Genomic DNA, 230,686 nt, shown 5'->3' with positions numbered 1-230,686 from the left:
CGTTTAGGTGCAGCGATTTTTTTAGCAGTTGTTTTTGCTACTGCTGTAGTCGCACGCGGATCCAACTGTGCGAGCTTTTCCAATAATTTTTTAACGGGGGCGGCCAAACCTAAGGCATCAGGCTGATGGGGATTGTACCAGTGGGTGGCGGCTTCACCGATAGCGCGCGGTGATTTTGCGAGTTGGATTAATACTGGCGTGATATCCAAATGGTAATGACTGAACGTGTGGCGATAGCTGTTCCATTCTTCCAGCTCGATCACCTTGCCGTAATGGTCTTCAGCAAATTCTTGTGCGTCGGCATCAATCGCTATTTCGGGGAAACTCCACAGGCCACCCCAAATACCCTGCGCGGGGCGCTGTTGCAGTAATAAATCGCCCGCAGGATTACGCAGCATTAATAATTGCACGGATTTTTCCGGCAAGGTTTTTTTCGGTTTTTTACCGGGATAATCTTTGGGATTGCCTTGTGCGTAGGCAATGCATCCGCCGCGCAGCGGGCACTCTTCACATTTGGGTTTGCTGCGCGTGCAGAGTGTTGCACCCATATCCATCATCGCTTGGGTGTAATGATTCGCGCGGGTTTTGGGTGTGTAGGTTTCGGCAATTTCCCACAGTTGTTTGGCCACATCCAATTGTGCCGGCCAACCTTCAACGGCGTGATAACGGGCGAGCACGCGCTTGACGTTACCATCCAAAATAGCGGCTCGTTTTTGATAGGCGATGCTCACAATCGCACCGGCGGTAGAGCGGCCAATACCGGGAAGATCGGCCAATGCGTCCACTGTTGCAGGAAATTCGCCACCGTATTGATTCACTACTGTTTGTGCACATTTGTGCAGGTTGCGCGCACGTGCGTAGTAACCCAAGCCGGTCCACAAATGCAGCACTTCATCAATCGGTGCGGCGGCGAGGGATTGTACAGTTGGAAACTGCGCGATAAAGCGCTCGAAATAGGGAATCACCGTCGTGACCTGGGTTTGCTGCAACATGATTTCTGACAACCACACGCGATAGGCGCTGATGTCTTGTTGCCAAGGCAGGTGTTTGCGCCCGTGTTTATCAAACCATTTGAGCACAGAGGTAGAAAAAGAAGAGGTCATAACCACTCGCGATGCAAGGATACTAGGCAGGCGCGAATTCTAGCAGGATGGGAAAAAACTATCTGCTAAGGATACATTCGCGCACTGCCACCACGGCACCCAAGATTAAGCCAAAATGCTATTCAACCGCACCCTTATCTTGCGTTGGTATGGCGCTGGCCTCTGCAGCCGGAGCACTTGCAGCGGCTGGTTCAGTCACTGATGGGGCACTCGATACCGCCACAGAAGAGACCGCTCCTTTGTTCAAACGCTGCTGCAATTTATCCAATAATTTATTTTTTTCTTTCTCAACTTTTTGTTTTAGCTCGTCTTTTTTCTCTTCATATTTTGCGCCGTGTTTTTCTTTGAGTTTGTACACCGCGTAGTCTTTGGTTAGCTCGACCAGCAATTCTTTATCGGGACGGCAATCGCTCAGTGGATTAATTTCAGCGAAGGAGCCTTTGCAGCGCAGCAATTCCATACCGCGCTCAAGCCAATATTGGCTGCCGATACTGCAACCACCCGCACTGGTGGTTACTGCAACTTGCTCGGCAGTGATGGTATCGGTTTTGTCTTTGTTTAACTTAAACGGCAGAAAAATATCGTATTCATCGGTGGCGAGATTTATTTTTCCGCTTGAACCCAATTGCAACTTTTCCACACCGGCTTTGAACGTATCGATAGTGATAATTTCATCGCGCCATTTAATGCTACCGGACAACTCGTTCATTGCCGTGAACTCATCCCACACTTTTGCAGGGTCTTCAGTTTTATTAACTAGATTCACCAGTTTACAAAATTGTTGCTCTAAATTGATGGGCAGCAAACGCACCTGTGCGCCCGAAAAAGTTGCGTTACTGCGCAGGGATTTAAATAACTGGTTAACCGAATTGCCTTGCGTGCTGCCGAGTGCACGCGCTTGCACGGCGCCCTGCAAACCAAACTTGGAATCCATTTCCAACTCTTTTAATAAAGGCTCCAACTCCAAGCCCTCTACACCTGCGTCAAATTGCACTTGCGCCTGTTGGCCGCGTGCATCTAATTGACCTTTGGCCGTGATAGCTCCAGCATAGGCTTTTGCAGTGAGGTTTTGTTCAATCATGCCGTTTTTGGCAAGCACTTTCAGCGCAACATTTTCCAGTGCGATTTTATTGACGATCAATTTTTTCAGTGCGAGCTTGGCGTTGATATTTAAACCGCGTAAATCATCGAGCGGGAGAAGCGTATCTTCAGCGGGTGCCGCTGCTGTTTGTTCAGTTGTTTCAGTTGGCGGTGGCAAATAATGATCCACATTAATTTCATCGCCATCTAACACCAGCTTGAGAGCGCCAGTGGAAAAATCGGTAATACCGATGCTGCCGGAAAAGTTCGTGGTATCCAGCACCAACTTTAGATTTTCCAATTTCACTTTTTTAGCAGTGCCATCTACACCCGATGAAAATGCAACCTTGCTGAACGCATCGCTATTGGCTGTTTTCAATTCAGTACCGAGCGCAGCAAAGAATTTACGCGCATTCATTTCAGTGAGTTTTATATCGCCTTTGTACGCCAACTCTTTTTGTAAATCGGTGATAACCAGTGCGTAATCGAGCGCGAATTCAGCGGTTTCGCCGCCGATAATTTCCGCCTGTAATTTGCCATCCGCCAATTTAATATTGTTGACAGCATCATCCACGCTAACTGTGTTTTTTAATGCGGCTTGCAACTCCAACTTGTCGGCGCCAGCTTGTGCCAACTCCATCACAAACGACAAATCCAGGGCAAAAGGTGCAGCGCGGGTATTTACATCGCTCATGGTGAGATTGATGTCGCGCAGCGCAATAGTTTGTCCGCTCTGTGCATCGCTGTAATTCACTTTCGAATTGCTGAGGCTGATGTGCTGGATATCGAGTTTTAAATTTGTGTCGGCTGCCGGTTCTGGTTGGGTAGGTTTGACAGGCTGATCGGGTTTGCTGAGCGCCTCCCAATTGCCTTTGCCGTTGGCATCGACCTTGAGAGAAATCACCGCGCCATCCACCGCAATGTGATCCACCTGAAAATCGCCGGAGAACAGCGGCATCAGCGCTAGCATCAAACTCGCTTGTTGTAATTCCGCGATCGGTTGGTTGGGCGCATCCAATGCAGCGACGCGCACCTCGTTCACCGCCACCCCCAAACTCGGCCATAAATCCCAGCCCAGATCACCGTTAATTTGAAGGGCTATGCCCTGATCTTTGGCGATAGCCTCAATGCGCGGCTTAAAGCGGTTGGCATCGACCAAAAAAACCAGCGCGAGCGCGGCGAGTAATACCAAAACCACCAAGATAGCGAGGCTTTTGAGCAGAATTTTCATAGTGACTTCCTCTGTGATGGAACGAAAGCGCAACCAAGATGCGCCCACTGGCACTCAAGGCAGGTACTTAAGTTTAGAGGGGAGTGTATGAACAAAGTGCCCCACTAGCCAGATAAAACCTGATGCTGCTCACAGAAATAAGCCGGAGTTCGGGCATTTTCAGTGCCACTTTTACTCGAACCTGGCACCCACACTGCCACTTTGCAGCACAACCGCAACTGGGGTGCGCACGCTTGCAGGATCCTTATGCTGGTAGGGCTGCGGCGAGTGTCATTGGATGACCACGCGGGCTTTTCGGTTTCGCTGTACCAAACCCTAAATCCGCCTCGCTGCACAACCACTCAACTACTCAACCACCAATAACGAATAAAAGGTGATGCTATGAACTCTCCTCGTACGCTAATTTCACATCTAAAGGAATGGCTCTACGCTGGCTCAACCGCAGCCTGCATGGTCGCCACCTGCATCATTGCCAGCCCCAGCCATGCGCAGAGCAATGCGATCCCCGCCGGTGACCGTGTGTTAATGGGCGCATTTGTCGATCGCGATTGGACTGCTGCTCACCCCTGCGGCGACAAGATCACCCAGGATTGGGAATGGGCTGACAACAAGCAGTGGTATGGCAATGCATCGCCCTATTTCGGCAAGATCTTCCCGGAAGTCTTTCGCCCAGACGGTAGCAAAAACTGGTACTACCTATGGGAAGCCGAGGTAGACAAGATCAAAGCGCAAGGCCGCGTGCCTTATATCAACCTTGAATTCCACGGCGAATTGGCGCTGCACGACAACAACAAATGCTGGTGGAAGTGGGATACCACCAATCAGCGGGTTGATCGCAACATCATCAAGGAAATTCTGGATGGCAAACATAACGACATCATCGACAACATCGCCCACGGCTTGAAAGCCGAGAAAGTGCCGGTCGTCATCGATCTTTTCCACGAGGCGAATGGCGCCTGGTACGACTGGAGCCCCTGTAAAAATCGCGAGACCTGGGCGCGTTTTAGAGATGCGTTCAAACATGTGGTGGATCGCTTCCGCGCAGTGGGTGCGACCAATGTCCAATTCGGAAATTCCATTTGGCCCAACTCCGATTGCTGGACCGACGCTGGCCCTCACGGCACGGGCGCGATAGTCGCTGACATGTATGTACCCGGCTATATGGATTGGATCGGCATTGATATTTACGGTGGTGCTGATGCCAGCTTCAAAAGCATCCTTAACCCTTGGTACAACCAATTAGCCGCAACCGGTCGCCCCATCGTGATTGGTGAGATGGCGGTTACCCCTGGCGCGCACAAAGCCCAGTGGATTCGCGATTTCGCCGACGCCTTCACCAGCGGACAGTATCCAAAACTGCGTGCCTTCAACTGGTTTGATATCGACAAGCAGGGCGAGGCCAACTGGCGTATCGACGCCGACGGCGCCGGCCCGGTGTTTGACGCCGTTATGAAGCACCCCAAGATGACCGGCAGTTTCGGCACCTACGAACTCAAAAACAAAGCCAGTGGCAAGTGTCTGGATGTGCCCGCTGCATCTACTGCTAACGGCGCCAAGTTGCAGGTATATACCTGTAATGGCACCAATGCGCAGACCTTCACCCTAGCGGATCTGACCGGCTACAAAATGGAATTGCGTGCACTCAACAGCGGCAAGTGTGTGGATGTTGCCGCTGCTGGCACCGCCGATGGCACTCTCGTACAACAGTACGATTGCAATGCCTCAGGCGCGCAAACCTGGACCATGAAGGTCATCACCTGGGCACCGCTGGAAGTGGAATTCGTCGCTGCTCACTCTGGCAAATGCCTCGATGTTGATATGGGCATAGGCCCCAAAGTGCACCAATGGTGGTGCACCGGCGGAGCCGCCCAACGCTTTATATTAACCAAACGTTGATTCCCGTTTAGGGGGGCGCAAGCCCCCTTTTTTTCACGTCTTTATTCCTCTAAAAATACTGAAGGACTACTAACATGTTGAAATCCCTGTTTCGCTTGTCTGCCCTAAGCTTGATCATGATGGGCGCCAATACCCTGGCTCAAACTCCCGCGGCACCATCTCCGGCAGCCGCCGCGGAGTACACCAAATTCAAAACCCAAAACCGCGGCGAGATACTGCTGGAAACCGGAGCCGTGCTCCGCTTTGAAGTAACCAACCGCGAAACCCGTGGCGAGGTAGAAATCGTTACTGCCCGCCTGCTCGACCCCTATGCAGTGACCGACACCAACTACCGCAACCTGATCGTCACCCTCACCCCCAAAACTGCCGATCTGACGGCGTTTGCGGAAACCACGGAAGGCCACTTTGACTTTAACCCCAGCGGCGATGCGAGCCGCCTGTGGCGCAAGTCCACCCCTCCGCCCAAGCTGGATGAGATTTACCACCCCAAGGCTGCCCGAAGCGCCAAATCCGCCAAAATGGCTGCCCCCACCGCCGCGCCACTGATTCTGGGTGAGAAGGACTCTTCCGGCCGCTATGTGGTTGACGTGTTTGTCGGCTTCTCAACGGCTGCAGCCAGCTCCCAATATGTGCGTAATAATCTGGAGGCCACTGCCCAATCCTATGTAGAGCAAGTCAACACGGCGTTGAAGAACAGCAAAGTCGAGAATGTGTATCTGCGCTTGGTAGGCACGGGCACCGCGCCCCACAACCCCGGTGTCGTCACCTCGGTATTGGATGATGTGAACACCTGGTTCGCTGCAGATATCGAGCGCACCGCCCCCGATTTGGTAGGCATGGTACAAATGCCTACTGACGCACCGGGCAGCGCCGGTGGTTGGGCAGGCGTGGGCGGAGACACCCATGTGATAGGTGCACCCTGGCCGGGCGCCTATCGCCATGAAGTCGGTCACAACGTGGGCGGGGTTCACTGCCCCGACGGCAGCGGCTACAACTTTGGCCATACCCTTGGCGAAGGGCGCGGCACAATCCAATGCGGTAACGATTTAGCCTACTACTCATCGCCCCTGATCAAAGACGAACAAGGCAATGTGCTGGGCGATGCGCAGCGCAGTGATATGGCGCGACTCTGGCGCGAGCGTGCGGCAGAGATGTCGGCCAACCGCACCCACAAAGTGCCATTTCCTGATGCACCCGCTACCGGCATCACCCTGCAAGCCGAGGACTACACCGGCTTCTACGACACCACCAGCGGCAATACCGGCGGCGCTTACCGTCAAGATGGTGTGGATATCCAAGCCACCACGGACACCGGCGGCGGCCACAATGTTGGCTGGATTGCCAATGGAGAATGGCTGGCCTACAAGGTCAACCTGCCAGCAGCGGGGCGCTATCAGGTGTCCTACCGGGTTGCCAGCCTGAACGCCCAGGGCGTGATTCAGTTTGAAAAACAAGGCGGCACTCCGGTTTATGGCCAGGTTACTGTGCCTGTCTCCGGTGGCTGGCAACAATGGACTACCGTCAGCCACGAAGTGAGCTTGCCGGCAGGCGAGCAATTTGTCGCCCTCGCCCTCAAAACCGGCAGCTTCAATCTCAACTGGATCAAGCTGGACAAACTGCCCGATAGCCTTGGCACCTTCCGCCTGCAAAATGTGTGGCAAACCACCCAGTACATCCATATCGAAAACGGCAACCCTGAATCAACCGATGTACCCGTCGGTTACTGGAGTTCGCAATGGGTATTCGAGCCAGTGAGTGGATCGAACATTGTGCGCCTGGTTAACCGCTGGAAACCCGATCAGGTGTTGACCATCAGCAATGGCAACCTCACCGCCGCGAGCGCTGCCAAAACCGACACCAATAGCCACTGGGAATTGGAAAAAGTGACCGCCAATGAGTACCGCCTCAAAAATCGCGCGGCACCTACCCAGTACATCAACAACGAATATGGGCGCCTGCAGGTAGGCAGCATCCAACCGGGTTGGTGGAGTGCGCGCTGGAAACTTGTCGCCGCACAATAATCCCGCTGTAAACAAAAAAGCGCGTATCCGGGTGACCGGGTACGCGCTTTTTTTATTGGCACGCTTGCGCCCGCGGTAGGAATTATTTGCCCGAATCAGCCAACCGCAAACCACTGATATCGGGTGTAACGGGTTTTACAGTGGGCTTTAGCTGGCCGAGATCACTGCCCGCAGGCGCTAGCCCGTAATCGCCCACTTCCACTATGGCAGGCAGAACAATCGGGCGCTCGTCTTCGCTCAGCAAATCGCTACCCGCTTCAGCAATATCCCAATCTTCCAATTCAATTTCGACCAGGGGCAACTCCAGCTTTTCATCGGCGCTGATCAGGTCGGCACCGACGGCAGCCAGGCCCAAATCCGGAGCAATGACTTGCGCATGGATCTCTTCATGAACTTCACTCACATCGACCAGATTCCCTTCAGCCGCACGCAGGCTCAGGCCGGAGATATCCACACTCACCGGCACAGGCGCCACAGGGCGTTCTTTGGCGGGTAGCAGATCGGAACCGAGCGGTGCCAATGTCCAACCGCTGACCACCGGTGCTGCGGCAGGAACTATGGCTTCAGCTGTACGACGCGGGACTGGAGCCGGTTTAGGTGCTGCATTGGCAGGGCTGGTATCACTGGAGCAAACTTCGACCATCGCGCCCGCTTTGATCAGCGCATCGCGGTATTTATTGGCAGTTGCCTCATCCAGGTTGCGCTTGAGCGGCACTGGGCGACCGGTAAATAAGGCGTCGATCTTGGCCGTATCAGCCTTGAACAGCTGTTGTAATTTGGCTTTTACTTCGGCCAACTGGTGGCCGAAGACGATATCGCCGCGGAAAATAATGTCGAACTCGGGAGCGCTCATAATCCAAAAATCCTGCTGCTAAAACTGCACTGCTTGAATGATAGCACTCACTGCCCCTAATGCCGCCCTATGCAGCAGGCGATCAAATAAGAGCGATAAACAGCGCACAGAATGTAACCAATCAGTCTTACGGGCGACTGGCAGTCGGTGCAACCGCCAACCATACTCAATGCCTAAACTGCGAGGGAGTGGTGAAACTATGTTGCCTTTTATTCAAAAGAAACTGCAAGACAATCGCTTGGTGATTGATGGCGCGCTCAGCCCACACGGCAATGCACGCATCAAGGTGGAGCAGGACATCGCATTTTTGACCGACCGGATCAATGCTATGCAGGCGCATCCGCGGCCCAACACTATGCTCATCGAACACTATCAATCTATGCTCAAGAGTCGCGAGTCAGTGCTGAAATGGCTGCTGGATGGCTGCGATGATGAGACCAGTTATTTGCCCGACCAGCGCAGCGCCTGATTACTACTAATCACCAGCCTCATCATTGAGGTGATGATCCATATCGAGCGCCGGAGACTCCCCCTTCGGCCTGCCGATAGGTTTGGCAGGCACACCCGCAACGGTAGTGTGCGGTGCAACTGCGTCTAACACCACACTGCCTGCACCGATTTTTGCTCCCTCACCGATTTCAATATTCCCCAAAATTTTTGCCCCTACCCCAATCAAGACACCACGCCGGATTTTAGGATGGCGATCGGTTTTAACGCAGCCGCTGCCACCGAGGGTGACGCTGTGCAGCATGGACACATCGTCTTCAATCACCGTGGTTTCGCCGATCACCACGCCCGTGGCGTGGTCGATCATAATACCCGCACCGATACGCGCGCCCGGATGAATATCCACATCAAATGCCTGCGAAATCTGGTTCTGGAAATAGAGCGCGAGCGCGTTGCGCTTTTGCAACCACAACCAATGCGCAATGCGCCAGGATTGCAGCGCATGATAACCTTTGAAAAATAAAAACGGCATGCAGAATTTATTACACGCTGGATCGCGCTCGCGATGCGCGCGAATATCCGCGCGCATCGCCTGCTCAATGTTGGCATCGGCCTGCATCGCCTCGGTAAACACTTCGCGCAACATCATCGCCGGTAATGCCTGGCTATCCAGTTTATTGGCAAGATGGAAACTGATCGCCGCCGCAAAAGATGCGTGGTTCAAAATACTCGCATGATAAAAACTCGCGAGCACAGGTTCATCGGCACTCGCCTGCTGCGCCTCAGCGCGGATTTCTTGCCACACATCAACATGGGCGAAATTGTGTGCTGGTATTTGCATAACTACCTAGCCTAGGAGTTCTTGAAAATTAACGGGATTAGTTCATCCATCGAAAAAAACACTTCAGCACCAAGCGCGCGCATTGGCTGCAATAATACATTGTCACTACCATCTTTATTTGGCGGACAATAACCAAGCGGGCGCATGCCAGCAGCAACTGCAGCTTGAATGCCGGTCAAGGAATCTTCCACCACTATCGCTTGTTCTGCAGGGATATTTAATGTTTTTGCCGCATATAAAAATAAATCCGGCGCCGGTTTACCGCGCGTCACATCTTCAAAACTGAATACGCGCCCTTGCACATAGGGCATGATCCCGGTTTTAGCCAACGTCATGCGCATTTTTTCGTGCTTGCCGTTGGAGGCAACACAAAATGCAATCTGCTTTTCTTTCAAGCTATCCAAGACATTCATCACACCGGCAACCGGCTCCAATTCTTGTTCGCACACCACCAGCGTTTGCAATTGCACATGCCGCCAGAATTGCGCGCCGCGCTCTGCTTGCTCATCAGCGCTCAGATTTTTCCACGATTCAAGCTTGGACAATTCTTCCGTAATCATGAGGATACAATCTGCCACGGATTTTCCGCGATAGGTTTCCAGAATATAATCCGCACTCAACTCAACTCCAATTTCTTTTAAGCAATCACTCGTCACCTGCGCAGAGATAATTTCGCTATCTACCAATACACCGTCGCAATCAAAAATAATTAACATACTTATCTCTTTACCTCTGCAATAAAACCTGAAATCAACTCGGCTGATTTGATGATGAAGCGGGATAAGGCGCTTTTAATAAAATCGCCAGACCTCCCACTAAAAATACAACCAACGCCGCCATACCAATACGTGCAGAATCGGTATAGAGCGTTAAACTCGCCACCGCCATGGGCGCCAAAAAAGCTGTCGCACGGCCAGCAAGCGCATAGATGCCAAAATAGCGCCCCGCCTCATCGGCACTGACACTGCGCGCCATAAATGAGCGCGACGATGCCTGTACCGGACCAAACGCCAAACCAATCAATAAACCAAAAACGATGTAGGCTTTTTCAGCGTCCGTTGCAAATAAACCGCCGGAATCCACAACAGAAAATTGCACCAGACCAAAGAGCGAATAGCCGGGGCCGGTAGAAATAATGCCGATAGTGGCAACAATCAAACACAATAAACTGAGCAAAATAACGTTTTTCGAACCCATGCGCGTATCCAATCGCCCTGCATAAGCGCAGCCACCGATAGCGACGAACAGCAACAAAATGCCGTAAATTCCCATCTCAATCGTCTGCCAGCCAAACATGCCTGCAGCAAAAGTGCCGCCCAGTGCGAGCAGGCCGTTAACACCATCTTGATAGATCATGCGCGCCACTAAAAAACGCAATAAACCCGCGCGCTGTTTTAATTCACGCAGCGTATTTTTTAATTCGCCGATACTTTCAGTAATTGCCGTTTTCAGTGGCACACCTTTGCTGCTATCCGGTGTAAAGAGAAACATCGGCAAAATAAAAATGAAATACCAGAGCGCCGCGTATGGCCCGGTGATGCGCGCATCTTCGCCTTGCGCCGCATCCAAGCCAAACAGCGGCGTTATTCCAATCAAGGTTTTACCGGTGGCTGGATTTCCAGCAAGCAACAACAATACGCTGAACAACACCACAAGGCCGCCGAGATAACCCAAACCCCAGGCGAGATTAGAAATGCGCCCAATATCTTCTTTAGCGATCAACCGCGGCATCATCGAATCGTTAAATACAATTGAGAATTCCGCAGCAATCATAGCCACAATGACACACAACATCGGTAACCATAGCGCAGAACCTGGCGCAGCAAACCAGAGCAGTAAGAGCGCGCTAATTTTTAGCGCCGCAAAAAAAGCAATCCAGCGTTTGCGCGCGCCGGTTGCATCAGCAATTGCGCCTAGCACTGGTGCCATCAATGCAATCGCAAGCCCGGCGATGGTGACAGTGTAACCCCATGCGGCCTGCCCAACGACTGGATCGCTCGCAAGACGAGAAACAAAATAGGGACCAAAAATAAAGGTAATAACAACGGTAAAAAATGGCTGCGCTGCCCAATCAAATAACATCCAGGAGCGAACAGCTTTTTTTGAGGCAGGCAGGGTCAGTTCAGAGTGATTCAAAAAATAATTCCTTATTGATTGTTAATCGACACAAATAAAACGCGAGTAAATTTCATCGAGGTTATCGAGCACAACTTGCTTCAATTCCAAATCCGTTTGTTCAAGTTGCTCGCGCAACAAAGCCTGTGTAAGTTGGCGAGAAAAAACAGTCGCCAGCGGCGCATAACTTAAATGCCATGGCTCAGGCGCTATGCCGCCGCGATCCTGCGCGTAGGGGCGAAAAAAATCGCTATTGCCCTGCGCCAACTCGTCACTCAACCAGCGATGAAATTCAGCAAAGGGACCATCACCCTGCGTTTCGGCAAGAGTCAATTGCAATTGATATTCGGGATCTATGTGCGCGCTACCGTACACATCGATATCCGTTCCCCAATGATGACGCGACGCACCAGGCAGTGCAGACCAGCGCAAAATCGCAAAAACTTTATCGCGCTCCGATAACGTATTTATATCGACGGCCTCACCCGCATCATTCAACACCGGGCGCTGGCCGCGCGCCTTGTTATTCCAGATCATCAACTGCCGATCAAAACTTCGATAACTGCTCGCCACTTTTAAAATAAACCCAGCACTGGCAGCACGCTCTGCTAAAAATAATAAAGGATCGAGCATCTGCCGATGGACACGGCAAGCAAGTAGGGGAGACTCCACTAACGCGCGCTCATCCAATCCCAGCAACAGTTCAGGTGTCCAATCAGTCATGCAAGAATTCCGTCAAGCTGGGTTTATAGATGAAATTTTCCGCAAAGTATTGCGCCATTTTATTGCGTTTAGTGCACCATTTGTCACGATTTGCATAGCATTCGAGAGAAAACAATTGCACATGACATGCAAGTATGTAAGATAAGGCAGCGATGTAAACGGAAATTTTAAAACACAATACCCGATAATAATAAATGGAGATTGCACTGTATGACTGCCTGTCATAGTGAGTTATTGCAATTAAAGAATCTTGGAATGGCATCGGTAAACATCCTCCGCGCAATAGGGATCAACACCCACGCCGACCTCAAACGCACTGGCGCTGTTGAGGCCTATCGCCGTATACGAGCTCGCGACATCAATGTTTCCAAAGTCATGCTCTACGCCTTGCAAGGTGCGCTGATGGATGTCCACTGGAACGATATTCCCCCCGACCTGAAAGCCCAGTTGGTCAGTGAAGCCGAAATGCCCGAACAGGGAAACTTTTCCCAGGCAACGGCATAGCCGCGCACAAAAATCGCATCTGGTTATCAGAGTGAGGTTTTAAGCGCAGTTTTTTCCCCGGCACAGGCTACACTAAAAGCGCCTTACTAGCGTTTTTTTGTAACCGAGGGGTATATGCATCTTCCAACAAAACAGTCTGATCTTATGTCTGAGCTCGCAGCAAAATTGCGCAGCCTCACCGAACTTTTATGCACACAAGTAGCCCCAGCCGATGAGCCTTTTACAGTAGCTGCAAGCACCGATATTTTTGAGGATATTCCCCCGACGCGCGCACTGCTGGTTATCGCAGGCCAGATTGATTATTACCTGCACAATAAATTGGTCATGCATTTTGAAGAGGGCGACCTGCTTGGCCTGCCCCGCTCACTCAATCTCCCCCAAGGGCAATTCAGCTGCAAAGCGCCAGTGACACTGCTGGCCTATGAACGCGACGCACTGGTCGCACAAGCCAATAGCGATCTTAAATCCCAGCGCAACTGGGCATACCTGCTGCTGAGCACCATCAGCTATTACGAGCAGGCGCTCACCCAGGAGTTGCGCAGCGAATTCCAACCGTCTGCTGGTTTCCTGCATTTTCGCGCGGGCGAGACAATTATCAACCAGGGTGATGTCGCCGACCGCGTTTACACATTACTTGAAGGCGCCGCCGATGCTGTCTGCGACGGGGTAAAAGTGGGTGACATTCACGCCAATGAGATCTTCGGTGCTCTCGCCGTATTTACGCGCCAACCGCGTATCGCCTCGGTAATCGCCAGCAGCGATTGCACTGTATTAGCCGTGCGCAAAGAAGAGTTCATCGCCTTGATTGAACACCAACCGCAGATCTGCCTGGGCCTGATTGAAGAGATGGCGGCCAAAATCAACCAGCTCAACAGTCAATTACTACAAGTAAAATCCGCCGCAACCACCAAATAAGAATATTTCTCAAAAACACTTGACCACACAGATGAGAACGATTATTGTTAACTCGCTGCTGCACAACATCTCCCGTGCAGCAGCCGAGAGGATTCAATAGTCGCCCTGCAAGTCGATTGCGGTTTCTTCTCACCCCTAGGGCCTTTCCTCTCTGAAAGTCTCTCGGCTAACACGGTTGCTTGGGCCGCCCTTGTGGCGGCCACTTTTCTCTGCGCTCTTTCACCCTGTCCTGCACTTTTTCCTTTCTTAACGCGGCGATGATTGAAATTCTTTCGCAGCGCACACATATACTCCCCCGACGTTGCGTATAAAGCAGCGAATTAATCATTTTATGGGAGATATTATCGTGTTACGCATAGGCTTGTTTTTGTTAACTAACCTCGCAGTCATGCTGGTGGCGGGCGTTGTGCTGAGCTTGCTCGGCGTGGGCAACTATCGCACCGCAAACGGCCTGGATTTATCAAGCATGCTGGTGTTCTGTGCCGTGTTCGGTTTTGTCGGCTCCTTTATTTCCCTGTTCCTGTCCAAGTGGATGGCCAAACGCAGCATGGGCGTACAGCTAATTGAGCAGCCACGAAATGCCGACGAACAATGGCTGGTAGATACTGTGACCAAGCTGTCGCAAAAAGCCGGTATCAAAACTCCGGAAATTGGTGTGTTTGCTGCACAGGAATCCAACGCCTTCGCCACTGGCTGGAACCGCAATGCGGCACTGGTTGCGGTGAGCCTGGGTTTGCTGCAACGTTTTGAACGCGATGAAGTGGAAGCGGTACTCGCGCACGAAATCGGCCACGTTGCCAATGGCGATATGATAACCCTGAGTTTGATCCAGGGCGTAGTAAATACCTTCGTGATGTTCTTCGCGCGTATCATCGGCGACTTTGTCGACCGCGTCCTGCTCAAGAATGAAAGTGGTCGTGGCTTTGGTTTTATGATCGCCACTATGGTTGCAGAAGTAGTACTGGGAATTTTGGCCTCTATGATAGTCGCCGCTTTCTCACGCTATCGCGAATACCGCGCCGACCATGCAGGTGCCACACTCGCTGACCGCGGTGCCATGATCCGCGCCCTGCAACGCCTGCAGGCCGAATCAAATGCTGGCGTAGAAAGCCCCTTGCCAAGCAGCATGCGTGCCTTTGGTATCAGCGGCGGCGTACGTAATCTGTTTGCCAGCCATCCCCCATTGGAAGCCCGTATCCAAGCCCTGCGTGATAACGCTTAATCGGCACGGAGACTGGTTATGAGACTCTGGCGCTGGTTAGTATTGATGTGTATGACTGGCGCCAGCGCCCTAAGCGCTAGCGTCCAGGCCTTTTCAACCGATGACGAACGCAATAGTGTTGAGGTGTTTGAAGCTGCACGCCCCAGTGTGGTGTTCGTTACAAACCAACAACTCGCCCGCGATCCCTACTCCTTTGATCTGGTGACTGTGCCGCGCGGCTCAGGCACCGGCTTTGTATGGAACGATAAGGGTTACATTGTCACCAATTACCACGTAGTAGAGGGCGCGCGGCAAATTACCATCACCCTGCAAGACCAATCCAATTGGCCTGCAGAGGTAGTGGGGTTGGCGCCAGAACGTGATCTGGCAGTGCTCAAAATCGACGGCAAAAAAGCCAAGCTAAATGCCCTGCCATTAGGCGATTCAGGCGATTTGCGCGTTGGCCGCAAAGTGCTGGCGATAGGTAATCCGTTTGGTCTGGATGCAACACTTACCACGGGTGTGGTGAGTGCACTGGGGCGCGAAATTATCTCCCCCAACCAACGCAAGATTACCAATGTTATCCAGACAGATGCCGCAATCAACCCCGGTAACTCCGGTGGCCCATTGCTCAACTCCGAGGGCAAGTTAATTGGCGTCAACACTATGATTTACAGCCCAAGCGGTGCTAGCGCCGGCATAGGTTTTGCGATTCCGGTCAACACAGTAAAAGAAGTTGTACCCGAGCTGATTGAACATGGTCGCTTGGTACGCCCGGTACTGGGCATTGCCGTTGCACCCGACCAATGGGCGCAACAGATAGGTATCGAAGGGGTGCCTATTTTGCGGGTCGAGCCTAACTCACCCGCCGCTGAAGCCGGGCTTGAAGGCGCAAAACGCAACAACTGGGGGCAGATCACCCTGGGTGATGTCATTGTCGCCATCAACGATTACCCCACTGCCAATGACGACCAGTTACTCAGTGCCTTGGAAAATTACAAACCGGGTGAAAAAGTCACCGTCAGTGTGGCACGCGATGGCAAGCTGCTTACACGCACCATTCGCCTTGCAGCACCCAAGTAAGTGAACACTAACTTACCGGATAAGCTACGCCTTTGCTCCCTTGCTGACATCCCCGAGGCTGGCAGCAAGGGGTTTAATCTGACGGGACGCAAGCTCTTTGCTGTCAAACAACAGGGTAAGGTTTACCTTTACCAAAACAGCTGCCCGCATATCGGTATTCCGCTCGAATGGGTGGAAGACCAATTCCTCGACAGTAGTGGCAGCATGATCCAGTGCGCCAACCATGGCGCACTGTTTCTGATTAAAACGGGCAAATGTGTCGCTGGCCCCTGTAGCGGGCGCTCACTTATCCCCATTGAGTTCAATATCGACGCAGGCGACATATTCATTTGCACGTCGTAAATTTGCGTAAACCCGATCGAGTTCATCCACACTGGCCAGTAAAGTCATCTCCCACTAGCCGCTGTCGACTAATAGACAAGATTATCCACGGAGAATAGCTCATGCAAAATTTCACTTTTTCCAACCCCACCAAGATTGTATTTGGTGAGGGCCAAATCAAAGAGATCGCCAACCTCGTCCCCGCAGGTGCCCGCATACTGGTCACTTATGGCGGCGGCTCAATCAAAAAGAACGGCGTCTACGATCAGGTCGTTAAAGCGCTGGAAGGTAAAACCTGGTTCGAGTTCAGCGGCATAGAACCCAATCCCCACTATGAAACCCTTATGAAAGCAGTGGAGCTGGTTAAAAAAGAGAAGATCGACTTTCTCTTGCCCGTTGGTGGCGGTAGTGTGATTGACGGCACCAAGTTGATTGCTGCAGCGGTCAATTTCAACGGCGAGCCATGGGATATTATGGCCAAACACCAACCCTTCTTCAGCGCCTTGCCAATCGGCTGCGTACTGACCCTGCCCGCCACCGGTACCGAAAGCAACGGCAACTCGGTGATTACCAAGGCCGCGACCCAGGAAAAGCTTTCCTTTGGTAGCCCGCTGGTCTATCCGCAATTTGCCATCCTCGACCCAACCACGACCTATAGCCTCCCGCCGCGCCAAATCGCCAACGGTGCGGTCGATGCCTTTGTGCATATCATGGAGCAATACCTGACTTATCCTGTGGATGCCAAAGTCCAGGACCGTTTTGCTGAAGGCCTGTTAATGACACTGATCGAAGAAGGCCCCCGCTCGTTGAAAGAGCCAACCAACTACGCGGTGCGCGCCAATGTCATGTGGGCGGCGACTATGGCGTTGAACGGTTTAATCGGTGTTGGCGTTCCGCAAGATTGGGCAACCCATATGATTGGCCATGAACTTACCGCCATGCATGGGTTAGATCACGCCCAAACCCTCGCCGTCGTTTTACCCGCCGTGATGCAACACCAGCGCGACAAAAAACGTGCGAAGCTGCTCCAATACGGCCGCCGCGTATGGAACCTTAACCACGCCGATGAAGACGCACTGATCGATGCGGCCATAGCCGCAACCAAAAACTTCTTTGAGCAGATGGGCACCCCGACAACCCTGAGCGGATACGGTGTCGGCCGCGATTCCATTCCAAAACTGGTGGATATGCTGGTTAAACATGAGCTGCTGGCGCTGGGTGAGCACGGTGTGATTACCCCTGAGGTCTCGCGTGAAATCCTGGAACTAGCGGCTTAAAGTAGGCGCACGCGCAACTAAAGGCCGTGCATAAAAAAGCCCCGCCAACTAATTTGTTGGCGGGGCTTTTTAAAAGCTATTCAAAGGGGTTATTGGCGCAAAATTTTATTCACGATTGAGGTAGTTGAACAGTTGTCGTAAAAGCTAAGCACTTTGACAGAGCCGTTGTAAGCCTTCACGATTTGGTTGCCGATGACTTGATCCTCGCTGTAGTCGCCGCCTTTTACCAGCACATCCGGTTTGACGCGGCGGAGCAAACGTTCAGGGGTATCTTCATCAAAAGGCACTACCCAATCCACCGCTTCAAGCCCGGCAAGCACAGCCATACGGCGGTCGAGCGGGTTGATGGGGCGACCAGAGCCTTTCAGGCGACGGATGGATGCATCGGAATTCACAGCTAATACCAGCCGATCACCCTGCTTGCGCGCCTCTTCCAGATAGCCCACATGCCCCGCATGGATAATGTCAAAACAGCCGTTGGTAAACACGATGCGCTCGCCGCTGGCACGGGCATCTTCCAACGCCAGCAGCAGCTGCTCTTCAGTCACTACGCCGCGCTCGGCCCCCTGCTCAGCAATAATAGCGCGGCGCAGCTCCGGTGCACTCACCGTTGCTGTGCCCATTTTGCCTACCACTATTCCCGCTGCCAAATTGGCCAATGCTGTGGCCTCCGGTAAGGTTTGGCCAGAGGCAATAACAGCAGCAAGAGTGGCGATAACCGTATCGCCCGCACCCGTCACATCAAACACTTCGCGTGCACGCGCGGGCAAATGCAGCTCTGTTTGGTGATGTCGCAAAAGCGTCATACCCTGTTCACCACGAGTGACCAACAGCGCCTGCAGATCCAATTCCTGCATCAGTGCTTCACCCTTGTCCACCATATCCTGTTCGCTCGTGCACTTACCCACCACCGCTTCAAACTCAAGGAAATTGGGCGTCAGCATAGTAGCGCCACGGTAGCGAGAAAAATCATTGCCTTTGGGATCAACCAATACCGGCACTCCAGCATCGCGCGCCATACGAATCAGGGATTGGCAATCGAGCAGACTGCCTTTGGCATAGTCGGATAGCACCAGTGCATCAGTGCGGTTAATCAGGTTTTTCACCTTGCTCACAAATTCGCAGCTGTCCGAGACATCGAATTTTTCTTCAAAATCCATGCGCAGCAATTGTTGGTGGCGACTGACTACCCGCAGTTTTGTGATGGTCGGTTTGGTTGTCGAAATCTGGAAATTCGTATGGATCTTGGCTGCGCGTAAACGGCTATGAAGGATCTGCCCAGCTTCATCATCGCCGACAATCCCAATCAGCGAAACACCGCAGCCCAAGGCTGCCATGTTCAGGGCAACGTTACCCGCACCACCAGGGCGATCTTCCGTTTGGTTGACCTTAACCACTGGCACCGGTGCTTCGGGCGATATGCGCGAACTCGTGCCATGCCAATAGCGATCCAGCATAAGGTCGCCAACGACCAGTATGTGCGCGCGCTCAAAGTAGGGCATTGTCAGATGCATAAGTAACTCCCATAGTTGTAATCCATTAATACCACTTCCCCAACATAATCAATTACTGCCGTTACTCGCGTATCAGATCCCTGGCTATTCAGGGGGGATCTCATCATCATTAAAATGCTTGGCGTGGAGCCTGGCGTAGTGGCCATTTTTCTCCAGCAATTGCGCATGGGTGCCCTGCTCCAGTATTTCACCATGATCCAGCACAATAATCCGGTCAGCCTGCTCAATTGTAGACAAACGATGTGCAACCACAAAAGTGGTGCGGCCCTTCATCACAGTGCTGAGCGCCGCCTGGATATAGTGCTCAGACTCATTATCCAACGCCGATGTTGCCTCATCGAGAATTAAGATCGGCGCATCCTTTAAGAGAGCACGCGCAATGGCTAGACGCTGGCGCTGGCCACCTGATAAACGCGCTCCCGATTCGCCGATTATCGTGTTAAACCCCTCAGGCAATTGTTCGATAAATTCCGTAGCGTAAGCTGCATCGGCAGCGCGACGAATCTCGTCCAGCGAGCGCGACTGCAAACTGCCGTAGGCAATATTGCCCGCAACCGTATCGTTAAACAAGGTCACTTGCTGGTTCACCAGGGCGATCTGCTCGCGCAAACTGGCGAGCGTGTAATCGCGCACCGAAATACCGTCAATTAAAATGTCGCCTGAGGTTACATCGTGAAAACGGTTAAGCAGCCCTACAAGCGTGGATTTACCGCTTCCCGAGCGTCCAACCAGTGCAATTACTTCACCGGCATTTACCGTTAAATTAATTTTATTTAACGCGGGAGCAGGTTGATTGGCATAACAAAACGTTACATTTTTTAATTCAACTTCTCCCTTAACACGCTCGATTTTACGGGTACCGCGATCTTCTTCGGCCGGTGTATCAAGCAAGGTAAACACGCTGTCGGCTGCAGCGACGCCTTTTAATATCGCCGGTGCCACCTCTCCCAAACGACGCATGGATGGAAGCATCATTCCCGCAGCGGTCATATAGGCGACAAATTTTGCTGGATCAGCAATTTCCATAAAACTAAGCGCGATAAAAATCAACGCAGCCATAGCGGCGGCGACGATCAGTTGGATCAAGGGTGTATTCGCAGCGGATGTCACCACAATCTTCATATTCTGTTGGTAATTCTTTCTGCTCGCGGCTTCAAAGCGTTGCTTCTCATAATCTTCACCGCCGAAGCTGCGCATTACACGCACACCGTTAATCATCTCACCTGCAACTTGGGTGATATCTCCCACAGAATTCTGCACTTTGTTGCTCAACCGACGCAGACGTTTGCCCACCACAGAAACCAGAAAACCAATCACCGGTGCAATCACAATAAAAATCATTGTCAACCGCCAATCCATCTGGATCAGCGTTGCGAATAAAAAAATCACCGTTAACCCTTCGCGGAGGGAAATTTTTAACGCATCGGTCGCCGCTGACGTCACACCATTAATATTGTAAGTAATGACTGAGATGAGATGCCCAGAACTGCTTTTATCAAAATGTGCGTTCGGCAATTGCGTCATATGGTTGAACACCTGGGTACGCAAATTGTGAATCACACTGAACGCAATTTTGGATAAATAATAAGCCCCAAGAAATGCGCCGATACTGCGCAACACAGTAATGCCCATTACTTGCAAGGGAACCAAATAACGATCGGCAGGATTATTCTCAGAAATAACATTGATTAAATTTTCCAGCGTGTGGACAAACAATTTGTTCGAATAACCATAAAGCGCAAAACCAACAATGCCAACTACAAATAACAACCAATAGGGTTTTACATAAGTAAGCAGGCGTTTATAAACAACCCAGGCCGATGTGTCGCCCACCACAGGATGTTCTTTCTGTACAGGATTCATAAATTATCCAGAATCAGATTAATGTTTTATGCGCGGATGCTTCACACGCAAATTGTTTTCGCGCACCAGACTCGCGGCCAATAACGCAGCGGGCACCCAATAGAGCAACCACTTGGTATCGATTTCCCAAAACAAACTGCGCGAATCAACAAATAGACAACCACAGCCGTAGACTAACCAAAGTGTCAGTGGCGCCAAGTGCCGATGCTGGCGCGCTGACCACAATAACAACATAAGATGAATCAAGGCCAAACCCAATCCAACTACACCCGTGCGATATAAAATGTCCAACCATGCATTGTGGGCGTGGTGATAAGACCCAATGCCAGTCGCAATATCGGTTGACGCCTCCATACCAATACCCGATAGGAACAAGCTCGGCTGCGCACGCATTTGCGCAATGACGTCCCACCAGATTTGATCGCGAAAAGAGGCGCCGCGCCCAAGCAATGCTTGATCCAATGGAAAAAAGTAAAGCGCTGCACCCAGCGCAAGCAATGCAGCGCACGATTGCGTCAATAAAATTTTTCGCCCCGGGCGCAACCAAACGAGGCCAATTACCAGCACCAGAGCAAGCGATAACAAAGGCCCGCGACTTTGGGACAAACCCAGCGCCGCCAAAGCGGGAATGGTTGCAAGCGATAAACCGAGTGCACACTTAAAACAGGGTGTGCGCCAGGACAGCAAAATACCCACCAACACCACCACACCATAAACCTGCCCCACTAAAGTAGGCGCGCGCGCAAGCGTGATGCCCTCCAGACGTGCCGCAAGTGGATGGCTCCAATAAAATACCGCAATGCAAATTGTCGCCGTTAGCGCGCCGATTAGTAAAAACCAATATAGAAATTTATCCCAATCCAGTGATTTTTTGTGTATTACCAACGCTGCCCCTAACAGCCAAGCAGCAAGAATCAAAAACTGCAAAATAAAAAATCCTGCATCGCTGCCCCATACACTGGTTATGCAACTCCAACCTGCATAAGCCAATGCAGAAACGCTAAACCAACCACCGTACTGATACAGTTCCGGCTTGCGCCACGGTAATAACAACAGGATGGGAATAAAAAAGGCGAGCGCGTAAACAGCCTCCACTCCATCGCGCGAGGGCGACCATAAAAAGGCGGTGACAAATACCCACAGACCGCCAAACGCCCAGCTCGATAATTTTTGTTCGCGCCAGTCGCGCTTGAATAAATTCATAAACCGCTTAATTCCTTTGATCAGGCAACAAGTGATCCGATAACAACGGCTCGTGCCCAAATTCGCGTTTATAAGTAGCACGTGCACGTGCCGATATTTTTTCCAGCCGATGTTTTTGTTCCACTAACAAAGTGCGCAACTCTTGCGCAAAATACACGCGTATAAAACGCAAATAATCGCGCCGTGTAAAAGGCAAATTCAATGACGAAAATAACAGACCGCCTAAATCTTTCACCAGCCAGCGCTCAGGCACGCGTGGGCGCAGCTGTGCGCGATGCAAGTCCACCAGATACATCTCCGGCGCAAGATTTTGGTCTGCAATAAATTTTGTATTCAACATAAAATGGCAGAGATAAAAATCGCGATGATTAATACCAGCAGCATGAAACTCACGGGTAATAATAGCGAGGCTCGCCAAAATGCGGTGCTTGGCCTTAACGCTTACTGAATGCTGCTCGAAAAAATGATCCAGCTGGATCACATCTGTCAGCTCGCGCGTCACGATAAAGGATTGCTGGCGTGCCGGATTTTTACCGCGCACCCCATAGGCAACTGGAATCAAGCTGGGGACCGCCAATGCACTCAATTTATTCAGTGCCTGCCATTCATTGGTGGCACCTAACACAGGTAAACGAAGCTGCAAATAATTTTTGATGATTTCCCGCCAACCCACTCCGCGATGCCATTTGCGATAATAACCCTGACCATTGATTTCAAAACGCAGGGTCTGGCGATCTTTCATTTCGCGCGCTATTTTGCCCTGCATATCTTCCATTAACGCAAACACATCCTGGCCTTTCCATGCATCGCTTAATTCTTCGCGCAGGATCACAACCGCATCAGCAGATTCTTGTGCTTGCAGGGCATGCACTGCAGGATTCTCTTTCGCAGCAGCAATTCTTTCCAGCGCTGCGACAGCAATAGCAGAGCGGGAAAATACGTCGCTGGTCTGCGCAAATAATGCAGCGCGCTTGCGCCACAGATCTACATCAACCGCGAGTGTTGTGGCAAGCAATTGTGCAATCGCGATGGGTGAGGCATCAGCGGGAATCAATTCCCCCATTTTCTGATCTGCAACGTAATGTGCATAACCGCAATGATCAGACGCTACTACCGGGACACCACACAGCATCGCTTCCAAAATCACATTGCCAGCCAGTTCTTTGCGTGCTGGATGCAACAGCGCATCCGCAGAGTGCAACAAATCACCAACTGGGCTGCGCGGCCCCAAAAAAAATATGTGCTGCTCAATCCCTGCCTGCGCGGCAAGTTGACGATAACTGTGTGGATCATCCTTCCCCACAATCACCAGCGCGACTTTATCCGCAATGATTTTTGTCAATGCAGCAAAGGTATTAATACTGATATCGACAGCTTTGGTTTTATACCCGGAACCCAGACACAAAATAATTTTGGTATCGGACGATAGGCCTAATTCATCGCACAACGCAACGCGCGCTGCGCCAGGGTTGTTACAGGCGAGATGCGCTGTCGAAATCCCAGGAGGCAGCGCATGAAAACGCTCGGGCTGGGTAGCGTAATAACGCACAAATTGTTTTTGTTCACTCGCAACCAATGAAAGAATTTGCGTTTCGCTTGTATCAGCGAATACTGCTTTTTCATAAGCAAGATACAAACGTGAACGAGGAGCCAGCCGATACAACCAGTTGCGCTCACGATATGCCTTGTGCGCAAAACAGCTATCACCTGCAAAATACACATCAAGCCCTGGCATTTTGTTAAAGCCGACCAACAAATCAAATTGATTACGGTGGAAGTGCTGCTGGAATGCATCGACAAAATGTTTCACACCGGCAACATTAAAAAAGCCGGAACCTTTAATTTCAATAACATTAATACCAGGGATTTTTTCGCCTTGCCAATCACTGCAAAAAATACTGACTTGATGACCGCTTGCCTGCGCAGCCTGTGCAATTGCCAGCATATCGCGCTGCAAACCACCAAAGGGGAAATAGCGAAAAATAGCAAAGGCTAATTTCATCCAGGATTTTCCATTGCGACAATTGCCGGTTGTGCGATAAGCGCATTGAGCGCGGCCAATACTTGTTGCGGCATCAATTCACGCAAACACTTGTGATGTACTTTTGGACATTCACGTTCAAAACAGGGCGAGCACTCAATTTGATTGCTGATAATACTCACCTGCTCAGTTAGCGGCGGCGTATGCTCCGGTGACGTAGATCCATAAATCACCGCGAGTGGTTTTTGCAATGCAGCAGCGATATGCATCAGCCCCGAATCATTACTTAATACTGCGTCTGCACAGGCCATTAATTCGATTGCTTCGCCAAGGCTAGTGCCACCGGCAAGGTTGTAACAATGCGCGCGCTCGTCATCCAATAATAAATTGCGAATGGCATCGGCAACCGGGTGATCTTTTGCAGAGCCCATTAACCAGACTTGCCAACCGGCGCGAATTTTTTCATCGACCACTTCCGCAAAATAATGCTCTGGCCAGCGTTTCGCAGGACCATACTCGGCACCGGGGCAAAGTATTAACAGCGGGCGGTTAAGCTGCAATGCAAACTTTGTTAATAATTGTGGTTGCTGTGATTTATCAATACGCAATTCAGGAAAAGGAAATTTTTGTAACGGCTCTGCATTTTTTGGTAGCGCCAATGCCGCGTAGCGCTGCACCATTAAAGGATAACGTTTTTTATCCAGCACGCGCACATCATTTAATAATCCGTAACGCAGCTCACCGCGCCAACCGGTGCGCACCGGAATGTTGGCAAAAAATGGAACAAAAGCAGATTTAAACGAATTGGGCAAAACAATCGCCTGATCGTAACCTTCGCCAGCAAGCGATTTACCTAATGCGCGCCGCTCGCCCAAACCAAAGGTGCCATGCCCAAGCGGCATATCAATCACGTTATGAATTTCTGGCATACATGCCAGCAACTGACGCGTCCACCCCGAGGCAAGCACATCAATGTGTACTTTTGGGTTGCGCAGCTTGAGTAATTTAAACAGGGTTTGCGCCATCATCATATCGCCGATCCACGCAGGGCCAATCACCAAAATTTTTTGGACTTTTTTTAGCTCGGCAGGAAAAGCAATTTCAGTCATAGGCGACAATTCAGCAGTGGGCGATTCAATGATGGACAAGAGCTCAGCCATGCAACTTTGAATAGAAACAGTAACGCAGAATCATTAATACAAAAACACACAACACCAAAACGATAACGGAGCCATTCGGCTCCGTTGTGGCAATTGTCTAGCGACAATTATTTTGCAACCGGTGCCAGCCAGTTGGTGTGCGCGGGCAATTCGCCGCGCACGGATTTGAAATACAAATCCTGCAAACGGGTAGTGATCGGACCACGGCGGCCTTCACCGATAATACGACCATCCAATTCGCGGATCGGCAATACTTCTGCTGCTGTGCCCGTGAAAAATGCTTCGTCGGCAACATACACTTCATCGCGCGTGATGCGTTTTTCTTTGATCGTATAACCGCAATCTGCCGCCAAATGGAAAATGGTGTTGCGGGTGATGCCATCGAGGCAAGAAGTCAGTTCCGGTGTGTAGATAATGCCATCGCGCACCAAAAAGAAATTCTCGCCACTGCCTTCCGCCACATAACCTTCGGCATCGAGCAACAGTGCTTCTTCACAACCACTGTCCAATGCTTCTTGCAGCGCTAACAGCGAATTGATGTAGTGGCCGTTGGCTTTCGCTTTACACATGGAAATATTCACGTGATGACGAGTGTAGCTGGAGGTGCGGATGCGGATACCTTGATCACGCGCTTCCGGGGACATATACGAAGGCCAGTGCCAGGCAGCAACCATGATATGCACTTTCAGATTGTCGGCACGTAACCCCATGCCTTCGGAACCGTAAAATGCCATCGGACGCAGGTAAGCTTCAGCAAGGCCGTTTTCACGGACAACTTGTTTGTGTGCGTCATTCACTACATCTTTAGTGAATGGCATTTTCATGCGCATGATATGCGCTGAGCGGAACAGACGATCAGTGTGTTCTTGCAAGCGGAAAATACTGGTGCCCAGAGTTGAGCTATTGTAAGCGCGCACGCCTTCAAACACGCCCATGCCGTAATGCAAAGTGTGGGTTAACACGTGAACCTTGGCATCGCGCCAGGGAATGAGTTCACCATCAAGCCATATAACGCCGTCGCGATCGGCAAAAGACATAGCAACTCCAATAATTCTGTATGTATGTTTGAGGGATTGTTAGGCGCGGCCACAGCCGCGCAGCACTCAATGTTCGGGGCGATGCAATCAGTTGTGATCGATCAGCTGCTGCCACAAAGCTGTGACTTGCGCGCGTTCGGTCAGGAAGTGATTGTCGCCTTCTAGTACCGCCTCCTGACGCTGTAGCGCGAGACGGTGCCCGGTGGATCGGTATGCTTTGTAAGCCGCGATCAGGTGGGCCACGGACTGGGCATCGAGTAAGCCTGCCTCTTCCAGTGATCCGAGTATGCGAATGTTGTCCGTGTACCGGATGACCTTGGGCTCCTTAGCGGCCCAAGCCAAAGCCGCGTATTGAACCATAAATTCAATATCCACGATACCACCGGAATCCTGTTTCAAATTAAATAACGCGGGCGTTTTCGATGCATTTAGAGGGTTTGGTTTGGATTTTCCCTCGCTTCCTAACTGCTCGCGCATTTTGCGGCGCATCTCGCTCACATCGGCCCGCAATTTATCCAGATCCCGCTCCTGTGTGAGAATGCGCTGGCGCACCTGCTCGAACTGTTCACCAAGCGCGGCACTGCCGGCGACCACCCGTGCGCGCACCAGCGCTTGGTGCTCCCAAGTCCAGGCTTCATTGGCTTGATATTTCTCAAACGCCGTGAGCGACGACACCAGCAAACCCGAGTTGCCAGACGGACGCAAGCGCATATCCACTTCGTAGAGCTTGCCCGAGGGAGTGTAGGTATTAAGTACATGGATAATGCGCTGGCCGAGGCGGGTGTAAAACGTGGTGTTATCGATGGAACGCTCGCCATCAGTGTGCAGATTGGAGTCGGCATTGTGGATAAACACCAGATCCAGATCCGACCCATGTCCCAACTCGATCCCGCCCAACTTGCCGTAGCCGACAATCACAAAGTCCGGCGCAGTATCGACCGAACCATCACTGCGACGAGGGCGGCCATGGCGCTCGACCACATGCTCCCAGCCCAAATTCAACACATGTTCCAGCACTACCTCGGCGATCCAGGTGAGGTAATCACTCACCTTCATCAGCGGCAACACACCCGCCACTTCACTTGCCGATACGCGCAGTGCATGGGCCGAACGGAAGTAGCGCAGCGCCTCCATGTGCCCTTCAAGATCATCCCAATTCAAACGCAGTACATCGCGGCGTAATTCATCGCGCAGCAGTTCTTTATCGGGCGGGGTGTATAAACTTTCCGGCGTTAGCAGCTCGTCGAGCAGCACCGGATATTGCGCAATCTGGTCGGCGATCCAGGGGCTGGCCGCACAGAGTTTTACCAACTGCTGCACGGCAGTCGGGTTCTCCACCAACAGCACTAAATAGGCACTGCGCCGTGCGACAGCTTCAATCAGCGGCACGATGCGCGCAAAGGTCTCGGCGATCGTAATCGGCAACTTGGGGCCAAAAGCCTCATGCACAATCACTTGCAACAAACGTGGGATAAACGCATCGAGTCGTGTGCGGCTGCTGGCCTGCATCGACAATACCGCGCGCCCTTCGCGCAAATCGGCGAGATTTTTCAACAGCGCTTCCGGCCCCTCGATATTGCGCGCGGTCAATGCATGAACCGCATCCTCACCCTGCAGGCTGCCCTCCCACAACCCCATCCAAAACGCCAAGGCCTTTTGATCGACCGTATCTTCCTCATCGGGCGCTGCAATCACCGATTTAAACTCCGTATTTACGCGCTGGCGATAGCCACTCAGCGTCGCAAAAAAACTGTCCCAATTTTCAAAACCCATCGCCCAGGCAAGGCGCAATTGGCCGATAGGATCAACGGGTAAGGATTGGGTTTGTTTATCCTGATAACCTTGAATGGCATGTTCGGTATTGCGCAGAAAAATATACGCCTCAAGCAATGCGGAACCCGCGCCCGGAGGCAAATAATTTTCCTGCTCCAGAAATGGCAAGAGCACCGGCACCTTACGTTTGCGCAAACGCGCATCGCGCCCGCCGCGAATCAACTGAAACACCTGCACCACAAATTCCACTTCGCGGATGCCGCCCTCGCCCAATTTCACGTCGAGGTTCATGCCTTTGCGCTGCACTTGCCGCGCAATCAACCCTTTCATTTCGCGCAGGGATTCAATCGCGCTGAAATCGATATACTGGCGATAGGTAAACGGCTGCAACATTTTGCCCAGCAATTTGCGCGCGGCGATTTGCCCTTCGCCACCCGCCATCGCCACCGTGCGCGCCTTGATCATCGCGTAGCGCTCCCACTCGCGCCCTTGGGTCTGGTAATAGTCTTCCATGCCCACGAAACTCATCGCCAAGGCTCCACTCTGGCCGTGTGGTCGCAAACGCATATCCACGCGGAATACAAAGCCATCCGCAGTCACCGTATCCAAACTTTTAATCAGCTTTTGGCCGAGCTTGATGAAAAATTCCTGATTGCTAATCGCACGGCTGGCGTGATTGGTTTCACCGCCTTCGGGAAAGGTAAAAATCAGGTCGATATCCGAAGAGACATTCAGTTCCCCCGCACCCAATTTCCCCATACCCAACACCATGAACGGCTGCGCCAAATTCGATTCGCGCCCAATCGGTGTGCCGTACATTTTTTCCAGCGCGCGATAATGGAATTCCGCCGCGAGCAAAATGGATTTATCCGCAAAACGCGACAGCTCTGCCGTCACCTCGCGCATATCCGCAACGCGGTTCAAGTCGCGCCAGATAATCCGGATCATCGCCATTTGCCGCTGTTGCCGCAGGCATTTATCCAACTCCGCATCGGTATTGCACGCATTAACCGCTGCCGCGAATGCATCCAAATGCGCATCCGTCTGCGCCTCAAACAGCGCGCCGGATTGCACCAGCTCGATTAAATACTGCGGCCGCTGCGCCGATGTCTTGGCAATAAACTCACTGGCGACAAACGCGCGCGTCAACTGGAGAAAAAAATCATCGGCAGAAATCGAAGCCGGCAACAGATCACGCGGATGCGGAAGGTTTTGACTCTGGATGGCAGCTTCAAATTGATCCCAGTAACGCTGGGCGGGGGCATGTAACTCGGCGGGGATTGCGGAAAAATTCAACATAAACGCAGGACTCTATCGCAGTTATTAGGGGACGCGGTTATTGGAGTGATAGGGGAATACTAGCAGCAGATCGTGCGAGAATTGAGGGCGCTAACCCAAATTTATCCGCCCCACATTCTGCTCAATCCAATCCACTAAATTACGCACTTGTTCAGCCACTTCAATGCCGAGCGGCGTTAGCTTGTACTCAACATGAGGCGGCACTACCGGGAGCGAATAGCGCGCGACAAACCCGTCACTCTCCAGAGTCTGTAAGGTCTGCGCCAGCATACGCTCGCTCACCCCGTTAATCTTGCGGCGCAACTCGCTGAAGCGATGGGTGCCCGCTAACAGCGCAACCAATACCAACACCCCCCAACGGCTGGTGACGTGATTGAGGATAAGGCGCGAGGGGCACTGGTCAGCAAACACATTACCCGCCGCCAGCGCCTCGGTGATAGACGCATAGCTGGCGGACTGAGGATCGGTGTTAGCGCTTTGGATCGGACCGTTTTTTTTCATACTTACCTTTTTGTGCGTACTTACTAAAAGTTAGCTTGATTGCTATTCTGCCCCTGAACTTGCGCGCAAGCAACCTTTTCGCGTGGCAATAGCTACTCTTTCACAGCAACTAATTGAGGTTTTTATGATCGCCATTACCGGAGCTACTGGCCAATTGGGCCATCTTGTTATCGAACAACTGCTACAAAATATTCCCGCCAACCAACTGATCGCGCTGGTGCGCAATCCCACTAAAGCGAGCGATTTGCAAGCGCGCGGACTGCAGGTTCGCGCCGCAGATTACACCCAACCCGCCGCTCTCGAAGCCGCGTTACAGGGTGTAGAAAAATTACTGCTGATCAGCAGTAATGAGGTAGGCCAACGCCTGGAGCAACATCGCAACGTGGTGGCAGCCGCAAAAAAATCCGGCGTGAGACTACTCGCTTACACCAGTATTTTGAACGCGCAAGATTCACAAATGGACCTCGCGCACGAACACCGCGAGACCGAACAATTGATCAAAGCGTCGGGTATTCCTTTTGTATTGTTGCGCAATGGTTGGTACACAGAAAATTACACCGCAGGCATCCCCACCGCACTGCAATTTAATGTGCTGCTCGGCAGCGCGGGCGATGGAAAAATTTCACTCGCGGCCCGTGCCGACTATGCAGCTGCCGCCGCAAAAGTGTTGGTGCGCGATGATCAAGCAGGAAAGATTTACGAACTCGCAGGGGATGCGGCATACACACTGGCAGACTTTGCCGCCGAGTTATCGCGCCAAACCGGGAAACAAATCCCCTACAACAATTTACCGGAAGCGGAATATCGCGGAATTTTACAGAACGCAGGTCTACCTGATTGGCTCGCGTCTCTGCTCGCTTCATCCGATGCCAGTGCTGCGCAGGGTGCACTGTTTGATGAAAGCCACCAACTGAGCCAGCTGATCGGCCGCGCCACTACACCTTTGGCAGACACCATCAGGACTGCATTAGCAGAGGGAGCAATTGCAGCCGTGCATTAAATTTCGCCCTGCGGAATAAAAATGTTGCGGGGATTTAGCAGCGCAGCCTTGCTCATGTTGCACATAACATCAATGAGCAAGGCCGCGAACACGATAGGAAAAATTAGCGGCAACTTTTTCCAGTCAACTCTGGTATTTCATGAGAGCTGTTGCGCGGTTTAATCCCGTACAGCGCAACTCGCACACGCTGACCGGGATTTATGCTCGCATTATTTGCTTGATTGACCGCTGTGTAGGGATTGCGGCCCGACACATTAGCGCCACTGGCGTATGTCAGGTAAGCACCGTTGCTGTACTGCCAATTCAATGACCAACCATTAATCACTTGATTGGTAGGGTTGGTGATATCAATCACCGCCGTAAAACTGCGCGAGCCTTGATTCACCACGCGATAATCACACTGCGCCAACGCCGATACTACACCTGTGCTTGATGCAGCCCGACTGGATGCTGAGCTTCTGATTAGACTACTGGCTACAGACGAGCGGCTTGAAGTTGTCGCAGTAGAAGAGCGAATACTGGAACTAATACTGATTGCTTGCGATGAACGACTCGATGACACGGTGTTAGCTGGCGTTGAACTCGCGCGACTTGATGAGACAACAACCAACGACGATTGACTCGACGAGGATGCAATAGCTGATCTGAATGCAGCGATTTCATTTCTCACATTATTTAACGCTTGCGCCGCGTGAGCTTCGTCGGGTTGTCCGACAGGAACGCCGCATGGCACTCCCAAACAATTCACATCAGGGTTAGAAAATTTCGCTACGCGACCACTCGCTTTATTTACATAAAGCCAGGAGTAAGTCATCACCGTACCAAACAAACCATCCACACCGTGACCCAACGCGTAGGAATAGCGTGCACCGCCGGTATCACCTTGTTTGCGTGAATGATTGAGCCCCATGTTGTGCCCCAGCTCATGCGCCAGCACCAGCGGGCCGCAATCCGGACCAACCACATTCCATGCCCAGGGCGCGCTCACAGCCATATAGCCGATGCCGCACTCACCGGTCTGGTGCAACTGGGTCACAAAATCCGCGCCGTACTGATTACGCAAATTAACGGCGGTTGTGTCCACACGCAAACTGGTCAACACTGCATCCATACTCGCACCGACCTGCTCATGCGGAACTGCGCCGACCAAGCGCAATTGAATATCGATATTGCTGTCTTTATAAATATTATTTGTTTGTGCAACCCAGTTTTGCATTGCGGTTTCAACCTGTTGATTAAAATAATTCGCGCTGTGTGTGTCGTACAACACCAATAAATCAACTGTAGCCGCAAAAGAAGAATTCATGCCCGACAACGGCAAGGCCAACAACATTAATTTTTTTAGCAAATTCAGTTTCATAGACATTACCTTTATCGGTTATTCGTCGGTGGGCAATAAAATATCTGTGGAATGAGGATCTTGTTTGAAGAGTGTTTCGCTGGATGCAATCCAGCCTTGGGTATCGTTTGCCTGCATCACAATGTGCCCCTGGGGCGTATCAATACCAGCGAGACTTAAACCGGGGCCTTGGGTGATAGTGACCCGCATAATTTCATCGCTTCCTACCAGATGGCCATGCAATGTGAAGCCGCCATTCGCCAATGGCTCCCGCGAGTCCACCTGCATTTGCAAATGCATCCCTAATTTTTCCAGCGGCAATTCGAGCGTGTCGCCTGGCAACAACACTTGAAAACGCTCGGGATTTAATTCAATAAAGGCGCGCCCATCGTTTCTCTGCTCATCGGTGATTGGCAAGCTGTCGGGAATATCAGCTGAACTTTCCCAGGCATGTGATTGTGCTAATAAATCCAACACCTCAGCGGCAGAAAATTCGCGGTAGGGATAAAGCTGATTTAATTCGGCAATACGCTGCTCAAGGTTGGGAAACTGCGGATTATCCGAAACCGCTTGATAGCGCTCGTTGTCATTATTCTGCACTGTCACGGGTTTCTCTTGTGCATCAGACACCACTGCTGCTGTCTTCGGCGCACGTGAAATTTTTCCACTAGCACCAACACCATCGCCAGACATTTGCTGTCCGGCATTTGGCAGCACTGCAAAATAAACAGCCAGCAAAACGCCCGCCGCGATTACGGCCAACAATAATTTATTCATTATTAATCCCGCCTTTTCGATCAAAACACCAGGCAATAAAATGCAGCATCGAACATGTCAACACACGGCTGATAACGTCGAGCACAATTTCAATCAGGCGAATTTTAGGGGGAGAAAAAAACAAAAGAGCAACGAGATTCACATCTCGCTTAATAAATAAGATTAATTGATTGAAATGCCAAGCAGCACAAACAGCGACTGAAGACTGGTTCGCGAACAGTGATTACTGTGTGAAGCGGGTTTTGTGATTGGAGCATCACATCGTTTGTGATTTATCAATGATGGCTCACCATGTTTTACGTTGCTTGATTCTGCAAAACAAAACCCCACTACATCTCGTCATCATCCGTTTTCCGACCCGCTCGTGGATGTGCGCTGTCATAAACCTTCGCAAGGTGTTGGAAATCGAGATGAGTATAAACCTGTGTGGTGGAGATGTTGGCGTGACCGAGAAGTTCTTGAACTAAACGTAGATCACCACTGGATTCCAGCATATGGCTGGCGAAGGAGTGGCGGAGCATGTGGGGATGGACGGGGTTGTCCATGCCTTGTTGGATGCTGAGTTGTTGGAGGCGCATTTGCACGGCACGATGGCTGATGCGTTGGCCGCGTTGGGTGGTGAAAAGTGCGGACTCGTCATTTTGGGTGTAGAGCTTGCGTGCTTCCAACCAATCTTTGAGCGCGGTAAGCGCGTGGGAACCTACCGGGAGAGTGCGGGTTTTGCGGCCTTTGCCGGTGACCGTGAGCATGGCGTCACCCCAGTCGATATCATTGATATCCAAACTCACTGCTTCCGCCAATCGCAAACCCGATGAATAAATTAGTTCCACCAAGGCACGGTCGCGCTTGTTAATAAAATCATCGCCTTCCACTTGCACAAATTGCGCGGCTTGGTCGGCATCCAAAACCTTGGGTAACGCTTTAGGCGATTTGGGCGCGGTGATGCCGTCGGCAATATTATTTTTGAGCCAGCCGCGGCGGATACAAAATTGAAAAAAACTGCGCAGCGACGACAACCAGCGCTGCAAACTTTTTCCACCCAAACCTTCACGATGCAATTGCGCAACCGCCATGCGGATGTGATTCACCCCCAGCATATGCAATTCTTTAATCGATTTTGATGCACAAAAAATCTGGAATTTTTCCAGATCGCGCGCGTAGCTGGTTTGGGTATGAATGGATAGCTGCCGTTCACTGCGGATATAAATGTAAAACGCCGCGAGCTGTTCGGCGAAGGGCATGGGAGTAGCCGGTGGAGAAAGGTCGGTCATAAATCTCCGCTGGGCTGCGCCCAGAAGGCATCGGGAATTAGCGCGGCAAATATTTTGGCAGTAAGCGATTGAGTACTTCTGCAATATAGCTCAAAAACAAGGTGCCCATGCTGGAGCGATAATATTGTGGGTCGCGGTTGCCAATACTGAGCAAACCAAACACGCTACCGTGAATCAGTGGCACTGTAGCGACCGAGCCGATCTCACTGGCGTGCTCGCCAAAAATAAACTGCATTTCTTTGGCACCAAGAGTACCGCACACTGCGCGGCTATTTTTCAGCAACGGGCCCACATGTTCGCGCGCTTCCGCAATACTCACAATGCGCGCTTGGCTGCTGGGCACTTTGTCGGCGTTGCCAAATAAAATCACGCTGGTGAAATGGATATTAAAATCTTTATCAAAACTGTAGTGCAGCGCATCGATGATATCGCCCATATCCTGGCCTTCCAACAGGCTCAACACCAGGCGTTTGGTTTTATCAAATAACTTGTCGTTGTCGCGCGCGTTGTCGAGCAATTTGCTCAAGCGGTGGCGCATATCGATATTGCGCTCGCGCAATATCGCCACCTGCCGTTCCACTAATGACACCGCCGAACCCGATTCGTGCGGCAGGGTAATTTCGGCTAACAGCTCATGGTGCTGTTCGAAAAAATCAGGATGCTCACGCAAGTAAGCTTCAATTTGTTCCGGTTCCAGTGGATCGGCAAGCGTGGGGATTTTTTCGTTCATAGAGTCAATTCTGGGTTATTAGATTTTTATTTGTCCATGAAATACGGTGACCGCAGGCCCCGTCATGATCACCGGTTGGCCCTCACCCGGCCATTCGATCTGCAAACTGCCACCGGGTAAATTCACCTTGACGTTTTGGTCGAGCAGCCCGCGCAGACGGCCAGCCACTACTGCGCCGCAAGCGCCGGTACCGCAGGCGAGAGTTTCGCCTACGCCGCGCTCAAATACACGTAAATTAATTTCGTTGCGCGACACAATCTGCATAAATCCGGCATTCACGCGCGCCGGAAAGCGCGCGTGGCTTTCAATCAGCGGACCCAATTCAGCGACTGGCGCAGTTTTGACATTATCGACCACCAACACCGCGTGGGGATTGCCCATGGACACAGCAGAGATATCGTACGTCTTACCGGCAACTTCAAAAGGATAAGTCACAGCTTGCGCATCGGCGGTAAAAGGCACCTGCGCTGGCTGCAACCGCGGTGCGCCCATATCGACGCTGACTTGCTCGTCTTGCTGCACACGCAATTCGATTAAACCGCCCGCAGTTTCCACTTTGATAACATTTTTGCCAGTGAGCTTGCGCTCGCGCACAAACACCGCAAAACAGCGCGCGCCGTTGCCGCAGTTTTCCACTTCGCTGCCGTCGCAATTAAAAATGCGATAGCGGAAATCCACATCGGGTGTCTCGGGCGTTTCGACCAATAGAATTTGGTCGCAACCCACACCAAAATTGCGGTCGGCGATGTAGCGAATTTTTTCCGGTGTTAAACGCACGCTTTGGCTGACGCCGTCAATCACAACGAAGTCATTACCCAAACCGTGCATTTTGCTAAAACGTAAACGCATGTTTTTTCCTATTACTTCCGGACAACCGATCCGGTCATTTATTCGGGCAACAACATTTCGCCGCGAATCATATCGTCAAAAGTTTCGCGCGCGCGCGCCAAATGCATTTGGTCGCCATCAACGACCACTTCAGCAGCGCGGCCGCGGGTGTTGTAGTTGGAGCTCATGCTGAAACCATAGGCGCCCGCTGACATTACCGCCAGTAAATCACCTGCTTCAATCGCCAGATCGCGGTCTTTACCGAGGAAGTCGCCGGTCTCGCAAATCGGGCCGACCAGATCCCATTTTTTCACTTCGCCCGCGTGCGGCTTTACTGCACGTATGTCTTGCCAAGCTTGGTACAGCGATGGGCGGATATTGTCATTCATAGCGGCATCGATCACCGCGAAATTTTTGTGCTCGGTTGGCTTGAGGAACATCACTTTAGTGAGCAGCACACCCGAGTTTGCCGAAATTGAACGGCCAGGTTCAAACATTAACGCTAATTTACGATCGCCCAATTTGCTTTTAATCGCGGCCATGTAATCTGCCACGGGTGGCGGGGTTTCATTGCGATAGGTCACCCCCAATCCACCACCCAAATCCAAATGGGAAATAGTAATGCCTTTGCTCGCCAATTCATCGACCAGTAACAACAAGCGGTCAAGCGCATCCAAAAACGGTGTGAGCTGGGTGAGCTGGGAGCCGATATGGCAATCCAAACCTTTTATCGCCAAGCTCGGCAACTGTGCAGCGCGGGCATAAACCGCAGGCGCGCGTTCAATCGCAATACCGAATTTATTTTCTTTCAAACCGGTAGAAATATACGGGTGAGTATTGGCATCCACATCGGGGTTTACCCGCAGCGACACGCTCGCCACCTTGCCTTTTTGTGAAGCGATTTGCGCAAGCAGTTCCAATTCCGCTTCTGACTCAACGTTGAAACAAAAAATTCCCACATCCAATGCGCGCGCAATTTCATCCGCACTTTTACCCACACCGGAAAAAACAATGCGCGATGGCTGGCCACCGGCGAGCAGCACACGCTCCAATTCACCACCGGAGACAATATCGAAACCGGCGCCGAGTTTGGCGAGCATATTTAAAATCGCGAGATTGGAGTTGGCTTTAATCGCATAACAAATCATACCGGGATGCGAACCCAAGGCCTGCGCGTAGGATAAATACTGCTGCGTAAACGCTGCGCGACTATACACATAACAGGGCGTGCCAAAGCGTTCGGCAACAACGGCCAGCGGGGTATCTTCAACGTAGAGTTCGCCATTGCGTTCGGTGAAATGCTGCATAAAAAATCTCGATCAAAAAGCGGGGAGCGGATGGTTTGGAATTACTCGGCCGGGGTTTCAGGCTGATTGGTTTTGGGTTGGTCTGCCTTGGGCTGCGCGGGCTCGGTTTGCGGAGCTGGAGCTTCCGGCTGAGGCTTGTTGGGCTGGGGCAAATAAAGCGGGCCTTTCTGGCCACAGGCGCCAAGGCCAAGGCATAGCAACATCAATACAACTGCAATTTTCATAACCGGAGTCCGATGACACCCTGAACTTGGCAGGGTCAGGTAAAAGACGGGGCAGTATAACCCTGCCAATAGCCAGCGTCACTCCCGCTTATTTACCCTGTGTCACTCCCACACGCGGGAGTCCAGCTGTTGATTTACCAATAAGACCTATGGATCCCCGCTACGCGAGGATGCCGACTCCCTATTAATCAGGTGTCGCAGAAGTGAGGCAAATAATTTATGCAGGAAAAAGAATGCAGAATCAATCCAATACCGAGCGCAACTCCTCGGCTGATACCAGTGCACCATTGGCGATGAGTGAGAGTTTTTGAATCGCCGCTTTTAATTGTTCAACATCAACCAAACTGTCGGTGGACTCCAGCAACTGCCAAGCCTCTTCAGTTAAATCGAATTCGGCGGTGAGTGCAAATTCGCGAATATAAAACTGCGCGAGATCGCGCAAATCCCCGTAGCGTTCACGCAATGCGGGCAAGCGCAACTCCAGCGCATGCTGCGCCAGCCATTGGGATTGCGATGACGCGAGCGGCGCATCTTCACTACTCAAGCTCATAATCAAACGTACACTGTAGGTGCCATCAAAACGGGCGTTGGCAGCCTTGAGCCAAAAATTGCGCAACGCCTGGAAACTACTGTTGGATAACGTATCGATATTGCGCACAAACAGGGTGCCGCCATTGGCGTAGGTGTGCAGCGATTGCAAAATGCTCGCCGCCGCGCCCTCTTCCCATTCATTGCAATCCGATTCGATAAAGGGCGCGGTATCGGCGCGCGATAAGCAATGCAAACTACGCGCCGCAATCACTTTACCGCTGCCTTTGTTAGCGCGGATCAATACCGGCTGCGTCCCTTTGGCCAATTGATCGATCCGTTGATCCAATTGGCGCAATGCTTTGCTGTTGCCGATCCAATAACTCTGATCACCATAAATATGGATCGCACGGTAACGAGTCTGATAGCGGCCAATAGTGCGGATAATTTCGTCAGCAACCAATGCCAGCTCTTTGGTTAATTGTGCAGGTTTTGCTTCCGTCCCCGACGTAGCGACGCCCGACGTAGCGACGCCCGACGTAGCGACGCCCGGCGCTGCCTGAGCCACCAAATACCCCAAACGCTGCGGCAGCCCCTGCGGCTGTTTGAAATCCAGTGGCAGACTAAATGTTGTCTCAGCCGTAAAATCTTCAAAGGGTGAATTGTTTGCCTCCTGCGTGGAAATAAAAAATTCCTCTACCTTTCCGGCGGCGGCGAGCTGTAAGTCCTGAGTGTCATTGACCAGTAACAAATGGTGATAGCCCTGATGGGTAACGCAGCGCAAAGTGATAGCCGCATGCGCAAGGCCAAGGCGATCAACCGCCGCGCGCAGGATAATTTTGCTGAGCGTGATAAAACTTTTATTCACTGGCACCCACTTGGCGCTAGTGGACTGATTGAATTTGTGGATGGCGCGGGCGACCGGCTTGTGGCTCATAGCGGCTTGGAACAGGGCAATCATAGCGACAGTCTCTTAATCCATGCAGACAATAGGTGGGAAAACTGGGGCATCTTGTGGCAATCTATAGCTCTTGGATGAAATTGCCTATTACAGGGCATTACAGACAGAACCTAACCCAAACCAACATATAGATCAGCACACACATAGACGCGCGGGCAGCATTTACACAAGGAGCGAAAGAATCAGCAGCACCGCGCTCTGGCAATGCTTACTTTTTACGCGGAAACCTTATGGCTTATTTGTTGGATGTCGCTACAGAGATTTACTTTCCTCTCGCGCCCCATCACACCTTTGGCAGGCTCGCCGAGAGTGTGGATACCCACATCAATAAACCCTACGTCTCCAAATTGCACGCAGCGATTGAATGGAACGGCAGTCATTGGCGCCTCAAAAATCTCGGCCTAAACGGCACTTGGGTGAATGGTGTCAGCCTCGGTCAGGGAGATACCCGCGACCTGAGCCTGAATGATGAAATCCACTTTGCCGAACAAACTGACCCGGGCTTTACCGTGATCAATCTCGCTCCACCGGCAGATATGCTTTGGCCGCTGGATAACATGCTCGCGCAAATTGAACCTATTTACCTCTCGCGCTACCACCTGCTACCCGATGCAGAACATCCGGAGCTCGCGCTGTTTTACAACGAGCAGACACAGCAATGGCATCAGGAAGCATTGAACCAGCAGTGCGAACATGAGCAGCCGGAATTGAACGATGGCGATCTGGTGCAGTTCAGCAACAGCCATTGGCAATTTGTGCGCGCGCAAATTTATGGCCCGACCGAAGCGAAAGCCTCGCGCCACATTAATGATTACGAATTTATTTTTAATATGAGCATGGATGAAGAAACCACCCAGCTCGAATTGCATCACCAGCAAACGCTGGACCTGGCCGTGCGCACCCACCACTACTTATTGTTGCAACTCGCTCGGCACCGAGCAGAAGATGCCGGGCGTGGCTTGGATAGTAAAAGTCAGGGCTGGGTTTATGCTGACCAGCTCGCAGCAGAATTGGGGCTGGATAGCACCCATATGAATATCCAGATTTTCCGCGCGCGCAAACAATTGGTTGACGTACTGCCCGACGCTGTCGGCCAACAAAATTTATTGGAAAGACGCGGTGGCAAAATCCGCTTCGGGTGCGAAAAATTTAAAATCTACAAAGGCGACAAGCTCACACTCGCCTCGCCACTCAAATCCTGCTGAGTGTTGAATGAATAACTCGCTTCCGCCCAACACCGTTGCAGCGCAGACCGAGCCCAATAAGCTCGGGCACTACGAGTTGCTCGACTGTATCGGGCGCGGCGGAATGGGTTTGGTGTATCGCGCGCGCGATACACGGCTGGATCGGCTAGTCGCGATTAAATGTTTGCGCACCGAATTATTTGAAGCCCACTACGTCGAGCGTTTTAAACGCGAGGCACTGCTGCTGGCAAAATTAAATCACCCGAATATTGTGCAGATTTACGATTTTATCGAAGCGCCCGACCAACTCGCGCTGGTGATGGAATTGGTGGAAGGCCAAAATTTACAATTGTATTTGCGCGAGCATATTGCGCCCTTTGCGCAGCGCATGCGCTGGCTGACCGACATTGCCCAGGGCCTCGCGGTTGCGCATGACGCCGGTATTATTCACCGCGACTTAAAAGCCGAAAATATCCTGATCAACCAGCGCAAAGTCGCCAAGATTACCGATTTGGGTATCGCCAAATCGCAAGACTATAACGCGACTCTGACCGATCACGTCGCGGGCAGCTATTGCTCCATGTCGCCCGAACAGGCGATGGGCGAAACCATCGATTTTAAGAGCGATTTATTTTCCTTCGGTATACTCGCGTACCAATTGTTGTGTGGCGCACATCCGTTTGGCGATACCAATAATAAATTGCAGTTAATGCAGCGGATTATCTCCCATCCGCCCACTTCCCCCGGTAAGCACAATCCGAATTTGCCAGCAGAGCTTAATGACTTACTCGGCCAGCTACTCAGCAAAGATCCCACCAAACGTCCGGACAATACCCACTGGGTCGCCGCGCAGTTTGAAGCGCTGAGCCACTTGCAGCTGGCCAATGATTTTGTGAGTGATGATACGCAAGCGCTGATGCCAACCGATGCGGCGGCGAATCAATCGGCCATAAGAAATGCTGGAATTAATAACGCAGTAAGAACGCAGGATCATCCCACCTTTGAAACGCGCTTTGTTGCAGTTAATGCAACTCTGAAAAAATCACGCTGGATGTCGATTAAAAATTATGTGGCTGATAATAAAATCAGTGCGGGTTTTGGATTATTCAGTATATTGCTTCTTGCGGTGGTGGCAGTTTGGCAGCTACAACCTAAACCGCCGAAGTATATCGCGGTGATCCCACCGAATTTGACAGCAAACGGGATGCAGGAATCACAGCAAGAGTTGGTGAAAGGTGCTGTATATGATGCGATTCAACAGAGTGTAATTCAGCTGGATGGATTCTATTTAATTCCTCGCACTGAAATTTCAGCCGTTGGCAGCGATCTGGAAACGGTACGCATTAGCACCGCAGCAGATGAATTAATCACTGCCAACCTGGATTGCCAAGTTGAGCTTTGCACAATCACCTTAAATCGCATGACCAGCACGACTGACAATGCCCAAGGTCGGTTAAATGTCGCAGGCACTAAAACCCTTGATGTACTGACTGATAACTATTTATCAGTTGCCGCGATTGTCGAACGAAATATAGAGAGTTTGTATGCAAAGAAATCCATGCAATCCTTCTCTAACAGTACACAAGACGATTACTTATCATTCCTGAACATTAATACTGAATACCGAAAGTCGGGGGCAAATGAAGCACAAATATCACAACTTGAACGCCTAAAAATTGCAACGAAAAAGCTGGCAGCTACCCAAACGTTATTCAGAGAAATCACTTTGGATTTGTATCATCAAACTAAAAATACCGACTATTTGGACAGACTCGAGACATTCCTTTCTATCAATAACAAACATGATGATATCAGCCACCTTTACAATCTTTATTTTTTGAAAATTGCCCAGCACAACAACAAAGAAGCCGACCTATTAGAAAAAAAATTAGCACTGGGAGAAGCAGCCACCACAGAACTCAAAGCCTACCGAAAAATGCTCAATAAGGATTATCAGGCAGCCGTTGAGCTTTACAAGCGTTCAATAGAGTCCCGGGCAAATGTTAAAACCGTGTTTTACTTGGCAAACGCTTATTGGTACATGGGTGACACGGCAAATGCCAAAAAGTATTTGGAGGATGTACTAAAAGTATCTCCAAGCTTTCACGAGGCCAACAGCTTGTATGCCATTATTGCGCTTACCGAAGGGCGAGCACTGGACGCCCAAAAATCGCTCGAACTCATCACACAGAACAACCCGGATGATTTGTACAATGTGGGCAATCTTGCTGTCGCCTATATGCTGAATGGCAAACACCAGCGGGCCGCCGATATTTTTCAACAATTATTAGCAAGAGACTCCGAAAACACATCGCACATGTTGAACTATGCCGATGCGCAAAAACTTGCCAACAATCACACCGAAGCGGCCACGATCTACCAAAAAATTATTGCTATTACCACAGCTATCAAACCCAACAACGAACAGCTACGCGCACAGACACAAGCTTATGCCCAAATTGGCAATTTCCCCGCTGCGCTAACCGCACTGAGTGAACTTGAAAAAATTGATTCGCAAAATATCGAGACCAGTTACACAGCGGCGCTAGTACACAGCTTGGTAGGCAACAAAGCCTCTGCCCTGTTAAATATAGAAAAATCACTGGCATTGGGTATGCACACCATTTGGTTTTCATTTAACTGGTTTGATGGAATGTGTGTCCATCAAGAATTTGGTGAACTGCTGAAAAGATACGGGGAGCAGCAACGCTGCTCCCTGGTTACTATGGCCGACGAGGATATATCGTTGGATCTTGCGACTCATAGATAGACACAGCTCCAGTCGCCGCATTGGTAAATGACGCCACAAATCCAAACGGAATTGCCTCCTCAGAGTTTTCCAACACATGCACGTAAACCAGCATGGTAAAACCGTTATCAATGATTTCCAAAGCAATATCATTGCTTGGGTCACTATCCGCGGCATCTGTAGCAACACCACTCAAAGCAAAACGCCAGGTGCCATTGGTGCTAGGATTTGGCTGCATTTTAATTACTAAAATGGCACGTTCAAACTCACGCTCTATCGCCGAGGGATTCAGCTCAAAACGTACGGTCAGTGTGGAAATATCAACGGTGCTACCTACCTCAGTAAACTTCCAGTCTCCGGGACCCGAGACCGTTGGCATTGCTGGAACTAAATTGAAAAACTTAATTACCTGACCACCCTTAGGAACATTAACGGTTACATCACCCACAGTTGCCACGTTTTTAGCGGATTTTTTCACCGGTTTTTTGGCACTTGCGGCGACTTTCTTGACGGGTTTTTTTTCAGTTTTTTTATCTGCTTTTTTCTTTTCAGCTGCCATATTGAATGCTTCCTGTTAGTTAAATGTGTGAAATCCCTAAGTGGTCACCATATCAAAAACAACGACCTTTTGATTGTGTGCCGCCCTCTTCCCAGACGACGGCTAAAAATGTAGCAAAACAAGCATAGATCAAATGCTGGTTACCCGCCTGCACAGCTGCAATGATTGTCGGCTCGATTCATCAGTATTGATAATTCACCGATACACCAATCGTACGCGGACGCGTGACATATTCAAACTGGCCTTGGTCACCATAAAAATCATCAAAGCGACCACCAGAAATACCGCGCGTATTTTCAATATTATTCACAAACGCACCCAGACGCCAATTACGCAGTGTTACACCAACGCGCGCACTGGCGATACTGTAGGCATCCAGCTTTTGATAGCTGGCAAATTCCGGATTAAGCGCTGTATACACATGACCGATACGGTTCATGCCGATGCTGGCATCCCATAGAGCGCCGTTGAACTCACGATTGAAATCCAGCGAGAGACTCCATTGGGTGCGCGGCGAACCCGGTAATTGATTGCCGTCGTACACAGCAATCGTCGCAATAGATTCGGTGATCGCAGCATCGGTGTAAGAATAACCCGCGTGCAGAGTAAAAACGTCATTCAACTGTGCCGATGCATCCAACTCAACACCTTGGGTGCGCGCTTTACCGGCATTATCCCAAGCGGTGCGGCCATCAATAGTTTCCAATTGGACTTGCAGATCATCCCATTCGATATTAAACAGCGCTGCATTCAATTCGAGGCGCTGCGCGAGCCACAGCGAACGAAAACCGAGCTCATAATTAGTGGCTTGGTCGGGACGATAAAAACGGTTGTTAAGTACTTCTGCCGGTGCGGTATTAGCGCCCCCGCGGCGATAACCTTCTGCCGCGAGGAAATAGATTTTTTTATCGTCGCTGAATTGATAACTGGTGCTGAATTTACCAAGCGTGTCATTGCTCACATCATCGCCGTTCTCGCAATCAGCGGTGGGATCAGGGAAATAAGTGATGCATACGTCCAACTGGTCATCGTAACGGAAATAACGGGCACCGACAGTCGCGTCCCATTTTTCAGTGAGGTCATAGGTCAATTCGGCGTAGGTGGAGTATTCATCGAGCGTTTCGGTTTGAGTAGCGAGATATTCCAGATCGCCAGGCAAATCTATTTCGAAAAATTCACCCAGACCAGGCGTGTAATCCCCCATGTACGCGTCCAAATCGTCACGGCTATAAAAGGCACCGGCCAGCCAACGCAATCGCTGCTCATCCGGTGATGCCAAGCGCAATTCGGCACTGTCTTTTACGACATCCACAATACTGGCGTTGTACGCAGAAAGATCATCGTAAAGATTGTAATACTCAACATCTGGGTCAAAACCTATATACAAATCTGTCTGATCAGCGCGCTCATTGTGAGCATAATCATAGTGATTCAGACTCGCCGTCAACGTCGCCCACTCCATATCATAATTGGCATCGATACTTGCCAATTGCAATTTACCTTCCATCGGTTGCAAGTAACGGCTGGAAGCAGTGTATTCATCGCCGGTAAAATTTTCGTTAGTAGCCTGGCGGTCGCCAACATTGATTTTTTGATAGTGATAGCTGCTATTGAGCGACAATTTTTCAGTCGCTTGCCAAAGTAAACTGATGCGCGCCTGATTGGTTTCGTCGTCATTGATATCATCTTGCGCACCGGACAACAAATAAGGGTTGTCGATAAAACCGGCATTGTCAGTTTTGCCGAGCATTAAACGCAGCCCGAGGGTATTGTCGACGAGCGGGGTGTTCACTACCAAATCGGTATCGTAACTCAAATCATCGCTTGCATCGGTTTGTGAAATTTCAGCGGTAGTGCTCACGGAATATTTTTCCAAATCCGGTTTAGCGGTGACATAACGAATTAATCCACCGATAGATGCATTGCCATAAAGCGTACCTTGGGGGCCACGCAGGATTTCCACTTGCTGCAAATCTTTCAAACTAAAAGAAGGCGGCACAAAATAACCTTGTAGCGGAATGTTATCGACATAACTCGCAATTGCAGATCCATCGCCGCCCAAATCATTGGAACCAATTTCATCCAGGCGCAGACCGCGCATAATCAATACCGCAGGGTTGCGAGGACCTGCATCTACCAGCGAAAAACCTGGAACCTGCGCGGCAATATCCCCCAAATTCTTAATACTGGAAAAATCACTCACCACGCTGATTGCGCCAGAAAAATCCTGCAAACTTTGTTGACGCTTGGCGGCGGTGACGATCACTTCTTCAACCACCGGGGTAGTGTTAGCTGCAGCGGGCAAGGCGATCAATGGCAATAGCGCACAAGCAAGTACAAGTGGTTTACGACGATGCGATCGAGCATATGTGTGATGATTCATGAGCGGAATTCTCTTGTAGTAGTGAAAATAGTCAGTGTGTGGCCGCCACATCCGCTGGCTGTTGGCGATATTCCGATGGTGTTTTCCCTACCAGCTTTTTGAAAAAAGTATTGAATACGGATTTGCTGTTAAAACCCACTTCCAGATAAATATCGGTAATCGTCTTTTCTTTATTCGCAGGATCAAGCAAACGCTTTTGCGCTTCTTCAATACGGTAGCCATTCACGAATTCATAAAAGTTGTGATTGAAATGGCGATTGATGATCATCGATAAATCTTTTGCCGGAATCGCGAGTGTTTCAGCGAGCATATCCAGCGTCAGCTCCGGATTGAGATAGGTTTTTTGCGCGCGCATCAGGCCGTCAATTTTTGCGGCATATTCCGGGTTGAGCAGTTTTTCTTGCGTGGATTTTTTGGCTGGCTCTTTGGTGTCTTTTTGTTTCACCGCTTCAAAATTGCTGAAATAACGCATGCTGGTAAATACCAGCGTACACACCAAAAAGAACAGCGCGTAATAACCGCTCAGACCAATGTACTCAATCGGGTTGCCATCGGGGTCGGGGTGGAGGAAATCGTAATCGGCAAACAGGCCTGCCATTTTCGCGAGCGCGAGGAACGCCTCCATACTGGTGACAAGGGTAAATCCGACTACAAGGATCTTAAGCCAGAGGATATCCACCTTTTCAATATTGGAGTGGGTATTTTTGAGGATGTCTTTGTATTTGAAAATCAGCAGGAAACCCGCCACGCAGTAGCCAACGCGCGTGCATTTGATCAACAAATCCATGCTGATATAGCCCGGGCTGTACACAAAGGCTTCGGTGTTGATCCATTCCAGGCGAGTCGCCGCTGGAAAACGGTAGAAGGCGACTACCATAAAGAGTGCAAATAGACCAAAGGGGATCAGGTGTAGATAGTCCTTGGGACGGAGATGGAAATCGCGGAACACCAGAGACTTCACATAAAAATAGAGCAGTACTGCATCCAGATAGTAGGCGAACGCACCGATAAAATAGACTTGCGGCCATTTTTCACGTACATGCAATTTGAACTCCGCCCCCCAGAGGATGAGTTCATGTAAAGGAATAAGGGCGTGCGCTATTAAAAACGCGGCGAGAAAGTAGTTGCTGGTATTTTGGGGCGGATTGGTGGCAATCAGCAAGAGCGCAAAAAAACAGCAGAGCATTGCCGTCATTAACAGGATGACATCGTGGAAGTTGAAAACGACCTGGTTCATGGCTTCTCCCAAAAACTTCTTATTTTTTATAGCGGAGGTCATTGCCCCAGCCATTTGTTTCACGCCGGATACTATAGAAGATGAATCCCGTGGGCTAGAAAAAATCGCGTACGAGCATTTTTCCCATAGTCGTACCCGTTCGCCTTCGTCTTTTTTGTGTACCACTTTTGCTCTCGAACGACAGAGTTTAGCCCGCAGCCCTATTCTCAGCCCCGACGAAATCCAGCGCATACAACCCCGCGCACAACAACAGGGAATGCAGTAATCCGGAATCAGGCTTTCGTACTCTGTGACAGATAACAATAACTTTACAGGTACCCAACTATGAACAAATCAGCACTTGCGCTCTGCCTAGGCGGAGCGTTATTCAGTCAATACAGCCTAAGTCAGGTCAATACACCCGCCACCATACAGGCGGAAGCCTACAGCCATATGAATGGTGTGCAGCTCGAAGCCACCAACGATACCGGCGGTGGCCAGAACGTTGGTTGGATCGATGCCAATGACTGGCTCTCCTACGCTAACAGCCCGGTCAATATCACCACTGCAGGCGCTTACGATATTGAATATCGCATCGCCAGCCAAAGCGGCGGCGGCAATATCACCTTTGAAGAAGCGGGCGGCACGCCCGGTTATGGCAGCATCGCCGTGCCCAGCACTGGCGGCTGGCAGACTTGGACGACTATCAAACAGCGCGTGAATTTGAGCGCGGGCGTGCATCGCTTTGGGATCAAAGTGAATGCGGGTGGATTTAACATCAACTGGTTCAGGATAGTGCCGGTACAAACCCAAACCTGGACACCGCTCCCTGCGATCAAACAAAGCGGCTCGCTCTGGGTTAACGCCAACACCAACCAACGCGTGGATTTGCGCGGTACCAACCTCGGCAACTGGTTGATCCAGGAATTCTGGATGATGGGTGGGATCATCTCCCACAACGGCGGCGCGGTGAATGACCAGTGCACACTGGAATCGGTCATGTCGCAACGCTTCGGTAACGCCGAAAAAGAACGCCTGATGAAAGTGTTCCGCGACAGCTACATCACCACCCGCGACTTCGACATGATGAAGGCCATGGGCATGAACGTCGTGCGCATCCCCTTCCTCTATAGCTTGATCGAAGACGAATACAACCCTTACAACGTGCGCAGCGATGCCTGGCAATATCTGGATTGGGCGATCAATGAAGCGGAAAAACGCGGCATGTACACCATCCTCGATCTGCACGGCGCAGTCGGCGGCCAAGCGGCAGCGTCCGAGCAGCACGACGGCTGTATAGGTGCGGCGCAACTCTGGACCAACGCCAACTATTGGGATCGCACCAAGTGGCTGTGGGATGTTATCGCCCAGCGCTACAACGGCCGCAGTGCCGTCGCCGCTTATGACCTGTTGAATGAACCTTGGGGCACTGACGCCACCACCCTCGCCAACCGTTCTTATGAGCTGTTCAACGTGGTGCGCGCGAAAGATGCCAATCACATCATTTTGTTGCCCGGCCACAATTCCGGTATCGATGCCTATGGCAACCCGAACAGCCGCGGCCTGACCAATGTGTCCACCTGGATGCACTTCTACCCCGGCCTCTGGGGATGGAATGACACCGCCACTTACGGCGCTGGCCAAGCCAACATGCATGCGAACTGGCTGCATTGCAACCAGAACGGCACGGGCGAAAGCTGCGACTGGCGCAACAAAATCAACGCTATCCAAACTCCGTTCCTGGTCGGCGAATTCCAACCCTGGACGCTGCTCGGCAGTTACGGCGGCCAGATGACCCGCAAAACCTACGACATCTATAACAGCTACGGCTGGGCAGCCACCAACTGGGCGTGGAAAACCACTTCAGCGGGCGGATCAAACGGCGATACCAGCGGCTGGGCTTGGGGCATGATCACCAACTCCAACAACGGCGGTGGCATGAGCAACCTGAACGTGAGCAGCGCGAGCGCCGCGCAAATCGAAAGCTGGTTCCGCCAATTCTCCACTCAACCCTTAGTGCGCAACGAAAGCATCGCCTACTGGATGAACTGGAAAGCGCAAACCGGCCAACGTATCGAAGCAGAAATGTTTAAAGATCACAGCGGCATCCGCATGGAAACCACCACCGATACCGATGGCGGATTCAACGCTGGCAGCACCGATGACAACGACTGGATGAGCTACCCGATCAACATCCCCACAGCGGGCAATTACACCTTGCAAGTGCGCGTGGCATCGCCCTACAGCGGCGGCACTTTGGTGCTGAGCCGCAATGGTACAGATCTAGGTGTAGTGTCTGTGCCCAATACCGGTGGCTGGCAAAACTGGCAGACGGCGAGCATCACCGTGAACTTACAAGCAGGTCAGCAAGACCTGGCGATCTTCGTGAGAAAAGGTGGCTGGAATATCAACTGGTGGCAACTCACCAAGCAATAGTCCAGCCCGTTAGTGTCTACGAAGCCTTGACCGGCACAGCAATGTGCCGGTCTTTTTTGAAACTGTGTGAATCTCGTGTTTTAAACTCTCGTGTTATCTCCATAGCCTTCATGATTTTCCACCCTGGTTAATCATGAGCCTTTTCGCCGATGCAGAAATGTATCGGCTTTTTTGTTTTCAGATCACAAAAAATGGTTAGACTGAACCCCACACCAACAACTTAGCAATCTCGATCAGGAACAACTCGCAAAAAGCTTGCATGATGCGTGGCACCTGAACAGAACGGTTTCAAACACGAATGATTGAATGAGCGATAACCCGATCAATAGCTACGACAAACGTATAAACAAAGTGTGTGAATACATCGATCAGAACATCAACCAAGACTTAACCCTTGATGCACTGAGTGATGTGGCCGCATTTTCAAAATACCATTTTCATCGGGTATTTTTGGTTTATACCGGTATGAGTGTGACGCGCTATATTCAGCTCGCCAGACTGAAACGCGCCTCATACCGATTGGCATTTGAAAATGAAAAACGGGTTATTGATATTGCATTGGAAGCGGGCTTTGAAAGCCCCGAAGCATTTGCGCGCGCTTTCAAACGCACCTTTGATCAATCGCCATCTGAATTCAGGGGTGAACCCAAGTGGCCGGAATGGCATTTGCGGTTTCAATTTCAGCCAAAGCTTTATGGAGCCATCCCGATGAACGTCAATATTATTCAATTTGAAACCACGAAAGTTGCGCTGCTGGAACATCTGGGCGCACCGGAAAACGTGCTGGAGACAGCCGGAAAATTTATTGCCTGGCGCAAGGCCACTGGCCTATCGCCGGTAAAAACCAGCAAAACCTTTGGCATTCCCTACAGTGACCCCAAAACCACTGAACCAGAAAAATTTCGCTGGGACGTATGCGGCACTATCGACACCGATATTCCCGCGAATGATTACGGTGTAAAAAACGGAATAATTTCCGGCGGAAAATGCGCTGTTGTTCGACACAAAGGCAGTCACAGTAATCTTGATACCAGCATCTACGCGTTTTATCGCGAATGGTTGCCTAACAGCGGCGAAGAAATTCGCGATTACCCCTGCTTTTTCCACTACGTGAATTTTATCTACGAGGTTGATGAATGCGACCTCATTACTGATATTTATTTCCCGCTGAAATAAGTTGTAATATCAACTCGGACACCAAACCGCATACACTATGCGACTTCAATCACAGGAAAGACACCGCAGTTACATCCCCCAAGAACAGATAAAAGAGGGTAGTATTTTGGAAGAAGTAAGCTTTTTTACACCCCATTATATTTTTAATATTTTGATGAATTTAATTACAGCTATCGTTAATTTTTATGCATACATTTCATTGAAAAAAATGTTTAGCGTTAAAAACGAGATATACATATCTTATTTATCAAAAGCCTTTTTGTTTTTCGGAATATCCACGTTATTGGGCCTATTTTCTTTTGTCACAATAATTCTGCTCGCGGGAGCTGTAGGAGAAAGCCCTTATTTTGATATATACGTTGATGTGCCTTATAACTTGGCATTTGTCGCTGGTTTGTTCTATGTGGTTATTGGCATAAGAAATACGAAATTACTAAAAGTAGGTTAGCAAGTTATTAGACCCCTATATCTATTTACTACTAATGGGCATTACACGGCGCATTTGTTTTTTATATTACCAGCAGGATTTTATGCAGCTCATTGAGGTTAATAAGGCGCGTTATAATCGCCATGTAAAGATTGTGTTCGCAGCCTGTGCAATTGGTTTGGCGATTGGTAGTTTATCCTTATCGCAACTGCTTATTGCGTTATTCCCCGATGAAAGTGGCCGTCATTTTCATTGGAATTTGCTCGGTGTTGTGGTTACTGCCATAACGGTTGTCTGGTTTCTCAATAAATTTCGACAGCACGAATTTATGCGTGAGGTAACCTACGTATGGGAGCTGAAGCAGGCGCTGAATAAAATACATCGCAAAATGCGGGCGCTGGAAACCGCCGCTAGTGGGGGCAATATCAATGCACTAGTGGCGATGCAATACAGTTACGCCGGTTCACGCCTGTTATGGCAGTTGGATGATAATACTCTCACGCTGGATGAGCTGGCCATTAAACAAGCAGAACTTGATCGACTAGCGGAAAAGTTTAACGTAACGCTCAAGGCAAATGATTATGACGAGAGCATGTTAAAGCCGTTTTAGCCAGCAATAGAAGGTCTATTTCTGCCTGACGACTTTGCGTAATAGAGTCTACAGCCTATACCTTAATCGGTGTCAGCAGACGCGAGAAGAGGGAGTTGCGATGTCAGGCTATAAAACGCGCCTCAAAATACAAGGGTATTTTTTTGGTCAGCTGCTTCCAGAATTCGGTTTTTTGTAGCATGGTCTGTTGTGCTTGGTCGAGGGATTCGAAAGTCTCCACCGGACGGTGCCCGCCTTCAAAGAGCTCGTAATGCGATGTTACCTTTTGGTTATCGGCATCGTAATTTTCTACGAGGAATATTTTGAATAACTCGTTGCTTGAAATTATTTTTTTCATGGTTTTCTCCTGTTCTTATATTTTTTATTTTAAGAGAAAAATCTGAATTGCAAAGAGATTCACAATTATTTAATGAAACCTGTATCAAAACGTCACAATCACCAAAAAATTATGGTGTTGTATAGTTACAACTACACCTTATGCACCATTCTGGCCCAAACCTGACACCCCTCCCACCCGTTCCGTTCTACTCCTACGCCCCAACCAAACCAAACCCACTTTTGAGGTTGAGGTTCGGTTGCACTCAACAGGACGCAGTGCAATTTTTTCTATCGTTAACTGGCGTCGACAGGATCAGCCTCTCCCTTGGTTCAAGAGAAGTCAGTCATAGCGGAGCTGACGCCAGACCGCGGCTATCGCCGATCGGTGGCGCTGGCAATGAATTTCCCTTGTAACCTCTTGTGCCCCGTGCCTGCACGGGGCTTTTTTGTACAGGCGTGCGGGTCTATCTGCTTCCCAGTTTAGGCAAAACTTAATCTGAGCCGGTTCGAGTAAATTTAAACGGGCGCAAGCCTTTGATGAGTCAGTCAGGATTCACGCGGCAATAACACCCATAAGTGTTGAACAATAACTATCGACAAAATAAGAGAAACCGCTATGACTAACCCCAACAGCAAAATCCCGTTTATCAACCTGAAAACCAGCCTGCTCAGCACCTGCATCATCGGCCTTGTTGCCTGTGGTGGCGGGGGCGGTAGTGGTGGTGGCAAGTCGTCGACTCCCGCCAGCTCATCCGCTGCTTCGGTCGCGCCGTCGTCTTCCAGCGCAGCCAGTAGCATCGCGCCCGATGAAGGCATGACCATGCTCAAAACCGATGGCACCAAATGGGTGAAAGCCAGCGGTAATCCAATCCACCTTAAGGGAACCAACCTGGGTAACTGGCTGGTGCAAGAATTCTGGATGATGGGCCAAGGCGGCAATGGCGTGCATGACCAATGTACCCTGGAAGCCAAACTCACCGAGCGTTTTGGCTACGATGAAAAAGAGCGTTTGATCAAATTATTCCGCGACAACTGGATCAAAGAGCGCGATTGGGATCAACTTAAAGCGTTCGGATTTAATGTCGTACGCCTGCCAATCCTTTGGAATGTGATCGAGGATGAAAAAAATCCTCGTACGCTGCGTGCTGATGCCTGGCATTACCTTGACTGGACAATTGCTGAAGCGAAAAAACGTGGCATCTATGTGATCCTCGATTTACACGGTGCCCTCGGTGGCCAAACACCAAATGACCACACCGGCTGCTCTGGCCAAAACAAATACTGGACTAACACCGAATATCAAGACCGCACCAAATGGTTATGGGAACAAATCGCTACCCGCTATAAAGATGAACCCGCCGTCGCCGCCTATGACCCACTCAATGAACCATGGGGCTCAACCGCTGAAGACATGGCCGTACGAGTGACCGAGCTGTACGAGACCATCCGCAAGATCGACAGCAAACACATCGTTATGCTGCCCAGCCATTATGGCAATATCGAAGTCTATGGCGATCCGGTTGCCAAAAATATGACCAATGTGGCCTTTGAGCTCCACCCCTACCCTGGTCTGTTTGGCGATCGCCCCAACGACACCCATTTTGATATCCACCGAGATTGGCTCAAATGCGGCCAGACTGGCACCGGCGGTGTATGCGACTGGAACACCAAATTGACTGCACTCAAAACCCCAATGCTGATGGGCGAATTCCAACCCTGGCAGTCTGCGGGTCTGGAACTGGGTGGCAAAATTGCACGCGCCACTTATGACATCTATGCCTCTTACAACTGGGCATCCACCAGCTGGGCTTACAAACTTGTTTCGGTTGCGGGCGGCCAGGGTAAAGGCACCTGGGGCATGGTGACGAATGAGATCAACACCACTTTGGATACTGGCGTCGGCCTGATCACCAAAGCCAGCACTTGGGATTGCAACAACTGGGACTCGAGCTTCGCCAACGCCTGTGCCAAAAAGGCCACCACCATAACGGCAGGCGGTACGGGCGACAAAACCTACTATCTGGTAGTGAAAACTGGCGCTAACGGCGGTGCCAACCCCGATGTGACCTTTGATAGCATCAGCCTGAAAAACACCACCACCAACGAAGAACTGCTGGCCAACGGCAACTTTGGCGCCAGCGGCGGCTGGTCAGAACTGACCATCAGCGGTGCACTCAACTTCAACTACAACAGTGTTGATGCCAGCAAAGCGCCCACAGGCAGTGATGGTGCAGTCATGCATATCACCCGTCCGGACGGTGTAACCGGTGAAATCAACGGTGCGCTCTACCAGCAAATCACTCTGAAGGGCGGCCAGACCTACAACTTCAGCGGTGTATTCAAAGGTAATGGCAGCGTGAACACCTGGGCGGAGATCTACTTGATTGAAGACGCGCCTGTCGCCGGTAAAGATGTTGTCGATAACGCGGGCAAAGTGGATTTCACCACCGCGCCAATTTCCGAGATCGAAGCCTTGTTTAAAAGCTACGGTGAAGTGGGTTATGACGTGAATGCAGGCTTGGCCAAATGGCTGGTAACCAGTGAGCACAATGACGTGTTCGACTATCCAGCGCGCCCCACCAACGTCAACCTGGTGCAAACCGGTAATAGTGTTGCGCTGACATGGGCGGCGGTAACCGGCAACGGCATCACCTACAACGTCTATCGTGCAACCAGCGCTGGTGCGAAAGGCACCTTAGTCGCCGAAGGCCTGACCACTACCAGCTTCAACGACTCCGGCTTGAACGAAGATGAAACCTACTACTACTCAGTCGCTGCAAAAAATAGCATCGCCGAGGGTTACACCAGCGCGCCGGCCAATACTCAACTGTTGTTTGTCGCAGTGCCAGCCAAAATCGAAGCGGAAAAATTCACCGCAATGAGCGGCATCCAAACTGAAGCCAGTGGCGATACCGGCGGCGGCACTAACGTGGGCCATTTTGAAACGGGCGACTTTATTGAATTCAAAATCAAAGCGGAAACAGCCGGTAATTACACCATTGATTACCGCCTTGCCAGCCAAACTGGCAGCACTGGTTTTGACGTGCTGATTGATGATGTAGTGGTAGACACCATGGATCTCGCAGCCACTGGCGGCTGGCAAACCTACATCACCAAAACTGGCAAATCCTTTGCGATGACAGCAGGCAACCACACATTACGTTTCCGCTCGATTGGCAAGGAATGGAATATCAATTGGTTTGAGATTAAAAAGCAGTAACGCGACAAACCTTATCCGGATTGTGGACGCGATCCGGATAAGGCTATCCAACAATAGCGAAACACCAAAAAATAGAGAGCCCAACTATGACTAAACACTTACAAACCTTAGCCATCGCGCTTGCAATCGCCGGCACCGCGTTCGGAACCCATGCCGCCGACACCAGTGCCAGCACAAAAACACTGAGTGTTTACACCACAGCCAAAGATACCCATCACAAGTTGAGCCTCACCGATACCCTGAGCTTTAAACCCGCGCAACAAAATAAAGAAACGGAAATTGCGATTTACGTTAACCCCGCCAAACAATACCAAACCTTTTTAGGTATTGGCGGCGCGATTACCGATGCGAGCGCAGAAACTTTTGCGAAATTAAACAGCAAGAAAAAAGCCGAATTTTTAAAAGCCTACTACGATAAAAAAGACGGTATCGGCTATAGCCTGCTGAGAACCACCATCCACAGCTCCGATTTCAGCAGCGGCAGCTATACCTATATCGAAGAAGGTGACAAAGAATTAAAAACCTTCAGTATCAAGCACGATCAAAAATATCGCCTGCCGATGCTGAAAGCGGCCATTAAAGCGGCCGGTGGAAAAATTACCACCTACGCTAGCCCCTGGAGTGCGCCCGCGTTTATGAAAGACACCAACCATATGTTGCAAGGCGGAAAATTATTACCCGAATACAACAATGCGTGGGCCACCTACTACACCAAATTTATTAAAGCCTACGAAAAAGAAGGCATACCGATTTGGGGGATCACAGTTCAAAATGAACCTATGGCGAAACAAACCTGGGAATCAATGATTTTCACTGCGGAAGAAGAACGCGACTTCCTGAAAAATCATCTCGGCCCGGTGATGGAAAAAGCAGGCTACGGCGATAAAAAAATTATCGTATGGGATCACAATCGCGATTTAATTGTGCATCGCGCCAACACCATCATGAGCGACCCTGAAGCAGCCAAATATGTGTGGGGCATTGGCTTCCACTGGTATGAAACCTGGACTGGCGCAAAACCGCTGTACGGCAACGTTGCAGAAGTTTCAAAAGCTTACCCCAATATAAACCTGATGCTCACTGAAGCCACCGTAGAAAAATTCAACGCCGAGCGCTATCACTACTGGCCCAACGCCGAGCGTTATGGCGATTCATTAATTAACGATTTTAACTCTGGAGCTGTCGCATGGACCGATTGGAATATTTTGCTCGACAATACCGGTGGCCCCAACCATGTCGGCAACTTCTGCTTCGCGCCTATCCACGAAAATAACGGCGAGTTAATTTACACCCCAACCTATTACTACCTCGGGCATTTCTCCAAATTTATCCGTCCCGATGCCAAACGCGTAAGCGCCGTATCAAGCCGCAGCGTTTTACAAACCACTTCATTTATGAATGCGGATAACAAACTGGTGACCGTCGTTATGAACAATACTGACGACGCGATCAGCTATCGCTACTATGTGGGCAATGAAGAGGCAACCGTCAAAATCCCCGCGCATGCGATGCAGACATTAGTGTACTGATTAAGTAAACATCAGCAAAAAGATCAGGGATGGCATTCGGTCAAAACCAAAATAACCCGCTTCGGCGGGTTTTTTTCGCTGCGGTGATTATCACCTTTTACCTTTACAGACTGTCGGAATAATTTACATGACGCAACAGGATTACGGCGCCAAAACGGCAATAAATCCATAGTAAACAACAGCATAATGAATCAAGCACAGTTCTTGCTTTAAGGCGGCCGCTGTACAACATCAATTCCACATAGGGATAACCATGAAAACTTTAAAAACTATTTCACTCGCTTGTTTAATTTTCGGTGCTGCGCAAGCTGCTGTTGCAGGTCCGATCTACTTGACCAGTGGTTCTGAGCCTTGGGGCACTAACGCTAACATCGACAACTTCGATGCCGCTTTTGGTGCAGGCAATTGGGACAGAGCAGTATTTGGTGATGCTGGCGTATTCAGTGACACCTCTGACTTTGTTTACATTGATGGTGGCGACGGCAATACTTTCGATTTTGAAACCTGGTACAACAGCAACCGCAGCACCGTAGAAACCTTCGTTGCTTCTGGCGGTAGTGTGTTTGTTAACGCCGCTAGATGGAGCGGTACCGACAATTTTGATTTGGGCTTTGGTGCAACTCTGACCGAAACTGGCAATTACTCAACTGAGTGCACCCTGACTACCAACGACTTCGCTGCTGCTGGCACTGTGTTTACCGGTTCAGGCTGCTCACACGACGTAGTAGCAGGCGCTGGCTTCAACACCCTGGCCTACTCAACAGCAGGCAACATCCTGTTGGAGAAAAGCTACGGCCTGGGTCATGTAATGCTGGGCGGTATGACCACCACCAACTTCCACTCAGGCAATGGTTTTGACATCCGCGTTAACATGCTGAAATACGCTAATGACGGCGTAACCGCTGTTCCAGAGTCATCTAGCATTGTGCTGTTCGGCCTTGGCTTGCTCGGCCTTGGTTTGGCACGTCGCAACAAAAAAGCTTAATAGCTGCAACTAACTGGCTTTAACCTCTCGCCAGCTCCGCAAAACCCCACCCTAACAAGTGGGGTTTTGTTTTTTTGGCGCCGCACCTTAACAAAAAATAATCCTTTCGCGCTGTTGGCTGACACCATTGACTGGCACACTCTGCCCGGCTTTATCACCTTCAACAAAGGAATCCTGACATGAAAAGAATCGCATTTCTAACTGCTGCAATCCTGCTGCAGAGCTGCTCCAGTGTGGTCGATCACAAACAAACGGCCACCTTGAGCGACGCCGATAAAAAACAATTAGTCACCGTCACCCAAAGCCTTCCCGCTGAACACCAGGCTCGCTACGCCGCGCGCCACCCGGTGGAAACACTGGAATTTTTTGGCATAAAGCAAGGTGATACCGTGGTAGAAGCATTACCCGGAGAAGGATGGTACTCAAAGATTCTACTGCCATATTTAGGCGCTGAAGGCCGATTGATTGCCGTTGATTACAGCCTGAATATGTGGCCGGAATTTGGCGGATTTGCGACACCGGAATTTATTGCGCAGCGCAAAGCCTGGCCAGCACAATTTGCGGTCGATGCCAAAACCTGGGGCGGTGCAAATGGCGCTAAGGGCGAGGCCTATACCTTTGCCAATATGCCGGCCGAGTTAACCGGAAAAGTGGATGCGGTTTTATTTATCCGCGCCCTGCACAACCTCGCGCGCTTTGATGCAAAAGGTAATTATTTAAAACAAGCGCTTGCAGAAACTCATCGCGTATTAAAACCTGGCGGTGTTGTCGGCATAGTTCAACATGCGATGAGCGAGGACAAACCCGATGCATGGGCTGATGGCAGCCGTGGCTACTTAAAGCGCTCATATGTAATTAGCGCCATGACCGCCGCCGGTTTTGAATTTGTGGGCGAAAGCGATATCAATAAAAATCCGAAGGATGATCCGCAAGCCGATGACAATGTATGGCGCTTACCACCAAGCCTGAGCGGAACTGAAGAACAAAAAGCAAAAAATCGTCTAATCGGCGAATCCAACCGTATAACGCTTTTGTTCCGCAAGAAATAAAGCGCTCAATGAGTTGATGGTGTAGCAACCGACACCATCAACTCGCTGACTTACTGGCGGGCATTGTCGTAAATTAATCGCGCGGACTCTGCGCAACAATAGCTCACCAGAGGAATGAAACTGTGGAAGATTTGGTTAGACTCGTATATGCCAGTGAGGCGACGTTTTCCGGCAACAGTGCAGCTCAGGGAATAGAATTGGAGGTTGGTAGAATTCTTTCCGAGTCGCGCCGCAATAACGCGCGAGCACAAGTGGGCGGGGTGCTCTATTATGGAAATGGTTATTTTTTCCAATGCCTGGAAGGTGAGCGCGATGCTGTGGTGCAAACATATCAACGTATTTGCACCGACCCACGCCACAAAAATGCCAAAATTTTACTCAAAGGCTTTACCAAGCGCCGGTTATTTCAAGATTGGAGCATGAAATATTTACCGGCCGAAAAAAATCTTCGCGATTTTTTAGCACAACACGGGTTGAGCGAATTCTCACCTTTTAGTTACGATCGTGAAATGGTTGGCCGCTTGCTGATCTTTTTCCAACAGACCAAAGAATCTGGTGAACTTGCCGAACACAGCACAGAACATTCCCCAGCCGCCACAAGCACCCCAACCAAACCCGGTTGGCGCAGGCTATTTAACCGCTGATACCAATAACACAGCAGTATTGCCCGCCACTTGGACGGCAATTTACGACATTTACAATCCACCCGAGTAGCACTGAAAAACAAAATCCATTAACGACATTATTTGCAAAAACAACAGGATAAGGTTATTGCTCAGAAAAAATAGTAAACTACAAAAGCAAATCACTACTTTTATAGCAGGATAGTAGATACGTTTTCGATATACCAGCACATGAAAACGATGCGAACCAAGAAGCCAGCTTAATACAGAGATAACGACATGCTATTCAACAAAGCCCCCTTTGCTTTCAATATCAAAGAATTGGAAGCCCTGGGAGAAAAAAACCACAGCACTTATGTACATGCAAAGCCCTTCCCGCATATAGTTCTTAACGATTTCTTACCAAAAAAACATGCCAACTATGTTTTACAAGAATTTCCTGATACAAATTCCCCTATTTGGCTGGACTGGAAACAACGGGATCTTGTTCATCAGCCAAAAAAACAAGGCATAGGCCATGCATCAAGGTTGATTGATGTTTCACCTTACTTGTTAAACATGTTATCTACATTCAATTCATATCCTTTTTTAAATTTTTTAGAAAAGCTGACCGGCATCGAAAAACTATTACCTGACCCCTATTTTCACGGTGGTGGACTGCACCAAATACTCAGTGGCGGAAAGCTAGCAGTACACACCGACTTTAACGATTTAAAAGCGCTTAACCTGTATCGCCGCATCAATGTTTTATTTTATTTAAACAAAAATTGGAAAGAGGAATACAACGGCGAATTAGAGCTGTGGAATGATCAGCTCACCCAGTGCGAAGTTGCTATCTCACCGCTATTTAATCGACTGGTGGTTTTTAATACCGATAAAAAATCGTTCCACGGCCATCCAAAGCCATTAAATACCCCCGAACACATTACCCGCAAATCAATCGCACTTTACTATTACACAGCATTGCCCAATGCAGAAGCGCACTACGATGGAATTACTGATTGGCAGGACATTCCGGACTAATCACCAATGACGAATTGCATTCGGATGAATGCAACTCATGTCCTCCTCCGCCAATTCGCTCGCCGCCTTTTTTAAACTGGGTGCGCCAGCGAACTGAAAACATAGGTTAAAAAGGTGTCTGATAAGGGCACACTTAACCCTATTGTTATACGAGGAGATTTAAAATGGATATTCGCGTCGGCTACGAATTAATTTATGACTGTCCGCAGCCAACTCCCATGCTGCTGACATTAAACCTGCACTACACGCGCGCCGCTGACATAATTATTCCTGATCACATCATCACTAACCCTGCTGTTCCCATCACCGCCTACCGCGATGATTTTGGCAACTGGTGCAGCCGCATTGTGGCACCTCCTGGAACCTTCACGATTTCAACAGAAGCGCGAGTGAGGGATTCGGGACTACCCGATCCTGTATATCCAAACGCATATCAACATGCGGTAGAAAATTTACCGTCTGACACGCTCGTCTATTTACTGGGTAGCCGTTACTGCGAGACAGATCGGCTCTCCGATCTCGCGTGGAACTTATTTGGCAATACCCCGATGGGTTGGCCGCGGGTACAAGCCATTTGCGATTTTGTGCACAACCATATTAAATTCGGCTATCAACACGCGCGCGCAACCAAAACCGCACTCGAAGCTTATAATGAGCGATTGGGTGTATGCCGCGACTACACACACCTTGCCATTACTTTTTGCCGCTGCATGAATATTCCCGCACGTTATTGCACTGGTTATTTAGGCGATATAGGCGTACCCATTTCACCTAACCCGATGGATTTTTCGGCTTGGTTTGAAGCCTATCTTGATGGGCAATGGCATACCTTTGACCCGCGCAATAATATTCCGCGCATCGGCCATCTTCTTATTGCGCGCGGACGCGATGCAACCGATGTCCCTCTCACCAATGTATTCGGCACCAACACGTTAAAACGTTTTACCGTGTGGACCGATGAAGTAAAAAATTAACTGCTATGAATGACAATCAAGCACTGTCGACACTGTTATTGCCAACCGAACCCGCTGCAGTTGAACTATTCAATCAACAAGGCAAAAGTAATCTGGTATTGGTATGTGATCACGCCTCTAATCGAGTACCTGTATGCCTGGATAAATTGGGTTTGAGTGATGACCAGCTCGCAGAGCATATCGGTTGGGATCCGGGCGCCGCTACAGTCGCACGCCTGCTCGCAAAAGCACTTGATGCGCCGTTATTATTGAGTGGTTACTCAAGATTGGTCATTGATTGCAATCGCCCAATCGAGAGCAATGAATTAATTCCCGAGCAGAGCGCAGGAATAGTCATTCCTGGAAACCAGAATTTATCCGCATATGAGCGCGCAGATCGCATCCAGAATCTATTTATTCCCTATCACGATGCCATAGATGCATTACTAGATGCGCGCCTGCTCAGCAACCCCAAGCATCCCACCCTCTTTTTGAGTATTCACAGTTTCACACCTTTCCTGTTTAATCAGCAGCGTCCATGGCATATTGGTGTCTCACATAAAAGTGATGCCCGCTTTGCCAAAGATTTATATCGCGCATTGGTCCAACAAGGCGATATTATAGTCGGCCTTAACGAGCCCTATCCGATTGAGGATGCATTCGACTACAGCATTCCAACACATGGAGAAGCACGAGGTCTGCCCTGTGCAATGATTGAAATTCGTCAGGATGGATTAACAACCGAGACAGGGATCGAACGCTGGGCGGCACGTATTGCAAACGCCTATCGGGCTATTGATTTAGCATATTGAGATTTATTCATGCAGAAAAATCCTACTGGAATCTTTATTCACTATCTGCACCAACTTAAAGTGATAGTTGAGAAAATTGCGCTTCACCAGCAACAAAATCCCACCCTACTGCATAGCAGTTTGCACAGCGATATGCTGCCACTGCTCGCGCAGATACGCACAGCAGCTAATTTTTCCCTACGCACCTGTTGTCCGCTAGCAAAGCGCGAGCGGATTAGCTTAGATAACCAACAGGAAAACTATGCAGGTTTACAACAACAGCTTGATGAAACAATTGCATACTTGCAAGCGATACCTGCTGCTGAATTTCATCAGCCACCCGCACACATTCAGGATAAGGCAGGCTTTACTGAATTGAATTTGGCCGCAGATGAATATGTGAATTTTTATGCCTTACCCAATTTCTTCTTTCACCTTTGCATGGTTTATAGCATTGCCCGCCATGCCGGTGTGCCGCTCAGCAAAGGCGACTTTGACGGCTACCATCAGTATCCGACCGGTTTTTCGTTCGTTTAATTGTTCAACCGCAATCTATACCACTCACTTCATAAACCGGTAAAATCCCTTGCTTTATAAGAAAAGAAAAAATAAAACCACAATGGAAAAAACACAGCAATCAAGTACCCACAACAAGGAGATAAAAGTATCTATGCGATCTATAAAAACCAACCCCTGCATCATTATCAGCCTGATTACATTGTTATCCGCCTGCGTACCATCTACACCGCAAATGAGTGTAAAACGGCTTGATCTTACCGATGGCAGCGCTGACTCTTTTTATTTACAAGCAAATTATAACCACGCTGGTGGCCGAATTACCCAAGTAGAAATTGAACAGCGCGATGCACAGATGGATATTATTTTGTCAGGTGCACAGGATGCATCAGGCAGGGGTGAGCATCGTTTACGTTATCTGGATCAACCCAACCCTGACAATAACCAACTGGTCGGATCAGTGAACGTTGATTCACAACACCGCTTACAACAAGTTTCTGTTCGCTCTGTTTTTCATGTTGACGACCAAGGGCGATTCCAGTTTGATGTGTCCCCCCAGCTCAGCATGATGCGCATCGAAAGTAGCTATAGCACGGCAATGCGAGCCATTAATATTGATCTGGATAAATTTGGCGCAGGTATAGTGCTGAATATGAAAGTGCCCGTGTACAAAGTCATTAGCCTGAATCTATCGGAAAATTGGTTGCGCTACTCGGGCGACACCAATCAATCGACACTGTCCCTTTATTTGCGAGTGCAGCCAAGCAAAAACCTTCATGTCGATATCGGGCAGTATCGCAGCTATCTTGATTTTGGCACCGACAGTCAACTTTCATACGAACAACGTGTACCCGGCTCCCAACCTTGTGGCGAAAACTGCACTTACATTTACGACGATACGAAAAACTCGGACGTTGAAATTGAGACTGCAGGCTATCGTGTAGGTTTAGGCTGGTATTTCTAACTTTAAAAATAATCCAGTCTACATTCGGTTTGCCAACACCAGTACCTCTGCTGGAGCCAGATCGCGAATTTCCACACAGTGAATACCCGACTCAAGTCGCCTTACAGGTTTGCTACTGCCTACCACATCAATCAAATGATTAGCATCGGCGGCTTGTGCAGTATTCACCACCACCGTCATTACGCTGCCCAGCGGATTTAACGCGCTATCTATTAAAATATCCGCACCGCGCCATTGTGTGCCGTGCGGGTTGAGCACAATTAAAAATTCTTCGTCATCGAGAATGCGCGACCAGGCAATAATTTCACCGTTACCATAAACCGCGAATGGTTTGCCGAGAAAAGTGATCGGACGCAAATATTGGCGGCCAACACGCAGCGCCGGAAATTGGGCGCGCGCCTGCGCCATCGCTTGAATGCGTGTGTAGGCACTGCTAGCAGGATCAAAGCAGTGATGCCCCACCGTGCCGAAGGGACCAAAGCCCGGTAGATTTTGATCGCGCGGATTAGCGGCTGAATCCAATCCGGCGAGCCCATCTTTACGTGGATGCTCCGCACCAAACAATGTTTCGCGCAGGTAGCGGTCATTGGAACCAAAACCTTCAAGCCAGATTCGCTCGGCAAGCTCAGGCCCACCTAAACTTTGCTCCGTGCCGTAATAAATACAGGGAATGCCCAAGGTAAATAATTGTATGCCAACTGCTGCAGCCGCCTGATTGGGCGACGCCGCCTCCGCCGAGAAGCGAATTTTTTTACCAAATACGTGATCGTGATCATCCAAAATAGAAACGTGTTTTTCACCCACCGCGCGATGCGATCCCATAACGGTATTACCCGGATCAAACCCGGCAAAATAATCAGCGGGATGCTGTAAACCTTTGGCAACCTGATTAAGCGTAATGCGCATGCCGCCAATATCCAACGCTGCATTTAAATTGCGACTAAGTACATTTAAATAGCGATCTTGTTCAAAATCGCCACCTGCAATTTCACCCACCAGAAAAAAATTACTTTTTCCCAAATTCGCGGCGAACTCCTTAATGGTGCCGCAAAAATTGCGCGCCTGCTCAAAGGAGACATGCTTGAGTGTATCGATACGAAAACCATCGCAATCACACAATGCAATCCAATATTTAAAACAACTGGCAAGCTCACTCATTAAGTGTGGATGATCAAGATTAAAATCTTTGAGCGTAATAAAATCCGTGCGTTTATGTTCGGCTTGTGGATCGTCAATACTACCTGCCCCTAAATTACCGGCGCCGGCGCGCGTATATTTATCGGGATCTTGCAACTCACTTGGCCACACACCCTGCTCATCGCTTGCGATTACACCAACATCTTCACCTTGCTCACCACGCCATGCGCCAAACGCATGCCGGCCGCTAGTGTAATGCGGCTGGAATTTCCCACCGGGTAAATCCGCAGGATAAGTCCAATTTTCTCCGGAATGATTAAAAATAATATCGAGGATAATGCGCATGCCTTTGCTGTGCGCGAGTGCGACTAAATCCACCAGCGCTTTGCGATCGCCAAAATGCGGATCTATATCCAGAAAATCCTGAATACCGTAACCGTGAAAAGAATTGAGGTGGCCGCGTTGCTTAAACACCGGACTGAGCCAAATAGTGGTGACGCCCAGGTTTTTTAAATAATCCAATTTGGATGCAACTCCACCAAGGTTGCCACCCTGCCAGCGCTCACCGCCGGATTGCGACCACAAATCCCAGCGCCAATTTACCGGGCGCGCGGCGGCAAGGTTGGTGCGGTCGAGCAATGGCCGCTGGGCTTCAAGGCCATCGCTAAAACGATCAACCAACAGGAAATAGAGGGTTTCATTGCGCCAGTCCGCCGGGGAGGGAAAATAATTAACGCGGCGTGGCAGCTTTACTGTGCGGATGGCCGCAGGGCGCGGCGCATTGAGGATAGCTTGAATGAATGACATAGCGGGAAATCTCCTTCGGCAGCGGCCGTATTCCGATGACTACTCTATGCTGGATTGACTGTTCAAAAAACGAACCAGCCAAGCTCGACTCTAACACCGGGTTTTGACCACCAGCTAGCAGAAGCGCGTGTCTTGCTATGCTGTTTTGGCTCAAACGACCCTCTTTTGATAACCCAATAATCCATTTGCCAAAAAAATATTCCGCTACTATGGCGGAATATTCATCCTGCATCGTCATGGACTATGAGGAAATCACCCTGGTGGCTGAAGCCCATGACCTATAACAACAAATCGAATAACGATTCATCGACTACCAAACCAATGACGGACAACACACAGCAGGACAATATCGCCAACCTGTTTGTCGCCTTGCGCAGTACCCTCGCACGCGCGGTATCGCGTTTGGTACCACCCAAGGAAGTGGAAGACATAGTGCAGGAAACCTATGTGCGCGTTTGCCAGGTAGAGACGCCGGAGCAGATCCAGTTCCCGCGCTCATTTATGTTGCGCACTGCGCAGAACCTGGCACTGGATCACCTCAAGCGCGCTGAAACTCGTTTAAGTGTGAGTTTGGATGATGATTTGGATCTGGAGCTGGTGGGGTTTACCACCCGCGCCGATGAAACCTTTGATCGCGTTGCGGCCAATCAGGAGTTTGGCTTTTTTTGCGAAGCGGTGCGGCAATTGCCGCTGCAGTGTCGCAAGGCGTTTGTATTAAAGAAAGTCTACGGTTATTCGCAAAAAGAAATTGCCCTTAACCTTGATATCAGTGAGAACACTGTGGAAAAGCATATCGCTACCGGCATTAAACGCTGCGCGCAATTTATGGCTGAGTTAAAGCAAGGCACTGGCACGCGCCAGACAAACTCATCGCTCGCCAAAAATATGGGCGCTCAAGAGCGGAGCAAATCATGAGTAATATTATTGATTTCCCCAACCGCGAACAGATTTACGATCAGGCAAGCCTGTGGATCGCGCGCATGGATCGCGAATTAACGGCGCAAGAGCAGCAGGAATTAAGCCACTGGCTCAACGCGAGCGAACAGCATCGCGCAGTATTATTTGAGATGGCGGAATTGTGGGACAAGATGGACAGCCTCGCGCGCCTCGCCGATTTATTTCAAGCGCCGCAGCAAACATCAGTATCACCACACGCGCGCAAACCACGTTTTTACGGTGCGATTGCCGCATCGCTGGTATTGGTTGCATTAGTATTTGGTTGGAGTTTTTCTACCTCGCAATCGACCTCACTCATCGCATGGCTGCACAGCGACCAAGCAGTTGTTGATGGTGTTTATGAAACTGCTGTGGGTGAACACTCCAATGTGAATTTACCGGATGGTTCACTACTGGTGTTAAATACTAATAGCCGTGTGATCGTTAAATACAGCGAAGATCATCGCTTATTTTTATTGGAGCGCGGTGAATTAAATATTGAAGTGGCACACGATAAATCTCGCCCACTGAGCGTGGTCGCGGGCAATAAAGTCGTGCAAGCAGTAGGCACTGCATTTAATGTGCGCATCCGCAATGACAATGAAGTTGCACTGTTAGTAACAGATGGAAAAGTATTGGTTGCCAAACAAGAAGTGCAACAGACGATTGAAAAAATCGTCGCCGAACGTTTGCCTGCTACGTCGATGGCAGTTGCAAAAGGTGAAAAAGTGGTGCTGGGCGCAACGCAGGAAACCATCGCCAAAGCGGACGACAATGAAATCACTGCGCAGCTCAGCTGGCGGCAGGGTAATCTGGTATTTCGCGGCGAAACATTGGAAGACGCCTTGGTGGAAATTAATCGCTACACATCCGTGCAATTTGAAGTGATCGATGAAAGCATCAAACAAGAACGTATTGCCGGATTATTTAAAGCGGGCGATGTGGATGGTTTACTCGCCACACTGGAACAAAATTTTAATATTCACAACCAGCGCATTGGCAACAATAAAATTCGTTTGAGCGCCAAATAAGCGCAATAACGATTCGTATTCAGGGGCACCGCTGACGCCTAATGCATCATGGCGCGAATAACGACTCACTGCAAGATTTTTGCAGTGAGTGTTTGGCGGTTGAGCAATTTCCTGTTTTATCGCGAAAATTTTTTCCCTCGCCCACCTAAAAAGTCTGCCAGACTATATCCAAGTTTATTGCGCCCACGCTTGTTCCTTGGCGCACAAGTCTTTAAGCTCTAGCATCAAGCATCACCACTACGAAAAAAGAATCCAGCTATATTGTGCGGCGCGGGGTTCCAATAACAACTATAAAGCGACAACAAAATCACAATAATGTGTTCACAGTGCAAATGTCCTCATTGAGATGGCGGAAAAAAATTTGCCCATCGTCTATTAAGCACGCGAGCAAGATGCTCGCGGCTGAGGTAAACGAGCAGGCAATTTTTCGGTTACTGGTTTTTGCCCTCGCGGTAGGCACGTCTATGCCTGCGTGGGCGGAAATCAATTCTCTCGCTAAAATTATCCAGTTCGACATCCCTCAGCAACGGGCAGATCTTTCGCTCACTGAGTTTGCCGAGCAGGCCGATATTACGCTGATATTTCCGTTTGATGATGCAGCGAAAATAATCACCAATAAATTGGCCGGTCGCTATTCCATCGAAGACGCTGTAAAGCGTTTGGTGGCGAATACCAAACTCAGTGTGAAGATTGACGAGAAGGGTCTGCTGACCATTACGACCAATCAGTCTCACGAGGAGTTGGATTCAATGCACAATAAAAATAAACTCAGCGCTATTATTGGCTTATTAACCTCCGTTGCCGGCACCCAGGCAATCGCCCAAGACACACCCCTTCCATCAGGTGCAACAGAACAAGTCGAAGAATTAATGGTGACCGGTATTCGCGGTAGCTTGCAGCGGTCAATGGATGTTAAACGCGCGTCAGGTGGTGTGGTCGATGCCATCTCCTCCGAAGACATCGGTAAGTTTCCCGATACCAACCTCGCCGAATCATTGCAGCGTATTACCGGTGTGTCGATAGACCGCTCAGGCGGTGAAGGCCAATTAATTACTGTGCGTGGTTTCGGCCCGGAATTTAACACCGTATTAATTAATGGCCGTCAAATGGCGACCGAAAATTTATCACGCGCATTTAGTTTCGATACAGTTGCATCTGAACTAGTGAGCGGTTTGGAAGTGTATAAAACCTCATCCGCAACTATGCAATCCGGCGGAGTTGGTTCAACTGTCAACGTAAAAACCGCGCGCCCATTTGCTATTGGTGATTTCAAAGTTGCTGGCAGTGTGAAAGCCGCCATGGAAGAAAACAGCGAAGAAACCACACCGCAAATTTCCGGCTTGATCAGCAATGTCTTTAATGATGGAAAATTCGGCGCACTGCTTGCGGTATCACATCAGGAGCGCGACACCCGTTTAAATCAAGCCCAAATGGATGGATGGCTGGAAAATGTCGGCATCCCCACCTCTGAATTAAATGGCGGCGCGGGCGTGCCTGCAGGCACTACGATTTTCTCGCCACGTAATTACGATCACAAAGTCACCTTTGAAGAGCGCACACGTACTAACGCGTCGCTTGTGCTGCAATTTGCAGCCACCGATGATTTAACTATTACTACCGACGCTATCTATTCTGATTTTGATGTAGAAACCAATGCGCTTTCATATGGCCACTGGTTTACTGCACCGAACATCACCGATGCAGTGACCGATGAAAACGGCACTGTCATTGATTTGCGTCAGGAAGTCGGCTTGGCAACGGACATGCACGCGAAAAAATTTGATCGCCTCACTTCCAACTCTCTCTTCGGCGTTAATGCGGATTGGCAAGTGAACGACAAATTGAATTTGAATTTTGATGTCACCACTTCAAACGCCAAACGCGATGCCAATAATGGCGGCGGCGATCAACTTTCTTTGATTGGTTATGCCAACCGCGTGCGCTTCCAGGTGGACGACAATATCCTGCCTTATGCGAGTGAATTTGCCACTGCCGACGCAAGTATTTTCTCCGGCCAACAAGAATTGGATGGCACTGCTTATCGCGATCCAAGCGCACCCAATTATGTTGCACCGGCAGGCGTAGGCGATTTGCTTGATAAAAACAATAGCCGCGCACATGTAATGTTGCGTCGCGGTTGGGCGGTGGATGACGAAGTTAACCAATTCAAAATGGACGGCACTTGGGATGAAGGCGGCGATTCCGGTTTAGTAAAAATTAAATTCGGCACTATGTTCTCCAGTGAAGACAAAGCACTGGAGCGCTGGGATAACGAAGGTGTCGGCATTCACTGTACCTATTGTGGCTATCCTGATTCGCCCGTGATTCCTGCAGATATGCAATATATTTTTGATGCGGGCGATGATTTCCTCAGCGATGTCAGCGGCAGTGGCCGCATGCCAACGCAATGGCTCGCGCACGATGGCGAAGCGCAATTTGCTTATCTCGAAAGTACCAGCGGCAAAAATTTTGATGCAGTGAAGCGTGATAATTCCTTCGTCGTTGAAGAGGATACCTTATCGTTTTATTTAGAATCTGAATTCGCTGGCGATTTGAGCGGCATGCCTGTTTCTGCCATTGGTGGTGTGCGTGTTGAATCCACCGATGTCACTGTCACAGGCACTGAAGCTCCCGTCACTGGCTTGCGTATTTTGGATGAAACCGAAATGCTCGCGCAATTTGGTGCAGCACAATCGATTAACGTCGATAATAGTTACGATGCAATCCTACCCAACATGAGCATCAAACTGGATATAACCGATGACATGGTTGTGCGCATGGCGGCATCCAAAAGTTTAACGCGCCCCACTCTCACCAGCATGGCACCCGTGACAGTAATTACCACAACCCGCCAGGGTGGCAACCTCACCTCCACCAGTGGTAACGCTGCACTCAAACCCTTTGAATCCGACAACTTTGATTTAAGTTGGGAGTGGTATTACGGCGATGCCAGTTATGTATCTGCCGGTTATTTCAAAAAAGACGTAGCGAATTTTATTGTCAACACGATTGCCGATAAAACCTTCACATTACCCAGCGGCAGTTTGTTACTCGACCCATCAACCGGTAGCGACACCGGCGCCGCCGATGCCAACGATTCAGTGGCGGTATTTAAAAATACCCTGCCCAACAATGGCGAAGATGCCACGGTAGACGGTGTTGAACTCGGCGTGCAACACACCTTCGGCGAAAGTGGTTTTGGCATGATGTTTAACGCCACACTGGTGGATAGCGATGCAGAACTCGACCCGGCCGATGTTACACAAGTATTTGCGCTCACCGGTTTAAGTGATTCCATGAACCTGGTCGGCTTTTACGAACAAGGACCAATACAACTACGTTTAGCTTACAACCAACGCGGTGAATTTGTGCAATCGCTTACTCAGAGCAATGGCAACGGTCCTACCATCGTAGAAGATTACGAGCAATGGGATTTAAGTGCGAGTTACGATGTTACCGATGAAATTACCGTCTTCGTTGAAGGCATTAATCTCACCGAGGAATACACCCACAAACGCGGCCGTTACGACAACCACTTATTGTTAATTGAAGACAGTGGTCGCCGTTGGGCACTGGGTGTACGTGCGAGTTTTTAATCACGTTAGATGTCAGGTGAACAACTCATAGCCTATGTCCGCTATGATTTTTAGGCCGCTGTTTTTTACAGCGGCCCTTTTTATTTCACAACCTGTTTCATTTTTTTGTTTGTCATTAATGTCCCTACACGGGATTGCAATGTGAGTTACCGACGGGTGCGCTATGAATAATAAGATATCCAATATCGTGATAGTCGGTGGGGGCACTGCTGGCTGGCTTACTGCGGGGCGTATCGCAGCACACCATCGTGCGCAAGATGGCAAACATATTCGCGTCACTCTGATTGAATCCCCCAATATTCCCATTATCGGCGTAGGTGAAGGTACCTGGCCGACTATGCGCTCCACCCTGATGAAATTAGGCATTTCCGAAACCGATTTTATTCGCGAGTGCGATGCCTCATTTAAACAGGGCGCAAAATTTGCGCGTTGGGTAACAGGTACTGCCGATGATTTTTATTATCATCCCTTAATGTTGCCGCAAGGGTTTGGAAAAACCAATTTGGCAGCGCACTGGCAGGCGGCACGCACCAAAAAGCAATTACAAAAATCCTTTTCAGACGCAACCTGTTTTCAAGAAGCCGTGTGTGAACAGGGCTTGGCGCCCAAGCTAATCACCACACCGGAATTTAATTCCGTCGCCAACTATGCTTACCATTTAAACGCAGGAAAATTTTCCACCTTCTTGCAAAAACACTGCTGCACAAAACTCGGCGTGCAGCATGTGCTAGCCGATGTTATCAGCATCAATTCAGCCGACAATGGCGATATAGCCTCGGTCAACACAGCGCAGGCGGGCACTATCGAAGGCGATTTATTTATCGATTGCAGCGGCTTCCAATCGCTATTGCTTGGCCAACATTTGCAAGTGCCTTTTATCGATTGTAGCGATGTATTATTTATCGATACTGCACTCGCTGTGCAAGTTCCCTATGAAAGCGAGGATGCGCCTATTGCATCCCACACCATTTCTACCGCACAGGACGCCGGCTGGATTTGGGATATAGGTTTGATTCATCGCCGCGGTGTCGGCCACGTTTATTCCAGCCACCATATCAGCGAAGAACAGGCGACCGAGCGCTTGCAAGATTATGTGGGTGCCGCGTTTAAAAATTTAACGGTGCGCAAGATTCCTATCCACTCCGGTCATCGCCAGATTTTTTGGAAAAATAATTGTGTCGCGGTGGGATTATCGGCAGGATTTTTAGAGCCGCTGGAAGCATCCGCAATCGTATTAGTGGAATTGTCGGCGAGCATGATTGCCGAACAATTGCCGGCCTGCCGGGAGGTGATGGGCATTACCGCCAAGCGGTTTAACGATACCTTCCGCTATCGCTGGGAACGCATTATTGATTTTTTAAAATTGCATTACATTTTAAGCAAACGCACTGACAATAGTTTCTGGAGCGACAACCGCGACCCGGCAACGATTCCGCACAGTTTGCAAGAACTGATGCAACTTTGGCGCTATCATCCACCCGGCGACCACGACTTCACCAGCAACAACGAAGTTTTCCCTGCAGCCAGTTACCAATATGTTCTCTATGGCATGGGCTTTGAAACTGACTATCGCTATAGCCAACATTTACTGGAAGACATAGCAGTGGCTCAGGAACAATTTGCTAAAAACCAAAAACATATTGAGCAGGTCATACGCAGTTTACCCAGCAACCGCGAACTACTAACCAAAATCCATTTGCATGGTTTGCAAACTATTTAATTGAACGCACGGAAAATCCTATGAGCAATTTTGTTGCCCTCCATAACCAACACCATCAACAGCTGCGTATCGATACCCAACTGATCGAATCCCTCGGCGCCACCAATAATATGGTGCCGGTAGTGATCAGCGAATTTTTGCGTTTGGTAGTGCACTACCCGATTGTGTTTACCAAAAGTAGTGAGACGGGCAATTTTTTGTGCGTTGCGCTGCTGGGGTTCGAAAGCGGTGAAAATTTATTCTGGAACAACAATCAATGGCAGAGCATTTACACTCCGCTCAATATCATGCGCCAGCCATTTTTTATCGGGCATGAAAATAACCAGGCGCTGATTTGTATCGACACTGATAGCCACACCTTAACAACCGGGCAAGGTGAAGCGATTTTTGATTCAACCGGAAAAGAGACTGACTATCTGCAAAAAATAAAAGCGCGCCTCGCCGAATTACTTGAGGGTGAAAAACATACGCAGGAATTTATAAAAGCTTTGCTCGCCCTGAATTTGATTATGCCCATGGCATTGGACATAAGCTTTGCCAACGCACAACAACAGCGAGTGCAAGGTTTGTATACGATTAACGAAGAACGTTTGGCGCAATTGGATGCAACCCAACTGGTCACACTGCAACAACAGGGTTATTTACAACCCATCTACACCATGGTCGCCTCGCTGGGGCAGATCTACGCACTGATCCAAAAAAAGAATGAGCGCTTGGATAATGCATGAGTTAACCAGCCAACAAAAAATTCGCGTAGAACTTATCGGGCAGGAACAAAACCCGCTGCTGATTATCGATAATTTTTTTGCAACGCCGGAACAGTTAGTGGAGCAAGCTTGCACTGAGCCCAGTTTTATCGCACAGGCGAGCGATTTTTATCCCGGCCTGCGCAAAACCATTACAGGGGATTATCCCGCGCAGAGTTTGCGCGCCCTAACCCTCTTGATGCGCGAGACATTTGCCATAGCCGCAGAGCGCATGGCAGAACTGAGCCTGTGCGCATTTTCCCTCACCACCACACCGCCGGAAAAATTGCGCCCGATCCAATCGGTGCCTCATATCGACACCCACGACCCACTACAGTTTGCGATGGTGCATTACCTGTGTGCCGAATCTTATGGCGGAACCTCTTTTTATCGCCATCGCAGTACCGGGTTTGAAACCATCACTCAAGAAAGATTTACCAATTACTTTAAAATTCTCAAACAAGAAGTGATCAACGAACAGCAAACCCGATTCAACTACATCAACGGCGATACCAATCTGTTTGAACGCATCTACCAAATGCCCGTGGTATTTAATCGCGCGATTATTTACCGCAGCAATCAACTACATTCAGGCGATATCAACCTGCAATCGGGGCTTAGTACTGATCCGCGTACAGGGCGCCTTACCGCAAACAGCTTTTTTTCTTTCACCTGAACATCAATCCAGTCTGAAGCTCCCCGATCAGTTCCCTAACCAGAACCAGCTCGCATTTTTGGGAGCTGCACAAGTTTACCCACGCACGGGGGCTTGTTAGAGCCTCACCATAGGCATATCATGTAACCGATTACAAAGCAGCTCGCACCCACAGCAAATAACAACAGGCCTGCACTCCTCCAGCAGACCATCGGGCGGCACAAGAGTAATTGTCCGGCAGCTATGTAGTCGCCTCCATCCAACGATAAAACTTATTTGCAGCAAAAAAGCCGCAGGGTTGTTTGCTGCCCAAAGGAAACCACTATGAAAAACCTGACGACACCCAAACACCATTTACTGAAAAAAACGGCGCTGGCCTTAATCGCATCCGCCATGATCGCTCCGGCCTTTGCAGGCTGGACACTCAACGGCACCCAAGTCCTTGACCCCAATGGCAATAAGTTTGTCTTTCGCGGTGTTAACCATGCGCACACCTGGTTTTCCGACCGCCTCAACCAATCGCTAAAAGATATTGCAGCAACCGGCGCTAACTCGGTGCGCGTGGTGCTGAGCAACGGCACCCAGTGGACGCGCAATAACGGCGCTGATGTAACCAATGTGATCAACCAATGTAAGGCCAATAAACTGGTTTGCGTATTGGAAGTACACGATTCCACCGGTTATGGCGAAAGTGCGGCCGCGGCCCATATCAGCCGTGCGACCGAGTATTGGTTGAGTTCGGACATCAAAGCGGCGATCACCGGCCAGGAGGATTACGTAATCGTTAATATCGCTAACGAACCCTTTGGCAACAGTACCTCAGCAGCGACCTATACCGCCGACCATATCACCGCCATACGTGCGTTGCGCAGCGGCGGGCTGACTCACATGCTGATGGTGGATGCAGCCAACTGGGGCCAGGATTGGTCAAACGCCATGCGCGATAACGCGCCGAGCATACTGGCGGCAGATACACTGAAAAATACGATTTTCTCGGTGCATATGTACGAGGTGTATAACAACGCGAGCATCGTGCAGAGCTATCTGAATAGTTTCCAAACCCGTGGATTGGCGGTGGTAGTCGGTGAATTCGGCGCCGAGCACAGTGGCAGCAATGTCGCAGAAGAGGCCATTTTGCAGTACGCACAGGATATGGGAATCGGCTATCTGGGTTGGAGCTGGTCAGGCAATGGTAGCTGCTGTGTGCAGTTGGATATTGTTAACAACTGGAATGCCGGATCACTGAGCACCTGGGGTAACTACCTGATCAACAGCACCAACGGCATTAAAGCCACCTCCAAATTGGCGACTAATTTCGGCGGTGCGACTAGCAGCGCCGCCAGCAGTATTCGATCAAGTGTTGCGCCAAGCTCGTCGTCTGCACCTTCATCGATTGCACCCACCTCATCCAGTCGCTCAAGCACGCCGTCATCAGTCGCCAACGGCGGAACCTGTAATTGGTATGGCAATCGCTACCCGATTTGTGAAACCACCGCGAGCGGTTGGGGCTGGGAGAATCAACAGAGTTGTGTTGGGCGCACCAGTTGCGCGGCGCTGCCTGCACCTTGGGGTATTGAAGGAGGTACAACATCCAGCACTGCGCCAAGTTCTATTCCCGCATCGAGCAGCAGAAGCAGTGTTGCACCAAGCTCGGTACCTGCATCAAGCAGAGCTTCCAGTAGCACCGCCACTACCGGCGGTGTGAGCTGTACTTATGTGGTGAGCAATTCCTGGGGCTCAGGTTTTACCGGTGCAATCCGCGTGACCAATACCGGTACCAGCACCAAATCCGGTTGGACTGCGACCTGGCAGTATTCCGGTAGCAACCGCATCACCAGTTCATGGAATGCGACGCTCAGCGGCAGCAATCCCTATACAGCTACCGGGGCGAGTTGGAACAGCACCATAGGCGCGGGCCAAACCGTTGAATTTGGTTTTCAGGCCAACACCAATGGCGGCGGCGTGGAAACACCGGCAGTGACCTGTCGTTAATTTTTTACGTCAAAACAATCTACTCGTTAAAAAAAACAAACCCCCACGGTTGCTCGCGGGGGTTTGTTTTTTCGCATCATACGTTGTACTACGCTAACAAATTATTCAACCAGACGTAGCGAGCCAAATACACTCGCATCCTGATAACCCTGGTTATTTTTATGACCCTGGGTATTCACTGAGCCCATCATGCTTTCACGCTGCGGACTGCCGTCGTTATCGATATAGCAGGCTGAAAAACCCATCAACTTGCCGCTGAATAACTTGAGGGGGGTATTAGCTTTCCAATCTGCATAATCTTCGCCGTAGATACGAACCCGCAATTCCCAACTATGCTTGCTGCCATTGCTAACCAGACGACTGGTGACGTGATCGTTCAGCAATTTCGGCCCCGAAGTGGTGTAATCCACCACATCGCCATAGGTGCTGATGTGATAGGCCCACGCACCAGTGTTGTAACCGTGTTGGCCACCATTTTTGTTTTCGTCGATAAACAGCTCCACTGTGTCATCTTCCCAATAGCGATCCAGCGCATCTCGCACACCGTCATAGATACGATCGTCGGTCACATCAAACAACAAGTAGAGATAATCCTCGTCCCACAGGGCTTTATAACGGCCACTGTAATCCTGTGCTGATGGATTAGATTGAGTACCCAGCCAGAACACATCGATCGGTGCCCAGGCAGTACGCTCCCACACAACATCGGCATTGCCATCAATGACTGGCGCCGTCGTTGCGCGCGGCGCATTGTAGTGATTGGGGATACTGCTCACACTGGAAGCACTGGAGATCGCCAGGCTGGACGGCGCAGAACTTGAAGCAACCGAACTGGATCTGGCCGAACTTGATGGTGCCGGACAAGCAGCTGCCGAGGTTGCTCCCGCTGAACTACCTGGGCAAACAGTCGCAGAGCGCGCACTCGAAGAAACCAAGCTTGAAGATGCAAGGCTCGACGCACTGCCTAGCGTGACAATCTGGGTAGTGCGGTTGCCAAATAGACTCTGACCGGATGCTCCCAACTCGACCGTATAAGTGCCTGCCGCTGCATAGGTATGCTCTGCTAATACGCCCGCCACACGAGCGCTGCCATCACCAAAATCCCAGGACAAACCAGTGGTTCCTGTCGATTTTCGACCATCCACATAAATTTTGTTGCCTTCGAGTCGATAGGTAAATTGCGGCTGCGGGAACACATCAAACACCGTGCCGCAGAGGCCACCGGCCGTGATTTGGCGGGTATCCTTCAATTCACCATCGCTGACAGTGACCGTCACCAGTGCGGATTGGCTTGTCGTTTGATCAGGCAAACAATCGGTGAAACTGGTACGCGCATCGCCGATATAGGCGCCATTGCCAAAATCCCACTCATATGACAGCGGGACACCCTCGGGGTCGAATGACGCTGTGGCATATGCAACGATAGAACGATTCTCACGCGCCGCTGATATCATCGCAATGGGCGCCTGATTCCCCGCTACCGGTTGCACAGTGAACTTTTTCGAGACCCGGACTGTTGCTCCGCGCCTATCCCAAATCTCCAGGGTCACCGAGTATTCACCAGGGGTTTGATAGGTATTCCATACCGAGGGATAAAAAATGGTGGGTTTCTCTGGATCGCCAGTATAAATTTTATAGGAGATAGGTCCCTCAGCATCGGTGGACTTGCTGCCGTCAATAAAGACTGTCATACCATGGACAGTCACGTCCAGCACGGCTACCGGTGGAGTATTCGGCTCAACCGAGCTGGCGCTCGAGCTGCTCGGAATAGCAGGGTTGCTTGATGTAGTTGATGCACTACTGGATGGAATCGAACTACTGCTAAGACTCAATCCGTAAGAGCTCCTAGAGCGACTCGACATGCTTGATGAACTGATCGACATGCGCGACGAACTGAACGCTGAAGTAATAACGCTGCGGCTAGTGCTAGAACTACTTGAACTGCCCGGTGCGTTCGAGCAAACAGTGCCAGTGACCACCGGGCGCTGCGCCGGGCTGTTGGCTACACCTTTATTGCCTTGCACACCAAATTCTACAGACTGGCCAGGGTTAATCTGGTTATTCCAGCCAACACCAGTTGCACTGTAAGGATTGCTACCACTGAAATTGGCGTTCCACCCACCGGTGCGGGTAGAACCGTCGCTATAGGCCCAATTAACCGACCAGCCATTTATAGCGGTATTGGTGTCGTTGGTAATACGAATGGCGGCCACGAAACCAGTATTCCAATCGCTTTGAACGAGATATTCACAACGCGCAGCAAAACTGCCAGGCGCCTGCAACGTTAAGCCGGCACCGAGCAGTAATGCAGATTGCCGTAATAATTTATTAAAGATATTCATTGTTCCCTCGACGATAAGTAAATTGAGCGCTTGCCCCGGATGGGGAAAAAAGCGTTACATTGTCGAGGGTAATGCGCCATAAAAAAGTGCAGTGATCACTCTTTGCCAATTGGTGGCGTTCAATTCAAATAAATTTTGCGTAAACATTTTTGGTAGCAATGATTGCAGATGATCAACCATAAAAATTGCACAAACTTATCAACCACTAACAAAATGAATCATTGCAAGAAGAGGAAACACTAAAAATCGAATCAAATCATTTTGAGCAAAGCTTTTAAATCACTCACATGGCGACGGCTAATCACCGGACGTAATTCTGTATCCGCCAAGCGCACTTGATACTGCCCCTGCGCATTGCGCTCCAGCGCCTCAATATGTTTTACCGACACCAGTGAATTGCGATGCACGCGCACAAAGCGCGCACCAAACTCTTCCTCTAATTCTTTTAAAGTTTCATCAAGTAGGTGCTCACCTGCGCGATGATAAACCGTGACATATTTGTGATCGGCGAGAAAATAGCGAACATCCTCAAGTGAAATTAATTCAACCCCGCGTCGCGTTTTCGCAGTAATGTGAGTGCGCTGATTTTCCGATTTGGGCTTGTTGTCTTTTTGTGCGGCAACGCGTTGGATTTTGTTGAGCTTTTGCGCTTTCTCCAACACCTGTAACAACTGCTCGGCTTTTACCGGTTTGAGCAAATACCCCACGGCGTTGGTACCAAACGCATCCAGCGCATACTGATCAAACGCAGTGCAAAAAATCACTGCCGGCGCATCTTCCAATTCGGCAATATCCTGCGCCAGGCTTAAGCCATCGCGACCCGGCATACGAATATCCAGCAAGACGATATCCGGATCATGTTGAGTGATGGCGACCAACGCGTCCTCAGCATTGTCTGCCTCAGCAACAACAGAGAATCCTTCGATTTTTTCCACCATGCGCAGCAACCGCTGGCGTGCGAGGACTTCATCATCAACAATTAAAATATCCATCGTTATTGTCTCAGTCTTTTAGTTGTAGTCGCTATTAATGTTATGGAGATTACAGGGTTAACGGACAAAAAATGTAAGTGGTAAAGACACCATTTTCCGCACTACTGGATAAGCGCGCTGCCGTGCCGAAATGGGCAGTCAATCGGCGGCGAATATTGTCCAACGCCATGCGGTTGTGACGCGCCGATGCATCACTATGATGATTATTTCTTTTCACCAACAAATAGGGATTGGAGATAACGATGCTGAGCTGCTTATCATTTTGCGATACCTTGACGGTAATTTTCCCCCCTTTGGGCAGCGGTTCTATTCCGTGAAAAATTGCATTCTCCACCAGCGGTTGCATCATCAAACTGGGAATTTTTATCGCCGGGTTGCAACTGCTAACTTGCCAATCCAATTGCAAACGACGCCCCAAGCGCAGCTGTTCAATATCCAGATAATGTTTGCACAATTCCAATTCGCGACCCAATGGAATTAATGTAGGCTCGGCGAGGCTGGCGCGAAATAATTCAGAGAGATCTTCCACTACGCGCTCGGCGGTGTCCGGATCAGTTGCAATTAAACTGGCGATTGAATTCATACTGTTAAATAAAAAGTGCGGCCGAATACGCGATTGCAGCGCCTGGATACGCGCTTGCATTTCCGCTTGCTGTTGGTTGCGCAACTGCTGCTGCAAGTATAAATAGCGCAGCAAAATGCCCGATAAAATCGCCGCGATAACCATGTTGTTCAACAGCAGCCAGCCATCAAAATGGAATTCCTGATCGCCCACAAACGCCATACCGCTGGCACCGTAAATAATCCACTGCCCCGCAATACACAGCACCAGTGTTATCGCCAATACCAACGCATAACTGACAACACCAGCGCGCACATGATTCTGCCTACCCAACCAAAAACGCAGGCGGCACAGAGCCACTGCGCTGAACACCACGATCCATTGCACCTGTACGGAAATTAACGCGAGCTTGTCCCAATTAAAATGCTGCAATCCGGATGAAGCGCTAATGGTCAGCAGCACGGCCAATAATTCCGCAACCAGTACGAGCAGAAAGACCGATTGGCTGCTACACAAATCCGGCAAAAACGGAGTGGCCGGCTCGGCCGGCGCCGGGCGCGGTGCCTTTTTCCTGGTAGTGGGGGCCTTGCTATTAGAGGCCTGGGAGCTGCTCATGAGCGTCTTCTTTAATCAGTGTTTAAATAAGCCTTTGGGCTATATAATGCGCGGCCTGCGGATCAGGGCAGCTTGCGTATTGATGTGCCGATACCAATGGTAGCCTAATCGCGCCCGACATCTCTTTCATTATTTCCAGTTTGTGGACACATGCTCATGAGCCAAAACGATCAGCCCATCAAACCCTGGGGCGGCCGCTTCAGTGAAGCCACCGACGCCTTTGTTGAGCGCTTTACCGCCTCCATTGGTTTTGATTACCGCCTCTATCATCACGATATCAACGGCTCCATCGCCCACGCTACCATGCTCGCCAAAGTTGGCGTGCTGACTGATGCCGAGCGCGACCAGATCATCACCGGGTTGGAAGAGATACGTGCAGAAATCGTTGCTGGCAAATTTACCTGGTCCATCAGCCTTGAAGATGTGCACATGAACATCGAAGCGCTGCTCACCCAACGCATCGGTATAACCGGCAAAAAACTGCATACCGGACGCTCGCGCAACGATCAAGTAGCCACCGACATCCGCCTGTATTTGCGCGACGAAATCGATGCAATCGCAAAAGAGTTGACCCGCCTGCAACAAGGTTTGCTGCAAGTGGCTGAAGCCAATGCCGATACCATCATGCCCGGCTTTACTCATTTGCAAACTGCCCAGCCAGTGACTTTTGGTCATCATTTATTGGCCTGGTTTGAAATGTTGCAGCGCGATTATGGCCGCCTGATGGATTGCCGCAAGCGTGTAAACCAATCGCCCTTGGGCGCCGCTGCGCTCGCCGGCACAACTTACCCCATCGACCGCGCTTACACCGCGCAACTGTTGGGTTTTGATGCACCAACCGAAAACTCACTCGACTCAGTCAGCGACCGCGACTTCGCCATCGAATTTGCCGCCTTCGCCAGCATCCTGATGATGCATTTGTCACGCGCGAGCGAAGAGCTGGTGCTCTGGACTTCATCGCAATTCAGCTTCATCGATTTACCGGATCGCTTCTGCACCGGCTCCTCGATCATGCCGCAAAAGAAAAACCCGGACGTGCCTGAGTTGGTGCGCGGCAAAACCGGCCGCGTGTATGGTCACCTCACGGCGCTTTTGACTCTGATGAAATCCCAACCTTTGGCCTATAACAAAGACAATCAGGAAGACAAAGAGCCAGTGTTTGATGCCATCGATACCGTAAAAGATTGCCTGCGCGCTTTCGCGGATATGATCCCGGCGATCCAACCGCGCAAAGAGAAAATGTACGAAGCAGCCAAACGCGGCTTCTCCACCGCTACCGATTTAGCGGATTACGTCGTGCGTCGCGGCGTACCCTTCCGCGATGCGCACGAGATTGTCGGCAAATCAGTGGCTTACGGTGTACAGACTGGCAAGGATTTGTCCGAGATGAGCTTGGCCGAGCTACAACAATTCTCAAATGTAATCGAGCAAGATGTGTTTGCAGTGTTGACCTTAGAAGGTTCTGTTGCCGCGCGCAACCACATCGGCGGAACCGCACCAGCGCAGGTTAAAGCTGCCGTTGGTCGCGCCAAAGCGAGCCTTGAAAGCCGGAAATAAACATCGCTCTTAACAAGCCGCGCATTGCATTCAATGCGCGGCTTTTTTAATTTTTATAATTCAATCAGTTACCGGACAAAACATAATTAAGGTCAAGCGCTTGATCTCAATTGTGCCCTACTCCTCTCTCGCCGACGCCAAACTCGTCATTTTATTCCCTCCAATTGCTGGTATTCGCACCAACATGGGCTAGCCTTTAAGTCTGGCAGCTTGTTTTTTGTCCAGATAAATACCGAGACGCGAATAAAAGGATATGGGTAAAAAATCATTGCATTCAGAAGAGTCTGAAGAGGCGCTGGCAGCTAAAATTTTGCTGCTGGAGGAGGAACTCGCGTCGCTAAAACAGTCGCTGCAAGCGCAACATGCCATCCGCCAACTGCGCGCTTCGGCCGCCGGAGACTATGGCAACGATGAGCAGGATGCACCTGCGCCCAGCCTTGGCACCAAGGGTAAAGCAACCGAAGGGCCGATTTTCGATGAAAGCTGGGTGATGGAAACACTCAAGTTTTTAGTCAAACAACAGCACTCATCCAGCCCCTTACAAGTATTGGCGCAAGTCGGTAAATTGTTGGACCTGCGCGAGATTGGCCTTTGGGGCTGGGACGCACACTCCGCCAGTGTGAGTTTATTGAACCAATGGGCTGCACAAGATTTGAGCGATACCACCCGACAACGCTTGCAACATCCGGATTGGCTCTACTTCCTGCTCAAACCGGAGTCCAGCTACTTTCGCCAGCTGCGCGATGGCAATGCGCTCGCCCTCACCGCGACCGACCACGATTTGGCCGAAGCCACCCAAGGCTTGCGTGCACTGGATATTTACAACAGCCTGATTATCCCCCTGTGCGAGCAGGCCCAATTGCGCGGTTTTATGACCCTACACCGCGACAACCCGCGCACCTGGCACGCGCAGGACACCAAAGCGCTCACTAGCCTGCTCGCCTGGTTATTCCGCTTTATGCACCAGCACGAACAATTGCGCGTAATGGTTGACCGCGACACCCGCTACCAATACGCAATGGAAGCAACCAATGACGGCCTTTGGGATTGGAATTTATTAACCAACAAAATTTATTTCAGCCGCAGCTATCTGCGCATGCTGGGTTACGATTACGAAGACTTACCCGGGAACCTCGATACCCTGCGCGATTATTTTGTTCACCCGGATGATGTGGACACCATGCTCGGCGAGTACCAATCCGCTATCGACAATCGACAAGAATCTTTGCAATTACAATTTCGCATGTTACATCGCGATGGCAATATTATTTGGGTTCATTCCAAAGCGAAATTTTTTGAACCCGATCATCAGGGCCACGCCAGCCGCTGCGTGGGAGTGAATACCGATATTTCCGATTTTATGACCTCGCGCGAAGAGCTGCTCAGTGCCAAAGCTCAAGCCGACCTCGCTAGCAAAACCAAAAGCGAATTCCTCGCACGCGTCAGCCATGAAATCCGCACACCGATGAATGCCATTATCGGCATCGGTTATTTGATGCAAGATACGCAGCTCGATGAACAGCAGCAGAGTTATCTTACCAGCATCAATTCAGCGGCCGACTCGCTCTTGCAAATCATTAACCAGCTGCTCGACTTCTCCAAAATTGAAGCGGGGCGGGTCATTCTGGAATATGCCCATTTTGATCTAGACCAATTATTTGAAAAAATTTCGCGGCTGTTTGAAATCAGTGCACTGCATCGCTCGGTTAATATTGTGTACGACATTAAACCCGAAGTGCCGCGCTTCCTGCGCGGTGACGCCTCGCGCCTGAGCCAAATCCTCGGTCACTTGATCAGCAATGCATTTCAATATTCCAATACCAACCAAGTCATAGTGCGAGTGGTGCGCAAAAGCCAAACCAGCAGACAAGTCGTGCTCGAATTCAGCGTTGAAGATGCCGGCTTGGGAATGACCGAAGAAAAGTTGACGCATATCAAAGAGCGCCTGGTCTTTAACAAAAATACACCGGAAACCGAAAAAAATACTTACGGTCTAGGTATCTGCAGCCACCTTGTACATTTAATGCAGGGCGACTTTAGCATCGATTCCAGCCTGAACAAAGGCTGCAAAGTCACCTTCAGTGCCGCGTTTGAACACAGTCATCTGGGTGAAAAAACATTGATCAACCATCCGCGCGATTTGAATAATATCCGCGCGCTAATTGTTGATGACAATACAATTGCACGCACGATTATCGCGAGTACTGCGCGCAGTATTCACTTGCAAGTCGATGAAATAGATAACCCCATCGCTGCCATAGAGCGTATTCGCCAAGCCGATAATTTAGGCCAGCCCTATCATTTTATACTACTCGACTATCGCATGCCCAATATGAATGGTTTGCAGCTCACTGGCCTGATTAAATCTGACCGCAGCCTCAAACAAAAACCGCGTGTATTTTTAATTTCCGCTTACCATCGCGATGAAATTTCCAGCGCTGACCCCAATGCCATTTTAGTCGATGAGTTTTTAAGTAAACCGGTGAGCGAATCGCGCCTGTTCGATGCCATCAGCCAAGCGATTGGGCGCGAACAATTGCTGCAAGACATCAGCCCGAAAATTATTACTCCAACGGATATTGAAGAATTATTGGAAAATGCGCGCATCCTGATTGCTGAAGACAATATCGTCAATCAACAAGTCATCCGCGGCATTCTGAAAAAGAAAAAAATAACCACCGTTATTGCGACCAATGGCATTGAAGCCCTGAAATTATTGGAAGCTACCAGTGAACCCTTTGATGCCATATTAATGGATCTGGAAATGCCGGAAATGGATGGCTTGGAAGCGACACGGCGCATTCGTGCGGGACAATTGCGCGCGAATAATTTGCAACAAAACATTCCCATTGTCGCTGTTACGGCGCAGGCGATGCGTGGTGATCGCGAGCGCTGTTTAGCGGCGGGCATGAACGGCTATATATCCAAACCGGTCAATCCGGAATTACTCTACACCACCCTCGCCGATATTTTGCGCAAGAAAAAAGTCACTAACGGCAATTCGCACCACTAAGGCCTATGTATTCACGTCCAATAGACATACACGATATCGATGAAGGCGTTGATCGCAAACAACTCAATCAACTCAAGCAGCGGTTCCTGGATTTAAACCAACTGCGCCACCAGCGCACATGTGCAGCGCTGCCTGAACGCCAGCAACAATTTTTGCAAGTGCTGCCGCTCTTATTTCACGTTAACCATCCCATGTTGCCGGGTTACATTTCCCACAGTACACCTGCTGGTGTCTATCACTATACACCCGGCAATGATGAATTGCGGTTAGCAAAAATTCTCGCGCGCAGTTTTCAATATAATCGCGACCTCACTGAAAAAAACATGGCGATAGACGCGCTGTTTATTATGGGCAGTGTCGGCACTATTGCGCAGAGCGATTCAAGTGACCTGGATGTTTGGGTATGCCATAGCCTTACTGAAGACGATGCATTTTTATCCGAGCTGGAGCGCAAATGCCAACTGATTAGCCAGTGGGCAGCAGTGCAGATCCATTTTGAAGTGCATTTTTTTTTAATGCGCAGCGGTGAATTCTCCAGTCGGCGCTCCCAATGTTTGAGTAGTGAAGCCAGCGGTTCAGCGCAGCATTATTTATTGCTCGATGAATTCTATCGCACCGCCCTGTGGCTGGCGGGCAAAATTCCGCTCTGGTGGTTTATTCCCGCATCACAAGAACACCATTACAACAGCTATCGCGATAAACTATTAGGAAAGCGTTTTCTCAAGCGCGAAGATATTATCGACTTTGGTGGCTTGCCATCCATTCCTGCTAATGAATTTATTGGTGCTGGTATTTGGCAACTCTACAAGGCGATTGAATCACCCTACAAATCGGTATTGAAATTATTGTTGCTGGAAGTCTATGCCAACAGCGAGCTGGAAACAGAAATTGTTACTGCAACAGCAGAACCGCAATTGTCCAGTGATGACACATCCCCGCAGATCAGTCTTTATCAAGATAGTATTAACGCAGCACTCAGCCATCCGGAAGCAAACAACCAAAATCCCGATAAAAAACCAGCTAGTCATTTGCTCAATGGCGAACCACTAGCGCTCAGTTTTAAACGCGCGATTTACGCACAAGACCCGGACGCCGACGCGCTCGATCCCTACGTGATGGTGTATCGCCGCATTGAGCAGTATTTGCAAAAACACAATCAGTTACAGCGTCTCGATTTAGTGCGGCGCTGTTTTTATTTCAAGGTAAATAAACCCTTGTCGCGCACCAGCCGCCAACCCAACAAATCCTGGCAGCGGAAATTACTGGAGGAACTGGTAAAGAGTTGGCACTGGTCAGCACATCAATTACATATGCTCGACAACCGCGCCTATTGGAAAGCACCCCATGTCATTACCGAGCGTGCCTTACTGGTCAATGAACTCAACCACAGCTACCGCTTGCTGAGTGAATTGAGCAAACACCAGCAGACTGATATCGCCATCAGTAGCGATGAGTTAATGATTCTCGGACGCAAATTGCACGCGGCATTTGAACGCAAAGCAGGAAAAATTGAATGGATCAATCCGGGCATTTCGCGCGATTTAAGTGAAGACAACCTGTGTTTTATTCGCGAACAGAATGACAGTGGCGACAGTTGGCAAGTGGTGCGTGGTAGTCAAAATGATTTGGCGCTGCGCAATGTCGATGTGGAACCGATAAAACGCTCGCGCAGCTTATTGGAGTTATTGCTCTGGTGTCACGCCAATGAAATTTTGGCAAGCCATACCCATGTTGATATTATTGGCAAACAATTTTCACTCAGCGCCAGCCAAAAACAACAACTGATCCTCGCTCTGCAGCAATGGTTACCCACGCCATTGACTATTGAACACCATCAATTTACTCGCCCTGCGGTGATTGAGCAGCTATTAGTTATCGTCAACACCGGTGTTGAACCCCAAGCTGATTTGCATAAAAAAGGTATGCAAATGCTCAGCAGCCAACGCGATGCGCTGGGCTATAGCGGCTTGCGTGAAAACTTAGTGATTAACGCCGATATCATCCACATCAACTCCTGGGGTGAGTTAATCTGCCGCCATTATGCCAGCGATGCACTAATCAATTGCCTGCAACACTATTTCCGTTTGTTTCCCCCCGGCAAACAATTCAGCTTGCCTGAACTGAGTGTGCGCTGCTTTAGTAGTGGTCAGGGCAACAACATCGCCCAGCGGCTAACCGAATTGTGGCGCGACTTGATCAGCTGTTATTACTCAGGCACACGCCCGCGCAGCACACGTTATATTTTGGAAATGGGCGATGAATATCTACTCTTGCAATTTGTACAGCAACAATTGCAAATCCAGCGCTTTAAAAATTACGAAAATTTGTTAGCGCGGCTCGCGCAAGCGCAAATTGATTTCAGCCCCATAGTGATTGACCGCTATGGGTTGCGCGACAAACCTTTGCGCATCATTTGCGAACAGGTAAAACAACGCAGCATTACCGTATTTTATCAGCTGGAACGTACCCAGGCGCGCATTACTATTGTGGATGAAAAAGGCTCAGTGTTTACCACACTGACGGAATACCACAACCAACAGACACTCCTGCGGCCGCTGATCAATTTTATCAATGCGGCTATGCAGCGCCAATTATTGGATGGTGACCACACAGGCGCGCTGCCCGACACCAAAGATATTGCCATCTATGAATTAGTAGGCAATATCAAACAGCAGCAAGGCTATGCCGAGCGCCGGCAACTGCATAGCGACTTAAGTCAATTACATTTTATTAATATCAAAGCTATTGCTGAATTGGATGGCGACCAGCAGCTGCGTTTTACAATTTATTGCAATGAACAGGAATTTTCTGCGCTGGCTTATGGCGATGATTTATTTAAAGCAGTGGCCAGTTATATTGTTCGCCGGCGCCAACACAGCGAGCGCTATCCTTGCTACATTACTGACCTGGACTTATCCCTCTGCCACGACACCATTGCACAACAAACCGGAGTGCAACTTGGACATTACTTACAATTAAAATCCGAATTGGAAAATAAACTTAACGCTGCATTAAATGCGCTATAGAAATTCTGATTATTCCTGCAGTCAATAAATCCTCATCAACTATTAATTTTTGTTTAGACTCATCCGTTGTTTGCGCAACTCATGTACGTTTCATGCATAATCCAACCGCCATCCAGACTGGCCACAACTAAAATCCAAACACAACCGAGAGATATAACAATGAAAAAGATACTGACACTAATGGCAATAGCGATACTGGCACTAAGCCAATGGGTTAATGCCAACCCCAAAGCAACACTGACGGGGACCTGGGAGCTGGAATATGCGATTTACAAAAACCAAAAAAATGAAGTCGTCGGCGAAATAAAAGACAAAAGTACACTCTCCCGCAAAATATTATCCGAACAACACTTTGCGTTTATCACTTGGGACAAAAGTGGAAAATTTACCGTAGCTGCATCCGGCACTTATACTTTTAAAGGTGAAAACTATTCTGAGACGATTGATGTCACTTCCGAGGCCCGTCTTGTGGGAAAAACCTATCACTTTAATGGCGCAATTAAAAAAGATCTGTGGATTCACAAAGGTATGGAAGACGGGATATTGATTGAAGAACATTGGCGCCGCGTGCATTAAGTAAACTGGTCACTTGCCGATTCAGTATCGGCAAGTGACTATCTTTAGACAGCAACAACCTTTAATCACCTAAATAAAAATCGCTGCGCGCAACTTCTTTACCATTTACCTGAATTGCCAGCTGATGCATGCCCGCATAATAGCGGCGAGTAGTAATTGGTTTAAACGAGTGGTTTTTAGTAATTGCTATAGATTCATTGGCAGCAAGCATAATATTTTTTAATTTAAAGACCTTGGGCGCCAGCTTGCCGTTGGCTTTCATAAAATAAACAACATAATCTATTACCAAATTCTGCGCTTTCTTCCCACCCGTAATAGTACAAGAAAATCCAATTGAATCCCCTACTGCGATACGCTTTTTACTCAGCGTTATATCGCTCACAGTCACACTCGGTTTAGCTGCATAACCCAACAGTGGAAATACGCGCACATCACCCGCCTTAACCAAACTGCGCAGCGCGTGTTTTACAATCCAATCTGTATGTTCATTCGAATCAGTCAACCAGCGGTCGCACAGGTTAATCATCCACGCAGGATTATCTTTACTAATATCGTTGAGGTTATTCGCCACTGAACGGCGCACGTATAAACTCTCGTCTGTTTTTAGTTTTTCCAAAAGTCCAACCAGTGGCTCTGGATTTTTAATAAATTGCGGCAAGCGTATTCCCCAGGGCAAACGCGGCCGGGAACCTTCTGACGCAAGACGGCGCACATGCTCAGAGGGATGTTCGCACCACTCCAACAATTTTGCATAGGTGATATCAGTATGCTGCTGGATAAAAGGGCGGATCGCAAATTCGGCACTGAACATCGGTGTTAACTTTTCCAGTGTTTGTAGCGCCTCTTTCGGGTGTTGTAAACCGTGTGTAGCAACATAATCAATCAACGGCCAAGCCGCAAAACCAGCTTTATTATCCGCCGCACTTCCTCTATCCCATACGTCCGGTAAATCCTGTAAATACTCACTGAGTTTTTTAAACGGCAAATCGTAGTGACGATGCAACACCGCAATCAAGTGATGCACCCGCGCTTTTAATTCAAGCGCATCAAGACCGCACTCTGCATCTTTTTGAAATGCCTTGGCATTGAATCCCGGCACCACCAATGCAACAGATTTGGCGATGCGTTTAATTGCATGCCCCCCCAAACCATCTTTCATTAATGGACTTTTATCGGCATCGCTCACTGGTTATGTCTCCGACTCAAAATAACAAGTATAAAAAAAGCTGCTGCCAGGTTATGGCAGCAGCTTTTGTAAGCACATTTGCTCGTTAACTCAACGCCAACTGAATATTAAAACAAGTGCCGTACTGTTCATCTGAGGTCACCGCCATTTGGCCACGGTGGTGGTCAGTGATGATGAAATAGGAATAGGACAGGCGCTGCTCTACCGGGCAGGTGGATTCATGATTGGTGATCGCAAAGAAGGGTTGGAAAATATCCAGCTGCTCGCTTGGGCTTAAACATTTTCCATTGTGTTCAATTTTAATCCAGAGCGAGTCATAAAATTCACCAATCTCGATATTGATCCAGGGCTTGTTATTGTCGTCCCAGGTTTTGGCATTGAGTGCGTAAAACGAATTGCGCATCAAGCGCACAAATACTTGCTCCAGTTCAGCAGGGAAACAGGGAATTTGCGGCAGAGGGGATGCGTAATTGCGCCGGATATTAATGTGCTTAAAAGCGAGGCTATCGGCATCGGTAAACAAATCCGTTGCCAGCGCAATGCTGCGGTCCATAATTGGCGGCACATCGGCGAGTTGTTTGCTGTCGCGATGACTGCCGGCAAGATCCAATAGATTTTGTGCAATCGCAGTCGCTTGATGTGCACTGAGGCGAACCGTCTCTACCTCCTGCAATAAAAATTCTTTAACTTCCCCCAAGTCTGCCGCTTCCAATTCTTGCCGTGCACGGGTGACGCGCGACAGAATTGTTTGCATCGGCAAGCTGATATCGTAGGCCATGGCCGATGCCAGCTCGCCCATCGCCGATACTTTATCGCGCTCGGCCACTTTATTTTCAGCATTAACTTGTTTGGTTACATCGGAAATCAAAATCACTAGCCCGGTGTCAGCATGATTGTCGAGCGGGTAGAGGGTGATATCAAAGCTGTACTGCCCGCGCTGGGCATGTTTGAGCGTGAGGGTTTCACCGGATTCCAATACGGATTTCACCTGCTCCTGCGTGAGCGTAATTGCCGCATAAGCTTCCCACAGATTTTTACCGACCACATCTTTTAACGGGCGACCGGTAATTTCCTCGGCTTTTTTGTTCCATTGGGTGATGTGTAATTGCTGGTTCAAACCGATCAACATCACCGGCATGGAGTTTACGATACTGGCAATATAGGCCTCGCGCTCCACCAATTGCTCGGTGGTGGCTTGCAGTACCGCGGTGCGGTTCGCCACACGGTCTTCCAGGGTTGCTTTTATGTCGGTTAGCGCGCGATTAGCGCGCATTGACCGCAAGTGCGCGCGAATTAAAAAAATCAGCGCTATTACCAGGGAAATAATCAATACACTGGCAGTGGTGTTAGCCACATACTGCCATTTGGTACTGCCATCTGCCTCGCGGAAAACCGCAAATATATCGGCGTAGGCACTCATACTCAGGCTGGCGAGTGCAATCAAGGCCAGAAGTTTCTTCATGGGGGGAATGTCTCGTAGAAGTGATGGGCGAATTTTACAAGATCCCCCGCGCCAATAGCTATGATTCAGTGGCTGACTGCTGCAAAGATAGGCTGGCATTGGGTTGGATTGGGTAGATAAGGGTATTAAAGGAACTGGGCAGCGTGAGAGGAGCAACCGGTAAAAGCCCAATCACTGGGCTTTTACCGAGCAGACGTCGGTCTTGGCATCCTTATCCTGAGTAACAGTTTCACTCTGGCACGCGTTTATTAGGTCTTATTCGAAAAGGCAAACGCCCCTGCGCCGGATTTGTTGAAACTATCGCTATTGCATTCATGCAGATCATTATTATTGTTGCGGTTTTTGCGCGGATATTTTAACCACCCGGTTGATCGCACTCGCACAATCAATTGCAAAAACCTAAACAGCTTCACCCCCAAATTGCATCAAGCGCAAAGCTATCCAGGCGCGCACGCCCTGAGCAAAAAACGGATGCGGCATTATTAGTCGTTATTGTTATGCATCAGAGATTAGCGGTTGCTATTGTCCGGTTTCGCTCAACGAAAAAGATGAACCCTGTTCACAGCTTGCAGGATTAGTTAGCGCACACAGCCGTAAAAAAATCGGCGGGAAGAAAAAATACAGACAAATTGTTCGGGATCTTTTACAGTTTTGCGCAGCAGACGATGCAGATCAACATGCAAATGATAACCCTGCAACAAAGATGCTAGTGACGAGTAGGCAATTTATGGAGCACGCAATAGAAAATGCAAACCCACTCGCAAAAATGCAAATGGGTTTTTCAAAGTGGGAATATTATTTAGCAGGCAATAGCGTGCATGCTGCACACCTGCGGGAGGGTAATCGTCGAGCGGGTTGAATAACGATAGCCCTTTGCGGTTTGCAACATAATATGTTTGTTGTACATCCAGACTTCATGAATCACGCCCGCATCCAAACGAAATAACGCTGTAGCCGTAAATTCCAACTCGCCAAAGGTGGCCGGTAAGCCCATGAATTCTTCGTGATGTTTTCCGCTGATACGAAAACGCACCAGCACTTGCGCGTCGTCAGCAAGCAATTGTTCAATACTGAAAGTTTGCGCTGCAAACACATCGGCAATGTAATTAAAAAAGCCTTGGTACTCATCGCGATTACCGGGATTAAATTCGGGGAAGCCCCAACATTTAACTTGCTCAGCCACATAGGCATCCAGATGTTTAATCTGGGCACTGTGTGCCGCCTGCAAAAACTCTCTTACCAACTGCTCATTGTGATGATGTGAAAACGGGTGATGTGAAGACATATTCGACTCCTTCCCTTGTGGGGATTTTATAAAACTCAGTCTGCCAGGGGTGAAGCAGACTGTATTGTGAAACCTTACCGCAGGGTAAGGTCAAGCAATGGCAAATTATGTCAGTAGCCTTAAAAACAGTTGTCACAGTTTGTAACCGGGTCGCGATTAATATGGACTTTTGGTCGGACGAATAATAATTTCACTCACATCCACATCTGCAGGCTGACTGATGGCGTAGCAAACTGCACGGGCGATGGCATCGGGCGTGAGTGCAATTTGGCGGAAGGCGCGCATGGCATCGCGCGCGGCCGGATCGGATATTGAATCCGCCAATTCCGATTCAACCACACCAGGGGAAATAATCGTCACGCGGATATCGCCATCCAATTGCTCCTGACGCAAACCTTCGGAGATGGCGCGCACGGCGTATTTAGTCGCGCAGTAAACCGCCGCCGTGGGATAAACCGCGTGACCACCAATGGATGAAATATTAATAAAATGACCAAAGCCCTGGCGTTTCATCAGTGGCAGACCTGCGGCTATGCCATAGAGCACGCCTTTAATATTTACATCGATCATGCGCTCCCACTCATCAACTTTTAATTCTTCCATTACGGACAAGGGCATCACCCCGGCGTTATTGATAATCACATCCACGCGCCCAAATTTCTCGCGCGCAAAATTGACCAAGGCTTGCACCTGCGCCTGCTGACGTACATCAACCGCTTGATATTCCGCCACCCCGCCCTGCGCGCGGATGTCCGCTGCAAGTATTTCCAAACGCTCGGCGCGGCGCGCGCCCAACACAACTTTTGCACCCTGCTGGGCAAGTGAACGTGCAGTAGCCTCACCAATACCGCTGCTGGCACCGGTAATGACAACCACTTTTTGCTCAAGAATAGATTGAATCGCTGACATGGTTATTTCCTCATTAGTGATTTAGGTATCCGGCGCCTTGGGGCTGTCCGGCGTGAATTCACTATAGGGATGCGGATGCGTTAATCGATAGCCAGTTACTCGCCGATGATTGCCTGATTCTCCAAAGCGGAATGGTTTAGGTATTGCTGGTTATGCCAGAGGTGTAGACTCACCCCATCGGCAATAGAGATGCAATAGGAGTGTAAACCGTGCAAATCTCGCCCATTAACCCCAATAATGTATCAGGCTCACACGCAATGGCTGCTCTGTCCTTTGATTTACAAGTGCAGGAATTAGCCCAACGTATTGAACAATTCACCAAATACGAAGGCTTTACCGATACCGCAATCGATGCGGTACAACTGATCCGCGCCGATCATCCCACCACCGGCACGCTAACGGTTTATGAACCCTCGGTATGCATCATTGCGCAGGGGCAAAAGCAGGCAGTATTAGGTAATGACATTCTTCGCTATGACCCGGCCAATTATTTAGTCGCTTCGGTAGATGTACCGGTAATGGGGCAAGTCCTCGAAGCCACGCCCGAAAAACCCTATTTGTGTTTTCGGTTGGCGCTTGATACACAACAGATAAGCGACCTGCTTTTGGCGGGTGGCGATGAGAGCCGAGAGATGGCATCGATCAAAGCGCCGCCCAGACGTGGATTATTTGTCAGCAAAGCCAATGCAACCTTGCTAGATGCGGTATTGCGCCTAATGCGCCTGCTGGAAACGCCAGCTGATATCCCGGTGCTGGCGCCTTTGCTGATGCGCGAAATTATTTACCGCTTGCTGCAGGGTGAACAGGGGGAGACGCTGGCCCAGATCGCGCTGGCTGGCAGCCACGCGCAACAGATCGGCAAAGTGATCAACACCCTTAAGCGCGACTACCACAAAAACCTGCGCATCGACGATCTGGCGCGTGAGGCCTGTATGAGCAGTTCATCCCTGCATGCGCATTTCAAAACCATCACCAACATGACGCCACTGCAATACCAGAAACAACTGCGTCTACAGGAGGCGCGGCGCTTACTGTTTGCCGAACAGTTGGACGCCGCCACCGTCAGCCACCGGGTCGGTTACGAAAGCCCGTCGCAATTCAACCGCGAATATCACCGCCTGTTTGGATTGCCACCGGTGCGCGACATCGCCCGCTTGCGCTCATCCAATGCGCTGTTTGGTCAAGCCTGAGTGAACCAATCCGCACTTTTGCATCACCCTGCTAACGCCGCTCCGGATTCTGCGATTAGATGATTCGAGCGGCACTGTATTTGCACAAAACTGATTTATAAAATTGTGCAAACTCTTGTAACCCATCAACTCCATCCAGTAATCAGCGACTACACTCAGAGCACCGCTTACAACAAGCGCATTACGATAACTGTGGCAATTCGCCGTTATACGATCATGGAGAACGTTGAATGACGTCAGATCCTTTTATGCAAGCCGCCATTGAAGAAGCGCAAAAAGGCCTTGCGGAAGGCGGTATTCCGATAGGTTCGGTGCTGGTGATCGACAACAGGATTGTCGGACGCGGGCACAATCAGCGGGTACAAAAAGGTAGTTGTTTATTGCATGCAGAGATGGATTGCCTGGAAAACGCCGGGCGCTTGAAAGCTGCCGACTATCGCCGCGCCACTCTCTATTCGACCCTATCCCCTTGCGATATGTGCAGCGGAACAGTGCTACTTTATGGCATCAAAAAAGTCGTTATTGGCGAAAACCGCACCTTCAAGGGGCCGGAGGACTATGTGCGCAGCCGCGGCGTGGAACTGGATTTACGCGACGATGCCCAATGCATACAACTGATGCAGGATTTTATTGCCCGGCAGCCGGTGCTGTGGAACGAGGATATAGGTGAATAATTTTTACATCGCACTTGCGGCATTATTTGGGGTAGTTGTCGTGATCGCTGCGGCGGTGCACATCAACCGGGTTAATCTGAAATTGCGCAATATGGTGCGCCTGATGCGTCGCGCCGATGTGTGGCAGCGCGGCCACAACCATGTGCTCGCACAAATCGCCGCTGACGATTCGCTTGAAGAAGTCCTTATGGGGATTATTGTCGGCGTCGAACATATACGCCCGGAAATGACCTGCAGCATATTGCTCGTTGATCGCAAAACTAATCGACTGCGGGTGGTAGCCGCACCGAATTTGCCTGCGTTTTACAACGATGCAGTAGACGGCCTGCCTGCCGACCAGGGCATTGGCTCCTGCGGCACTGCGGTAATCACAGGGGAACGTGTGATTGTCCGCGATATCCAGAAAGACCCCAGTTGGGTTGGGGTAAAAGAGCTGGCCGCTAAAGCAGGACTGGTCTCCTGCTGGTCGGAACCTATTATCAATCGCCACGGTCAGGTGCTGGGAACCTTTGCCATCTACCAGGGGCAAGCCGCCGAACCGACGCTGGAAGATATCAAACTGATTGAAGAGTCCGCCTATCTCGCGGAAATCGCCATAGAGCGCAAACTTTCGCTGGAGGCCCTGCGCGAAAGCGAAGAGCGCCATCGCCTGTTAGCGGATAATGCACAGGATGTTATCTGGACCATGGACCTCAACGGCCGATTCACCTATGTCAGCCCCTCAGTGGAAAAACTGCGTGGCTACACGGCCAGTGAAGCTATGCAACAAACGCTGGAAGAAACACTTACTCCCGAGTCGGTCGAAAAAGTAAAGGCAGCCGTGGGTAAAACTATCGCGGCGGTTAAAGCCAACCAGCCCTTCCCCGATTTTGTCGCGGAGTTGGATCATCGGTGCAAAGATGGTTCTACCGTGTGCGCCGAGATCAGGACGTCCGGCATTTACGATGCCGACGGAAATTTTATCGGTATTGTCGGCGTCAGCCGCGATATTACCGAGCGCAAAAAAAGTGAGGAAAAAATTCGCTACATGGCGCAGCACGATAGCCTGACTGGCTTACCCAATCGCGCACTCTTTGCTGACCGTTTGCAGCAGGCGCTAAGCTATTGCAAACGCCATCAGCGGGCACTCGCGGTTATGTTGCTCGACCTGGACAAATTCAAACCGGTAAATGACCACTATGGCCATGCGCTGGGCGATGAATTATTAAAACAGGTTGCACAGCGACTGCTCGCCTGCGTGCGCACTTCGGATACCGTTGCACGCATCGGCGGCGATGAATTTGTGATACTGCTGCATCAAATGGATGACCTCAACCAGGCAAGGGTTGTTAGCGAAAAAATCCAATTGGTACTGAGCGAGATTTTTTTAATTGAGGAATATCCGATTCAAATTGGCTGCAGTATTGGCACCGCATTTTATCCACAAGACGGCGCCGACCCGCTTGAGCTTACCAAGATTGCGGATCAGCGCATGTACCAGCACAAGCACAAAACGCCGGAAGCGGTTCGTTAATATTGTTTGTAAGGTAAAAATTTGCCCGACAAAACCACATTGACGCGATCACCTTTTGGGTCCGACTCACGCACTATATCCATACTAAAATCGATTGCACTCATAATCCCATCGCCAAATTCTTCATGGATTAATTCCTTAATCGTGGTGCCGTATACACTGACAATCTCGTACCAGCGATAAATCAGCGGGTCAGTGGGCACTGGACTGGGCAGCGAACCCTTGTAGGGCACAACTTGCAGCCACTTTTGCTCTTCGGTCGTTAATTCGAAAATATCCCCAATGATTTTGGCTTGCTCGGCATTCAAAGTCATCTGCCCTAAACAAGCAGCAGTGACCCACTCTTTACTCAAGCCCACTTTTTGGGCGACGTCGCACCATTTAATTTCGTTTAACACTTTGTTGGTGATTATTTTTTCAGTGACATCATTGCGGTTCATAGAGTTTTCCTGTGCGCTAAGCGAGTGGTTAAAAAATAGAAACTACACATCTACGCAGAGCAATAACTACGCCAAACAACAAACCGAAATAGAAAAGAAAAAACCAAAACAAGCGAAAATAAAAAAGGGCAAACCAAGAGGTTTGCCCATTAAGCCGACTCATGAAGCAGTCGAAGAAGAAGGGGAAGTTTACACAAAAAATTAACTGCGGCAGAGTGTGATTTCCATTAGGAAAATTACGCCTGCACTTGCACCAAACCATCATCAATCCGCACCGGGTAAACAGCGACGTTATACTCCGGTTTTTCCAGGCATTCGCCCGTGCGCAGATTGTAGTGCTCTTTATAGAGTGGCGATGCAACCACCACTTCATCGCCAATCGAACCAATAATGCCGCGCGACAACACATTGGCCTCACCGATTGGATCATAATTGGATACGGCAAAAATTTCGTTCAGGCGACGCGAACGGAAAATCGCCACTTGCTGATTATTCACTAGCGCACAAACACCAGTGTCAGGAATTAAATCGTCAAACTCACACACGCTGATCCAGGGTTTTTCGCTCATGATATTTCTCACTAAAATACTTTTGAATTCGTAGCCCGTATGGAGCCTGGCGCAATACGGGAAATTTCAATTTTTAAGCCAAACCCGTATTTCGTTAGACTCCATACGGGCTACACATTAATCAACCAACTCAACAAACTGGATATTGGTATTGTTGCGCTCCAATGCCGTCGCCGGGCGAATTTGTTCGCGTTCAACCACATAGGCAAGGTTGCTATCGGTGGCATCAGTGTTGATGAAATGCTTAAAGCGTTTTTGCAGCTCGTCATTCTCAACGGTGGTTTTCCACTCGCATTGGTATTGGCTAATGTTGTAGGCCATTTGCGCTTCCAGCTCTGCACAAATCGACAACTTATCGTCAATCACCACTTTCTTGAGATAATCCAAACCGCCTTCCATATTTTCCAACCATACCGAAGTACGTTGCAGACGATCACCGGTGCGGATGTAGAACATCATCACGCGATCGATATATTTAATTAACGTCACATCATCCAAACCGGTAGCAAACAAATCGGCGTGACGTGGGCGCATACCGCCGTTACCACACACATATAAACTCCAACCGGTTTCGGTTGCGATTACACCAAAATCTTTTGATTGTGCTTCGGCACATTCGCGCGTACAGCCAGACACACCGAATTTAATTTTGTGCGGAGCGCGCACACCCTTGTAGCGGTTTTCCAGCGTGATCGCCATGCCCACTGAATCCAATACACCGTAGCGGCACCAAGTACTGCCAACGCAAGATTTCACCGTGCGCAATGATTTTCCGTAAGCGTGGCCAGTTTCAAAACCTGCTTCAACCAACACTTTCCAAATGGCGGGTAATTGATGCAATTGCGCGCCGAATAAATCGATACGTTGGCCACCGGTAATTTTGGTGTAGAGTTTGTATTGTTTGGCAACCTGACCCAAGACGATTAATTTGTCCGGGGTAATTTCACCACCCGCCACACGCGGCACAATTGAATAGGTGCCGTCTTTTTGCATGTTGCCGAGGAAAATATCGTTGGTGTCCTGCAAGCCAATGTGCTTTTTATCCAACACATATTCGTTCCAGAATGCAGCGAGAATCGATCCAACCGCAGGCTTACAAATATCGCAACCCAAACCATGGCCGTGACCGTCCAACAACTCATCAAAGGTTTTGATTTGTTTGATGCGCACTATATCGGCCAATTCCTGGCGCGAGTGAGGGAAGTGTTCGCAAATATGGTTGCTCACTTCTACGCCGAGTTTTTTCAGCTCGGAATCCATCACCTGTTTAGTGAGCGCTGTACAACCACCACAACCAGTCGAAGCTTTGGTGAGCGCTTTGATATCGCCCATAGTGCGCGCGCCGTTTTGTACTGAGCAGCAAATTGCACCTTTGCTAACGTCGTAGCAGGAGCAAATCATTGCCGCTTCCGGCAACGCATCCACACCAATTGCCATGCCACTGCCACCTTCCACGTTTGGCAGAATCAGGCAGTTGGGATCTTCCGGTAAATCCATTCCGTTAACGCACATTTGTTGCAGCGTGCCGTAAGCCTCTACATCACCCACCAATACCGCGCCCAACAATTTTTTATTGTCGGCAGAAACAATCATACGCTTGTAAACTTCATCTACATCGTTGCTGTAGGTGTAGCTCAATGAACCAGGAGTAGTGCCGTGCGCATCGCCAATCGATGCCACATCAACACCCAGTAATTTTAATTTGGTGCTCATGTCAGCACCCATAAATTGATCGCTTCCACCAGTGATATGGGACACTGCGACTTTTGCCATTTGGTAGCCGGGCGCAACCAAACCGTAAATGCGATTATTCCAGAGTGCACATTCGCCAATAGCGTATACATTATCGATATTGGTTTGGCAGTTGTTATCTACCACTATACCGCCGCGCTCACCCAATTGAATGCCACATTTGCGCGCGAGTTCATCCTGCGGGCGAATACCGGCAGAGAATAAAATCATATCGGTTTCAAGATGGCTGCCATCGGCAAAATTCATGCGATAGCGAAGCTCGGTACCCGCAACAATTTCATTGGTGGCTTTTTGGGTGTGCACTTTCACGCCGATTGCTTCAATTTTTCGGCGCAATAATTTTCCACCGCCTTCGTCAAGCTGTACCGCCATCAAACGTGGAGCAAATTCTACGACGTGAGTTTCAAGGCCGGCCGCTTTAAGAGCAGCTGCAGCTTCCAAACCCAGCAGACCACCACCGACTACCACACCCACCTTGCTCTGCTTGGCAGAATTGGTAATGGCTTCCAAATCTTCGATGGTGCGATACACCAAACAGTGCTCGCCGTTATTACCAGGAATTGGCGGCACAAACGGGAAAGAACCTGTGGCAAGAATTAACTTGTCATAGCCTTCGCGACGACCAGAGGCAGTGATCACTTCTTTGTTGTCAAAATCCAGATCGATAACTTTATCTTTTAAAATAAATTCAACAGATTTTTCGTTGTAATAATCCGCATTAGTCAACGCCAGATCTTCGGCAGTGGAACCGGAAAAATATTTGGAGAGCTGCACGCGGTCATACGCGAGGCGAGGCTCTTCAGAAAAAGTGATGACCTTGTATTGATCCGCATCCGCGTGATTCACCAGGTTGTCGATAAATTTGTGGCCCACCATGCCGTTGCCAACTACTACAATGCGCTTCTTCATATCTGCCTCACGGTCGTGAAATTTTTGTATTAACTAATTTTGGAAAGTGACGATCAATCAAGCCAACAGGTATTGCTTTTCCGATACATGCAATTGCACCTGCGCTTGCAATTTTTCTTTCATGCGCACCACTTCGCCGACAATAATTAGCGCGGGTGATTGCACCTGCTCGCGGATAACTGCAGCGGGGAATTCGCTAAGGGTAGAGATAATGTCGCGCTGGTCTCTGCGGCAGCCGTTTTCGATAATCGCAACCGGTGTATCTGCAGCCATTCCGCCCGCCAATAATTTTGCAGCGATTTCATCGGCGCGGGTCAGGCCCATGTAAAACACCAGGGTATGGTTCAGTTGCGCCAGCGCCGCCCAATTCACATCCAAACTTTTTTCGGCGTGGCCGGTCACAAAAGTGCAGCCCTGCGATAAACCGCGATGGGTCAATGGGATATCGGCGTAGGTACTGCAACCTGAGGCGGAGGTAATACCAGGGATCACTTCTGCCTCAATTCCGGCAGTCCGCAATTCCAACAGCTCTTCACCGCCGCGGCCAAATATAAAGGGGTCGCCGCCTTTAATACGGCACACAGTCAAACCCAACTGCGCTTGCTTAACCAATAATTGGTTGAGATCTTCCTGCGCGATACTGTGCTGGTTTTTCGCTTTACCAACGTAGTGCGCAGGAACATTTTTAGGGAAGAGTGCGCGAATATCGTCGCTGACCAAATAATCGTAAAAAATAATATCGGCAGTGTTAATCGCACGTAGGGATTTAACGGTTAACAGCTCTGCATCACCAGGACCTGCACCTACCAACCAGACTTTGCCAACACGGGATTTTTTCGCGCGCTCATTGGCATCACTACGCTGCTTGAGCAGGGCAGAAGGAAGTGTTTCTACGCTGGCTTTGAAAAAACTGGTCATGGCATCACCTGCAATTTGATTACAGGGAGGTAATTGCAAGCGCGATGCCATATCGCTTTTTTTTAATTAAAAAAATATTTTTCTTTATATTTCATAAACTTAAAAACACAAACCACAGCATCGCTCGGAGCAGCCAATTTCCTCTTCACCAGCACAATAGAGATTTATGAATTTTAATGGTGCAATAGCGCACCAACTGGCAGCAAAATTGATTTTTCTTATTCCACCTATATGCACCATATAAAAACAAAGTGATGGTGCACTTCGCACCATATAAAAGCATTTATTGTTATTTTTTCAGTTTTTAATGCGCCCCGCCCTGCCAATCGATAATGACTGGCCGTCAGAAACACCCGGCGAGCCATCGATATCGGTGTAAAATTATCTAATTCACCATTTTGGATCAGTACTTTTGACCAATTTAACCCGTACCAAGTTAAATGCTGGCCGCAAGCTTGCTAAGGATATAAGCGAATGAAAACCGAAACGCCTTGAGCCTCAGGCTGAGCACCGCTAGAGTGACTCCCCCAATCAGGAATCCTTCTCTATATATGTTGATCGATAGCTTTGGCCGAACCATCAACTACGTACGCCTCTCAGTGACTGACCGCTGTGACCTGCGCTGCGTCTATTGTATGGCGGAAGATATGACGTTCCTGCCGCGCGCCGAGGTATTGAGCATTGAAGAACTGGCCACACTGAGCGAGACTTTTGTCAGCCTGGGCGTAACCAAGCTGCGCATTACCGGTGGCGAACCACTGATCCGGCGCGGGATTATTGACCTGTTACAGCGGCTGGGGCAATTACCCGGATTAAAGGAACTCTGCCTCACCACCAATGGCACACACCTGCCCCAATATGCCCAAGCGATTAAAGATGCAGGCGTAGACCGCATTAATATCAGCCTTGACAGCCTCAACCCCGAACGCTTCCGCCAACTCACCCGCTTTGGCGATATCCATCAGGTTTTTGCCGGGATTAAAGCCGCACAAGCCGCCGGTTTTAAACGCATCAAACTCAATTGCGTCGCGCTCAAACATTACAACGCAGATGAAGTACCGGCACTGGTGCAATTTGCATTGGATGAAGGCCTGGATATCAGTTTTATTGAAGAGATGCCGCTCGGGCGCATTGATGAACACGGCCGCGCCGCCGAGTTTGTCAGCAGCGACGAATTACGCAGCGCCATCAGCGAACAACATTTATTGCAGCCAGTGTTTGCCAAAGGTGAAGATAACGCTGGCCCCGCGCGTTACTGGCAGGCAAGTGGTTACGACTCGCGCATCGGTTTTATCTCGCCCCATTCGAATAATTTCTGCAGCAGCTGCAATCGCGTACGTGTCACGGCAACTGGAAGATTATTATTGTGCCTGGGACAAGAGAACAGCGTGGATTTGCGCGAGGCATTGCGCACCAGCGAAAATCCGCAGCAAGAGGTGCGCACGCGTATTATCAACGCCATGCACCACAAACCGGAAAAACATACTTTTGATTTAGATAATGAACCGCAAATTGTGCGGTTTATGAATATGACTGGAGGCTAAAGTGTCATCCCAAAAAGAATTCGAACCCTTGAATATTTGCGTGCTCACTGTATCCGACACACGCAATCTGGATACTGATACCTCCGGCCAAAAGTTGCGGGATTTATTAATTGCTGCAGGCCACAAATTACATGACCGCAATTTGGTGATTGATGATATTTACCAAATCCGCGCCGTGCTTTCCAACTGGATTATTGATGCACAAGCACAAGTCGTATTAATTACCGGCGGCACCGGTTTTGCGGGGCGCGACTCCACTGTCGAAGCAGTCTCTCCTTTATTTGACAAAACCGTTGTCGGTTTTGGTGAATTATTTCGTCAGGTGTCTTATGACGAAATCGGCACCTCCACCATTCAATCGCGCGCAACGGCCGGATTTTCCAATCGCACCTTAATTTTTTGTTTGCCTGGTTCAACAGGTGCCTGCACCACTGCGTGGGAAAAAATTATCAAAGAGCAACTGGATAGCCGCCACCGGCCGTGTAACTTTGTTGGTCAATTAAAAATTAAAACGGCTCCCTGATATTTAAAAGGTCAGTATCATTTTTACACCCGCCACCAGCAGTACCAATGCCAACAAGCGCTGAATGACCGGATTAGCCAAGCGCTTGCTGCCATACTCAGCACCGATAAATCCACCAACCAACACCACCAGCGCCCAAAGCGGTAACCCCGGATGAAATTGAACGTTGGTGGACATCACACCAAAAATTCCAGCCGTCGAATTCACCAAAATAAATGCGGCTGCTACACCGGAAATTACCTTCACTGGTGCCCAGCGAAAAAATAATAATAATGGACTTAAAAAAATTCCGCCGCCAACACCAGTCAAACCCGACAACAACCCCAACACCGCCCCCATTACACACAAAACAGCAACAGGTACAGCTTGCACGTCATAACTGGATGCCCCCTGCGCCGTGCTGAATGAACGCCACGCGGCATACACCAAGACAACACCCACCAGCGGTTTGTACCAATGCACTGGTAAAGTGATTGCGCCACCAATGTAGGCCATTGGAATTGCCGTAATCGCCAAAGGGATGAACAATTGCCATGAAAAAGAACCAGCGCGATAAAATTTAAATACCGCCACGGATGAAACCAAAATATTCAGGGCCAGCGCCGTAGGTTTCATAACCGCGGGGGCTACGCCCAATAAACTCATCGCCGCTATATAACCCGATGCACCTCCGTGCCCAACGGAGGAATAGAGCAATGCTGCAAGCAACAACAACAACGCAATTAGCAGGGTTTCAATATCCACCGACATATTCAGCCACTCATTTAAAACGGTTGGTAACCTCAATTGGTTTGCATGGTCTATTACTTCAAAAACCCAAGTCAATGCATTTCTTAATCAAAAACCCTACAAGGTTGCACTAAATGAATGCGAATTAATAATTTTCTGCCTTTTTTTGGTGTTTACTTCTTCATAACAGCACTAGTGCGCGTGCGTTTTTACTATTTCTGTCATATCAAGCCACGAGATTTAGTCAGTTCTGTAAAAAAGTGCTTATAAAAATATCGCTGGCAAGCTAATTGCAATTATCTGGAGCCATGCCTTACCCGGGTGTTTTTGATGTACTTGTGAGCACGCCTCCATGAAAAATTCGTTATTGTTACACACAGCGGTGCCATCACTTCTGGCCGCCATGGATGCGTTAACGCTCGAACCGGATTTTCAAATTTTCTTTAAAAAAGCTGCCGCCGCAGTGCGCACTCTATTGGGCGCCGACGGCACGGCGTTAATTTTGCTCGATGAAGAAACACAGACCTTTGAATATAAATTGTTCGAAGGTGAACAGCAGCATTTGCTCAATGCGTTTAAAGGGTTTCGCTTTTCGTCCACCACCGGAATTTCCGGCCGTGTACTCACCAGTAAAACCAGCATTTTTACGCGCAATTATCCCAATGCTCCAGATGCCATGGAGCAGCTGGTCGATGCTGGATTGCAATCCAACCTGGTGATCCCGCTCATCTCGTCCGATAAAGTATTGGGTGTTCTCGCCTCTTCCTGGTTTGCACACACCGAATCGGTTGCCGATATTTCACCGCAACTGCTCACACTCGCGGAACGCATTGCCAGCCAAATTGCGGTTGCTTGCCATCGTGAAAAGTTGGAAGCGCAATTGCGCTCGCTCGCGGTTATTGATCCACTCACCAAATTATTAAACCGGCGCGGAATTTTAAATTGTGTCGACGACAGCCTGGAAAAATTGCACCGCTACAATCGCCCGTTTGCCTTATTTTTTATCGACGTTGACGGGCTTAAATCCGCCAATGATCACTGGGGTCACGAAACTGGCGATATTTTATTGCGCGATGTAGCGCAGCGTTTATCCGATGTAGTGCGCAAAGGCGATCAAATTGGCCGTCTGGGTGGCGATGAATTTTTAATTATCGCCGAGTGCGATGAATCTCATATAGATACTCTCGCGAAACGTTTTTTGCAGGCACTGCGTGTACCCTATGGCAAGGGTCGCAAACGCGGTCGCTTAAGTGGCAGCATCGGCGTGGTACTGGCTCCGCAAGACGGTGTCGATGAAATTAATTTGCTGCGCAAAGCCGATGCCGCTATGTATATCGCCAAAAGCCAGGGCGGCGATAGATTCCAACGCGCATCGGTAAAAGCTGAAGAGCCACAAAATCGATTAATTTCCGTGGTTGATGTGGAAGGTGCATTGGAGCGCAACGAATTGCAATTGTGGTATCAACCCATTTGCCAATTGCAGGATTTAAGCGTGGTGGGTTTTGAAGCCCTGTTGCGCTGGTGCAAACCCGATGGAGAAGTAATTAGCGCCGGGCCTTTAATCCAGGCATTTGAATCCGGGCGCGGCGATTTGGAATTTCGTTTGGGCAATTGGGTATTGCGCGAAGCAGCACGGCAAATGCGGTTGTGGAATAAAAATTCATTAACGCCCGATATCCATATCAATATTTCACCGCGCCATTTTTTGCATCCGTCTTTTTTAGTGGAATTGCAAATTCTATGCGAGCAACAACAGGGATTTGGTGAATCTTTAATTATTGAAATTACTGAAACGGCGATGCTGGAAGATTTGGAACGCGCCAAACGGATTATGCTGCGTTGCCGCGACTTGGGTGCACGCATGGCGGTAGATGATTTTGGAACCGGTTATGCATCGCTCACCTATATCAAACGCTTGCCGCTCGATATTATTAAAATTGACCGTTCATTTGTCGCCGATTTACCGGGCAATAGAGTGGATTGGGATATTACTAAGGGAATCGTATCTATCGCTCACGCTTTGGGCTTAGCGGTAGTCGCAGAGGGCGCGGAAGAGTTTGAACAGATCGGTAGTTTGCGCGAGTTAGGTTGCGATCAGGTACAGGGATATTTTATCCACCGCCCCATGCCATTTAACGACGCCAATGATTGGCTGCAACATAAACCTTTGCGTATTCCCACAAGGGGATTGTTGACACACACAGCAACAAAAAATAGTTCCGCTGAAAAAATTAAGGCCGCAGCCAATGATGAATTAGCACAACAGTGTGCTAAACCTAACTTGGCGACAGCCCTTTATCTGCAGCAGGAATTTAATGATCCACGCTTTAGCATTACACCAAGGGGTAAAAGTCGCAGCGCTTGATTAGCTGCTAGTAATGCACGGGTAAACGCTTCAGCATAGCTTGGCGCGCACTGATTAATTCTTTATAAGTTTGGATCATGGTGAAATTCACCTGCGCGCCATTTAATTTCAATTCGGCCAGTTGGCGCTCATAATCGGAGATTTCGCGCAGCAGTTTGTCGCGCATTAAATCAGCACGGCTAGTATTAAAATCGGCCTTTAAATTTTTGCTTTGTCTTCTCATGAATAACGCTCCCTAAGAACTGAATAACAAAAGTAGTGTGGCGGGTGTTGCAGAGGATTATTTGATTCGAGAAAGTTTTGTGTAGGTCTGTATAGATTTTCATTCCCTGCCAATGAAGACTAGCCCAGATGCATAACTATTAACCACCTTGAACTTAGAATATTTTCTTCTCGAACCACTAGCACTTTGGTTATAAAACCGGCGGGATTGTCGCTGCACCTCTCAGGTGCAACCGCTCAAATTCAACAAGATTAATTGACCAACTCATCGGCCACCAACAATTTTTCCCAAAAGAAGTTTTTATCGCCTAGCGCATAAAAATGTGGATTGAGCAAATCTTCAGACGCGTTGTATATCAGCGCTGGCAATGAGGGGTTCGCGCAGACGACTTGCCCACCTGCAGCCTCTAATACAGCCTGTGCCGCGGCGGTATCCCACTCCGAGGTAGGTGCCAAACGCGGATAAAAATCCGCGAGTCCTTCGGCAATCACACAAAACTTAAGTGAACTACCGGCATTAGTGGTCTCTATCGCACCCGGCCAATTGTGAGTAATTGTCTCCATTAAATCGACAGTGGCCTGGGTGTTGTGGCGATGGCTGAGTAATACAGTAAAGGGTTGCTTCCCGGAAAATCGTTCCAGTAGCGGACGCACGGTGATAGGTTTGCGATGGCCACCCTCCATATACTTGAACGCACCTATGCTACTGGCATCGCGCGCATCCAGCACTCCGAGGTAAGTGACGTCAGTGACTGGCACATGAACCACACCCAGAAGTGCTCGGCCACGCTGGATCAGCGCAATATTGACGGTGAACTGGCCATTGCCGGCGATAAATTCCTTGGTGCCATCGAGGGGATCGACCAACCAATAGTGTTCCCATAAATTGCGGTCGGCAAACTCGGGGATTTCCCCCTCTTCCGAGATAACCGGCAGCGGCAACAACTTCGGCAACTCAGCGCTAATCAACCGGTGTGCCGCTAAATCGGCCGCTGTCAGAGGCGATTCATCGGTCTTTTGTTCGATGTTGTAGCTGTCTTTGTTGTTGTAGATAGCCATTATTGCCGCCCCCGCGCGGCGGCTGAGATCGACTAGCTGTTCGATCAACTCGGCGCTGATAGGATGATTAGTCATACTTGACCTCCGGTGTTAAGGATAAATCCAACACTGGCTCGGGTGCCTGGTAATTACCCGCCAACCATTCGCGAACCATAAACAGGGCCGCGATACTGCGGCCTTCGCAGACATCGGCGCGGGCAATCAGCTGCAGCAAATCCGATAAAGGATAGGGCACGACTTCAATAGGCTCGGGTTCATCGCCCTCCAGACGTTCGGGGTAGAGCTCCCAGGCGATGACTACATTAATACCGTGCTCCATATAGGCGGGCGAGAGATTGATGCGTTTGAGGAATTGCAGTTTGCGGGCACCGTAACCCACCTCTTCTTTCAGTTCACGGTTAGCCGCCGCCAGCAGGGTTTCGCCCTGGTCGATCGCACCTTTGGGTAGCGCGAGGTGGTAATCCTCAATGCCGGCCGCATATTCGCGCACCAAAAGCACCGTATTTTCATCGAGCAAGGGTACAATAAGCACCGCCCCCGGCCCTCCGGAACAGAGCTTCTCGTAGGTGCGCTCTTCACCGTTGCTAAAACGCAGGTGAATTTCATCGGCACGGAATAATCGGCTGCGCGCTACTGTCGCGCGCTTCAAAATACTGGGCTTGGTCGGCATAGGTCGAGTACAGTTTGCAGAATGTGGTGAGACAATTTTATGATCAATTGGGACTTAATAGATACTGTCATGCTGGATATGGATGGTACCTTGTTGGATCTGCATTTCGATAATTATTTTTGGTTGGATCACCTGCCCCAGCGCTACGCGCAAATCCACAATGTCGATCTGGCCACCGCCAATGCAAAATTAAAAGCCGATATTCATCAACACGAAGGCACCTTGCAGTGGTACTGCCTGGAATTTTGGTCCAAGGCACTGGATGTCGATATCGTCAGCTTAAAAGACGAAGTCAAACACAAAATCCAGATCCGCCCCCATGTTGGCGAATTTTTGCGGCGGTTGCGCGCGCGTGGCAAAAAAGTATTGCTGGTGACTAATGCGCACCCGCAAAGCCTATCGCTCAAAATGCAAGTGACCCAAATCGATCAATGGCTGGATGTAATTATTTCATCGCACGAATTTAATGAGCCAAAAGAATCGCAAAAATTCTGGCAGGAATTACAAGCGCGTGAACAATTTGATCCCGCGCGCACCTTATTTATTGATGACACGGTACGCATTTTAGATTCTGCCAAAACCTTTGGCATTAAACATTTGCTGGGCATTCATCAGCCCGATAGCAAAATTGAGCGGCGTATGGAGCAGTACCCAGCCATCCATCACTTTGATGAAATTATGCCAGCGGTAAATTAATGTATGAGTAAGCAGAAAACCGAACAAGACGATGACGACGATAAAATCCGCATTGACAAATGGCTGTGGGCCGCGCGCTTTTTTAAAACCCGCAGCCTCTCCAAACAGGCGATCGACGGCGGCAAGATTCATTGCGATGGCCAGCGCATCAAACCCAGCAAAGAAGTCACTGTGGGTTTGGTGTTAACTATCCGCCAGGATCTGGATGAAAAAATCGTTGTGGTAAAAGCGTTATCTGCCCAGCGCCGCGGCGCACCGGAAGCAGCATTGTTGTACGAAGAAACCGAAGAAAGTAAAACCCTGCGCGAAAAACGCACCGCCGAACGTAAAGCCGGGCTGGGCAGCTACATCATCAGCCACCAGCGCCCCAGCAAAAAAGACCGCCGCCATATTCACCGCTTCCAGCGCATTAATTTACTGGGCGACGACAATTAATTGTTAGTGAGATAACTGCTTTTTAATGAGACAGATATATGCCAAGCAATGATCTACTGCACCGTTTTTTATTTGATGACTGCGATATTCGCGGCGAGATAGTCACCTTGGGTGACAGCTATCGCGAAGTGTTAAGCCACAACCCGCAGGTTCCCGCTATTCGTCGTTTACTCGGTGAATTTTTGGCAGCAGTGGGATTGTTATCCAGCACCTTAAAGTTTGATGGAAAAATTATTCTGCAAGCGCGCGGTGACGGCCCAGTCAGCACCATTATGGCTGAGTGCAATCATCATAATGATTTGCGTGGCATAGTGCGCATTAATCCCAATATAGAACTTAGCGATGAATTAGCCAGTCATGGTAGCCTGCAAAAGCTATTAGGCAACGGCATTTTGGTTATCACTATTGAGCCGCAGCGCAGTGAGAATTTCGGCGGCACACTTGAACGCCATCAAGGTATAGTACCTATGGATGCGGAAAATCTTGCGGGTTGTTTGGAGCACTATTTTTACCAATCAGAACAGCTTGCCACCCGCTTGTGGTTTGCTGCCAATAACGATATTGCGACCGGATTTTTAATTCAGGCGTTACCGCAACAATTAATTACTAACGAGGAAGACAACCAGGATAAATGGGAAACCATTATCACCCTGGCCGACACCATTAAGGCAGAGGAATTGTTGGAGCTGGAGCATTCAACAGTGCTCTATCGTCTATTCAACGAGCAACCGTTGCGACTATATGAACCAAAAGCGTTGCGCTTTGCCTGCAGCTGCTCGCGCGAGCGCAGCGCTAACGCACTCCTGGCGATTGGCAACGAAGAGGTTGAATCATTATTAATCGAGAAAGGTAGCATTGATATCGACTGCCAGTTCTGCAACCAGCACTATCATTTTGCGGCTGATGAAGTGCGCAAATTACTGGGTGGCAATATACTTCATTAATTTTCTTCATGTGTCCGTAGGTTGGAAAAACGCCCGATCTGCCTCCAGGTCGGGCGTTTTATTTTAATGCAGCAAACTTCAAACAAAAACATCCAATACCAACACACCAATTAATCCCATCACCCCAATAATTGTTTCCATCAGCGACCAGGATTTAAAGGTATCTTTTAAACTCAAATTAAAATATTCCTTATACATCCAAAACCCTGAATCATTTACGTGGGAGCACATTAAACTACCAGCACCAATGGCCAACACCATCAGGTTTGGGTCAGCACCGGTCAGCGGAATAATCGGCGCAACAATACCGGCTGCAGTTAGGCCCGCAACAGTAGCAGAACCCAGAGCAATGCGGATAACGGTTGCAATCAACCAGGCCAATATCAAAGGATTGAGTGCAATATTTTCCAGCGAGTGCGCTAACTGCTCGCTCACTCCGCTAACGACCATCACTTGTTTTAATGCACCGGCACCAGCGACAATCAATAAAATAACAGCGATATCTTTAATTGCATCGCTATACACATTCATCACTTTGCCAATGCTCATACCGCGCTTTAACCCCAAAGTCACTGTCGCTATAGCAAGCGCGATCATCAGCACTATCATCGAATTACTTAGAAGTTTTATCAGCGGTGTTTCTGCAAGCGCAGTGGGCAAGGTATAAACAGCAATACTGCTCAGTGCAATTAACAACACCGGCAGCAATGCAGTAATAAAACTATTGGCAACGCCGGGTAATTCACCCTCTGGCAAATCAGTCGGTTTAAAGGTAGCAAGTGGTGTGCTTTGAATGGATTTCAAACGGGAGGAAAAAAGTGGCCCCGCGACAATCATGGTGGGAATGGCGACCATGATTCCATAAAACAATGTGGTGCCCATACTCGCGCCGAACTGTGGAATCAATGCAACAGGTGATGGATGGGGTGGTAGAAAGCCGTGAGTCACAGAGAGCGCGGCGAGCAGCGGAATACCTAAATACACTGCGGGCAATTTGGTTTGGTACATTACTGAAAATACCAGCGGTACTAACAAGACGAATCCGACATTGTAAAACAAGGGTATACCGACGATAAAACCGGTGAGCATCAGTGCCCAGGTAATATATTTTGGCCCGCACCAATTCATTAAACTGCGACTGATTTGTTGCGCAGCGCCCGACTCCGCAACAAGTTTTCCGAACATGGCGCCGAGGCATAAAATAATGGCCAGCGACCCCAACATTGCACCAATCCCCGCTTCAATTGTTGCAGGAATTTTATCGAGTGGAATACCCAGCATTATCGCGGCGGATATGGCCGAAACCAGAAATGCGAGAAATGGATTGAGTTTTAATCCGGTAATGAGCACCACAAGGATCAGGATTGCTATGACGACTGCTGCTATGGCCATGGGTTTTCCTTTTATTTATGCGTTATTTTTTTGTGCTGTACGCTGATAGCTAAATCTGAAGCCTTACTAGAGTTTTCGCGCGCGAAACTTTCGTCCTTTTAACTTTCCATCCGACAACTGTTTTAATGCTGCGCGCGCGATGCTGTGATCCACTGCCACATAAGCAGAAAAATCAAACATATCGATTTTACCGATTTTTTCAAAGGGTAAACCTGCGTCTTTGGTTAAGGCACCGATAATATCACCAGGGCGTAATTTATCTTTTTTGCCACCATCAATATGCAAAGTCACCATGGTGGGGACAGGGAGAGATTTTTTATCGGCTTGTGGCAGAGGCTCCAGAGCAATCGACTGCTTCATATAATCTTCGAGGCGATTGATTTTATGCACTTCTTTCTGCACGACCAAATTTAATGCCAAGCCAGATTCACCAGCACGACCGGTGCGGCCAATGCGATGCACATGCACTTCGCTGTCGCGTGCCAAATCCACATTAATTACTGCATCCAATCCTTTGATATCAATGCCGCGTGCAGCAACATCGGTGGCAATCAATACCGAACAGCTTCTATTGGAAAAACGCACTAATACCTGATCGCGCTCTTTTTGTTCCAAGTCACCATGCAATGCCAACGCATTCACACCCTGGTCACGCAAATAATCCAACAATTCATCGCAAGCGATTTTGGTATTGCAAAATGCGATGGAGGTTTCCGGTTGAAAATGCGCCAGCACGGTTAATACGGCGGGATAGATTTCATCGTCAGCACGCAATTCATAAAAGTGCTGTTCGATATTGGTTTCGGAGTGGATAGATTCCACACTAACCATTTGCGGATCGCGCTGGCAGCGCGTGCTGATTTTTTTTATATCGTCAGGATAGGTAGCAGAAAATAATAACGTTTGGCGATCTGTGTTACAGGCTTCTAATACCTTATCGATATCTTCTGAAAAACCCATCTCTAACATACGATCAGCTTCGTCCAGAACTAACTGATTGACGCTATCGAGTTTTAATGTGCCTTTAGCGATGTGATCGACAATACGCCCCGGCGTTCCGACAACAATGTGCGCTCCACGTTCAAGCGAGCCAATTTGCGGCCCAATTGAAACACCACCACAAAGCGTCAACACTTTTACGTTATGGGTCAAGCGTGCAAGGCGACGAATTTCTTTTGCGACTTGATCAGCAAGCTCACGCGTTGGGCAAAGCACTAACGCCTGTACACCAAAAAAACGCACATTTAATTTTTCCAGCAGCGCAATACCGAAAGCGGCAGTTTTTCCGCTACCGGTTTTTGCCTGGGCAATAATATCTTGTCCTTGCAAAACCAGGGGTAAACTTTTTGCCTGAATGGGTGTCATCTCGTTATACCCGAGTGATTCAAGGTTGGCGAGCATATCGGCGCTGAGCGGTAAAGATGAAAAAGCAGTGGTAGTCACAGGAATCTCTATGGGATAAGTAATTACGTGGATAATGGCGGCAGAATACCAGTAAAATCCCTTCAAGTCGCCCATCGATAAGGGCTAAGCGCACTATTGGATTAGATCATTTTTTATGAATTTACATTACTTATTGAAGCTCGCCGTTACATCGATCCTGCTCACCGGTATTTGCAATATCAGCAATGCGCAGGATGACACCGATAAAAAATGGGAACTTGGATTAGGCATAGGAGCTGTCACCGGTCCTGATTATCGTGGGTCTGATGAGTACCGCAGTTTTATCAGCCCGATCCCCTATGTTGTCTATCGCGGAAAAATAATTCGCTCGGATCGAGAGGGTATTCGCGGAAATTTTTTACGCACCGATCAATACGAATTTACTTTTAGCGCCAGTGCGGCCATTACTCCCGATACCGACAAAAATGAACTGCGTGAAGATATGCCGGAATTAGGCTCCACTCTGGAGCTTGGGCCATCGTTTAATATCAATTTAACAGGCGCTGATTTTTCACACGGCTGGCATTTACAAATCCCTTGGCGAGCGGTGTTTGCCATAGATGCAGATGAATCAGGTTATATCGGCTCCGCCTTTCAACCGCAATTTGTTTATCGCACCCGGCTTAGTGATTGGACATTTACTTATCGCGCAGGCGTGATGTTTGCGAGCGATGACTATCACGATTATTACTACAATGTAAAACAAGAGTATGTGACTGAAGCGCGCCGTTATTTTGATGCCGATGGAGGCTATAGCGGTTGGAATAATCAAATGGCATTGAGCCGCAGCTTTAATCACAGCGGGATTAAAACCCGGCTTGCATTATTTATTCGCTACGACAATATCAGCGGAACCGATTTTAATAAAAGCTCGCTGGTGTCGACTGATCACTCTTATCGCGGCGGCTTTGCGTTTATTTGGGTAATTAAATGATGACACTCGCCGTGTTTTGTAAGCGGTGTAATTTTTTATACGCGCCGCAACAGGCCGAGGGTTTTTATCAACGGCATAGCCTCGAATAAACCCGAAGCCTGAGCCAACTTCCAAATTTCAAACGGCGGACGACCGCCATCGGCGGGATTGGGAAATACATCGTGAATCGCGAGCCACCCACCACGCACTACGTGCGGCGCCCAAGCGCGGTAATCGGTTAACGCAGCCTCCATACTATGGCCACCATCAATAAACACCATACTTAAAGGTGTAGCCCAATAACGCGCAGCTAGTTGTGATGGAGCAACAATGGGCACCACCGTATTTTCAAGCTGCGCACGCGCAAGCGTATGGCGAAATTCACGGAAGCTATCCATTTTGCCAAATTGCGCATCATAGAGCGCAGGGTCGTGATACTCCTCGCCCAATTGATGCTCTTCCGAGCCGCGATGATGATCAACTGCAAATAAAACACTATTGGCTTTTTTGCAGGCACTGCCGAGATAAACAGTGGATTTACCACAGTAACTGCCAATTTCCAAACAGGGACCGAGTGCGGCTACCGCGAGCGCCTGCTCGTATAAAACAGCACCCTCTTCGCCATCCAAAAAACCTTTTACTGAATTTATATCAATTGGCAGCATTGTTATTCTCGCTCATAATCACTGCATTTATTCTAACAGACATGCACTCGCAACAAACATCTTCACCTATTTAACAAGCGAATTCGCCTTATGCGCCGCAGCAGCACACCCTACCCGGTCAAACGACTCTATAAAATTATCAACCAATGGTATGTGAAGCGTTTTATTGCACCGCAATTTGATAGCTTGGGTAGCGTTCCTGAAATTGCACACCCGCGCAGCCTGGTCATTTTTGGCCGCAATATTCATTTGGGAAAATATGCGCAAATTATTTGCGCGAGCGATAACTGTGTGCGCTTTACCAGTTGGCCAAGTAAACAAGCCGATGCGGAAATTGTTATTGGCGATTACTGTTTGATTTCACCGGGCGTGCGCATCTCAGCTGCAAAATCAATTCGTATTGGCGATAACTGTATGTTCGCGGCCAATGTCACTATTAGCGATAGCGATTGGCACGGCATTTACAACCGCATCCGCCCATTTCGCTGCACCAAATCTGTGGTGATTGAAAATAATGTATGGCTGGGTGAGCGAGTTATCGTCAACAAAGGCGTAACCATTGGCGAGAACTCAGTGGTGGGGGCAGGATCGGTAGTGACCAAAAACATTCCTGCAAATTCAGTAGCGGCAGGTAATCCAGCGCGCATTATTAAAACGATTAATCCCAAGCGCAGAATGCTCAAACGAGAATTATTGTTTAACAATGCGGAGCATTATTTTTATAATCAGGATCAGCTGGATAAATTTATGCTGGGCAATAACGGTTGGCTGAATTGGTTACGAAGCCTACTTTCACCCAACCGCAATGACTAAGCCAATAAAGTGCTGGCAAACACTGTGCGCCGCTTACTCAAAACGGCAATCTTTCAACACCAGCTTACTCGGACTGCCCTGCCAATAATGGGAAACCGTGCCGGTTAATTTGGCGAATTCACCTTCCTGTAATTTTGCTGCTCTGGCGCGAGCCTCTGGCGCCATACGACAAACAATCGGCGGCCAGAAAGTAGATTCATCCGCGTCGAGCGTTTGAAGGATGCCGTTCCTGTCAATGGTAACTTTATACCAGAGTTCAATGGTGCCTTCGTTTTCAAGTGGTGAACCTATAGTCCCATCCAAAAGATAACGTTTACCCTTGTAATGCGCGGTGATCATTTCTGCGGTTTTACGTTTTGACAATCGGTAAATATCTTTTGCTAACCAGCGAGGCTGAATCTCAACTATGGGTTCTGGTACGATCGCCGCTCTCGCAGCGGCCGCTATAGCATCTCCTTCAGCTCCGGTTTTAATTCTGGCCACCATGCCACACATACCGGCTCGAATATCTTCCGGTTTTGCCACGGTGCGCCGATTCAGTTTTGTGCGAATGCTGACATCCGCAGCTGTACCCTTGTTAACCGCTGTGAGATAGATCAAAAATGGATGGCGCCCATTTTTCTGTTCGATGGTGAGGGTACCTTGGGACCCAGTTGATTCCTCACCCAATACATTAAAACCATCTGCTAACGCAATCGCGCGCAACTGTCCCAGCGCACTAGCCGAACCAAGATCGTTAATGGTAGTGGACGTTGAGAACTCGGCACCGTTGCGAGGATCACCTTCGGCAACGAAGTTTTTTTCACAGGTATTCGCGCTTAACTGCGCGGCAGTTGCCAACAATATTATTGATGTTATAAACGGGATAACTTTCATTGAGATTTCCTTTATCAATTAAACCCTGGTACACACAGGCATGACTATTAACTCTAAACAGAGCTGGATTACCAATCTGTAAAAAAGTGTAGCTCGCCTTAATCGACTCCAATAGCTGTTTATCCTTTTAGCCTGTGGAGGTGGGCGACTAACCCAAGGCAACACGCAACAAAGCGGCAACAGAAATACCATCGGTAATCTCACCGCGCTTTACCATTTCAATGGCATCAATAAGCGGCAACTTTTTAACTTCAATATCTTCAGTGACCTCAAGCTGTTGTTGCCCGGGAAATAAATCCCGCGCAACAAACACTACACAAAATTCATCAGTGACTGAATTGGATAAATGCATGGTCATTAACTGCTGCCAATTATGGGCCTGCAGGCCAACCTCTTCTTCCAGTTCACGCTGCGCAGCATGTAACGGGCTTTCGCCTTGCGGACAGCCGCCTTCCGGAATTTCCCAGGTAAATTGATTGAGGGTATAGCGGCTTTGTTTTACCAGCCAGGTATTGCCCTCATCATCAATTGGCACTACACCGATTGCGGTATTTTTAAAATGCACAACACCGTAGATACCATCGGTACCTTTAGGGGTTATGACTTCTTCGTGGGAAACTTTTAGCCAGGGATTTTCGTAAACAATTGACGAGGTTTTTGTTTTCCATCCACCGACTTTTTCTCTGGGGAACTTTTCTGTCATGTGCAATCCGGAGTTGAAAATCAGTGAACGCGATGCGGGTCGAGTTCGACCTGGGTAATGCGAGAGCCAAGCATAATCACGCGACCAAAATAGCGATCTGCACCTGACACCGTGAACTCAAAATAAAATGCGCGCCAGAGCGATAACTTTCCCAGTTCATTGCGTTTGAACCACAGGCGCCGCAGATAGACGTTTTCATCCAGCAACTGCACTTGCATTTCTTCGCAGCGCTTTTGCGCTGCATGATAAGCGCGATCTTTAACGAGCAGCGCACCGCGCCAGTAATAAATAAAAATCGCTATGCAGGTGAGCCAAATAATGGATTGCAGATCAAACATGGAGGAAAAGCCAACAGCGAGGGCAACAAAAACCCAACGCTCATAAAGAGTGGAAGAGAATAGCGAATGAGAAGACAACAAGCCCCTAAAACAGCAAAGGGCGATTGATTGCTCAATCACCCTTTTCGGAACTCACTCAACTTAGAGTGGAGTTACGTTTTCTGCTTGCGGACCCTTTTGACCTTGGGTTACTTCGAAAGTCACTTTCTGACCTTCTTTCAAGGTTTTACGGCCATTGCCGTTGATTGCACGGAAGTGTACAAATACATCTGCACCACCTTCACGCTCAATAAAACCATAACCCTTGTCATCGTTGAACCATTTAACAACACCAGAGACTAGATCTGACATAGCTTCCTCATCTTGCATCTAAAACGTCAGCGTAGCTGACCGAACAAAAAAACCGACTTTACTAAAAGCCAGAGTGAAATAGCTTGAAATAAAGCTATTGCTCAGGTCGTGGTACGTCCAAGTGTCTTCAGCAAGCGGTTGTCTTACAAAAGTCTAGTCTTGGGGCGGATCTCAATCTGTAGCAGTTCAAAATTAAAACACTAAGCCTTATCGAGTCAAGCAGTTATCTATGAAATTAGTGATTATCGACACTTTTTGTAATGCTGTGTAAGAGGCACACAATTAATCGGGCATTTTTCGGCTGTCATCGCTTTGCTTGCCATTATTTTGTGCAGATTTTGCAGTCGCTTTACCCAAGGTTTCGTGCAAAAACAGTGCAAGCGGAATTAAAGTAAACCCAAGAATCATCACGTGGCGCTTAATGCTTTGAAATTCGTAACCTTGCTTTGCTAATTGATAACATGCCAGCGCCCAGGCAGCCGCCGCAAAATATCCCCAGCGCTGCTGTTTAAAAACGCCCCAGGCAATTGTTGCAGTGACGCAGGCTAAAAATAATCCGTAGATATTAAGAAATGAAATAAAACCGGCAATGGATGCAACTAAAATAATTAATAGGAGGCTATTTAATACGTTTGCAACAATCAGTAGTTTTGACATAAATACTTCTTTAAAAATGTTACTTTTCTACACCAACTAATCTGAACTGGATTTACCTTTACCGCGCCAGTCCTGATATTTTTTATGTACGCCGCGCGTAAATGCCTGCGAGTAGTCCTCAAGAAAGTCTACCCCCACGAGCACCAGAATAACCACCAGTGATAATTTGATCGCCACCATGTTGTAGCCTATCGCAATTACAACGCCAATAGACGCCAACATCCAGATGGTAGCCGCCGATGTAACGCCCAGCACAAAACCATCGCGCGCCAGCATTACCCCTGCACCGAGAAAGCCAATACCGGTAATTACCTGCCCGATAATGCGCGAGGGATCTGTGACCACTTTTTCCGGACCCGCCATGTGGGCCGAAACATACAGCGATGCCGCGATAAAAATATAAGTGCCTAGCGTGATCAGGGAAGAGGTGCGGATTCCCACCGGCTTGCCGCGTAACTGGCGCTCAATACCGATAATGCTCCCGCACAACAGCGAGGTTCCAATCGCATGCCAATCAAAGGGCGTGACTGACAGTATCGCCTCTACATCCATAGACTCACCTCTAGCGCCGACTCAAGAAACACCCAGTGCAGTATTGATAATGATTTTTTTAATTGCTGATACAGAGTTTAGTTGGCGCATGCCAGTATTGCGCAACCAATTTACGGCCAGAGTGCGATTGCCAAACAAACGCTTGAAGCCCTCCATTGCCGACATCATGCCCAGATTACTGGCGAGACGCTGGCGCTGGTAACGGCGCAGGATTGAATAGTCCGCAAGCGGAATAGCGCGCGTGAGGGCTCGTTCGATTTCTTGCGCAAGCGCGATCACGTCGAGCAAACCTAAATTGACACCCTGCCCTGCGAGCGGATGAATGTTGTGTGCCGCATCGCCAACCAATGCGATACCGGGCTGGATATAACTAGTAGCATGACGCTGGCGCAAAGGGATTGCATAGCGTTTATCGCAAGCGATAACGCGACCAAGGCGCGCCTCAAATGCGGAGGTTAAACGCGCACAGAAATCTTCATCATTCAACGCTATTAATTCTGAGGCCAAATCATCTTCTGCTGACCAGACGATCGAACAACTATGTGCATCGCCATTATGTTGCAGCGGTAAAAATGCCAGCGGCCCGGTGTGCATAAAGCGTTGCCACGCGGTAAATTCGTGCGGCCGCTCAGTGCGTACCGTAGTGATAATCGCCTGCTGGCCATACTCCCACTCGCGCGTAGAAAATTCTGTAAGTTCGCGTACTTTAGATTGCGCTCCATCGGCGGCAATTAATAGCGGAGCTGTAATTTCGTTACCGTTGGATAATTGCACACGCACGCGAGGAAACTCGGCTTGTGCAGGAATAACTTGCGCAACGGCAACCGGTTGGATCAGGAAAATATTGTTATGCTGCGCCATACGCACACGCAATTGATTGACGATCACCGAGTTTTCGATGATATGCCCGAGATGGCTTTGATGTACCTCGGCACAATCAAACTCAATCGCAGCGGTGCCTTCACCGTCCCAGACTTTCATTTCGCGATAGGCACAGACACGTTGCGCGACTATGTCATCCCAGCAGCCGATATCTGCTAATAATTTTTGCGATGCATGCGTAAGTGCAACTACACGCGGATCAAAATGATCGCCGCTAAAATGTTGTACATCACTGCCAGCTTCGATTACGGCAATACGCAAGTTCTGAGCTGCATCAGTTTGTGCAATCGTACAGGCGAGCGACGCACCAACCAAACCGGCACCGACAATAATTACATCAAACTCTGAATTATTTGCCGACTCGTCGTCACTCCCGCGCAAGCAAGAATCAATAATTTCTTCATCGCCGACTGATGCAGAATTCACTTCATCCAACTTCCAACGAAATTGGCGACCAGCAGTACCCATGGTCTGCGCGATAAATTGGTTTTTAATGAGAGGAATAGATTCGAGGCTTAATAAGCCTAGATGACGCATGGCGATCAGAGGCAACTGATCGCTGGAAAACAGCCGCACTAATTTATCGCTAAATTCAATCGTAATTTGCTGATCAAGCGATTGCTTGTGGAGATAGGATTGCAATACCGTCAAATCGCCGGGTGATTTCTTTTCCGCAATTGCCTCGCGCAGGGTTTCTACCAAACAGACGCAATCGCGCAACGCGAGATTAAACCCCTGCCCCGCCACCGGATGTAAAAAATGTGCAGCGTTGCCGAGCAACACCAAATGCGAACGAATTTGCTCTTCAGCCAACACCAGCTGCAATGGATAGGAAAAACGTTTGGCAACACGATTAAACCGCCCCACACGAAAACCAAATCGCTCCTGCAACTGTATAAGAAAATCGGCATCATTTAGTGCCAGAATTTGATCGGCTTGCGCCGCAGGTAAAGTCCAAACTAATGCAGATTGCTGTGCACTATTGGATTCACCTAAGGGCAAAAGCGCAACTGGGCCATCGGCTGTAAAACGCTCGTAAGCAACGCCATGATGTGGCTCGGAAAATTCGACATTGGTAATGATAGCGGTTTGACCATAAGCGCGCACTTGCGTACCTATGCCGAGCGATTTACGCAAGGGTGAATCGCCACCATCGGCGATCACAGCAAGTGATGTTTTTATTAAGAATTCTTGCGCGTTAGTTTTAACATTCAACAATGCACAATCTTGTTGTGGGGTTAACGCAGTTACTGTAGATGAAGCAAAACATTGAATATTATGTTGTGCTTGTACATGTTCGAGCAGAACCTTTCCCAACCAGGCATTTTCAACCACATAACCTACAGCATCGAGATTATTTTCTTTTGCATCGATCACACCGCCCAGAAAATGCCCACGATCAGATACATGCACTTGCGCAATAGGCGTTATGTGTTGCTGCAATAAATCCCACAAACCCAACTCGCGCAAAATCGCAACAGTGCCGTATGCGAGCGCTGTCGAGCGCGCGTCAAAACTCGGTTGGAAATGCATTTCATCCGCACGCGCGAACGCCTGCGCTTCAATCAACGCAATACGCAATTGTGGTTGACTGGCAGAAAGCAAACTGGCGAGACTAGCGCCCACCATGCCGCCTCCAATAATGACGATATCAAAAGTATCTTTTTGGATTACAACGTTCATTGCCGATCCTTATAACCTGCCACACACACAGCGCTCTCAACTAAAGGCGCGGTAATTAACTGGCGCACTGTTACCATATTTTTATAATCACAGGTTGCGACTAGCCCATTTACCAAATTGGCATCAGCGAGTCTGGCAACCTGAACATCAATTCCCTTTTGTTTTTCAAGCTGAGCATAGAACTTGAGTTCCGGATTGTAGTCAGTGAAGCCTGCTGTATTGTCCGCCCCGTCATCGAGAACAATTATGCGATTGGACATTCGCCCAGCGGTGTGCAAATGATTAAATAGAATACCGTATTGACTGATATGGGTTTTATCTTTTGATTTTGCGGGCAAACTTATTGCATTCCTAAAAACAGAAATAATCACAGGTAAAGCAATAAACATAACAAGAAATGCTCGCCAGTAATTAATAGGAACTTGCATACCTTTTTTTATAGCGTCAACCAAAGCGATAGCGGCAGCTATGCACAGTAAAGGAATCACCGGAATTAGATACCAATGAAGCTGCGTTTTGGCGGTGGTAAGTAGAATTAAAATTCCTGCGCCCGATAAAAAGGTTATCTGCGCAAGACGTTTGCGCGCGACATCCGCGCCCAACAGTGAATAACCAAGTAACAATAAAAACAAGCACCCGGGTACCCACTGCTTAAGCAGTTCACGCAGATAAAACCAGGTACCTTTGTAGTGTGATTCATTCGTTTCGCTGTAGCGGCCACCCAGCTCATTCATCCACACTGCCTGCAAATAACCTGCATCGTAGCTTTCACGAACGATGTAATAACTTGCGCAAATTAAGCAGGAAAATATTGCTACTAACCACCAGCGCCAATCATTAATAACATTTAGCACCTGACCAGTTAGGAGTAAAAATAAACACAGGCCTACTACACCAAAAAAGCCTGCTGGACCTTTGGTCATCACCGCCAATACCAGAAAAATTCCCGTGCTCAACATCCAGACTATTTTTTGTCGCCCTGATTGTGCCAACGCTTGCCAAACGCTCAGCACATACCCTGTCGTAAATAACGCGAGAAGTGTATCAAAGTCACCTGTGTGAGCACCGTGAATGCCCGTGTAACCCTTGGAGCTTAGCAAGAGCGCTGCAGCGATTAGCGCAGCCAATCTATCGCGTAAACCAAAACGTACAGCGGCCCAAACCATAATCAGAGTTGCAGCGGCGGCCAATGCGGAGGGCAGGCGCAAAGCCAATAAGGGCGGCAAATCCAGTTTCATTAAGCCGGCAATCAGCCAAATTAGTAGCGGCGGTTTGGTATTCCAATGATCAGGAACGCCTTCGTAGGTTGGCACAAGCCAACCGGAGCCGAGCGCCATTTCCAACGCGTTATTTGCATTGCGGCTTTCATCCCAATACTGCATGGGTAGGCCTTGATAATTCCAAAGTAATGCAATTAGTGCCGAAATGACTAATCCGCCGATACAAAATGCATCAACTAACCAGGGAGCAGCTCTCCATGTATTTACTTGATAAAAATCTGCATTACTATCAAGCGCCCGCATAAGTCCCTGCCATCAAGGCTTCGATTTCCACAACAGTTTTTGGTACGTCTTTAGTAAGCACTTCGTTGCCGTCTTTGGTGATAACCACATCGTCTTCGATGCGGATGCCAATGCCGCGCCATTTTTTGGCGACGCGCTCATTGTCGGGAGCAACATAAATACCCGGTTCAACAGTCATCACCATACCCGGTTCGAGCACACGCCATTCACCACCGACTTTATAATCGCCGACATCGTGCACGTCCATTCCCAGCCAGTGACCGGCGCGATGCATATAAAATTCTTTGTAAGCTTCACTTTTAATTAATTCGCTTACGTCACCTTCAAGCAAACCAATTTTTACCAAACCTTCAGTGATGACGCGCACTGTGGCTTCGTGAGGATCATTCCAATGCTTACCTGGCTTACATTCAGCGATGGCTTCGAGCTGGGCTTGCAAACAAATTTCGTAGAGGGCTTTTTGTTCAGGAGAAAATTTTCCGCTGACGGGAAAGGTGCGGGTGATGTCAGCGGCGTAATAATCCAGTTCGCATCCCGCATCGATCAACACCAGATCACCATTTTTGAGCGGCGCAGAATTTTCGATGTAATGCAAAATGCAGCCATTTTTTCCGCCGCCAACAATCGTGTTATACGCGGGAAAACGCGCGCCGCTCATTTGGAATTCATGCAGGATTTCGGCTTCGAGTTGGTATTCCATCACGCCCGCTTTACTCGCTTTCATGGCGCGCACATGAGCGCGCGCAGAAATTTCGCCGGCTTCTTTCATCACACGCAATTCAGCGGCGCTTTTAAATAAACGCATATCATTTAAAAAATGACTTAAATCCAAAAACTCGCCGGGTGGGGTTGCACCTGAGCGCACTTTGGCGCGGATGGTGTTGACCCAGTCCATCACATGTTTATCGAATTCGCTGTCTTTACCCATGGAGTAATAAACGCGCTGTTTGCCCTCAAGCAAGCCCGGTAAAATTTCATCGATATCGTCGATAGGAAATGCATCGTCGGCTTCAAATTCACTGCACGCACCTTCGGGGCCAGCGCGATAACCGTCCCAAATTTCGCGTTCGCGGTTGCGCTCGCGCACAAACAAAACATATTCGCCATGTTCGCGGCCAGGGATTAACACCAGCACCGCTTTGGGTTCTTCAAAACCTGACAGATATAAAAAGTCGCTGTCCTGACGGTAGTGATATTCGGTGTCGCGGCTGCGCGGACGCTCAGGCGCGGCGGGAACTATGGCGATGGAGTTGGGCTCCATGTGCGCCATCAAAGTTTTGCGGCGGCGGGCAAATTCAGTTTTGGAAATTCTCATAGAGGCACTCGCAAACAATTAATGCAATTGATTCGACGCTGGCGCCATGCTTGCAGGATTTACACCTTCAGCATGTTCGGCAGAAAATTCAAAATAGAGTGAGTTGACAACGACGCGGACATATTCGGTGACTTCCATGTAATCCGCCTCTGCGCTGGGTTCATCCTCTTCATCATCGGCCTGGATTTGTACGATGTTCGCCAGGTCCTGGAGCATTTCTTCAAATTCTTCGTTGATCACACGTTTGCCCTGGTGATCAACACTGCCGAATCCTGTGAGGAACCCGTGACACCATTCGCTTAGGGCGCGCACGCGATCATTGAGCGTGTTGTCATCGTCCGGCAGCATGAGTTTCAAACTGAATTGGCCGCGCAATTGATCGCAGGTGGTGTGATACAAACGGCTTAGAGCGATGCGCACTTGCTCGTCGGGGGCGGCGATAAAATCGAGGAATTCGACCGCCTCCAACAACCAGTTGATTTCGCTCAGGGTCGCACCGCCCGATAATTTCCCGCACAACAAACCGTGCAGTTCGGAGGGGCTATTGAGGGTGCCGAGGGGCGCCAACAGGTTGGCCAGATCGTCAAAATTCAGGGGAGTGAGCAGTTGTTCGGGGGAAGTTGTATCGGTCATAGAGGCCTCTCATCGCAGTGGATGAATGCTATCACGATTGGCTTGGGTGACTCTGCAAACTTTTTATATAGCGATTTATAAGGTTGAGGCGGTTCAAGTAAAACCTGTTTGTTTATCATTTGATAACAACCAACTTCTCGAATTCACATTAACTTGGGCTGCGCGATTGACCACCCGTCGAGTGCGCAATATAGTGGGCGACCCGCGCTATTTATTGGTTATTTATTATCATGTCTGACGATCTGTTACTCGCCCTCGAAACCAAGCTGGATAAGCTGATCCTGCTGTGCAATCGCCTGCAGCAAGAAAACGCCGAACTGAAAACCCGCGAAAGCGAGTGGCAGCGCGAGCGGGTACGCCTGATCGAGAAGAATGAATTGGCGCGCAGCCGCGTAGAAGCCATGATCACCCATTTACGTAATTTGGACGCTGAGTAATCGAGGCATCAATGAGCAACGAAACTGTTTTTGTAAAAATCCTCGATAAAGAATACCAGGTCGCCTGCCCGCGCGAAGAGCGCCAGGCCTTGGTGGAGTCGGCGCAATTACTTGACGAGCGCATGAAGGCGATCCGCGGTACCGGCGCCGTCATCGGCCTTGAGCGCATTGCGGTAATGGCTGCGCTCAACCTGAGCCATGAATTGTTGCAAGCGAAAACTAGCAGCGCAGGCACTGGAGGATCAGCCAACCACAGTGATTTGCTGCGTCTGAATGAAAAACTGGATCGCAGTTTGGCCAATCTGGTTTAAAAGCGAGCACAAGCGCAAATTGCACCTTTTTACCAGCCCCGTTTAAGACGATTAACAGCTAACCGGTTAACTAAGCCAAGCATAATTTCATTTGCGGAAGGCCAGTGACCTTGGGTTATACTGGCGCCACGCCCTGGAATGTTTGCAAACCGACAAGTCCTTGAGCCGATTTCCACAAAACTGGTGGTGTCTCGTTGTGTTTGGTGTGCATGTCCGCCTGACGGAAAGCCTTAAAAACCACAGGTGCTACCTCCTTGAACCTATGGGTTCAAGGCCAGCTTGGTTGCGGCATTTCGGGGTCTCTTAACTCACTTCTGTGTTTTTTTTAAGGCTATTTATGGCCGATTCGTTTGATTCCCAATACGACCAACCACTCAATCATCTCGCACTGACCAAAAAGCAACTGCGCAATGAATTGCGTGCGCGCCGCCATGCCCTTAATCCCACCCAACAACTGCAGGCATCGATGTTCCTGCTACGCCATTTGATGAAGCTGCCGCAATTTATGCGCGCGCGCAATGTTGCTCTGTATATGGCAAATGATGGTGAAATCGACCCTGAGCCGATTATCCGGCAGCTGTGGAAAATGGAAAAGCATTGCTTTTTACCGGTGCTGCGACCGGACAAGCGCAAGGATTTGTGGTTTGTGGAATACACACCCGATGCCCCACTCACCAAAAATCGCTTTGGTATTCCTGAGCCGGACTTCCGCTCACAGCACAGAATGTCGGCGCAATTGCTAGATGTAGTCTTGATGCCGCTAGTTGGATTTGATCGGACAGGAGCGAGGTTGGGAATGGGAGGCGGTTTTTACGATGCGACCTTCGCCTTCAAACAAAAAAAACTGACAGGGAAACCGGTGCTGATTGGTTTGGCGCACGCTTGCCAGCAAGTCGATGCACTTGCCACTGATACTTGGGATATACCGCTGTTTGCGATTGCAACCGATAAAGAAATTATCCTGACGCAAACCTAATATTGTCTCCATCGCATCCCGCCGAAAATCTCACTCCACAAAAAACAACTCCCGCCGAAGCGGGAGTTGTTGTCGAAAATTCCGTTTACTCGCCTGTTACTACTCAGAGGTGGATTCTACGGCGGCCTCTGCAAATGACACTAACGCGCCTATATCCAACAGGGTTACACATACTCCCAAGCAAAACAAAAAAATTACAACGGAGAGAACATCGACTTTCATGGTTGTAACCTTGCGCAACATTATTTTTGAAAAAAACAACAGCCCTTACGTCAACCACAAAACAGCCCGAGGCTGTGACGTGAATAAATAATAGGCAAGGAATGGTAATAATGAAACACGAGCGATGGATAAAATCGCAAAAAGCAGCACAATATCGCAAAAATAATGCGTTTTTCCCGAGGTTTTTAGCGTTTTCCAGCAGCCGCGGTTAAAAAAGACTGGAAAAGAAGGGTTTTTACGCTGTGATGAGTGAAGCCGTAGCGCGTCCTTGCGCTGGCTGGTGTTAATTACCTTGCTTCGTTTCAGCGGTTGTTACACGGCTAGTCCCCTCGCCCAAGCGGGTGCGTAACAAGACTTCAGATTTACTCACGGCGTGCTCATCCGTGTATGCATTCCAGCTTAAGCCGTTGTCGATGCTGAACTCAATTGCCAAACCAGGCAGCGCCGTATTCGCCAACAATTTGCCGTCGTCCACTACACCACCAGGTGGTGGCAGATAAAAATCGCCCCCCAACGCAGCCAGCTTCGGCAATTCTTTTACGCTTAATTGCACCGCGAATGCAGCCCAATCAGCAGTGCGTGCAGCGGCATCCGGTCTATCACCTTCCCATGGGGCCTTGTGCCAGGCGCGCTCGGCGAGTGGAATCAAACGCGGATAAATCATCTGCTCCATCTGCGCACCGGTGCGGATAGTTTCAGTCCACACCTGCCCTTGCATACCGCGCAAATTCTCCGGTTTTTCCAGTGCGGGCATAGCGCGGCCTACCAGCGCTTCGAGATTTTCAATCGGCGCGCCGTTGCGGGCTTTATCGGCATTGGCGTAGAGGTTATCCGGCATAAAACCAAATACTTTTGCAGTATCTGTGTAGCGCGCTGCCCAATAATAGCCGCGCTCTTCCGGATTCACTTCATGGGGATGATCGAAATACAAATGGGTCGCGGGCGATAAAATCGGTTCATAACCCGCATTCGCCAAACGATAGGCGCGGTCAGCAACACCCCACTCCCAGATATTATCCCAGGCATTGGCGAGCACATGTTTGTTGGCAAATTGGCTGCGATTAAAGGTGTTGACCGGGTCATACATCAAACCATCTTCCCAACCCGCCAAATCCAAACCGCGCGCCGATGTGATCGCAGAAACTTTGCTAACAAAGTAAGGCTTCAAATCGGCCGGGCCAGCAACACCCTGTTCACCTTTGGCAAAGAGTGCGTTACAGGCAGGTGATGCAGTCCAGGAACCTGCGCCCACTTCATCGCCGCCCATATGGAAAGTGACGAGCTTGGTGCCCGCTTTGCGATACATCTGCTGTAATTCATAAATGACTTTATCGACAAACGCGTAGGTCGATGGCAGGCAGACGTTGATCGAGTTGTCGGTGTAACTTTGCACGGTGATGTATTGGGATTTATCCAATGGGTCGGATAACAAATACTGTTCAGCTTCGGCTTTTTTACCGGCCTTCAGCAATTTTTTGTAGCGCGCTTCCATGGACTTCACCGCTGCGCGCGCGTGGCCGGGCATATCGATTTCAGGCACCACTTCGATATGGCGGGCGCTGGCGAATTTTATAATTTCAATAAAATCGGCCGTAGTGTAATAACCATTACCCGAACCGGATGCGTGCGGACCTGTACCCAATTGGGTCAGTAAACAAGTCTGCTCCGTCAGATCAAAACAGCGCTTGGCACCTATGTCTGTCAGCTCCGGCAGGCCAGGAATTTCCAAGCGCCAGCCCTCATCCTCTGTTAAATGCAAATGCAATTTATTGAGTTTGTAACGCGCCATCTGCTCGATCAAACGCAGTGTTACATCCTTGCCATGAAAGTTGCGCCCCATGTCATATTGCATGCCGCGCCAGCTGTAACGCGGTGCATCCTTCGCACTCAATAGCGGCAGTGCATGGCTGCTCGCTGCTTGCGCGGGCAGCAAACTCAACACGCTTTGGATGCCGTAGAAAGCACCGGCGTTATCGCTGCCGATGATGGTAATTTTGTCGGCGGCGATATCAAGTGTGTATGCTTCGGCTGTTGCATTTGCGCTATCAACTTTCAACTCAATCACTTTGCCTGTTGCTGCGACATGGTCAGCAGCAGAGGTCAGTGTTACACCAGCTGTTTTTAATTGATCGGCAAAATAGTTTGCCTCGCTGGTTAAACGCCCGGCGTAGCGAATTTGCCAACTGCTATCAAGTGTCGCTGTGCCTTTGCGATATTTCACATCGGCCGGTGTAGGGATAATTTTGGGGCTGGCATCGAGCTTGGCGGCCGCTTGGTTAACGGCAAGATTATCCTGATAGCGGGTGGCCGCAGTGGCGATGGGATAGAGGTCGGGCGAGAAGCGCTGCAACTGTTCAGCTTTGGTAAAAGGCTCGACAAATTCTTTCAGGTTTTCAGTATCGGTATTGGCGAACACCACCGCATCCGCCCCCTGCTGGGCGATAAATGCACGCGGCATAAAATCGGTATAACTCACCATATGCGCACTGGCGGTATAGGGCACTGACAAGCTTGCGCCCACAGCGAGGCCTTTAAACCCGACTGTCGGTGCCAACTCGTGCAGGTCACCTTGCACATGGCGCAGGCTCAAACCGTCTATTAACGTCGAGTCCAATTTGCGCACGGAATGAAAATAAATCCTCCACTCACCCTGCCCCGCAGGCAAGGCTGTTCCAGAGTCATTGGTCAGCGTCAATTTCGCTTGCGGCTTGGCCGCCAGATTGTTCACCACGCCAAAACGCAGCTGGGCCTTGCCCGCAAATTCATTGAGTTGTTGTTGGCTGAGGTTAGCGGCGAAGACGCCCTGGGCAAGCCCCAGCGCGAGCGTCAATGCGCCCAACCGCGCAGCTATGTGTTGACCTGCAGATTTCATTATGGAACTCCTGCCTCTATTTAGTTGATTGATTTGGCATGTGGATTTTTCTGACAACGTTGTCCAGATTACACCAAAATCACCGGCACGCCAGTGCCTGAACATAAATTAACCCTTCGGACGAATGGGTTAAGGATAGATGTGGATAGGCAAAATGCTTCAGGACCAAAACAACAAAGGGCGCCGAAGCGCCCTTTTTATCGAACAAGTAATAACAAAGCCGTAACCGGGATCAACCCAGAAAGAACTTGGCGGCTTCGTTTTTGGTTTCATCCCAATAGGGATAATTCAGGTCATTCAAAAACGCTTGCAGGTCGGCATATTCTTTTTTCGGCACTTGCATGCCGACCAGCACGCGCGCCGACGCCGAGCCGTGGTTGCGATAGTGGAACAGGGAGATATTCCAGCGACCGGCAACTTTATTGAGGAACGTCATGAGCGCACCCGGACGCTCGGGGAACTCAAAGCGGTAGAGCACTTCATCGGTAATTTGCGGAGCGTGGCCGCCCACCAAATGGCGGATATGCAATTTCGCCAGCTCGTTCTCGGTCATATCCACGAGGTCATAACCCTGTGAATGCAACCCACTGACCAGATCCGCGCGATCATTGCCACCTGCTGCCACTTGCACGCCAACAAAAATCTTGGCGTCTTTGGCATCGGCATAGCGATAGTTAAATTCGGTGATATTGCGCTTGCCTAAGGCTTTGCAGAATTCCTTGTAGGCACCAGGGCGCTCGGGAATGGTTACCGCCAGAATCGCTTCGCGCTGCTCGCCGATTTCCGTGCGCTCGCTAATGTAGTGCAGGCGATCAAAGTTGATGTTGGCACCACAGTCAATCGCGATCAGGGTTTGGCCGGTGATGCCGTGTTCCGCCACGTATTTTTTCAGCCCCGCGATACCCGTTGCGCCTGCTGGCTCGGCAATCGAGCGGGTATCTTCAAAAATATCTTTGATGCCCGCGCAAATTTCGTCGTTAGTCACGGTGATGCATTCATCGACCGTTTTACGCAGCACGCGGAAAGTCTCCTCGCCGATTTGCGCCACTGCGATGCCGTCGGCAAAGATACCCACTTGCGGCAGTACCACGCGCTTTTTCTTTTCCAGTGCCGCTTTCAAGCAGGCAGACTCTTCCGATTCCACCGCGATGATCTTGATCTCGGGGCGAACATATTTCAAATAAGCGGAAATACCAGCCGCCAAGCCGCCACCGCCGACTGCGATAAAAATCGCGTCGATTTTGCCGGGATACTGGCGCAGGATTTCCATCGCAATCGTGCCCTGTCCTGCGATCACATCCGGATCATCAAAAGGGTGCACATAGGTAAGCCCTTTTTCTTCCACCAGCTTTTTGGCGTGGGCAGAGGCTTCGTCGTAGCTATCGCCATGCAACACCACTTTGGCACCGCGCGCTTTTACTGCATCGACTTTAATCGCGGGCGTCGTGCGCGGCATTACGATAGTGGCTTTGATCCCCAAATGCTGGGAGCCAAGTGCAACACCCTGCGCGTGGTTACCGGCAGAGGCGCAAATCACACCGCGGTTGCGCTCGTCTTCAGTCAGCTGCAACAGCTTGTTGTAGGCACCGCGCAATTTGAACGAGAACACCGGTTGCAAGTCTTCGCGCTTAAGCAGGACTTTATTGCCAGTGCGCGCAGAGAGCAGACGCGCTTCGTCGAGCGGGGTTTCCACCGCGAGATCGTAGATACGGGCATTGAGGATACGTTTTATGTAAGTTTCAGGCATGGGAGTTCTGGCATTCGCGAGTGAGGTGGACTGTTTAGTCAATGAATGAAAAAGTCGCCGCAGTGTAAACAATTTAGCCGCCGCTGGCACGGCGAAAATCCGTATAATGCGGCAAGATTTTGACCCAGCTCCCGAGAATAATCACATGACCCAAGACCAACTCAAACAAGCTGTCGCACGCGCGGCGATCGAATACATCAAACCCAAACTGTTTAGCGACTCGATTATCGGTGTCGGCACTGGTTCGACCGCGAATTTTTTTATCGATTATCTGGGCGAGATCAAAAGCCAATTCGCCGGTGCTGTGGCAAGTTCAGACGCCTCAGCCGCACGCCTGAAGAAACTCGGGATAGACGTGCTGGATTGCAACTCGGTGACTGAGCTGGTGGTATATGTCGATGGCGCCGATGAAAGCAACGCTTATTTACATTTGATTAAAGGCGGCGGCGCTGCCTTGACGCGCGAAAAAATCGTGCGCGCAGTATCCAAAGAATTTGTGTGCATTGCCGACGAAAGCAAATGGGTGGATGTGCTGGGCAAGTTCCCGTTGCCAGTTGAAGTCATTCCTATGGCGCGCTCTTATGTCGCGCGTGAATTGGTCAAACTCGGCGGCACACCGGTGTACCGCGAGGGTGTAGTGACCGACAACGGCAATGTGATTCTCGATGTGTACAACCTGCAGATTATCGATCCGGTCGGTCTGGAAACCCGCATCAACCAAATCACTGGTGTTGTGACCAACGGTTTATTTGCAGCGCAACCGGCTGACGTCTTGTTGCTCGGCACCAAAGAGGGTGTGAAAACCCTCTTTCCGCGCTAAAAAACAGCAGCGCGTTTATGCAGCACTTTTATAACCGAGCCCTTATCGCCCTGCTCTGCCTGCTGGTGGTGAGCGGGGCGCTTGGTTATCTGTGCGTGAGCAAAACGTTTATGCAGGTCGCGCTCTTACCCGGCGGCCAAGCCGATCTTCGGTGGCAAACCGAGCCGCAAACGGATGTCTATCAGGGCGGAAGCTCCAGCCTCCGGATTGCCGATGACACTTTCAGTTTGAATTTTAATTTCACCCTGACCCGTCAAGCGCAATATCCGTTTGTAGCCGTTAATCTGATTTTTACCGACCCCAAGAATGCGCCTGTACTGGTGGATTTATCCGCGTTCGACAAAATTGTCTTTAGCGCGAAATGCTCCACCGCCAACACCCTGAGTTTCTCCTTGCTCACTTTTGATGAGCAGGTATCCAAGGCCGGCGACTTTTTGAGTTATCGCTCGCCCTCCACTTTTTTTTCTTGCGGCCCCGAGTGGCGCGCAGTCGAGCTTGACCTCACCCGCCTGGAAACCCCGCAATGGTGGTTCGAAATGTTTAAGGTCGAATTGTCGCGCAAGGAATACAAGCTCAACAAAGTGGCGAAGCTCAATTTTGGCAGCAGCGTCCAGACCCAAATGGATATGGACACCAACGTCCAGTTGAGTGAGATCACCCTGATCGGGCACAACGGATTTTATTTATACCTGTACGGCGCTTTTTTGCTGCTGCTTTGGGGCGCTTACGCCCTGTGGTTTTTCCGCCAGCATACTTACACCCTGATTCGGGAGCTGCACAACAAAATCCAGCGCGACCGACCGCTGATTGCCTACCAACAATTATCTGTTGAGCCGCTGCGCGATAAAGACCGCAGCGCCATACTGCATTTCATGGCCACACGCTACGCCAACCCCGAGCTGGGTCTGGATGCCATGGCCAGCGAAATAGGCGTGAGCCGCACCAAAATTAATGACATCCTCAAATCCGAACTGGGTTTTACCTTTACCGGCTACTTGAACAAACTGCGCCTGACCGAAGCGGCGCGTTTATTGGCGCAAGCGGAAGATGCCAACATCGCCGAAATCGCCTACTCGGTAGGTTACAAAAACGTCTCCTACTTCAACAAACTCTTCAAAGAAGAATACAGCTGCACCCCCAAAATCTATAAAAGCCTGTGCGACAAAACCCCCGGCTCTTCAACTTAAATTAAAAAAACTTCAACTTTTTACCAATTGATAGCCTTTTTAACGCAAGCATTACCACTTGCCACCCGTCATTAGCAAAACTCTCACGTCAAAATTTCCCGAGCTGCTGTATCTGGCAGCTGCAGGTTATTCACAACAATAAAGAGAATTGCTATGACCTTAAAAAACAGACTTCTGTTATCAAGCCTATTAGTCTCCCTGCTGGGATGTGGCGGTGGCGGTGGCGCAGCGACTCCAGCAGCCAGCTCCAAACCTCAACAATCGTCTACAACCCCGAGCTCTATGGCAGCGATTAGCTCATCAGCTGTTGCGGTGCCATCCAGCATCGCGGCTTCTTCCTCCAGCGCTCCGGCAACCGGCGGAATTTACCCCAGCTACAACCTGAATCCTCTGCCTGCCGATACCACCGGCATGGAGAGCACTGCCACGCAAATCGCCAGTAAGATCAAGATCGGCTTTAACATCGGCAATACACTGGAAGCCATGGGCGGTAAATCGGAAACCTATTGGGGCAATCCAAAAATCACTAAAGAGTTTGTAGCCTTCGTAAAACAAGCGGGCTTTAGTGCAGTGCGCCTGCCCGTGTCATGGGATCAATACGCCAACCAAACCACCGCTGAAATCGACCCCAACTGGCTCAATCGTGTGAAAGAGGTGGTGCAGTATTGTGTTGATAACAATCTCTACGTGATCGTCAATATCCACTGGGACGGCGGCTGGCTGGAAAACAATGTGGTACCCGCCAAGCAGGAACAAAACAACGCAAAACAGAAAGCTTTCTGGGAACAGATCGCCACACAGCTGCGCGATTTTGACGAGCGCGTCCTCTTTGCCAGCGCCAACGAACCCAATGTTGAAACTGCCGCGCAGATGGCGGTGTTGCACTCCTATCACCAAACTTTTATCGACACAGTGCGCGCAACCGGCGGCAAAAATGCGCAGCGTGTGCTTATCGTGCAGGGGCCATCCACCGATATCGAAAAAACCAACACGCTGATGACAGCACTACCAACTGATTCAGTCGCCAACCGCCTGATGGCCGAGATTCATTTTTACAGCCCCTGGAATTACACCGGCATGACCAAAGATGAAAGCTGGGGCAACCAGTTTTTTTATTGGGGCAAGGGATTTCACTCCACCACCGACACCGCTCACAACCCCACCTGGGGCGAAGAAGATTATGTCGATCAGCAATTCAAATCCATGAAAACGAAATTTGTGGATAAAGGCATTCCCGTGATCATGGGCGAATTTGGCACAGGCGTGCGCAAAAACTTAACCGGCGCCGATTTGCAATTGCATCTCGATGGCCGCGCCTATTACCTCAATTACATCACCAAACAAGCCATCGCCAACGGCATGGTGCCCTTCTTATGGGATATAGGTGAACTGCTTGATCGCACCAATAACAAAGTATTGGACCAGCAAGCGTTTGATGCGCTGATGAATGGCGCTGGTGTGCAATAACGCTTTTTCTCACAAGATCGCCGAGGAAAAAAACATGACCACTTCAACAACCGACAGCAATAGCAACATGACAGCCACTTATCTGCAGCATAAAAATAATTTGTTTGCAGCAGAAAGTGATATCGAAAAAATCAAACCCTTTGTATCGCTCAACTTGTTGAGCGCCCAAAGCCTGCAAGGTGAACCCGCGTTAACACCGGCATCAGGACAAGCGATTATCACCTACGTGATTGCCGGTGAGGCCGCTTACTCGGACTCCACTGGCAAACAGGGTCGATTACAAAAAGACAGCTGGGCCTGGGTCATTGCGGGCGCCGGCATTTGGCATTCAATAGCGCCCATTACCCGCGACTTTATCGCCGTACAAATGGGTATTGCCCTATCGCCCGCACTGGAAAATTCACCCCCACAGACCGCCTATTTACAAGCGGAACCAAACGCAGCAGATGGCGACCCCGCAAAATTATTAATTGGCTGGCACGGCAAAAAACGCAGCGACTTTGCGATTCCCTCCCAGTTGAATTATTTAGTCGTGCCGCTTAAGACACAACAATACTGGAGTTATGAGTTACCGCTGAACCATCAGTTTGCATGGGTAACCGTGGTCAGCGGACTTGTAACTACGAGCACGGGGAAAACCCTGCCAAGTGGCGTGAGTATTTTTAATCGCCCCACTGCAAAAATAGATTTTCACGCGCAAGCTGATTCGATTCTAGTGTTGGGTTCTTCGCTGGAATTTGGCCACGATTTAATTCTCCAAAATACGTCAGTGCACACCTCAACCGAAGCTCTACAGCTTGGACATAACGGAATTTCTGCCGCAGCGAAAATTTTACGCCTATAAATAATAAACCCGGGCAAAAACAATCTGTACAAAAAATTAAAGTGATCATCCTGAAAATTACTCTAATTTTTTAATCACTTTTTTACTTGAGGTTATCCATGCTGGACATCACCCGCAGAAATATTTTTAAAGCCTGTCTCGCGGGCGCCGCTGCATCACCGCTCACATTTATCGGTGGCGCGCAGGCCGCACCTTGCACACCAACCGTTGCTCCATTGCGTCCACACTGGGCGCGCGGTATTGAAGGCCAGCGCAAAGCCGATTTAGGTAACGGCACTTTTTTAAATCCGATTCTCGCCGGTGACCACCCCGACCCTACCGTGTTGAAAGATGGCGATGATTACTACATGACGTTTTCGTCGTTTAATTCCTACCCGGGAATTATTATTTGGCACTCGCGCGATCTGGTGAACTGGACACCTATAGGTCCGGCACTACAAAAAAATATTGGCACTGTGTGGGCATTGGATTTATGCAAACACGGCGATCGCTATTACATTTATATTCCCGCCGCACCCGATGGTAAACCTTGGGGCACCTATGTCATTTGGGCGGATAATATTAATGGCCCCTGGAGTGATCCAATCGATTTAAAAATCGATGGTTGTATCGACCCTGGCCACGCAGTGGGCGAGGATGGCAAACGTTATTTATTTGTGAATGGCATTCGCAAAATCCGGTTGAGCGATGATGGACTGGCGACCGATGGCGAGATCGAGGCGGCCTACAGTCCCTGGCGTTATCCCGACGACTGGATAGTCGAAAACTTTGCGCCCGAAGGCCCCAAACTATTGCGCCGCGGTGAATGGTTTTATTTAGTTACGGCGGTGGGCGGTACAGCAGGGCCAGTGACCGGGCATATGGTCATTGCCGCGCGCTCACACTCCATTCACGGCCCCTGGGAACACTGCCCGCACAACCCTTTAGTGCGCTCGCAATCGGAAGCAGAGCCTTGGTGGTCGCGCGGTCACGCCACATTAATTGAAGGTCCGGCTATCAACGGCAAAAGTAGCGGCTGGTGGATGATCTATCACGCTTACGAAAAAGGTTTTAGAACCCTTGGCCGTCAAACCATTCTGGAACCCATTGAATGGACGGATGATGGCTGGTTCCGCGCGACCGGCGGCGATCTTTCACAGCCCTTACCCAAACCCAATCCCGCATCAAGCGGTGCACACGGCATCGTCTTATCTGATAATTTTGCGCGCAATAAAATTGGCAGCCAGTGGTGCTTTCACCAGCCGGGCGCGCAGGAAATGGCGCGCGTCGTTTACAGCAAAAAAATGCTGGAGCTCGCAGCCAAAGGAACATCACCCGCTGACTCATCACCGCTAACTTGCGGAGTGGGTGATCGCGCCTATCAGGTTGCAGTCGATTTCACGTTAGTGGGCGATGCCGAAGCGGGCCTGCTGCTGTTTTACAATCACAAAGCCTTTGTGGGCATGGGTTTTACTGCCGATGCGATTAAAAGTTTTCAATACGCTGAGGAGCAAAGTTGGGCGCGTATCCCGCTTAAAACCCGCAACCTGCGGATGCGTATTACCAATGACCAGCAGGTCATCACCTATGAGTATTCGCAAGATGCCGGCCGCACCTGGGAGCGCCATCCTACCCGCATGGAGGTGTCGGGTTTGAACCACAATGTGTTTGGCGGGTTTTTAAGTTTGAAGGTGGGCATTTACTGCGCGGGTGGCGGCAAGGTGCAGCTGCGTGATTTCCGCTACAGCGCAATTGCTTAATACGCCAGCCATCACTGTCGCATTTTGTCTCCTATACTCGGAGGACTTCCATCATTTTGAAGGCCTTCTACCATGCTCTCCTTTTCCAGTATCCAAGGGCGCCTACTGGTTGCAGTAAGCGCTGGCATTATCCTGTTTGTGATGATCAGCGGCATCGCCATTTCCCTGCTCAGTGACACCATCTCCGACTATAACCGTCTGATCGCCGGTTCAGTCGCGCAAGAGCGCAGCATCAACAAGATGAATTACCAGTTCAAGACCCAGGTGCAAGAGTGGAAAAACGTGCTGCTGCGCGGTAAGGACCCGCAAAAACTCATGCAGTACTGGACGCAATTTGAAGCCCTGCACCGGGATATCCAACAGCAGGGCACAAAGCTGAGGGGTGAACTCACAGGCGATAGCCGCGCCAAAGTCGAGGCTTTTTTACAAGCTCATCAAATAGCGTTCGGTAAATACCAAACCGGTTTGGATGCGTTTAAAGCAGCCAACTTTGACCCTTCTGCAGGTGACAAGGCAGTCACCGGGATTGACCGCGAGCCGAGCAAATTACTGGAAGAATCGGCGCAGCTGATTAGCGCTCGTGTCACCACGGACACGGAAACCAATCTGGCAGCGAGTAAAAGTGTCTCCTTCTGGGCAAGCGCATTGATTCTGCTGGGCGGGGTTCTAGTGGTATTTATGGTGCTGATTATCCTGCGCAAAAGCCTTATTAAGCCCTTGGCGACTATTAATGACCATCTCGCTTTGCTCGCGGGCGGCAATTTCCGCCAGACCTTACAATTCAAAGATGCAGGTGAGCTGGGCAAACTCGGGCGCAATATCCATCAAGTACAGCAAAGTATTGTGCAGGTGGTGACCACAGTACAAAACTCCATGCAGAAACTTGCTGACGCATCGAACCAAATTAGCCAGAGCGCCTCGGCCGTGGCGCGCTATACCGACCAAGCCCATCACTCCACCGATCAGGTTTCCGCTGCCATCACTGAAATGACGGCGACCGTACAGGAAGTGGCGAGCAATGCAGGTGGTGCGGCAGACGCAGCCCAGAGCGCCGATCAAAATGCACATCAGGGTTTAAAAATGATGGACAACACCCTCGATGCAATCAACCAATTAAATACCGAGGTCAACCGCGTCGGCACAGCTATGACCCAGCTCGAGGCCGATACCAATCGCATTGGCGGCGTGCTTGATGTGATTAAAAATGTAGCCGAGCAGACCAACTTGCTCGCTCTCAATGCGGCGATTGAAGCGGCGCGCGCCGGAGAGCAGGGGCGCGGCTTTGCGGTAGTGGCCGATGAAGTCCGCTCACTCGCCAAACGCACGCAGGATTCTACAGCGGAGATTCAACAAATTATTGAAGCGGTGCAACGCGGCGCAACCAACGCGATGAATGCGATGAAAACCAGCCAGGGCAAAACCGGCGCGACCCTGGAGATGGCAGGACAAGCGGGCCAATCGATCAACCAAATTACCCAATCCATCTCTGCGATATTAGGCATGAATATGCAAATCGCCACGGCGGCCGAAGAGCAAAGTTATACCGCGGAAGAAATTAATAAAAACATTATTCAGGTCGTCAACCTAATCGACAGTTTGAATCAGGATGCGCGCAAGTCCGAGCAGATAGCACGGCGATTGGATGACACCACCAAAGATCTGGAAACCCAGATCGCGCACTTTGCTGTATAACTAATTTTCCCTACAGCATTAATAAAAAAAGGATGCCCCAAACGGAGCATCCTTTTTTCTTTTTTTATCTTCTCTTTTTTATGTTAAAAGTCCGCTCTCACGCCCAAACTGACGCGACGACCGGAAAATTCGTACATGGATGGGAATGACGGATCAATCGTATAAGCACTGGTTTCTTCATCGGTCATGTTGATACCTTCCAACATCACTTTGATATTTTCCGTCACTTGATACCCCAGAGAAAGATCGGTTTGGCCATAGGCATCGCGGTAAACCGGGTACATATCGCTAGCGATGTATTCGACATATTTGTCTTTGTAGTTGTAAGAAACGCGCGCGTCGAATTTTTCATTTTCGTAATAGAACGTCAGGTTGTAAGTCTCATCTGCCAGACCTTCCGGTGGAGCGGGAATATCCAAATCCGATTCGCCGGTCAGTGAGTTGTCCAGCATGGTGTAGTTGGCATTGATACCAAAACCATCCAGAGATTCATGCAACATACTCAGTGGGAATTGTGCAATTAATTCCACGCCGGACACATCGTAATCGCCTTCAGCATTCACTTTTTGATAAATCTCAAAATCATACACGCCATCGATGGTGCCGTTAGCATTGTATTTGGTCACATCTTTTACTACGCCAGTAAGCGACTCGCGCACCACACCTTCAATTTTTTTCTCGAAGTAAGATGCAGCAAAGAGAGCGCCTTCACCAACATACCATTCCAGACCCAATTCCCATTGATCCGCATAAGTGGGTTTAAGATCGGGGTTCCCATCGCGATATTTAAAATCATTGAGGCTTACGGTGCGCTTATACGCAATGTCACCCAGTGCTGGGCGCATTAAGGTTTCGGAAGCGGCCGCGCGCAAAATCAAACCATAGCGCAATTCCATATTCATATTGATGCTGGGCAACACATCGGTATAACTACCTTCCTTTGAGATAGGCGTAGGTGTATAGCCAGTTGAGCCATTTGCATTTTGAATTTGGTGATAGCCAAACGAAAGCACTGACGTATCGATTGAACGCACACCGGTATTCACCATCACCGGCATTGCAGCCAAATCAAATTTAAAATCAGCCATAGCATAGAGGCTCACAACTTCTTCATCGACCCGGTAGTATTCGCTATCGGCAAAATCCACTTTAAAACCGTCATAGCGGAAGGTATCGCGCGCATAACTATTGGATACTTGCGACCACGAAGGGCTGTTTGATGATTGCGACAAATAATTGCCACCGGGCACCAATTCAGAAATGGGCGTCAGCTCACTGTCTTGCAGGGTGCGCACATTGCGCCATGAATTGTCGCCCGCTTTTGGCCCGCGCACGGTGGTAGTACCGCGATCACGCTCCTTGGATTTATCGGTATAGCGCGCGCCGAATTGCACTTGGTCTAACGCGCTCAGAAAATTTAATTCCAGCGGCTTGATAAAATCCAATTGTGCTGCGTATTTATCATCCTGGATTTCTTCGAGATTCACTTCGTAGGAATCAAATAAATATTTTTGCGGCGAATTGTACATATCAAAGCTATTTGGATTAGCGCTTAACAATGTCTCACCACCATTGTTAGTGTAGCGGCTGCGCGAGGGTGCAAAGGCAACATGTTTCAGGTTGCTGGTATCGGAAGTTTTTTCTGCACCTGAGTAGCCGGCAAACCCTTCAATTAACCAACCGCCAATTTCCCAATCCATATTCAGGCTGTATTGGGTGAAATCTGTTTCGTGGACGTTTTCTTTGCTCAAAAATTCGTGCTGTGTCGCAGCGTAGGAAACATCGGTTAATACCAGAATGCCGTGTTTTGCCAGCGTTGTATTGTCATAAGCGTGAACAGTTTCCAATGCACTTATACTTGATGCCGTGTACGCCGCAGCATCATATTCATCTTCTGTGTTGTCGTAACCGCCGAGCATGGCATCAAAGGCGAGGCTAAAGGTGCTGCTGGGTTGGTATTGGAAGGCCGCTGTTGCGCCCCATTTATCCTGCTCATTCAAATAAGCGCGATCGCCAATTTTGTCGTGGAACACAACTCGATTGGTTACATCTTTGTTGAAGCGATCAGTAATTACTACACCCGTATCCCGCTCAAGCACTGCGACGGTTTGATCAGCTTGCCATTTTGACGAGCCGGTTTTTTCGGTCCAGCGCGACAGTGGGCGGAAGTTAATACCGGAATTGGAATCGGTTCTATTCGTGCGCTCCGCCATTGAAAATGAAACCAATGCGCCAAAATCGCCAAAAGTGTCGCTCGCCAGCAAAGATACTTTTGGGTCAATTTCATCAGAGATTGAATTGTGTGCGCCTTCAGCCGAGACAACAAATTTTGATTCGTTATAATCAAACGGGCGCGCAGTCGAAATCAGCACTGAACCCGCAATGCCACCTTCTTCATCGGCAGCGGTGGGCGATTTTTTTACGGTTACACTTTGAATAATTTCTGACGCAAAAATATCGAACTCAACATCGCGGCCGCCACTGCCCGAAGCCGTGGAAAGATTATTGATAGAAACATGGGTAAATTCGCTCGGCAGGCTGCGTACGTTTACTTTACTACCTAAGCCCTTATTGCGTTCGATAGTGACGCCCGGCATACGTTGCAAAGCTTCAGCGAGGTTTTGCTCGGGGAAATCGGCAATGTCGGTCGCGACAATAGAGTCAGAGAAACCAATCGAGTTACGTTTAATATCGATGGCCTTTTCAAGACTTTTCGCGTAGCTGCCAGTCACAACCACTTCTTCCAATTGATCCGAACTTTGCGCCATGCCCTGCAGCGATAGAGTTGCCAGGGTCGCACCAAGAATGACACGTGTAATCGCAACACTTAACTGACTTCTGCTGGTATGAATAGTGGATTTGTTATGGACTCTCACGTTAACTTCCTCTTATTTATTACAGTTAGAAAAACAACAAACGACCATTTCTAGCTCTCATAAAAAGAGAAAATTCCTTTTTACTTCCCAAGCAGATCAACTCTCCTGAACAGGAATTAGAAACGCGGCGGAAATGTAATAGGCGCGCATTTCACTTTTATTGCTATCATCAACCTAATAGCCCTTTTAACAATAATTAACAATTAAAACGCAAATCAATAGCGCAAAACTACCTCTGTCATAAATGTGTAGTTAAGCTGCTATAAACTTCCGAAAGTCATTTCATTTTTTGCACAGAACAACTGATGCAAACTCTCTTATTGCACGCCCTAACACACTAACGACTTTCCTCATTATGAAATTTACTTTCTTGCTAATACTGCTGAATGGCCTGGTTCTTTTTACTGTGAACTGTGAGGCAGATATGCAGAAATCGACGCTGGCTGTCGACCACATGCAGATTGCGTTTATGCCAGACATACACTTTCACGATATTTATGGCCACTTCAGCGATGAAGTATTTCAGGGGCTTCCGACAAATACTGCGCAGGGTAAACAAAATGCCAACATCCGCTCGATGCGCGCGCAACTGCAGTCCACGCGCCTGTTTAATGAAAATTATTTTGCCTTGCTCGCGGCACTCGATGACATTGTAAAACGCAAGATCAAGTACGTTGCTTTGCCCGGCGACTTTAGCGATGACGGTCAACCGGTTCACATGCGTGGGTTAAAAAATATTCTCGATAAATACCATCACCAATACGGCATTGAATTTTTTGCAGCGCCGGGCAACCACGATCCAACCAGGCCATTTTCACATCCAGCGGGTAAACCAGATTATTTAGGTGCAGGAGGAAAGGAGCAACCAGTTTTTAGCTTGCAACATCCACTGTGTAAAAATAAAAATTACGACAATGATAAAGACAGGCATGCAGTTATCTGTTCCGATGATGTACAGGAGTTGGGTTATAAACCTATTATGGATTTGCTTGGTGAACACGGATTTTATCCAAAGAAGAGTTATCGATATTTTGAAACGCCTTACTCTAGTGAAAAGAAATTCCACTACGATTTTTCGAAAGCAAAACACGAAGCCCAATTTGATAAGAGACACTATGAGATATGCCATCAGGGAACTGGCGGAAAATATAAAAAGCCCCATTACAGCGACTGTAATCAAGTGGCGGATAGCAGCTATTTGGTCGAGCCAACAGCGGGGCTTTGGCTGCTAGCGATTGATGCCAATGTCTACCAACCTAAATTAGGTACTGATGGTAATCCACAAAACGCAGAAAATTTTTTAGGATCCAGTGATGCAGGCTATAACAAAGTCATCACCCACAAAACCCATTTGCTGGAGTGGATAACCGATGTAGTGCAGCGAGCACAGGCACAAGATAAAACCCTGATTGCATTTTCCCATTTTCCCATGCAGGAATTTTATGACGGCGCCAGCGCTGATATAGCGCAGTTAATGGGCGAACAAAAATTTCAACTGAGCCGCAACCCAAGTACCAACACCAGCAAAATGTTGGCGGACACTGGGCTGAAAATTCATGTGGCTGGCCATATGCATATCAATGACACAGGTGTTTATCGCGGTGAGCACAACAAGGTGTTATTTAACATCCAGGCACCTTCGCTCGCCGCTTATATTCCCGCCTATAAAATCCTGAGCATCAGACCCGACCAGCAAATTGAAGTTGAAACTATTGTATTAAAAGATGTTCCGCGTTTTGACGAACTCTTCGGGCATTACCTTACTGAGTGGAATTATTTGCAGTCTATCGATGCGCCCGACATCTGGGATAAAAACATTCTCCATGCCAAAAATTATCGCCAATTTACCGAATGGCATCTGCGCGAACTGGCACGTTTGCGCTTTTTGCCGCAAGATTGGCCTGCAGATATCCGCCAACTCTTGATGCAATTAAATGGCGCGCAGCTGTTGATTATTTCTCAATTAAAAACCGACATAAGCCTTGCTCAGATAGGGGCACTGATTAATCATCAGGATCAGGATAATTCGCTAGCAGGTGAGTGGCAGCTAGCAACCAGACAGGCAGCAAGTTTTGCAAAGAAAAACGGATTATCGCTCGATAGTTTTTCAACCTGGACAGGAACGGATTTAAGCGTGGATTTTTATCGATTGTGGAGCGCCGATCAGCTGGCGTTAAAGGATATTGATCCGCGACGGTTCAAGCATTATGAATTGCTCGCACAACAGTTGTTGGTTAGCGATCGGCAAAACACAAAAAAACAATCAACTAAGCCGCGCACTATTTATCAGGAAAAATTGGGCACATTATTGAACATCCTAGTGCAATTTTCCGGCGATGCACCAAGCGATCATTTTTTGCTGGACCTGAAAAATGGCAAGATCAAACCACTCCCCTAGCGAGTCACTCATTATTGGGTAACTGGCAAAAAAAATGCCCCGGGTGATCGGGGCATTTTTTAAAAACACTTTCAACTTAGCTGCGACGACGCAAGCGAGTAAGCCCCAACAAGCCCAAACCACTCAACAACAACACCAAAGAACCACTTTCCGGTACCTCTTCGGTAGGCGGGGTGTAATCCCAGTAGTAGTGATGAATTTGACCCGAGCCGGTGTAAGATTTAGCAGCCAGGGAGCCGTCGATATCATTCATGATTTTCACATCAGCATCCAATGCCAACACATTTCCTTTCCAACCATTACCCAAATTCAGGCTGGTAGCATCGTAGAAATTCCACAGGATGTTGGAGTAGGTGCTGGAGGTGAAACCATTGCCGCTCAAATTCACTGAACCCGGATTGCTTAGAACAGAACCGGAGACGTTGATGACTACCTTGCCTGCATTACCAAAATTCAATTGCCAGTTGGCGTTATTGGCAAACAGATCGCTACCCGCAATATTGAATACCACCAAATCAGTAGCAAAACCGCTGTAACTCATAGTGGTGCCAGAAACGCTCCCCACTTGGGTAAAGTCGCGATAAAAATCTGACTCAGCGCTGAGGGCATCATAAAAACCGTCAAGCTTGTCAGTCACAGCACCCACATCATCCAATTCCCTTACGCAGGAATTCTGGGGCAGACCGCCTTCATTACAGTTGAGGTTGCCGATCGACTTGGTCTCGCCATAACCCAAATAACCATTCTGGATAGTTAGGTTGGGCGAGGTGACGCTGCCGAGCACTTCAACGTTGTTGGTGGCATTGAATGACGAATCTGTCAGGTGCGATCCAAATTCGCCACTGGATTTCAGGTCACCGCCAATCAGCGCCTTGCCGTAAACCTTCACATTGCTGTTGGTATTCAAATCGCCAAACAGAATCAGGTTGTAGTCGCTCAAAGGTGAGGCAGATGCCATCGCCGACAGCGATACCAATCCAGCTACGGCAAATATTTTGGAACAAAACGTCATAAAAGTATCCTTTGTAGTAGTGTCATCTTATTTGTGTATTCACCACTAAGCACAAGGTATGCCTATTTAATTTTTTCTAGTGATATCAACAATTCGCGCCAACTAATGCCAAATACGTCACATTAAAGTGTCAATTTAGCCGACAGCTATAAAATGACAGCGAAAGACATCATTTTATTAATAAAAATAAACAATCGATTTTTTCATCCAAAAACGCTATTCGTAAAGCTTTGGAAGCTCACTCTCAAACAGCACAAAAGGATGGGCTAAGAAGGTTTTAAAATCCTCGGCTGTCGCCTGCCCCGGATAGGGTGCAAAAAATTGTTCTGATTTTTCTCGCGCCAGATTGGCATTGCGCCAGACCATCATGTAGGTGATTTGCTGCGCCTCGGCGCCCGCCAAAATCGGGTTGAGGATGCGCTCAGTCCAGAAGTTGTGAATAGTTAGCCGGTTGTTGCCCGTCTCCGTGAGCGCAGCAATTTTATTGCGCGCCTGGGCAACTTTGACGATGCCTTTGAGCGCGGTGACAAACCCTGCTTTTTGTTCATCCACCGACGCGGTATTAGCTTCATGGCCAACATCCCAATAATTATCCAATCCAATCACATCGACATATTCATCCCCCGGATAACCATAAAAATAATCGCTCTCGAATTTGCTTAGATCGATGCGGCTGCGGTCGGGTGAGTAGGCATAGATAAGGTTGTGGACACCTTTTTCATCGCGCAGGTATTTCACCGTGAATTGCCAGAGGGCGATGTAATCCTGCTCGCTCACATGGCCTTTGCCCCACCAGAACCAATCGCCGTTGTGCTCATGCCAGGGGCGGAAAATAATCGGAATAGCGTGTTTATTGCCGGCCGCATCGGTTGCTACCAGTCCTTCATTAAAGGCGACAAAAGTATCGAGGTAAGCCTTAAACACGTCGTGCTTGGCTCCGCCGGGAACCAATTCGTGCACCGTCGGGGTTTTATCCCATGAATTGGCGCCGGATACCGGGCTGTACATATGCCAGCTGATGGTAATAACTCCGCCACGGCTGTAGCCCGCCTTAATCCACTCCTGCATTTGCTTGAAGTTGACCCCATCCAGATTCTTTTCGTGTCCCAATTCCAAACCGCCCAACTCCCAACCGTAGACGGCCGGGTTGGAACCGGTCACATCGCGCACATCGGAGCGGTCGAGATCGCCCTCCCAATTGACGCCATAAGCGAGGCTATCTTCATGCCCGAACAGCATGTGCCGGCCGCGTAAAGCGGCGAGATTGTTGTAGAGCGCGAGGGTTTCGGCGCTGGCATTTTTGTCGCTGAGCTTGTGAGCGTAGCGTTGCTCAGCGATAGGTGGTGTACTTGATGACGAGGACTGCTGGTCGCACCCCAGTAGCAATCCGCAGGTGGTCAGTACCGCGAGTGCTGTGCGAACAAGGGAATAAGATAGGCTCATGGGATCTCCCAAGCTGTAGATAGTTATTGTTGGATAACGTATTTTTGCACAATGTAACCGATTTCATTAACTGTATGCCAGCAGTTATGGCGCAGGATTGTGCCATCCCTCAACTAAAAACGGTTGAGATAGCGCAAACTTTTGCCTAGCCTTGCGCCACTTCACTTCTGCGCAGCGACCATTTATGGACTTCAACTTCCCCGCCATCGGCCTAGTGCACTCCTGCTTCAAGGAGAAGTTTGGCATTCCCCGCCAACCGGGCCTGGCGCCGCTGGCCTGCGCCGAGATTGAGCTACTGCCGCCCTATAACGACCCTGCTGCATTTGAAGGCATGGAAGGTTGTACCCATGTGTGGATTCAGTTTGTCTTCCATGCCAATAAGCGCGAAGAGTGGAAAGCCAAAGTTAAACCACCGCGCTTGGGTGGTAACAAAACCCTCGGGGTATTCGCCACCCGCTCGCCCACCCGCCCGGCGCCGATCGGTTTGTCGGTCGTGCGTTATCGGGGTGTCAGCGAACGCAAGGGAAAACTGTTTGTGCAGATCAGCGGCGTGGATTTGCTCGAAGGTACACCGGTGCTCGATATCAAACCCTACGTGCCCTACGTTGATTGTGTATTGGAAGCAGAAAATTCGTTTGCCGATGCACCACCCGAGCTGATCGCTGTGGATATCCCCGCCACGCTCATGGCGGTGTGTGTCGAGTATTGGCAGCGTACAGGCACTGACCTGGCCGGTTTGATCACCCAAATTCTGCAACAAGACCCGCGCCCTCAATATCAGCAACTGGACACCGAGCGGATTTACGGGATGCGCTTACTGGATCTGGATGTGCGCTGGCGCTATCGCCAAAACGGTGCCGACCCGGCAATTATTCTGGTCGATCTGCAGGGGGCGCAGCCCGCCTGAGCTGTGGTATGATGCGCGCCTTTTTCAGCCTGCCCCTTCCGTCTCCCGTTTGATGCCCTAGCTCCCGGAGACGCGCTGACCGACTTTTAATTTTAGGTGCCTGGCACTTTAGGAGTTGTTCCCATGAGCAAGACCTCGTTAGACAAAAGCAAGATCAAGTTTCTGTTGCTGGAAGGAGTGCACCAATCAGCGGTGGATAGCCTGAATGCACAGGGCTATACCAATGTTGAATACCTGAAAACCGCATTGGGCGAAGATGAGCTTATCGCCAAAATCCAGGATGCCCACTTTGTCGGCCTGCGCTCGCGCACCCAATTGACCCGCCGCGTCTTTGAAAATGCGCCCAAGCTGATCGCCGCGGGCTGCTTCTGCATCGGCACCAATCAAGTGGACCTGAAAGCGGCGCAAGAGCACGGCGTTGCGGTCTTTAACGCGCCCTACTCCAATACCCGCTCGGTCGCTGAATTGGTGATTGCCGAGGCAATTTTGCTGCTGCGCAATATTCCGCAGAAAAACTTTGTCTGCCATCGCGGCGGCTGGGACAAATCGGCCAATGGCTCATTTGAGATTCGCGGCAAGACCCTCGGCCTGATCGGCTATGGATCGATTGGCAGCCAAACCAGCGTGCTGGCAGAATCCCTGGGCATGAAAGTACAGTTTGTCGATGTGGTCACCAAGTTGCCGCTGGGCAATGCCACCCAGGTACGCAGCCTGGATGAACTGCTCGCCACTTCCGACATCATCAGCCTGCATGTGCCGGAAAACCAATCGACGCAAATGATGATTGGCGCGCGTGAAATTGGCCTGATGAAACCGGGGGCGATCCTGATCAACGCTTCGCGCGGCACAGTAGTGGATATTGATGCGCTGGCCGATGCCATTAAGTCCAGCCACATCGCCGGCGCTGCAATCGATGTGTTCCCGGAAGAGCCCAAAGCCAACGGCGACGAATTTATCAGCCCACTGCGCGGTTTGGACAATGTGATCCTCACCCCGCATATAGGCGGCTCCACCATGGAAGCCCAGGCCAATATCGGCTTGGAAGTAGCGGAAAAACTGATCAAGTACTCTGATAACGGCACCACCACCAGCTCGGTCAACTTCCCTGAAGTTGCCCTGCCCGGCCACCCGGATGCGCACCGCCTGCTGCACGTCCACGCCAACGTACCGGGCGTGTTGTCGAAAATTAACAAGATCTTCTCCGACAACCACATCAACATCGCATCTCAATACCTGCAAACCAATGACAAGGTGGGCTACGTGGTAGTGGACATCAACTCCCCTTACGATGAGATCGCACTGGAGCAGTTGAAGAATATTGAAGGGACTATTCGTTGCAGAGTGTTGTTCTAAGCATTACCAATTTTTAATAGCTCAATAAAAAAACGCCGCGTCCAGCAATGAACGCGGCGTTTTTGTTAGCGCAGGATTAGACAGAGGCCGGAGCTGTGGTACGACGCTTGATCCAATGTGCCGCCAATTCCACTCCCAGCACCAACGCCACACCCAGAAAGGCCCATAGTATGGCCAAGCCGATGGTCGGCTCATTGCCCGTCACCGCGAGAAAGTTGAAAGGATTGAGGTTTTCTTGCTGCAACACCACGGTGCGACCATGGCTGTCAGTTGTAGTGAGCAGGGCGTTTTTCCAGGGCCAGGTGACATAGAGTGACCCCACCAGAAAGCCGATCAGCACCGACAGGGTTTGGTTGTGATAGCTGTGCAGCAGCCAGAGCAGGAAACGCGAGAAGACCACTAAACCGCAGATACACCCGGCGCCGAACCAGAGTAATTTCACGATTTCCAGATTGTGGATTGCCTGCAAAAATACCGGATACAGACCAACCAACAATAAAATAAAACTCCCGGAAATGCCCGGCAGAATCATGGCGCAGATGGCAACAAAACCGCCGAGGAACAAAATCCAGCCGTGCCCGGGCAACTGCGCGGGCGCCATAAAAGAGATGGCGAGAATAAATGCAATGCCGAACAGCAAACCAAAGGCTTCAGTCAGCCCCCAACCACGCTGCTCGCGCACCAAATGATAAATCGACGCGGCGACCAAACCGGAAAAAAACGCCCAGACCAAAATCGGGTAAGCATCCATCGCCACTAGTACCACTGCAGCAAACGTCTTGAGGCTGATAAGAATGCCGCCAAACAAGGCCACCAGAAAATTGCCATTAATGTATTGCCAGGTTTTAACAATCCCCTCTCGCTTGAGCATCAACAGCACCGCTGGTGTACAGCGTTTGAGCGAACTGAGCCACTCATCGTAGATACCGGTAATAAATGCGATGGTGCCGCCGGAAACGCCAGGCACTACATCGGCGGCCCCCATACACAAACCCTTGAGCAGGATAAACAAGTAGTCTTTAATCGTTCGGTTGGGCTGATGCAAAGCAAGCTCCTTTTCTACGCTGGTCAGGTAGAGATAATGGGAAAGGGGAATAGTAAGCTGGGGCGAGTGTGCCTGATGAGCGCGCAGATCGACAAGTCAATCACCAAAGAAGTGGCGATTAATCGCCGTAAAAACTTGCGCCCGCAAATCGCTGCTCTCATTGACCAGTTGATGCCCGGCACCAGGAATCAACTCGATCCGGGCATTGGGCAATGCGCGCCAAATCTGCTGCAAGTTGTAACGCCAGGCGACTGTTAAATCGTCAGTACCCTGAATGACCAAGAGCGATTTCTCAAGCGGGGGAAAACGGCGAAACTGCTGATCCCAAGCTTCCATCGCACCCACCCAGCGCACCGACAGCGTGCGCGATTGTAAACAATCCAGCTCATCAACAAAGCGGATAAAGTCCGGATTGTGGGAATTACGCGAGCGGCCGCGCGGCATTCGCTTGATAAACGAGTGCACCAACGCATACAAAAACCGGCCGGAATAGCGCCAGCCGCGCGGCAGTATCAGCGGTGCGCACAAGGCGATGCGCGCCAACCAAGGCGCCGGTCGCGCACTGTCGTAACGCCAGAGATAATTCAATAACACTGAACCGCCGGTGCTCTGCCCCAAGGCAAAGTAAGGTGCGGGCAAGAGTTTCTGTGCAATGGTTAAAATTACATCCAACACATCGGCATAGTGATCAAACGAATCGATTGCAACCTGCTCTCCGCTACTCAGGCCATGGCCAGGCAAGTCAAACGCCAATACCGCAAAGCCTTGTTGCAGACCAAACTCAATCGCATTGCCAAAAAGCCCCACGTGATCGTAATAACCGTGCACCACCACCAAAGTACCTTTAGGGTTTTCCGGCAGCCAGTAATGGGTGGCGTTGCGAAAACCGCACGCATCGATTGCGCCAAAACCATGGGTGATGCCCGTATGGGTTCGCGCGAAATTGATCGCATAAAAATCCAGGTAGGCCTGCACGGTGGCATCTGTAGCCCAGTTCGCATCCGCAGCGGGGGAAAACAGAAGTCCCGGCAGGTGCGCCCTTAAAAAGTCGCGCCCCGCAGAATCGAAATGGGATTGACTGCCTCTGGAATCACTCATAGTTTGCTTATGTATCCGGTAACAATAAGAAAATAGCCGCCGATTTATGCACATTCACATTAACGGGTAAAAATAGCGGATGACAACGAAATCACAGCATTCAGGAATTCGATGCGACACAACCCATGCCATCCTCTATAATCTTGCGGTCGAACCACCAGACCTAAAAAACACATAACAATGACAACCAGGGTTTGAACTCATGCAAAAGCACATATTCAACATACACGACGTGATTCTGTTTATGACGGTCGCCGAGTGTATCCTACTGGTAATTTTTCAGGCGATACTCCCGGTCAAAAATCAACTCGCCAACCGCCTGCTCAGCATTTTCCTATTATCGATTGCCGTCAGCTCAGCCTGCATTATGGTGCTCTGGAACGACGATGTAATGCTGTTTGACCTATTTGATGAAACACTGCTGCCCTACTTTTTGGCAACAGCACAGCTGCTTAAAGGGCCGATGCTGCTGTTCTATGTAATATCGCTCACCGAAGACGCATTCCAGTTTGCCCGGCGCCATTTGCTGCACCTCATCCCCATTGTGATTTCACTCTTGTGGCTCTTGGTATTCCAACTCGACAGCTCTGACTTGCGCTTTAAAACCATTGGTCAGACTGAAACCGAGCGCCAAATTGCCAATAGCCTCTGGCATTTTATTAAAATCATGCCGTTCTTTTATGCGCTCGCCGCCGTTAACCGTGTGCGCCTGTACCGGATCGGTTTGCACAATCAATACTCCAACTTTTCTCCCACCGAACCCACTTGGCTTAATATGCTGAGTTTGGGTTTTTTGTTTACCTGGAGCTTCTCAATTCTGGTGCATGTTGTTGCCAACACAGTGGCACTGGGTGCTCCGCAAATATCTGATCTATTTGGAATTACCGAAAACTACATTATTTTCATTTTGATCAATGCATTGTTTATCAACAGTGTGGTGCACACCCACAAATTACTCACCACCAAACCGGAAGTCGCCAAAGACAAAACCGATGAAAAACTGACCGACTCAGCGATTCAAAAAGTACAGTTAGGCATGGAAGTCCAGAAATTATTTTTAAAACAAAACCTGAATATCGATGAGTTTTCCAAACGCATCAACCTGCCGGTAAAAGAAGTCTCCGCCGTAATCAACAAACACTACGGCACCAATTTTTTTGAATTTATGAACAGCTACCGAGTGGAAGAAGCGAAACGTTTGCTGGGCGACGCTCAACACGCCGATATGACGGTAATGGATGTGTTATTGCACGCAGGCTTTAACAGTAAATCGGCTTTCCATCGCTTTTTTAATCGTTTGGTGGGAATGTCGCCGACTGAATACCGGAAGCAACTTTTACAGAAAGACGTGAAAACGGTTTGAAAGAGCGGATGTAATAACTATTTTTACTTTTTGGTATTGACTCAAAATGCCCAAGCGGGTTTAATACGCGCCTCTTGCGAAGCGAGCTTCACACAGCAAACAAGCAAGTGACACGCCCAGATAGCTCAGTCGGTAGAGCAGTGGATTGAAAATCCTCGTGTCCCTGGTTCGATTCCGGGTCTGGGCACCATGATTCCCTTGTGGATCAAGGTGCTAAAATCACGTACTTGATCGTCACAAAGCGTCTATACCAATGCGATAGACATGAAAAAAACCTCCCGCGCGGAGGTTTTTTTGTTTATACACAGCATCAAGGCAAATTTGCCAGCGCACCACCTACCCACCCACTCAACACCCAGCGCTTGGCGAGAATAATCTGCCTCATTAATCCCTGTTTAAATTGGCTCACTTTAGTTGCATGAGCATTGGTATCGGCAGATACACCTGACCGGCCCGTAAGCCCATTCTGGACATGGACACCAGCATCCACACCCAATAAAAAAGCCAGCGAAAGCTGGCTTTAGAGAAAACAGATTTTTAGATCACTGTGGAATTAACCGCAGCACCCTGACACCATGTGCAGGCACATTGATAGTGAGTTTTTCTGCCGTGCTGCCTTTTTCATCGCTCCAGATATCGCGCCAGTTGAATTTTTTCTTGTCGAAGAAAATTTCGTGTTTGCTGATATCGTCTTTCATGTAATGGAATGCCCAATCCAAACTATAAGTCGTTGCCGCATCGGCGCGATTTAAAAACAGGACAGCAAACTCACCTTTTTCCAAGGGTTTTACAAAAATTTCAAAGTCGCCTTCATCAATCCATTTCATGGCTTGCACACCTAGCTTGTCCTGATTGATGGCAAGTGTATCTTTGTGGGTGAGAATTTTTTTGGTGGCCTCGCTCATGTTGCGCAAATCATTACCGGCGATCAGTGGTGAAGCCATAATTGCCCAGAGCGAAAAGTGCGCGCGATCTTCCTCTTCGGTCATGCCGTTGCCGACTTCCATCATGTCCATATCATTCCAGTGTCCCGGACCGGCGTATTTACGCAAACCCGCTTGTTTATCGAGGATGGGCAATACGCCCCATGACGACCAGGAGCCGTGGTTGTGCTCGCAATTCCAGCAGGGATAAATATCGCCGGTGGTGCGCCATGAATGACCAACGTCAGTTGCCCACTCCCAGGGTTTGTTATCGCCCCACTCGCAAATGCTAAACAACATTGGGCGGCCCGCTTTATAAATCGCATCACGCATAGTGGCGTAGGCCGATTTGGGATTGATATCTTTGGTATCGCACCAATCGTATTTGACGTAATCAATTCCCCAGCTCGCATAAGTAACTGCATCTTGATACTCATGACCACGGCTACCCGCACGACCGGCACAGGTGGTTGCGCCTGCGTCAGAATAAAGTCCGATTTTTAATCCTTTAGAATGCACATAATCAGCAAGCGCTTTCATACCCGATGGAAAATTCTTTTTATCAACTTGGATAAAACCTTGTTTATCGCGTTCACCGTGCCAGCAATCATCGATATTAATGTATTCATAACCCACTTCTTTCATGCCCGATGACACCATCGCATCGGCCATTTCACGAATCATGTTTTCATTTACATTGCAGGCAAAAGTATTCCAACTGTTCCAACCCAACTGCGGCGTTTTGGCGAGCTGATCAAATTTTTGCGCATGGGCTTGGCCACCCAGCACCAGCGCTGCGGCAATAAAACCGAGACTGAGCAATAGTTTGTTAGTCATAAAATTTACCTGTGTAATTGCAGTTTTTATTTGAGAATGTCGTTTTTAATTTAAGAACGCCGGTGTTTTTATTTATGGATAATACTAATCATACAAATTAAATGATTTGTAAAAAAAACTGCAATTCACATTGCAGTTTTTTACTGTTCAATCATTTATTTTTTATTGAGAGCGTGAATACTATTATTAAATTGTTGGATGATCGCAATGGTCGAGGTATCTGTATCGAACACACCGTACATACCCTGCTGCTCTTGTGGTGGATCGCCATTCAGGTCATCGCCTTCCTGCCACCAATAATTACTGCGCGTCGTGCGCCCTGCACCATTCCATGCCCAAAAATTGTAACCGGCAATTGGCTCGCCTTTTTGCATGCGCGGCAGAAGCACATCGAACACCTGCTGATAAAATTTATCGCGGTATTGCGTAGTCGCTTTAATATCGTATGAACCCATATCGCGATCCAAACCAAACTCCTCCAATACGATAGGTTTATTTATCGCTTTGGCAGCATCGATGTGCGAATTCAAATAATCTTTACCTTTTTCCCACCCGGTATCCCAGGTTTCAGCCGGTTTGGTCTTATCAAACCAGCCCCAATTTCTGATCCACATATGGTAAGTCAGGTAATCTACATTCACTGAACTGTGCGCATCGGCAAATAATTTTGCATCGTTAACAGAACCCATCAGGCCTTCACTACCGGTGCTAACCAAATGGTGTGGATCGAGACTTTTGATGTAAGCGGTAACCCCATTGATCCAATCAATATAAATTTGTTTTTCTTTCGCCGTGGTTTTGGAATTGCCCGGACGCGGTTCATTGGCCAATTGCCAGGACATAATCGTTGCATCATCCGCATAGGCTTTGCCATTGACAGTATTTGTGCGAGTGATAATTTTTTTAATGGTATTGCGATACTCCTGCTGCGCTTTTTCGCTCTGATAAAAGCTGGCAGATTTGGCCATGAAGCCTTCCCAATCATTGGTGACATTCGGGTCCTGTACCGGTTGGCCATCAATCCAGCTCATGTATTGCGTCATACCGCCAGACCATTGCCAGAAATTATTAAAGTACAACACTACCGTCATATCGCGCTTGGCCAATTCAACCAATAAATAGTCCAGACCTTGCAGCAAGCTTTCATCGTAATTACCAAAGCCATTTGTCGTGGCCGGTTTTACCGATGAATTGATATCGCTTTTTTCCGATACTGCCAGTACGCGCAAATTGTTTACACCCATTGCCTTGAGCGTATCCAACTCTTTGGCCAGGCGCGCGCGATCACCTACCTTACTGGGCGAACCTAAATAGGCTGCGTACCACATATTGGTACCGGCGATGTAATAGGGCTGGCCATTTTTCTGGAAATGCGTACCCGAAACTTTGACAAAACCGTCCGCAGCGGGCCCGGCAGAAGCCACAGATTGGGTGTTATTACAGGCGACCAAGGCAAACAAACACGCCATCAAAAACGCAGCAATTGAAAATCGATTGTATTTATTCATTATTTATTTCCGCTGAGAAAAGTAACCAGTTCAAACACTTTTTTGCAGATAGCGAATTGCTTCCATCATTGCGCGACCATTGTGATAGGGGCATTTCCAAAAACCCACTTTATAGTAAGAATCAGAATTCAGTTTATTCAGGCTGGATAACCAAAACCACTCGCCGCGCTCATGATCGATTTGATAGGTTTTAATAAACCTCCAACAATTTTCAGCCGCGCGATAATACTGCTCTTCACCGGTAGTGGCATAGGCATACAGAAAACCAACCAGAGCCTCAGCCTGCACCCACCAGACAGTATCTACATTAGTACGTCGGGTAGAAAAATCAAACGAGTCGATCACCTGCCCGTGCTCACCAATAGCCTCATTTACAGTCACCTGTGCAATGCTGATCAGTGTCGGCGTTAATTTGGAGGTGTACACTGCATCACCGAGTGATTCCAATGCTTTTGCAATTAACCAACTGGCTTCAATATCATGCCCGTAGGTATAACCCGGAGAAAAATCTTTCCACTCCAGATCCATAAACATACGCAGGTGATGCGTATTTTTATCGATCATGTACTTATCGAACATCTCAATATTGTACCTAAGCGCTGCTTTGACTTCTGCGCCGGGGTGCGCCTGATACAAGGTTGTATAGGCTTCCAGTATGTGCAAATGCGTATTTTGGGATTTGGGGTAGTTCAAATCTTTTTCGCTGAGGCGCAAATCATCAATCACGCCCCACTCGCGTGTAAAGGCTTCAAGATAACCTTCATGCGCGTGATCAATTGCGTATCGTTCAACTAAATTAAAACATTCCAGCGCATGCGCGAGTGCCTGTTCGTCGCGCGTGAGCTGGTAGTAAGCGCAGAGCGCATAAATCGTAAACGCCTGCGCATAAACTTGCTTTTTGGTATTAATGGGCATGCCAGCTGCATTTAATTCCCAATATACACCGCCGTGTTCATTATCGAAAAAGTGCGCTATCACATAATCGTAGGCGCGCGTCGCGCAATTGCGATAAACGGGGTTATCCACCTCCTGCGCGACTTCGCTAAAAAACCACAAAATACGCGCATTTAAAATAATCCCCTTGCTCGCATGTTTGACCGGCTGATTCTGCGCATCAATTTCGCCGTAAAAGCCACCCTGCTCATGATCGACTGTATGTGCAGCCCACCAATCAGCAATAGCAATTAACTCTGCTCGAAATTCTTGTTGCAGTGGTGCAGAACGCACAGGAAGACTTGCGACCTGCATGGGTTACACCAAGTCCTTAAGCACTTTTAAATTTGCACTGATCAATTCATTGCGCACCGCAACAGAGGCAGCAGAGCGCAAACCATCTGCCGGCGTGTTTTTGCAATAGTCGATCAGCTTTTCCACGGTTGAAGTAGCAACATGCATGCGCGTATCGGATGACGCGTAATAAATAAATACTTCATTTTTTTCATTCACTATCCAGCCATTGGCAAATGCCACGTTGGAAACATCGCCCACACGTTCTGCGCCATGCGGTGCAATAAAATGGCCTGCCGGGCTGTGCGTAACAACCCAGGGGCGCTCCAATTCCGTCATGAACATATACAATGTGTAACGCAAACCTGCAGCAGTATTGCGCACGCCGTGCGCGAGGTTTAACCAACCTTCTGCGGTTTTAATTGGCGCCGGGCCCTGGCCATTTTTGACTTCTTTAATGGTGTGGTAAACCTTGCCGTCTACGATCACTTCCGATTTCACTTCAGCGCGGGTCATGTCGTCCACTAAACCCCAACCGATACCGCCGCCACCGCCAACACTGATAAAACCATCTTGCGGGCGCGTGAACAAACCGTATTTACCATCGATAAATTCCGGATGCAAAACCACGTTGCGCTGCTGGCCGGAGTAAGTAATTAAATCCGGCAAACGCTCCCAGCTAATTAAATCTTTAGTGCGCGCGATACCGCATTGGGCTTCTGCTGCAGAGGTATCGTTAGGGTGATTTAAATCTTTGCGTTCGGTGCAAAATAAACCGTAGATGTAGCCATCTTCATGCGCGGTCAAACGCATGTCATAGACGTTGGTATCCGGGCGATCCGTTTCCGGCATGGTGATGGGATAATCCCAAAAGCGGAAATTGTCGATGCCGTTCGGGCTTTCAGCAATCGCAAAAAACGATTTGCGATCAACACCTTCAACACGCACGGCCAAAATATATTTACCGTTCCATAAGATCGCACCTGAGTTAAATGCGGCATTAACGCCCTGGCGCTCCATCAAATGCGGATTGGTTTTTTCATTCAGATCGTAACGCCAAAAAATAGGCGCATGTTCTGCGGTGAGAATCGGGTTCTCGTAACAATCGTAAATACCATTGCCCTGCGCTTTCACAGTATTTTTTTTGGTGACCAGCACTTCGTGTTGTTGCAACAGCGCCTTGGCTTTTTCTTTAAAACTACTCATGTTCCCAATACTCCAATGAGTTTTGCTAGTGTGTCGTTCTGATAGGTGTTTCATCACCCAACGGATTTAAACGTAATCGATTACACCGGTAGTTAAAATTTTTTGCACTGCAGGAAAATCTGCAGCGCAAAAAATAACTATCAGGATTTAGTTAATAAATGTTCGTCATTAGTGCCTTGCAATAGCACCGCAGGTGTATCTGCTGCATAGTCTTCCAATTTTTTGTACCAGTTAAACCAGAGGAAAATACTGGTAATAACCGCAATAACCATAGCGATAATAAATTCAGGCCAGTGTTTGATCACCATGAAAATCGGCGCCGCCACCAGTGAGGTTTGCCATACAATTCCCACCACTACATTGATTGCATCACGCGCAAAATTTTTGTTGGCGCCAACTTGCGGATAGTCTTTTTGCACTTCGGCCAATACTGGCGCCCAGAAACCCCAGGGGCGAACTTTGGTGTAAAACTTTTTCAGCACGTCCATATCATCCGGTTTGGTCAGCAGCGATCCAATTACACAGGCGGCGATACAGGCAATGAACATAAACGGAAATGCATTAATGGGAGATATATCGGTAAAAATCAGTGGGAACGCAATGGCAAAACCAGCGACCATTCCCCAGAAATACCCGTACCCATTAAAGCGCCACCAATACCATTTGAGGACATTGGATGCGGTGTAACCACCATAGAGCGCGCTTACCAACCATTGAATAACTTGATTCAAGGTGGGGATAAAAAAGCCGATCGCTACGCCGAGGATTACAAACAACACCGAAATAAAATAACTCATGCGCACATAGGTTTTTGGCGCTGCATCCGCATTGATATAGCGTTTATATAAATCATTCACGACATAAGCGGGCGCTGCGTTTACCGTTGCCGCAAAGGTAGACATAAACGCAGCGAGTAAACCGGCAATTAATAATCCCAATAATCCACTCGGCAAAATCTCACCCGCCAATACCATTGGCAATATCTGTTCAAAATCGACGTCTTTGCCCATCGCATTTAAATCGCCCATAAACAAACCCAGCGCAAGCACGGTTAAACCGGCAATCAGCATGTAGCGCGGGAACATTAAAACGATGGTGACAAAACCACTCATTTTGGCAGCATCTTTCGGTGATTTTGAGGAGAGCACTCGCTGCATATCATAAGTGGGTTGCGGCCCGGCCAAACTTTGCAAAGTACCTTTAAACAACATCAGCATAAAAAAGATGGCAAATAATTCATAACCATCGGCGTCGATTTTGTCATTGGCAGCTGCCAGTTTTTCTGACCAATCCAGATTCAATTCCCAACTGAAGAAAATACTGGTCCAACCTTCCGGGATGGCGGCATTGAGCATTTCCGGTGAGACGCGCTGCATGGCAATAACACCAACCGCAATGCAGGCAATGGTCATAATCACAAATTGGAAAACTTCAGTGAATACCACGCTGAACATGCCGCCTTTCACCACATAGAGCGTCGTAATCGCAGTGATGATCAAACCGTAAAACACGTCATTCATGTGCGAGTCGGTGGACAATTGCCAAGGCATAAATACTGCCGCAAATTTTCCGATACCGATAAATCCATAGGCGATAAACCCGATCACATTGACTAGCGCAAACAGCACCACAATTAAATGCGAAAGGCGCGCTCCGCGTCCCTCGCCAAAGCGGAAAGTAATCCACTCTGCGCCGGTCATCACACCAGAACGGCGCAGCCACGCAGAGAGAAATACCATCAGGAAAATCTGGTTGAACACCGGCCACAACCAGGGAATAAACACGCTGGTCAGCCCATACACAAACAATAAATACACCAGCCACATGGTGCCGGAAATATCGAACATGCCGGACGCATTCGACAGGCCAAGCTGCCACCAAGAAAGTTTATTGCCACCGAGAAAATAACTTTTAATATCTTTTGACGCGCGACTGGAAATCCAGAAGCCCACCACCAGGGTTGCAATGACATAGGCAAGGATGATGGCTATATCCAGAAGTGGAAGATTCATGAACAGATTCCGAATTTATTATGTAGATCGAATGATCGCTTTTCTTATCTGATCCCATTACTTCCGTGCGGCAACTCATCAACAATAATGTTTAACAGAGGGGCTGAGACTCAGGGTAAAACGGCAATCGTCAGTGTCAGATCATCCAAGCATATATCAAGAGTGACCATAAGCACCGACATGGCAAACTAATGTAACCGTTTACATGTTATTTTTCTAGTCTCTTTTGACGAGCTGTAGTAAATTTTCCGGCAAATAAGTCAATCTTCAATAAATCCAATCTCAACTCACCCCCATATCGGCTCCTAAAGGTCGTTTTTATGTCCAATATTCGCGATGTTGCTCGCCTGGCTGGCGTATCTGTTGCAACTGTTTCACGAGCCCTGAGCAACCCCGAAAAAGTCTCCGACGAAAGCCTGGAAAAAGTTCACAACGCAATCGCGCAAGTCGGCTATCGCCCCAATATGCTCGCACGCAACTTCCGCTCGGCGCGCGCCTATGCGGTCGTGGTGCTGGTTCCCGATATCGCGAACCCTTTCTATTCCCTTTTTATCCGTGCCCTGGAAGACCGCGCCCAACAAAAGGGCTACGCGGTACTGCTGGGCGATACCCGTGGCACACCTGAGCGGGAAATGGAGTACATCCGCCGTGTAGAAACTCGTCTGGCTGACGGTATAGTGCAGCTACGCCCCAGCTCGGAAAAAAGCCAGAACAACATTCCGCCCGATATCCCCTGCGTCAACGCCTGCGGCTGCGAATACACCACCGGCCCGGCGATCCGCATCGACAACCGCGCCGCCGCCAAAACTATGGTGAATTACCTGATCAGCCTCGGCCACAAGCGCATTGGGGTGATCTCTGGCCTGAAGGACAACCCTCACGCCATCGACCGCCTCGAGGGTTACAAAGAAGCTCTGGCAGACGCGGGTATACCCTTTGAGAAGGATCTGATTGCCGAGGGCGACTTCACCATGTGGTCAGGCCTCAACGCTGCCTTCCAGTTCTGCAATATGAAAGTTCGCCCAACAGCGGTTTTCTCGATGAACGATGAAATGGCGATAGGCGCTATGCAAACCCTGAAAAACCAGGGCATCCGCATTCCGGAAGATATGTCGGTCACTGGTTTTGACGATATCGCCTACGCCAAATATTCCGACCCCAGCCTCACCACTATTTCGCAACCGGCGGAAGAGATGGGAAAAATGGCGATGGATATGCTGCTAAAAGTGATTGAGGGTGAACCGCTGAGCCAGCGCGAGTGTGTATTGCCAACGGAATTTATTATCCGCAAAAGCACCGGGCCTGCGCCGGGTAAGAAATAACTTGAAGTTGGGCGCTGCCACCCCCACATCGGCGCCTTACTATTCTTCAACTTGTTGTTAAAAGCGCTTGGCATTTTTTGATCAACTGTGGGTGGATTATGAGTGACCTATTTATTCTGCAAAACCAAGACAAACTTTTTCTCGGCCGCCAAAACAACTGGCTGGATGGGCGCGATCTGGCTGCGCTCTACAAAACCGTACATAAGGATGAAGCCATCAACCAGATGTTTGAAGCCAGCTCCAAAGACTACCGGCAGCGCATTAAAGTGCTCAGTTGCAGCGCCAATGAGAAAGGCTTGCCAGTGATCGACCCGGAATTGATGCCCGAACCACTGCCCAAAGCAGGTAAAGATTTATTTGAAACCCTGGAGCAGGCTGCAGCACCCGGCGCACCGGATGAATCCTCGGCACCACAGGCTGACTTGACCTAAACTTTGTCCACTTATCCCTATCCCGTTATTTACGCCCCCTGCGGCCTACCCGATTGCTCTTGCAGCTAAAGGAATCTGAAGTGTCTGTATCCCAAGGCTTAGACCAGCGCCTATCGCACGAACTGCTCGCCACCTTCGCTGAGCCAGCCAACAATGCCAGCTTGCGGGGAATATTGCGCGGGCTAGAAAAAGAAAGCCTGCGCGTTACACCGGAAGGCACACTGGCGCAGACCGATCACCCACAGGCACTCGGCTCAGCACTCACGCACCCGCATATCACCACTGACTACAGCGAAGCGCTGCTCGAATTCATCACCGAGCCATTCACTGATGTGGAACATTTGCTCGAGCAACTGGATAACACCCATCGCTTCACCTATCAACAACTCGACAGTAACCGCGAACGCCTTTGGCCTGCGAGTATGCCTTGCACGCTAGGCAGCGATGCGGAAATTCCGGTTGCGCGTTACGGCACATCCAACAGCGGCAAGATGAAAACGGTGTATCGCGTAGGATTGGGGCATCGCTATGGCCGCTCCATGCAAACCATTGCGGGTATCCACTACAACTTTAGTTTGCCGGATGATTTTTGGCGCGCGCTGCAAACACAGAGCGGCAACCAGCAATCACTACAGGATTTTAAAACCGAACGCTACTTTGGCTTGATCCGCAATTTTCGCCGCAATTTTTGGTTGCTGATTTATTTATTTGGCGCATCGCCTGCAGTCTGTTCCTGTTTTGTAAAAAATCGCGCGCACAAATTGCAGCCGTTTCCCGCCGCTGAAGAAACCATGTATTTGCCTTATGCAACATCGCTGCGTATGGGCGATTTGGGCTACCAGAGTGATGCGCAAAAAACCCTGTTAGTGAATTACAACAACCTCAGCGATTATTTAAAAACATTGTGCGGTGCGATTACCCACAGCCATCCAGCTTATGAGCAAATCGGCGTAAAAGATAGCGCAGGAAATTATCAGCAACTCAACAGCAGTTTGCTGCAAATCGAAAATGAATTTTATTCCAGCATTCGCCCCAAACGCACCACCGAGCGGGGCGAAACGGCATTGCAAGCATTGCGCTTGCGCGGCGTGGAATACGTGGAAGTGCGCTGTGTGGATTTAAATCCGTACGAGCCGCTCGGCATTACCATCGAGCAGATGGAAGTGATGGATGCATTTTTACTTTACTGTTTATTGAGCGATAGCCCGGCAACTGACGAGCGCGAATTTTATCAGGGGCAGGAGAACCAAAAGCGCATCGTCAATAGCGGACGCGATCCAGCACTGGAACTATTGCGCGGCGATAACAGCGTACCCATGCGCATATGGGCACAGGAAATTTTGCAGGGCAGCACTGCCTGTGCGGAATTGCTCGACCAGGCTAAAGGTGGCGATGCTTATCGTCAGTCACTCACCCTGCAATTTGCCAAACTGGAAAATCCCGAGCTGACGCCTTCAGCGCGTGTACTGCGCGATATGACCAGCGCGCAGCAAAGTTTTTACGCGCACACACTGGCATTGGCTGAACAGCATCGTGCTTATTTTGCAACGCGGCCATTGGCAGAAAAAGACTACACAGAATTTGCGCAGATGAGCGCGCAGTCACTGCAAACACAAACGGAATTGGAAACTAAGCAACAAGTGAATTTTGATACCTATCTGGAAAGCTATTACGCCCAGTATCGCGGTTGTACCGGTTGCGGAAGTTAAGGCAGGCATTATTACGGCGCAAATAGTGAATCAGTCGCCCGCAACGAGCGACTGATTCACTGCATTATTTCTGCACGACAAAATTATTGAAAAACAAATCAGACGCAGGGCCTTTGACTGGCTTGATAGAATCGAGGGAAGGTGCCGCCGATGCTGTAGCATCCTCCATTTTATGCTCAGGTTCTTTTTCATCATCGTGCTTGGCAATTTTTTTAGCGGCATCTTTCTTTTTATCCGCACCGTGTTTTTCGTCATGCTCGTCGGGATCGTGCCCTTCCACTTTCAAGAGCGCTTTATTAATTTCAGCCAACGCATACACGCGTAAATATTCTTTACCTTCAGCGGTGCTGATCGCCTCTTCCGTTTGCGCGCTAAGGATACTCACCAGACGATCGCGGATTAATGGTAAGTGATGCATCACCTCAGTGGCATCCTCTCCGGTTTCTGTGCGAATCGATAATTCCGCCTTGATAAACCGCGCCTTACCCGGCCCACCGTAATTCACCACTAACGCAGGTTCCAGCGGAATATAATTAACCCCCTCCGCTACCGCAGGTCCACCACCACTGGCCAAGGTCGGCAGCGCCGATACCCACCCAAGGATTGCAACACAATATTTAACAGCCACTTTCATATTCGCTCCAAACATCTGAACTTGCGCGCTACTTTGCGCTCCAACTGACGCGATAATCGCACTGCCCCAAAGCATAGACTATTCCGCTGGCGTCAGGCTGCGCTTTTGCGTTGCCATTGCACAATCGAGAGCAGAAAACTACTGGCTCTGGTGCAGGCTTATTGCTTACCATTAGCCGCACCCCTTATCGACCAAACGCACACCCAACAATAAGCAGTATCCCTTTTTAAGGATTTATTATGATCCCCAGTTTTCGCAACACCAATTTTCTTATCTTTATCGCCTGCACATTAATGATCCTCGCCGCTTCCTATATGGAGCACGTGATGAAGATGATCCCCTGTTCGCTGTGTATCACCCAGCGCGGTTTCGTGGTCCTCACTGGCCTCTTGGCACTGGCTGCAGCACTGCATAATCCTGCGCTCACTGGCCGGCGCACCTATGCCGTATTGGGTATTGTCAGTGCCATCCTTGGTGCCTGTTTTGCTGGTCGCCAACTATGGTTACAAAGTTTACCTGCCGATCAGGTGCCCGCCTGTGGACCCGGTTTGGCTTATATGTTTGAAGTGTTCCCGTTTATGGAAGCGCTGGAGCTGCTACTGCAGGGCGATGGCAACTGTGCCCACGTCGATAAAATCCTTGGTCTAAGCCTTGCCGCCTGGACGTTTATGGCCTTTATCGGCTTGGCTGCAGTGAACCTATACCAACTGCTGCGCAAGCAAGACAAACTGGTCTAGGTGTCTTGCCCTCACGCAGAAGATGGCCTATTGTGGCAAACTCAAAACCAACAGCAGTGTGTTTGACTCTTCCTGAAGCCAGCGTGCGGCCTCATTAAAAACACACTGCGTCGAACAACGCATAGGATTACCTGATGTTAGAAAATTGCAAAAGTGCCAAAGAACGCTGGGGCGGTGTGAGTGAAATTATTGATCGCTGGCTGGAAGAGCGTCAGGCAATGCTGGTGCAATACTGTGCACTGAGCGGCTTGGACCAGGACTTGAGTGACCTGCAGCGCGGTGAGAAATTGCGCAGCTTTTGCCAGATCCTGGTGGACTATGTATCCGCTGGCCACTTTGAAGTCTACGATCAATTGATCAAAGAAGGGCGCGAGTTTGATGACGCAGAAGCCCTGCAAGAAGCCAGCAAACTCTATGACACTATCGATACCACCACCGAAAGACTGCTGGATTTCAATGATAAGTATTTAGAAACCGATGACATCAGCTCGCTCACGGCCGACCTGTCGCACTTGGGCGAAGCACTCGAAGTGCGTTTTAGTACCGAAGACCGCCTTATCTCGGTGCTGCACACATCGCACAAAGATTTGGTTAGCTAATTAGTCAAACCATAAAATTACTGCCATAAAAAAACCCGCTCATGAGCGGGTTTTTTTATCGTCATAAGATCGGGTCAAATCTTATTTAGCTTCTGCCGCAGCTTCAGGCGCTTTGATTTCCAACAATTCAACTTCAAAAATCAAGGTTGATGATGGTGGGATTGGGCCTTGACCGCCAGCGCCGTACGCCAACTCTGACGGGATTACGATTTCCCACTTGGAGCCTTGTGGCATCAATTGCAGGGCTTCAGTCCAGCCTGGAATTACACCATCCAACGGGAAGGTTGCTGGTTGGCCATTTTTAACAGAGCTATCAAATTCAGTACCGTTGATCAGCTTGCCGACATAGTTAACAGTAACAGTGTCAGTCGCTTTTGGCTTGGCGCCTTTACCTTCGGTGATTACTTTGTATTGCAGGCCGCTTGCAGTGGTAGTTACACCTTCTTTAGCCTTGTTTTCTTCGAGGAATTTTTTGCCTTCAGCAATATTGGTTTCGCTCAGTTTCTTTTGTTCTTCTTCTTGTTTAGCCATGGCTTTTTGCTGAACTTCCTGCATGATCTTTTGCATATCTTCTTCACTGATGCGAGAAGGTTTGCCATCGCGGATATCAGTCAGCGCCAATGACAATGAGTCAGGCTCAATGGTCAGGCCACCATTTTGCAGGTTTTTACCCAAATTTTGACCAATGATGTAGTTCGCTTTTTGCTCCAGAGTCGCCAGCTTTGCACTGTCATCAACCGGTTTTGCTTCTTCTTTTTTGTTGCAGCCCATCAAGCCAGCAGTAGCAGCCATCAGGCCAACAACCAATAAACGTTTGTTAAACATAATGCACCTTATTAGTAATCATTGATTTGTAATCGTTGTCTGTGTGAAGCAAGCGTGCCGCTCACTTGGTCCTAGCCGACACCTTATACTGCGGCGCCAGAGCAGGCGGCAATGGTATACCAACTCCAGCCAAATGTGCGCGTTTTTAGCGCCTACCCATGTTAAACCGCTAGCCAAAGTGTGTGCTGCAGCCCATTTACCTCCAGGGCGCTTAAGCGGCTAGCATCAGAACCGGTTCAGACTGCTTGCTTTTCACAAAGTTCACGTCCTTTACCCTCTATCGCTCAGGGTTATTGCCAGCTAAAGTACAAGCCCATCGCCCCGCATAGAGGCATACACTTTTTAGTGGGGCGCAGCTACAATTCGCCCGAAATGCATCAACAATTTGCTGTGCCACTCATTAGACGTTTTCAACGCTTTTTTCATACAGGTATTTTTTATGGCCGCCACCAAAACTCCAAAAAATTCAATTGCTGAATTGGAACAAGAAATCGCCAAGCTAGGTGCTGCGCTGGATAAAGCGCGCGCGCAAGAACTTGCTGCTGCAGAAAAAACAGTTGCTGCGGAAAACAAAGCGCTGGTCAGCGCCAAGAAAAAAGTGGCTGACCTGGCGAAAAAAGAAAGCAAAACGCCCGCTGCCAAAGCGCGCCTGAGCCAGGCGAAAAAAGATTTAGCCGCGCAAGCCAAAGTGGTTGCAGGCGCACAAGCATTGCTGGACAGCTTAAAAGCAGCGCAAGCGGCGAGCAAAGAAATTGCCAAGGCGGTTGCAGAACAGCTCAAAGGCAATGCTAAAAAAGCCGGTAAGGCCGCCAAAGTAAAACCTGCAAAAACAGCTACAGCAAATGTTGATGCACCCAAAGCTGAAAAAACCGCAACCAAAAAAGTAGCGAAAAAGCCCGAAACAAAAACAACAGAGCCAGTAAAAAGCGCCGCAACCAAAACCAAGGCGACTAAAGCCAAAGCGACCAAAATCAAGCCTACTGCAACACCTGAAACTGCCCACGCTGCAGTTGCTGCCGAACAGCCAGCTCCAAAAGTTGCAGCCGCTAAAAAACCTGTCGCAAAAAAAGCCCCTATTAAAAAAGCGCCAGCCAAAAAAATAGAAAGCACCACTGAAACTGCTGCACCTGCACCAACTGCTGTTGTTGAGGCACCTGCTGCCCCAGCAGTTGAAGCACCAGTTGTGGTTACCGAGCCATCTGCTGTTGAAACACCGGCAGTCGCGGCGAGCATCGAATCACCTTCGACTGCCACACTGCCCTTCGATGATGACCAAGGTTCATTAAATTAAGTGCCAGCTGAATCACGTCGGGTTACATAAAAAAGGGCGCCAACGGCGCCCTTTTTTAATAACAAAAGATTCAAACCTATGCACAAAATCTCGGTCATACTCAAGCAGGATAATCAGGAGAGCTTCGTCATGCACACATCCGCTATCACAATGCCGCAACTGTTTGAGCAATTAGGGTTGGATTCCAGCAACCTGGCTATAGCGCGCTTTATCAAACATCATCATTTACCTGATGATATTAAGCTGCAAGCCGCTGATTTTTGGACCCAACCGCAACGCCAATTTATCAAAGATAGTCTGCAACAGGATTCCGACTGGTGTGAAATTGTCGACCAGTTGGATGCGCTCTTGCGCCACTGAGTCAGTACTATTTACCGAGCAATGCCAGCAATTCCGAAATCGCTGTATCAGCAACATTAAGTTGCCGTAAGTAAAAGCGCAGATTTTCACCAGCAGCCGATAGATACGTATTGGCTGTGCCTGGATTCTCCCAAGTGTGCGCCAATCCTTGCAATAGCGACTGCAATTGTTTTTCCGCGAGCAATTCCGCCTGTTTAATTTGGCTGCGCACTTGTTCGATATCCGGATCCGCACCACCAAATTCTGCTTTCATCCGCCGCCGCAATTGTCGCAACGGTACAACATAGTGCTCGTCCCATGCGTGGATACGCTTCTGCGCGTTGCGCAGACGCGCTGCATCCAGAGTTAATCCTCGCTGTTCCAGCCAGAGGCACCAGAACAATACATTCACATTTACCCCATGCTCATCTTGCAGGCGCAGGCACGCATCCGCCACACCGGCGCGGGCATACTGGCGCAGGGAAAAATCCCACAGATTGGATCTATCATCGAGTGACGCAGTGGGCATAACAAAATCCGCTAGCAGAGGTTTGGGGCAAGTCTGCTAGAATGCGCGCCATGATTCAATTACAAAACACTTCCGTTCAGCGCGGCACCAAATTTTTATTAGATGGCGCCGACCTCACTATTTATCCGGGCCAGAAAGTCGGTTTGATCGGCGCCAATGGCACTGGCAAATCCACCTTGTTCCAATTGTTGCTCGGCAAACTGCACAGCGATACCGGCACGCTCGATATCCCCAAGCAGTGGCGCGTCGCGCATATGGCGCAAGAGGTGGGGCACACCAGCCGCAGCGCGCTCGATTATGTGCTCGATGGCGATAGCGAATTGCGCCGTCTGGAGCAGGAAATTGCCACTGCGCTGCAAGATCCGGAACACAATGGCGAACAGCTCGCGCACTTGTACAGCGATATGGAAAATATCCATGCGTACACCGCACCCTCGCGCGCGCAGCAATTATTAAATGGTTTGGGCTTTGCACCAGGCGATGATAAACGCCCGGTATCGGATTTTTCCGGTGGCTGGCGCATCCGTTTAAATCTCGCCCAAGCATTGATGTGCCCATCGGATTTATTGCTGCTCGATGAACCGACCAACCATTTGGATTTAGATGCGACCCTATGGCTGGAAGAGTGGCTCAAACGCTATCCCGGCACCTTGATTATTATTTCGCACGACCGCGATTTTCTCGACAATATTGTCGATCGCATTGTAAATATTGAAAAACAAAAACTCGATAATTACAGCGGCAACTATTCAGCATTTGAACGCCAGCGCGCGGAAAAACTTGCGCAGCAACAAGCGAGCTTTGAGAAGCAACAAGAGCGTATTGCGCACGTCGAAAATTATATCCGCCGCTTCCGCGCGCAGGCGACCAAAGCGCGTCAGGCGCAGAGCCGGATCAAAGAATTGGAGCGCATGGAAAAAATTGCGCCTGCGCATATCGATTCGCCATTCACCTTTACTTTTAAATGCAACGACAAGATGTCGGTGCCGCTGGTGCACATCGCGCGCGCCGACATTGGTTACGGCACTAAAGTCGTTTTAAATAAAGTTGAATTGAGTATTCGCGCCGAAACCCGCGTAGGCTTGCTCGGCCCCAACGGTGCAGGTAAATCGAGCTTGGTAAAAACCCTCGCCGGTTCCTTACCTTTGTTAGCTGGTGATCGCACTAACGGCGAACATTTTAAGCTCGGCTACTTTGCGCAACATCAATTGGAAGCACTGGATATTAATGCTTCCGCGGCATTACACATCCAACGTTTGGCGCCACAGGCACGCGAGCAGGAAATCCGAGATTTCCTCGGCAGTTTTGATTTCCACGGCGACCGCGCCTTTGAACCCATCACCCATTTTTCCGGCGGCGAAAAAGCGCGTTTGGCATTAGCGATAATCGCATGGGAAAAACCCAACGTATTATTGCTCGACGAACCCACCAACCATTTGGATTTGGAAATGCGCCACGCGCTCACCATGGCGCTGCAGGAATTTGAAGGCGCGGTGATTGTGGTATCGCATGATCGCCACTTGTTGCGCAATACAGTGAATGAATTTTTGCTGGTTGCAGATGGTAGTGTGAGTGAGTTTGATGGCGATCTGGAAGATTATTACAAATGGATGCAGCAACAAAAAACCAATGCGGCTACCGCTGAAAAAGAAACCGCCATTACCAGTGAGAGCGACAGCAAAGTCGATAAAAAAACCCAGCGCCAACAGTCGGCAGCGCAGCGTGCGCAGTTGAAACCACTCACCAACAAATTAAAAAACCTCGAAAGCCAGCTGGAAAAACTGCAGAAGCGTTTAGCCGAAATCGAAACTTTATTGGGCGATAGCAGTATTTACGAGGATAAAAACAAAACCAAACTGCAAGAGTTATTGGCCGAACAAGGCAAGCTGCAAGCTCAACTGGAAGAGACTGAAGAAAACTGGCTGATGGTCAGCGAAGAATTAGAGGCGGCAAGCCAATAAGTTTATCAACGAATATATATCATCTGAAAATAAAAAAGCCGGAATAAATTTCCGGCTTTTTTATTACTACTGCAACATTAGAAATTCATGCGCAAACCAATGCCAATTTCTGAGGCTTCTGAACCCAGGCCAACATCGGCAGTCACTGAAAATTGTGGTGCAAACCAGTAAGCAACTCCACCGCCGAGAACTGTATTGCCATCAAATGCGGTGTGGTGGGAGAGTTCTACTTTCGCTTCAACATTGTTGTTGAGAAAACCGCGCAAGCCTGCAGCAACAATCAAACCTGAATCGCTATCACCAGAGTCCGGGGAAATATTTTCCGCGCTTAGCGTGCCGTACATGCTGGAGTCAGCACCAAACAGGGTGTGATATCCAATACCGGCGCTGATTGCTTCTGAACCGCAGCGACCACCACTCACATCACTGTAAGAACCTATCGCAAAAAAATCATCATTTAATTCAAGGCTGCCGCTCAAGCGCAAACCATCCTGGTTGCAATCGTAATCATCAACATCTTGATCAATAAATTGCAGCGCAGCGTAATTGTAGCTAATGCCAGGTGCTGCATTAACACTTACGCTACCCGCTAAACCTGCAGCAGCAACGAAGTAACTCATTTTTTTCAGTGTGTTTTTCATAATTTTTACTCTCCAGTAAGGTCGTTCACGGTGATACTAGTTGTTGTGGATGAATCAATCCTGAACACAATTGTGTGGGGAATTTGCTGCGCGCATTATCGATGGAAGTTATCGATTTGACGGTGCGGTAGGTCACGTTAAATTATTTACTGTTCCACCCTTGGACTTAAATAGGTGCCATTGCCAACAAAAAGCGGCAATTGATTATCTCTGCAACATAATGATATGAATTAATTTTCATCAATAAATTAATAGCCGATTTGCGTGATACCGGGATCACCTTGCAACAATATTGCATGGACTTGCAAAATACGGCGCCCTTCCATACGGCTAATAGTAAATTCGTAGCCCGCGAGCCTGATGGCTTCACCAGCAACCGGAACATGTTGTAATTGTTCAAGCAATAATCCAGCGAGCGTAAAATAATCGCCGTCGCCGCGCGTTAGTCTGATGCGCAGCAATTCTTCTACTTGTTCCAGCGATATGCTGCCATCAAGTATCCAACCGCCTTCGGTTTCGCTAGCGAGGGGTTCATCGTGGGTATCCGCCAGTTCACCTGCAATGGCAGCGAGCAGGTCGCCCGTTGTCACCACCCCTTTGATGCTGCCGTATTCATCGATCACTATTGCCAAGGGTAATGGCTCCTGGCGCAGCATCTCCAGCACCTTAAGCGCGCTGGTACCCTCAGGAACGGCGAGGGGAGAGAGCGCAAGTTTGGCGAGGTCAAGCGGTTGGTTGCTGAGCGCGGCGGTGAGCAGATCGCGGCTTTGCACTACGCCGAGCAGGTTATCAAGCTCATCGCGCGCTACCAGCAGACGGGTTTGCGGAGTGGTTTTAAGGATTTCCAGGAGCTCGGCTGGTGTCGCCTGTGCATCGACCCACACGATATCCGGGCGCGGTGTCATCAGCGATTGCACCGGGCGCTCCGACAACTGCAATACGCTGCGAATCATGCTGCGCTCGCTGTGTTCAAATGCCAGCTCTTCATCATGGGGAGCGGCGGTCATGCCGGCGATATCGGCGCCGACTTCATCAGCATCACTACGCCCACCCAACAATTTCAGCACAGCTTCGGCGGTGCGATCGCGCAGCGGGCGTTCGCCGATTAAATGGCGAGTGCGATTGGAGCGCGCCAACTGGTTGAATATTTCGATCAGCACCGAGAAGGCGATAGCGCCGTAGAGATAGCCTTTGGGGATTTCAAAGCCCGCGCCCTCTGCCACCAGACTAAAGCCGATCATCAGCAAAAAACCGAGGCAGAGCATAACCACGGTGGGGTGGCGATTCACAAAATCGGTCAATGCCTTGCTGGCGATAATCATGATCAGCATGGCGATCACCACCGCAATCATCATGACTTCCAGATGATCGACCATACCAACCGCTGTGATTACCGCGTCGAGGGAGAAGACCGCATCAAGCACTATAATCTGGGCCACTACCGCCCAGAAAGCGGCATGGACGCGGGTATTGCGCGGCAGGTGGATCTTACCCTCCAGCCGCTCATGCACTTCAACCGTCGCCTTGAACAGAAGAAAGATGCCGCCCAACAAAAGAATCAGGTCGCGCCCCGAAAGACTTTTATCAAAAATGCTGAACAGCGGTTGGGTGAGTGTCACCAACCAGGAAATGCCAGCCAGCAGCAATAGGCGCATCAGCAGCGCCAAGCCCAAACCGATGACCCGCGCCTTGTCGCGCTGGTGTGGCGGTAACTTATTAGCCAAAATCGCGATGAAGATCAGGTTGTCGATCCCCAACACAATCTCCAACACTATCAGGGTTAACAGCCCCAGCCAGGCACTGGGATCAGCCATCCATTCCACGATATATCCCCATCACACCATTTGATCGAGCATGGCCAGCACGGTCTGGACTGCCACCCACACCAATCCGCTCAAAAGCACCCAGGCTGAAATGCCAATCGCAATGCCCACCAGCACACATACGCCATCGCTTTCGATCAGACCCAATGCGATAAACAGAATGCCTAATGCGGGCAGCAAGTTCCCTAAGGGAATTGGCAACACCAGCAAAAACGCCAGCAGGACACAAAATGCACCCAGCCAGCGCTCAGCGCTGCCAAGTGTCAGGACAGAAATACGTGGGCGCATCAGCTTTTCAATACGCCTTAGCCAGGGAGCAACCTTATTGACCAATTTTTGGAAATCAACGGTGGCGATAGAGCTGTCGGCAATCCAGCGCGGCAAGTAGACGCGCTTGTGCCCTAGCGCCATTTGTACCGCGATAAACAGCATCGGCAAGCCGGTAATGGTCGATACACCTGGAATACCAATAATTGGCAACGAATTTGGCAAGGCGAAAATCAGTAGGATAAAACCAAAGGAGCGCTGCCCAAGGGTTTCGGTAATGTCGCGCACCCGCACCCGCTCAGCGGTGAAGTTCGCGGCAAAAGCGATGAGTAACGCAGATAAACTGGCACTGGAGTGACGCAAAGCAGCTGGCCTTTGGTCGGGTTCAGACGATGGCATTGAGAAACCAGACGTTATAAAGATGGCGGGATTCTACTGTAGTCAGAGCGACAATGACCAGCTGAGGGGTTTGCCGTTGCGAAACTTTACGCATATGCAACGCAAAATCACCCACAACCGTATTGCAGGTATTAATCTAACCGCCTGTTTTTCTATCTTACGACCAAGGGATACAACTGTGCAGATTCGTTTTATCGATTCAATTCACCAGATTAGCGCTGCGCATTGGAATCAGCTTTGCCCACCCGACTACCCTTTTGTGCGTCATGAATTCCTTGCTGCACTGGAAGACAGCGGCTGCACCAGTGCCGCAACCGGCTGGCAAGCGCATCATGTGGTGATGCATGCTGATGGGCAATTGCTCGCTGCCATGCCCGGTTATATAAAAACCCATTCCTACGGCGAATATGTGTTTGATTGGAGCTGGGCGGATGCTTATCGCCGCTATGGCGTTGATTATTATCCAAAATGGATCAACGCCATTCCCTTTACTCCCTGCGTCGGCCCACGCTTGTTAAGCAAAGCCGATACACAGACAACAGAACTTATTAATGCTGCGGCACAAGCCTTAATAACAGAGTCTATTGAGAAGAATTTTTCCAGCTGGCACTGTTTATTTCCGGACAACGCAACCAGTACAAAACTGTGTGAGCAGGATATTCCCCAACGGTTAGGCTGCCAGTTTCATTGGTTTAATCGCGATTATAAAAGCTTTGAAGATTTTCTCGCGCAGATGAATTCGCGCAAACGCAAAAACATTATCAAGGAGCGGCGCCAGGTTATCGAGCAAGGATTTGTGTTTGAAGTAAAAAATGGAACTGATTTGACTGCACGAGACTGGGAAGTATTTTATGCACTTTATCGCAATACTTATTTAAAACGCAGCGGCCACAGCGGTTACTTGAGCGCTGATTTTTTTCAGCAGCTGGGTGCAACCATGAGTAACAACTTGGTGCTCATCAACGCTTTGCAGCCAACAGAAAATGGATCACACAGCATCATTGCAGCTGCGCTGTTTGTGCGTGATGGCACAACACTTTATGGGCGTTATTGGGGTTGTTTTGAAGAGTATCAATTCCTGCATTTTGAAACTTGTTACTACCAGGGAATTGATTATGCCATCGCTAATCAATTAACACGTTTTGACGGCGGTGCGCAGGGCGAGCATAAAATTGCCCGCGGTTTTGAGCCGGTGCTGACCTATTCCAACCACTGGATTGGTTCATCCGATTTTCGTCCAGCGATTAAACAGTTTATTGCACAGGAGTCAGTTAGCATTCGTGCCTACGCCAATGAGGCGCGTGCTTCACTGCCGTTCAAATAAATGTAAAACGACTGCAAAAATATTTCAGCCAAACAATTATTCATAAAAAAGCCGGGAAAAACCCGGCTTTTTTATGCTTGAGCTACAATCCTTTTAGGACGATAGCTGCCGCTTTTATTCCACTAGCAAACGTACATTATCGAACGAAACATCAATTGCACCCGACGGCTCCACCACAAAAATATTGGTAATCGCATTAAGTTTGGCGATGCCAGGGCAGCAGGGAACCGAGTTGCCGTTATCGATCAAATCAGCGACACCGATAGTGTATTCTGTCCAAACGCCGTCGGCAGGTAATGGAATGCTCACATCACTCACATTTGGCCAACCGCTGTCCATTTTGATTAACAACTTAGTACCTTCGGCTTTGCTGTTGATTTTAAAGTCAAACTTCAGTTTGCCCTGAGCTCCCCATTTGCTCAAATTCACTGGATTAGTGATCACATTGAAAAACACATTACCATCAGTACCTGTTTTTACCACGTTAAATACATTACCACGCCCGGCTTCTGCTTTTTCGGACGAGGTAATATGACCCGCAGGGTTATAACTTTGTACTTGCAAGCCAGCAGCAATGTTGTCGTTGTACATGTTAAACAACGGCAAGGGGGCAAACTCAGTCACACCGCCATCAGCTTCTTCACCTTCAATGCGAATATTGTCAAAAGACACATTCATTTCCGCCGAAGGATCAACCACAAAGCTATTTACTACTGATGCCAGTGTTGCTTGTCCACCGGCAAGTGAATTGCCATTGTCGAGCAAATCGGCGAGAGTGATGCGATATTCTTTCCACTCACCATCAGCAGCCAAGGGCACACTGACATCGCTCACATTCGGCCATCCACTATCAATTTTTACCAGTAATTTTGCACCTTCGGCTTTGCTGTTAACTTTTACATCAAACACTAATTCACTATCGGTTGCCCAGTTACGCATATCGGCGGGGTCACCTTTTATTTTGAAATAGGCATTACCGTTTGCGCCAGTTTTTACCACATTCCATACGTTGCCACGGCCAGCTTCCTCTACTTGGGAGTGACTGATTTTGCCGTCAGGATTGTAGGAATCAAATTGCAGCACACTCGCCAGACTATTGTCGTACATTACAAAAAGTGGTGGTCCGGGTAATTCAACCTGACCAATGACCGGGCGCTGATGGCCAGCAACTAATTCTGCGTTTGCACCAATTGTTGCGCAACCTTTACCCGTTGTTGGTGAAGCGCTGCACTCATACACGCGCACATAATCCACTAACAATTTTTGCGGGAACACGGATTCATCGACGCCTTTATTGTTAACGTTGCCAGCCCAGTTTCCACCGACTGCGAGGTTCAACAACATATGGTATTTAGAGAAGCGATCAAAGGGAGCGCCCACAGGTGCATCTTTCAAAGTACCGTCTTGCATATATTGACTGTACCAGCCAGTGTCGCGCTGTGTAGCAAAATGTACGTCGTCAACATACCAACGAATTTCGCCCTCTTCCCACTCCACGGCATATTCATGGAAATCATCCGCAGGGTTGGCATTGTTAGGCAATTTATAATCTGCACCAGAGTTCACATTGCCTGGCCAGTTGCGGCCAAAATGTAACGTACCGTGAACAGCGGCTTCGGGTTCGCTGCCATTGGTCACTACTTTTAAATTCACCGCTTCCATAATGTCAATTTCACCGCTGGACGCCCAGGTTCCGTAAGGTGAATTGGTTGGCAGCATCCAAATCGCCGGCCAGGTGCCTTGTCCGAAGGGCAATTTTGCGCGGATTTCAAAACGGCCGAAGGTCCACTCTTGAATATTTTTAGTGCGCAGACGTGCAGAGGTGTATGGCAATGTTTTAGTAGTCGGGCTTTCGCCTTCCGGCGAATCAGAACCGGTAAAATCTTCGCGCTGCGCCACAATGTTTAATGCGCCGTCAGCAACAAATGCGTTGACTGGGCGATCGGTATAACACTGTTGTTCATTGTTACCGCCACCCCAGCAATTTTTTTCGAAATTCCATTTGCTGGTATCGATACTAGTGCCATCAAATTCATCACTCCATACCAATTTCCATTCAGGTGGTGCGGATGAACTGGCGGCAGAGGAAGATGCGGGCATTGAAGATGCAGGCATCGAAGACGCCGGGGTTGATGACGCGGGTGCAACAGAGGATGCCGCTGCACTGGATTTGTTGTTGCTCGACCCGCCAGAGCCGCCGCAGCCAATCAAACTGGCCAATGCGATACCCAAGCAGACATTTGTTAATGATGGCTTAAAGTCTAACTCGTGATTTTTCATAATTACCTCTATTGTTATTGTGTAAAAAACCTGGATTTTGTTGCCGTATCGATAAAAAACCGGATACCTCCGGGTGAAACAGAAAATACAAAGAGCTGTAGTTTTTATTACGAACATCTGGTGCGATAGCTATCGCACCAGGGGTTTAACACATCACACATTATTCTGCGCAGGCAGGTGCCGTTGCATTTTTTTCGATGCGCACGTTGTAAATGGACACATCCAAGGTGCCCGCCGTGCTCAACATAAATGGCGCCAAAACCATATCCATCTTTACACGTTTTTTCGCGAAGCATTCCAGCGCAATACTGACGCTCGTCCATTCTCCGACTGCGGCAGCGTTCAATTGTTCAGTCACCGGAATTTCACCAACACAATCACTGCCACAATACATACCCAGGTTCACTGCAGTGCCCGGTTTTGCATTCACTTTCACATCAAATACCAGTGCGCCCTTGCTCTGCGCATAAGCAGAAAAATCAGTGCGGGTAGTGGAGCCAAGCGATACGGTTGCTTTGGCAGTGCCGTTGAATTGCAAACGGCGGCTATCTTCCTGTACTTGTTTGTCTTCCGATGAAACAACGACTGCACCCAACTCACCGCGGCTGGTGGTCACCGGCAACATATTGTTCATATGATCGAGCAATACCAGCGTCCAGGGATTCATCACGCGCTGATTAAAAATCGACGCTGTGTCCGGCGCATTGGCAGCAACAACCTGTGCAGCGGTTTCGTCCAGCAAACCGGTTTCGATTTTGTCGCTGTAAGTCAAACCAAAGTCGTAGGCAAATTGCGGTTTGTAATCGGCATCACCGACATTCAATGGCGATTGCGCAGGCGATGCTGGCCAGGAGAAAGGCAATTTGCCTTTTACATCAAAGTTTATTGAACCATCAGCTTTGGTCAGCACCACGTCAGCGATACCAACACCTTCTGATCCCGGCAACCAAACCACCGCAAATGCATCAGACGCATTGATAAAATTGTTGGCCCAGAGCGGACGACCAGTGATGAACAGTGAAACCACTTTAATGCCATCGGCTTTTAATTTTTTTAGCAGTGCAAGGCTGGCTTCATTTTTATAAATCAACGCACCTACATCGCCTTGCATTTCCGCGTAAGGGTCTTCACCAAATACCACGAAGGCAACATCGGGTTTTTCGCTGTAGCTGCCATCAACACTTAGCACTGCTGAACCTCCAGCGGCTTTTGCTGCATCGGCAATACCTTGATAAATAGACGTGCCGCCGGGGAAATCGGCATTCACATTACCAGTGCCCTGCCAGGTAATACTCCAACCGCCGGATTGTTTACCGATATTGTCAGCGCCATCTCCCGCCACCAAAATTTTACTGCTCGCTTTTGCCGGTAATGCCTGCGCATTGTTTTTCAGCAACACAACCGATTCGCGCACCGCTTGACGCGCAACCGCGCGATGCTCTGGCGAACCAATTACTTCGCGCTTACCGGCAAGCTCACGTGTTGATGGCGCACCTTTTTCAAATAAACCCGCACGCAATTTCACCCGCAAAATACGTGACACAGCATCGTCCAGACGCGCCTGCGAAATTTCGCCACTTTTTACTTGCGCCAGCGTGTTGTGATACAGCTCTTTCCAGTTCGCATCCGGCGCCATAAAAATATCCAGCCCGGCATTGATCGCTTGCGGGCAGCTTACTGGCGTACAACCGGAGACAAATGCATGGCCATTCCAATCGCCTACTACTAAACCATCAAAACCCATTTGGTTTTTTAGTTGGTCGGTAAGTAAGTATTTGTTGCCGTGCATTTTCACATCTTGCCAACTGCTGAACGATGCCATCACCGTTTGTGCGCCCGCCGCCAATGCAGTTTCATAGCCGGCATTGTGAATTTTTACTAATTCTTCTTCGCTGATCTTGGCGTCTCCACGATCCTGACCACCTTCAGTACCGCCGTCAGCAAGAAAGTGTTTTGCAGTGGCGATCACATGGCGCTCACTCAACAAATCCGCACCGGCAACACCTTGCAAACCTTCCACCATTTTTCCGCCGTAGGATTTTACGACCGCAGGATCTTCGGAATAGGATTCATAGGTGCGGCCCCAGCGATCATCGCGCACTACTGCAAGTGTTGGCGCAAAACTCCAGTCTATTCCCGTCACTGCAATTTCTGCCGCCGTCGCGGCACCGATTTGTTTGATCAATTCAGGATTGCGCGTTGCACCCAGGGCAATGTTATGCGGGAACAGGGTTGCACCGATAATATTGTTGTGGCCGTGCACTGCATCGGTTCCCCACATTACTGGCACTGGTACACGGCCACCTTCAGTGCTCATGGATGCGTTATAAAATGCATCAGCCAAGGCAATCCAATCTTCCACTTTGGCGTGTTTGTTCTCTCCCGGAAACGACCCGCCGCCATTCAAAATGGAACCCAGTGAATATTCAGTCACATCAGCAGGCGTTACCAAACGTAACTCGGGCTGAATCAATTGCCCTACTTTTTGTTCAAGGCTGAGCTTGCCTAACAGCTCGGTAATTTTTGCCTCTATTGCCGGATCTTTTTTAACCGCACTTTGCACACGAGGCCAAAGCGATTGTTCAGTCGCCGTTGCTGGTGTGACCACAGTATCAGCAACCGTTGCCTCGTTAGATTTTTGATCGCAACCGCTCAATGCGGCTAGCACCACTAAACTGCAGGCCGCAAAAGTACCCGGCTTATAAAAATCAGGCATAAATTACCTCGCCAAAAAAATGTTGTTGTAAGCATATTGTTGTTGTCTGAGCCAGTAGCAGAGGTTGATTGAAAAACAATAATGAACCCTGAAGTAAAAAAGCCCCCGCTTTCTACTGAGAGGAAGAACGCGGAGGCTAAACAAGGAGAATTAACAAAAATAGCTAGGGTTGGCATTGTCTACCTAACTAAACTTGCTAACACCCATGGGGACCTGACATCACCCAGGGGTTCATCTGCTAATGAGAAAAAACACACCAGCAACAACTCTCATGCGGCTCAACCACGGGCACTGCACAAGAATTTGTGAATCCATAGTGGCACCAGATGACAAAGACTGTCGTCCCACTTTTGCTCGCAGCTCAACATGGGGCGCATCACTTTTACACATGCGCTTATCGCTGCTCGCGTTCGTTTAAAAACCATCGCAAACATCCAGTCGAACGCCTATCAAAAAACACCATCTTCAACCTATTAAACATGCGATCAAACACCGTCTCCATGCTGTGTAGCAACCCAGTTTTAATATCCGCCCAAAGTGGGACAACTTACGCATTTTGTTTTTGATAGAGTTCGGCCGAAGGATATGAAGCACCTATTTAGATCCAACTCAATATGCATTGCTAAGGAGATAACGGCATATGCCACAAGCGCTGAAAATGACCTTAATTGCTATTGCATCTGCCATCGCAGGTGCGGCTCTGGTAAACCAGTACAACAATAATTATTGCCAAGTTGATATTCGATCCCAGCAGAAGGCCACGCTGACGGAAGAAAAAATTGCACAACTGCAGCAAGAGAACATGCAGTTAAGCGCTCAGCTTAAGCAGCAGAACTCTCGCACATCCCCACCCGCCAACCCAATTGCAGACACAGCGCAGCACCAGCAGCTGGCAAAGAGCAGTCAATCTTTGTCAGACAGCAACAACGTAGACGAATACGTGTTGCACAAATCAAAGAGTTTCAGCAAATGGCTGGAAGACACCCTTAAAGAGAATGGCAATGTTGATTTGAATAAAGAGATGCAGCGCCGTTTTGATGCAGAAGCAATCGATCCCGTTTGGGCAGCAGAGGAAGAACAGGAGTATTTTTCGTTATTTAGCCAAAACCCGGAATTGTCTGGTTTGGCACTGCGCGAAACACAATGCCGCACGCAACAGTGCGCAATAACCGTCAGCATTACTGACCTTGATCAAGCTAATCAACTGGCTGAAAAAATGGCGTCGGTACTGCGCCAAAAAAATAAATATCCAATAATTATTGCAGCCACCGACGAGCAACAGGGCATCACCAAACTCTATATAGGGAAAGATGAAACCAGTTTTGATTTTAATTGAATCCTTAGGAACCGATTAAGATCAAAAAATTAGACAGGATTTCTAATTCGCTGAAATATCAGCAGTGATGATAACAGCCGTCACCGTGAACACAAGGCAGGAGCCCAGTGCGAATTCACTTGGACAATAACCTTAAAATTAATAGGAGTTTTTATGAGATTTTCAAACATAATCGCAAGTCTTGGCTTTGCCATTCTCAGTAGCGTGGCAGTTAGTGCAAGCGCACAAACTACCACTGTACCTTCAGGCTGTAGCTGGACACTCGTCAGTCAACAATCCGGTCCTAGTAGCGCTATTATCACCATGGCTTGTAAATTAAATGGTGTTTCACTCGCAACACGCGAGCAACGCTATAGTGCCTATTCCCCTGCCACCTGTAGCATTCAATGGGTTGCATCGGGCTATACCTGGAGCGGCTCGTGCGACAGCGCCCAAATTCTTAAAGTGGTACCTGTATCACCAACCAGTTGCAACACTGGTGCAAGCACCATTTATCAGCCCGGCCCAGGAACTCCAGCGTTCAACGTTGCTGCATTCTGTGGTACAGGTTGCCCTTACAGCGTACAACCTCAAGCAAACTATTCTTTTCCGCCGTTAAAATATACCTGCCTCTAATACGCTCTTGTTAACGCACGATTGAAACAGGTAAATCCGGGTGGTGAATAATCACCCGGATTATCACTGGCAACTCAAGGCGCCAATGCTTTGCAATAGTGATCAAGGAATTGCTGGTGACTGGGAAAACGTGCCAAATATTGGTCGTGTTCCTTTTCGATACTCTTCAGTAAGCGCACCAATTCATCATCGGATAATTTATCCACCACCGGATGATAGCTATGCGGTGTTATTCCCTGCCCCAACATCACCTGTTGCCAGGAGCCTTCGTGGAATAATTCATCCTGTTCTTTAAATACGCTGGTGGTATTTTTGTAGACCTGGATTTTGCGCGCGAGCGTATCCGGAATAGACATAGTGCGGCAGTAATTCCAGAAGGGGCTGTCAGTGCGCTGGGTGACGTGATAATGCAAAATAATAAAATCGCGGATGCGCTCGTATTCAAATTGCGATTGACGGTTGTACTCCTCCACTTCTGATTGGTTGATATCGTCGCCGGGAAACATTCTAATCAGACGCACAATACCCGTTTGGATAAGATGTAAGCTGGTAGATTCCAGCGGCTCTAAAAAACCACTCGACAGGCCTATTGCAATACAGTTTTTATTCCACTGCTTTATGGCGCGGCCGGTTCTGAATTTAATCAAGCGCGGCTCAGTCCTTGTTGCACCGTCCAGATTTCCCAACAATAATTTTTTTGCATCTTCATCGTTAAGATACCGGCTGCAATATACCAACCCATTGCCTACGCGATGCTGTAACGGAATACGCCACTGCCAACCACTTTGATGGGCAATTGAACGCGTATAAGGAATTGGCTCACTAACTGATTCGGTTTGCACAGCAACGGCTCTATCGCAAGGGAGCCAATGCGACCAGTCTTCAAAACCGGTATGCAAGGTGTGTTCAATCAGCAGCGCACGGAACCCGGAGCAATCAACAAAAATATCGCCTTCAATTGTTTGAACCGAGTTTAAGGTGACTGACTGGATAAAGCCGTTGTCGGTATGGGTTTGTACTGTGTCGATCAAACCTTCAATGCGCTCAACACCGCGCACTTCGCTGTATTTACGCAAATAGGCAGCGTAGAGCCCAGCATCAAAGTGATAGGCGTAGTCCACACCGGAATTGGGATCTATAAAAAATTTATTGCTATTGGCAGTGCGAATATTGAGGGAATAATCAAAATAACTTTTTGCCACCCCCATGCGGTTGGCTTTAAGCCAAAAATGTTGGAAGTTGGCCATCCACGAATCTTTGCCTACCAAACCAAAGGGGTGCATATAGACATCGCCTTTTGCACCCCAGTTTTCAAATTGAATACCCAGCTTGAACGTGCCCTGGGTGTTGCGCATAAATTCAGCTTCGTCTATGCCTAATAATTTATTGAAAGATTTTACCGCCGGGATAGTGGCTTCACCGACACCCACAGTGCCAATAGCATCCGATTCGATCAGGATAATTTTTTTGGTGGTGCCAAAGGCATTCGATAAAGCCGCAGCAGCCATCCAACCTGCCGATCCGCCGCCGACAATAATGATTCTTTGATTATTTTTCATGGAATTGCCCGGAGTAAAAAACAGTATTAGCAAAAATGCTGTTAACGATTCAAACGATTGAGTAGTTGCGAGCGCAAGCGGCGCACAGCCATTTCATCCATGTCACCCAATATGCCCAGTTTTTCTTGCGGAATATGTTCAAACTTTTCGGGGCTGGAATCAAAAATGTAATGATCAAACATATTTTTCCAATGCTGACGCTCATCTTCCGGCAGGGTACGGATATTCATCAATGCATGGGTGAAAGCATCCTGCGGTGAACCCACGTAAGAGGGAAAGGCTGTCCACCAATAATTCACCATCAAATTAAAAGGCATCAACCCTTCTACATGGTGCCACCACATGCTGGGAATATATATCGCATCGCCTGCATCCAGTTCTCCTATCTGTGCGTGCGCCAAGGCTTCACGATAGCGGGGATATTTTTCAAAATCCGGATTGTGCAAATCCACCATGCTGATGGCGGGGCCGGCAGGATTAAAATCCAGTGGGCCGATATACAGATTGTTTAATTGATTGGGAGGAAAGAGTACAAAGCGGCGTTTGCCAATGACCACGCAGGCAATATTGTCGGGAATATCATGGTGCGCTGACACTATGGTTTTATTGCCCATCCACAAACTGACACGCGGGACAAATTGCCCGAGTTGTAAATCATTGTGCGCGCGAAAACCGGGCACACACATATCAACAGGCGCTGAGTCGACATAATAGGCGCGCGCTGAACCGCTAGCGTGCAAATTCTTAATATTGTTATAGGCATTGGTTAAGGACGAACGCGCACGCTCGTAGGCAAAACCACTGAAATCCTGATTGTAAAAAATAGCACCTTTATTATCGCTATCCCCAATCGCGGTATTGACCAATTCGCCATTATAAAATTGGCATAGATAGTTGTAACCCGCCTCAGCTGACTGCCCTGCCGCTTTCACAATTGGCCAATCTTTTACCAAACCTTTTAATACCAGCGGCACGGGCGATTCCAAAACCGCTTGAGGAATTGCGTCAGGTGCAATACCGTTGAGCGTTTTGATCGGTTGCATGTTATCCAACATAGAAACCTTCTCTCAGTATCAATCTCTGCTTCAATTGCACTGGTTTTCAAGTGTGAAGCGTTCAATTTTTTTAAATTTTATTTTTTAACAAGGCGTTTTTCTTATTGATCAGTTTTTTAATATTGGCCAATGAGGCGATGGACATATAAATCAATTCCAGAAAATTCTGGCTGTGCAAACGCGCTAATTGTTCAGCGTTTAAATCGCGTAACACTTTTTCATTGATCGTATAGAAGCCACCCATTTCGATTTGCTGGCCATTATCCAAAGTAATTTTTAATACAAAGGGTTCAAGCAAATCTTCCGCCTGCAAAATATCGGTGAAGCGCTTGCATACATTCACCCCATTAATTAACTCTGCAAGGATGCTGTTGATGTTATCCAGATAAGGAGAATTGCCACCATGTTCCAGAAACACCGGGTTGCCTTCAGTAAAACTGACTCGCGGGTGATCCATGTCGACATGCACCACAGGTTCACGCTGGCCGGTTTCAGTATCCTGAGTATAGCCAATCGCAAACGGAATTCGCGCAACCGACAGGGGAATATAAATATCCTCTTTGCGCTGATCGCTGACATACAGATTTTCATCAGGTGCGAAACCAAACAAAGCAACCACTTCAAATTGGTTATCGCTTTTTGTTCGACGAAAAAAAATCGGGTAACAAGCTGCTGCCTGGCGAAATTCCCAGGGAATAATTGCAGCGTAACCAACGTTGTCACCACCGCGGCTAGTGTGCCCCTGAATAATTTTTAAATCTTTATGGGTAACATTACTGAGCAATTCATTCTTGGCCACACACAGCTCCCGGAAACTAATTGATAAAACGATGAAATTTAGAAAAGAAAAAGCCGCCAAAATATCAGCGGCTTTTCCTTGTCTTGCACTAACCTGATAACAGATTAGAAGCTGTAACGAACACCCAGGTTATAACGCGCGCCGTATTGGTAGGCTGATTTAAACTGGTTTTCGTAACGGGCGTAGACGCGCTGGGAAGCATCAGTTACGTTGATACCTTCAACAAACACCGTCATTCCCTCAACAAATGGCAAGTCATAACTCACTGTTACGTCAACTTGGCCATATTCTTCGGTGTAGTAAGGCGTGTTACCTTCACCAAAACCATTGAGGAAAGTGTCGCGCCAGTTATAAGCAATACGCGCTTGCAAACCGTTGGCATCATAGAAACCAACCAGGTTGTAAGAGTCGCTCAGACCAGGCAATGCAAATTGGAAGTCGGTTGAAGAGTTATCTACATCAATGTCGCTGGTAACGAAAGTAGCGTTCGCCTGTAAACCAAAACCAGTCTCACCAAACATATGTTGAGCTGCCAACTCCCAGCCGTGGAATTTGGCTTGCTCCTGGTTCATTGGTTTAGCAATGTTAAACACCGCAAAAGGATCGTTGCTGTCTTGTACGATATTTTGATTAGCAGGAATGCCGGCATTCGACTTGATGCGGTTAATTACATTGGCATCTGTTGGAATAATACCCTCATCGATCAACTGAGCCCGGGCAGCATCTGCGCGCGCGCCTTGGGATGGATCGCGCAGACCAAATACTTCTCGCTCTTCAATAACATCAACAATAAAGTCATCCACTTGCTTCATGAAGAAACCAGCAGACACATAACTGGCTTCATCGTAATACCACTCAGCAGAAAGGTCGAAGTTATCTGCCATGAAAGGCTTCAAATCCGGATTGCCTGCGGTACCGGTGCGCTCACCTGGCTTCGGACGTGTGGTTACGCTAGTGGTACCAATCATTTTGCTCAGAGTAGGACGAGTGATCGACTTGCTGTAACTCATACGCGCAACAACATCGTCATTAACGTCCAGGCTCACATCCAAATTGGGTAGCCATACATCGTAGCTACCCGCTTCTGAACCATAGTAGCTGCTAGGTGCTAGGTTAAGGCTCCACTCGGTCTGATTGATCCACACAATTTGAGATGGGTCACGGGTGAAGCTGTTGGATTCAATATCCGTACTTTCGTAGCGCATACCGGTTGTTATCTTGAGCGGCATGCCAACAAGATCACCTGCAGAGTTAAACTCCATATATGCACTGGTAGTCTCCTCCGTAACTTTATGATCGCTGGTCGGATTACCATTCAAATCAGGACGCATGTTACCTGTGCCCCAACCCCAAGGTCTTTTTGATCCACCAGGGATATTCCATTCGGATTCAGCAATAGCCACACCTTTTTCAAAATCCCATGAGTGGTACACGGGTACATTCGAGCCACCACCAGAGAAGGAAGGTGTTAAACCGTTGAGGTTATGCTCCTCAAAAATATCATCCGGGAATAGATCCTGATTACCACCGTACCAACCCGCTGCAATCTGGCCAGTACTGAAGCTGCGCCAACGGTTGGCAATATCAGATTGCCCAATACCAAAATCAATCGAGGTAATACCAGCATCGGCATTGGTGTCAAAAGTACCGTCGATTTGGAATTGCGTAATTTCTGATTTTTTCAGATCCAAATTCGCTTCACCGAAAAGCGAATCGTAGGAAGCTGCTGTGGGTACACCATTGACGATGCCTTTACCATTTGGATTAAAGGTCACGTGCATAAAGGGAATATCGTCCCCAGCAGTAGCGTCGTAAGTTTTTCTATCGATAAACGGTGCTGCGAGAATCAGGAATGCATTGTGGCCGCGACCAACACCACCGTTTTCATTGGTAGAGTTGTGTGCGTCAAATGTCAGCGTCAGGTTATCTGATGCTTCCCAATCCACGTTGAAACCAACAGAGTTGTTTTCAGTTTCAGAGGTGTTCAAACGGATGTTGGAGGCAAAGTCATCGCCCGCAGCAGTCAGTTTGGTGATAGTACCGTTTTTATCGATCACCACATCGCGCGCATCAGAACCTGAGTCGTTGTACCAAATACCTACGCCGGTATTTAGTGCAGTGAGATCAACTTTTGAGTAGGTGTAATCCAGAGTTGCTTTAAGGGTGTCGATTGGCGCGTACTGTAATACCAATTGACCATTGGTTCTTTCGCGGTGGAAATCTTCAATGCCGTAACCAAAGTTTCTTGGGTAGTAGACGTTGCCGTTTTTGTCTGCGCGGTTATCCACCACATTTACAGTTTGACCAGCATCAGCTACTGCTTTTTGGAAGTTGATGCCATTGCGCCAGTTGGCGATATCTGCATTGACTGAACGGTTGTCACGCTCTTGATAAGAACCGGAAAGCGCAATACCGAAAGTGTCATCCGCAAAAGTGTTGCTGAAAATACCGGACACTTCCGGCGTAATGTCGTCGCCCACTTCATTAGTGGTATCCATTACTGCCTTGGCACCGATAGACGCCTTCAGGCCGGGGTTATCCAAAGGACGAGCAGTTTTAATATTGACCAGTGCACCGATACCACCGCTTGCACGGGTTGCACTGAAGGTTTTATAAACTTCTACACCGCTAACGGTTTCAGCAGCCAAGTCCGAGAATTCAAAACTACGGCTGGAGCCATTGGTCGGCATCTGACGATTATTCAGGGTTACCAGGTTAAAGTCAGGCCCAAAACCACGTACGGTGATTTTGCTACCTTCGTTATTTTGACGGTCGATAGATACACCCGAAATACGCTGTAAAGATTCCGCCAGGTTGGTATCCGGGAACTTGCCGATATCTTCTGCAGAGATGGCATCAACTACACCTTTGGCTTCGCGCTTGGTGTCCATCGCGCGCTGCAAGCTACCTTTAATACCGGTAACCAAAACTTCTTCCACGTTATCGTCTTGTGCGAGCGCAATACCACTTACGCCAATCATGGCGGATGCAATGGCGGTTGCGATCAATTTTCTCTTAAAGCCAGTTGATTGTGTCATTGTTAGTGTCTTACTCATGGAGTTCTCCATTTATTTATTGGTATGGACTTATTTGTCGGCCCGGAGCATGTAGGCGGTTCTCTCACAAATCCCCCTCTGCCGGATCACAACTGCTTTTCTAGCCACTCCATAATCACAACTGACGCCTAAGGTGTCGTCCCACCTTGAAAAATACGCCAACCTGAGGCATATCACTTTTTGCGACTCTGGGTGGGAAGAGTTAATATTGTTATTTTTCAATAACTTAATTAATTTTTACGCATTACCAGGGGTGTGTAAGTTCTACACAACATAAAAAGTGGTACGCATAAAAAACCCCTGGCAGAGTTGGCTCTGGCAGGGGTCAGGTTTATCCCACTGGTTGTTTTAAGCGATAGTTACAACTTGGTAATCCGGAACCAGTTCAAATTCCACCCTGACTGCTGGGCAAAGATGCCAAAGCTGTGGGTGCCCGCATTCAAGGTCACCGTTTGGCTTACAGTCGTCCAGTTTTGCCAGCCACCAGTCGCCGGGATTGTCACATTGCCCAGCTGGATAGCACCTGCATTCAGGTCAGATGACAGCAATGAACCTGAAGGGCTGGCGACGCGGTATTCGATGCGATAGCTGCCGGTGGTCGGGATGGTGATATTGGCGTAGGCCATCCAATCACCTGCATCTATGTAAGACACGTTTTGACCGCCGTTAGTATCGGTGGTGGCTTCCGTCTGTACGCCGCTCATCGCCGTAAATGCTTCCGCCTGAACAAGCTGGCTGAACGCTGGAGCCGAGCTGGCTACAGAGCTACGGCTACTGGAAGCGGGAGTGCTGCTAGCGGGAGTGCTTGAGGTGCCGCCGGAGCAGCAACCGAATTGCACCCATGCGGTATCAATTGCACCTGCACCCTGGGCGATGGTGAAGAAGTAGCGCACGGTCGCACCTGCCGGAATGTTGGTCAGGGTATAGGTGTTGTTATTGCTCGCATTGGTCATGCGAATGTTTTGCTGCGCACCACCGTTGATGGTGTAGTGAATATCCGCCCAAGCCGCATTGTTCGCATGGAAACGCACGCTATTGCTGGTTAACACCGTGTGACCGTATGGTGTAGCAGCGACTGAACTGGCGACCGAACTCGGTGCTACCGATGATCTTGAGGATGGGGCAACACTGCTCGGAGGCACCGAACTTGGCGCTGAGCTGCTCGTACCACCACAACCAGCACCGCTGGATACTACCGATTGACCAGTGCGCTTCAAGGCATAGCCTTTCGCAGGAACAGAGAAGCTGGTGCCATCGGAGTAAGCCACGTTGATCGCTGCACAACCGAAGTTGTAGGCGATATAGGTCAGGATGCCATTCTTGTTGAATGCTACCGCCGCAGGGTGGTTAGCGGTCAGCGCACCAGTACCGGTCGCCAGATGACCCAGTTGTTTGTAGGTGTACACCCAGTGATAGGTGTGCGCTTTGGTCTCGCCTTCTTCCGGGATCAGATTGTTCAGGCCGTAGGCCAACATATCGTCCACCGCCGCCTGGCCGTTGGTCATGGACCAGATATTCCACCAGACATCGCGCCATTGGCCGTTGGGCAGGCCGGACGGTTTGCCGTTGGAAGACTCGCTCAAGCCCAAGGTCACATAGTTATTCAGGTAGCCAGGGTGTTGGCCGATATGCAGTACCAGCGGGCTGAGTGGCAGGCCTTGAATACCAAGGATGTGCGCGTAGGCACCGCTGAACCAGGTAGAGAACACATGGCCATTGCCCCAGATAATTGAGGTAGTCGGCTTGGTATAAGTCGAGGTGAAGTTGTCGTAATCGCCACCCAGACCTTTGTAGCGGTCGATGTTATTCCAGTATTCCCAGTAGGCCGCAGTCGATGAGGCATGCAGGTACATACCGCGCTCGGTAATGGCGTTGTTGCCGGTGATCATGCCGTAGAGGACGATGGCGCCATAAGCGTTAGCGGCTTCTGAAGTCGATTCGTTGTTGTTACCCAGGGCGAAGTTGGCGTGGCCAGATGCCCAGGAGAAACCGTAGGCAGGGTCAAAATTGCGCAGATAGGGGAACATAGCATCGTCGCGGCCAGCGGCATAATCGCGGATCAGCAACTCGACCATGGGGCCGTATTGGGTAGATCCACACCAGGCAGCATCGATACGGCAGATTTCCGCAGCGGCACGCACAAAGTAACCATAGTGGAAGTGGTGATCGTTCAGCTGTTGTTGCGCGCCGAAGGATTCATCAAACCCAAGCAAGGTGTTCCAGTTACTTTCGTAGGCGAAGTATTTGGTGGTATCCAGGGCGCCGGTAGTATTGGCGCGGAACCAATCCTGCAACTCAGCCTTGAGCCAGGCGATCATCTGGTTGGCTTCGGTGGTCATGCCGATGGAACGGGCAATCGCTGCGAGTTCAGCGACTTTGCCGTAGTTTTTACCGGCCCAGTAGGTGTCGGTCGCGGTGTTCCACTTGGATGTACCCTGATTAACAAATTCGGTCACCAGCGCGCGCAATTGGGTCGCGTTGTAATCGCCGATGTTTTCCGGGAAGTAAGGCAACACCCCCACATAAGGGATGGTGTAACTAAAGTTGCTGGTCGCCGCAAACTTGGTCACACCGCGCGCAGAGCGCACTTTGTAACTGGTGACGCCTTGCGTAGAGTTTTTCCAGTGCAAGGGCAAGAGGCCCGCCATAGTCGTCACATTGGCACCGTTGAATTGGTATTGGTGGCTGACGGTCACTTTGTTGGCCGCGCGATCAACGGTGTAGTTGATGTTCACTTTGTCTACGCGCTGGGCAGCGTACTGGGCAAAGGCTGAGATCATTGCCGCGTCCGGAGTACCGGTCAGCTGTGGCAACCAGGCCACCGTCATGCGCTTGGTACTGTTGTTAACACCGATGCTATTGGTATTCACACCGCTATAGGTGGTGGCATCGTGGCCGACAATCAGGAAGGCATTGCGGTTGCCCGCCACATCAGTCCAAATCCCCAGGTTGTTGCCACTTTGGTGGAACACACCCTTCTCGCCGCCATCAGCCGACTTGGTGCGAATAACCAGATTGCCCTGTAGGGCAGTGAAGTACACGTAGGGGGAGCCGTGCACGAAAGTCGCTTCCATTACGGCGGTAGCGCCGCTTTTCCATTGCACAGTGACCGAACCATCGCTGTAATCTTTCAGGAAGGCTTCCAGATTGGAATAGGCCGAGTTGCCAACCGCGATACCGTCAAATACTTCGCTGAACGGATCGGGAATTGAGTAGAGGGTATCGTTGGTACCGGTGCGCAGGCCACCGGGAATCCCCAGGATACGCACACCGCGCTCGGTGATACGTGCAGTGATCGGATCGGGGGTGATATAGCCAGAATCCGTTGAAGCACCGACCTTCATCTCACCCATAAACGGGATTGAACCCCACCAGCGGTGAGTCATGGTGGGCTTGGTGCTCGCGGGTGCGACTTCTTGCGGATACAGTTGGGTAGGCGCACCTATGGGATTACAACTGCTGACACCGGGCTTGACCACACCGGCATTGTGGATCCAGTTACCGTAATCGACGGTACATTTCCAGCCCGCGGTGTTAATGGTATCGCTGATATTACCGGCGCCATAATTGAGGATTGCAGATTGGCTCGCATGGGCAAAACCCAGCGCGCCCAGCAGAAGCAGGACTCGTTTGAATCGTTTCATATTAGTGACCCAATAATTGTTATTGATTATTTGAACCGGGAGCACAAGCGTCTCTGGTGGATTACTACGTCACTGTTATTGTTGTTAGATTCCTGTTGTCGGATTGCCCTGAGACTGGGGGGAAACTGTGCTCCAGTGTGGTTATCGTCTACCTGAAATTAAGTCCGGTCGTCCCATGTTGGCGCTAAAATGCAAACTGGGCCTGTTTCACTTTACGTTTTTGTGAAGAGGGAATGTTTGGTGACAGCTAATGCCAGCACATATTTCGGCTGCTATTCTTTAAGCGACTAGGCTTAGATCAGCCAGTTCATCCCCGGACCCCCATTTATGCCACCCAGTAATACGTTAATACGTTATCACCATCCAGAATTACCAATACCGGCCGCTTTGATGCTTCTGGCAGGCTTGGTGCTAACCTCTGGCAGCTACGCCCAACCCGCCAGCTCCATCGATGATTACCTGAATATGGACCTGAGCGAGTTGATGCAAACCCGCATTACCGGCAGCCATATCTCTGCTGCCAACGCCTCACCCACCGGCCCTATTACCCTGATTGACCGGGATACCATTGTCCGCACCGGCGCCACTTCACTGGAAGCACTGCTGCAACGCCTACCCCTATCGGCAGGTTATGCCGGCAACCAGAGCAACGCCTACTGGGCAGTCAATGGCAATGGCAGTACCCATGTCAATCTGCGCGGGTTAGGCATCAACCGCACCCTGGTCTTGCTTGATGGCCACCGTCTGGCCAATGGCGGCACCGGCGCCAACGCGGCGGTTGACCTGAATGCAATCCCTTTGGCACTGGTTGAGCGGATTGAAATTTTCCGCGATGGCGCCTCGGCAATTTACGGTGCCGACGCGGTCGCCGGGGTGGTTAATATCATCACCCGCACCGGGCTTGCAGGTGGTGAGGCCAGTGTCCGCTATGGTGAAACCAGCCAGCAGGATGGCGCCGAGCAAGCGACGCAAATAAGTTGGGGCACGCGCGGCGAACAGGGTTCGCTGCTGCTTAATCTCAGCCACTTCGAGAGCGACGCCGTAAACATGGCAGATCGTGCGCCCTGCGGCTTGGGTGAAGTCGCCGGCGAATTAACCTGCGTGGACAGCGGCAATACCATCGGCGGACGCGCCCGGCTCGCCAATGGCCAGCGCGTCAACTTCAACCAGACCGCGGGTGGCGACGGCGACTTTTACGAGCCCTACTCCGCCAGCAAACACAACTTCAATGCCAACTCCTATCTCAACGCCGTCAATCCGATTGCGCGCTTCAGTCTAAGTGGAAAAGGCGAATACCGGTTCGATGAGCAAACGCGGCTCACCTCCACACTTATCTACACCAAACGCGATTCAGAACAACTGGCCTCGCCCGGCACCCTGGGCACCAATCGCCCGATTTCACTGGCTGCTGATCACCCCACCAACCCGACCGGGCAGGCGCTGGTACTGGAGCGGAGGCGCTTGTTAGAGGCGGGTACGCGGGATTTTTATCAGGATGTGAATTACTACTATGGGCTGATTGGGTTGGAGGGCGCCTTCAACGATCTCTGGCACTGGCAGACCGCCATCAACTGGAGCCGCAATACCGGCACCGATGGCTGGACCAATGTCGCCAACCTCGATCGAGTCGAGCAATCGCTCGATACCAGTATCTGTAGCAATGCCCCCGGAGCCAGTATTCCCTGTGGTGACTACCTGGGCTATGGCGACCTGAGCCAGGAGCTGCTCGACTTCCTGATGCTCGATACCACCGACCATGGCGGCAATGAACAACAGAGCCTGAGTGCCAACCTGAACGGCGAACTGATGCAAGTCCCCGCTGGTGCGCTGATGCTGGCGACCGGACTGGAGCTGCGGCGCGACAAGGCCTGGCGTACACCCGATCCTCTCAACCGCGCCGGTATCGCCAACAACAATCCCCAAGAGCCGGTCATGGGGCAGCTAGAGGCGATCGAAGGATTTATTGAAGCCCAGGTTCCGCTTGTAAATAGATTGCGGGGTATTGAGTCATTGGAACTGAGCACCGCGGTGCGCTATTCCGATTACGATCAGTTTGGCGATACCACCAACTACAAACTGGGGCTCAATTGGCAGCTAACCCCCAGCCTGCAAGTGCGCACCAACCTCGCCAGTGCCTTTCGCACACCCAATATCCCCGAACTGTTTTCCGGCACCCAAGTACTCTTTCAAATCACCCGCGACCCCTGCAGTAACTGGAGCAACCTGCCCAGCAGCTCAGCTGTCTACCAGAACTGTCTGGCCGATGGTGTGCCTGCCAATTTCCAGCAGCTAACCACCAGCATCCCCACGACACTCGGCGGCAACGCGGACCTTAAACCGGAAGAGGCGCAAACCCGCACTCTGGGAATCCAGTGGCAACCGGCCTTCGCTGTGCCACTCACCCTCAGTCTGGACTACTTCAACATCAGTATCGACGAGGCCATTGTCACTATCGATGGCAATACCCGTCTCGCCGCCTGTTATAACTCCACTTTATTGTCCCTGCCGTTCTGCGGCGATCGGCACTTCACCCGCAATCCCAACTCCGGCGACGTCAACTTTCTCTCGACCCGTTTGATGAATGCTGCCCAAGAGGAACAAGAGGGCATCGATATTGGCGTATTTAGCGAATTTGCAGTGGGTAGCTGGCAGGCACGCCTGGATTGGGAGAGCAGCTATTTGCGCAGTTATGAAATCCAGCTCTACCAACAAGCGCCCAAAACCGAGTATGCGGGTAAGGTCACCAGCGGTCGCGGCAGCTATTTGCAGTGGCGCTCACTCGCTCGACTCACCCTGGAGCGCGGCGACTGGTCAGGCGCCTACAGCGTGCAATATCTGGATAGCGGCAAGCAGTTGGGCGCCCCGCCCGAAGCCATAGGCGCACGCCAGGAAAGCATTACCTACCATCATGTACAACTGCAATATCAGGCCAGCCAGGCGTTGCAGCTCGCCCTCGGCATCGACAACCTGTTCGACCAGCGCGCCCCTTACGTGGCCAGTTGGCTGGATGTGAATACCGATACCATGACCTATGATGTGGCCGGGCGCCGTGGGTATATCACTGCCCGACTAACCTGGTAGCGCCAGCTTATGAAGCCACCACTAAAGAGCGACTTATCGTGAAATACGTCCTGCTCCTATCTATCTTGCTGATGGCGCTGCCCACACTGGCCGCGCCCTCATCGACTACAGCAAAAGCGCCCCCGGAAGATGCCACCACAACGCCGAATCCGATTGTAGTGCGTTACTACGACCGCGGCGCCAAAGATGCGCGCCACGCCTACAAATTTGAATTGATTGCCAAAATCCTGGATGTGACCCGCGCTGAATTTGGCGAGTACCAACTCGTCCCCTTTGGTGAGGAGCCCAGTGCCAAACGCCAGGCATTGCTAATCAGCGAGGGCAAAATCCTCAACCTGCTCTGGGCGTCACCGGGCACAGTGATCGCGCGCGCCGATGTGATTACTGTACCGGTCGATATACTGCGCGGCCTGCTCGGCTATCGCGTGTGCCTGATCAATCCCGCCAACTTTCCCGCTAGCGATAAATTACACTCGCTCAACCAATTGCAAATCGCCCAGGGGCTCAACTGGGCCGATGTGGAAATTTACAAACACAATGGCATCCACCCTAAACAGGCGCCCACCTTTGAAGCACTGTTTGAAATGCTTGCCGCCAAACGTTTTGAATGCTTACCACTGGGGGCTGACGAGGTGATGTACACCTGGCGCGACCAGAAAGCCAAGTTCCCGTTTTTAGCGGTAGAACCACATGTGTTGATCTACTACGACTATCCAATTTATTTGCACATCAGCAAACAATTTCCAGAGTTGGCGCAGCGGGTGAAATTGGGTTTGCAAAAACTGCAGCGCAGCGGTGAGTTTGATCGGTTATTCAAACAGCATCACGCCGCTGATATAGCGCAGTTGCATCTCAACCAACGCAAAATATTTTGTTTGAAATCGCCCTACTTACCTGAACAGGGTCAATGCGAAAAACCCCTGAACTTTCCAAAATAATGCAGTTGCCCAGATGCCGTGCCCACATAAAAAAACTGCCCAATCTTTGCAGATTGGGCAGAAGCGATGCGCTACGGACGACGAAGCGCTTAGGGAATGGGGCAAGATCCCGCACAAGCAGAGGTATTCATTTGGCTGACACCGAGCAAGGTCACATCGGCTTGGCGTACATCACAATTGGGAGTATCAAACTCCACACCGAGCGCCGAACTGCTGCCTGAACCTTTCACTACACCTTTGTACACCTGGCAGATTTTGGTCTTCGAGGTGCCACTGTTGTTCAGTGTTAAATTGCGAATCGTGGCGGTATCACCAAAGTTGGTATTGATACCCACAATCGTGCTGACATCGCGCGTAATCACATCGTTGATCACAATCTTGCGCGGGCCACCGTTGTTGGTGCAGTCGCCACAGGTGCGCGCCAATTTACCTGCGCTTTGCACATAGAATTTGCTGATGTGCAATTCGCCGCGACCATTAAATTGGAAAGTTTTGTCCGAACCATTGAAGGCTGCACCGCAGGTCACATTCATGATGGTTCCCGCTGGTCCCATTGCCGTTGCTGCATCCTCACCGATGTCTTCCCACCACACATGATCGATGGTGCAGTTGCCTTTACAGTGGATACCATCAGCAGCTGCAGAACCGATAATGACATTGCGCACCACCCCGCCTTCCTGCACATCAAACAACGGTGGTTGGCCTTCGCCCTGACCACCACCAGAAAGGTTGTAGCGCTTATTTAAACCATCAAACACTTCACCTGCGACAACAACACGTGTAGCCGGCAATTGCACAGTTTCTGTCGGCTCGGGTTTTTCACAACCCGGATAGTAACTACCGACCGGAGGATTGGTCACGGAACTGGATGACGAACTGGCCACAGAACTTTTCACGCTACTAACTGAACTTTTTGAACTGGGTGCCGAGCTGGGCGCACTGCTCACTACCGGTTTGCTGGATGACGACTGCGCAGGTACAGAGCTGCTTGAATTTGTGGTGCGCGCTATCGAACATTCATTTACGCCACCGGCAACGCGCGCGCCAAATACCGCTTCAGAGCACACAAAACTGCCCGACAATAATTTATAGGTAAATTTATCCGCGCGGCCAAAGGCCACCGTCGTTGCATTCGCAACCGAACAGGTTTTATTTTCAGAACAGATAGTGACATAGCCCGCGGGGCGATTCGCCGCTAGCGCACTGGATGCGAGCGTGGCGAGCACCAGCCCGGACAATAAAATTTTGATACGCATAAAAAATCCCTCGATGAAATTTAGTAGGCTGAGCTTTCAAGCGAAAACTACTGCCGCAAAAACACATGAGGTATTGAACCAACAGAAACTGCAAAAACTGGGAGACCACGCCGACTAACACATTATTTCATTATTGTTATTGGAACTATTGCCGCTGTAGCAACAAGTGTCGGCGAGTCTACGCGCTCGCCGCAAAAAAACAATTGTACTTAAGTGACAATGTGTGAAATCAGGACGCAGCACACAAGATGATTGTGTGCTGCCTCTTGCTTTCATAGATTGTAAGGAAGGGGGTTATATAAAAACTATTTCTTATTTTCGCGCTGCATGACTTCGCGGAAATGCTTGCCTTGCATGGTTGGCTCGTAGGTGTTGTAGTCGGTAAACAGTTGCGGCGACCAATCCGGATCAAATACCCAAGCCACCCAACTAATACCTTTATCGCCAAAATAATCAGTGATGCGTTTGCCGTATTTACCATCGTCAATCACCGGAATATGCGCGCCTTTATCGGTTGCTAACTGGTAGCCAATTTCAGTGGCGAACACCGGGTATTTATCCGCGAGAAAGCCAAAATCACGCGTCCAATTTTTTTCGTAGGGAGCGCCCACTTTCATCGGATAAGGATGGCTGACATAAGCCACATTCTCGCGCTCGATTGGTGCAGTCGCCACCGGGGTCAAATCGTAAGCCCAATTAAACCCTGCAACGAGTGAAATCGCATTGGGGTTGTGCGCTTGGATCACCGTGATAATTTCTTCGTTGATCGCCTTCCACTCCGCCCAGCTCACCACCCCTAAACGGCCACTAAATACCGTCGGCTCATTAAAAATTTCATAGAAAGCCACGGCATTTACACCGGCGTAGCGTTCGGATACGGTGCGCCAGAAATCGTTGGTTTCACCTTTATCGGTGTAATAGGAATTGTTTTGGAACATTTGCGATTTGAGATTGCCGATCGAGTGCCAATCGATAATCACATACATACCCAATTCATTCGCCCAGATAACGGTTTGGTCGAGGAGTGCCAAATAGGCTTTTTTACCCTGCTTGCGCCAGGCCGATGGATGTACCGGCACACGCACCACATTAGCGCCCCAGGCCTTGATCACTTCAAAATGTTTTTTGGTAAAGCGTTTGTCATTGGCGATTTTATCCGGGTCGGCAATATTCACCCCGCGAAAAATCACCACATTGCCCTTGGCATCGACAAATTTATTGCCCTGCACTTTTACCAATGAAAGTTGCTGGGTGATTTTGCTTTTATCAAACGCGGGAATATCCGTTGCGTTCCACCAACCGCTGGCGTTTTGCCAGGCATCGTCGGCCAGCACATTTGCACTGATAAAAATAAACAGCGGAAATAAAAATAGCTTCAAATAGTGATGCGGGGATTTCATAGCAGCGCCTCGTAAGTTCTTATTGGGTATATGTGTGAGAGGCGCTAGAAATAACATAAATGAAAACACAATGCAGCGTGAATAACGCAAGTTTACCCGCTTGGGTGCAGGATACTTTAGCGCTCGATTTTATATACCACATCCACACTTTGGGTTTCACCGGACTCAGCTTCCAGGCGCAAATGCTTGGTCAGTTGATATTCCATACCCAAACTAAAGGCGCGATCAAAAATGCCCACCACATAACGCACTAACAGTTTTGGCGTGAGATATTTGCCAATAAACAATTGGCTTTGATCAATACCTTCGTCCGATTTCACTTCGAGCTCATCGAGCCGGAATAACTGGGTAATTTGCGATGCGATGGAGCCATCGGAATCCACACCCAATCCACTCATCGCCCCAAGCAGCACTGATGCGTCAGCCCTGGTCACATCATTGGCTGGCTTGCCGGTGAGCAACATCATCATCGCCTGGCTTTCAGAGCGGGTCGGCACGGAAAAAACATGGGCAATTGGGCGCTGCAAGGTACCGCCAATTTCCAGGCCTACTTTGGTTTCATCGTCATCTTTAATGACGCGTGAGGCGCGAATATCCAGCCCCGGATTTTCATAAGGTCCCTGAAATACCAAACGGCCGCGATCAATGGTCAAGGTCTGCCCGTAAGCTTTATAACTACCGTCGGCCACACTCACATAACCACTGGTAAAAAATTGCCGTCCGGATTCTTTTAACAAACTTAACTTGCCCGACAATTTACTGTTTAAACCAAACCCTTTGAATTGAACATCATCGCCCAGCGACAATTTTAAATTGGTAAAAAATTCGATGGGCGGGGCTTCACCATCCGTTGAGAAATTTTCATTCACTATCACCGCATCGTTCGATACCTGGACGGCGGATTCCGGCAAACGTTTGATATTGGCGCGCGCCCAGGGAATAACGGCCTCGCCTGAGATGTGCATCGCCTCGCGATTCGCGGTGAGTTTAAGATCGGGGCTGAGCGTTGCTTTTAATTGCGGTAGCGAGATCACTTTAAAATCGGCGCCATTGATAAACCCCTGCAGGTTCCAATCGGGTGTACCGAATTGATGTAAATCGCCCACCAGCGATAAACGCCCGTCACCGGATTGCAATTGGCTCACCAGATTAATATCACCCGCTTGGGTGGAGTTAATCTGCAATTCAATATTGGTGAGGTCCAACCCCAGGCGCGGCAAATTAGCCGTGCCATTGCGCAGGCTAATATCGCCCAGTACGTAAGGCTTGGTAAAACTTCCGCCTGCGGTTAAATCCGCGCGGAAATCACCTTTCACATCGTTGGCATAAGTCAGCAGTGTTTCCAGCGGAGCAAGGTTGTCAAATCGCGCCTGCAATTTGCCATTGTTAATTTTTTTCTGCGCCAAATCCAATTGGCTATTTGCATCGATATTGCCATAGCCAACCCACTCCATTCCGGCAACAACATCGAGCAATGCTTTATCCAACGTCGCACGCACACCAAAATTTCGCCAGGCGTAAACTTCCGTAGTGCCACCAGAATATTGGTAGCGCAACTCGGCATTGCGCGTGCTGATATTGGTACTGACCTGGGTGTTTGCGAGCGAAAAATCCTGGCTGGTTGCATGCAGCGAGCCGTCCATCACACCGGCGAAATACACTTCCACTTTAAAGAGCGCGAGAAATTGGCGCAGAGGAACAGAATCCACCAGCACATTTAATTTCGCACCTGTGGTTCGCGCCCACTCGCCATCAATACACAATTGCGGCAGCGAATATTTTTCTATGCCAGACGAAGGCAACGCGTGATGCTGATCCAACCATGCATAGGGGCTTTTAACCGGCGATTGATTGGGCAGCCACTCGCCGATCAATTGTTCGCGCTCTAACAGTTCCGCATTTTCCACCACCGCTGTTAAATTGCTGCGTGTGGTCAAACACTGTGTGCCCAACTGCACTGAGGTTTTATTGACGCGAATCGGTTTACTGCCGGTGAGCCACCAACGCGGTACACGCTTTGCCTTGATCGCTAGCTGCGTTAATTTGCCTTGCCATTCGCTGCCATCATAATTGCCCACCAATTTAAAATCCGCATGGCCATAGGCCGTACTTTTTATCACTGCAGCTAATTGATGTTGGTTAATGGAACCTGTGCCATCAAGCTTGAGGGTAGAAAAACGTTGCTGAGCAACGCGCAACTGTTTGGCATTAAACGCCAGCACATAATGTTCATTGACGATTTCACTGACTATGCCAGCCAAGCCATTTTCATCCGCTGGCTTTTGCGGTGTTGGATCTGTAATTTTTTGAGTAGTATTTTTTTCCGGCGCTGCTTTTTCCTGGATTATTTTTTTCGAGACAGTTTTTTCCGGGGCTATTTTCCCCGAGACTGTATCAGCCAATGCCGGAATTAATGAAAGGTCGAGTTTGTCGACGGCATAATTGCCCCAGGAAAATTTTACTGCACTTGCCTGCATTTGCACGCGCGGTTTTTTCCAATCGCCACGCAATTCACCGCTGCTGATCACACTGCCGTTCAGGCTTTCATCCAACTGCTGCAGCAAAGGCGCATTGAGATTCCAATCGAGATTAAACTGTTCACCAATTGCACCGTTCACTTGCAAACGGTTAGCGCCCACAATCACATTGAAGGCATCGCTACGCAGCGCATTTTTTTCAAAAAATACGTCGCCTTCGCCACGGACATTAACGCCGCGCAACTCGCCCGACAATTGGAAATCCTGTAGCGCCGCTTGCCATACACCCCCAGTGCGCGCGCCGCTGGTGGTAAAAGACAGGTTGATATCGCTCGACCAATCGTCAATCACGCTGGCGAGATTTAACCGTTTTGCATCGGCATTCACTTGCCATTCCACGTGTGGCAACCAGCGCACATCACCGCTGAGCTGCAATCCGGTTTCCTTATCGCTGCCCGCTGCAACGCTGGCAGAATCCGCTGACGGATCAAGCACTGCATTAGGGTCTGAGGTAATGACCTTGTGCAATTCGCGGATAAATAAATTGCTGACGTTAATTTTTTCCAAATCGCCATTGGCCGCTGCGGTAATCGCCAATGCAGGCGCTTCGGGTAAATGAATATCGCCATCCAGCTGTGCAGTGTATTGCCGCCAAGTGCCGGTTGCCGTTAATTTTCCATTAGTGATAGGTAGTGGCTGGGCAGGAATCCACCAGAGTGCGGGCAAGGTTTGCTGTTGCCAACGTAATAACAGCGTCATAGGTGGAGTTGTCTGCAGCTGTTGTTTTTTATCGACCAACTGCACGGTAGCATCAGCACTCAACACCACCGGCAAACTGAGTTGGTTGTGCAATTGCAAATCAACCAAATCCCCCTTCAGCTCAGTTACGCCCATATAGGCAAGGGGGGCTGCACCGTCCGCGTCTAGCGGCTGAGCTTGCCATTGCCACTGCAGCATTGCTTCGGTGTCATAGGGAAAACGTAAATTAGTTGTGCCACTTAAATGAAGTGCATAGTCGGCGTGTTGCAACGCGAGGTTGTCATAGCGCAGATGAAAGGTACCCAGCCCCAGCGAGCCACTTAATTTTTTCCAGTGCAAATGCGTAGCGCCTTGCACGTAATCAATATTAGTAACCGTCAATTGGTCGAGGCGAATACGCACCGGTAAGGCAAGGGATGGCCATTGACTGAAGGGTTGTGCGGTGGATTTTTTTTCGCTTGCAGGCGGAACTTGAATTAATACTTTTTTTGCGCGTAACGATTGAATGGATACCGCACTGTAAAGCAAGGCTGCGGGGCGCCAGCGAAATGAAATCTGCTCCGCGCGATAGTGGTGTTCGCCTTGGGCGTAATCAATAAAATCGATATCCAGACCGCTGCGCAAATTGCCCGACATATCACCCAGGCTAATATCCACCAAACTGGCGATACGTGTGACTACCCAACGGCTGCCGGTTTCAGTTTCAACCAGCGCGCTGATGCTGGCGAGCAAAATTATTATCAGCGCCAGCAGACTAAACAAAAAACTGCGTGCTTTTCGTAACATCATATGCAAAACATCAGCGTGCATTATAGATCCGGCCCCATGCTGATATGCAGGCGCCAGCCTTCGTCGCCATCCAAGGCTTTGGCCACATCAATGCGGATGGGGCCTATGGGCGAAATCCAGCGCGCGCCTACACCGGCGCCGCGCTTGACCTCAATTTTGGTATCGTTAGCCGCATTACCCGCATCAAAAAAAACGGCAGCAGCCCATTTGGAATCCTCAAACCGGTAATCGTATTCGATGCTGTTTACCAGCAGGTTATTACCACCAATCACTTCATCAGCCAACTTCGGATTTTCCAACGGCCCGGTAAAACCGCTGAAATCGCGGGTCGGCCCAAGGGATTTATAATCATAACCGCGCACACTGGCGTCACCACCGGCAAAAAAACGAACCGATGCAGGCAGCTCACTGAAATCGTCCAGCTGGGTTGTACCCAATTCCGAACGCAATAAAATCCGTCCGAATGAAAAACCTTTTATATATTTTGCGCGCAGATGCAATTGCACAAAACTAAAATCCGAGCCCAGACTTTGCGGTGAACCGGATAATTTTGCCAACAGCGTCCAACCCGATAACGGATAGGGATTGCCATCTGTTTTGGTGCGCGTAATCGATACCGAGGGGATAATCAAATCGGTACTGGTTTCCGGGTCTGTACCAATGGTGGAATCTTCCCGCTCATAATCCAGCGCATAGGTTTGCAGCCATTTATTATCCTGATAATAGGTATAGCTGGTGCCGTAAGTATCCTTGTAACTGCGCGTGGTATCGGTAATTTCTTTTTCATAACCGGTGTAAATGCGCAAAAATTCATAGGCTGGGCGGCGCATGGGAATGGTGTAGGCAAGCAGTGCGTTAGTTTTCTTTTCAGCGGCATTAATATCGGCGGCAATGGAATGTCCATTCGAATTGACATAGCGGTCCTCAAAGCCCAACAACACGCGCGGCCCCGCGTCCGTATCCACACCGGCACCCACGGAATATTCGCGGCGCTTGCGCGCTTCCAGCTGCATGTCAACGGTGACCTTGTTATCTTTTAATTCCTGCAGGTTAGGTGCAATACTCGCCACCGAAAAATAATTGCTGGCGTTGTATAAATTTTTTAATTCGAGTAATTGGTCTGAATCGTAATAATCGCCTTCCGCGAAATTAAAATAACGCCGCAAAAAACTCTCGTTGAGAATATCGTGCTGCAAATTAATCGCGCCGATACGGTAGCGATTACCGGTGTTATACACCAATTCAATAATGGCTGATTTCTCTTCGGTATTAATGGATATCCGGGAATGCTCAAAAGTCGCATCAAAATAGCCGTGGATTGCCGCCAAGGTGCCAAAGCGCGCTTTCAAGGCTTCATAATTGCCATGATTTAATTTATTGCCAATCTTGATGCCGGGTTTCTCGTAGAGACTTTTAAAAATATCGTCCTGCCTGCCCTCGCCGTTAATCTCGATGCGCACCTCTTTAACGCGCACCGGCTCACCGGGAGTGAGCGTGATATCCAAGCCCCAACACTCTTTATCGTTGCGCAATTTAGCTTCATATTCGAGTTCGTAGTAACCCAGCGCCTGTGCAGCGACCGCAATTTCATTTTCAGCATCGGTGAGCAGCGCGTGCAAACGCCACAAGGGCGTTTTACAACTCTCGTCAGCGAGGGTGAGGTGTTGGCGAATATTTTCGCGCAGGCTTTTGGTGCCGCCTTCAAGCTCGATCTCAGGTTCCGCCGCCATAAGTGGCAAGGCAACCAGCGCAAGCAAGAGCGCAAATCCGCGCGCAAAGGGAGAGACAGAAGTCAGCAATTCCGGATTCTTCTTGGTGTGGTGGGGTCAGGCGCTACTTTAACTGCTAAACCCCACGGCTAAAAGGCTTCTTTTGTGACAATCTTGTAGGGGCAATTGTTCCTGCAGGTCGCTATAATTCAGCTCCTTGCGCTGCGCTGGAACTATTCCTTGCCGCAGCCACACCGCTTATCGTTGGAATTTCTTTATGCTCAGCTATCGCCACGGCTTTCACGCCGGTAATTTTGCCGATGTACTCAAACACACAGTGTTGGTTCACATACTGGAGTACATGACCCAAAAAGATAAACCGCTGCGTATTATTGATACCCATGCCGGTGCGGGCGTATACAAATTGAACGGGCCACAAGCGCAAAAAAATCGCGAATTTGATAATGGTATTGGCCATCTGTGGTCAACCGCACAGACGCCGGCGGCAATCACCCGCTTGCTGGATTTGGTACGGACTATTAATGACGGCAAACAATTGCAACTCTATCCGGGCTCGCCATTAATTGCACAAACATTGATGCGCCCGATTGACCGTTTGTTTTTGCATGAATTGCATCCCGCCGATTTTCAATTTTTGCGCGATTGCATGCGCGACGATAAGCGCATTAAAGTAGAACATGAAGATGGCTTTGCCGGCCTGCAAGCCCTGCTGCCGCCACCGGAGCGTCGCGCTCTGGTACTGCTCGACCCTTCCTACGAAGTGAAAAGTGATTACCAACATTTGATCAAACAATTACTACAGGCGCACAAACGTTTTGCCACCGGCACCTACGCGATTTGGTATCCGGTCGTGCTGCGCCAACGTATTGATGAAATGGAACTGGCATTAAAAAAATCCGGCATTAAAAATATTCAGTTGATGGAATTTGGCCTGCGCGCCGATAACCCTGAATACGGTATGACATCGAGCGGGATGATTGTGATTAACCCGCCCTGGACACTCTGGGGTGCAATGGAAGAAACATTACCCTGGCTGGCCGAAAATCTCGGCGGCGAAACAGGCGAAGCCTTTTATCGCCTGGAACAATTAGTACCTGAAAAATAATGAGCGCACATTTTTATGACTAGCACAAAACCATCAGAGACCTTCAGCCAAGCAAAACGCGCGGCAATTTTATCGGCAACGATTTTCCCCGGTGCAGGCCTATTTTTTTTACGTCACCACTTGCGCGGTTGCATCTTTGCTATTCCCGCAGCGCTGGTGATTATTATGCTGTTCAAAAATTTATTTGCCGTTGCATTCAAACTCAATGAACAGATGGCTGCTGAAATCGAAAAAGGCAATATGGCAATCGATATCGGCCACATGTGGAATTCACTCCACGGCGCAATGTTTACATCACCTTATTGGGAGCAAGGTAAGTGGATATTATTAGCTAGTTGGATCTTGAGTATTATCAGCTCTTATTTCGCCGGCAAAAAAGCCGATCTGGCCAAGCACACAGAGTAATCGGAGCCTCCATGCAAGCCTCATTAATTTCTATCGGCCTATTGTTTTGCAGCAATATTTTTATGACCTTTGCCTGGTACGCACACCTCAAAGAGTTGAACCACAAACCCTGGATCATTGCTGCACTGATCAGCTGGGGCATAGCCCTGTTTGAATATTTATTGCAGGTGCCCGCCAACCGGATTGGCTATACCGTGATGAGTGTCGGCCAATTAAAAATTTTGCAAGAGGTCATCACCCTGAGCGTATTTGTCCCCTTTGCTGTGTTTTATATGAAAGAGCCGCTGAAGCTGGATTACCTCTGGGCAGGCTTATGCCTTTTGGGTGCAGTTTTCTTTATGTTTAGAGACAAAATGTCAGGATAAAACCGGCTGCCGCTGTAGCACTCTGGCATAAATCAGCTATACATAAAGTTGACCTCGGATTAGCTCGTTGGAAAAACCCACTTTTATGGAGATACGCTGTATTCCCGCAGGTTAGCCAGACTTACCAACTCCAGGGTGTTAGCGTGCACAATCAAAACTCCAATAAATCTTCTCGCACTCAGGTTCATGTACATCAGCCATCTCTTGCCTATCAGGATTTTGGCCGACAAAAAATCAAACGGCTCGTCCAAATCCTGCGCATCACCCAGATCGCCCTGCTACTCGTCAGTATTATTACCATCAGTGCCGGCCGCTATAGCGATGCCATTGTCATGCTCGCTACCGGTATTTTTTTATTCAGTGTGGATTGGGCGATTCATAAAAAACACCCGGTGACTGGCGCTGCCATTTTTTTATTGTCACTCACGCTCATGCTCTCTTATCTCATTTGGGTCGGTAGCGGCATTCGCGATAGCGCGGTGCTGGGCTATAGCGGCGTATTGATTTTTGCAGCCATGCTCGGCAATAAACGCCTGCTGCTGGTACTACTATCGATTATGGTGGCCGTGTTGATGGCTATTGCCTATGTCAATGAATACGGCATCGTCCTCAACCAGATCGAACCTATCAATTTAGCGACCGGCACCATCACTATTGTGATTCTCACTGTGATTGGTTTTGCAGTCTGGATGCTTGCGCACGACTACCGCGGCGCACTGGATGAACTCGCGCGCGAAAACGAACGCGTCAAAACCGCCAAAAGCCATATCGAACATATGGCGATGCATGACCCCCTCACCGGTTTGCCCAACCGCATTATGGCGCAGCATAATTTCGACAGCATTTTTCAAAAGGCGCAAGCACAGAAACAATTGCTGGGCATTATTTTTATTGACCTGGATAACCTCAAACCGATTAACGATTCACTTGGCCACCAAGCGGGCGATCAAATTTTAAAAGAAGTAGCGTTGCGCCTATTGAGTTACACCAAAAAAGTCGATTTGGTATGCCGCTACGGTGGCGATGAATTTATTGTATTTATGCCCCACATCAACTCCGCCGATGAAGTATCGCAAGCGAGTCTGGAGATTTTGCAGTTAGTGTCAGAGAATTATCTCTATCGCAATATTGAAATTTTTTGCACCTGTTCGATTGGTATTGCACTCGCACCGCAAGATGGCGAAGACCTGGATACGCTGATAAAAAAAGCCGATATCGCCATGTACCACTCAAAAGATTCCGGGCGCAACAGCTTCCGCTTTTTTAACCCAGCCATCAGCCGCAATATGCTGGAGCACATCAGTTTAATTTCCGGTATGCGCAAGGCGCTGCAAGAAAACCAATTCAGTTTGTACTATCAACCTAAAATTGATTTGCAAACCAACGATATCTGCGGCCTGGAGGCGCTGTTACGCTGGCATCACCCGGAACAAGGTTTCATTCCACCAGCAACGTTTATTCCGCTCGCGGAATCGTCCGGTTTAATTATTCAATTAGGCGAATGGGTTATCATCGAAGCCTGTGAGCAAGCCAAGCGCTGGTATGATGAAGGCATTTTGCAATTTGCTGTTGCAGTCAATATTTCATCGATCCAATTCAAGCGCGGCAATATCGATGCGATTGTTTTAGGCGCGCTCTCTACCAGCGGCTTACCGCCGCAATATCTGGAACTGGAACTCACCGAATCATTATTGATTGAAGACAGCGACCGCCTCGCCAATACATTATCGAGTTTGCGCGCAGAAGGTGTGCATTTATCGATTGATGATTTCGGCACTGGCTATTCCAATCTGGGCTATTTGAAAAAATTTGAAGTGGAAGCACTTAAAATCGATCAATCCTTCGTACGCAAAATGGATGATGAAACCGGTGATGCCGCCATCGTCCGCGCCATCATCCAAATGTCAGCCAGCCTCGGTTTAAAAACCATCGCCGAAGGCGTAGAAGACGCTAGCACCGCTGCCCTCTTACGCAGCCTGGGCTGCACGCAAGCGCAGGGATATTTTTGGGCACGACCAATGCCCGCCAATGAAGTCGCGGGTTTTGTGGAGTTTTGGCGCAAAGATAATTCAAGTTAAGTTAGATTACACAGGCAGGCCACCGTGGTAGCGTACATGACTGAAGCAGTGGATTTGATCCACATAACCGCTTTACTCAATACCATCACAACTACAGCTGTGGTGTGTTTAACCGCACACTCGCATTCACTGCGAGCGCGTGCCAAAAAAATACATAAATAGAGACGGGGGATATGCGTTTGAAAAATCATTTCGGTTTCAAAACTACACTATTGCTGGCGGCAATCAGCATGGCTGGCTGCACCACCGAACAGAAAGCAGCGGAGACGGCTGCGATGAATTCGGCCGCTCAGGTTCAGGCGAGCGGCATCGAAAAATTTAAAGCCTATACCCAAAAATTCACCGGCAACACCACCATCACTCAAAACCACGCAACTGGTCATGTGGGCAACCTTTTCTTCACCCACTGGAAAGATGGCGGCGCCGCCTCGTTGACGATGAGCACCGATGGTTCATTCAGCGTGGGCTGGCAAGGCGGTGGTTACAATTATGTCGGCGGCCCCGGTTGGCATTATGGCGATAAAAATCGCGTGATTGGTTATCGCTTCAACGAGGACAGCGGTGCAAGTTACATCACTTTGTACGGCTGGGGCTTCGACAAAAATATGCCCACCTCTAACCCCGCGCATTTGGTTGAATACTACATACTGCAACGTTGGACTTACGACCCAAGTAAAGACGGCGTTTACGGCAAAACTTTCGTGAGCAATGGCACTGAGTATTCCACCTACCGGTCCATCCGCGAGCAAAAACCCTCCATCAATGGCCCAACTACTTTTTACCAATATTGGAGTAAACCCAAAACGCAAATGCCACTGGGGCAAGACCATAAAATTATTTTTGCCGATCACGTAAAAGCCTGGGCCGAGAGCGGTTGGATTCTTCCGGATATGAATAACTTCAACGCAAGCGATGACCCCACTTATCAGGTCATGGCCGTTGAAGTTTTCAACCCACCAAAAGACGGCACTGCATCGGGCAAAGTGTGGGACGCAGCAGCCAAATAAACCAAAGTGCTAAAAAAACGCCGTGCGATTTTATCCCACGGCGTTTTTTTACATCCCAACAATTGATTTAGTCATGGATCAAGGGAACAATCAGCACACAGGATCGCTATTGTTTTTCAACAAACATAAATCCCACTGTACGGAGGCACCATGAGCAATGACAACCCTTTGCTTTCAACCATCGAAGCAGCCGCTAAAAAACACAGCACAGAAGCCTCACGGCATAAAATGTTGCACCGAAGCCTGTGGGGCGCCTCATCCATAGCCTCAGTACTCGTCGCCATAGCCACCGCCTTTGATTTTTCCCTACTCAATTTTCCCAGTAAAAATATCGCCACATTATTCGCCATTATTTTGCCGATGGTGACCAGCTACATAGTGCTGCGCTCACCCGAAAAATTATGGATTCACGAAATCAATATCCGCAATCAACTGCTTGACCTACACACCGAATTAAATCTCCTAATCACACGCAACGCCAAGTATGACCCCGCTGCTTTTGAAAAACGCTATTTGGCGATTATGGCTACGGCGAATAAAAAGTGGATTGAGATTAAAGAGGGTTGATCATGGCGACCCCGGTAGTTTGATGAAGCTCGTTATGTTGTGTAATTGCTTTAGAGTATGTTTTCGCGTTAATTGTTTTTAGGGCGGGTCGCGTAGACCGTGCTTCGCGCAAGCCGTCGAAGGCTGAGTTTACGAACCGCAACAGATTGAGGGACGGCAGCGTGCCCTAAGCGGAAGTTTAATGTCACTCTACAACAATTATCGTGCCTTCCCATTTAGGGATGTTTGAAGCTGCGGAACCTGCACTTTATAGTTCTGCCGAAGTTGTTTCCATTCCAAAACTTAAGAAATATTGAAATAGCAATTAAAGAAAAGGGCCTTAAATGAATAACTTTTGCTTCACATATTGTCGCGTATTAGGCGCACTTTTTTTGTATTCATCATTGTTGATGATAAATTCTTCTTTTGCTGGCGAGCTGGAGGAATTAACAGCTAAAGCCAATCAAGGTGACGTTAGCGCGCAAAATGATTTGGGACTTATGTATTCGAAAGGCATTGGGGTGCCTCAGAATTACGAGAAAGCTATCTTTTGGCATACTAAAGCAGCAAACAAAGATTTTGCTATCGCCCAATATAATTTAGGGCTTATGTATGCTGAAGGCCAGGGTGTGCCTCGGAATTACGAGCAAGCCGCTATCCTGTATACCAAATCAGCAAATCAGGATTTTGCTAGTGCTCAATATAATTTGGGACTCATGTATTACCAGGGGTTCGGAGTGCCGCAGGATTACAAACAGGCTGTTATTTGGTTCAAGAAAGCGGCGACGCAAGGTCATGCTGGTGGTCAATATAATTTAGGGCTTATGCATGCTGAAGGTCGTGAGATACCACAGGACTATAAACAAGCTTTTTCATGGTTCACGAAAGCAGCCGAGCAAGGTGAAACTAAAGCCCAATATAGTTTAGGGCTTATTTACTCGAAGGGTTTAGGTGTCCCTCAGAATGACAAGCAAGCCGCAATCTGGTTTGCAAAGGTTGCAAATAAAGGTGATGTTAATGCTCAATTCGGTTTAGGGCTTATGTATGCTGAAGGTCGTGGCGTTGTTCAGAGTTACAAGCAGGCTTTTATCTGGCTCTCATTGGCTGCAACTGGCGGCAATAATAATGCTTCGATTTTTCGCGACCAAATTGCATTAAAGTTAACACCAGAAGCAATAGCCGATGCACATTTGAAAATTAAAGTACTCATGAATCAGATTGAAGAAAATAAAAACAAGTAGCTCGTAGGTTGAGCAGCCATGCCCAATAATGGCATTCAATCATAAAAAGGTTTGGCATTACTGCCCATCCTACATTAGGTACGAACTTCCGCTCTTGGCCGAACTGCAACAAGAGGAGCGGGTTAAGCTATCTGTCTTTTCTGTAAATAAATAATTTGGACTTCGGAGGCTTTATAAACAAGTCTAAGATAGCCTAGAAGTCCAAATCAGAACTCGACGCTGCAGGTAAAAATAGATACGTCAAGTATTTTCGCTAACTAGAATTAATTCAACGATTATTGCTCGGGTTAATGGCGCTAGGATACCTTGCACCAAAAATATTATCAGCGTCGAATATTTCTTCCAACAGAGCTTGTGTCTCCGCCGTCAAGTCGACTTTTTGGGATTCGAAATTTTCTTGCAAGTAATGCGATTTTCGCGTTCCAGGAATTATATGAATTTTTTCACTCTTGGCGAGTATCCACGATAATGCTAGTTGCGATTTTGAAATATCTAACGACTGCGCTACCTCATCCAAACGAATGAGTAATTCTCCGTTTTTCTCAAAATTATCTCCGTTAAAACGAGGCAGCCTACTACGAAGGTCGTCATTGTTGCTTTCAGAAAGCATTTGCTTTGTAACAGCCCCAGTTAAAAATCCACGACCGAGCGGACTGAAGGCTACCAGGGAAACCCCAAGCTTCTCACACATTGGCAGAACTGAAGCTTCAATTTCACGAGTCCATAAGGAATACTCGCTCTGAAGTGCAGCAATAGGATGGATTTTGTTTGCTTTTTCAAGAGTTGCAGCATCAACTTCGCATAGTCCAATAGTACGAATTTTTCCTTCTTTAATAAGCTCCATGAATGTTGAAATAACTTCTTCAACATCTTGCCCGGGAATTAATCGGTGCAAGTAATAGAGGTCAATATATTCAATATTCAAACGCTTTAATGAGTCTTCACACGCTTTTTTTAAGTAATCACGTCCATTATTAAAAGATATAGCATACTTATCTTTATCGTCTCTGACGATGCCAGCCTTCGTAGCAACTATAATTTTTTCGCGGCATTCATGAGACGTTTCCGATAGGAAAGATGCCAGCAATTGTTCATTGTGTCCACGCCCATACATATCAGCCGTGTCAAAGTGCCTATAACCCAGCTCATAGGCCTCATGTAAAAGCTTTACTGATTGCAGGTCGTTAGAGCTACCATAAAACTCACTCATGCCCATACAGCCCAGACCAATAGCTGGAATTGTTTTGCCACTTAATTCTTTTAGTTTCATAAATAAACTCTGCTTTTCCTATGCGAAGATGGCACTTTCTGAAATCCATTCCGATGCATTATGGATGGAAAGATTATCTGTGAATTTAGCAAGTACGCTATTCACAAATTCATCTGTTTGATTAGGCGATGTGTAATTAATCGAAATATTGATGGAATTATTATACTTTAGACAATGAACCACCAAAGCAATATTCCCTGCTGATCGATTCACCGTTGGATATATATTCTCGATTGACAATTGATTATATTGACGACGCACATTGCTTTCACCGAATGTAAATCCTATATCGCATGCAAAGTTGCGGGAATTGGCAATACCAGCAACTGATGCTTTGATTGCTTGCGTATCAAACGATACTGGCTGCCTAGATAATTTCAATATCGATTGAGATATTTTCTTATGGTGAACCTTGATAAGTTCATGCGAAGAACAACTTAACTGTTCGTGAGTAAATGTCATTGGAACTACAGACATGTAACAACCAAAGCTGTTCTTGCCTAGCCCGCAAAGTCTTCGCAGTGAAAATGTAGTGTGGAACGAAACTGGATGAAGAGTTCCTGTCATATTGTACTTTACAACATGATAGGCTCTTAACAAAGCCGTTGATAAAAACGAATTCAATGGCAGATTGATATCCTTACAGTAACTTTCAATATCTGCCAATTTTTCAGGGGCTATTGTTAATTCAAGAGTTTTAGTAGCACGCTGCGCCAGATCAACTGAAGATACAAATTCATCCATTTTTTGGACAGGGGAGGCCGCAACTTGATTGAATACAGAATTGAAATCTTCCCAAGATTGAGTTAAGCCGGCAGGCAACAAATTTTCTGCAGGAGGAAGAAATTCGAAGTCTGTTTGTGCAATCGCGCCATCAATTGAAGCATACGCTTTAAAAATCTCATCAATAAAAATATCTGCTGAGGTTCCATCTGCTATAGAGTGATGCAAACTCATATAAATATAAGTGAGATCAGCCATGTCCTCAACCGGACACACAGTCAAACGCCACAATGCCGATGAATGATCAAGCGCAGAATTATTTTCCCGATTGAAAATCTGCAACCATTGCTTTGCACGCACACCAGACTCAAAACTCAACGGCAACGTAGGCGTTGCTTCCCCCAAAAAAAACGGAGTGTTTCCACGCTCGACAATAATGCAACGAGCGTGAGGTATACGAGCAACAACGCTTTCAACTGCGAGGGAAAACTGCTCTTGATTGAAACATCCATTAACTTTAAGTGCGAGGCAGCCTTGTGTGGTTCCATTTAAACAAGCTTGCATATAATGCATTCTTGCTTCCATGTATCCTAACTGCCTATTAATTAACTGCTTATCAATTAATTCCTTATTAATAGTCATTATGTCCAGGATCCTTTAAGTCGAATATGTCGTATTAACATCAATGTAACCTTTGCCCAAGTCACATCCCCACACCTTGGCGGAATGCTGACCGTTTCCTAAAGAGACATGTATATCAATCTCTTTTCCGTGCAAAAGCTGTGTCAGTACATTCAGATCAACCTGGGATAGAGACTTTGGATAAACCTCAAATCCGCAGAACCGAATAATGGTGGACTCTGCATTGATATCCAACTCTTCGTCGCACTTTCCGATCGCCATTGCAACACGCCCCCAATTAGGATCTGCACCATGGACGGCGGTCTTAACCAAGGGAGAATTAACAATTGCTTTTGCAATACGCTTTGCTTGGCGCTCACTACTGGCAGTATCAACATTCACTTCAATAAGCTTTGTCGCACCTTCACCATCTTTAGCAATTTCTTTTACGAGATACTCTGAAACTTTGTAGAGCGCAGATTCAAATTCATCAACATTCACATCACCAGCCAATCCATTAGCCAAAATAATTGCCGAATCGCTAGTGGATGTATCAGTATCAATACTCAAACAATTAAAAGTTTTGTCCATAACTCGTTTGAAAATTATGGAAAGTGTTTCATCAGGCAAATTCGCATCAGTCATAAAGAAAGTTAACAATGTAGCCATGTTTGGCTCCATCATGCCCACACCTTTCGCAATACCAACCAGAGAAGCGTCTCCCACTTGTATCGAGGCAATTTTGGGTACAGTATCTGTCGTCATAATTCCACGGGCGGCAGCAGAGAAATCAGCATCTGTCATTTGAGCTGAGAGACTTGCTACGTGTGTTATGATTTTTTCCATCGGATAGAGCCGACCAATGACTCCAGTTGATGCAATAAACACGTTTCTACTGTCAATGCCCAACTGAAGAGCACATAGCTCTACGATAGTTTGGGCATCCTGGGCGCCTTTTTCTCCATTAGCTACATTCGCATTTTTAGAAATAGCTACAATAGTTTGTCCTTGTCCATCAGCGATATGCTTTCTACAAATGTTGACGCTAGGCCCGGCAAATCGACTCTTGGTAAAAACACCTGCCACCTTGCAGGGAGTCGAGGAGTGGATACACACAAAGTCATCGGTTTCATCTCGAATGCCGATATTGGATACGGCCGTTTTAAAACCTTGCGGTAATTTTTTTTCATCTTTGTTGATAAAATGCATTAATAATCTTCCATAGTGCTAAGTGTTAGTGGGGATGTCGCGACTCTGTAGGAACAGAACATCGACCTCTGAAAATATAATATCATCGGGTAAATAGTTACCTTCCAGGAGAATTCTCAAAATAGAATAACAATAGCGATCCTTTTCAAGCCTCATGTTGTCGTAAATACCTAAACTGTTAAGACGATGCGTAAAATAAGCCTCACATCCCGTTCCTTGATGAATCCCTATTTTTTTCCGATACAAAACATCGTGCTGTATTTTCCCCTCAAATGTTTTGCGTAAAATGTATTTTTCAATCCCGTTCTTATGCTTAAGATACGGATCAATTGAGAATGAAAGGTCAACTACAGAACTATCAAAGAATGGATAGCCGACATTAAAACCATGAACGCCCCCCAATGTTTGAGAAGCTTCATTTGACCAAAATGTAGTCTCGTACTCCTCCCGAATTAACGTTGTAACGTCGAGAAGAGAGGTTTCGGGTTTGGCAAATCCAGCAAACAAAACATCCGACCCATATCCCGAAAGCATGATATCAGCTTCTTTATTGACCTTTGCATGAGCAATATGCACAGGAATCAGGTACTCATTGAAGGTACTATAAGGATGCTCTGTAAGCCACAAAAGTTCGGGGAGATGAGCTAAAAAGTCATTTTCCTCGATTAAAATTCGCTCAAAATTTTTACCTATACTTCGGGCGAATTTATCGGCAAATTCAAATTCATTCGAACTGGTTGTACCAATAGAGAACAAATTTAGCTCTGAAAAGCGCTCATTGGCAAGATAGGCAACCACGCTGGAATCCAATCCCCCTGAAATCAAGCAATTGGCACGCTCGCCCTGGTAAGCGAATACAGTTTTTCTGAGCGCAGATTCCACCATACTTGCGGCATTTTCCTCGTCGCAATAAGCAATGCTCCGGTTTTGCGAATAATACTGCTGAAGCTGGGGTTCGGCGGAATCCCGTAAATTAAAACTGAAGGCATGTCCGGCAGGAACCCGAAAAACATCTTCTAAAATTGTATTTATTTTCCGATTACTTAGCGTATCTGCAGAAAAATCGTCAAACTCCCGAACCTTGCGCACCGAAGACGGAAATGCCTTTAATTCCGTCGCTAGGAATAGTGTTCTGGCCTGCGCGTCAAAGGAATAATAAACTGTAGGACCGGCAGTTTTGCTTGAGAAAACATTGATAGTGCCATCACCAGAAATAAAAGCAGCAACAAATAGCCCTTCAAAGAAACTAAAACCGGTAACGCCATAGTTCTCAAAAAAACTGGCAATAATTGCCTCATCGCTATCGAGTAATATGCCAGTTCTGGAATGAAACATTTTTCGAAGTTCTGACGCATTGGTAATCTGACCACAAATTAATGCAAAGTGATCATTTAGCTTATGTTTAGCTGACCCGTTAATTGAAATGATATCTACCTTATATACAACGTCAGCGATCTGTCCACTTTGACCAGACTGCTCTCCGCGAACACAGAACCTGGGAGACTCACTGGGAATTTCATCAAAAGAAAAAAGCGCACGAAAGCCTAGAAGCATAAATTAACCTTTTTGTAATCCTTTAAAATTAAAACCAATTAACGATTCATAAAGAATCGAAGCGGCAAGTAATGAGGTAATGTTTGCACTATCATAAATAGGCGCAACCTCGACGATGTCCAAACCTATGATATTGAGATCATACAATTGCGAAAGCATTTTCATCATATCCCGCGAACTGAAACCTCCAGGTACCGGAGTACCAGTGCCTGGCGCATATGCTGGATCTATCGCATCAATATCGATTGAAACATAATATGGAATATCGCGAGAGAGGATAAAATCTTTTAGTTCAAAATTTTTAGCTGCAATATCGTCTACAGAATGATAGCGAATACCTGAACTGTCAGAAAACTCCAAACCATCACCACGTACGAGTCCTCGAATTCCCAGTTGAATAATATCCTTTGCTGCTACATGGCCTTCATTAACGACATGACGAACAAATGCACCATGATGGTATTCAAAGCCGTCAACCTCATCAAACGTATCGGAATGCGCATCAAAATGAATCAATCCAAAGCGTTGTTTCCCATAAGCTGCGCTAAGAGCACGGATTATCGGTAAAGTAATTGAGTGATCACCACCAAGGCTAATAGGTGCAGCACCAAGGTCGATAATACTTCGTATAGTTGACTCAATTACGTCCAACGCTTTGATTTTTGAATACACCGGAATATATGTACTGGCGACAAGTAAATCTTCAATTTTATACGCACACTTTTTTTTTGATCGCAACGAGTAACCGCGCATTCTTCCAATTTGTTCAATAATGGCATCGGGCCCTTGCTTAGCTCCCTTGCGCCAATATGTACCCTCTTCATATGGAAATTTAACAATCCTTGGTTCGACAGCAATCATATTTTTAAAGAGCCCCATCGTTAATTATACGGCTTAGCGCACTGCAAATCTCAGCGGCCTGAGCATCGGTAAGAATCAATGGTGGCAACAGTCGCACAATTTTTTTATCAATAACATTAATCAGTATCCCGTTTGCCTGAGCTCTCTCCATCAAATCCGGATATTCATCAAACAGCTCAATCGCGATCATTAAACCAATTCCTCGAACATCTTTAACTTTCAAGTTGTTTAAAAAGGCTTCCTTAAGGGAATCAACAATGAGCCGCCCTTGCCTTTTAACATTTGTTAATGTTGAGGGCTTCATAATTTCATCAATAACAGTTAACGCGACTTCAGCCACTAAAGAGTTCCCACCAAATGTTGAACCATGATCGCCGGGAGATAATATATCTTTGGCAGCACCCCGAACCAAACAAGCACCAACAGGTAATCCGTTGGCTAGCCCTTTAGCGGTGGTAAGAATATCAGGCGTTAAATTAAGCTGCTGAAAAGCAAAAAAACTGCCAGTGCGCCCATTTCCACTTTGCACCTCATCAAGGATAAGTAAACACCCGGTTTTATCACAAAATTCCCTAACTGCTTTCAGGTAGTCATTATCTGGAAGAATAACGCCACCTTCACCTTGAATAGGTTCAAGCATTACCGCGACAACGTCATCAGTATATTGATCATAGAGGCTATTGATATCATTGAAAACAATATGATCAAAACCTTCAACTCGCGGAAAAAAATTATCGCGATATTTAGCTTTTCCCGATGCCGAGATATTTGCCAATGATCGCCCATGAAATGAATTAAAAGCAGTTAGTATTTTGGGTGATGAAATTTCCCTTTTCATAGCATACTTTCTTGAAATTTTGATTGCTGTTTCGTTAGCCTCCGATCCGGAGTTACAGAAAAAGACACTCTCCATCCCTGCTATTGAACAAAGTTTCTCGGCCAACTTCTGCTGAGAGTCCGTGTAATAGAGATTTGAAGCATGAATGATTTTTTTTGCTTGCAGCTCTATAGTAGCTAAAACAGCTGGATGTGAATGTCCCAAACCATTCACGGCGATCCCTGATAAAGCGTCCAGGTATCGATTTCCATGTTCGTCGAATACATATACCCCTTCGCCGCGACAAATTTTCAAGTTTCGCGCTCCATAAGTATTCATCAATGCAGGGCAATTGTCAGCTGTCATATTATTTTTCCTATACATATTAGTTAGTAACATCAACGGTAACTTCGGTTGACATTCCTATTTTAAATCTGTCCAGATTATTGTCTGATATTTTAATCTTTACCGGAAAACGCTGAACCACTTTAGTAAAATTACCGGTAGCATTTTCAGGAGGCAAAACACTGAATATCGAACCACTTCCCGTTGAAATACTTTCAACTTCCCCTAGAAATTGCTCATCCGGATAGGTATCAATTTTGACGTTAACCTTTTGTCCTACCTGCATCTTTCCAATTTGAGTTTCCTTAAAATTAGCCTCGATCCAGGCATTCTCACCACAGGATGTAATACTGGCGATAGGCTGACCCACTTCAATAAAATCACCAATAGCAACCCGCCGATTCGTTATAACGCCTTCGCGAAGCACAGGAATTTTTGTTCTATTCAGTTTTATTTTTGCCTCATCCAGCTTAGCGAATGCGATAGCAATATTACTTTTTGCAGTTTCTATTTCGCCATCCAGTTTTTTTGAAACTATTTCTTTAGAACTTTTTATTAAGTTAAAGTCGATTCCAGCCTTTTTATTCAACGATTCAAACGTCTTAATCTCACTGTATTTTGTTTTCACCTTTGAATTGGCCTCATTATATTTCGATAACGCAACGTTATAGTCCCGTAAAGAATCATCAAAGATCTTTTTACTGATAGCCTGAGAGGCCAGCAATGGCTGAAGCCTATCTAAATCAGCTTTACTGTACTCAAGTTGGACAGCACTGACTTTCAACCCATCTTTTAATTCATTTAATTCCAACTTTGCTGTCTCATATTGAGAAGCAGTAGCATCACGGATAGCCTCGAAACTTATAATTTGGCTTTCAATATTCATCAATTCAAGTGAACGCTTATCTTTAGCCAACTCCAACTCATCTGAAGCTTTTTGGTATTCGGCTTCTGCTACAGATACTGCCGTTTTAAACACATCATCCCGAATATCTACTAACAGATTATCTTTGGTTACCTGATGGTTATCCTTAAAATGAAAGGCGCTTATAACACCTTCCACTTCCGCTACAACATCAATAATGTCACAGCGTACAATTGCATTATCTGTCCACTCCGAATCAGAACCTAAGAATCTCAAGGATACGTAGACACAGAGAAAAGCAATGAGCACAACTAATGCTTTAAGTCGTGAATCACCTTCACGCACAAACTGGCTAATTTTTCCCGGAAACGTTTTCCATGATTCAAACATAACCCACTACACCTCTGGTTTGCGTATATTTGCGAATAAAGAAATTAAAAACATTACACAAAATAGAACCAATATAATTTGAAACGAACGCATATAAGTAATGGCAAGAACTTGTTCAGTCACTCGCCCATAAAGCAAATAGGCAGCTTGCGCTTGTGCCTCAGGAAGACTTGCTCCGGTTGTCAACCAAAAATTAATCAAGTCGCCAAACCGCTTATAGAGAACCGGATAGGAAAACGAAACGTTTTCTCTCAGAATCCCCCAAGTCGTTTCCTGGAAATAACTTACCAGGCTTGCAAAGGTTGCGATGCCAAACACACCACCTAAAAGCCTCGCGGTTGAATCAAATCCCGCAGCGGCTGCCAGTTTGTCTTTGCTTACAGACATCAAACCAATTGTTGTAAGCGGCAGTAGAATCAATACCACTGCCAACCCCTGAAGTATTTGCGGCAAGTACATGTCGTCCATTCCTGTCTCATGGGTAAAGAGAGACATTAGATAAGAACTATAAATCCCCAATATAGCTCCCGTGTATATCAGCGTTTTTGGAGCAATATTCTTCATGAGATGCCCCACTAAAGGAAAAGCTATCATCATAAATAAAGCCCGTGGAGCCATTGAAAGACCTGCCTGAGTCGGAGAGAAATTCAACAACTCTTGCATATAAATTGGTAATAGGAATAAGGTTGCAGTAACAATAAATCCAAGTAGAAAATTCAGGAAAACAGTTGTTCTAAATACTTTAAAACGCAGAACCGATAAATCCACAGAGGGATGGATCGCTGTGGCTTCATGCACACAGAAAAGCACAATGGAAAATAGTGCTATCCACATCAAAAAAACATTCAAGTCATCCTCAAACCAGGATAACCGCTCACCTCGTTCAAGAAGCCAGATGAGTGAGAACATACCAACTATTAATAAAAAGATACCGCCAAAATCTATACTGAGTTTTGATTTTCCACCACTCGTTTTAATATCGGTATTCACAGCCGCGTTTTCATCTTTCGGGACAAAATAATTAGCCATTAAAAAACCGAAAATACCGATAGGGACATTTATATAGAAAATGTACGACCAGTGATAATTATCAATTATAAATCCTCCCACCAAGGGACCAACCGCCGGGCCAACCATAATAGTTGCACTGTAAATACCCATAACAATAGCGTGTTCGGATACAGGAAAGGTTTTCCTTAAAATGACATTTTCGGATGGAATTAAAATCCCAGCGCTAGCACCTTGAATAATACGAGCGAGAATTAATTGGCCGAGTGTATCTGATGCACCGCATAAAACGGACGAGGCGATAAACAGGAGCAATGCAGTTTGATAAGATGTTTTTACGCCATAACGCCTGCATATTGATCCTGACAAAAGCATAAATATCAACGAGGATGTTGCGTAGGATGTGCTAACCCAACTAATTTCCGAAATCGTTGCTGAAAATACACCGCGCAAATGAGGAGTTGCGACATACAAAATGAATGTATCAATTGTTCCCATAACAGCACCGGTAAAAACCGAAATTGCTATTAACCATTTATGGAGTGAAGGATGTTTATCCGCAAGCTTTACCGACATATCAAATGACTACCAATCCTTTATTCAAAAATATATTTCCATCCACGCTCATTTGCTACACGCTGTAATTCAATTCCATTAAAAGCAATTGGATTATCAACAACGCTAAGATAATCAAAATCTGAAATATCATCACCATAACCGTAACTTTTTTCTAGGGAGCCTTCGTTACACTTAAGAAAGTGATGCATTGCTTTAACTTTGCCAGGCCCAATCGTAGGCAGGTCTACTAACCTACCGGTATAAGTTCCAGAAACATCCTCTAATGGAGCTGAAATAATATTGCCAATATTCAGGAAATCAGCAATTGGCTTGACAACTTCATAGAATGATCCTGTCAAGATAACAACTTCATAGCCTTCGTTTTTCCTCAACCCCATTTCATTAACAATTGACTGATTAAAAAAACTCTCATCAGCCCTTTCTTTAAACCACAACATTGAATATTTTGCTAACAAATCCCTAGATAGCCCTGAAAAATATGAATTGTAGAACCATTCATTTAGCTTCGAGCGAGAAGCAAGAGCGCTGGACTTACACTCTAACTCTTTCAGAAAACTCTCTTCCAATTGAGCGCCAGATTTTTCATTTAGCCCTAAATAAAACCTATAAAAAGAAATGATGCTCTTTTCTTTAATTAAAGTTCCATCGAGATCAAAAAAGGCAAACATTATTTATGCCTGCTTATAAAGCCAGCGATAATTTCTGCACATTGATGTGGGTTATCAATTAGTGCTGCATGCCCGCTGGAAAAAACATTTTTAATTTCAATTGATGAGTCAATAGAAGTATTGATAGAATCGTAATAACCAGAATCTATGAAGCTATCCTTATCCGCTCGTATAAAAATAATTGGGCATTTCAAACTTTTCAGGCACTTTTTTTCATCCAGTAAACGGCCGTCTTTTATGCTCCGACCCAATCCAGATCGAAATAGAGGATCACATTGGGTAAATCCTTTGGCGATCAGCGGAATATTTTTTTCGAAAATAGTAAACGCAGAGGCAACATTTTTTAGCTCTATTTCCGATAACTCCTCTTGAAAGAGCAATGGCACCACGGCTGATGGAATAAATGCTTTTTCTAAAGCTTCCAAGGATATGGGAGGAGCACATACCGAAATAATTCCAGAGCAACGTTCAAAAAGATTATGCGCTTCGATAATTGCATGCCCAGAAGCACTCTGCCCTATAAGCCAATATTTATTTGGCTTATAGTAATTGACAACATCTAAAATGAAGTTACCGATTCCGGAAATACTATAATCTCTGTTTGTATTCGTGGAACGAGCAGACGTGCCATGCCCTAATAGGGATACACTGACCAAGCGATATTCAGACAATGCATTTTCATTAAACAATCCAAGTCCAGATATCGCAGCTCCCGAATTGTGATTAAATATCAGGATGAGATCACCGGATTTCCCGTTATCAAGAACCTCTACTTTATAATTCCCAATAACAATTTCAGTTTTATATTGTTCCACGTGCACCGACCTATTCTTAGTAATATCTATACACCAACACCAACAGACGAAAGCATGCCAGACGTTTTAACATACATACACTCAATGTAAGCGAGCAACAATCCACCACTTTCGATATCGCACATAAACTCAATAATTCCTTCACAGGTAAGGAGCGTGAAGGTTCCCACAGGAAGATTGCAATCTATAGGGAAATTAATAAACCCTGTAAATATTTCGGAGGAATTTCCGATATTAATCAGATGAAATACAGATGAATATTTGGCATCAATGAAAGCTCTAACCAATGAAACCATGTTCTGCACTGCAGAAAAATCCGAAGACTCATCTACATTAAAAATAAGAATTGGCTTTAATAATTTTTCTTTAAATGGGCCAGAATAGAAAATATTGGTATTTTCAAAAAGACAACCGACATATTGATTCTTATACTGTTCGTTTATTTCTACCGGTGAATTCATCGGGTAGCGCAAAGATAGTCCGGAATAGGATTCCGGATATATTTTCTTGAACAAATTTCGTTTGGTTATATCAGGTACAAAAAATCCTGAATTTTCATCACGGAAAATTTTGTCGAATATCATCCTTGTTGTAACATCAACCTTTGCACACGTTTCTTTCACTACACTTAGCCGTTCAGTTTGATATTTGTGCAGGATCGACTCATCTTGAATTCCGTTTATGACAGCAGCAATTTTACACCCCAAATTGAAAGCATCCTGGATTCCCATGTTCATCCCGGTTCCACCAATAGGGCTAACCAGATGAAAACTATCACCACAAATAAACAATCTGTTTAATTGGATTTTATCTGCGACACTCAAGTAAATTTGAGCAGATGATGTCCACACTGCCTCGGAAACAATTATGTCTTTATCGTAATATGAATTGACAAGGTTTTTTAATGCATTGCCTAAAGCGTATTCAGACGATGGTTTAACATCAGTGACCATCACCACCCTGCAAATATTGTTCGATAATGGAACAATAATAAAAAAGTCGCCGCCACTCTCAATGTAATTGACCTCATCATTATCAATGGTATTTTTAACCTTGAAGTCAGCCAGCAAAAAATAGTGTGAATATTGTTTGCTTTCCATAAGAGCCCCTATTTTTTCCCTTACTAGGCTTTTTTTCCCCTCGCATCCAATTACATATCGATATGGCCCTTTTATTACTTCGGAACCATTTTTAACAATATTTACAAAATATCCGGAGGCGCACTCATCAATAGATTGGAGAGCGCTGGACCACTGCACTTCAACACCGCGACATTGTAAACAGTGATATATTTCTGCTTCTGTGGCCGATTGCGGTTGAGTAATCAAATAGCGATCACCGCTAAGCTTACGAAAATCGACAGACATTACTCTGTCTTTTTCGTGGACAAGATTTAACTTACGTATTTTTTGTCCATTCACACCAACATGCTCTGCAAGATTTAGAAGATACAGAACTATTTGTGTGGAAACGTTCAGGCTCAACCCTTTGCTCGTATCGGTCAGTCCATCCTTTTTATCAATAATCTCAAAATCTATACCGAACCGTTGTAGCGTTGCAGCCATAATCAGCCCGGTGGGTCCGGCACCGACAACAAGGACTTTAGAACCTGAAGACTCGACTTCCACAATTAAATACTCATCGACTCATCATTTCTTATTTCTTTTTTCGAGGTGTAAGGGCGAACTGTTTTCGCCTTCTTTCCCTCAAGTTTTTTGAGCATACCGTCTTCGATAAGCAGAACATCCATTGTCATTTTTGAAATACACGTTTCCGATTGATTAAAAACTATGCTTAATGAAGTCATAATTTGACGCTTATTGGATTCATCGCATGTTTCAAGGGTAACCACAATTTCTGTCGGCACGGGGAATGCGTAGTTCAAATACTCGGTGTTAAATCGCTGCAAGACATAACCCCATCGGGAATCCTTCTGAGCAGGAAACTCCAATTCCAGCGTAGAAATAACACCTTGCCGCGCAGCTTCCATTAAAAGCATCGCGCCCATATGGTATCCAGTTACATGATCAGACAAGCGATCAAAAAGCTCATTGATGATTAACTGATGCTTATAAACTGCCCGCCCCAAACAAACCGGGGTCGATATCATTACATTTTGAATATCGTGTTTGTGAGTCAATGTCAGGCTTGCCTCTAACATTAACTCTGTATTGCACCTAATGCCGTGGCGTTGTGCAAAATCAACAATCTTTGACACCGAAGCCCTAGCCAATCCCTGTCCCAACACCAACTCGTCAAACGGGAGAGAATCCATGCCATTGAAAATCATTTTTATAAAATCGCTTTCAATTATTGCATTGTTAACTTTGGCGAATTCAGAATAAATATCACCAACGATTAAACAGCTCTTTCCATCTTGATTCATTTATTTACTTCCATTTTGTTTTTAATAAAGCCAGCAAGTTCTTCTACGGTCTGAACATTGTGATAGCGCTCAATGTCTTCTGAAACATCAACACCAAACTCTTCCTGTATATAAACAGCCAGTGTCATTGCCGATATTGAGTCAAACATTAAGTCATTTTGAAAATGGGAGGAAAGCGTTATATCGTCATCAGATAATTCTCTCTCTGTTGAACGAATAACCAATTCAATTACTTTTTTATAAAAAATTTCGCTCGACATTTTGTTATCCCAACTTTGCTTTAAGAATCTTCCCTAATGGACTTTTAGGTAACATATCAATAAATAGAACCTTGGTGGGAACTTTGAATTTTGCAAGTCCTGAGCCGCTATAAACCATAATATCCTTTGCGGATATAACAGATCCTTCTTGTTTAACAACGTATGCAACTACCTGCTCAATGGTATTTTCATTTCTCATTCCGATCACCGCGCACTCAATTACTTCAGGATGCCTGGATATATGCTCTTCAACTTCCAGTGGAGAAACTTTGTTGCCTGATACATTAATAAATTGCGAAATGCGCCCACAAATTTCATAGTTTCCTGCTTCTGCTTGCTTAACTATGTCCTTCGTGTATAGCCATCCATTTTTAAACATAGATGCTTGATCATGCGGATTATTAAGATAACCTCGAGACATGGATTTACAACGGACCACCATCTCACCACTTTCCCCTAACGGACACTCACGCCCTTCATTGTCAAGGATAAGAACTTCCATGTTTGCTGTGGGCTGACCAATCGAGCCACTGTTCGCATTGCTTACGTTGAACATAATGAGCCCAATTTCGGTCAAGCCATAAACCTGGTTTATTCCACGCCCGAATTTTTCCTCGAACTGCTCCCACGTGTTAGCAGAAAGAGGAGCGCTTCCACTAATCAAATAACGTACACTGCTGAAATCAACACTTGCTGGGCTCATGCGATTAAACATTTGATACATGTATGGCAAAGAGCCAAATACCGAAATTTTTTCTTCTTTAATAATTTTCGTAATTCGGTTAGGGATAACGGAATTGACGTCCATCATAAAAACCTGGGCGCCCGCCAGAATTGCCGACAACGTATGAACATAGAGGCCGTAACAATGCCCCAAGGTTAAAGTATTTAAATACCGATCATTTTCGTTGGCAGAAATGGTTTCATTCCAATTCTTAATTTTGTGATAAATATTATCGCGACTTAATACAACCCCTTTAGGTTTTCCGGTTGAACCCGATGAATATTGGATAACCAGATCCCCGTCTTGAAGAAGGGAGTTATCTAAAATTTCTTCTTTCACACGCAACAAACATGCGCTATGAATATCAACCGCAGAGTCTCGATATGGCATCCCTGCAAGAGCCTTTGACAGATTTCCCTCATTGGAAAAGGTAATGACACCAGCAGGGCTAGCATCCTCAATAATCACTAAAAGTTCTTCTTCCGATAAACGTGTATCAATTGGAACAATACAAATTCCCAATCGGGCGCAAGCGAGATAAATTGCAACAAACTCACCCCGACTCGGACTTTCTACTGCAACACTCACTCGTCTCGCTAGGCCCGCACTTTCTATAGCCTGGGCAAATTGCACTGACTGTTCATAAAGCTCGCCATAGGTGTAGGAACCGCAGTCGCCATAAATGGCGACCTTGTCCTTGTTCGATAAGGCAATTTTATCGAATGCAGATATCAACATAACAAACTCCTGTTTGAGTTACGCCTTAAAAAGATTCCCTGAAAGAATCACGGTCTCTGTATTCCATCGGGACTTCGATTAAAAGTGGCTTCAAACGATCATGGCTTCGAATTGCTACGTCTAATTCGTCTACGTTATTGACACGAATACCTCTGCAACCATTCGCTTCAGCAAGCATGACAAAGTCAACCGACCCAAGCGTTACCACCTGTTTATTTTGATCTTTAGGTTCATTGCTTCTGGCTTGATAAAGTTCAATGAGTTTAAAAGCATTGTTATTCATTACAATGACAATTGCCGGAAGGTTGTAACGCACAAGTGTTTCCAAATCTCCACTACCGGAATGGAAACCGCCATCGCCGCAAATTAAAAAGATTTGTTTATCGGGTTCTTGCGCCTGGGCCGCAATAGCGTATGGCAAACCTGTTCCAAAGCTTGATAGACCGGCATCGGTGAAAAAGCGACCCACGGCTTGAGGATCACTAAATAGAATGGCATGGTGACGGTAATAGCCAATATCGGTACACAGAATTCCATCACCGATATGTGTGTTTACAGAGTTAATAACCTGAATCGGAGTAAGGCGATCATTTACAATACGCCTATCTTTTGCGATGTTTTCATAAACATCTTTCAACGCATCCATTTTTTTATAATTTTTCTTGTTTATTTTTCCTGATAAAAGCTCATCCATCATTTCTGATATATCGCCCACACACTCTAAATCCGGAGAAAACTTTTTATGGATTTCACGAATGTAGTGACTGTTGATACTGATAATGGTTTTACGATTTCCATATTCCCACATTTTAGGAAGAAGGTCATCAACATATTGATACCCGACACACACTAACGTATCTATGTGAGTATAAATATCTTCTAATGCCTGATACCCAAGAATACCTTCCATGTATGGGCTTGCCGCTCCATAATTGAGCGGATTATTTCTGTTGGCTAATCCTTTTGCATTTGCTGCGGTAACAAAGGGAATATTCCACTCTGTACAAAATTTCATAATACTTTCTTGAGCACCAACTCTGACAGCAGCTTCTCCGATTAAACATAATGGATACTCTGAATCTAGCAGTTGCTGTCTAATTGCGTCGAGCGCGTCAGCTTCATGAAATAGTTTTTCGTTGATTATGCGTGGCAATATTGGTTTATTTAAATCGTAATTCACCAAAATTTCTTTCTTGAAAAAATCGGTTGGTATAGAGATATGCACCGGTCCGACAGGCTCTGTTTGCGCTATATTAAAAGCCTTTTCAAGCACCCAAGGAAGGTCTTCAGGGCAGCCGAGTTCATACGACCACTTTGTAACTCCTTCCATTACTTTTCGTTGATCAACGCATTGGTGCGTTAAGTTATAATTTCTATCATCGCTTTCCAGTTGTGCGGTAATCAATATTAACGATGAATGATTGAGCATTGCAGAGGCAGCGGCCGTGGTCATATTAGTTGCACCCGGGCCCATCGTGGAAAAACAAACTTGAGGAGTTCGAGTCATTCTCCCTGTAAAATCCGCCATGATGCCGGCAGTAAATTCTACTCGGGTCGTTATATACTCCAAGCCTTCGACTTCATTGAATAAAATCGATGCATTTTCTCTCCCTGGAACGCCAAAAACACGTTTTATTCCGCGCCGTTTTAATTCTCGCAACAGCACTTCTGAAACGCGATAACGCTTATTAACTTTTCTCGCCATGCTTTCAAAAATCGAATGCTGCCCTTCGTCAGCAATGGCTTCTGCAATCCCGTGGTTATCCATTTTAAATCTCCAATAAACATAGTGCTTCAATACTCGACAAAAACTGCCGATGTCAAAAAGTGAACCGAAATCGATTATTCGTTAGTTATAAAAAGGGGGCGCAAGTTACCAGAAAGTTATATATTTACTACGAATTTAGGCGTCAGCATAATAATTTTCACGCCATTATTTACATCGATATACGGTCTATTACGAAACTGGCGTAACACGAACGTATGTATGACGCATTAGCGCGGGAAATTTATTGATGCGCAAAAAGTACAACCAAGAGCCAATCAATCGCGCTAATTGGGCGATGATGTTGATTTGCATCGTAGTTTGACCCGCTTTTGCATTGAATTTTGACCCATAGCGAATAACTGCAAAGCTATAAGTCGGTTGAGTTTCTGCACATTTTTTCAGGGTCCTTTTTGGATGCAAAAGTGGGTCAAACTACGGTGCAAATCAACAGCCTGCGATAAGCCAGATATCATCTGAGCATCAATGTGCGCTTGCCATTGTGCTCGGATGCGTAACGATTTGCGGGGCGACGCATGTGCCATGGGGGTTCTCCACTGGATTTGGGTGGAGATATTGAGCGCTGCTTTAAAGAAATAAGCCAGATGCGGATTTACGGACGCTTACGATTATGTTCGGATTCCAAGCTGGTGCTTGCATCTCCGTTTAATATTCCAGCTATATTTGATGGTTATATAACTCATAATAGAAATCGCGAGAAAGAAATTTTCCTGTCATGTGTTAAAGATAAAAATTGGCTTGAGCTTTGGCCCAAGTTACAGTTAAAAATATCAACGTTATATAAGGCCTTACTTTGATTACAGCTGGAACAGAGGGTTATGAA

The 230,686-nt window shown here is 48.6% G+C and carries 182 protein-coding genes, 1 tRNA gene and 1 other RNA gene (1 of these 184 cut by a window edge); 84 read left to right on the top strand and 100 right to left on the bottom strand.

Annotated features, from left to right (window positions below; translation table 11 throughout):
- Together mutY and B4E62_RS16800 are read right to left on the bottom strand one after the other, a co-directional pair.
- Window positions 1–1,103: the 5' portion of an A/G-specific adenine glycosylase gene (gene mutY, locus B4E62_RS16805; RefSeq protein ID WP_331352860.1), read on the bottom strand. The gene continues 28 nt to the left of window position 1, outside the view; 1,103 of the gene's 1,131 nt are visible here — the first part of the coding sequence; it begins with the start codon at window positions 1,101–1,103; the stop codon falls past the left edge of the window.
- A gap of 118 nt (window positions 1,104–1,221) precedes the next feature.
- Window positions 1,222–3,414 carry an AsmA family protein gene (locus B4E62_RS16800; protein WP_331352859.1) on the bottom strand — a complete coding sequence of 731 codons (2,193 nt, stop codon included), beginning with the start codon at window positions 3,412–3,414 and terminating at the stop codon, window positions 1,222–1,224.
- A gap of 381 nt (window positions 3,415–3,795) precedes the next feature.
- On the opposite strand from B4E62_RS16800, the gene B4E62_RS16795 reads away from it, so the two are divergent.
- Both B4E62_RS16795 and B4E62_RS16790 read left to right on the top strand, forming a co-directional pair.
- Window positions 3,796–5,310, top strand: a complete 1,515-nt coding sequence (locus B4E62_RS16795) for an RICIN domain-containing protein (RefSeq protein ID WP_331352858.1) — start codon at window positions 3,796–3,798, stop codon at window positions 5,308–5,310.
- Window positions 5,311–5,384: 74 nt separating this feature from the next.
- The gene (locus B4E62_RS16790; protein ID WP_331352857.1) at window positions 5,385–7,331 is read left to right on the top strand and encodes a carbohydrate-binding protein; all 1,947 of its coding nucleotides are present in this window, start codon (window positions 5,385–5,387) and stop codon (window positions 7,329–7,331) included.
- 82 nt (window positions 7,332–7,413) lie between these two features.
- Here B4E62_RS16790 and B4E62_RS16785 read toward each other — a convergent pair whose 3' ends face one another.
- Window positions 7,414–8,184, bottom strand: coding sequence for a hypothetical protein (locus B4E62_RS16785; RefSeq protein WP_331352856.1), 771 nt, complete (start codon window positions 8,182–8,184; stop codon window positions 7,414–7,416).
- Window positions 8,185–8,383: 199 nt separating this feature from the next.
- On the opposite strand from B4E62_RS16785, the gene B4E62_RS16780 reads away from it, so the two are divergent.
- Window positions 8,384–8,653, top strand: a complete 270-nt coding sequence (locus B4E62_RS16780; protein WP_310067869.1) for a hypothetical protein — start codon at window positions 8,384–8,386, stop codon at window positions 8,651–8,653.
- Between the two features lie 6 nt (window positions 8,654–8,659).
- On the opposite strand, the gene cysE is transcribed toward B4E62_RS16780, so the two are convergent.
- The 4 genes from cysE to B4E62_RS16760 are packed head-to-tail and all read right to left on the bottom strand — an operon-like array spanning window position 8,660 to window position 12,310.
- Window positions 8,660–9,472: a serine O-acetyltransferase gene (gene cysE, locus B4E62_RS16775; RefSeq protein ID WP_331352855.1), complete on the bottom strand. Its 813-nt coding sequence runs from the start codon at window positions 9,470–9,472 to the stop codon at window positions 8,660–8,662.
- 11 nt (window positions 9,473–9,483) lie between these two features.
- Window positions 9,484–10,188: an HAD family phosphatase gene (locus B4E62_RS16770; RefSeq protein WP_331352854.1), complete on the bottom strand. Its 705-nt coding sequence runs from the start codon at window positions 10,186–10,188 to the stop codon at window positions 9,484–9,486.
- A 34-nt stretch (window positions 10,189–10,222) separates the two neighbouring features.
- Complete coding sequence (locus tag B4E62_RS16765) at window positions 10,223–11,608, bottom strand: MFS transporter (protein WP_331352853.1); 1,386 nt, start codon at window positions 11,606–11,608, stop codon at window positions 10,223–10,225.
- A 21-nt stretch (window positions 11,609–11,629) separates the two neighbouring features.
- Complete coding sequence (locus B4E62_RS16760) at window positions 11,630–12,310, bottom strand: M15 family metallopeptidase (protein WP_331352852.1); 681 nt, start codon at window positions 12,308–12,310, stop codon at window positions 11,630–11,632.
- Window positions 12,311–12,520: 210 nt separating this feature from the next.
- Between B4E62_RS16760 and B4E62_RS16755 the strand changes: the two genes are divergently transcribed.
- The 6 genes from B4E62_RS16755 (at window position 12,521) to B4E62_RS16730 (ending at window position 17,611) form a co-directional block, all read left to right on the top strand.
- On the top strand, window positions 12,521–12,814 hold the full coding sequence (locus B4E62_RS16755) for a TfoX/Sxy family protein (protein ID WP_310067883.1): 294 nt from the start codon (window positions 12,521–12,523) through the stop codon (window positions 12,812–12,814).
- 144 nt (window positions 12,815–12,958) lie between these two features.
- Window positions 12,959–13,729 (top strand): cyclic nucleotide-binding domain-containing protein, encoded by a 771-nt coding sequence (locus B4E62_RS16750; protein ID WP_331352851.1) that lies wholly within the window; start codon window positions 12,959–12,961, stop codon window positions 13,727–13,729.
- Window positions 13,730–14,075: 346 nt separating this feature from the next.
- Window positions 14,076–14,951, top strand: coding sequence for a protease HtpX (gene htpX / locus B4E62_RS16745; RefSeq protein WP_310069428.1), 876 nt, complete (start codon window positions 14,076–14,078; stop codon window positions 14,949–14,951).
- An 18-nt stretch (window positions 14,952–14,969) separates the two neighbouring features.
- On the top strand, window positions 14,970–16,013 hold the full coding sequence (locus tag B4E62_RS16740; RefSeq protein ID WP_331352849.1) for a S1C family serine protease: 1,044 nt from the start codon (window positions 14,970–14,972) through the stop codon (window positions 16,011–16,013).
- Window positions 16,014–16,355: a Rieske (2Fe-2S) protein gene (locus B4E62_RS16735; RefSeq protein ID WP_331352848.1), complete on the top strand. Its 342-nt coding sequence runs from the start codon at window positions 16,014–16,016 to the stop codon at window positions 16,353–16,355.
- A gap of 101 nt (window positions 16,356–16,456) precedes the next feature.
- Complete coding sequence (locus tag B4E62_RS16730; protein WP_331352847.1) at window positions 16,457–17,611, top strand: iron-containing alcohol dehydrogenase; 1,155 nt, start codon at window positions 16,457–16,459, stop codon at window positions 17,609–17,611.
- A gap of 89 nt (window positions 17,612–17,700) precedes the next feature.
- On the opposite strand, the gene hldE is transcribed toward B4E62_RS16730, so the two are convergent.
- From hldE to B4E62_RS16690, 8 genes are all read right to left on the bottom strand, one after another.
- The gene (gene hldE, locus B4E62_RS16725) at window positions 17,701–19,125 is read right to left on the bottom strand and encodes a bifunctional D-glycero-beta-D-manno-heptose-7-phosphate kinase/D-glycero-beta-D-manno-heptose 1-phosphate adenylyltransferase HldE (RefSeq protein WP_310067895.1); all 1,425 of its coding nucleotides are present in this window, start codon (window positions 19,123–19,125) and stop codon (window positions 17,701–17,703) included.
- Between the two features lie 84 nt (window positions 19,126–19,209).
- Complete coding sequence (gene msbA, locus B4E62_RS16720) at window positions 19,210–20,988, bottom strand: lipid A export permease/ATP-binding protein MsbA (protein ID WP_310067899.1); 1,779 nt, start codon at window positions 20,986–20,988, stop codon at window positions 19,210–19,212.
- An 18-nt stretch (window positions 20,989–21,006) separates the two neighbouring features.
- Window positions 21,007–22,191 (bottom strand): O-antigen ligase family protein, encoded by a 1,185-nt coding sequence (locus B4E62_RS16715; RefSeq protein WP_331352846.1) that lies wholly within the window; start codon window positions 22,189–22,191, stop codon window positions 21,007–21,009.
- Window positions 22,192–22,198: 7 nt separating this feature from the next.
- The gene (gene rfaP, locus B4E62_RS16710; protein WP_331352845.1) at window positions 22,199–24,193 is read right to left on the bottom strand and encodes a lipopolysaccharide core heptose(I) kinase RfaP; all 1,995 of its coding nucleotides are present in this window, start codon (window positions 24,191–24,193) and stop codon (window positions 22,199–22,201) included.
- The gene (gene waaF / locus B4E62_RS16705; RefSeq protein ID WP_331352844.1) at window positions 24,190–25,332 is read right to left on the bottom strand and encodes a lipopolysaccharide heptosyltransferase II; all 1,143 of its coding nucleotides are present in this window, start codon (window positions 25,330–25,332) and stop codon (window positions 24,190–24,192) included. The genes rfaP and waaF overlap by 4 nt, the downstream gene beginning before the upstream one ends.
- Before the next feature lie 107 nt (window positions 25,333–25,439).
- The gene (locus B4E62_RS16700) at window positions 25,440–26,369 is read right to left on the bottom strand and encodes a branched-chain amino acid transaminase (RefSeq protein ID WP_331352843.1); all 930 of its coding nucleotides are present in this window, start codon (window positions 26,367–26,369) and stop codon (window positions 25,440–25,442) included.
- Window positions 26,370–26,456: 87 nt separating this feature from the next.
- Window positions 26,457–29,441 carry a bifunctional [glutamate--ammonia ligase]-adenylyl-L-tyrosine phosphorylase/[glutamate--ammonia-ligase] adenylyltransferase gene (glnE, locus tag B4E62_RS16695; RefSeq protein ID WP_331352842.1) on the bottom strand — a complete coding sequence of 995 codons (2,985 nt, stop codon included), beginning with the start codon at window positions 29,439–29,441 and terminating at the stop codon, window positions 26,457–26,459.
- Between the two features lie 90 nt (window positions 29,442–29,531).
- Complete coding sequence (locus tag B4E62_RS16690; protein ID WP_331352841.1) at window positions 29,532–29,942, bottom strand: helix-turn-helix domain-containing protein; 411 nt, start codon at window positions 29,940–29,942, stop codon at window positions 29,532–29,534.
- 124 nt (window positions 29,943–30,066) lie between these two features.
- Here B4E62_RS16690 and B4E62_RS16685 point away from each other — a divergent pair, with 124 nt between their 5' ends.
- On the top strand, window positions 30,067–30,942 hold the full coding sequence (locus B4E62_RS16685) for an SDR family oxidoreductase (RefSeq protein WP_331352840.1): 876 nt from the start codon (window positions 30,067–30,069) through the stop codon (window positions 30,940–30,942).
- 103 nt (window positions 30,943–31,045) lie between these two features.
- Here B4E62_RS16685 and B4E62_RS16680 read toward each other — a convergent pair whose 3' ends face one another.
- The 8 genes from B4E62_RS16680 to B4E62_RS16645 all read right to left on the bottom strand — a co-directional run bounded on the left by B4E62_RS16680 (window position 31,046) and on the right by B4E62_RS16645 (window position 38,907).
- The gene (locus tag B4E62_RS16680) at window positions 31,046–32,302 is read right to left on the bottom strand and encodes a cellulose binding domain-containing protein (RefSeq protein WP_331352839.1); all 1,257 of its coding nucleotides are present in this window, start codon (window positions 32,300–32,302) and stop codon (window positions 31,046–31,048) included.
- Between the two features lie 18 nt (window positions 32,303–32,320).
- A complete protein-coding gene (locus B4E62_RS16675) occupies window positions 32,321–33,058 on the bottom strand; it encodes a hypothetical protein (protein ID WP_331352838.1) in 738 nt (245 codons plus the stop codon).
- Window positions 33,059–33,387: 329 nt separating this feature from the next.
- Window positions 33,388–34,329 carry a tyrosine recombinase XerC gene (xerC, locus tag B4E62_RS16670; RefSeq protein ID WP_331352837.1) on the bottom strand — a complete coding sequence of 314 codons (942 nt, stop codon included), beginning with the start codon at window positions 34,327–34,329 and terminating at the stop codon, window positions 33,388–33,390.
- A 37-nt stretch (window positions 34,330–34,366) separates the two neighbouring features.
- Complete coding sequence (locus tag B4E62_RS16665) at window positions 34,367–35,059, bottom strand: DUF484 family protein (RefSeq protein ID WP_310067925.1); 693 nt, start codon at window positions 35,057–35,059, stop codon at window positions 34,367–34,369.
- Between the two features lie 18 nt (window positions 35,060–35,077).
- Window positions 35,078–35,908 (bottom strand): diaminopimelate epimerase, encoded by an 831-nt coding sequence (gene dapF, locus B4E62_RS16660; protein WP_310067926.1) that lies wholly within the window; start codon window positions 35,906–35,908, stop codon window positions 35,078–35,080.
- A 38-nt stretch (window positions 35,909–35,946) separates the two neighbouring features.
- Window positions 35,947–37,194, bottom strand: coding sequence for a diaminopimelate decarboxylase (gene lysA / locus B4E62_RS16655; protein WP_331352836.1), 1,248 nt, complete (start codon window positions 37,192–37,194; stop codon window positions 35,947–35,949).
- Window positions 37,195–37,235: 41 nt separating this feature from the next.
- Window positions 37,236–37,418, bottom strand: coding sequence for an LPS translocon maturation chaperone LptM (gene lptM, locus B4E62_RS16650; protein ID WP_310067933.1), 183 nt, complete (start codon window positions 37,416–37,418; stop codon window positions 37,236–37,238).
- Window positions 37,419–37,659: 241 nt separating this feature from the next.
- Window positions 37,660–38,907, bottom strand: coding sequence for a sigma 54-interacting transcriptional regulator (locus tag B4E62_RS16645; RefSeq protein WP_331352835.1), 1,248 nt, complete (start codon window positions 38,905–38,907; stop codon window positions 37,660–37,662).
- Between the two features lie 230 nt (window positions 38,908–39,137).
- Between B4E62_RS16645 and B4E62_RS16640 the strand changes: the two genes are divergently transcribed.
- Window positions 39,138–40,112 carry an FHA domain-containing protein gene (locus B4E62_RS16640; protein WP_331352834.1) on the top strand — a complete coding sequence of 325 codons (975 nt, stop codon included), beginning with the start codon at window positions 39,138–39,140 and terminating at the stop codon, window positions 40,110–40,112.
- Between the two features lie 7 nt (window positions 40,113–40,119).
- On the top strand, window positions 40,120–42,861 hold the full coding sequence (locus B4E62_RS16635; RefSeq protein ID WP_331352833.1) for a protein kinase domain-containing protein: 2,742 nt from the start codon (window positions 40,120–40,122) through the stop codon (window positions 42,859–42,861).
- On the opposite strand, the gene B4E62_RS16630 is transcribed toward B4E62_RS16635, so the two are convergent.
- The 3 genes from B4E62_RS16630 to B4E62_RS16620 all read right to left on the bottom strand — a co-directional run bounded on the left by B4E62_RS16630 (window position 42,815) and on the right by B4E62_RS16620 (window position 47,019).
- Window positions 42,815–43,399: a DP-EP family protein gene (locus tag B4E62_RS16630; protein ID WP_310067946.1), complete on the bottom strand. Its 585-nt coding sequence runs from the start codon at window positions 43,397–43,399 to the stop codon at window positions 42,815–42,817. The two genes, B4E62_RS16635 and B4E62_RS16630, sit on opposite strands and share 47 nt — an antisense overlap.
- A gap of 181 nt (window positions 43,400–43,580) precedes the next feature.
- The gene (locus B4E62_RS16625; RefSeq protein WP_331352832.1) at window positions 43,581–45,782 is read right to left on the bottom strand and encodes a TonB-dependent receptor; all 2,202 of its coding nucleotides are present in this window, start codon (window positions 45,780–45,782) and stop codon (window positions 43,581–43,583) included.
- A gap of 31 nt (window positions 45,783–45,813) precedes the next feature.
- Entirely contained in the window at window positions 45,814–47,019 is a 1,206-nt protein-coding gene (locus tag B4E62_RS16620) for a helix-turn-helix domain-containing protein (protein WP_331352831.1), read from the bottom strand.
- A gap of 324 nt (window positions 47,020–47,343) precedes the next feature.
- On the opposite strand from B4E62_RS16620, the gene B4E62_RS16615 reads away from it, so the two are divergent.
- The 4 genes from B4E62_RS16615 to B4E62_RS16600 all read left to right on the top strand — a co-directional run bounded on the left by B4E62_RS16615 (window position 47,344) and on the right by B4E62_RS16600 (window position 51,647).
- A complete protein-coding gene (locus tag B4E62_RS16615) occupies window positions 47,344–49,434 on the top strand; it encodes a carbohydrate-binding protein (protein WP_331352830.1) in 2,091 nt (696 codons plus the stop codon).
- A 306-nt stretch (window positions 49,435–49,740) separates the two neighbouring features.
- Window positions 49,741–50,610: an AraC family transcriptional regulator gene (locus B4E62_RS16610; protein ID WP_331352829.1), complete on the top strand. Its 870-nt coding sequence runs from the start codon at window positions 49,741–49,743 to the stop codon at window positions 50,608–50,610.
- A gap of 37 nt (window positions 50,611–50,647) precedes the next feature.
- Window positions 50,648–51,058, top strand: coding sequence for a hypothetical protein (locus tag B4E62_RS16605; RefSeq protein ID WP_331352828.1), 411 nt, complete (start codon window positions 50,648–50,650; stop codon window positions 51,056–51,058).
- A gap of 82 nt (window positions 51,059–51,140) precedes the next feature.
- On the top strand, window positions 51,141–51,647 hold the full coding sequence (locus tag B4E62_RS16600; protein WP_331352827.1) for a DUF3087 domain-containing protein: 507 nt from the start codon (window positions 51,141–51,143) through the stop codon (window positions 51,645–51,647).
- Window positions 51,648–51,750: 103 nt separating this feature from the next.
- Here B4E62_RS16600 and B4E62_RS16595 read toward each other — a convergent pair whose 3' ends face one another.
- The gene (locus B4E62_RS16595; RefSeq protein WP_310067960.1) at window positions 51,751–51,984 is read right to left on the bottom strand and encodes a hypothetical protein; all 234 of its coding nucleotides are present in this window, start codon (window positions 51,982–51,984) and stop codon (window positions 51,751–51,753) included.
- 597 nt (window positions 51,985–52,581) lie between these two features.
- Between B4E62_RS16595 and B4E62_RS16590 the strand changes: the two genes are divergently transcribed.
- The 10 genes from B4E62_RS16590 to B4E62_RS16545 all read left to right on the top strand — a co-directional run bounded on the left by B4E62_RS16590 (window position 52,582) and on the right by B4E62_RS16545 (window position 63,618).
- The gene (locus B4E62_RS16590) at window positions 52,582–55,185 is read left to right on the top strand and encodes a cellulase family glycosylhydrolase (protein ID WP_331352826.1); all 2,604 of its coding nucleotides are present in this window, start codon (window positions 52,582–52,584) and stop codon (window positions 55,183–55,185) included.
- 86 nt (window positions 55,186–55,271) lie between these two features.
- Window positions 55,272–56,714 (top strand): glycoside hydrolase family 30 protein, encoded by a 1,443-nt coding sequence (locus B4E62_RS16585; protein WP_331352825.1) that lies wholly within the window; start codon window positions 55,272–55,274, stop codon window positions 56,712–56,714.
- Window positions 56,715–56,967: 253 nt separating this feature from the next.
- Window positions 56,968–57,699 carry a PEP-CTERM sorting domain-containing protein gene (locus tag B4E62_RS16580; protein WP_331352824.1) on the top strand — a complete coding sequence of 244 codons (732 nt, stop codon included), beginning with the start codon at window positions 56,968–56,970 and terminating at the stop codon, window positions 57,697–57,699.
- A 179-nt stretch (window positions 57,700–57,878) separates the two neighbouring features.
- Window positions 57,879–58,748 (top strand): class I SAM-dependent methyltransferase, encoded by an 870-nt coding sequence (locus B4E62_RS16575; protein ID WP_310067972.1) that lies wholly within the window; start codon window positions 57,879–57,881, stop codon window positions 58,746–58,748.
- Window positions 58,749–58,870: 122 nt separating this feature from the next.
- Complete coding sequence (locus B4E62_RS16570; protein WP_331352823.1) at window positions 58,871–59,392, top strand: BLUF domain-containing protein; 522 nt, start codon at window positions 58,871–58,873, stop codon at window positions 59,390–59,392.
- Between the two features lie 258 nt (window positions 59,393–59,650).
- Entirely contained in the window at window positions 59,651–60,394 is a 744-nt protein-coding gene (locus B4E62_RS16565; RefSeq protein WP_331352822.1) for a 2OG-Fe(II) oxygenase, read from the top strand.
- 164 nt (window positions 60,395–60,558) lie between these two features.
- Window positions 60,559–61,368, top strand: a complete 810-nt coding sequence (locus B4E62_RS16560) for a transglutaminase family protein (RefSeq protein WP_310067979.1) — start codon at window positions 60,559–60,561, stop codon at window positions 61,366–61,368.
- Window positions 61,369–61,373: 5 nt separating this feature from the next.
- Window positions 61,374–62,159, top strand: coding sequence for an N-formylglutamate amidohydrolase (locus B4E62_RS16555; RefSeq protein ID WP_331352821.1), 786 nt, complete (start codon window positions 61,374–61,376; stop codon window positions 62,157–62,159).
- Window positions 62,160–62,168: 9 nt separating this feature from the next.
- Window positions 62,169–62,675 (top strand): DUF1993 domain-containing protein, encoded by a 507-nt coding sequence (locus B4E62_RS16550; protein ID WP_331352820.1) that lies wholly within the window; start codon window positions 62,169–62,171, stop codon window positions 62,673–62,675.
- Window positions 62,676–62,808: 133 nt separating this feature from the next.
- Entirely contained in the window at window positions 62,809–63,618 is an 810-nt protein-coding gene (locus tag B4E62_RS16545) for a hypothetical protein (RefSeq protein ID WP_331352819.1), read from the top strand.
- A gap of 18 nt (window positions 63,619–63,636) precedes the next feature.
- Here B4E62_RS16545 and B4E62_RS16540 read toward each other — a convergent pair whose 3' ends face one another.
- Window positions 63,637–65,562, bottom strand: coding sequence for an alpha-amylase family glycosyl hydrolase (locus B4E62_RS16540; RefSeq protein WP_331352818.1), 1,926 nt, complete (start codon window positions 65,560–65,562; stop codon window positions 63,637–63,639).
- Window positions 65,563–65,835: 273 nt separating this feature from the next.
- Between B4E62_RS16540 and B4E62_RS16535 the strand changes: the two genes are divergently transcribed.
- The 7 genes from B4E62_RS16535 to B4E62_RS16505 all read left to right on the top strand — a co-directional run bounded on the left by B4E62_RS16535 (window position 65,836) and on the right by B4E62_RS16505 (window position 76,238).
- Window positions 65,836–66,477, top strand: a complete 642-nt coding sequence (locus B4E62_RS16535; RefSeq protein WP_331352817.1) for an RNA polymerase sigma factor — start codon at window positions 65,836–65,838, stop codon at window positions 66,475–66,477.
- Entirely contained in the window at window positions 66,474–67,529 is a 1,056-nt protein-coding gene (locus B4E62_RS16530) for a FecR family protein (RefSeq protein ID WP_331352816.1), read from the top strand. Before B4E62_RS16535 ends, B4E62_RS16530 begins: the two co-directional genes overlap by 4 nt.
- 392 nt (window positions 67,530–67,921) lie before the next feature.
- Entirely contained in the window at window positions 67,922–71,125 is a 3,204-nt protein-coding gene (locus B4E62_RS16525) for a TonB-dependent receptor (protein WP_331352815.1), read from the top strand.
- A gap of 163 nt (window positions 71,126–71,288) precedes the next feature.
- Window positions 71,289–72,845: a tryptophan halogenase family protein gene (locus B4E62_RS16520; RefSeq protein WP_331352814.1), complete on the top strand. Its 1,557-nt coding sequence runs from the start codon at window positions 71,289–71,291 to the stop codon at window positions 72,843–72,845.
- Window positions 72,846–72,865: 20 nt separating this feature from the next.
- Window positions 72,866–73,573 (top strand): SapC family protein, encoded by a 708-nt coding sequence (locus B4E62_RS16515; protein ID WP_331352813.1) that lies wholly within the window; start codon window positions 72,866–72,868, stop codon window positions 73,571–73,573.
- Window positions 73,566–74,267 carry a DUF6445 family protein gene (locus B4E62_RS16510; protein WP_331352812.1) on the top strand — a complete coding sequence of 234 codons (702 nt, stop codon included), beginning with the start codon at window positions 73,566–73,568 and terminating at the stop codon, window positions 74,265–74,267. Before B4E62_RS16515 ends, B4E62_RS16510 begins: the two co-directional genes overlap by 8 nt.
- Before the next feature lie 303 nt (window positions 74,268–74,570).
- On the top strand, window positions 74,571–76,238 hold the full coding sequence (locus B4E62_RS16505) for a cellulase family glycosylhydrolase (RefSeq protein WP_331352811.1): 1,668 nt from the start codon (window positions 74,571–74,573) through the stop codon (window positions 76,236–76,238).
- A gap of 101 nt (window positions 76,239–76,339) precedes the next feature.
- Here the strand turns inward: B4E62_RS16505 and B4E62_RS16500 are convergent, their stop codons facing one another.
- The 3 genes from B4E62_RS16500 to B4E62_RS16490 all read right to left on the bottom strand — a co-directional run bounded on the left by B4E62_RS16500 (window position 76,340) and on the right by B4E62_RS16490 (window position 80,749).
- A complete protein-coding gene (locus B4E62_RS16500; RefSeq protein ID WP_331352810.1) occupies window positions 76,340–78,580 on the bottom strand; it encodes a sugar-binding protein in 2,241 nt (746 codons plus the stop codon).
- 251 nt (window positions 78,581–78,831) lie between these two features.
- Window positions 78,832–79,572, bottom strand: coding sequence for a LytTR family DNA-binding domain-containing protein (locus tag B4E62_RS16495; RefSeq protein ID WP_331352809.1), 741 nt, complete (start codon window positions 79,570–79,572; stop codon window positions 78,832–78,834).
- A 49-nt stretch (window positions 79,573–79,621) separates the two neighbouring features.
- On the bottom strand, window positions 79,622–80,749 hold the full coding sequence (locus B4E62_RS16490; RefSeq protein WP_310068010.1) for a sensor histidine kinase: 1,128 nt from the start codon (window positions 80,747–80,749) through the stop codon (window positions 79,622–79,624).
- A gap of 156 nt (window positions 80,750–80,905) precedes the next feature.
- On the opposite strand from B4E62_RS16490, the gene argH reads away from it, so the two are divergent.
- The 4 genes from argH to B4E62_RS16470 all read left to right on the top strand — a co-directional run bounded on the left by argH (window position 80,906) and on the right by B4E62_RS16470 (window position 88,921).
- Window positions 80,906–82,306, top strand: coding sequence for an argininosuccinate lyase (gene argH, locus B4E62_RS16485; RefSeq protein ID WP_349681261.1), 1,401 nt, complete (start codon window positions 80,906–80,908; stop codon window positions 82,304–82,306).
- Window positions 82,307–82,559: 253 nt separating this feature from the next.
- The gene (locus B4E62_RS16480; RefSeq protein WP_331352808.1) at window positions 82,560–85,319 is read left to right on the top strand and encodes a PAS domain-containing hybrid sensor histidine kinase/response regulator; all 2,760 of its coding nucleotides are present in this window, start codon (window positions 82,560–82,562) and stop codon (window positions 85,317–85,319) included.
- A gap of 5 nt (window positions 85,320–85,324) precedes the next feature.
- Window positions 85,325–88,345: a class I adenylate cyclase gene (locus tag B4E62_RS16475; protein ID WP_331352807.1), complete on the top strand. Its 3,021-nt coding sequence runs from the start codon at window positions 85,325–85,327 to the stop codon at window positions 88,343–88,345.
- 159 nt (window positions 88,346–88,504) lie between these two features.
- Window positions 88,505–88,921 (top strand): hypothetical protein, encoded by a 417-nt coding sequence (locus B4E62_RS16470; protein ID WP_331352806.1) that lies wholly within the window; start codon window positions 88,505–88,507, stop codon window positions 88,919–88,921.
- A 61-nt stretch (window positions 88,922–88,982) separates the two neighbouring features.
- On the opposite strand, the gene B4E62_RS16465 is transcribed toward B4E62_RS16470, so the two are convergent.
- The 4 genes from B4E62_RS16465 to B4E62_RS16450 form a co-directional block, all read right to left on the bottom strand.
- Window positions 88,983–90,107, bottom strand: a complete 1,125-nt coding sequence (locus tag B4E62_RS16465) for a hypothetical protein (RefSeq protein WP_331352805.1) — start codon at window positions 90,105–90,107, stop codon at window positions 88,983–88,985.
- Between the two features lie 85 nt (window positions 90,108–90,192).
- Entirely contained in the window at window positions 90,193–91,569 is a 1,377-nt protein-coding gene (locus tag B4E62_RS16460) for a PAS domain-containing protein (RefSeq protein ID WP_331352804.1), read from the bottom strand.
- Between the two features lie 799 nt (window positions 91,570–92,368).
- Window positions 92,369–92,854, bottom strand: a complete 486-nt coding sequence (locus tag B4E62_RS16455; protein ID WP_331352803.1) for an ester cyclase — start codon at window positions 92,852–92,854, stop codon at window positions 92,369–92,371.
- A 156-nt stretch (window positions 92,855–93,010) separates the two neighbouring features.
- Window positions 93,011–93,763, bottom strand: coding sequence for an SDR family oxidoreductase (locus B4E62_RS16450; protein ID WP_331352802.1), 753 nt, complete (start codon window positions 93,761–93,763; stop codon window positions 93,011–93,013).
- A gap of 257 nt (window positions 93,764–94,020) precedes the next feature.
- Here B4E62_RS16450 and B4E62_RS16445 point away from each other — a divergent pair, with 257 nt between their 5' ends.
- The 3 genes from B4E62_RS16445 (at window position 94,021) to B4E62_RS16435 (ending at window position 97,140) form a co-directional block, all read left to right on the top strand.
- Window positions 94,021–94,953: an AraC family transcriptional regulator gene (locus B4E62_RS16445; RefSeq protein ID WP_331352801.1), complete on the top strand. Its 933-nt coding sequence runs from the start codon at window positions 94,021–94,023 to the stop codon at window positions 94,951–94,953.
- A 230-nt stretch (window positions 94,954–95,183) separates the two neighbouring features.
- Complete coding sequence (locus B4E62_RS16440; protein ID WP_310068030.1) at window positions 95,184–95,627, top strand: nucleoside deaminase; 444 nt, start codon at window positions 95,184–95,186, stop codon at window positions 95,625–95,627.
- Window positions 95,620–97,140: a sensor domain-containing diguanylate cyclase gene (locus B4E62_RS16435; RefSeq protein ID WP_310068032.1), complete on the top strand. Its 1,521-nt coding sequence runs from the start codon at window positions 95,620–95,622 to the stop codon at window positions 97,138–97,140. Before B4E62_RS16440 ends, B4E62_RS16435 begins: the two co-directional genes overlap by 8 nt.
- Here the strand turns inward: B4E62_RS16435 and cynS are convergent.
- From cynS to cobA, 4 genes are all read right to left on the bottom strand, one after another.
- Window positions 97,137–97,580, bottom strand: coding sequence for a cyanase (gene cynS, locus B4E62_RS16430; protein ID WP_331352800.1), 444 nt, complete (start codon window positions 97,578–97,580; stop codon window positions 97,137–97,139). The two genes, B4E62_RS16435 and cynS, sit on opposite strands and share 4 nt — an antisense overlap.
- Window positions 97,581–97,816: 236 nt before the next feature.
- A complete protein-coding gene (gene nirD / locus B4E62_RS16425; RefSeq protein WP_310068036.1) occupies window positions 97,817–98,149 on the bottom strand; it encodes a nitrite reductase small subunit NirD in 333 nt (110 codons plus the stop codon).
- 117 nt (window positions 98,150–98,266) lie between these two features.
- Window positions 98,267–100,810, bottom strand: a complete 2,544-nt coding sequence (gene nirB / locus B4E62_RS16420) for a nitrite reductase large subunit NirB (protein WP_331352799.1) — start codon at window positions 100,808–100,810, stop codon at window positions 98,267–98,269.
- A gap of 57 nt (window positions 100,811–100,867) precedes the next feature.
- Window positions 100,868–101,728, bottom strand: coding sequence for a uroporphyrinogen-III C-methyltransferase (gene cobA / locus B4E62_RS16415; RefSeq protein WP_331352798.1), 861 nt, complete (start codon window positions 101,726–101,728; stop codon window positions 100,868–100,870).
- A gap of 551 nt (window positions 101,729–102,279) precedes the next feature.
- On the opposite strand from cobA, the gene moaA reads away from it, so the two are divergent.
- Entirely contained in the window at window positions 102,280–103,272 is a 993-nt protein-coding gene (moaA, locus tag B4E62_RS16410) for a GTP 3',8-cyclase MoaA (protein WP_331352797.1), read from the top strand.
- A gap of 1 nt (window position 103,273) precedes the next feature.
- Window positions 103,274–103,795 (top strand): molybdenum cofactor biosynthesis protein B, encoded by a 522-nt coding sequence (gene moaB, locus B4E62_RS16405; RefSeq protein ID WP_331352796.1) that lies wholly within the window; start codon window positions 103,274–103,276, stop codon window positions 103,793–103,795.
- Between the two features lie 3 nt (window positions 103,796–103,798).
- On the opposite strand, the gene B4E62_RS16400 is transcribed toward moaB, so the two are convergent.
- Window positions 103,799–104,545: a sulfite exporter TauE/SafE family protein gene (locus tag B4E62_RS16400; RefSeq protein ID WP_310068047.1), complete on the bottom strand. Its 747-nt coding sequence runs from the start codon at window positions 104,543–104,545 to the stop codon at window positions 103,799–103,801.
- A 331-nt stretch (window positions 104,546–104,876) separates the two neighbouring features.
- Between B4E62_RS16400 and B4E62_RS16395 the strand changes: the two genes are divergently transcribed.
- A complete protein-coding gene (locus B4E62_RS16395) occupies window positions 104,877–106,889 on the top strand; it encodes a bifunctional diguanylate cyclase/phosphodiesterase (RefSeq protein WP_331352795.1) in 2,013 nt (670 codons plus the stop codon).
- Window positions 106,890–106,896: 7 nt separating this feature from the next.
- On the opposite strand, the gene B4E62_RS16390 is transcribed toward B4E62_RS16395, so the two are convergent.
- The 3 genes from B4E62_RS16390 to nudE all read right to left on the bottom strand — a co-directional run bounded on the left by B4E62_RS16390 (window position 106,897) and on the right by nudE (window position 108,840).
- Window positions 106,897–107,112 carry a hypothetical protein gene (locus B4E62_RS16390; RefSeq protein ID WP_310068053.1) on the bottom strand — a complete coding sequence of 72 codons (216 nt, stop codon included), beginning with the start codon at window positions 107,110–107,112 and terminating at the stop codon, window positions 106,897–106,899.
- Between the two features lie 251 nt (window positions 107,113–107,363).
- Window positions 107,364–108,245 carry a 3'(2'),5'-bisphosphate nucleotidase CysQ gene (cysQ, locus tag B4E62_RS16385; RefSeq protein ID WP_310068057.1) on the bottom strand — a complete coding sequence of 294 codons (882 nt, stop codon included), beginning with the start codon at window positions 108,243–108,245 and terminating at the stop codon, window positions 107,364–107,366.
- Entirely contained in the window at window positions 108,238–108,840 is a 603-nt protein-coding gene (gene nudE, locus B4E62_RS16380; protein ID WP_310068059.1) for an ADP compounds hydrolase NudE, read from the bottom strand. The genes cysQ and nudE overlap by 8 nt, the downstream gene beginning before the upstream one ends.
- Before the next feature lie 39 nt (window positions 108,841–108,879).
- Between nudE and yrfG the strand changes: the two genes are divergently transcribed.
- The 3 genes from yrfG to hslO are packed head-to-tail and all read left to right on the top strand — an operon-like array spanning window position 108,880 to window position 110,915.
- Complete coding sequence (gene yrfG, locus B4E62_RS16375; RefSeq protein ID WP_310068062.1) at window positions 108,880–109,536, top strand: GMP/IMP nucleotidase; 657 nt, start codon at window positions 108,880–108,882, stop codon at window positions 109,534–109,536.
- Between the two features lie 3 nt (window positions 109,537–109,539).
- Entirely contained in the window at window positions 109,540–109,971 is a 432-nt protein-coding gene (locus B4E62_RS16370) for an RNA-binding S4 domain-containing protein (RefSeq protein ID WP_310068064.1), read from the top strand.
- Between the two features lie 38 nt (window positions 109,972–110,009).
- Window positions 110,010–110,915, top strand: a complete 906-nt coding sequence (gene hslO, locus B4E62_RS16365) for an Hsp33 family molecular chaperone HslO (protein ID WP_331352794.1) — start codon at window positions 110,010–110,012, stop codon at window positions 110,913–110,915.
- Window positions 110,916–110,993: 78 nt separating this feature from the next.
- Here hslO and B4E62_RS16360 read toward each other — a convergent pair whose 3' ends face one another.
- Together B4E62_RS16360 and dbpA are read right to left on the bottom strand one after the other, a co-directional pair.
- Entirely contained in the window at window positions 110,994–112,307 is a 1,314-nt protein-coding gene (locus B4E62_RS16360) for a gluconate:H+ symporter (protein WP_331352793.1), read from the bottom strand.
- 66 nt (window positions 112,308–112,373) lie between these two features.
- Entirely contained in the window at window positions 112,374–113,750 is a 1,377-nt protein-coding gene (gene dbpA / locus B4E62_RS16355; RefSeq protein WP_331352792.1) for an ATP-dependent RNA helicase DbpA, read from the bottom strand.
- A 115-nt stretch (window positions 113,751–113,865) separates the two neighbouring features.
- Between dbpA and B4E62_RS16350 the strand changes: the two genes are divergently transcribed.
- Entirely contained in the window at window positions 113,866–114,684 is an 819-nt protein-coding gene (locus B4E62_RS16350; protein WP_331352791.1) for a MipA/OmpV family protein, read from the top strand.
- 35 nt (window positions 114,685–114,719) lie between these two features.
- Here the strand turns inward: B4E62_RS16350 and B4E62_RS16345 are convergent, their stop codons facing one another.
- Window positions 114,720–115,328 carry a class I SAM-dependent methyltransferase gene (locus B4E62_RS16345; RefSeq protein WP_331352790.1) on the bottom strand — a complete coding sequence of 203 codons (609 nt, stop codon included), beginning with the start codon at window positions 115,326–115,328 and terminating at the stop codon, window positions 114,720–114,722.
- Window positions 115,329–115,418: 90 nt separating this feature from the next.
- Here B4E62_RS16345 and B4E62_RS16340 point away from each other — a divergent pair, with 90 nt between their 5' ends.
- Complete coding sequence (locus B4E62_RS16340; protein ID WP_331352789.1) at window positions 115,419–116,141, top strand: acyltransferase; 723 nt, start codon at window positions 115,419–115,421, stop codon at window positions 116,139–116,141.
- A gap of 33 nt (window positions 116,142–116,174) precedes the next feature.
- Here the strand turns inward: B4E62_RS16340 and B4E62_RS16335 are convergent, their stop codons facing one another.
- The 10 genes from B4E62_RS16335 to B4E62_RS16290 form a co-directional block, all read right to left on the bottom strand.
- Window positions 116,175–117,017, bottom strand: a complete 843-nt coding sequence (locus B4E62_RS16335; RefSeq protein WP_331352788.1) for a hypothetical protein — start codon at window positions 117,015–117,017, stop codon at window positions 116,175–116,177.
- A gap of 148 nt (window positions 117,018–117,165) precedes the next feature.
- The gene (locus B4E62_RS16330; RefSeq protein ID WP_331352787.1) at window positions 117,166–117,720 is read right to left on the bottom strand and encodes an NUDIX hydrolase; all 555 of its coding nucleotides are present in this window, start codon (window positions 117,718–117,720) and stop codon (window positions 117,166–117,168) included.
- Window positions 117,721–117,740: 20 nt separating this feature from the next.
- The gene (locus tag B4E62_RS16325) at window positions 117,741–118,058 is read right to left on the bottom strand and encodes a DUF3301 domain-containing protein (protein ID WP_310068080.1); all 318 of its coding nucleotides are present in this window, start codon (window positions 118,056–118,058) and stop codon (window positions 117,741–117,743) included.
- Between the two features lie 141 nt (window positions 118,059–118,199).
- Window positions 118,200–118,409 (bottom strand): cold-shock protein, encoded by a 210-nt coding sequence (locus B4E62_RS16320; protein WP_039912329.1) that lies wholly within the window; start codon window positions 118,407–118,409, stop codon window positions 118,200–118,202.
- A gap of 282 nt (window positions 118,410–118,691) precedes the next feature.
- A complete protein-coding gene (locus B4E62_RS16315; RefSeq protein ID WP_331352786.1) occupies window positions 118,692–119,066 on the bottom strand; it encodes a hypothetical protein in 375 nt (124 codons plus the stop codon).
- 36 nt (window positions 119,067–119,102) lie between these two features.
- A complete protein-coding gene (locus tag B4E62_RS16310) occupies window positions 119,103–119,618 on the bottom strand; it encodes an MgtC/SapB family protein (RefSeq protein ID WP_310068086.1) in 516 nt (171 codons plus the stop codon).
- A 21-nt stretch (window positions 119,619–119,639) separates the two neighbouring features.
- Complete coding sequence (gene ubiH / locus B4E62_RS16305; RefSeq protein ID WP_331352785.1) at window positions 119,640–122,183, bottom strand: 2-octaprenyl-6-methoxyphenyl hydroxylase; 2,544 nt, start codon at window positions 122,181–122,183, stop codon at window positions 119,640–119,642.
- Entirely contained in the window at window positions 122,180–123,706 is a 1,527-nt protein-coding gene (locus tag B4E62_RS16300) for an ArnT family glycosyltransferase (RefSeq protein ID WP_331352784.1), read from the bottom strand. Before B4E62_RS16300 ends, ubiH begins: the two co-directional genes overlap by 4 nt.
- Window positions 123,693–125,021, bottom strand: a complete 1,329-nt coding sequence (gene pepP / locus B4E62_RS16295) for a Xaa-Pro aminopeptidase (RefSeq protein WP_310068092.1) — start codon at window positions 125,019–125,021, stop codon at window positions 123,693–123,695. Before pepP ends, B4E62_RS16300 begins: the two co-directional genes overlap by 14 nt.
- 18 nt (window positions 125,022–125,039) lie before the next feature.
- Window positions 125,040–125,654 (bottom strand): UPF0149 family protein, encoded by a 615-nt coding sequence (locus B4E62_RS16290; protein WP_310068094.1) that lies wholly within the window; start codon window positions 125,652–125,654, stop codon window positions 125,040–125,042.
- 230 nt (window positions 125,655–125,884) lie between these two features.
- On the opposite strand from B4E62_RS16290, the gene B4E62_RS16285 reads away from it, so the two are divergent.
- The 4 genes from B4E62_RS16285 (at window position 125,885) to B4E62_RS16270 (ending at window position 127,378) form a co-directional block, all read left to right on the top strand.
- Window positions 125,885–126,091, top strand: a complete 207-nt coding sequence (locus B4E62_RS16285; protein WP_133680147.1) for a TIGR02449 family protein — start codon at window positions 125,885–125,887, stop codon at window positions 126,089–126,091.
- A gap of 11 nt (window positions 126,092–126,102) precedes the next feature.
- Complete coding sequence (locus B4E62_RS16280) at window positions 126,103–126,402, top strand: cell division protein ZapA (protein WP_331352783.1); 300 nt, start codon at window positions 126,103–126,105, stop codon at window positions 126,400–126,402.
- A 127-nt stretch (window positions 126,403–126,529) separates the two neighbouring features.
- Window positions 126,530–126,706, top strand: a non-coding RNA gene (ssrS, locus tag B4E62_RS16275) — 6S RNA.
- 33 nt (window positions 126,707–126,739) lie between these two features.
- Entirely contained in the window at window positions 126,740–127,378 is a 639-nt protein-coding gene (locus tag B4E62_RS16270) for a 5-formyltetrahydrofolate cyclo-ligase (RefSeq protein ID WP_331352782.1), read from the top strand.
- Between the two features lie 505 nt (window positions 127,379–127,883).
- On the opposite strand, the gene B4E62_RS16265 is transcribed toward B4E62_RS16270, so the two are convergent.
- Both B4E62_RS16265 and ilvA read right to left on the bottom strand, forming a co-directional pair.
- Window positions 127,884–130,472, bottom strand: coding sequence for a family 20 glycosylhydrolase (locus B4E62_RS16265; RefSeq protein ID WP_331352781.1), 2,589 nt, complete (start codon window positions 130,470–130,472; stop codon window positions 127,884–127,886).
- 232 nt (window positions 130,473–130,704) lie between these two features.
- Window positions 130,705–132,261: a threonine ammonia-lyase, biosynthetic gene (ilvA, locus tag B4E62_RS16260; RefSeq protein WP_331352780.1), complete on the bottom strand. Its 1,557-nt coding sequence runs from the start codon at window positions 132,259–132,261 to the stop codon at window positions 130,705–130,707.
- A gap of 103 nt (window positions 132,262–132,364) precedes the next feature.
- On the opposite strand from ilvA, the gene rpiA reads away from it, so the two are divergent.
- The 6 genes from rpiA to B4E62_RS16230 all read left to right on the top strand — a co-directional run bounded on the left by rpiA (window position 132,365) and on the right by B4E62_RS16230 (window position 139,968).
- Window positions 132,365–133,039: a ribose-5-phosphate isomerase RpiA gene (rpiA, locus tag B4E62_RS16255; protein ID WP_310068105.1), complete on the top strand. Its 675-nt coding sequence runs from the start codon at window positions 132,365–132,367 to the stop codon at window positions 133,037–133,039.
- Window positions 133,040–133,056: 17 nt separating this feature from the next.
- Entirely contained in the window at window positions 133,057–134,226 is a 1,170-nt protein-coding gene (locus B4E62_RS16250) for an AraC family transcriptional regulator (protein ID WP_331352779.1), read from the top strand.
- 153 nt (window positions 134,227–134,379) lie between these two features.
- The gene (locus tag B4E62_RS16245; protein WP_331352778.1) at window positions 134,380–135,693 is read left to right on the top strand and encodes a glycoside hydrolase family 5 protein; all 1,314 of its coding nucleotides are present in this window, start codon (window positions 134,380–134,382) and stop codon (window positions 135,691–135,693) included.
- A gap of 34 nt (window positions 135,694–135,727) precedes the next feature.
- Window positions 135,728–136,537 carry a pirin family protein gene (locus B4E62_RS16240; RefSeq protein WP_331352777.1) on the top strand — a complete coding sequence of 270 codons (810 nt, stop codon included), beginning with the start codon at window positions 135,728–135,730 and terminating at the stop codon, window positions 136,535–136,537.
- Between the two features lie 98 nt (window positions 136,538–136,635).
- The gene (locus B4E62_RS16235) at window positions 136,636–138,276 is read left to right on the top strand and encodes a family 43 glycosylhydrolase (protein ID WP_331352776.1); all 1,641 of its coding nucleotides are present in this window, start codon (window positions 136,636–136,638) and stop codon (window positions 138,274–138,276) included.
- Window positions 138,277–138,348: 72 nt separating this feature from the next.
- Complete coding sequence (locus B4E62_RS16230) at window positions 138,349–139,968, top strand: methyl-accepting chemotaxis protein (RefSeq protein WP_331352775.1); 1,620 nt, start codon at window positions 138,349–138,351, stop codon at window positions 139,966–139,968.
- A gap of 83 nt (window positions 139,969–140,051) precedes the next feature.
- Here B4E62_RS16230 and B4E62_RS16225 read toward each other — a convergent pair whose 3' ends face one another.
- Window positions 140,052–142,844, bottom strand: coding sequence for a TonB-dependent receptor (locus B4E62_RS16225; RefSeq protein ID WP_331352774.1), 2,793 nt, complete (start codon window positions 142,842–142,844; stop codon window positions 140,052–140,054).
- A 424-nt stretch (window positions 142,845–143,268) separates the two neighbouring features.
- Between B4E62_RS16225 and B4E62_RS16220 the strand changes: the two genes are divergently transcribed.
- Window positions 143,269–145,242, top strand: a complete 1,974-nt coding sequence (locus tag B4E62_RS16220; protein ID WP_331352773.1) for a metallophosphoesterase — start codon at window positions 143,269–143,271, stop codon at window positions 145,240–145,242.
- 76 nt (window positions 145,243–145,318) lie between these two features.
- On the opposite strand, the gene B4E62_RS16215 is transcribed toward B4E62_RS16220, so the two are convergent.
- Both B4E62_RS16215 and B4E62_RS16210 read right to left on the bottom strand, forming a co-directional pair.
- Window positions 145,319–146,254, bottom strand: coding sequence for a choice-of-anchor A family protein (locus B4E62_RS16215; protein WP_331352772.1), 936 nt, complete (start codon window positions 146,252–146,254; stop codon window positions 145,319–145,321).
- 216 nt (window positions 146,255–146,470) lie between these two features.
- A complete protein-coding gene (locus tag B4E62_RS16210) occupies window positions 146,471–147,697 on the bottom strand; it encodes a glycoside hydrolase family 26 protein (protein ID WP_331352771.1) in 1,227 nt (408 codons plus the stop codon).
- A 184-nt stretch (window positions 147,698–147,881) separates the two neighbouring features.
- Between B4E62_RS16210 and tsaA the strand changes: the two genes are divergently transcribed.
- Together tsaA and serA are read left to right on the top strand one after the other, a co-directional pair.
- Window positions 147,882–148,604 (top strand): tRNA (N6-threonylcarbamoyladenosine(37)-N6)-methyltransferase TrmO, encoded by a 723-nt coding sequence (gene tsaA, locus B4E62_RS16205; RefSeq protein WP_310068126.1) that lies wholly within the window; start codon window positions 147,882–147,884, stop codon window positions 148,602–148,604.
- Between the two features lie 123 nt (window positions 148,605–148,727).
- Window positions 148,728–149,957 carry a phosphoglycerate dehydrogenase gene (gene serA, locus B4E62_RS16200; RefSeq protein WP_331352770.1) on the top strand — a complete coding sequence of 410 codons (1,230 nt, stop codon included), beginning with the start codon at window positions 148,728–148,730 and terminating at the stop codon, window positions 149,955–149,957.
- 76 nt (window positions 149,958–150,033) lie between these two features.
- Here the strand turns inward: serA and B4E62_RS16195 are convergent, their stop codons facing one another.
- Both B4E62_RS16195 and B4E62_RS16190 read right to left on the bottom strand, forming a co-directional pair.
- Window positions 150,034–151,002 carry a DUF368 domain-containing protein gene (locus B4E62_RS16195; RefSeq protein ID WP_310068131.1) on the bottom strand — a complete coding sequence of 323 codons (969 nt, stop codon included), beginning with the start codon at window positions 151,000–151,002 and terminating at the stop codon, window positions 150,034–150,036.
- 96 nt (window positions 151,003–151,098) lie between these two features.
- Entirely contained in the window at window positions 151,099–152,100 is a 1,002-nt protein-coding gene (locus B4E62_RS16190; protein WP_331352769.1) for an alpha/beta hydrolase, read from the bottom strand.
- Between the two features lie 202 nt (window positions 152,101–152,302).
- Between B4E62_RS16190 and B4E62_RS16185 the strand changes: the two genes are divergently transcribed.
- Together B4E62_RS16185 and B4E62_RS16180 are read left to right on the top strand one after the other, a co-directional pair.
- The gene (locus tag B4E62_RS16185; protein ID WP_310068136.1) at window positions 152,303–153,463 is read left to right on the top strand and encodes a helix-turn-helix domain-containing protein; all 1,161 of its coding nucleotides are present in this window, start codon (window positions 152,303–152,305) and stop codon (window positions 153,461–153,463) included.
- Window positions 153,464–153,577: 114 nt separating this feature from the next.
- Window positions 153,578–153,653 (top strand) — tRNA-Phe (locus B4E62_RS16180).
- A 352-nt stretch (window positions 153,654–154,005) separates the two neighbouring features.
- Here the strand turns inward: B4E62_RS16180 and aga27 are convergent.
- From aga27 to B4E62_RS16155, 5 genes are all read right to left on the bottom strand, one after another.
- The gene (gene aga27 / locus B4E62_RS16175) at window positions 154,006–155,223 is read right to left on the bottom strand and encodes an alpha-galactosidase Aga27 (protein ID WP_310068137.1); all 1,218 of its coding nucleotides are present in this window, start codon (window positions 155,221–155,223) and stop codon (window positions 154,006–154,008) included.
- A 155-nt stretch (window positions 155,224–155,378) separates the two neighbouring features.
- Window positions 155,379–156,731 (bottom strand): cellulase family glycosylhydrolase, encoded by a 1,353-nt coding sequence (locus B4E62_RS16170; RefSeq protein ID WP_310068138.1) that lies wholly within the window; start codon window positions 156,729–156,731, stop codon window positions 155,379–155,381.
- 30 nt (window positions 156,732–156,761) lie between these two features.
- The gene (locus B4E62_RS16165) at window positions 156,762–157,979 is read right to left on the bottom strand and encodes an AGE family epimerase/isomerase (RefSeq protein WP_331352768.1); all 1,218 of its coding nucleotides are present in this window, start codon (window positions 157,977–157,979) and stop codon (window positions 156,762–156,764) included.
- Between the two features lie 3 nt (window positions 157,980–157,982).
- On the bottom strand, window positions 157,983–159,164 hold the full coding sequence (gene mgp130, locus B4E62_RS16160; protein ID WP_310068142.1) for a 4-O-beta-d-mannosyl-d-glucose phosphorylase Mgp130: 1,182 nt from the start codon (window positions 159,162–159,164) through the stop codon (window positions 157,983–157,985).
- A 140-nt stretch (window positions 159,165–159,304) separates the two neighbouring features.
- Window positions 159,305–161,176 (bottom strand): sodium:solute symporter family protein, encoded by a 1,872-nt coding sequence (locus B4E62_RS16155; protein ID WP_310068145.1) that lies wholly within the window; start codon window positions 161,174–161,176, stop codon window positions 159,305–159,307.
- A 320-nt stretch (window positions 161,177–161,496) separates the two neighbouring features.
- Between B4E62_RS16155 and B4E62_RS16150 the strand changes: the two genes are divergently transcribed.
- The 3 genes from B4E62_RS16150 to gshA all read left to right on the top strand — a co-directional run bounded on the left by B4E62_RS16150 (window position 161,497) and on the right by gshA (window position 164,638).
- Window positions 161,497–162,498 (top strand): LacI family DNA-binding transcriptional regulator, encoded by a 1,002-nt coding sequence (locus tag B4E62_RS16150; RefSeq protein ID WP_310068147.1) that lies wholly within the window; start codon window positions 161,497–161,499, stop codon window positions 162,496–162,498.
- A gap of 98 nt (window positions 162,499–162,596) precedes the next feature.
- Window positions 162,597–162,929, top strand: coding sequence for a hypothetical protein (locus B4E62_RS16145; RefSeq protein ID WP_310068149.1), 333 nt, complete (start codon window positions 162,597–162,599; stop codon window positions 162,927–162,929).
- An 80-nt stretch (window positions 162,930–163,009) separates the two neighbouring features.
- Window positions 163,010–164,638: a glutamate--cysteine ligase gene (gene gshA, locus B4E62_RS16140; protein WP_331352767.1), complete on the top strand. Its 1,629-nt coding sequence runs from the start codon at window positions 163,010–163,012 to the stop codon at window positions 164,636–164,638.
- 64 nt (window positions 164,639–164,702) lie between these two features.
- Here the strand turns inward: gshA and B4E62_RS16135 are convergent, their stop codons facing one another.
- Window positions 164,703–165,272 carry a flagellar basal body-associated FliL family protein gene (locus tag B4E62_RS16135; protein WP_331352766.1) on the bottom strand — a complete coding sequence of 190 codons (570 nt, stop codon included), beginning with the start codon at window positions 165,270–165,272 and terminating at the stop codon, window positions 164,703–164,705.
- Window positions 165,273–165,511: 239 nt separating this feature from the next.
- On the opposite strand from B4E62_RS16135, the gene B4E62_RS16130 reads away from it, so the two are divergent.
- Together B4E62_RS16130 and rsd are read left to right on the top strand one after the other, a co-directional pair.
- On the top strand, window positions 165,512–166,009 hold the full coding sequence (locus tag B4E62_RS16130) for a disulfide bond formation protein B (protein ID WP_331352765.1): 498 nt from the start codon (window positions 165,512–165,514) through the stop codon (window positions 166,007–166,009).
- A gap of 134 nt (window positions 166,010–166,143) precedes the next feature.
- A complete protein-coding gene (gene rsd / locus B4E62_RS16125) occupies window positions 166,144–166,608 on the top strand; it encodes a sigma D regulator (protein ID WP_310068160.1) in 465 nt (154 codons plus the stop codon).
- Between the two features lie 81 nt (window positions 166,609–166,689).
- Here rsd and B4E62_RS16120 read toward each other — a convergent pair whose 3' ends face one another.
- Window positions 166,690–167,433, bottom strand: coding sequence for an FKBP-type peptidyl-prolyl cis-trans isomerase (locus B4E62_RS16120; protein ID WP_310068163.1), 744 nt, complete (start codon window positions 167,431–167,433; stop codon window positions 166,690–166,692).
- 439 nt (window positions 167,434–167,872) lie between these two features.
- Between B4E62_RS16120 and B4E62_RS16115 the strand changes: the two genes are divergently transcribed.
- Window positions 167,873–168,724, top strand: a complete 852-nt coding sequence (locus B4E62_RS16115; protein ID WP_331352764.1) for a hypothetical protein — start codon at window positions 167,873–167,875, stop codon at window positions 168,722–168,724.
- A gap of 78 nt (window positions 168,725–168,802) precedes the next feature.
- Complete coding sequence (locus tag B4E62_RS16110; RefSeq protein WP_331352763.1) at window positions 168,803–169,084, top strand: DUF2789 domain-containing protein; 282 nt, start codon at window positions 168,803–168,805, stop codon at window positions 169,082–169,084.
- Window positions 169,085–169,091: 7 nt separating this feature from the next.
- Here B4E62_RS16110 and B4E62_RS16105 read toward each other — a convergent pair whose 3' ends face one another.
- Complete coding sequence (locus tag B4E62_RS16105) at window positions 169,092–169,592, bottom strand: TIGR02444 family protein (RefSeq protein WP_331352762.1); 501 nt, start codon at window positions 169,590–169,592, stop codon at window positions 169,092–169,094.
- 50 nt (window positions 169,593–169,642) lie between these two features.
- Here B4E62_RS16105 and B4E62_RS16100 point away from each other — a divergent pair, with 50 nt between their 5' ends.
- Window positions 169,643–171,553 carry an ATP-binding cassette domain-containing protein gene (locus B4E62_RS16100; protein WP_331352761.1) on the top strand — a complete coding sequence of 637 codons (1,911 nt, stop codon included), beginning with the start codon at window positions 169,643–169,645 and terminating at the stop codon, window positions 171,551–171,553.
- Between the two features lie 77 nt (window positions 171,554–171,630).
- On the opposite strand, the gene B4E62_RS16095 is transcribed toward B4E62_RS16100, so the two are convergent.
- The 3 genes from B4E62_RS16095 to B4E62_RS16085 all read right to left on the bottom strand — a co-directional run bounded on the left by B4E62_RS16095 (window position 171,631) and on the right by B4E62_RS16085 (window position 174,683).
- On the bottom strand, window positions 171,631–172,194 hold the full coding sequence (locus tag B4E62_RS16095; RefSeq protein WP_331352760.1) for a hypothetical protein: 564 nt from the start codon (window positions 172,192–172,194) through the stop codon (window positions 171,631–171,633).
- Window positions 172,195–172,442: 248 nt separating this feature from the next.
- A complete protein-coding gene (locus B4E62_RS16090) occupies window positions 172,443–174,008 on the bottom strand; it encodes a TerC family protein (protein WP_310068178.1) in 1,566 nt (521 codons plus the stop codon).
- A gap of 21 nt (window positions 174,009–174,029) precedes the next feature.
- The gene (locus B4E62_RS16085) at window positions 174,030–174,683 is read right to left on the bottom strand and encodes an exopolysaccharide biosynthesis protein (RefSeq protein WP_331352759.1); all 654 of its coding nucleotides are present in this window, start codon (window positions 174,681–174,683) and stop codon (window positions 174,030–174,032) included.
- A 178-nt stretch (window positions 174,684–174,861) separates the two neighbouring features.
- Between B4E62_RS16085 and B4E62_RS16080 the strand changes: the two genes are divergently transcribed.
- On the top strand, window positions 174,862–176,007 hold the full coding sequence (locus B4E62_RS16080) for a GNAT family N-acetyltransferase (protein ID WP_331352758.1): 1,146 nt from the start codon (window positions 174,862–174,864) through the stop codon (window positions 176,005–176,007).
- Between the two features lie 114 nt (window positions 176,008–176,121).
- Here B4E62_RS16080 and B4E62_RS16075 read toward each other — a convergent pair whose 3' ends face one another.
- Both B4E62_RS16075 and B4E62_RS16070 read right to left on the bottom strand, forming a co-directional pair.
- Window positions 176,122–178,287, bottom strand: a complete 2,166-nt coding sequence (locus B4E62_RS16075; protein WP_331352757.1) for a family 16 glycosylhydrolase — start codon at window positions 178,285–178,287, stop codon at window positions 176,122–176,124.
- A 160-nt stretch (window positions 178,288–178,447) separates the two neighbouring features.
- Complete coding sequence (locus tag B4E62_RS16070; RefSeq protein WP_331352756.1) at window positions 178,448–181,003, bottom strand: glycoside hydrolase family 3 protein; 2,556 nt, start codon at window positions 181,001–181,003, stop codon at window positions 178,448–178,450.
- A 640-nt stretch (window positions 181,004–181,643) separates the two neighbouring features.
- On the opposite strand from B4E62_RS16070, the gene B4E62_RS16065 reads away from it, so the two are divergent.
- Both B4E62_RS16065 and B4E62_RS16060 read left to right on the top strand, forming a co-directional pair.
- Window positions 181,644–182,339 carry a hypothetical protein gene (locus tag B4E62_RS16065; RefSeq protein ID WP_331352755.1) on the top strand — a complete coding sequence of 232 codons (696 nt, stop codon included), beginning with the start codon at window positions 181,644–181,646 and terminating at the stop codon, window positions 182,337–182,339.
- Window positions 182,340–182,492: 153 nt separating this feature from the next.
- Window positions 182,493–182,954: a hypothetical protein gene (locus tag B4E62_RS16060; protein ID WP_310068190.1), complete on the top strand. Its 462-nt coding sequence runs from the start codon at window positions 182,493–182,495 to the stop codon at window positions 182,952–182,954.
- A gap of 74 nt (window positions 182,955–183,028) precedes the next feature.
- Here B4E62_RS16060 and B4E62_RS16055 read toward each other — a convergent pair whose 3' ends face one another.
- From B4E62_RS16055 to B4E62_RS16035, 5 genes are all read right to left on the bottom strand, one after another.
- Complete coding sequence (locus B4E62_RS16055; protein WP_331352754.1) at window positions 183,029–184,513, bottom strand: tryptophan halogenase family protein; 1,485 nt, start codon at window positions 184,511–184,513, stop codon at window positions 183,029–183,031.
- A gap of 41 nt (window positions 184,514–184,554) precedes the next feature.
- Window positions 184,555–185,568, bottom strand: coding sequence for a cupin-like domain-containing protein (locus tag B4E62_RS16050; protein ID WP_331352753.1), 1,014 nt, complete (start codon window positions 185,566–185,568; stop codon window positions 184,555–184,557).
- Between the two features lie 70 nt (window positions 185,569–185,638).
- Complete coding sequence (locus B4E62_RS16045; RefSeq protein WP_331352752.1) at window positions 185,639–186,367, bottom strand: SapC family protein; 729 nt, start codon at window positions 186,365–186,367, stop codon at window positions 185,639–185,641.
- A gap of 104 nt (window positions 186,368–186,471) precedes the next feature.
- Window positions 186,472–189,423: a TonB-dependent receptor gene (locus B4E62_RS16040; protein WP_331352751.1), complete on the bottom strand. Its 2,952-nt coding sequence runs from the start codon at window positions 189,421–189,423 to the stop codon at window positions 186,472–186,474.
- 359 nt (window positions 189,424–189,782) lie between these two features.
- The gene (locus tag B4E62_RS16035; RefSeq protein WP_331352750.1) at window positions 189,783–193,067 is read right to left on the bottom strand and encodes a glycosyl hydrolase; all 3,285 of its coding nucleotides are present in this window, start codon (window positions 193,065–193,067) and stop codon (window positions 189,783–189,785) included.
- A gap of 327 nt (window positions 193,068–193,394) precedes the next feature.
- On the opposite strand from B4E62_RS16035, the gene B4E62_RS16030 reads away from it, so the two are divergent.
- Together B4E62_RS16030 and B4E62_RS16025 are read left to right on the top strand one after the other, a co-directional pair.
- Window positions 193,395–196,148: a TonB-dependent receptor gene (locus B4E62_RS16030; RefSeq protein ID WP_331352749.1), complete on the top strand. Its 2,754-nt coding sequence runs from the start codon at window positions 193,395–193,397 to the stop codon at window positions 196,146–196,148.
- Window positions 196,149–196,186: 38 nt separating this feature from the next.
- Window positions 196,187–197,086, top strand: coding sequence for a hypothetical protein (locus B4E62_RS16025; protein ID WP_331352748.1), 900 nt, complete (start codon window positions 196,187–196,189; stop codon window positions 197,084–197,086).
- A gap of 89 nt (window positions 197,087–197,175) precedes the next feature.
- On the opposite strand, the gene B4E62_RS16020 is transcribed toward B4E62_RS16025, so the two are convergent.
- The 4 genes from B4E62_RS16020 to B4E62_RS16005 all read right to left on the bottom strand — a co-directional run bounded on the left by B4E62_RS16020 (window position 197,176) and on the right by B4E62_RS16005 (window position 205,566).
- A complete protein-coding gene (locus tag B4E62_RS16020) occupies window positions 197,176–198,342 on the bottom strand; it encodes a pectate lyase (RefSeq protein ID WP_331352747.1) in 1,167 nt (388 codons plus the stop codon).
- Window positions 198,343–198,647: 305 nt separating this feature from the next.
- On the bottom strand, window positions 198,648–199,742 hold the full coding sequence (locus tag B4E62_RS16015; RefSeq protein WP_310068216.1) for a glycoside hydrolase family 5 protein: 1,095 nt from the start codon (window positions 199,740–199,742) through the stop codon (window positions 198,648–198,650).
- 116 nt (window positions 199,743–199,858) lie between these two features.
- A complete protein-coding gene (locus B4E62_RS16010; protein ID WP_331352746.1) occupies window positions 199,859–203,767 on the bottom strand; it encodes a translocation/assembly module TamB domain-containing protein in 3,909 nt (1,302 codons plus the stop codon).
- Window positions 203,768–203,787: 20 nt separating this feature from the next.
- Window positions 203,788–205,566 (bottom strand): autotransporter assembly complex family protein, encoded by a 1,779-nt coding sequence (locus B4E62_RS16005; RefSeq protein ID WP_310068221.1) that lies wholly within the window; start codon window positions 205,564–205,566, stop codon window positions 203,788–203,790.
- 187 nt (window positions 205,567–205,753) lie between these two features.
- Between B4E62_RS16005 and B4E62_RS16000 the strand changes: the two genes are divergently transcribed.
- From B4E62_RS16000 to B4E62_RS15970, 7 genes are all read left to right on the top strand, one after another.
- Window positions 205,754–206,602 (top strand): 23S rRNA (adenine(2030)-N(6))-methyltransferase RlmJ, encoded by an 849-nt coding sequence (locus B4E62_RS16000; protein WP_310068224.1) that lies wholly within the window; start codon window positions 205,754–205,756, stop codon window positions 206,600–206,602.
- 15 nt (window positions 206,603–206,617) lie between these two features.
- A complete protein-coding gene (locus B4E62_RS15995) occupies window positions 206,618–207,007 on the top strand; it encodes a hypothetical protein (protein WP_331352745.1) in 390 nt (129 codons plus the stop codon).
- A gap of 11 nt (window positions 207,008–207,018) precedes the next feature.
- On the top strand, window positions 207,019–207,372 hold the full coding sequence (locus B4E62_RS15990; RefSeq protein WP_310068228.1) for a DMT family protein: 354 nt from the start codon (window positions 207,019–207,021) through the stop codon (window positions 207,370–207,372).
- A gap of 143 nt (window positions 207,373–207,515) precedes the next feature.
- Window positions 207,516–209,450, top strand: a complete 1,935-nt coding sequence (locus B4E62_RS15985; RefSeq protein ID WP_331352744.1) for a putative bifunctional diguanylate cyclase/phosphodiesterase — start codon at window positions 207,516–207,518, stop codon at window positions 209,448–209,450.
- Between the two features lie 173 nt (window positions 209,451–209,623).
- A complete protein-coding gene (locus tag B4E62_RS15980; protein ID WP_331352743.1) occupies window positions 209,624–210,457 on the top strand; it encodes a glycoside hydrolase family 11 protein in 834 nt (277 codons plus the stop codon).
- A gap of 150 nt (window positions 210,458–210,607) precedes the next feature.
- Window positions 210,608–211,024: a hypothetical protein gene (locus tag B4E62_RS15975; RefSeq protein WP_331352742.1), complete on the top strand. Its 417-nt coding sequence runs from the start codon at window positions 210,608–210,610 to the stop codon at window positions 211,022–211,024.
- 323 nt (window positions 211,025–211,347) lie between these two features.
- Window positions 211,348–212,244 (top strand): tetratricopeptide repeat protein, encoded by an 897-nt coding sequence (locus B4E62_RS15970; protein WP_331352741.1) that lies wholly within the window; start codon window positions 211,348–211,350, stop codon window positions 212,242–212,244.
- 268 nt (window positions 212,245–212,512) lie between these two features.
- On the opposite strand, the gene B4E62_RS15965 is transcribed toward B4E62_RS15970, so the two are convergent.
- Genes B4E62_RS15965 through B4E62_RS15895 form a run of 15 tightly spaced genes read right to left on the bottom strand, consistent with a single transcriptional unit; the run spans window position 212,513 to window position 229,845 of the window.
- The gene (locus B4E62_RS15965; RefSeq protein WP_331352740.1) at window positions 212,513–213,514 is read right to left on the bottom strand and encodes an aldo/keto reductase; all 1,002 of its coding nucleotides are present in this window, start codon (window positions 213,512–213,514) and stop codon (window positions 212,513–212,515) included.
- 18 nt (window positions 213,515–213,532) lie between these two features.
- Window positions 213,533–214,879, bottom strand: coding sequence for a condensation domain-containing protein (locus tag B4E62_RS15960; RefSeq protein WP_331352739.1), 1,347 nt, complete (start codon window positions 214,877–214,879; stop codon window positions 213,533–213,535).
- Window positions 214,880–214,894: 15 nt separating this feature from the next.
- Window positions 214,895–216,067 (bottom strand): bifunctional glutamate N-acetyltransferase/amino-acid acetyltransferase ArgJ, encoded by a 1,173-nt coding sequence (gene argJ, locus B4E62_RS15955; RefSeq protein WP_331352738.1) that lies wholly within the window; start codon window positions 216,065–216,067, stop codon window positions 214,895–214,897.
- Window positions 216,068–216,085: 18 nt separating this feature from the next.
- Entirely contained in the window at window positions 216,086–217,621 is a 1,536-nt protein-coding gene (locus tag B4E62_RS15950; protein ID WP_331352737.1) for an asparagine synthase-related protein, read from the bottom strand.
- Window positions 217,622–217,624: 3 nt separating this feature from the next.
- Window positions 217,625–218,482 (bottom strand): agmatinase, encoded by an 858-nt coding sequence (gene speB, locus B4E62_RS15945; protein WP_331352736.1) that lies wholly within the window; start codon window positions 218,480–218,482, stop codon window positions 217,625–217,627.
- 4 nt (window positions 218,483–218,486) lie between these two features.
- Window positions 218,487–219,665, bottom strand: a complete 1,179-nt coding sequence (locus tag B4E62_RS15940) for an aspartate aminotransferase family protein (RefSeq protein ID WP_331352735.1) — start codon at window positions 219,663–219,665, stop codon at window positions 218,487–218,489.
- Window positions 219,666–219,684: 19 nt separating this feature from the next.
- Window positions 219,685–220,899: an HlyD family secretion protein gene (locus tag B4E62_RS15935; protein WP_331352734.1), complete on the bottom strand. Its 1,215-nt coding sequence runs from the start codon at window positions 220,897–220,899 to the stop codon at window positions 219,685–219,687.
- Window positions 220,900–220,905: 6 nt separating this feature from the next.
- Window positions 220,906–222,483 carry a DHA2 family efflux MFS transporter permease subunit gene (locus B4E62_RS15930; RefSeq protein ID WP_331352733.1) on the bottom strand — a complete coding sequence of 526 codons (1,578 nt, stop codon included), beginning with the start codon at window positions 222,481–222,483 and terminating at the stop codon, window positions 220,906–220,908.
- Between the two features lie 20 nt (window positions 222,484–222,503).
- A complete protein-coding gene (locus B4E62_RS15925; protein ID WP_331352732.1) occupies window positions 222,504–223,154 on the bottom strand; it encodes an HAD-IB family hydrolase in 651 nt (216 codons plus the stop codon).
- Complete coding sequence (locus B4E62_RS15920; protein WP_331352731.1) at window positions 223,154–223,969, bottom strand: alpha/beta hydrolase; 816 nt, start codon at window positions 223,967–223,969, stop codon at window positions 223,154–223,156. The genes B4E62_RS15925 and B4E62_RS15920 overlap by 1 nt, the downstream gene beginning before the upstream one ends.
- A gap of 26 nt (window positions 223,970–223,995) precedes the next feature.
- The gene (locus B4E62_RS15915; RefSeq protein WP_331352730.1) at window positions 223,996–225,597 is read right to left on the bottom strand and encodes an FAD-dependent monooxygenase; all 1,602 of its coding nucleotides are present in this window, start codon (window positions 225,595–225,597) and stop codon (window positions 223,996–223,998) included.
- A gap of 2 nt (window positions 225,598–225,599) precedes the next feature.
- Window positions 225,600–226,355 carry an AfsA-related hotdog domain-containing protein gene (locus B4E62_RS15910; protein ID WP_331352729.1) on the bottom strand — a complete coding sequence of 252 codons (756 nt, stop codon included), beginning with the start codon at window positions 226,353–226,355 and terminating at the stop codon, window positions 225,600–225,602.
- The gene (locus B4E62_RS15905; protein ID WP_331352728.1) at window positions 226,352–226,615 is read right to left on the bottom strand and encodes an acyl carrier protein; all 264 of its coding nucleotides are present in this window, start codon (window positions 226,613–226,615) and stop codon (window positions 226,352–226,354) included. Before B4E62_RS15905 ends, B4E62_RS15910 begins: the two co-directional genes overlap by 4 nt.
- A gap of 4 nt (window positions 226,616–226,619) precedes the next feature.
- Window positions 226,620–228,077: a class I adenylate-forming enzyme family protein gene (locus tag B4E62_RS15900; RefSeq protein ID WP_331352727.1), complete on the bottom strand. Its 1,458-nt coding sequence runs from the start codon at window positions 228,075–228,077 to the stop codon at window positions 226,620–226,622.
- A gap of 25 nt (window positions 228,078–228,102) precedes the next feature.
- Window positions 228,103–229,845, bottom strand: a complete 1,743-nt coding sequence (locus tag B4E62_RS15895; protein ID WP_331352726.1) for a thiamine pyrophosphate-binding protein — start codon at window positions 229,843–229,845, stop codon at window positions 228,103–228,105.
- 533 nt (window positions 229,846–230,378) lie between these two features.
- Between B4E62_RS15895 and B4E62_RS21420 the strand changes: the two genes are divergently transcribed.
- A complete protein-coding gene (locus tag B4E62_RS21420; RefSeq protein WP_414633270.1) occupies window positions 230,379–230,660 on the top strand; it encodes a nucleotidyltransferase family protein in 282 nt (93 codons plus the stop codon).
- Window positions 230,661–230,686: the final 26 nt, after the last annotated feature.

The organism is Cellvibrio sp. UBA7671 (assembly GCA_002483145.1).
GTDB classification, from domain to species: Bacteria; Pseudomonadota; Gammaproteobacteria; order Pseudomonadales; family Cellvibrionaceae; genus Cellvibrio; species Cellvibrio fibrivorans.
Note: the sequence above shows the minus strand (reverse complement) of the source record. Positions and strands in the feature narration are given on the sequence as shown.

Excerpts from the sequence above, each read along its gene's own strand:
- B4E62_RS16480 (WP_331352808.1), top strand. The coding sequence starts at position 82,560 with ATGGGTAAAAAATCATTGCATTCAGAAGAGTCTGAAGAGGCGCTGGCA.
- B4E62_RS16210 (WP_331352771.1), bottom strand. The coding sequence starts at position 147,697 with ATGAGCCTATCTTATTCCCTTGTTCGCACAGCACTCGCGGTACTGACC.
- B4E62_RS16460 (WP_331352804.1), bottom strand. The coding sequence starts at position 91,569 with ATGAAGAAACTTCTGGCCTTGATTGCACTCGCCAGCCTGAGTATGAGT.
- B4E62_RS16780 (WP_310067869.1), top strand. The coding sequence starts at position 8,384 with ATGTTGCCTTTTATTCAAAAGAAACTGCAAGACAATCGCTTGGTGATT.
- B4E62_RS21420 (WP_414633270.1), top strand. The coding sequence starts at position 230,379 with ATGTGCCATGGGGGTTCTCCACTGGATTTGGGTGGAGATATTGAGCGC.
- B4E62_RS16760 (WP_331352852.1), bottom strand. The coding sequence starts at position 12,310 with ATGACTGATTGGACACCTGAACTGTTGCTGGGATTGGATGAGCGCGCG.
- cobA (WP_331352798.1), bottom strand. The coding sequence starts at position 101,728 with ATGACCAGTTTTTTCAAAGCCAGCGTAGAAACACTTCCTTCTGCCCTG.
- B4E62_RS16130 (WP_331352765.1), top strand. The coding sequence starts at position 165,512 with ATGATCCCCAGTTTTCGCAACACCAATTTTCTTATCTTTATCGCCTGC.
- B4E62_RS16475 (WP_331352807.1), top strand. The coding sequence starts at position 85,325 with ATGTATTCACGTCCAATAGACATACACGATATCGATGAAGGCGTTGAT.
- tsaA (WP_310068126.1), top strand. The coding sequence starts at position 147,882 with ATGGACTTCAACTTCCCCGCCATCGGCCTAGTGCACTCCTGCTTCAAG.
- B4E62_RS16335 (WP_331352788.1), bottom strand. The coding sequence starts at position 117,017 with ATGAAAGTTATCCCGTTTATAACATCAATAATATTGTTGGCAACTGCC.
- B4E62_RS16520 (WP_331352814.1), top strand. The coding sequence starts at position 71,289 with ATGAATAATAAGATATCCAATATCGTGATAGTCGGTGGGGGCACTGCT.
- B4E62_RS16020 (WP_331352747.1), bottom strand. The coding sequence starts at position 198,342 with ATGCGTATCAAAATTTTATTGTCCGGGCTGGTGCTCGCCACGCTCGCA.
- B4E62_RS16395 (WP_331352795.1), top strand. The coding sequence starts at position 104,877 with ATGAAAAATTCGTTATTGTTACACACAGCGGTGCCATCACTTCTGGCC.
- B4E62_RS16455 (WP_331352803.1), bottom strand. The coding sequence starts at position 92,854 with ATGTCTTCACATCACCCGTTTTCACATCATCACAATGAGCAGTTGGTA.
- B4E62_RS16070 (WP_331352756.1), bottom strand. The coding sequence starts at position 181,003 with ATGCCTGATTTTTATAAGCCGGGTACTTTTGCGGCCTGCAGTTTAGTG.
- B4E62_RS16715 (WP_331352846.1), bottom strand. The coding sequence starts at position 22,191 with ATGAATTTATTCAAGCGCGACTGGCGCGAACAAAAATTATCGAGCTGG.
- B4E62_RS16440 (WP_310068030.1), top strand. The coding sequence starts at position 95,184 with ATGACGTCAGATCCTTTTATGCAAGCCGCCATTGAAGAAGCGCAAAAA.
- B4E62_RS16535 (WP_331352817.1), top strand. The coding sequence starts at position 65,836 with ATGACCTATAACAACAAATCGAATAACGATTCATCGACTACCAAACCA.
- B4E62_RS16185 (WP_310068136.1), top strand. The coding sequence starts at position 152,303 with ATGCAAAAGCACATATTCAACATACACGACGTGATTCTGTTTATGACG.
- B4E62_RS16155 (WP_310068145.1), bottom strand. The coding sequence starts at position 161,176 with ATGAATCTTCCACTTCTGGATATAGCCATCATCCTTGCCTATGTCATT.
- B4E62_RS16500 (WP_331352810.1), bottom strand. The coding sequence starts at position 78,580 with ATGAATATCTTTAATAAATTATTACGGCAATCTGCATTACTGCTCGGT.
- B4E62_RS16585 (WP_331352825.1), top strand. The coding sequence starts at position 55,272 with ATGACTAAACACTTACAAACCTTAGCCATCGCGCTTGCAATCGCCGGC.
- B4E62_RS16600 (WP_331352827.1), top strand. The coding sequence starts at position 51,141 with ATGCAGCTCATTGAGGTTAATAAGGCGCGTTATAATCGCCATGTAAAG.
- B4E62_RS16510 (WP_331352812.1), top strand. The coding sequence starts at position 73,566 with ATGCATGAGTTAACCAGCCAACAAAAAATTCGCGTAGAACTTATCGGG.
- B4E62_RS16240 (WP_331352777.1), top strand. The coding sequence starts at position 135,728 with ATGACCACTTCAACAACCGACAGCAATAGCAACATGACAGCCACTTAT.
- B4E62_RS16685 (WP_331352840.1), top strand. The coding sequence starts at position 30,067 with ATGATCGCCATTACCGGAGCTACTGGCCAATTGGGCCATCTTGTTATC.
- B4E62_RS16190 (WP_331352769.1), bottom strand. The coding sequence starts at position 152,100 with ATGAGTGATTCCAGAGGCAGTCAATCCCATTTCGATTCTGCGGGGCGC.
- B4E62_RS16740 (WP_331352849.1), top strand. The coding sequence starts at position 14,970 with ATGAGACTCTGGCGCTGGTTAGTATTGATGTGTATGACTGGCGCCAGC.
- argJ (WP_331352738.1), bottom strand. The coding sequence starts at position 216,067 with ATGCATTTTATCAACAAAGATGAAAAAAAATTACCGCAAGGTTTTAAA.
- B4E62_RS15970 (WP_331352741.1), top strand. The coding sequence starts at position 211,348 with ATGAATAACTTTTGCTTCACATATTGTCGCGTATTAGGCGCACTTTTT.
- B4E62_RS16400 (WP_310068047.1), bottom strand. The coding sequence starts at position 104,545 with ATGTCGGTGGATATTGAAACCCTGCTAATTGCGTTGTTGTTGTTGCTT.
- B4E62_RS15925 (WP_331352732.1), bottom strand. The coding sequence starts at position 223,154 with ATGTTTGCCTTTTTTGATCTCGATGGAACTTTAATTAAAGAAAAGAGC.
- B4E62_RS16165 (WP_331352768.1), bottom strand. The coding sequence starts at position 157,979 with ATGCAGGTCGCAAGTCTTCCTGTGCGTTCTGCACCACTGCAACAAGAA.
- B4E62_RS15965 (WP_331352740.1), bottom strand. The coding sequence starts at position 213,514 with ATGAAACTAAAAGAATTAAGTGGCAAAACAATTCCAGCTATTGGTCTG.
- B4E62_RS16330 (WP_331352787.1), bottom strand. The coding sequence starts at position 117,720 with ATGACAGAAAAGTTCCCCAGAGAAAAAGTCGGTGGATGGAAAACAAAA.
- B4E62_RS16220 (WP_331352773.1), top strand. The coding sequence starts at position 143,269 with ATGCAGAAATCGACGCTGGCTGTCGACCACATGCAGATTGCGTTTATG.
- B4E62_RS16065 (WP_331352755.1), top strand. The coding sequence starts at position 181,644 with ATGCCACAAGCGCTGAAAATGACCTTAATTGCTATTGCATCTGCCATC.
- B4E62_RS16785 (WP_331352856.1), bottom strand. The coding sequence starts at position 8,184 with ATGAGCGCTCCCGAGTTCGACATTATTTTCCGCGGCGATATCGTCTTC.
- B4E62_RS16100 (WP_331352761.1), top strand. The coding sequence starts at position 169,643 with ATGATTCAATTACAAAACACTTCCGTTCAGCGCGGCACCAAATTTTTA.
- lysA (WP_331352836.1), bottom strand. The coding sequence starts at position 37,194 with ATGCAGCATTTCACCGAACGCAATGGCGAACTCTACGTTGAAGATACC.
- B4E62_RS16515 (WP_331352813.1), top strand. The coding sequence starts at position 72,866 with ATGAGCAATTTTGTTGCCCTCCATAACCAACACCATCAACAGCTGCGT.
- B4E62_RS16150 (WP_310068147.1), top strand. The coding sequence starts at position 161,497 with ATGTCCAATATTCGCGATGTTGCTCGCCTGGCTGGCGTATCTGTTGCA.
- B4E62_RS16565 (WP_331352822.1), top strand. The coding sequence starts at position 59,651 with ATGCTATTCAACAAAGCCCCCTTTGCTTTCAATATCAAAGAATTGGAA.
- B4E62_RS16445 (WP_331352801.1), top strand. The coding sequence starts at position 94,021 with ATGGCTGCTCTGTCCTTTGATTTACAAGTGCAGGAATTAGCCCAACGT.
- B4E62_RS16145 (WP_310068149.1), top strand. The coding sequence starts at position 162,597 with ATGAGTGACCTATTTATTCTGCAAAACCAAGACAAACTTTTTCTCGGC.
- pepP (WP_310068092.1), bottom strand. The coding sequence starts at position 125,021 with ATGAGAATTTCCAAAACTGAATTTGCCCGCCGCCGCAAAACTTTGATG.
- B4E62_RS16540 (WP_331352818.1), bottom strand. The coding sequence starts at position 65,562 with ATGTCATTCATTCAAGCTATCCTCAATGCGCCGCGCCCTGCGGCCATC.
- B4E62_RS16265 (WP_331352781.1), bottom strand. The coding sequence starts at position 130,472 with ATGAAATCTGCAGGTCAACACATAGCTGCGCGGTTGGGCGCATTGACG.
- B4E62_RS15995 (WP_331352745.1), top strand. The coding sequence starts at position 206,618 with ATGACTAGCACAAAACCATCAGAGACCTTCAGCCAAGCAAAACGCGCG.
- B4E62_RS16315 (WP_331352786.1), bottom strand. The coding sequence starts at position 119,066 with ATGTCAAAACTACTGATTGTTGCAAACGTATTAAATAGCCTCCTATTA.
- B4E62_RS16730 (WP_331352847.1), top strand. The coding sequence starts at position 16,457 with ATGCAAAATTTCACTTTTTCCAACCCCACCAAGATTGTATTTGGTGAG.
- B4E62_RS16050 (WP_331352753.1), bottom strand. The coding sequence starts at position 185,568 with ATGTTGGATAACATGCAACCGATCAAAACGCTCAACGGTATTGCACCT.
- B4E62_RS16345 (WP_331352790.1), bottom strand. The coding sequence starts at position 115,328 with ATGCTGCCAATTGATATAAATTCAGTAAAAGGTTTTTTGGATGGCGAA.
- B4E62_RS16060 (WP_310068190.1), top strand. The coding sequence starts at position 182,493 with ATGAGATTTTCAAACATAATCGCAAGTCTTGGCTTTGCCATTCTCAGT.
- B4E62_RS16290 (WP_310068094.1), bottom strand. The coding sequence starts at position 125,654 with ATGACCGATACAACTTCCCCCGAACAACTGCTCACTCCCCTGAATTTT.
- B4E62_RS16795 (WP_331352858.1), top strand. The coding sequence starts at position 3,796 with ATGAACTCTCCTCGTACGCTAATTTCACATCTAAAGGAATGGCTCTAC.
- B4E62_RS16505 (WP_331352811.1), top strand. The coding sequence starts at position 74,571 with ATGAAAAACCTGACGACACCCAAACACCATTTACTGAAAAAAACGGCG.
- cysQ (WP_310068057.1), bottom strand. The coding sequence starts at position 108,245 with ATGACTAATCATCCTATCAGCGCCGAGTTGATCGAACAGCTAGTCGAT.
- B4E62_RS15910 (WP_331352729.1), bottom strand. The coding sequence starts at position 226,355 with ATGAATCAAGATGGAAAGAGCTGTTTAATCGTTGGTGATATTTATTCT.
- B4E62_RS16245 (WP_331352778.1), top strand. The coding sequence starts at position 134,380 with ATGACCTTAAAAAACAGACTTCTGTTATCAAGCCTATTAGTCTCCCTG.
- B4E62_RS16700 (WP_331352843.1), bottom strand. The coding sequence starts at position 26,369 with ATGTCTTTTGCCGATCGCGACGGCGTTATATGGCTTGATGGTGAACTC.
- B4E62_RS16115 (WP_331352764.1), top strand. The coding sequence starts at position 167,873 with ATGGCCGCCACCAAAACTCCAAAAAATTCAATTGCTGAATTGGAACAA.
- B4E62_RS16580 (WP_331352824.1), top strand. The coding sequence starts at position 56,968 with ATGAAAACTTTAAAAACTATTTCACTCGCTTGTTTAATTTTCGGTGCT.
- B4E62_RS16230 (WP_331352775.1), top strand. The coding sequence starts at position 138,349 with ATGCTCTCCTTTTCCAGTATCCAAGGGCGCCTACTGGTTGCAGTAAGC.
- yrfG (WP_310068062.1), top strand. The coding sequence starts at position 108,880 with ATGATCAATTGGGACTTAATAGATACTGTCATGCTGGATATGGATGGT.
- B4E62_RS16120 (WP_310068163.1), bottom strand. The coding sequence starts at position 167,433 with ATGTTTAACAAACGTTTATTGGTTGTTGGCCTGATGGCTGCTACTGCT.
- B4E62_RS15895 (WP_331352726.1), bottom strand. The coding sequence starts at position 229,845 with ATGGATAACCACGGGATTGCAGAAGCCATTGCTGACGAAGGGCAGCAT.
- B4E62_RS16605 (WP_331352828.1), top strand. The coding sequence starts at position 50,648 with ATGCGACTTCAATCACAGGAAAGACACCGCAGTTACATCCCCCAAGAA.
- B4E62_RS16755 (WP_310067883.1), top strand. The coding sequence starts at position 12,521 with ATGACTGCCTGTCATAGTGAGTTATTGCAATTAAAGAATCTTGGAATG.
- B4E62_RS16310 (WP_310068086.1), bottom strand. The coding sequence starts at position 119,618 with ATGGATGTAGAGGCGATACTGTCAGTCACGCCCTTTGATTGGCATGCG.
- hslO (WP_331352794.1), top strand. The coding sequence starts at position 110,010 with ATGCCAAGCAATGATCTACTGCACCGTTTTTTATTTGATGACTGCGAT.
- B4E62_RS16625 (WP_331352832.1), bottom strand. The coding sequence starts at position 45,782 with ATGAATCATCACACATATGCTCGATCGCATCGTCGTAAACCACTTGTA.
- B4E62_RS16630 (WP_310067946.1), bottom strand. The coding sequence starts at position 43,399 with ATGGCAGCTGAAAAGAAAAAAGCAGATAAAAAAACTGAAAAAAAACCC.
- B4E62_RS15975 (WP_331352742.1), top strand. The coding sequence starts at position 210,608 with ATGAGCAATGACAACCCTTTGCTTTCAACCATCGAAGCAGCCGCTAAA.
- ubiH (WP_331352785.1), bottom strand. The coding sequence starts at position 122,183 with ATGAACGTTGTAATCCAAAAAGATACTTTTGATATCGTCATTATTGGA.
- cynS (WP_331352800.1), bottom strand. The coding sequence starts at position 97,580 with ATGAACCGCAATGATGTCACTGAAAAAATAATCACCAACAAAGTGTTA.
- B4E62_RS16450 (WP_331352802.1), bottom strand. The coding sequence starts at position 93,763 with ATGTCAGCGATTCAATCTATTCTTGAGCAAAAAGTGGTTGTCATTACC.
- B4E62_RS16470 (WP_331352806.1), top strand. The coding sequence starts at position 88,505 with ATGAAAAAGATACTGACACTAATGGCAATAGCGATACTGGCACTAAGC.
- B4E62_RS16135 (WP_331352766.1), bottom strand. The coding sequence starts at position 165,272 with ATGAAAGTGGCTGTTAAATATTGTGTTGCAATCCTTGGGTGGGTATCG.
- B4E62_RS16280 (WP_331352783.1), top strand. The coding sequence starts at position 126,103 with ATGAGCAACGAAACTGTTTTTGTAAAAATCCTCGATAAAGAATACCAG.
- B4E62_RS15900 (WP_331352727.1), bottom strand. The coding sequence starts at position 228,077 with ATGTTGATATCTGCATTCGATAAAATTGCCTTATCGAACAAGGACAAG.
- B4E62_RS16270 (WP_331352782.1), top strand. The coding sequence starts at position 126,740 with ATGGCCGATTCGTTTGATTCCCAATACGACCAACCACTCAATCATCTC.
- B4E62_RS15905 (WP_331352728.1), bottom strand. The coding sequence starts at position 226,615 with ATGTCGAGCGAAATTTTTTATAAAAAAGTAATTGAATTGGTTATTCGT.
- B4E62_RS16170 (WP_310068138.1), bottom strand. The coding sequence starts at position 156,731 with ATGAATAAATACAATCGATTTTCAATTGCTGCGTTTTTGATGGCGTGT.
- B4E62_RS15960 (WP_331352739.1), bottom strand. The coding sequence starts at position 214,879 with ATGACTATTAATAAGGAATTAATTGATAAGCAGTTAATTAATAGGCAG.
- B4E62_RS15980 (WP_331352743.1), top strand. The coding sequence starts at position 209,624 with ATGCGTTTGAAAAATCATTTCGGTTTCAAAACTACACTATTGCTGGCG.
- B4E62_RS16770 (WP_331352854.1), bottom strand. The coding sequence starts at position 10,188 with ATGTTAATTATTTTTGATTGCGACGGTGTATTGGTAGATAGCGAAATT.
- speB (WP_331352736.1), bottom strand. The coding sequence starts at position 218,482 with ATGATTGCTGTCGAACCAAGGATTGTTAAATTTCCATATGAAGAGGGT.
- moaA (WP_331352797.1), top strand. The coding sequence starts at position 102,280 with ATGTTGATCGATAGCTTTGGCCGAACCATCAACTACGTACGCCTCTCA.
- dapF (WP_310067926.1), bottom strand. The coding sequence starts at position 35,908 with ATGCGTTTACGTTTTAGCAAAATGCACGGTTTGGGTAATGACTTCGTT.
- B4E62_RS16555 (WP_331352821.1), top strand. The coding sequence starts at position 61,374 with ATGAATGACAATCAAGCACTGTCGACACTGTTATTGCCAACCGAACCC.
- B4E62_RS16665 (WP_310067925.1), bottom strand. The coding sequence starts at position 35,059 with ATGAACGAAAAAATCCCCACGCTTGCCGATCCACTGGAACCGGAACAA.
- B4E62_RS16610 (WP_331352829.1), top strand. The coding sequence starts at position 49,741 with ATGAGCGATAACCCGATCAATAGCTACGACAAACGTATAAACAAAGTG.
- B4E62_RS16095 (WP_331352760.1), bottom strand. The coding sequence starts at position 172,194 with ATGAAAAACACACTGAAAAAAATGAGTTACTTCGTTGCTGCTGCAGGT.
- B4E62_RS16110 (WP_331352763.1), top strand. The coding sequence starts at position 168,803 with ATGCACAAAATCTCGGTCATACTCAAGCAGGATAATCAGGAGAGCTTC.
- B4E62_RS16360 (WP_331352793.1), bottom strand. The coding sequence starts at position 112,307 with ATGGCCATAGCAGCAGTCGTCATAGCAATCCTGATCCTTGTGGTGCTC.
- serA (WP_331352770.1), top strand. The coding sequence starts at position 148,728 with ATGAGCAAGACCTCGTTAGACAAAAGCAAGATCAAGTTTCTGTTGCTG.
- B4E62_RS16635 (WP_331352833.1), top strand. The coding sequence starts at position 40,120 with ATGAATAACTCGCTTCCGCCCAACACCGTTGCAGCGCAGACCGAGCCC.
- B4E62_RS16285 (WP_133680147.1), top strand. The coding sequence starts at position 125,885 with ATGTCTGACGATCTGTTACTCGCCCTCGAAACCAAGCTGGATAAGCTG.
- B4E62_RS16075 (WP_331352757.1), bottom strand. The coding sequence starts at position 178,287 with ATGAAAAATCACGAGTTAGACTTTAAGCCATCATTAACAAATGTCTGC.
- B4E62_RS16040 (WP_331352751.1), bottom strand. The coding sequence starts at position 189,423 with ATGAGTAAGACACTAACAATGACACAATCAACTGGCTTTAAGAGAAAA.
- B4E62_RS16575 (WP_310067972.1), top strand. The coding sequence starts at position 57,879 with ATGAAAAGAATCGCATTTCTAACTGCTGCAATCCTGCTGCAGAGCTGC.
- B4E62_RS15935 (WP_331352734.1), bottom strand. The coding sequence starts at position 220,899 with ATGTTTGAATCATGGAAAACGTTTCCGGGAAAAATTAGCCAGTTTGTG.
- B4E62_RS16350 (WP_331352791.1), top strand. The coding sequence starts at position 113,866 with ATGAATTTACATTACTTATTGAAGCTCGCCGTTACATCGATCCTGCTC.
- B4E62_RS16590 (WP_331352826.1), top strand. The coding sequence starts at position 52,582 with ATGACTAACCCCAACAGCAAAATCCCGTTTATCAACCTGAAAACCAGC.
- B4E62_RS16105 (WP_331352762.1), bottom strand. The coding sequence starts at position 169,592 with ATGCCCACTGCGTCACTCGATGATAGATCCAATCTGTGGGATTTTTCC.
- argH (WP_349681261.1), top strand. The coding sequence starts at position 80,906 with ATGAGCCAAAACGATCAGCCCATCAAACCCTGGGGCGGCCGCTTCAGT.
- nirB (WP_331352799.1), bottom strand. The coding sequence starts at position 100,810 with ATGAAGAAGCGCATTGTAGTAGTTGGCAACGGCATGGTGGGCCACAAA.
- B4E62_RS16235 (WP_331352776.1), top strand. The coding sequence starts at position 136,636 with ATGCTGGACATCACCCGCAGAAATATTTTTAAAGCCTGTCTCGCGGGC.
- aga27 (WP_310068137.1), bottom strand. The coding sequence starts at position 155,223 with ATGACTAACAAACTATTGCTCAGTCTCGGTTTTATTGCCGCAGCGCTG.
- B4E62_RS15940 (WP_331352735.1), bottom strand. The coding sequence starts at position 219,665 with ATGACAGCTGACAATTGCCCTGCATTGATGAATACTTATGGAGCGCGA.
- B4E62_RS16085 (WP_331352759.1), bottom strand. The coding sequence starts at position 174,683 with ATGCCATCGTCTGAACCCGACCAAAGGCCAGCTGCTTTGCGTCACTCC.
- B4E62_RS16010 (WP_331352746.1), bottom strand. The coding sequence starts at position 203,767 with ATGATGTTACGAAAAGCACGCAGTTTTTTGTTTAGTCTGCTGGCGCTG.
- B4E62_RS16320 (WP_039912329.1), bottom strand. The coding sequence starts at position 118,409 with ATGTCAGATCTAGTCTCTGGTGTTGTTAAATGGTTCAACGATGACAAG.
- B4E62_RS16495 (WP_331352809.1), bottom strand. The coding sequence starts at position 79,572 with ATGGATATTTTAATTGTTGATGATGAAGTCCTCGCACGCCAGCGGTTG.
- B4E62_RS16055 (WP_331352754.1), bottom strand. The coding sequence starts at position 184,513 with ATGAAAAATAATCAAAGAATCATTATTGTCGGCGGCGGATCGGCAGGT.
- B4E62_RS16215 (WP_331352772.1), bottom strand. The coding sequence starts at position 146,254 with ATGACGTTTTGTTCCAAAATATTTGCCGTAGCTGGATTGGTATCGCTG.
- B4E62_RS16035 (WP_331352750.1), bottom strand. The coding sequence starts at position 193,067 with ATGAAACGATTCAAACGAGTCCTGCTTCTGCTGGGCGCGCTGGGTTTT.
- B4E62_RS16640 (WP_331352834.1), top strand. The coding sequence starts at position 39,138 with ATGGCTTATTTGTTGGATGTCGCTACAGAGATTTACTTTCCTCTCGCG.
- B4E62_RS16675 (WP_331352838.1), bottom strand. The coding sequence starts at position 33,058 with ATGAATAAATTATTGTTGGCCGTAATCGCGGCGGGCGTTTTGCTGGCT.
- B4E62_RS16620 (WP_331352831.1), bottom strand. The coding sequence starts at position 47,019 with ATGAACCAGGTCGTTTTCAACTTCCACGATGTCATCCTGTTAATGACG.
- B4E62_RS15930 (WP_331352733.1), bottom strand. The coding sequence starts at position 222,483 with ATGTCGGTAAAGCTTGCGGATAAACATCCTTCACTCCATAAATGGTTA.
- nirD (WP_310068036.1), bottom strand. The coding sequence starts at position 98,149 with ATGAGCGAAAAACCCTGGATCAGCGTGTGTGAGTTTGACGATTTAATT.
- B4E62_RS16545 (WP_331352819.1), top strand. The coding sequence starts at position 62,809 with ATGCGATCTATAAAAACCAACCCCTGCATCATTATCAGCCTGATTACA.
- xerC (WP_331352837.1), bottom strand. The coding sequence starts at position 34,329 with ATGACCGACCTTTCTCCACCGGCTACTCCCATGCCCTTCGCCGAACAG.
- B4E62_RS16340 (WP_331352789.1), top strand. The coding sequence starts at position 115,419 with ATGCGCCGCAGCAGCACACCCTACCCGGTCAAACGACTCTATAAAATT.
- B4E62_RS16530 (WP_331352816.1), top strand. The coding sequence starts at position 66,474 with ATGAGTAATATTATTGATTTCCCCAACCGCGAACAGATTTACGATCAG.
- B4E62_RS16090 (WP_310068178.1), bottom strand. The coding sequence starts at position 174,008 with ATGGCTGATCCCAGTGCCTGGCTGGGGCTGTTAACCCTGATAGTGTTG.
- B4E62_RS16015 (WP_310068216.1), bottom strand. The coding sequence starts at position 199,742 with ATGAAATCCCCGCATCACTATTTGAAGCTATTTTTATTTCCGCTGTTT.
- B4E62_RS16790 (WP_331352857.1), top strand. The coding sequence starts at position 5,385 with ATGTTGAAATCCCTGTTTCGCTTGTCTGCCCTAAGCTTGATCATGATG.
- B4E62_RS16300 (WP_331352784.1), bottom strand. The coding sequence starts at position 123,706 with ATGCGGGCGCTTGATAGTAATGCAGATTTTTATCAAGTAAATACATGG.
- rsd (WP_310068160.1), top strand. The coding sequence starts at position 166,144 with ATGTTAGAAAATTGCAAAAGTGCCAAAGAACGCTGGGGCGGTGTGAGT.
- waaF (WP_331352844.1), bottom strand. The coding sequence starts at position 25,332 with ATGGCTGAGCTCTTGTCCATCATTGAATCGCCCACTGCTGAATTGTCG.
- hldE (WP_310067895.1), bottom strand. The coding sequence starts at position 19,125 with ATGCATCTGACAATGCCCTACTTTGAGCGCGCGCACATACTGGTCGTT.
- B4E62_RS16000 (WP_310068224.1), top strand. The coding sequence starts at position 205,754 with ATGCTCAGCTATCGCCACGGCTTTCACGCCGGTAATTTTGCCGATGTA.
- B4E62_RS16030 (WP_331352749.1), top strand. The coding sequence starts at position 193,395 with ATGCCACCCAGTAATACGTTAATACGTTATCACCATCCAGAATTACCA.
- B4E62_RS16325 (WP_310068080.1), bottom strand. The coding sequence starts at position 118,058 with ATGTTTGATCTGCAATCCATTATTTGGCTCACCTGCATAGCGATTTTT.
- B4E62_RS16525 (WP_331352815.1), top strand. The coding sequence starts at position 67,922 with ATGCTCGCGGCTGAGGTAAACGAGCAGGCAATTTTTCGGTTACTGGTT.
- B4E62_RS16690 (WP_331352841.1), bottom strand. The coding sequence starts at position 29,942 with ATGAAAAAAAACGGTCCGATCCAAAGCGCTAACACCGATCCTCAGTCC.
- lptM (WP_310067933.1), bottom strand. The coding sequence starts at position 37,418 with ATGAAAATTGCAGTTGTATTGATGTTGCTATGCCTTGGCCTTGGCGCC.
- glnE (WP_331352842.1), bottom strand. The coding sequence starts at position 29,441 with ATGTTGAATTTTTCCGCAATCCCCGCCGAGTTACATGCCCCCGCCCAG.
- B4E62_RS16490 (WP_310068010.1), bottom strand. The coding sequence starts at position 80,749 with ATGAGCAGCTCCCAGGCCTCTAATAGCAAGGCCCCCACTACCAGGAAA.
- B4E62_RS16800 (WP_331352859.1), bottom strand. The coding sequence starts at position 3,414 with ATGAAAATTCTGCTCAAAAGCCTCGCTATCTTGGTGGTTTTGGTATTA.
- B4E62_RS16680 (WP_331352839.1), bottom strand. The coding sequence starts at position 32,302 with ATGAAACTGAATTTGCTAAAAAAATTAATGTTGTTGGCCTTGCCGTTG.
- B4E62_RS16750 (WP_331352851.1), top strand. The coding sequence starts at position 12,959 with ATGTCTGAGCTCGCAGCAAAATTGCGCAGCCTCACCGAACTTTTATGC.
- rpiA (WP_310068105.1), top strand. The coding sequence starts at position 132,365 with ATGACCCAAGACCAACTCAAACAAGCTGTCGCACGCGCGGCGATCGAA.
- msbA (WP_310067899.1), bottom strand. The coding sequence starts at position 20,988 with ATGAATCCTGTACAGAAAGAACATCCTGTGGTGGGCGACACATCGGCC.
- B4E62_RS16550 (WP_331352820.1), top strand. The coding sequence starts at position 62,169 with ATGCAGAAAAATCCTACTGGAATCTTTATTCACTATCTGCACCAACTT.
- B4E62_RS16595 (WP_310067960.1), bottom strand. The coding sequence starts at position 51,984 with ATGAAAAAAATAATTTCAAGCAACGAGTTATTCAAAATATTCCTCGTA.
- B4E62_RS15950 (WP_331352737.1), bottom strand. The coding sequence starts at position 217,621 with ATGCTTCTAGGCTTTCGTGCGCTTTTTTCTTTTGATGAAATTCCCAGT.
- B4E62_RS16615 (WP_331352830.1), top strand. The coding sequence starts at position 47,344 with ATGAACAAATCAGCACTTGCGCTCTGCCTAGGCGGAGCGTTATTCAGT.
- B4E62_RS15990 (WP_310068228.1), top strand. The coding sequence starts at position 207,019 with ATGCAAGCCTCATTAATTTCTATCGGCCTATTGTTTTGCAGCAATATT.
- B4E62_RS16560 (WP_310067979.1), top strand. The coding sequence starts at position 60,559 with ATGGATATTCGCGTCGGCTACGAATTAATTTATGACTGTCCGCAGCCA.
- cysE (WP_331352855.1), bottom strand. The coding sequence starts at position 9,472 with ATGCAAATACCAGCACACAATTTCGCCCATGTTGATGTGTGGCAAGAA.
- B4E62_RS16250 (WP_331352779.1), top strand. The coding sequence starts at position 133,057 with ATGCAGCACTTTTATAACCGAGCCCTTATCGCCCTGCTCTGCCTGCTG.
- B4E62_RS16390 (WP_310068053.1), bottom strand. The coding sequence starts at position 107,112 with ATGAGAAGACAAAGCAAAAATTTAAAGGCCGATTTTAATACTAGCCGT.
- mgp130 (WP_310068142.1), bottom strand. The coding sequence starts at position 159,164 with ATGAGTAGTTTTAAAGAAAAAGCCAAGGCGCTGTTGCAACAACACGAA.
- nudE (WP_310068059.1), bottom strand. The coding sequence starts at position 108,840 with ATGCCGACCAAGCCCAGTATTTTGAAGCGCGCGACAGTAGCGCGCAGC.
- B4E62_RS16370 (WP_310068064.1), top strand. The coding sequence starts at position 109,540 with ATGAGTAAGCAGAAAACCGAACAAGACGATGACGACGATAAAATCCGC.
- rfaP (WP_331352845.1), bottom strand. The coding sequence starts at position 24,193 with ATGAAATTAGCCTTTGCTATTTTTCGCTATTTCCCCTTTGGTGGTTTG.
- B4E62_RS16645 (WP_331352835.1), bottom strand. The coding sequence starts at position 38,907 with ATGATTGCCCTGTTCCAAGCCGCTATGAGCCACAAGCCGGTCGCCCGC.